Consider the following 229,078-nt stretch of genomic DNA (forward strand, 5'->3'; position numbering starts at 1 on the left):
GCTGCCGTACTTCGCGCGGGCCGAGGACCGCTCGGGCGCGGGCGCCTACGGCTCCGGCGGGCCGATCCGCATCGAGGACCTGCGCGACCCGAGTCCGGCCACGGCCGAGTTCCTGGGCGCCTGCGCCGAGGCGGGACTGCCCGCCCTGGACGACGGGCGTCCGCTCGAACCGGAGGGCGCGGGCCCGGTGCGGGCCACCCAGCGCGGAGGGCGGCGCTGGAGCGCGGCCGACGGCTATCTGCGGCCCGCGCTGCGGCGGGAGAACCTCACCGTCGTGACGGACGCCCGCGTCGAGCGGATCCTGATCGAGGACGGCCGCGCCGTCGGGGTCGCCTACACGACCGCCGACGGGCCGGCCGAGGCACGCGCCGACGGCGAGGTCCTCCTGGCGGCGGGGGCGATCGGCTCCCCGCAACTGCTGATGCTCTCCGGCGTCGGCGACGCGGACGAACTGCGCGGGCACGGCATCACCGTGCACGCCCACTTGCCCCGGGTCGGCCGGGGCCTGGCCGACCACCTCTACGTACCGCTGGCGTTCGAGGCCCACGGCCGGGTGACCCCGGGGGTGACCGACCGGCAGGGCGAGATCACCGAGTTCCTGCGCGGCCGGCGCGGGCGGCTGACGTCCAACCTCGCGGAAGCCGTCGCGTTCCTGCGCAGCGGCCCCGGACTCCCGGCACCCGACCTGGAGTTCGTGTGGATGCTGGTGCCCTTCCTCGACCAGGCGCGGGCCGCGCGGCAGCACGGCGTCACCCTGGGCGTGGTCCTGCTGCGGCCGCGCAGCCACGGCACCGTCCGGCTCGCCTCCGCCGACCCGGCGGCGCACCCGGTGATCGACCCGCGCTACCTGTCCGACCCGGACGGCGACGACCTGCGGGTGCTGACCGAGGGGATACACCGGGCCCAGCAGGTGCTGACCAGGCCCGCGCTGGCCGCCCGGCTCGGGGCACCGCTGACGCCGGGGGCCCTCGACCCGGACCCCGGCACGGTGCACGCCCTGACGCGGACCCACGCGGAGACCCTCTACCACCCGGTCGGCACCTGCGGCATGGGCGGGGACCCGGAGGCCGTACTGGATCCGCACCTGCGGGTCCGGGGGGTGGCCGGGCTGCGCGTCGTCGACGCCTCCGCGCTGCCGTCCCTGCCGCGCGGCCACACCCACGCGCCCACCGTGATGCTCGCGGAGCGGGCGGCCGACCTGATCCTCGCCGAGGCGGCGCAGCACCGCCGCGGGGCCCTCGCCGGCCGCTGACCCGCCGCCCCCTTACGACCAGCCATATGACACGAAAGGCAGTACGACTGTGACCGTTCAGGACCCGCAGCTGTTCACGGACGCCTTCCGGGCGGCCCTCACCGACGCGGAGTTCGCGGCCCTGCTCAAGGAGCGCGACTTCTCCCTCCAGTTCGTCCTGACCGGGGATGCCGGCACGGCCTTCCTGCTGGACTCCGACGGCGTGCACGACGGCGCGCCCCGGCCGGCGAGCCTGCGGCTGGAGGTGCGGCCCGAGGCGCTGCACCTCGTCCTGCTGGGCCGGCTCGGCGTGACCCGCGCGATCGTCGACCGCGGCCTCGTCGCCAAGGGCCCGGTGTCCGGCGTGCGTCAACTCGCGGACCTGCTGCCGCCGCTGGGCCGCGCCTACGCCCAGCTGGCGCCGGCTCCGTCGGGTGCCTGACCCGGCTCCGGGCCCGGGCCCCTCACCACCTCACTTTCCCTCCCTCGTCCGTCACCACAGAAAGCCGGCTGCTGTGATCGCGACCACCACCACCGCCGTACCGAACGCCCCGACCCTCTCCGACCTGCGCGCCCTCGACGAAGCGGCGATGCCCTCGCTGTTCCGGCTCCCGCCCGAGGTGGAGGAGCTGCGCGACGAAGTCCGTGACTTCGCACAGACCGTGGTGAAGCCGCGGACCCTCGCCAACGACCTCGCCCCCGCCGACGCATTCGACTGGGAGATGGTCGAAGCCGGCCACCGGCTGGGCCTGCTGCGCCTGACCATGCCCAAGGAGCTCGGTGGCCGCGGCATGGGTGTGCTCGGCGTGGCGGTCGCCATGGAGGAGATCGCCTCGGTCTGCGCCAGCACGGCGCTGATCTTCGGCGCCTCGCTGCTCGGGCAGACCTCCGTGCTGTTCTCCGGCGACCAGCAGCTCCAGGCCCGCTTCCTGCCCCCGTTCCTCGGGGACAGGCCGGTCCTCGCCTGCAACGCCATCACCGAGGAGACAGCGGGCTGCGACCTGCTGATACCGGAGCACGCCGAGCTGGCCGAGGACGTGATGACGGCCCGCCGGGACGGCGACCACTTCGTCCTCGACGGCGTGAAGCGGTTCATCACCAACGGCAAGGTCGCCGAGTGGGCGGCGGTGTTCGCCAACATCGAGGGCAACCCCGGCGCCACCGGGCTGACCGTGTTCGTCGTGCCCCTGGACAGCGAGGGGGTCACCCGCGGCGCGGTGGCCGACAAGATGGGCTACCGGGCCTGCCTGGGCACCACCCTCACCTTCGAGGACGTCCGGGTGCCGGAGGAGAACATCGTCTTCGGGGAGGGCGGCGGGTGGAACTACCTGACCGTCCAGTCGAACCAGGCCCGTTCGATCGTCGCCGCGATCTCCACCGGAGTCGCCCGGGGCGCCTTCGAGATCGCCAAGGAGTGGGCGGGCGAGCGCGTCCAGGCAGGCAAGCCGTTGTACGAGCACCAGTTCACGGCGCGCAAGCTGGCCGAGATGTCCTCGAAGATCGAGGCCTCCCGGCTGCTGTACCTCCAGGCGGCGCACCAGGCGGACAACATGCTGCCCGCACCCGTCTACGGCCCGGCCGTGGCGAAGATGTTCGCCGACCGCGCGGCGATCGAGGTGGCCGAGGAGGCCATGTCCATCGTCGGCGCGCGCGGCTACTGCCGTGAGCACGCGGTCGAGAAGCTGGTCCGGGAGTCGTTCGGTGCCCGCATCTACGAGGGCACGCCGGAGGTGCTTGCGCTGGCCATTACCGGTGCGCTGTACGGGCGCCGGCTGTGACGCCCCGCCCGCAGACCGACCCGAAGGCCGCGCCGCGGACGGCGCCGGCCCGGACGGCCGGGGCCCGGACGACAGCGCTCCGGGAACGCGCCGCGGCCTTCTCCGCGGTGTCGTACGTCGAGGCCATGGTGGCCTCGGCCGCCCGCTGCACCCGCCTGTCGCTGGAGCCGCGGCCCGTGCCGGAGACCGATTCCGTCCCGGCCGCGGCGCCACGGCCGCACGACGCATCCACGCTGGGGAGACCGACGTGACCTCGCAGACCGTCACCGGTGTGACACTGCCGGCGGACGACGCGCGCCGCGCACGCTATGTGGCGCGCGTGCTGGACGTGCACGACCACATGAGCCTCGCGGGCCTGGCCGAGCAGGCCGACCCGCTGTACCTGGCCCGCCGCCCGGACGGCCTGACCGTGCTCGCGGTGCCGCAGTCGCAGCTGCCCGAGCGCTACCGGCTGGCGATCTACGGTTTCCGGCTCGCGCAGTACCTGCGGTCCCGGTTCGCCAGCGACCGGGTGGCCTTCGCCCGCGGTCTGTTCGCGGAGCCGGCCGGCCCGGGGCACGGCGAGGAGATCCACGTCATCGGCTTGGAGGAGCGGACCGGCGCGATCCTGCGCTACGTCTCGGTCATCGCCTCCACCGACACCGCCCCGCTGCCCGTGACCCACCCGGACCGGGCCCCCTTCCCCTGCGAGGTGGCCCACGGCATCAACCTGTTCGACCACGTGCCGCCGGCGGAGCCGGTCACGGTGCGGGAGGTGTGGGAGATCAAGCGCCTGATGCAGCGCCCCTCCCAGCGCGACGCCTCCCCGGCCCGGCGGCTGCGTCTGTCGCTGGAACTAATGCTCGGCTTCTACACGGTGCTCGCCGGTCTCTCCCCCCGGCCGCGCTTCCTGGTCGGCGACGGCGAGGAGGGCCTGGCCGTGCGGCGTCTGACACGCAGCCTCGGGGAGATCACCGTGATCGAGGGCACGCGCCCCTCGCTGCCCGAGGACGACCTGCTCTTCCCGGCGTACGTGGAGCGCGCGGTGGTCAAGCCGTTCGTGGCACGGGTCCCGCGCGGGGCGGAGATGGAGCGGCTCCTGGGCTGGCTCCGGCGCGCGCTGGACGCGCCCAACCCCCTCGTCGGCTTCCAGCAGTTGGTCGGCCGGGTCGATGGAGAGATCCGGAGGGTGAGGATATGAGCACCACCACCGCGGCCAGGACGGTTCCGGCCGGTGTCCCCGAGGACCCGGAGGCGTACTACCGGGTCCTGACCGAGCGCAACCGGGGGCTGATCCCGGGCGAGGTGCAGGAGCGGCTGCGCAACGCCACCGTGCTGGTGGCGGGGTGCGGTTCGACGGGCGGCGCGGTCGTCGAGCCGCTGGCCCGCCTGGGCACGGGCCGCTTCGTGCTCGCCGAGCCGGGCGAGTACGAGCTGAACAACCTCAACCGGCAGAGCGCCACGCACAAGGACATCGGCCGCAACAAGGCGGAGGTGGCCGCCGAGCGCATCCGGTCGGTCAATCCCTTCGCCGGGATCCGGGTCGACACCTCGGGCGTCCGCCCGGACGCGCCCGACCCGCTGCTGGACGGCGTGGACGTGGTCGTCGACGGCGTGGACGTGACCACGCTGGGCGGCTGGCGGGCCAAGTACGCGCTGCACGCGGCGGCGGCACGCCGCCGGCTGCCCGTGGTCTCCGGCTACGACCTGTCGGGCACGCAGCACGTGCGCTACTACGACTACCGGGCCGAACCCGTCCCGCTCGCGGGCGCGATCGCTCCCGGGGACATCACCGAGGACGCGCTGTGGACACTGCTGCTGAAGGTGATCCCCCGGGAGATCGTCCCGGCCGACCTGATCGCCGACGTCACCGCGCACCGCGCGGACCCGGACTACAGCGTTCCGCAACTCGTCTACGCGTCGCACCAGTTCGGTGTGCTCGCGGCCCGGTACGTGGTCGAGATCCTGGCCGGACGCCCGGTCCGCGAACAGCTCACGGTCGACGTGCACCGGCTGGTCTCGGCGGACGCCGGCCTGCCGGATGCCTTTTCGGACAGCACTCAGCGCACACAGGACAAGGAGTCGTGATGACCACCGCCACCGACCGCCCGGGCCGCCGCTCGGAGGACCCGCTCGTCCGCCAGACCAAGAAGGCCACGCAGCTCCTCGTCGCGTCGGCACGGCACTCCTACGATCCGCGGGTCGACGTGAACTGGGACGAACCGCTGGAGGAGGGCAAGTGGTTCCTGCCCGAGAAGCGGATCTCCCTGTACGGCACCGAGCTGTACGACTCCCTCTCCATGGAGCAGAAGCTGCTGCTCAGCCGTGAGGAACTGGCGTCGTCGCTGGCCGCGGGCGTATGGACCGAGCACATCCTGCTGCACCTGGTGTCGCGGTACGCCTACAAGCGCGACATCACCAGCCCGCAGGTGCAGTTCGCGCTGACCGAAGTGGCGGACGAGGTGCGCCACATGATCATGTTCGCCCAGCTGGTGGAGAAGACGGGCTCGGAGTTCTACCCCGTGAACCCGAAGACCCAGCGGGCCGGGCTGCTGCTGAAGACGTTCGCCCCGGTGCCCGCGCTGTGGGCGATGCTGCTGCTCACCGAGGAGTTCTTCGACCGCTTCCAGCGCGAACAGGCCAACGACGAGACGGTACAGCCGCTGGTGCGCACGGTGGCCCGCATCCATGTGGTGGAGGAGGCCCGGCACATCAGCTTCGCCCGTACCGAGCTGGAGCGGTTCGTGCCCACGCTCTCCAAGCGGCGTCTGCAGATGCTCCGCGACTTCCTCGCCTCGGTGGTGAAGTCCATCCGCCGGGACCGCTACAACCCGCTGATGTACGAGCGGGCCGGCCTGGACCCGAAGGTCTGTGTCGAAGCGGGCCGCAACAACCCCGTCGGGCTGGTCAACGGAGCGTACGGCGCCGAGCGGATCGCCCCGTACTACAAGTCGATCGGGCTGATCGGCGGCCGCTCGGAGAAGGTGTGGCGCTCGGCCGGATGGCTCAAGGACGCCTAGAGAAAGGGGAGTTGACCGTGGACGATGACGGGTACGAAGGTCCGGCGGTGCTGGCGGTGGAAGGCCGTGCCGAGTTCACCGTCCGGGCCCGGCTCACCGGCAGCTTCCAGCCGCTGGACGGCCGCTACCGCTGGTACGGACGACTTCAGGCCCACGAGGAGCTGACCCGGATGGTGGGGGACCGCAGCGCCGGTGTGGTGCTGCGGACGTCCGAGGGGGACGCGGCGGGCCGCATCACCGAACCCGACCTGTGGAACCGCTACCGGATCGAAGGTATGGGCGTGCCCCCGTTCCGAATTCCGTTCACCATCGAAGAAGTTTCGGAATTCGGCACCTCCGGCAACTGAAATCACGTCAGTAACAGCGTAAGAAGAAAGAACCGCACAGGATCAACGGAGGCCCCCGGCACATGTGCTTCGACGAGGACGCCATTCCACCGGTACCGCAGGTTCCGGATGCTGCGGTCGAGAGCCGCTATCTGGAATTGACCGCGGCCGACGGAAACACCTTCGCCGCATTCACCGCCGCCCCTGCGGGCGGCACGCGCACAGCGATCGTGATCCTGCCCGACGTGCGCGGCCTGTACGGGTTCTACACGGAGCTGGCCAAACGCTTCGCGGAGAACGGCGTACGGGCGCTCGTCATCGACTACTACGGCCGCACGGCGGGCGCGGCCAGAAGGGAAAGCGATTTCCCGTACACCGAGCACATGGCCGGGCTCACCCCGCGCCAGCTCTACGCCGACCTGAGCGCGGGCATCGCGCACCTGCGCTCCGAGGAGGGCGGGGCCGCGAGCGCCGTCCTCACGGTCGGCTTCTGCATCGGCGGCCGGCTCGCCGTGATGGCCGCGGCCGGCCGCTCCGACCTGGCCGGCGTGATCGGCTTCTACTGCTGGCCGGCCGACGGTCCGGACGGCTCACCCGGTCCGACCAGCAGGGCGGCCGATCTGAAGGCACCGGTGCTGGCGTTGATGGCCGGGGAGGACCCGGGCATCCCGCCGGCCCATGTGAAGGCGTTCGACGAGGCCCTGGCCGAGGCGGGGGTCGACCACGAGGTCGTCACCTACCCCGGCGCCCCGCACAGCTTCTTCGACGCCAAGCGCGACGCCTACGCCGACGCCTCGGCGGACGCCTGGGACCGGGTGCTGCGGTTCGTGGACCGGGTCGGGGCGGGCTGAGCCCCGGTCCGGGCGCAGGACGCGGGACGCAAGGGAACGGGAACACATACGTATGGAAGGAATGAAACTGCGTGTAGCCTGGAAGGCCAGCTCAATGCGGTCCGACCTCGGGAAGTGTGAACATGCCCACGACTCGTACGAGAACGCGTCCGACGCAGCGTGAGCGGTCCGACAGCACCATCGAGGAACTGCTGAGAGCCGCCCGCAAGCTGTTCGCCGAACGCGGGTACAACGCGACCTCGCTGGAGGCCGTCGTGGAGGCCGCCCACGTCACCAAGGGCGCCCTCTACCACCACTTCTCCGGCAAGCAGCACCTCTTCAGAGCGGTGTACGAGCGCGAGCAGGCGCGGCTGTCCCACATCGTGGCCGAGGCCTACCTGGACGCGGAGCCGGACTCCTGGGAGGCGGTGTTCGTGGGTGCGAAGGCCTTCCTCGTGGAGGTCCTCGCACCCGACGTCCAGCGCATCAACCTGCTCGACGCCCCGGGCGCGCTCGGCACCGAGGAGATGCGCGAGATCAACTCGGGCTGCTTGAAGATGATGGAGGAGGGGGTCCGGCGTGCCACCGAGAACGGGGACATCGCGCCGCACTCCGTGACCGCCCTCACCCATCTGCTGTACGGCGGCCTGTGCGAGACGGCGATGGCGGTCGCGCGCGCCGAGGACCAGCAGCAGGCCCTCGACGCGGGCATCACCGAACTGCGCGGCCTCTTCGACGCGCTGGCCGCCGCGCGCTGAGCACGCGTGGCCGCGGGAGGGTCGGCGTTCAGCACCCCCTGGCCGCCATCGCCTCCGCGAGGTCGGCCAGGGGCAGCCAGGGCCGCACCAGCGCCTGTTCCGCGGCCACGCTGAGCGCCCGCGGAGTGCCGCCGCACAGCTCGACGATCCGGGCGACGGCCCCGGGCTCCTGCTCGACGCGGCGCTCTCCGAGGATGCCGGAGAGCATCCGCCGGGCCTGCTGGATGCTGAGCCCGCGCAGTCCCACGGTGCGCAGCGGGCCGATGCCGCCCAGGCGGCCGGCGTCGCGCGTGGTGACCAGGAGGGCTCCGGCGGACGGGCCGGGCAGCAGCGCCTTCAGCTGATCCGCCGAGGCGAGGTCGTCGAGCACGACGAGGATCCGCAGGCCCTTCAGGATGTTCCGGGCGAAACCCGCCGCGTCCCTCTCGCCCTGTGGCACGGTCACCCCGAGGCTGCGCAGCACGAAGCGCAGCACGTCGTCCCCCGAGGGGACCCGCTCCCGCTGCGGCACCACCGCGCGGACCCGCCGGCCCGGCTCGGTACGCACCTGCGGAGCGGACGCGCTCGCCACCAGCTCGGCGCACGCCCGCCGTACGCCGCTGCCGCTGCCGTGCAGGTCCACGAAGATCTGCCCGTCCGGGAAGCGGTGCGCCACCCGGTGCGCCCACTGGACCGCCAGGGCCGTCTTGCCGATGCCCGCGGGCCCCTCGACGACCCGGATGACCGGCCTGCCGTCCGCGGCGGTGACGGACCCGTCGAACATCGCGAGTTCCTGCTCCCGCCCCACGCAGCGGATGCCCCGCGGCAGCTGGCGCGGGACCGTCGGGGCGGCGTCGACGGACGGCCCGGCGGTGTCCGGACCCGGGTCGGCACGCAGGATCCGGGCGTGCAGCGCCCTGGTCTGCTGGGCCGGGTCCACTCCCAGCCGGTCCGCGAGCCGGCGGCGCAGCGCCTCGTACGCCTCGATGGCCTCGGCGCGACGGCCGAGGCCGTGCAGCCCGGTCATGAGGTTGCGGACGACCAGTTCGTTGTCCGGGTGCTGGTCGGCCAGTGCGTACAGCTCGTCGAGGAGTTCGGCCCGGCCGCCGAGCCGCAGTTCGCCTTCGTGGCACTCCACCAGCGCCGACAGCCGCTCCCGTTCGAGCAGCCGGCGGGTCCGCTCGGCCCACTCCCCCGTGATCCCGCCGAGGGGCCTGCCGCGCCAGATGCCGAGCGCCTCCCGGAACAGCCGTACGGCGGTGCGGGTGTCCGTCCCCGTGGCCCGGGCCCTGGCCACGGTCCGGCGGAAGCGGTGCAGGTCGACCGCGTCGGCCTCGACCTCCAGCACGTACCCGCCGTGCCGCCGGCGCAGTGTGGTCCCCGGACCCCCTCCGGTGTTCTCCAGGACACCGCGCAGCCGCGAAATGTAGGAGTGCACCATGTTCCGCGCCGACTGCGGAGGTTCGGCCCCCCACGTCCGGTCGATCAGCTCGTCGGGCATGACGACTTCGTTCGCGCTCACCGCCAGCATCGCGAAGATGCAGCGCTGCTTGGCCTGCCCTAACTCGATGTGCTTTTCCGTGTCGGCCCGGTATTCCACAGGCCCCAACAACTGAACATGGACCACGCTTGCCCACTCCCCCGTGTGCGCGCTGGTTCGGATCACTGTGCCACCGATACAACCGGCTTCGTGCTCGTGAATGAAGCCCGTGGCGATGTGGCTTTTCTCTATTTTCCCTGAACGGTACCCGCAGCCGCGGCCCGGCCGCCGAATGCGTCCGTCAAGGTTTCCCGCACCGGGCCCGTCGAGTGTGAGCACTGCGACAACCACCTCGTACGCGGGAGATGATGTGACGCACGCTCTGTCCCACCCCTGCACGGAGAAGGAAAGGCTCCGGCGCCGCTGGAATCTGGTACTGGCCGAGCGCGAGCGCCTGCTGCGGCTGGCCACGAGCCGGCTGGGCCGCACCACGGACGCCGAGGACTGCGTCCAGGAGGCGATGATCCGGGCGGTGACGTTCGACGCGCTGGACGAGTCCCGGGTCGCCGCGCTGCTCACCACCATCACGCTGCGCCTGTGCGTGGACCTTCAGCGCGGCACCCAGCGCGACCGCCGGCTCGCCCACCGGGTCCAGGTGCTGCGCACCTCCCGCCCGGAGACCGGCTCGGAGGTCGAGCACCGGGTCTGCGAACGGGCCGCGGGTGCCTGGCTGCTGACCCAGATGACCGGCCTCGGCGAACGCGAGCGCGACGTGCTGCTGTCCCGGGCGCGCGGTCTGAGCACCGCCGAGACGGCGAACGCCCTGGAGATCACCTACAAGTCGGCGGAGAGCGCCTTCACCCGGGCCCGCAGCCGCATGCGCGTCCTGTACCACGAGGAGATGGACCGCTGACCCCTCCGCGAGCGGGGTCAGGCGTCCCCGTACGCCTCCCCGCCGAGCTCGAATCCGGCCGTCCCCGCGGTGGCGTCGGCGAGCCAGGCGCGGAAGGCGTCCACGTCGGCGTCGGGGAGTCCGATCTCGATGGTGACCTCCTCGCCGTAGCGCACGTCGCGCACCTCGCGGCCGGTGGAGCGCAGGTCGTTCTGGACCTTCCCGGCCCGCTGGTGGTCGACGGTCACGGTGGCCAGCCGGAAGCGGCGCCGGGTGATCGTGCCCAGCGCGTCCAGGGCCTCGCCGACCGCGCCGCCGTAGGCGCGGATGAGACCGCCCGCGCCGAGCTTCACGCCGCCGAAGTAGCGGGTGACGACGGCGACGACGTACCGCATGTCACGGCGCAGCAGCATCTGCAGCATGGGGACGCCGGCGGTGCCGCCGGGCTCCCCGTCGTCGCTGGCCTTCTGGACGGAGGCGTCCGCGCCGATGACGTAGGCCCAGCAGTTGTGGGTGGCGTCGGCGTGCTCCTTGCGGACGGCGGCGATGAAATCCTGCGCCTCCTGCTCGGTGGCCGCCGGGGCGAGGGCGCACAGGAAGCGGGAGCGGTTGATCTCGGTCTCGTGCACACCCGCGCGGGCCACGGTGCGGTACTCGTCCTGCATCCGGCCAGCCTATGCCGCCCCGGTCAGCGTCTGCCGCGGGGGACGGTGACCGAGGTGAGGAGCGCGGCGCCGGGGAGCAGGTCGTGCCAGGTGGCGCCGCGCCAGTCGAGCACGGCGACGGCGTTGGTCGGGAACTTGGCGCGGACCTGGTCGAGGAGGTCGTCGAGGCCGTCGTCGGCGAGGGCGAGGACCAGGTCCTCGAGACCCGGGTTGTGGCCGACGAGCAGCAGCGTCTCGACCTCGGCGGGCGTCTCGCGGATCACCTTCAGCAGGCCGGGGACGTCCGCGTGGTACAGACGCGGGTCGAACCGGACCGGCGGGGGCGTGCCCCATTGCGCGGCGGCCAGCTCCCAGGTGCGGCGGGCCCGGACGGCGGTGGAGCACAGGGCGAGGCCGGGCAGGCAGTCCAGGTCGGCGAGGGCCCGCCCGGCGGCCGGGGCGTCCCTGCGGCCGCGTGCGGCGAGCGGACGCTCGTGGTCGGCGACGTCCTCGGGGCGGCGGACTTGGCGTGCCGCAGCACCACCAGCCGGCGCAGGGGTCCGGCCGCCGCGCGCTCGATCATGCGGGGTTTCCGAGGTCGCGGGCGAGGTCGAGGCCGAGCATCCGGTCGGCGTAGACGTACGTCTCGAAGCGGGCGCCGTCCGCCAGGCCGGGGTCGGTCTCCACCCTGCGGAGCGCGCCGAGCACCGCGGCGGTGTCCAGGTCGTCCTCCCATGCGGCGCGCAGATCCGCGCGCACCTCGTCGGGCACGGGGCGTGACGGCCGCCGCGCCCAGTCGGCGACCGCGCTCCGCCAGCGGTCCAGGGTGTCGGCTGCCCGCTCCAGCGCGTCGGCGTCGATCACCACGGGCGCGTTCCTCGGGTGGGTGAGCAGCGCGAGATGCAGGGCGGCCTGGTCGGCCTCGTCCGGGGCGCCGGGGGCCGACCAGGTGACGGGCGCGACGGCGACCCGTACGCCGTCGGGCCCGGCGCCGTCCTCGTCGACGACGTGCAGCACCTGGGCCTCGCCCAGCCCTGCGGCGCCCTCGCCGTCCTCGAAGGGCCGGATACCGAGCGCGTCGGCCGCCGCGCGCAGCTCCGCGCGCTGCCGTTCGGCGGCGAGCAGCGCCCATACCGGGGTGCCGCCGAGTTCCAGGGCGCGTACGAGCAGGTCGGCGGCCAGCAGCACGCGCAGGCCGGTGGGGTCGAGCCCGCGCGGGTGGGCCTCGACACGGGTCAGGCCCCGGCGGGCGGGGGCGGCGTCCACGAGCTCGCCGGTTCGGGCGTCGGTGATGCGCAGCACGAGGCGAGCGTAGGCGCGCGAGCGGGCGCACGCAGGTATCTCGCACGCTTTTCGCGCCGCCGCTTGCGCGGAGTCACCCGTCATGGCAGGCACCGGGGGGCGGGCGATGCCGGGAATCACCGTGCCTCGCGCCTGGTTGACGGGGACACCAGTTCACATTCGCTTCGAAATCTCCGGGAGGCCGACGGTGTACGGCGACGACGCAACGGTCCGCAAGATCCTCACCGAGTCCGGTGACACCTGGGCCGTGGTCGGCCTGTCCTCCAACCGGCAGCGCGCCGCGTACGGGGTCGCGCAGGTGCTCCAGCGGTTCGGCAAGCGCGTGGTGCCGGTGCACCCCAAGGCGGAGACGGTGCACGGGGAGCAGGGGTACGCCTCGCTCGCGGACATCCCCTTCGACGTGGACGTGGTGGACGTGTTCGTCAACAGCGACCTGGCGGGCGCGGTCGCGGACGAGGCGGTGGCCAAGGGCGCCAAGGCCGTGTGGTTCCAGCTCGGGGTGGTCGACGAGGAGGCGTACGGGCGGACGCGAGCGGCGGGTGTGGACATGGTGATGGACCGCTGCCCCGCGATCGAGATCCCGCGCCTCGCCTGAGGGGCGTGCCCGCGGTTCCGGACGGGCGGGGTGACGCCATAATGGCGCGATGACCGAGACGCCCGCCCCTCTCAACTCCCCTCCACCGCAACGGTTTCCGGTCGTCGTGGTCGGCGCGGGGCCCGCCGGGCTCACCGTGGGGTGCGTGCTGCGGGCGGCCGGGATCGACTGTCTGGTGCTGGAGACCGGGACAAGGGAGTTCGTCGAGCGGCGGCCGCGCGCCGGGGTGATCGAGGAACCGGTGGTGCGCGGCCTGGAGCGCCGGGGTCTCGCCGGGAACCTGCTGGAGCGGGCCCGCCGGGACACCGCCTGCGAGTTCCGCTTCGACGGCGGGCGCCATGTGTTCGGCTATCACGGGCTGACCGGCCGACACCACTGGGTGTATCCCCAGCAGTTCCTGGTGACGGATCTGGTGCGGGAGTACGCGGACGTGCGCGGCGGGGCCGTGCGGTTCGGGGTGCGGGACGTGCGGGTGCACGACCCGGACGGTGACCGGCCGTCGGTGTCGTACATCTGCCCGGAGAGCGGACGGCGGGAGGTCGTCGTCTGCGAGTTCGTCGCGGGGTGCGACGGCGCGCGCGGGGTGACCAGGGCGGCCGTCGCCGGGCGGGCCCGGGTGGCGCGGCACGACTACGGCATCGGCTGGCTGACCCTGCTCGCGGAGGCGCCGCCGTCCGCCGACCGTGTGCTGTTCGGCTGCCACCCGGACGGGTTCGCCGGGCAGATGCCGCGCGGTCCCGAGGTGACCCGCTACTACCTCCAGTGCCCGGCCGGGGACGACCCGGAGAACTGGCCGGACGAGCGGGTGTGGGCGGAGCTGCACCGCCGGCTGGGCGCGGCCGGCGCGGAGCCGCTCACGGAGGGGCCGCTGATCGAGAAGCGCGTGCTGGACATGCACGACTACGTCACCGAGCCGATGGCCTTCGGCCGCCTGTACCTGGCGGGGGACGCGGCGCACCTGGTCGCGCCGATCGCCGCCAAGGGCCTCAATCTGGCGCTGCACGACGCGTTCGCGCTGGGCGACGCTTTCGTCGCGCGGCTGCTGAAGGGCGACGGGAGCGGCCTGGACGGCTACTCGGAGGGCTGTCTGCGCCGGGTGTGGGACTACCAGGAGTTCTCGCAGTGGCTCGCGGAGCTGTACCACGGGGGCGCGGCGGGCGATCCGTTCCGCGCGGGCACCGCCCTGGCCCGGCTGCGCCGTCTGTTCAGCTCGAAGGCCGCCGCGGCGGCCTTCGCGGAGCGGTACCTGGGCACGGCCGCGCGGTACTGACGCCCGCGCGGCCCGCCCCGAACGGTTCAGGCGGCGGGCTTGCCCAGCCCCTCCAGGACGACCGCGCCCGGCAGTTCCGCGAACGCCTTGCCCGGCACCAGCAGCTTCCCGCGCCGCCGCCCGCTGCCGACGAGCACGTACGGCAGGTCGACGACGGCCGCGTCGACCAGCACGGGCCAGCTCTCGGGCAGCCCGACGGGGGTGATGCCGCCGTACTCCATGCCGGTCTCCCCCGTCGCCGTGTCCATCGGCGCGAAGGACGCCTTGCGGACGCCGAGGTGGCGGCGCACCACCCCGTTCACGTCGGCGCGGGTGGTGGACAGCACGACGCACGCGGCGAGCGTGGACTCCCCGCCGCGTTTGCCCGCCACCACGACGCAGTTCGCGGACCGCTCCAGGAGGTCGCGGCCGTAGTGCTCGACGAACACGGCGGTGTCGGCCCACCGCGGGTCCGTCTCGACGTAGAGGATCTGGTCGGCGGGGACGCTGCCGCTCCAGGCGCGGACCGCGGCGGCGACGGGAGCGGTCAGCTCGTCGAGGCAGTCGGGGGCGGGGATGGCCTGGTCGAAGTTTCCGATGGGTGCGCGCATGGCGGCACGGTAACAGCGGGCGGCGCGACCGTCGGAGGGTGTCTCACTGCACGGGCGGCACCGACACCGTCATGAACATCCGCACCGGTTCGTCGCCCGCGTTGCCGTACGTGTGAGGCATGTTGGCCTCGAAGGAGGCGCTGGCGCCGGCCGGCACCCGGTGCTCCTCGCCGTCGACGGTGAGGGTCAGCTCCCCGGCGGTGACATGGACGAGTTCGACCGTGCCGGCCGGGTGCGGGTCGGAGTCGCTGCTCTCCCCCGGCATCAGCAGCCACTCCCACATCTCCAGCGGGCCGGGCGCCTCGGTGCCGGCGAGCAGCCGGTTGTAGCTGCCGCCCTCGGTCTCCCACAGGCGCACGGTCTGGTCGGCGGGGACGATCCGGACCTGCGGGCCGCGTTCATAGTCGAGCAGCGTGGGCACGCTGACGCCGAGCGCGTCGCCGATCTTGACGATCGTGCCGATGCTCGGGTTGGTGCGGGCCTGCTCGATCTGGATGAGCATGCCGCGGCTGACGCCCGCCCGGGCCGCGAGCATGTCGAGGGTGAAGCCGCGCTCGGTGCGCCAGCGCTTGACGTTGCGCGCCAGGGACCGGGTCAGCAGGTCGAGGTCCGCCACGTTCCGTCCGTTTCCACTGTCCGGGTGTCGCACCCGGTGGTGCACCGCACTGTACTGCGAGGTCGGGGCGGGTACGGCGGGGGAGTCAGGCGCCGGGTTCCATCTCGGCCAGCCTCGGGGCTCCGGTCGCGTCCGGCCTCTGGGCCCCGGCCGCGTCCAGCTCGGCCTCGTCCAGCTCGGCAAGGCGGGCCACGCTCTCCTCGTCGAGCTGTGACAGCGCCCGCAGTTGGTCGGGCGTGACGTCGTCGGGCAGCGGCACGGGCGGCGGGGTGCGCAGCGGCGGCTGCCAGCCCTCGTCGGGCGTCCAGCGGCGTACGACCCGGGCGGGCGCGCCCGCGACGACACAGTGGTCCGGCACCTCGCCCCGGACGACCGCGCCCGCGGCCACCACCACGTTCCGCCCGACGCGGGCGCCCGGCAGGATCACCGCGCCGGTGCCGATCCAGCAGCCGGGGCCGATCTCCACCGGCTCCATCCGCGGCCACTGCTTGCCGATGGGCTCGTGCGGGTCGTCGTAGGAGTGGTTGGTGGAGGTGACGTAGACGTACGGCCCGAAGTAGCAGTCGCTGCCGATGGTCACGGTGGTGTCGGCGATGACGTGGCTGCCGCGGCCGAGGACGACGCCGTCGCCGATGCGCAGGATCGGCTCGGGGCCGAGGTCGAGGCCGGGCATCAGGCCCGCGGTGAGGGTGACCTGCTCGCCGACGATGCAGTACGCGCCGACCCGGATCCAGGGCTCGCCGAAGATCGTGCCGAGCGGGAAGGCCAGTCTGGTACCTGTTCCCATCGCGCCGAAGCGGAAGCGGCCGGGGTACTCGGCGGTCACCGAGCCCGTGCGCTGCACCCAGGCCCAGCCCGCGTGGACCGCGCGCTGGGCGAGGCGGCGCGGCCAGGACGAGAACGTGTTCTTGCGCTTCGGCACCCGCTCACCGTAGTCCGCGGGCGCGACGGGTACGGGCCGACGCCCCTGTGATCTTCACCCCACCGGGTGGCGTACCGTTCCCCCGACGTTCGACTAGGAGGCGACGATGACGCACCAGGCTCTGATCACCGGCATCGGCGGCAGGGAGCCGCGGATCGACGAGGGGGCGTTCGTGGCGCCCACGGCGAGCGTGATCGGTGACGTGACGCTGCACGCGGGGGCGAGTGTCTGGTACGGGGCGGTGCTGCGGGGCGACGTGGAATCGATCGCGGTGGGCGCGAGCAGCAACGTGCAGGACAACTGCACGCTGCACGCCGACCCTGGGTTCCCGGTGAACGTGGGCGAGCGGGTGTCCATCGGGCACAACGCCGTGGTGCACGGGGCGACCGTGGAGGACGACTGCCTGATCGGCATGGGGGCGACGGTGCTGAACGGGGCGGTGATCGGGGCGGGCTCCCTGGTCGCCGCGCAGGCTCTTGTGCCGCAGGGGATGCGGGTGCCGCCGGGGTCGTTGATCGCGGGGGTCCCGGCGAAGGTGCGGAGGGAGCTGACGGCGGAGGAGCGGGAGGGGCTGACCCTCAACGGGACGATGTACGCGGAGCTGGCGAAGGCGCACCGGGATCAGCACGGGGGCTGAGACGCGGTCGTCTTTCGGCTGCGGGCGGGTGGGGGTTGCTCGCGCAGTTCCCCGCGCCCCTTGGCGGTGTTCGCCGCGCCGGTGACGTCGGAAGTGCCGGGCGGTCAGCCGACTCAGGGGCGCGGGGAACTGCGCGGCCAGCCGGTGACCGGGGTCAGTCGCCCGCCGGCGCCGGAGCCGGCGTCGCCTCCCCGGCGGACGCCGTCTTCTTGGCCTTGCGCTTCAGCACCAGCATCGACGTCACCCCGATCAGCACCGCCGCCACCAGCCCCAGCCACGAGAACCTCTTCAGCCAGGACTCCGCGACGATCCCCACGTAGTAGATGACCGCCGTCGTCCCGCCCGCCCAGACGACGCCGCCCAGCACGTTGGCGATGAGGAACTTCCAGTACGGCATCCGCAGCACACCCGCCAGCGGGCCCGCGAAGATCCGCAGCAGGGCGACGAAACGGCCGAAGAAGACCGCCCACATGCCCCACTTCTGGAAGGACCGCTCGGCCGTCGCGATGTGCGCCTCGCCGAAGTGACGGGGGAACTTCGCCCCCAGCCAGGCCAGCAGCGGGCGTCCGCCCTTGCGTCCGATCGCGTAGCCGATCGAGTCGCCGACGATCGCGCCGGCGGTGGCGCACGCGCCGAGGATCACCGGGTTGATGTCGCCGTGCTGGGAGGCCAGCAGCGCCGAGGAGACCAGGATGATCTCGCCGGGCAGCGGGATGCCCAGGCTTTCCAGCCCGATCACGATGCCCACCAGCGCGTACACGGCGACCGCGGGTACGGTCTCGAGCCATTCCTGGACGTGCAACGCCTCTTCCTCCGGTCCGCCGATGCCGTGGGTGTGCGCCCGGTACCGGGGCACGGTCGGGAAGCCTACCGGGTCGGGGGAAACCGTCCGCCGAGGGCCGTATGCCGGGCCCGCCCGGGCCGGTCGGCCCATGCGGGCGACGGCGGACGGAGGGACGCTGGAAGCAGCCGAAGACCAGCGTCTCGCGACCGGGAGGCCGCCATGTTCGCTCCCCCGTCCCCCAGCCTGCCGCGTGCCCTGCCCGCAGAGCACCGGGAGCGGCTCATGGCCGCCGCGCGCGAGGTGTCCTTCCCGCAAGGGACCCGGCTGTTCGAGGAGGGCGGCCGGGCGGACCGGTTCTGGGTGATCAGGACCGGCACCGTGGAACTGGACATGCGGGTGCCGGGCCGCCGGTCCGTCGTCATCGAGCGGCTCGGGCACAACGAACTGGTCGGCTGGTCGTGGCTGTTCCGTCCGCACGTCTGGCACCTGGGCGCCGAGGCGGCCACCCCGGTGCGGGCGTACGAGTTCGACGCCGCGTCCGTCCTCGCGATGTACGACGAGGACCCGGAACTGGGCCGCGAAGTGGCCCGCTGGGTGGGTGAGGTGGTGGCCCACCGGCTGCACTCGGCCCGGGTCCGGCTGCTCGACCTGTTCGGTCCGTACGGCGCCGGCACGGCTGTGTGAGGGAGGCCGCCCGCACCGTACGGGGCCCACCGGTCCGCCCGTGGGGCCGGCGGGCCTCTGTCTTCCGCGGGCCCGCGGACCGCGCTTGCTACCTCCCCGTCAAAGGGCAGTGACCGAATCGTGTCAGGGCGCGGCTAGGGTGGCTGCCCATGTGGCCAGGACAGCAGCCGCCCGGGGGCGAGCAGAACCCGCAGTCGAACAACCCGTACCAGCAGCCGGGGTACCAGCAGCCGAATCCGTACCAGCAACCCGGCTACCAGCAGCCGAACCCGTACCAGCAGCAGCCGCAGTGGGGCGAGCCGTCCACCGTGGGCATGCCGCAGCCGGGTGGCGGCGGCGGTGGCGGGAACCGTACGAAGCTGGTGGCGATCATCGCGGCGACGGCGGTGGTCGTGGCCGCGGGCGTGACCGGATTCCTGGTGCTCGGCGGCGACAAGGACGACGAGGCGGACGGCAAGAAGCCCGCCAAGCCGAGCGCGAGCGCGTCCGAGGACACCTCGGCCGAGCCGGCCCCGTCCACCTCGGGGGGCAACCCGCGCGGCGGTGAGGCCGAGAAGGCGACGATCCCGGGCTGGCAGGTCGTCGTGAACACCCGCTTCGGCACCAAGTTCGACGTCCCTGCCGACTGGGAGATCGAGTCGCCGGGCACCTCCGTGGGCTTCGAATGGGAGGAGAAGGACGGTGAGATGGGCCGCACCACCGTCACCGCTCCCGCCTACCTGAAGTCCAAGTGGTGCACCGACGACGAGAACAAGGACGGCCGCACCGAGGACACCGCGCTGGTCACCGCCGGCACCCGCGGTGAGAACGGCGCGAAGGACACCAAGGAGGCGGCCGAGACCCGCGTGCCGTGGTGGATCTTCGGCGGTTACACACAGCCCGACAAGAAGAGCGTGAAGTTCGACGCGCCGAAGCCGTACACCACGAAGTCCGGCATCAGCGGGCACGTGGCCACGGCGCACTCGGAGGGCACGCCGCAGAAGGGCAAGTGCGACAGCGAGGGCAAGGCGATCACGTTCGGGTTCAAGAACGGCGCGGGCGACTTCGTCACCTGGAACCTGTTCGGCGCGGCGGGCGTGAAGGACGAGATTCCCGAGGCGACCGTGCAGAAGATCCTCAGCACGGTGCGGCTGACCGAGGAACCTCCGACGGAGTCGTGACGGTCCGGGTCCGCAGGTGAGCGGGCCCGGAACTCATTTGGCAAGTCGGCCTTCTCCCGGCGATAGTCACCAGGTGCCGACCTCCGCCGAGCGCCGCCGCCCCGCCTGGGCCGGCCGCAACTACACGCTGCTGACCGCTTCCGCCGTGGTGACCAATCTGGGCAGCCACGGTGCACTGATCGCCTCCGCGTTCGCCGTGCTGGGCGCGGGCGGCGACGGCGGGGACGTGGGCCTGGTGGCCGCCGCCCGCACCCTGCCGCTCGTGCTGTTCCTGCTGATCGGCGGCGCCGTCGCCGACCGGCTGCCGCGGCACCGGGTGATGGTCGCGGCCAACGCCCTGAACTGCGTCTCGCAGGCCGCGTTCGCCGCGCTGGTCCTCGCGGGCGAGCCGCAGCTGTGGCAGATGATGCTGCTCAGCGGGCTCGGCGGCGCCGGGCAGGCGTTCTTCAACCCCGCCGCCGAGGGCATGCTGCTGTCCTCCGTCGACGGTGAGCAGGCGGGCCGCGCGTTCGCGGTGTTCCGGATGGCGATGCACGGGGCGACCCTGGGCGGCGCCGCGCTCGGCGGGGCGATGGTCGCCGCGATCGGGCCCGGCTGGGTGCTGGCGGCGGACGCGGCGGCCTTCGCCGTCGCGGCGGTGCTGCGGGCGTTCCTGGACGTGAAGCACATACCGCCGCGCGAGCCGGGTGGGGGGATGCTCGCGGATCTGCGGGACGGCTGGCGGGAGTTCACCGGCCGGCCGTGGCTGTGGGGCATCGTCGTGCAGTTCTCCATCGCCAACGCGGTCGTCGGCGCGGCCGACGCGGTCTACGGTCCGCTCGTCGCGCGCGACCACCTGGGCGGGGCGGCGCCCTGGGGTGTCGCGCTGGCCTTCTTCGGCGGCGGCACGGTTTCGGGCGCGCTGCTGATGACGCGCTGGCAGCCGCGGCGTCTGCTGCTGGTGGGCACCCTGTGCGTGTTCCCGCTGGCGCTGCCGTCCGCAGCGCTCGCGGTGCCGGTGCCGGTGGCGGTGCTGTGCGCGGTGATGTTCCTGACGGGCCTGTCGGTGGAGGTGTTCGGCGTCTCCTGGATGACCGCGCTGCACCAGGAGATACCGGAGGAGAAGCTGTCGCGGGTGTGCGCGTACGACTGGTTCGGCTCGGTCGCCCTGGTCCCGGCGGCGATGGCCCTCGCCGGCCCGGCGGAGACGGCGTTCGGCCGGCCGGAGGCGCTGTGGGGCTGCGCGGCGCTGGTGGTCGTGGTCACGGCGGCGGTGCTGACGGTCCCGGACGTCCGGAACCTGCGCCGCCGTTCGAAGCAGGTCGCCGGCGCTGTGCGGGGGGCGGAGGAGCAGGTCGGGGACGGTACGGCTGTCGGGTAGCTGCGGCCCGGTGGGGGCGGTTCGCGCAGTTCCCCGCGCCCCTCGAGGGTGCCTGCGCGACAGCCCACCCAGGGGCGCGGGGAACTGCGCGAGCAACCACGACGGACCCGCAGCCGACGACACCGCCGCCCGGCGGGGGCTCAGCGCGCAGTTCCCCGCGCCCCTGAGCGTGCGGACCCACCGTCGCCTTCCACGGGCCCCCGGCCCCAGGGACCCTTGCGGGCACGGCGCCACCATCGCCCTTCAGGGCACGGCCCCACCGTCACCCCAAAAGGGGCGCGGGGAACTGCGCGAGCAACCACCACGGACCCGCGGCCGCCCCTCAACCGACCGCGAACGCCCCCGAAGGCGGCAGCGGCGACGGCACAGCCGTCACCTCGGAAACCGGCCGCGCCTCCCCCACCCACCGCCACAGAGCCTCCCCCCGCACCACCCGCGCCGGAAACGGATCCCCCGCGACCGCCCGGGTCAACGCGGGGATGTCCAAAGCCCGGTCCGACGCCGCCACCACCACGTTCCCGAACCGCCGCCCCCGCAACACCGCCGGCTCGGCGACCAGCACGACCTCCGCGAACCGCGTCCCCACCGTCGCCACCTGCGACCGCAGAAACGCGAACGGCGCCGCGTCCGCCAGATTGGCGAGGTACACCCCGCCGCCCCGCAGCACCCGCGCGACCTCGTCGACGTACCCGACGGTGGTCAGATGCGCCGGCACCTGAGACCCCCCGAAGACGTCCCCGACGACCACATCCGCACTGCTGTCGGAGGCAGCCTCCAGCCACGCCCGCGCGTCCACCGTATGGACAGCGACACCACCCCCCGCCGGCAACGGCAACACCTCGGCGACCAGCGCCGCCAGCCCCGCATCGGCCTCCACCACGTCCTGGCGCGACCCCGGCCGGGTGACGGCCAGGTACCGGGGCAGCGTCATCGCCCCGCCCCCGAGATGCACCGCGTCCAGCGGAGCCCCCGGCTCGCCGGCGACATCCAGCACGTGCCCCAGCCGCCGCGCGTACTCGAACTCCAGATGCGTCGGCTCGTCCAGGTCGACGTACGACTGCGGGGCGCCGTCGACGGTCAGCAGCCAGGCCCGTTCCCGGTCGACGTCGGGCATCAGCTTGGCGGTGCCGTGGTCGACGGCGCGGGACACAGGGATGGGCTCGTTCACCGTCCCATTGTGCCGCCGCGCCGCCGGCCCACCGCATCAGAGGCGGAGCCTCACTCGACCTCCGTCACCGTCCCGGCCCCCACCGTCCGCCCGCCCTCGCGGACGGCGAAGCCGACCCCCGGCTCGAGCGGCACGTCGCGCCCCAGCTCGACGGTGACGGTCACCGTGTCCCCGGGCCGCGCCACCGCCGCCTCGCCGAGGTCGACGTTCCCGACGACGTCCGCGGTGCGGATGTAGAACTGCGGCCGGTAGCCGGTCGACACCGGTGTCGTCCGGCCGCCCTCGCGGGCGGACAGTACGTACAGCCGCGCCGTGAACCGCCGGCTCGGCGTCACGCTGCCCGGCGCGGCCACCACGTGTCCGCGCCGCACCGCGTCGCGCGGCACCCCGCGCAGCAGCAGCGCCACGTTGTCCCCGGCCTGCGCCTCCTCCATGGGCTTGCCGAAGGTCTCCAGGCCGGTCACCACGGTCTCGGTGTCCGCGCCGAGGACCTGTACCTTGTCGCCGACCCGAACCGTGCCCCGCTCCACCGCGCCGGTGACGACGGTGCCGCGGCCCGTGATGGTGAGCACGTTCTCCACCGGCAGCAGGAACGGCGCGTCCAGATACCGCTCCGGCACCGGCACATAGGTGTCGACCGCGTCGAGCAGCGCCTCGACGGACGCGGTCCACCGCGGGTCGCCCTCCAGCGCCTTGAGTCCGGACACCCGGACGACGGGCGCCGCGTCACCGCCGTAGCCGTGCGCGGTGAGCAGTTCGCGGACCTCCAGCTCGACCAGGTCGGTCAGCTCCTCGTCGCCCGCGTCGGCCTTGTTGAGGGCGACGACGATGTGGTCGACGCCGACCTGCCGGGCGAGCAGCACGTGCTCGGCGGTCTGCGGCATGATCCCGTCCAGCGCGGAGACGACGAGGATCGCCCCGTCGAGCTGGGCGGCGCCGGTGACCATGTTCTTCACGTAGTCGGCGTGGCCGGGCATGTCGACGTGCGCGTAGTGCCGGGTGTCGGTCTCGTACTCGACGTGCGCGATGTTGATGGTGATGCCGCGGGCGGCCTCCTCCGGGGCCCGGTCGATGCGGTCGAACGGCACGAAGGCGCCGGCGCCCCGCTCGGCGAGGACCTTGGTGATGGCGGCGGTCAGGGTGGTCTTGCCGTGGTCGACGTGGCCCATCGTGCCGATGTTGAGGTGCGGTTTGGTGCGGATGTACGCCGTCTTGGACATGGCGGTACCTGGAAGCCTCTCAGGTGATGACGCGTCAGGCCCCGGGCGCGGCGGATCGGCGCGCGGCCGGGACGGGGACCCCGGGAACCTGCCCGACCCTCCCCCTGCGGGGTCCGCCGGGCGATCCGGGGAGGGTCAGCTTCGGGCGCCGTCGACTGCGGCGACGAGAACGGTGACGGCAGCCTTCGGGGCATCCGCGACGGCGGATGCTGCGAGAGGGAAGGCGTACCGGAACATGAGGACGATCCTCGCCGACCCCGCGCCCGGCGTCGAACGATTTTCCCCGCTCAAGCGCCGAAGCCGGCGGCGGTGTTCACGCCCCGATGTTCTTCAGCGCCTCGCGTACCGACAGCGGCGCGAACCGGTCGCCCTCGCGCGCGAGGAAATCCCGTACCGCGCCGGGGTCGGTCTTGGCGTACTCGCGCAGGGCCCAGCCGATGGCCTTGCGGACGAAGAAGTCGGGGTGTCCCGACTGGCGCAGGCAGTAGTGGAAGAGCCGGTCGGTGTCGGTGCGTTCCTTGTGGCGGAGCTGGTGCAGCAGCGCGGTGCGCACGAGCCACAGGTCGTCGTCGGCGCTCCACCGGTCCATCTCGGCGGCGAGCGCGGGATCGGCGGCGACGAGCGCCCCGACGACGTGTACGGCGAGCAGGTCGACGGTGTCCCACCAGGGCACGGTGGTGACGAGGTGCCGGGTCACGGGCAGGAAGCCCGAGGAGCACCGCCGTACGTGGCGGCGCAGGTAGTCGACGGCGAAGTAGTGGTACTCGCGCTCGGGCAGCTTCCAGCAGCGCAGGGCGACCGCAGTGCAGTCGGCCTCGGTAGGGCGGGGCAGTCCCGCCTCGACGGTACGGGACAGGGCGCGGCGCACCGGGGTCTTCAGGCCCAGGAAGGGCGCGACGTCCTTCATGTACGCCCGCATGGTCCGGGCCGCGACGGGGTCGGCGGCGGACGCGTACGCGGCGACGAGCCGCTCCAGCACCGTGTCGGCCGGCGTGCTGTCCGGCACCCACGGCGGCGCCGGACCGTCCTGCGTGACGCGCATGAGACGAACACTACGGCGATCTCGCACATACGTCGGTTAGTGTCACCGGATGCTCGATGCCACCAACCGCTCTGGGGGCACCGCCACGGCCCGTCCTCGGGCCGGCTCGTCCGACCTCGCGGTCGCCGTCCCCACGGCCGCTCCCGCTCCCGCGCCCGCTCCCGGTCTCGCCGGCCGGTGCGTGAGAGTCCTGCTGTCGCCGTGGTCCCGGCTGTCCCTGCTGGTCGTGCTGCTCGCCTCGGCGGCGGCGGTCATGGTGGTGCTGGAGCCGCAGCAGCTGCTGACCGACGGCCTGCCGGCCCGGCTCGGCGGTGTCGTGGGCGTCGTCGCCTACGCGGTGGCGTACGGGGCGTGCACGGTGGCGTTCGTGCCGCGTCCGCTGCTGAACCTGGCCGCGGGGGCGCTGTTCGGCTCCCAGTTCGGTCTGGTCGCGGCACTCGGCGGGACGGTGCTGGGCGCAGGTCTGGCGTTCTGCCTGGGCCGGGTGCTCGGCCAGGAGGCGCTGCGTCCGCTGCTGCGCGGGCGCTGGCTGAAGGCCGCGGACAACCAGCTCAGCCGGCACGGTTTCCGGTCGATGCTGGCGGCGCGGCTGTTCCCCGGGATCCCGTTCGCCGCCGCCAACTACTGCGCGTCGGTCTCCCGTATGGGCCTGCTGCCCTTCCTGCTGGCGACGGCGCTCGGCTCGATCCCGAACACCGCCGCCTACGTGGTGGCGGGCGCCCGCGCCTCCACCCCGACGTCCCCGGCCTTCCTGATCGCACTGGCCTGCATCGCCCTGCCGGGTCTGGCGGGCGCGGTGGTCGCCTGGCGCAAGCGGCACCGGCTGCGCGCCGGGTAGCGACCCAGGCGGTGCCCCGGACCCACTCCGGCACGCGCTACGACAGCCCGCCTGCCGTAGCCGCCCCGCAGCCGAGGCCCGACGGACGGCCCGCCATCGCGCCCGCGGCCCACGCCGGCACGCATCGCCGCGCCCGTCACACCCGTCTCGGGGCCGAGGCCCGACGGACGGGCCGTCACATCCACCCCGGAGGTGGCGGGACGCACATCCACCCCGGAGGTGGCGGGACGGAGCGCCGGCCCACCCAGGGGCCGTGCCCGGACGAGTGCTTGCCCTGCCCACCCCGGGGCTGCGGCACGACGACGCGTCCGCCATCCCGGCCCCTGGCGGCAGCGGGCCGCAGCGTCCGTCAGCCCGCTCCGCGACGTGGCGCGACCGATCGCCGCTCCGGTCCCGGGGGCGTGGCGCGACGGGGATCAACCCGGCCGCACCGACCGCCCCGCCCCGCGACGGGGCCCCGTCACACACGCTCCAGGATCATCGCGTTCGCGAGCCCGCCGGCCTCGCACATGGTCTGCAGGGCGTAGCGGGCGCCGCGCTCCCGCATGGCGTGGACCAGGGTGGTCGTCAGACGGGTGCCGCTCGCGCCGAGCGGGTGGCCGAGGGCGATGGCCCCGCCGTGGACGTTGACCCTGTCGAGGTCGGCGCCGGTCTCCTGCTGCCAGGCGAGGACCACGCTGGAGAACGCCTCGTTGACCTCGAACAGGTCGATGTCGTCGAGGGAGAGCCCGGCCCGGCGCAGCACCTTCTCGGTCGCCGGGACGACACCCGTGAGCATCAGCAGCGGGTCGGAGCCGGTGACGGCGAAGCTGTGCAGCCGGGCGAGGGGGCGCAGGCCGAGCTTCGCGGCCGTCTCCCCCGCCATCACGAGGACGGCGGACGCGCCGTCGTTGACGGGGCTGGCGTTGCCCGCGGTGACGTTCCACTCGATCTGCGGGAAGCGCTCGGCGAACACCGGGTCGTGGTAGGCGGGCCTGAGCCCGGCCAGGACCTCGGTGCTGGTGTCCGGGCGCACGCACTCGTCGCGCGTGACGCCCTCCAGCGGCGCGACCTCCGCGTCGAACAGCCCGGCGTCCCAGGCCGCGGCGGCCTTGCGGTGCGAGGACACCGCGAAGGCGTCCATCTGCTCGCGGCCGATCGACCACTTGGCGGCGATGAGCTCGGCGCTGATGCCCTGCGGGACGAGCCCCTCCGGGTGGCGCGCGGCGATGCCGGGGCCGAACGGGTCCTTGCCCTCGGGCACGTTGGACCACATCGGCACCCGGCTCATCGACTCCACGCCGCAGGCGACGGCGATGTCGTACGCGCCGGAGATGACGCCCTGGGCGGCGAAGTGCACCGCCTGCTGGGAGGAGCCGCACTGGCGGTCGACGGTGGTGGCGGGCACGGACTCGGGGAGTCCGGCGGAGAGGGCGGCGTAGCGGGTGGTGTTCATGGCCTGCTCGCCGACCTGGTCGACGGTGCCGCCGATGACGTCGTCGATCAGCTCCGGGTCCACGCCGGAGCGTCCGACGAGGGTGCGCAGGGTATGGGCGAGCAGTTCGACGGGGTGGACGTGGGCGAGGGCGCCGTTGGGCTTGCCCTTGCCGACGGGTGTGCGTACGGCTTCCACGATTACTGCGTCACGCATGGTGCGGGCCTCCTTGGCCGGACCGGATCAGGACGTCACACGGCGTGGGCTACCGGTGAGTAGGAAATCCGGACTCACCATAACGCCGCCCGTTGGAAAATCAAACCCACTTCAGGTCATGCCCGTAAACTGGCCCCATGGCCGCCTCCAAAGACCCGCGCCCCTGCTCGATCGCCGACACGCTCGCCCTCGTCGGCGAGAAGTACTCCCTGCTCGTGCTGCGCGAGGTGTGCCTCGGCAACGGCCGCTTCGACCAGCTCGTGCGCAACATCGGCGCGCCGCGCGACATCCTGGCCACGCGGCTGCGCCGGCTGGTCGACGCCGGGATCCTCACCAAGCACCCGTACAGCGAGCGCCCGCAGCGCTTCGAGTACCGGCCCACCCAGGCGGGTCTCGAACTGGAGCCCGTGCTGTGGACCCTGAAGGAGTGGGGCGACCGGCATCTGCGGGCGGACACCGGCACGCCGATGGTGCTGGAGCACCACTGCGGCCACGAGTTCGTGCCGGTCGTCACCTGCCGGGCCTGCGGCGAGGAGGCCCGCCACCGGGAGCTGACCGCGCACCCCCAGGTGCCGGGCTGGACGGTGGGCGGTCCCGCGGCCGCCTGAGCGTCACCCGTACGGACGCGGCGGGTCACCGCACCTTCGCCGGGGCTTCACCTTCGGGCGCTACAGTTCGCCTCCGGCACGCCCGACGATCGGCCCGACGACCGACAGCACCGCAGCCGGCGGTGGGGGGTGGGCCCTTCGACCTTTCCTCGATCGGCACTTGGATCCCGCTGCCCCATGTCATGGTTCGAATCCCTGATCCTCGGCCTCGTCCAGGGTCTGACCGAGTTCCTGCCCGTCTCCTCCAGCGCGCATCTGCGGCTGACCGCGGCCTTCTCCGGCTGGGAGGACCCCGGCGCCGCGTTCACCGCGATCACGCAGATCGGCACGGAGGCCGCGGTGCTGATCTACTTCCGCAAGGACATCGGACGCATCCTGTCCGCATGGTCCCGCTCGCTGACCGACAAGGAGATGCGCCGGGACCAGGACGCGCGCATGGGCTGGCTGGTCATCGTCGGCTCGATCCCGATCGGCGTGCTCGGGGTGACGTTCAAGGACCAGATCGAGGGGCCGTTCCGCGATCTGCGGCTGACGGCGGCGATGCTCATCGGCATGGGCGTCGTCCTGGGCGTCGCCGACCGGCTCGCGGCGCGCGCGGAGAGCGGCGGCCGGCACCGGGTGGCCGCGCCCCCCAAGGAGCTGACCGACCTGACCGTGCGGGACGGCCTGATCTACGGCGTATGCCAGGCGATGGCCCTGATCCCTGGCGTCTCCCGCTCGGGGGCCACCATCAGCGGCGGTCTGTTCATGGGCTACCGGCGTGAGGCCGCGGCCCGTTACTCGTTCCTGCTCGCGATTCCCGCCGTGCTGGCGTCCGGCCTGTTCGAGCTGAAGGACGCGGCGGACGGCGGGCACGTCTCCTGGGGTCCGACGCTCTTCGCCACGGTGATCGCGTTCGCCACCGGGTACGCGGTGATCGCGTGGTTCATGAAGTTCATCTCGACCAAGAGTTTCATGCCGTTCGTCTGGTACCGGATCGCGCTCGGCATCCTGCTGATCGTGCTGGTGGGGGCAGGTGTCCTGAGCCCGCACGCGGGCGAATCCGGCGGTTGAACCACGGCCGTGCAGGTGTACAGGTAGCGCCGTCGAGCATTTCCTGGCGCCTGCCCGCAAAGCAGGGGGGACGCGGAAGGGCCCGCACGGCGTACCGTGCGGGCCCTTCCGTGCAGAGGGTGTAGCGGGTGGGCTGAGGTCCGTGTCCGGCCCAGGTGACCGGGTCCTGAGGTCGTTGGTCGCCAGGTGAGGCATCGCCTGTTTCGGATTGGGGCATTCCGCTGCGGTGGGGCACTCGCTCGCACCTGTGCCGTGAGCATGGGCGATACCCGGCCGGCACACGGATCGGCACCCCTCCGTCCGCAGGATCACCCAGCTCGCCGTGTCCCACCCCCCACCTGGAGTGCGTCCCGATGCGCGGTGATGCGAACCGCCGCCAGGAGAGGCTGGGCGCCAGCGAAGCGGACGAGCTCCTTCTGGCCGTCGCCGGCCTGGAGCGGATCGGCCGGCGCGACGTCATCACGGAGACTCTGGCCACCGACGTGATGATGCCGCCCGTCGGCGCCGTGGTCCTCGCACTCCGGTGTCGCCGGCACGACACGGCTGCGCGTGCGCGGGCCACCTGCCCGATGACGACGGCCGGCGCCTGTTCGCTGAGATCGTGCTGGGCGAGGCCGACAACCGACTGCCGCTTGTGAGCGTGCCGGCGGCGGCCACCACGGTGATCGTGGGCCTGCGCGACAAGCGGATGCGCGAGCGGGACGAAGGCGAGCAGGAGGCGCTGTTCGAGGAGGAGCGCCGGTGGGCCGGGTGCCGCCCTGGTGCGGGGTTCCGGGCGTTCGAGGAGTGGCCGCCGTGGGCAGGCTGTGCTCATGAGCGACAGTCCCCGTCGAGACACATAGGCCTGCTCGCCTCGCCACCCACCGGCCTCTGGACGACCGGCGACGCCCTGTGTGTCTGGCTCGACGCCGATCAGCCGGCCGCCGCGGCCGGGAGGCTTTCCTGCTGCGCGTGCTGAGGCTGTCGGAGGAGGTCGGCGAGGTGGCCCAGGCGGTGTTCGGCGCGACCGGCCAGAACCCCCGCAAGCGCACGAGCCACGCCTGGCAAAACGGGGAGTCCGAGCTGTGCGACGTCGTGATCACGGCGCTGGTGGCGCTGCGAACGCTGACGCCGGGGGCGCCGGGAGGTGTTTTCACGCGCCGTCTGGAGGGAGTGGCCGAGCGGCCGCTGGGCCCGTCCCGAAGGGCCACGGAGGGACGGGAGGTATGCCGTGCGCGTGTCCCGGCCCCGCGACCGGAGGCGGTCGCGGGGCCGGGAGATCGTTCCGGTCCGGTGATCAGTGTTCGGGCGGGCCGCCGGCCAGGGCGTCGGCTCCGCCCAAGTTCAGGTCTTGCTGGACCGGCTCATCGGTGATCATCACGGTGACCGTGCGTTCGGCGTAGTCCTCGGCCCCGACCGTGATCACGTGCAGGCCGGGTTCGGGTGCGGTGAGGACGTAGCCGCCGTCCGCGTGGGAGAGGACCCGGTCGGTCTGGCCGCCCTCCGCCGACAGGAGGGTGACCGCCGCTCCGCTGACGGGGCTGCCGTCCGGGGTGTGGACGATGCCGTGGACCACGGTGCCGGGTCCGCCGGACCGCTCCGGCGCCTCCTCCGGGGGCTCCACCGCGAAGTGCGGCAGCCGCTTGTCCAGCCACGCCGGGAGCCACCAGTTGGCAGGACCGGCGAGGTGCATCAGTGCGGGAACCAGCACCGTGCGCAGGATGAACGCGTCGAGCGCCACCGCGCCCGCCAGGCCCAGGCCGAACATGGCCGTGGCGCGCTGGCCGCTGAGCATGAACGCGCTGAAGACGCAGATCATGATGATGCCGGCCGCGTTGATCACCCGGCTGGTCTCGGCGAGACCCACCCGTACGGCACGGGCGTTGTCACGGTTGTGGACCCATTCCTCGTGCATCCGGCTGACCAGGAACACCTGGTAGTCCATGGACAGGCCGAACAGCAGGGACAGCATGATGACCGGCAGGAACGCCTCGATCGGTCCGGGGCGTCCGGCGGCCAGCAACTCGCCGCCCCAGCCCCACTGGAAGATCGCCACCACGACGCCGAAGGAGGCGGCCGCGGCGATCAGGTTCATCAGGGCGGCCGTCAGCGGGACCACGATGCTGCGGAAGGCGACCAGGAGCAGCAGGAAGCCGAGTGCGACGATCGCCCCGATGAACCCCAGCAGTTTGCCGGCCAGGGTGCTGGCGAAGTCCTCGGCGAGCGCCGTGCCGCCGCCGACGTACGCCCGCATGTCGTTGCCCTTCTCGGCAGCGGGCACCACGTCGTCACGGATGTGCTCGATGAGGTCGGAGGTCTTCTCGGACTGCGGGTTGGTGCTGGGGACGACCTGCACGACCACGACCTTCGCCTCGGGCGCGCCGGGCACCGGCACCACCCGGGCGACGCCGTCCGTGGTGCGCAGGTCGGCGACGAGGCCGTCCAGCGCGGCACGGTCGGCGGGTGTGGGTACCTCGGCGACGAGCTGGAGGGGGCCGTTGAAGCCGGGGCCGAAGCCGTCCGCGAGCAGGTCGTACGCCTTGCGCGTGGTCGTGGTCTCGGGGTTGTTGCCCTGGTCGGACGTCCCCAGGCGCAGCGAGAGCGCGGGAATGGCGATTACCACCATGGTCAGGAAGGCCGCCGCGGCCAGGACGCGCGGGTGCCGCTCGACGAAGACGGACCAGCGCTCCGCGGTACGGGCCTTGGCAGGTGAGCTCACGCCGTCCTGGGCGAGCTTGCGGCGCTGGTGGCGGCTGAGGACCCGCAGACCGAGCACGCCGAGCATCGCGGGCAGCAGGGTGACGGCCGCGACGACGGTGATGACCACCGTCAGGGCGGCCGAGATCGTGACGCCGTTGAGGAAGGTCATGCGGAGCGCGAACATGCCGAGCAGCGCGATGCAGACCGTGCCGCCGGCGAACATGACGGCCCGGCCCGAGGTGTTGACGGCCTGTACGGCGGCCTCCTCGGGTGTCTTGCCGGCGAGGATGCCCTTGCGGTGGCGGGTGACGATGAACAGGGCGTAGTCGATGCCGACGCCGAGACCGACCAGCATGGCCAGCCAGGTCGACACCTCGGGAACGGTGGTGACCCTGCTGAGCAGGGCGATCACGGAGGCCGCGGTGCCGACGGCGAACAGGGTCGTCACGATCGGCAGCAGCATGCCGAACAGCGAGCCGAAGGCGAGGAAGAGCACCACCGCCGCGGCGAGGACACCGACGATCTCGCTGAGGTGGGCCGGCGGTGCCTCGGCGAGCGCGACGGTGGCGCCGCCGACCTGAACGTCGAGGCCGTCGCCCGCCGGTTCCCTGGCCGCGTCGATGAGGTCCTCCATCTGGCCGACCTCGAGCTCGTTACCCTGCTTGGTGAAGGTGACCGTGGCGTAGGCGGTGCGGCCGTCCTCGCTGATCTGCGCGGCGCCTGCCGGGTCGTACGGGCTGACGACGGAGCCGACGTCCGGCTGCTTGGCGATGACGCCCAGGGCGGTGCTCATTTTCTGCCGTACGTCCGCGTCACGCACGGATCCCTCGGACACATGCCAGACGACGGTGTCCGACTCACCGGCCTGCTCGGGGAAGGCCTCCCGCATCAGGTCGATCGCCTTGGAGGAGTCCGTGCCGGGCAGGCCGAAGACGTTGGCGTACTTGTCGCCCAACGAGCTGCTGGCTCCCGTCGTGCCGAACAGCAGGACGATCCATAAAAGAATCACCGTCCACTTGTGCCGGTAACACCAGCGGGCCCACGCGGCCATCGCCATCACTCCTCGTCCTGGTCGTGCTCTTCGGCTGTCTCGGTGTCAGCCTCGGGGCGGGACGAGCAGTCGACCAGGAGCCTCCGGACTCTCCCTGGAGCCTCACAGCGAACTCTCAAGTTGCCGTCATGGGTTTCCCAGGGAAGAGCGCGGTGTCGCACGGATACTGGTGACATGGAGACCGACACCGGCAAGCCGGCCACCGTGCTGATCGTCGAGGACGAACCAGGGATCGCTGACATCCTGGGCATCACGCTCAAGTTCCACGGGCTGTCGGTGCTGTTCGCCTCCTCGGGCCGGGAGGCGCTGGAGACCGCCCGGCGGCACCGCCCCGATCTCATCCTGCTCGACGTGATGCTGCCCGACGGCAACGGCTGGCACGTCTGCCGCCGTCTGCGCGACGAGTCCAGTGAGGGGCGGGACACCGCCGTCATCTTCCTGACGGCTCGCGACGCCCCGCAGGACATCGTGAACGGGCTGGCCCTGGGCGGGGACGACTACATCACCAAGCCGTTCAACGTGGACGAGGTGCTGGCCCGGGTGCGGTCGGTGCTGCGTCGCACGCGCCGCCCTGAGAAGGCGGGCCGGGACGTACTGCGTCATCTGGACGTCGAGTTGGACGAGGCGACGTTCACCGTCCGGCGGGCGGGGCGGCCGGTGGAGCTCACGCCGACCGAATACAACCTGCTGCGCTATCTGATGCGCAACGCGGACCGCATCGTGACCAAGGAGGAGATCCTGCGGCACGTGTGGAGTTACGACTCGTCCGTGGAGTCCAGCGTCGTGGAGACGTACGTCAGTTATCTCCGCCGCAAGTTGGACCCGCACGGCGCTCCGCTGATCGTGACCCGCCGCGGGGTCGGCTACGGGCTGAGCGCGGCGGCAGGATGACCGGGCACGTGCGCACGGAGGGCCTGCCGGCCGTCGGCGTCCCCGCCGCCGGTCCCGTCGTCGGTGGCAGAACCGGCGGCGGGCGTACGGCGGCCAAGGAGATCGCAGCGGGCGGTATGTCACCGGAGGTCCGGCCCGCCGGCCGGCGTCCCCGGTCCCTGCGGGGCAGTCTCACCCTCGCCAACGTCGCCCTGCTGGCGCTCGCGCTTCTCCTGGCGATGGCCGCCTCCCTGGTCGGGGTGTGGACGCTGCTGATCGGTCAGCTCGACGACGCCCTACGCGCCGACGCAGTCAACTCCGCACGGCTGCAGGCAGGCCGGGCCGCAGTCGCGGACGGCTGTTCGGGCGGCTCCGCGTTCGGCACCGCCTTCCGGCACCGCTCCCCCTTCGCGGTCCTCGACTCGCGCGGCCGGGTTCCGGCGGGCTGCGCGCCAGGCGCGGACGCCAGGGCGCTGGCAGCGGTCGTCGCGGACCCGGTGGCCCTGGTCGCTTCGGGGGACGGGGCGTCCGTGCGGCTGGACGACAAGGTGCTGCGGGTGGCGGCGCTGCGGCTCGACGACGGGCGCATCATGCTCGTCAGCACGCCGATGGCCGGGATGATGTCGACGGTCAAGGAGCTCTTCGTCCTGGAACTCATGGCGAGCACGGGGTTGTTGACGATGCTTGCGCTGGTGTCGCAGCGGGCGGCGCGGCGGCGGCTGCGGCCGCTGGAGGACATGGTGCAGACGGCCTCGGCGATCGCCGCCGGACATCTCGGCCGTCGTATCGACGGCGTCGACGGCAGCGCGGAGGTGGCCGAGCTGCGCCATGCGCTCAACACCATGCTCGAACAGGTGGAGACCGCCTTCCGGTGCCGGGAGGAGACCTCCGAGCAGCTCAAGCAGTTCGCCGCCGACGCCTCCCACGAGTTGCGCACCCCGCTGGCCACCATCCGGGGGTACACCCAGCTGTACGGCAAGGGCATGCTGGACGCCGAGGAGCGCGACCGTGCCATGAGCCGGATTGCCTCGGAGGCGGACCGGATGAGCGGACTCGTCGAGAAGTTGCTGGCACTTGCCCGGTTGGAGCAGCAGCCCGAGCCCCGGCGTCGCCCGGTCGACCTCGCTCAGCTGAGCCGGGACGCGGCGGCCGATCTGCGCGCGGTGCAGCACGAGCGGCCGGTGACCCTGGGAGGCGTCCTGAAGGACGGGGCCGAGGCCGCACACGTCCTCGGTGACGAGGCGCAGTTGCGTCAGTTGGTGAGCAACCTGATGAGCAACGTGTCGGTGCACACACCGGCGCACGCGCCGGTCACGGTGGAGGTCTCGACGGACGGAGACGGTGTACTGCTGCGGGTCGCGGACAGCGGGCCCGGGATGCGGCCGCAGGACGCGGCCCGGATCTTCGACCGGTTCTTCCGCGCGGATCCCGACCGAGCCCGGCAGACCGGCGGCAGTGGGCTGGGCATGTCGATCGTGCGGGCCGTGGTCCAGGCCCACGGCGGGACGTTGCGGGTGGACACCGCTCTCGGGGAGGGCATGACGGTGGAGGTGTCGCTGCCGCGGGCGGCCCCGGTGCCGGAGTGACGGCCGGCACCGGGTCACCGTCACACCCGGCCGGCTTCGGCCGCACGACGGTCCGCCGCCCGCACACGGGGCCGCGGCTGTCGTGCGGTGCCGGAGCGGTCAGTCGGTCGCGGAGGAGGCCGGCATAGGGGCCGTGACCGTGTGGAAGGCGCGGTCGTAGTAGACCAGCGGCTCCCCCGGCGCCAGGCGTACGCCGTTGACCCGGCCGATCATGATGGTGTGGTCACCGGCCCGATGGCGCTCATGGAGCCGGCAGTCGAGCTGGCCCAGCGCTCCCGCCACGACCGGGAGCAGCGAGGGGCTCAACTCGTGTCCCCCGTGGGGGAACTTGTCCGCGCCGGAGGTGGCGAAACGCCGGGCGACCTCGGTGTGTTCCGAGCTCAGGATGCTCACCGCGAAGTCCTGGCAGCCGTCGAACGCGGCGAAGGAGGACGAGGTGTGGGCCAGGCAGACCAGTATTAGCGGCGGGTCGAGCGAGAGGGAGCAGAAGGAGGTCGCGGTGAAGCCGCGCGGTGTGCCGTCGGCCTCCCGCGTCGTCACCACGACCACACCGGCGGCCAGCCGGGCCATCGCCGCGCGGAACTCGGCGGGGTCCGGCCATGACGGGGGTCGTGCCGACGGGGCGGCGGGGCGGTGGGTGGTCACGGCGGTCGGGGGATTCGTCACGGCAGCAGCACCACCTGTCCTGCGAAGTTGAGCCCCGCGCCGAAGCCGACCAGCAGGGCGGAGTCGCCACTGCGCACCTCTCCCCTGCTCAGCAGGGTCTCCAGAGCCAGTGGAACGGAGGCGGCGGAGGTGTTGCCGCTGTGCTCCACATCGCGTGCGACGGCGGTGCGACCGGTGAGGCCGAGCCGCTCCACCATCAGTTCGATCATGCGAAGGTTGGCCTGGTGCGGTACGAAGGCACCGAGCTCGTCGGGTGTCACGCCTGCCAGCTCCAGGGCCCGTGCCGCCTCGGGGCACACCTCCTCCATCGCCCACCGGAAGACACGGCGGCCGTCCATCCTCATCCAGGGCCGGCCGGCCGTGTCCGGATCACGGGCGAAGTCGTCCCAGCCTGCGGTCATGTGCAGCGCCTGCTCGTACGCGCCGTCGGCCCGCCGTACGACCGGTCCGATGCCCGGGGTCGCGGAGGGGCCGACGACCACGGCGCCCGCGCCGTCGGCGAACAGGAAGGAGGTCGTACGGTCGTCCGGGGCGACGATGTCGGTCATGCGCTCGGCGCCGATCACCAGCACATGCCGTGCGCTGCCCGCGGACACGGCGTCGGACGCCATGGCCAGGGCGTGGCAGAAGCCGGCGCAGGCCGCGGACAGGTCGACGCCCGCGGCCCGGTGGGCGCCGATCTCGTGGGCCACGCGCACGGCCCGCGGCGGTGTCTGGGAGAGGTTGGACATGCTCGCCAGCAGCACCAGGTCGATGTCGGTGGCGGGGACGCCGGCGTGGGCGAGCGTCTTCCCGGCCGCCGCCTGCGCCATGAACGTCAAGGTCTCGTCGGCACCCGCGAAGCGGCGCGAGCGGATACCGCTGCGCGTCTCGATCCACTCCTCGGTGGAGTCGATCCGCTCGCACACTTCGGCGTTGGTCACCACCCGCCGCGGCCGGTATCCGCCGATTCCGAGGATCCGGCTGTGGCCGTGTGCGGGGGCGTGCAGGGCTGGGGGCATCGTCGACTCGCTTCCGCGGCCGGGCGGTCAGCCGCGGGCCGCTGTCGTGGGTGGAGCGAAGTGGCGTACTTGTTCGAGAAGTTGGGCCAGCCTCAGGACGGCCGGGTCGGGCTGCGCCCGGGCGCGTACGGCGGCGACGAAGGCGGTCAAGGTGGCCGTGACCTGGTCGTCGGGTGCCAGTCGGAGCGTCCTGGCGCCCGCTGCGGACTCGAGGCGGACGAGCGGGACGTGGTCGGAGGGCGGGGTGTAGGCCCGCTCCACGATGATGCGGCCCTCGCTGCCGTGGAGTTCGTAGCTGCTGCGGTAGGCGTGCGCCATGCCGAAGGAGAGCTGGGCGGTGATGCCCTGCGGGGTGCGCAGCACGACGGCGCCCGCTGTGTCGACCTGGTGGCCGGCTCCGCGGGAGAGCACGGCGCCGGCAACCGTGAGGGCGGGCCCGAGGAAGTGCAGGGCCGCGCGCAGGGGGTAGACGCCCACGTCCCACAGGGCGCCGCCGCCGAGGTCGGGGCGGTGCCTGATGTCCTGAGGGGGCGGCTGGGGGATGGTGAACACCGCGTGCAGTGCACGCAGTTCACCGATAACCGCCGAGTCGAGCAGTTCGCGTACGGCCCGGTGCTGTGTGTGGTGGACGAACATGACGTTCTCCACCAGGGCCAGACCGCGGTCGCGGGCGAGGTCGAGCAGGCGGCGGGTGCTCGCCAGGTCGGTGGTGAGGGGTTTCTCGGCCAGGACGTGCTTGCCCGCCCGCAGCGCCGCCTCCACCCAGGTGGCGTGCAGGGAGGCCGGTACGGGTGCGTACACGGCGTCCACGTCGTCGGCCGCGACGACGTCCTCGTACCCGGTGACGGGGCGGCCGCCGAAACGGTCCGCCGAGGCCTTCGCGCGGGCGGCGTCCCGGCTGCCGATCACCGTGACCTCGATTTCGGGGTGGGCCACCATGGCGGGCAGCATCCGGCGCAGGGCGACGTCGGCGCAGCCGAGGAGTCCGACCCGTAGCGGCCGGCCGGTGTGCGGTGCGCCGGTCACGGCCGGTCCGCCGTGGCGTTGAGGCAGGCGAGCAGGGTGCGCGCCTGGACGTTGACGTAGTGGCCGTGCCGAACCAGCGAGGTGAGCTGCCCCGGTGTCACCCAGCGGTAGCCGGCCGGGGGGTCGAGGGGTGCGTCCGTGTCGTCGGCGTCGACGAGCAGGTAGCGGCTCTCGGCGTGGAGGAACCGGCCGCCCTCTTCGGAGTGCACGGCCTCGTAGCGGATCCGGTCGGGGCCGGCGGCGAGGACCAGGTCCAGGTAGGGCGGCCGTTCACCGCCGTGGAGCTGTGCGTAGTTCTCGGGAGTGCACTGGACGGTGGGCCCGAGTTCGACGGTGTCGAGGAAACCGCCTTCCACTCGGGCGTGGGCCAGGACGTGGCGGACGCCGTCGATCTCGCGGGTCAGGAACGCGGTGACACCGCGCCCGACCGGTTCGAACAGCGGCTGGCTCCAGCGGGACACCTCGCGGTTGCCCGCCTCCACGGCGACGGCGACGACCCGGAAGTAGCGTCCGTCCTCGTGGTCGACGGAGTGGTCACCCTGGACCCAGCCGGACGTCTCCCTGAGCGGGATGCGCTCGGCGCGGATGTCGTGCCGGGCGCGCTCGGAGGTGAACCAGGACAGCAGCTCGGTGTCGGAGTGCAGGGCGTACGGCGCGCCCGCCACCGGCAGGCAGGACAGCACGGTGCGCGCGTCCATGTTGATCACGCCGGACTCGCCGAGCAGGGCATTGATCTGACCGAGGGTCAGCCAGCAGAAGTCGTCGTGCAGCGGGACCTCGCCGTCCGTCTCGACCACCATGTTGCGGTTGCTCTTGTGCAGGAACCAGGAGCCGTGCTCGGACTGGAGCGCGTCCGCGAGGATCCTGCCGGATGCGGGCCGGGTGAAGTGCTCGAGGTACTTCACGTCGGCCCCACGGTGCACCTTGGTGTAATTGCTGCGGGTGGCCTGGACCGTCGGCGAGAGCTGGAGCAGGTTGGGGTTGCCGGGTTCCATCTTCGCCTGCATGAGGAAGTGCAGGACGCCGTCGAACTCCTTGGCCAGGATGCCGAGGATGCCGACCTCGGGCTGGTTGATGATGGGCTGCTGCCAGGCCGGGAACGGGCCGTCGGCGTGGATGACGTGCAACCCGTGGACGGTGAAGAACTTCCCGCTGCGATGCCCGAGGTCACCGGTGCGTGGATCGAACGACCAACCGTCCAGGGCGGTGAACGGGATCCGCTCGACGCTGAACTTCGACGCGCGGGTCCGCTCGTCGAGCCACGCGCGGACGTCCTCGGGCCCGGGCGGGGCGCCGACGGCGGCCTGGGCCGAGCGGGCCAGGCGGGCGGCCAGTCCGCCGCCGTCCTCGCGCGGGACGGTCCGGGTGCGGGGCCTGGTCGCGGCGGTCATCCGGTGGCCTCCACGAACTCCTTGACCGAGCCGATGACGTAGTCGAGCATCTCGTCGGTCAGCCCGGGGTAGACGCCGACCCAGAAGGTCTGGTCGGTGATGATGTCGCTGTTGGTGAGGTCGCCGACCACGCGGTGCGGCTGGTCGACGTAGGCGGGATGGCGGGTGAGGTTCCCCGCGAACAGCCGGCGCGTGCCGATCCGGCGGCTCTCCAGGAAGTTGACCAGCGCGGCCCGGGTGAAGGGTGCGTCGGGGGCCACGGTGATCACGAAACCGAACCAGCTGGGGTCGCTGTTCGGGGTCGCCTCAGGCAGCAGTAGGTGGGGCACGTCCCGCAGTCCGTCTCGTAGCCGCTGCCAGTTGCGCTTGCGGGCGTCGATGAAGTCGTCCAGCTTGGCCAGCTGGGTCAGGCCGAGCGCGGCCTGGAGGTCGGTCGCCTTCAGGTTGTAGCCGACGTGCGAGAAGATGTACTTGTGGTCGTAGCCGGCCGGCAGCGTTCCCATCTGGTACTGGAAACGCTTGAGGCACTTGTCGTTCTCGCCCGGCTCGCACCAGCAGTCCCGGCCCCAGTCGCGCAGCGACTCCACGATCCGGGCCAGCGCGAGGTTCGAGGTGAGGACACAGCCGCCCTCCCCCATCGTCAGGTGGTGCGCCGGGTAGAAGCTGACGGTGGTCAGGTCGCCGAAGGTGCCGGTGAGTCTGCCGTCGTAGGTGGAGCCGACCGCGTCGCAGTTGTCCTCGATGAGGAACAGCTCGTGCTCGGCGGCGAGTTCGGCGATCCCGGCGACCTCGAAGGGGTTGCCCAGCGCGTGCGCGATGATGATCGCCCGGGTCCTGGGGCCGATCGCCTGCGCCACCCGGTCGGCGGTCGTGTTGTACGTGGCGAGATCGACGTCGACGAAGACCGGCACGAGCCCATTCTGCAGAATCGGATTGACCGTGGTGGGGAAGCCCGCGGCCACGGTGATGACCTCGTCGCCCGGCCGCAGCCGACGGTCCTCCAGCAGGTGGGAGGTGAGCGCGGAGACCGCGAGCAGGTTGGCCGACGAGCCCGAGTTCGTCAGGTGCGCCTTGCGGCGCTTGAGCCGGCGGGCGAAGGCCGACTCGAACTTGCGTGAGCTGCGTCCCGCCGCGATCCGCATCTCGAGCGCGGCTTCCACTAGGGCGACGCGGTCCTCCGCGTCCAGCACGGCACCGGACGGCCAGATCTCGGTGACGCCGGGGACGAAGCCGGCGTCCCTCTGCTGCTCCTGGTGGTACTTGCGGACCTCGTCCAGCACAAGCGCCCTGTGGTCGCTCATCTCCGGTTCCTTCCTGGCGTACTGATGGGTGGTGATACAGCCGCGAGGAGGTCCCGCAGCGATTGGTCCAACGAGCGGCGCGGTTCCCAGCCGAGCACGTTGGCGGCGCGCGCGACGTCCAGCTGGAGCCACTCCGTGTCGGAGCGGGCGTGGCCGCCGGACGGTGTCTCCTCGACGATCCGGACGGGAAGTTCGCTGAGGGCGACCAGTCGGTGCACCAGCTCCCGGGTGTGGACCGCCGTACCGCTGCCGATGTTGATCACTTCACCGACCACGTCGCCGGCGTCCGCCCGCACCGCCCGCACCACGGCGTCCGCGACGTCCCGTACGTCCACGAAGTCGCGCCAGGCGCGCAGCGCCGGAAGCCGCAGCTCGGCCGGGCCTGAGGAGAGGGGGCGGTCGCGGACCGGGCCGGCCAGCCGGGCCGCCACCGAGCCCAGCAGGCTGCCCGGATGGGTACCGGGACCGCAGACGTTGGCGATCCGCAGCACCACCGCGGGCGGCCCGCCGGCCCGGGAGGCGTCCAGTACGGCCAGCGTGCCGAGCAGTTTGGTCCGGCCGTACGGGGTGACCGGCTGGGGCTCGCTGCTCTCGTGGGTGGACGCGCCGGCGGTCCCGGCGCCGTACTCGTGCACGCTGCCGAGCTGGACCGTACGGGGCGGCCGAGGCGTCAGGGCGAGGGCGTGTGCCACCACGGCGGGCAGCTCCGCGTTGCCGGCGTGCATCTCGCGCTCGTCGGCATTCCAGGCCCGGCCGGCGGCGTTGACGACGGCGTCGGCGCCTGCCTCGGTGACCAGTGCCGCGATCCGTTCCGAACCTGCGGTGAGCAGGTCGAGGCCGCCGGGACCGCGGCCGGGGACGGCCACGACCTGTTCGCCGGCCTCCCGCAGGGCGTGGCAGACGTGCCGGCCGAGGAAGCCGCTCGCGCCGAGGACGACGACGTTCACGCGTCGCCGCCCTGCCGGTGCTTGGCGGCCTTCCACCAGTCGGGGTTGTCGCGGTACCAGGCGACGGTGTCCGCGAGCCCCTGTTCGAAGGAGATCCCCGGCTCGTAGCCCAGCTCCTGGCGGATCTTGGTGTCGGTGATGGAGTAGCGCAGGTCGTGACCCTTGCGGTCGGCGACGTGGCGGATCAGGGAGGCCTCGGCGCCGCACAGGTCGAGCAGGCGCTGGGTGATGGAGATGTTGGTCTGCTCGTTGCCGCCGCCGACGTTGTAGACCTCGCCGGAGCGGCCCCGGGTGAGGACCAGCTGGACCGCCCGGCAGTGGTCGTCGACGTGCAGCCACTCGCGGATGTTGCGGCCGTCGCCGTAGAGCGGAACGTGCCGGCCCTCGAGCAGGTTGGTGACGAAGAGCGGGATGAGCTTCTCCGGGTGCTGGTAGGGGCCGTAGTTGTTGGAACAGCGGGTGACGGACAGGTTCAGCCCGTGGGTCCGCCAGTAGGAGCGGGCGATCATCTCCGCGGCCGCCTTGGAGGCGGCGTAGGGCGTGTTGGGCAGCAGCGGCCAGTCCTCGGTCCACGAACCCTCGGCGATGGAGCCGTACACCTCGTCGGTGGAGATGTGGACCACCCGCTCCACCCCGGTGCGCAGGCAGGCCTCCAGGACGGTCTGCGCACCGACGACGTTCGTCCGTACGAAGTCGGCCGCGGCCTCCAGCGAGCGGTCGACGTGCGACTCCGCGGCGAAGTTGAGCACGGCGTCGTGCCCTGGGAGCAGATCGAGCAGCAGGGGCAGGTTGCAGATGTCGCCGCGAACGAAGTCGAGCCGCGGGTGCCGGTCCGGGAGGTTGGCGCGGTTGCCCGCGTAGGTCAGCTTGTCGAGGACGGTGACCTCGGCGTCCTCGTAGCCCGCGTATCCGCCCTCGAGGACGGTCCGGACGTAGTGCGAGCCGATGAACCCGGCTCCGCCGGTGACCAGGATTCTCATGCCGCCACCTCGACCCTCGTGTGGTCGCCGACGACGAGACGGTGCTGGCCGGCCCCGGCGGCCGGTCCGACGGAGGCGGACCGGCCGATGAGCGAGCCGTGCAGTCCGCGGACCTCGGTGACGGTGGCGCCGTCCAGGGTGATGGAGTACTCCAAGCGTGTGCTGCGCAGGACGCAGTCGCGGCCGATGCTCGTGTGCGGACCGATATGGCTGTCCTCCACGAGACTGCCGACGCCGATCACGGCCGGGCCCTCGATCCGGGAGCCGACCACACGCGCGCCCGCCTCGACCACCACGGCCCCCACGAGCTCGCTCGCGGAGTCCACTTCTCCCTCGACGCGGCGGGTGAGCCCGTCGAGGAGCTTGCGGTTGCACTCCAGTACGTCGTCCACGCGGCCGGTGTCTGCCCAGTAGCCGTGGTACTGGCTGGCCTTGACGGTCGCGCCCTGCTCCACCAGCAGCTGGATGGCGTCGGTGATCTCCAGCTCGCCGCGGGCGCTGGGTTCGATGGCGGCCACGGCGGCATGGATGGCCGGGGTGAAGAAGTAGACGCCGATCAGGGCCAGATCGCTGCGGGGCTCCTGCGGCTTCTCCACTAGCCGCACCACCGAGCCGTCGGCGGCCAGCTCGGCCACGCCGAACTGGCGGGGGTCGGGCACCGGGTGCACCACGATCTGCGCTGCCGGCCGCCCGACGGCGAACTCCTCGGCGATCGCGGTGATCCCGTCGTGGAGCATGTTGTCGCCCAGGTACATCACGAAGTCGTCGTCGCCCAGGAAGTCCCGGGCGATGGCCACCGTGTGGGCCAGGCCGCGCGGGGCGTCCTGGGGGATGTAGGTGACACGCACGCCGAGTCGGGAGCCGTCGCCGATGACGGCCGCGATCTGCGCTGCCCGGTCACCGACGATGACGCCGATCTCCTTGACGCCGAGGTCCCGGATGTTGTCCAGGACGTGTTCGAGCACGGGCTTGTTGACGATCGGAATAAGCTGTTTGGGCATCGAGTAGCTGAACGGCCGCAGGCGGGTACCCGCCCCGCCCGACAACACCAGAGCCTTCATCGAAGGTCCTCTCTGCTGGGATGGCATCCGCTTCGTCCGGCTCACCTGGCGAGCGTCGGCGAAGCGGCTGGAGTCGTCCTCGAGCCCCGCTTCACACCAGCCGTTCCAAGTCGCCGACCACCTGTGCGGGGGTGGGCATCCGTTCCGTCTCGGCACGCAGCTCCCGGGCCGCAACCGTGTGGCCAGGCTCGTCGAGCACGGTGACGAGTGCCTTGTGCAACTCCTCGGGGTCGTCCTGCCGGGCAGCCTCGGGGACGGTGACGGCCGCCCCTCGGGCGGCGAGCCGCTCGCCGGTGGCGAACATGTCGGCGAGCTGCGGCAGGACCAGCTGCGGCAGGCCGAAGGCGATCGAGGTCATGGTGGTTCCCGCGCCGCCGTGGTGGACGACCGCGTCGCAGCCGCCGAACAGCAGGTGCAGGGGGATCGGGTCGATCATCCGCACGTTGGCCGGCAGCGGTCCGACGGCCTCGTGGAACTCCGGCTCGACGGTGGCGACCGCCTCGGTGTCCGCCAGTCCCTCGAAGGCCCGCAGGATGCGGCGGACGTGCGGCACCCCGTTGAGCTGGAGCGTGCGCAGGCCCAGGGACACGGCCACCCGGCGTACCGGCCGCTCGGCCCCCCACTCCTGCCGCCGCCACTCGGGCAGCTGCCCGTTGCCGTTGAACGGCACGGCCCGGATCGGGGTGCCCGGTTCGGCGTCCGGCAGTTGCAGGGTCGGCGGGCACGGGTCCAGTACGAGCGTGGGGTCGGGCAGCGCGTCCAGCCCGAGTTCCCGGCAGGTGTCATGCAGCGCGGTGCGGGCCTGGGGCCGTACGAAGCCGGTGAGGAAGTCCACGCTCCAGCGGTGCCGGACCACGGGCACGCCCAGCAGGGCGCCGATGACCGGCGCGCTGTACTCGAGCAGGTCGCAGACGAGCAGGTGGGGCCGGAAGGCGCGGGCGAAGTCGAGGTACTGCGGCAGCATCGTGCGCTGGTGTCCGAACCAGAGGTCGAAGTAGTTGTCCATCACCTCCGGTTCGGGTTCGGTGTGTGACTCGACGAGGCGTTCGCCGTCCTTGAGGTTCTCCTTGAGCACCTCCTCGACCTGGAACCGCTCCCCCACTCTGACGGCGTTGAGCCCGGCGGAGGCGGCCATGCCCATCACGTCCGGCTGGCCGATCACGAGGACGTCGTGGCCGGCCGCCCGCAGCGCCCAGGCCAGCGGAACCATGGGGGACAGATGGCTGGAGACCGGGGTGCTGATGATCAGGACGCGCATGGACACTCCTGCGGTGTGCGGTCGGGGGTACGGTGCGTGCGGCTCAGGAGACCGGCTGCCAGGTGGCGAGCAGTCCGGCGGCGGCCGCGGCGGCCGCGGTGGGCGCGGCGGCGTCCTTCGGCGACAGCAGGGGCGGTTCGGTGAAGCCCCAGGGCAGCGCCAGGTCCGGGTCGAGCGGGTTGATGTCGATCTGGGTGCCGGGGACGTGGCTGGTCGACAGGATGTAGCAGATGGTGGCGTCGTCGGTGAGGGCGAGGAAGCCGTGGCCGACGCCCTCGGGGACGTACACGCATCGCCCCGACTCTGCGGTGAGGTGGTTGACGGCGTACGTCCCGTAGTGCGGGGAGCCGACGCGCAGGTCGACGACGATGTCACGCAGCGCGCCGCGCACGCAGGTGACGTACTTGGCCTGACCCGGCGGGACGGTCACGCTGTGGATGCCGCGCAGGGTGTTGCGGCGGGAGACCGAGAAGTTGACCTGACGGGGCTCGAAGGGACCGCCCGTCACCCGCGACAGTTCCTCGGTGCGCAGCAGTTCGAAGAAGCTGCCGCGCTCGTCGGGGATCTGCCGCGGTGTGGCGACGTACGCGCCGGGCACCGCGAGTTCGGTGAACCGCATGGGCCGATGTCACCCCCTCCGGCGGCGGTGCAGTGCGGTCAGTTCCTCCAGCGCCGGGACGACGTCGTTGGGGCTGGGCGTGGCCAACGCGTCCGCGTACAGGGCGTCGGCACCGGCCCGGAACGAGGGTTCCTGCAGCAGCCGGGTGAGCAGTTTCTGCAGTTCCTGGGCGGTGAACTCGCCGGTTTCCGTGGCCAGTCCGGCTCCGCGTTCCTCCAGGTACCGGGCGACGACCACCCCGTCGCCGCCCTCGACCGGGGTGATGAGCTGCGGCACCCGGTGGGCGGCGGCGACGCCGAACGTGCCGACACTGCCGTGGTGGACGATCGCGGAGGTGGTCGGCAGCAGCAGGTCCAGAGGGAGGTAGTCGATGGTGCGGACGTTGTCGGGGATGCGGCGCACGGAGGCCAGCTGATCCCGGTCCAGGGTGGCGACCAGTTCGAGGTCCTGCCCGTCGGCCATCTCCAGCAGCTCCGACAGGGGGAACCCCGCTTCCTCCGCGAACATCTTGCGGGTGCTGACGCCCAGGGTGAGGCAGACACGGGGGCGCTCGGCGGGACCGTACAGCCAGTCGGGCACGGGCGCCGCCCCGGTGTAGGGGACGCGACGCACCGGCAGGTAGCGGACTTCGTCGGTCAGCCGCATCCGGGCGGGCATCAGGTCGATGCTCCACTGGCCGAGCAGCGCTTCCTCGGTGACGTCCTGCCCGTGGCGCTCCAGTGTCGGCTGCGCCGCCTCGGCCAGCGGGTCGGAACCGGGCTGCCACAGCCGCCGGTTGGCGGAGGAGCGCATCCAGCCGAAGTAGTCGAGTCCCCACAGCACCCGGGCGTGCGCGGCCCCGGCGGCCCGGGCGGCGATCGGTGCGGCGAAGCTCAGCGGGTCCCACAGCACCAGGTCGGGCTGCCAGGCTCGGGCGAAGTCGACGAGGTCGTCGGTCGCCGTCCGCTCGCCGGCCGGAACCTGGGCCGGGTGGTAGAGGGAGAAGCCGGCCAGCATGTAGTAGCGGATGACGTTGCGGCGGTTGCCGGGATCGCCCGGGGCTATGTCGAGCATGTCCGCGACCCGGTCGAGGCGGGCGTCGGCGGCCGAGGCCTGCACCAGCGTGGGTACGTCCACAGGTGCTCCGACCACGACGGCCATCAGGCCGGCGGCGGTGATCGCGTCGGTCATCTCGGGGTGGCTGGCGACCCGCACCTCGTGGCCGGCGCCCAGCAGGGCCCTGGCGAGCGGGACGACGGGGTACAGGTGCGCCGCGCCCGGAAAGATCGAGAACAGGACCCGCATGGGCCCCTCCTTTCACACAGGCTTCAGTGGGTACGCTTCTTGACGTCGACGCGGCCCGTCCGGCCGGCCGACGCGTGGCCGAGCTGGTGGCAGTGGTGGACGAACCGGCCGTCGCACCGGCCCCAGGTCATCGCGATCCGCGCCGTCTCCCCCGGCGCCGGCCACGGTGTCCTTGAGCCCGGCCTCTCCGGCCCGACCGGCCTGCCGTTGCGCTCGAGCACCCCGAACCGCACCAGGTGGATGCGGACGTCGGGCGGTGGTGTCGGTGCGTCGCCGTTGGTGACGGTCCAGATCTCGTGGCTGCCCGCGGTGGGGTCGGTCCGGGGAAGTCGCCGTCGTAGGTGCGCACCGGGTCCTGAGCCCGCGGACGATCTCGACCTCCGTCTCGCGCATCCGCATGGTGCAGAGGTCTGACCGCCGGGTGACGGCCGCGGCGGGGGCGCCGTGCGCGTGATGGCCGGCCCGCGCGACGGCCGGATGCGCCTCGGCCTCACCGCCGGGCCGTCCCGCCAGGGCGCGCCCCGCCGGGACGAGGGCGACCGCGCCGCCGACGACTGGCGGCCTTCGGGAGTTTTCTGCGGTTCGGCTTCACAGCCGGGAAGCTAGGCGGCTCGGCTCAACTGCCGCTCGACAGACGCTCGGGCCGGTTCGGAGGTCCGGGAGGACCGCCGGGAGCGGTCGGTTGTGGTGTGAAATCCAGCCATGAGTGGGCTTGGGGCAGGTGATCGAAGGACGCCGTGCAGCTTCTGGCCCACCACGACCGCACAAACTTTCTATGCTTTCAGGCACAGGAAGGGGGATGCATTGATCCGTGTACTCCTCGCAGAGGACATGCACATGGTTCGAGGCGCACTGGTGGCGCTGTTAGGCCTGGAGCCCGACATACGCGTCGTGTCGCAGGTGGAGCGGGGTGACGACATACTCACCGAGGCTGCGAAGCACCGGCCGGACGTCGCCATCATCGACGTCGATCTGCCGGGCACGGACGGAATCACGGCGGCGGGAGAGCTGCGCGCGCGGCTGCCGGACTGCCGGATTCTGATCCTCACCAGCCTCGACCAGCCGGGAGCCCTGCGCCGGGCGATGGCGGCCCAGGTCGGTGGCTACTTGCTCAAGGACGCACCACCGCACGAACTCGCTGCGGCCATCAGGAAAGTGGCTACGGGCCACCTGGTCGTGGCACCGCAACTGGCGGTCTCGGCCTGGCAGAACGAACGCGAACAGCCCTTGACGCCACGTGAGCTGACGGTGCTCCGGCTCGCCGCCGAAGGATCCGAGATCACCCAGATCGCGAAGCAACTGCACCTGTCCGCCGGCACTGTCCGCAACTACCTCACGAGCATCGTCACCAAGCTCAACGCGCGTAACCGGCTGGACGCGGTACGGATAGCGCGAACGGCCGGCTGGCTCTGACCGGTACGGTGCCCGCGCCGGCCCACGCGGCCGGGCACCGTCTCAGCTGCCGCACCGGACGATGGACGGACTGTGTTCCGGAACCGGGTGGGGCACATCGCGGGTGGAATCCGGATCGGCCGTCGGGCACTCGACCATGAGACGGAACCAGCCGTCGCTGTCGAACAGCGTGGTGAGCGTGCCGCCCGCCCGCGACACCCGTTCCGACAGGTTGTCCAGCCCGCTGCCGTGACGGCGGGCTCCGGCCTTCTCCGGCCGCACGCCGTCGTTGTCCACGGCGAGTTGGACGGTGGCGCCGTAGCGCCTGAGGCGGATGGTGCACCGCTTGGCGCTGGTGTGACGGAGCAGGTTGGTCACCGCCTCGCGCAGCACGGTGGCCAGGACGGTGTTGATCTGCCGGCCCAAGGTGCCGACCGCGGCCTCCTCCACGACGCACTCGACGTCTGCCGCGGCCAGCACCTTGCGCACGGAGACGAGTTCGTCGGCGAAAAGCACCTCGCGATAGCCGCGGGCCACGGCCCGCACGTCCGCCAGTGCCTCGCGTGATATCTCCAGGACCTCGCCGAGTTCGGTGCGGGCCCGGTCGTCGTGCAGCCCGATCAGCCGGTGGACCAGCTCGCTCTTGAGCGTGATGGCGGACAGGCTGTAGCCGAGCAGGTCGTGCAGGTCACGGGCGATCCGCAGGCGTTCCTCCGTGACGGCGACCCAGGCACTCTCCGCCCGTCGGCGTTCGAGTTCCGTGATCAGGTCGACCAGGCGGGTGGTGGCGAAAACGACAAGTCCGGTGAGCGCGGTGGACAGCACCACGTAGGCGATGTCCACCGCGCCGAGTCCGGACAGCGCCGCACTGGCCCCGTTCGCCGCCACCACCAGCAGGAACAGCACTCCGGAGAGCCTGCCCCGCACGACGAGCAGGACGGAACCGGCCAGGAATCCGGCCATGCCGCCCCACAGCATGCCCAGCAGGCACATCGGGGTGAAGGTCAACAGAGCCTGCAGGCCCAGCGTCAGCCGGCCGTAGCGGTCCCGGAAGGCCCGGGTGCGCTGGGCGGAGTGCAGGACTTGGATGAGGAAGACCCCGCAGAACAGCAGGAGCGAGACGGCCATGACCGCCAGACCGCCGTGCGTGCTCACCAGGTTGAGGACGGTCATGACCCCGAAGCCGCTCAGCACCGCGGTCAACAGGCCCATGGCCAGGCGGGGCGGTAGGTCCAGCCATCTGGAAACGGGGGCCGAGAACTGCATTGTCACATCCGGCTGCCTGGACTCCTCGACCATGTCTCCCCCTCATGTCGAAGCACAATGCCTCAAGCCAGCCGCAATACTAAGTCATGCCTCCCTCGGGTAAGTTACGGACTTTTTTATTCCGGCTGGTTTTCCTGCGCAACGGCCATGATCAGACGAACAGTGGAATCGGGTTGAGGTCCTGGTAATCGGTGGGTTGCGGCGTACGTCCCAGAAGCACCGGGACGTCGAAGAGCCGGCCGGGTGCGAACCGCGCCCAGAAGTGGCGCAGTCCGGGAACGAGGACCTTCACGACGGGCATTCCGATGTCCGGACGGGTCTGGTCCAGCACGAGGAGGTCCAGTCCACGCGAGCGCACCAGTTCCTCCACCGCCGTCAGATCGTCGCGCAGGTCGCTCGTCGGGCGGTGCGGGTACGCCCCTGGGCCGACCCCTTCGGCCACCGGATCAGGGAGCAGATAGGGCTGGTTGGCCACCGTCGCCCCCTGCCACCAGCTCAGCAGCTCGGGATCGTCGACCGCGTAGCCGTTCCCGGAGCCGGTACCGAGCACGGCCGGCACAAGCTGGTTCATCTCGGTGAGTGCCCGGCGCAGGGCGATGTGCGGGTCGAAGTGGGCGCCGAAACCGAACATGATGTCCTCGGCGGGCTGGTCGATGCGGCGTGACAACGCCGCGAAGACCGGAATGCCGAGGTCGGAGGTGAGGTCCAGGGCCCAGACCTCGCGCCGCAGCCCACGGTAGGCGTCGATCAGCTCCAGCGCCCAACGGTCGCCGAAGGCAGCGATGTCGACGCCCCGCACGACCGAGCGGTTGTACCACCACAGTGCCACGGCGTCCCGCTCGACGAGTTCCATGAAACCCTGCAGGACGGCATCCTCCAGACTGCTGCCCGCAGCGCTGCCGTTGGAGTCCGCACGGACGAACCGCCTTCCGGCGACGGGCTTGACGCCCGCGTCGGAACGCGGATCGAAGTAGAGGAGACCGGTCGGCAGCAGCCGGTGGCGTTTCTCGGTGAGCGACCAGACGGGTGTCCAGTCCACCTGCGCGGTGTCGTCGAACGGTTCGGGGATCTGCTGGAAGGCGCCGTTGCGAGCGTTCCAGCGGTGCCGGTCGGCGTACTGCCGTGGGTCGAAGAGCAGGCAGCGGTCAGGAGTGATCACCTCCTCCCCCAGGGCGCGTGCGCTGTCCCGGACGCGGGGTTCGTCGCCCTGGAGGGTGCCCGAGTACCGTTCCAGGGCCTCGCAGAGTGCGCTGACCTCGGCGTCGAGCGCGGTCACTCCCTTGCCGCCGCTGATGCCGCGCAGGCCGGCCCGCAGCTCGGTGAGGCTGGAGCCGCCGAGGGCGAGATTGCGGCCCGAGGTGTAGCAGTTGAGGAAGGCCGGGCCCCGCGCGTCGCGGCGGATCCCGCTGACCACACCGGTGACGGGGCCCACGAGGTGGCGGTAGCGCTCCAGGACCTGCTGCGGGGCGAGCGCGCGGTGACCGCCCCCGGCGAACGCGGCTTTGGGCCGGGAACGCAGCTGCACCGGGGCCTTCACCTGCCGGGCGACCAGCCCGGGGTCCCCGCAGGCCGGGCACTGCGGTCGCCGTCGCACGTCATGGGCGGTCAGCTCGAGGTCGAGTGCGGCGAGCAGACGCAGCGAGGACTGTGCAGGATACCGGTGACCGGCAAGCCACTTGGCCGCCTCGAGAGCAGCCAGATGGGCAGCCGCGGCGCGGGCGGCAGGATGCGCGGTCCTGGGCCGCGGCACGGGGCCGGCGAGCCCCAGGGCACGCCGTACCGGCTGCTCCGAGACCCGGTGGGCACGCAGCCTGTGGGCCAGGCAGTGCCAGCAGGCGTTCATACCGGGCTGGAAGACGGGCCCGAGCCAGGCCGTCGCGCCGTCCGGTCTGACCAGCAGCCACGGAGCTTCGATCCGCCGCTGCCGTGCGTCCACCTCGGCGAGTTCCGGCATGAGGTAGTCGTCGGTGACCACCACCGTCAGCCCGGCTCCGGTGCGGGCACCGGACGTGCCGGACGTGGTGGGTGCGCCGTCCGTTTCCCGCACCGTGAGGCCCGCGGACTGCAGGGCCTCACGCACGGCGGTGGCATCGGCGTCTCCCACCGTTTCCACCCGCACCTTCGTGGCCGCGGGCTCGTCGGCCGGCACGCCGGCCAGGTCCCAGTAGGCGGCCAGTGCCGGGTCCCCGGTGCCCGGGGCGCGGGACCGGCGGGTGTGGAGAAGACCCGCCCGTCCCAACGCGCCGACGAGGGAGGCGACGTCGGACGCCGACATCGTCGGCGCCAACTCCCGTTGCAGTTCGCTCAGATCACGTGTGCCGTCGAGCAACGGAGCCAGCTGTTCCAGGCCTCTGGCACGCAGCGCCGTGACCTCGTACTCGGACAGCAGGTAGGTGGCATCACCGGCCACCACCTCGGCCCGCAGATGCCGTTTGAATCCCACCAGCCGACGGCCGGCGGGATTCCCGTCGAGAACCGTCACACCCGGGCGGGCGAGTCGTCGTGACCAGGAACCGGCGACCAGGTGTAGGTCAGCAGGGCGACACCGTCCTCCGGCGTCCGGTCGAGGTGCTCGATCTGAAGCTGCGCCGGCTCCGGAAGCACGGCCGCGGAAACAGCGCCGTTGAGTCCGTTGAACGTGGTGTCCATGGAATACTCTCCCCGATTCGGTGGGACGGGTTCCGCCCCGCTGCGGAGGATTCTGCTAGGCGCCGATCAGCACAGACCAGTGACTCAGTCACGTTCCACGCATGAATATCTCACAGGCGGACTTCGCCATATGACGTTTTCATGTCCCGGACCGTGAAGCAGGCACTGGGCCCGGCGATTTCCCTCATGCAATGCTCCGGCTACACCAATTCCCTTGCGGAGGAGCGTGCATGGATATCGCAGTGCTGGGACCCCTGGCCGTACGGCAGGCCGACGTGTCGATCGTTCCGAGTGCAGGAAAGCCCCGTCAAGTCCTCGCGCTCCTTGCGCTGCGGGCAGGTTCCGTCGTGCCCGTACCCACCTTGATGGACGAGGTCTGGGGGGATGCCATCCCGCGCAGCGCGAACACCACGTTGCAGACGTACATCCTCCAGGTGAGACGTCGCATATCCGAGGCGCTCGGGCCGTCGGCCGAGGTGTCCGCCAAGGATCTGCTCACCACCTGCTTCGGCGGCTACCAGCTGACCGCGCAGGCAGTGCGGTCTGACCTGGCCGAGTTCAATGCCCTGGTCACCCGCGGCGACGCGCTGCTGGCCGAGGGCAACGCCCGCGCGGCCTCCGCCACGCTCGAGCGGGCCCTGTCCCTGTGGCGCGGACCCGCCCTGGTCGACGTGCCGCTGGGCCGGGTGCTCGCCACCGAGGTGCTCGGCATGGACGAGGCCCGAATCCGGGCGAAGGAGATGCGGATCGAGGCGGACCTGCGGCTGGGACGGCACGCGGCGCTCCTCGGGGAGCTGCGGATGCTGGTCTCCGAGCATCCGTTGCACGAGAAGCTCCGCGCCCAGCTCATGCTGGCTCTCTACCGCTCCGGCCACGCGTGGCGCGCCTTGGAGGCGTATCAGCAGTTGCGCAGGACCCTGGTGGAGGAGCTGGGCGTGGACCCCTCACCGCGGTTGCAGCGCCTGCACCAGGCTGTGCTGGCCGGGGACCCCCGTCTGGAGGCTCCGTCCACCGGCGAGTCCCTGACGCTGGCGGGATGACGGGCGGGCGTGGATCCCCGGATCCACCGACGCTCCGAGCCGCACCCGTCCCGTCACCCGTCCCGCCCGGGGCCGGCAGCCCGTCCGCGGGGCGGCTCCTCCGCCCGAGGCCGACCTTCCCGGCCCGGGGCGGCGCGCCCGTGCGGGGGGATTGCTCTCCCGGGGCAACAGCCCTTTGCAGGGGGCAGCCTTCCGACCGAGGCGGCACTCCGACCGGAGGCGGCACCCCCAGCCGGGGCCGTTCAGCCCTCCCTTACGAGGGCGGTCTTCCCGCCGGGGGCACCACTGCTCCGGGGCAGTCTTCCGGACGGAGGCGGCTCCTCGACCGGAAGCAGCAGCCCTGCGGGACCAGTCAGCCCTACCCGGTCCGGCGGACAGCCCTTCCGTCCGAGGGCAGTCCCTCCGCCCGGGGTGGAGGCGAGCCGTCCGGTTGCGGAAGGCAGCCCCGGCCTACGGTCGCGGCTCGTCTTCCTGCGGCTGCAGCCTTCGGTCCGACTCAGCCCCTGCGGTGCCGGAGTCGGCACTTCCCGGGCCGTCCCGGCCGGGGGCGAGCCTGCCTGGGCAGGCGGTCGACCCGCGCCGTCCCGGGTCACCGCCCGCCCAGGGGCCGGCCTTCCCGGACGGGTTCGCCGGGCCGGCCTGGCTCAGCTCTCCCGGCGTATCTGCGTCGAGCGGACCTTGATCTCTGCGCCCTGGCCCCAGAGCCGGCTCTCGGGCCTGCTCTCCTCGTCCACGAAGGTCTGGGGCGTCGGGGATCCGACCCGGGGCGCGTAGTAGAAGTCCGGCGTCGAGTCCAGCCGTACCAGGCCCTTGCCCCGCGGGCCGGCCGCCGCGTCCAGGACGGTGAACAGGCCGAAGCCACACGTGAGTTGCTTCAGCTTGAGACGCTCCTCGGTGCCCCCGTGGTCGAGGATCATGTACGTGCGGTCGAAGGCACGGGTGCCGATGCGGTCCGTGGACAGGACCGTGCGCCCGTTCACCTTCCAGGTCACCCGCGTGCCGCCCTGGTCCAGGCGGACCTGCAGGGTGGCCCACTCGCCGGGCGTGCGGTCGGCGACCGGGATCGCGTACGAGTACGCGGCGTACGTGGCACCGTGCTCCGGGAGCCGCTCGTAGATGGCGTAGATCTTCCCGTTGACCACCGAGAAGTCGAAGATCGCCTTGGAGTCGAAGTCCGCGGTGACCATCGCGGCCGACGCCAGTCGCACGTCCGTCCTCGGATCGGCGACGGCACTGCCGAAGGGATGCCGCTCGGTGCCGAAGGTGCGGCCGCTGATCTTGCTGGTGCAGCTCAGTGAGCCGGTCTTCGGGATGTCGTAGCCGGGCATGCCGGAGGTGGCGGTGGCCCGGGGGAACGCCAGCCACTTCCCGTGGTCGCCGCTGCCGTTGCCGCCGTCGTCCTGCTGGGCCGTGGTGACCCGGAAGGCAGGCTCGCCGGTGGTGCTGTCACGGCCGGCCGGGGTGACCTTGAGGCCTTCGGACGACGTCGTCGGAACGCCGTCACCCTGCGGGAAGTCCCCGTCGCCCAGCACCTGCCAGGTGTTCGTGGTGTCGAAACCTGCGGAGAATGAGTCCGCGAGCAGAGTCTGACCGCCCTGCTCCTCGGCCTGTGCCGCCGGGGTGAGCACCAGCGCGACGAGGGTCGCCGCGACGGCCGCGACCGCGGCCCTGGTTCTGAGTCCTCGTGCCATGTCGTCTCCCGTGAAGTGACGTACCAGGTGCGGCACATCCTGGGAACGACGGCCTGAATTTCACTCGAGCGCGCATTCAACGTCCGCTCCACCGGGGTTCGAGGACACGGTCGGAGCCTGGGGCTCCATCAACCCGGACAACCGCGGAGAGGAGACCCGGCATGGATCCCCTGCTCGAGGTCAGCGAAGAGGTCGCCACCGCCCTGGCGGAGCGGCGCCCGGTGGTCGCCCTGGAGTCTTCACTGATCACCACCGATCCCTCGGCGGAGACCGCCTCGCTCATCGAGAAGGCGGTCCGTGACGCCGGTGCGGTGCCCGCGACGGTCTGCGTCGCCGGCGGGCGGCTGGTGGTCGGCATGAGTGACGCCGTCATCGAACGGTTCACCACCGCCAAGGGCATCCCCAAGATCAGCGCCCGGGACATCGGCAGCGCGCTGGCCGGCGGCGGCCTCGGCGCGACTACGGTGGCCGGCACCATCGTGATCGCCGAGCGGGCGGGCATTGAGGTGTTCACCACCGCGGGCATCGGCGGTGTGCACCGCCGGGCTCAGGAGTCCTTCGACATCTCCGCCGACCTGCTGCAGTTCACCCGCACCCGGATCACCGTGGTCTCGGGTGGCGCCAAGTCGATCCTCGACCCGAAGCTGACCGCCGAGTACCTGGAGACGGCCGGCGTGCCCGTCTACGGCTACCGCACCGACAAGCTGCCGGCGTTCGTCGTCCGCGAGGCCGACGTGCCGGTGACCCGGGTCGACGACCTGGACGTCGCGGCGCGCGCGGTGGACTTCCACTGGGAGGTCAACGGTGGCTCCACGGTCCTGCTCACCGCGCCGATCGCGGCACAGGACGCGCTGGACGGCGACGAGCTCGAGCAGGTCATCGCGCGGGCGCTGGAGGAGGCCGACCGGGCGGGGATCGTCGGCAACGCGATCAGCCCGTACCTGATGAAGGCGGTGGCGAAGTCGACCGGCGGCGGCATCGCCAAGGCAGGCCGCTCGCTGCTGCTGAGCACCGCACGGGTCGCCGGCGAGTTCGCGGTGAGCCTGAGCGCCGTACGGGCGGGCCGCTGATGGCCGGCGCGGTGCGCGCCGTCCTGTTCGACCTGGACGGCACCCTCGCCGACACCCCGGCGGCCATCACGGAGATCACCCTCAAGGTGCTGGCCCAGTACGGTCACACGCCCGATACGGCGGCCGTACGTGCCACCGTGGGCCGTCCGCTGGAGCAGAACCTCGCGCGGCTGACGGGTCTGGCGCCCGAACACCCGGACGTGCGGGCGGCGACGGCCGAGTACGGCCGCCTCTTCGGCGCGCATGTACGGTCCGCCGGGCCCGGCCTGCTCTACCCGGGCGTGCCCGCGATGCTGGAGCAACTGCGGCAGGAGGGGCTCGTGCTGACCGTGGCCACCTCGAAGGTGTACGCGGCGGCCGCGGCGATCGTGAAGCTGACCGGCATCGATCAGCACTTCGCCGCGCTCGCGGGCGACGACACCGCCGCACGCGGCAAGCCGCACCCGAGCATGGCCCTGCACCTCGCCGAAGTGCTCGGCCTCGACCCGTCCGAGTGTGTGGTGGTCGGCGACGGCGTGCCGGACGTGGAGATGGGCCTGGCCGCCGGCATGCGCGTGGTCGGCGTGTCGTACGGGGTGAGTACCGCCGCCGAGCTCGAAGAGGCAGGCGCCCGAACGGTGGTGGACACACCGGCCGAGGTCGTGCCCGCAGTCCTCGCCGGCCGTCCGTGAATTCAGACAGAACCTCAGAGAAGGGCCAGCCATGGCGCGCAAGCGCATCCTCAGCACACTCCTCCTCACCGCGGCGCTCGGCGCCACCGCTCTGCCGTCGGCGTCCGCCTCGGCCCCGGCCGGCGCGTCCGCCGGGTCCGCCCCCTCCGCCGACCGGCCCTACAAGGTGGTCTGGGACGACTTCCGGCACGGCCTGCGCACCTCGGGACCGGGCGCGCCCTGGTTCCAGATCGAGGGCGGCGGCTACCGCGCGGACGACGGCATCGTCAGCACCTCGCGGCACGGGCTGCACGTGAAGTCGAGCGGGGTCAACCCGCGGACCGGCGAGCCCGCGTTCGTGCAGACGATCCCGCAGCACACCCCGAGCGGCGCGCCCGGCTCCGGTGACCACGCCAAGTGGCTGGTATACACCAGCCACACCTCCTCGCACGGCTATCCGGGCTTCGACGCGGTCCCGGGTCTGGTGCTCTCCTGCGAGACCACGATGTCGGGCCGCACCTACGGAACGGCCGGCCACCCCTTCGGCAAGGCGGTGAAGGACCCCGAGGACGATCTGCGGCTCGCGTCGGTCATGCTCAACACCATCGACAACGAGACCTCGACGGCCTTCGACTTCGTGATCACCAACAAGCGGATCTACGCGTTCTACGGCCGTCCCACGTTCGGCCGGGCGACGCTCGGCAACTACGCGTCCTTCGCCAACACGGTGCCGCTGATGTGGCGCAAGCCCGGTGACACCCACCGACTGAAGATTTCCTACGATCGTTCGGCGGGCGTGGTGCGCTGGTTGATCGACGGTCGCGAGGTGCTGAAGGTGGACCGCATCGGCCACCGGCTGGGCCGTGACACCCTCACCCTCGACGAGGGCGGGGTGGAGGGCCGGGTCGCACCGCGCCAGCTCAACTGCGGCATGGGGCTGCTGAACCTGCTCGACGGTTCCTACCCCACCGGCAAGGGCCTGGCCCGGCTGTCGGTGCAGACGAAGTACTACGAGCCGCGGCTCGGGGAGCCCCACGAGGAGACGTTCGTCGACGAGCAGAGCACCGAGTCCAGCCGGCTCTTCGGCCAGGGCGGCGAGTTCCGGATGAAGAACCTGATCGTGTCGAGCACGAGGGCACGCCGATGACGCCGCTGTGGGAAGACGACTTCCGGGATCCGGAGCTGACCCTGCGCCGCTGGGCCCCGATGACCCTGGGCTCCTTCGTCCCGGACGACGCGGACGTCCATGTGACGCCCGAGGCGGGGTTGCGGGTAGCCGCCGGAGGCACCCATCCGCTCACCGGGGAGCCCGCGTTCACCCGGACGCTGGGACAGGAGAACGGTGATCCGAGCGCCCTTCCGGGTGCTCTGGACGCGGTCAAGTGGCTGGTGTACGCCGACCACTCGGCCTCGGGCGGGCTGCCGGGCTTCGACGCGGCCGAGGGTGAGGAGCTGCTCTTCGAGGCCTGGCTGTCGGCGCGGACGTACGGCACCGCCGGGCATCCCTTCGGGTCCGCGGTCGCCGATCCCGGGACGGACTGGCGGCTGGCCTGTGCCGCGATGAACGTCGCGGACGTGGAGACGGGCCTGGCGTTCGACTTCTTCCTCACCGACCAGGGGATACACGCCGTCCACGAGCGGCTTCCGATGCTGCGGCCGCATCTGGGCGACTACGCCTCCTTCACCGCGGTGGTCCCGGTGGCCCGGCGGGAACCGGAACAGGAACACCGGCTGGGCATCGGCTACGACCGGTCGGCCGGCAGGGTCCGCTGGCTGGTCGACGGCGTGGAGGTGCACCGTGCCGAACACGTCGGCCGTGTTCCCGGCCGGGAGCATGTGGTGCTCGACCACGGCGGCGACGACGCCGAGGTGGAACCCCGTCAGCTCAACTGCGGACTCGGGCTGTTCACGGCGCTGGACTGTTCCTTCGGGAGCGGCCCGGGGCTGGTGCGGCTGACCGGAGCGCCGGACTTCTACTTCCGTGCCGTCGACGGCCGGCGCGAGCCGCAGGTGTTCCTGGACGACAAGAGCCTCCGGGACCACCGGCTGTTCGGGCAGGGCGCCTCCCTGAGTGTGCGCCGCTGCACCGTCTCCGCCTCCCGGGTGACGTGGTGAGCGTCGTCGGGGCGTGGACACTGGTGTCCTACCTGGACGTGGACGAGTCCGGTCGGACCCGTGGCGGGCCGCTCGGGGAGGACCCGTACGGCCTGCTGATCTACAGCCCCACCGGCCATGTGTCCGTCAGCATGATGAGCTCGCGGGACGGGCCGGAGGCCGAGCGGTACATGGGCTATGCCGGCCGGTGGCGGCTCGACGGCGGCTGCGTGATCCACGACGTGCTGGTCAGCTCGCACCCGCATCTCGCGGGTACGCGGCAGGTCCGTGACGTCGTCCTCGACGACGACCGGTTGACGCTCGCCGGCGTCTCCCTGCTCGGGGGCCGTCCCCAGCGGCGCGTCCTCACCTGGCGACGCGTCTGAAACCCCTCCGCAGCGGCCGTACGGCGATGGCCCCCTCTCCGTACGGCCGCTGCACGACTTCCCGTACGACCCGAATCCCCAAGGAGAAACGTCATGCCTACGTACCGGGACGCCCCCGAAGGCTGGTGGCGGGAGTTCATCATGGCGGACCCGCCGCGGACCGCGAAGGCCGCGGTCGTCCGCAAGGACGGCAGCCCGCACGTCGTGCCCGTGGGCGTCATCCTCGACGGCGACGAGATCGTGTACACGATGCAGAAGGACAGCATCAAGGGCAAGGCGCTGCAGCGCGACGACCGGATCGCGCTGCTGTGGGACGACGAGCGGCCGCCGTTCTCCTTCGTGCTGGTCCGGGGCCGGGCGACGCTCAGCGAGGACGTAGAGGAGCTGCGGCACTGGACGGCGAGGATCGGCGGCCGTTACCACGGCAAGGAGCGCGAGCAGGAGTTCTCGGACCGCTTCACCATCCCCAACGGCGTGGTGGTGCGCGTAAAGATCGAGAAGGTCGTGGCACGAGTGGACTTGTCGGACACGGTGAACGTCGAGCAGTGAGGTCGACGCCGAAGGGCCGGCCCCACCGTGTGGTGGGGCCGGCCCTTCGGCGTCGCGCCCGGCGGACGTGCGGTCAGCCGGCGAACATGTCGTCGGCGACGGTCCTGCGTACCGTCGTGCGGCGGTCGTCGGTCTCCCTCCAGCGGTCTCCGTAGATGGCATCGGTCATCGCCGGGAAGCGCAGGAAGTCGTGCGGGAAGCCGACGGGGATGCGGCTGGCCTCCTCGAGCCGGGCCAGGTGTGCGGCGTCGAGGGTGACGTCCGCCGAGGCCAGGTTGTCGGCCAGTTGGCCCTCCTTGGTGGCGCCGACGAGCGGGATCACGGTGCCCGGCCGTGACCGCAGCCAGGCGAGCGCCACCTGGGCCGGGCTGACGCCGGTCTCCTTGGCCACGGCCACGACCTCCGCGACGATCTCGTCGCCGGGGCCCGTCCCCTCGCCCCAGGGCACGTGGTCGAGGCGGCCGGGTTCGCCCGCGAGGTACTTGCCGGTGAGCCGGCCGTCGGCGAGCGGCCCCCAGGCGAACACCGGAAGGTCGAAGGCGTGGGCCATGGGGAGCAGTTCGCGCTCCGGCGTGCGCTCGAGGAGGTTGTAGCGGATCTGCAGGCCCGCGAAGGCCGACCAGCCTCGCAGTTCGGCGAGGGTGTTGGCCTGTGCGACCTCCCAGGCCGGCCAGTCGGAGACACCGACGTAGAGGACCTTGCCGGCCCGGACCTGGTCGTCGAGGGCGCGCATGACCTCGGGCACCGGGGTGAGGGTGTCGCGGGCGTGCACCCACAGCAGGTCGAGGCGGTCGGTACCCAGTCGGCGCAGGCTCGCCTCCAGCGAGGCGACCAGGTTCTTGCGGTGGTTGCCCGCCGAATTGGGGTCACCGGCCCGGGTCTGCATCGTGTACTTGGTCGTCAGGACGAACTCGTCCCGTCGTCCGGCGAGCAGTTCGCCCAGGTTGCGCTCGGCGGAGCCGTCGCCGTACTCGTCCGCCGTGTCCAGGACGTTGCCGCCCGCCTCCGCGTACCGGTCGAGGAGTGCGGCCAGGGTCTGTGGGGGCAGGTGCCATTCGTCGCCGAACGTCAGAGTGCCGAGAGCGATCTCGGAGACGCGGACGCCCGTCTTCCCGAGCAGCGTGTACCGCATCAGTCCGCCAGACGGCGCACGGCGACGACGGGGATCCTGCGCTCGGTCTTGGCCTGGTAGTCGGCGAGCGCGGGCACCTTCGCGGCGGACTCGGCGTACAGCCGGTCGCGCTCCTCGCCCGGGACGGGCTCGGCGGTGGCCCGGTAGGTCTCGGCGCCGGTCTCGATGATCACCTCGGAGTTGGCCAGGACGTTGTAGTACCAGGCGGGGTTCCTGGGACCGCCCGCGTTGGTGGCGAAGACGAGGGTGCGGTCACCGTCGTCGACGAACATCACCGGGCAGACCCGCGGACGGCCGCTCTTCGCGCCTCTGTGGGTGAGCAGCAGGAGGGGGACGCCCTCGAACATGCCGCCGACCTTGCCGCCGTTACTGCGGAACTCCTGGATGACAGGGATGTTGTAGTCACCGGGCTCGCCGGCGACCGGGGTGATCAGCTCTGTGTCCGCCATGTTCGGTCCTTTCGGGGCTTGCTGGCTCTCGGAGGTTGTCCCACAGGCGACTTGAAGGCGGCTCAAGCGCGAGCGTGCCTTCGGCGCACCCTCATGCGGAGAGGTGCGAACCGTTGCCGGTGGAGTCGGTGGAAGGGCTGTCGGTGGTGGGGGCGGCGTCCGCGGCCGGAGCGGGCTGGGGGGACTCGGTGCCGGTTTCGGGGGTGGCAGGGGCGCGTACGGCGAAGGCCACGGCCGCGATCACTCCGGCCACCAGGAGGGCGCCGGCCCCGGAGCCGGTGCGGAAGGCGGTCACGCCGTCGTCGGAGGCCGCCCACACCAGGGCACCGAGCGCGGAGCCGAAGGCGACGCCGAGCTGGCGTACGAGGTTGGTGGTGCCAGCCGTCATGCCGAGCCGGTCGGGCGGGGTGTTGCCCATGGCGAGCACCTGGTTCTGCCCGTTGAACAGTCCGAAGCCGGCGCCGATGACGGCGAGCCGCCAGGCGATGTCCCAGGTGGCCCAGGCGCCGTCCGCCATGAGCAGCAGGACGACGCCCGCGGTCATCAGCGCCGCGCCGCCCAGCGCGACGGGCCGCGCGCCGAGCTTGTCGGCGGCCCGGCCGCCCAGCACTCCTGCCGCGGCGGTCGCGACCGCCAGGGCGACGAGGGCGAAGCCGGAGGCGCCGGGCGCGACGCCGAGCGTGTCCTGGAGGAAGAACGGCACCATGAACATGATCATGAAGACGCCGAGGTAGGCCAGGGCCAGCGCGAGGTGCGGACCGGCCACCCCAGGCGTGGTGACGAGGCGGCGGACGGCCACGGCCTCCTCCTGCCGGCCCCAGGCGAGGCAGAGCGGCATCGCGGCCAGCGCCACCAGCCCCCAGGCCGCCCCCGCGTCGACCGCGAAGGTCAGTCCGAGCAGGACGGCGACGGCCGCGCCGCCGAGGGTGATGGCCTCCACCAGCCAGCGGCGCTCGGGCCACGGCAGCCGCTCGCCGCGTGGCAGTTCACGGGCGGCAAGGGCGACGACGGCCGCGGCGGCCGGGACGCTGAGGTAGAAGATCCACGGCCAGTCCACGCTCTCCACGATCTGGCCGCCCACGACGGGACCGGCGAGTCCGCCCAGCGTGCCGAAGAGCATGACGAAGCCGAAGGCCCGGCCGCGCGCCTCGGGCGGCACCGCGACCGTCGCCAGGACCGGGGTCAGCGACATCATGATCACCGCGAAGCAGCCCTGGAGAACCCGGGCCGCGATGAGCCACTCGATGCCGGGGGCCAGCCCGCACGCCACGCTGAACAGGGCGAAACCCGTGCAGGCCAGGGTGAGGGCACGCCGCGGATCGGCCCGGTCGACCCAGCGTCCGGCGCACAGGCTCAGCCCGATCAGCGGTACCGCGTAGGCGAGGGTCACCCACTGGACCACCTCGGTGGTGGTGTCGAGGTCCGATCTGATGGTGGGGGAGGCCACGCCGACCACCGACGCGTCCAGCTGAGCGATGAACACGGCGAGGCCGGCGGCCGCCACCAGCCACCAGCGGTTCTTTCCGGGGGTATCCACGCGGCCTCCTCGGACCTGGGACGAGTGAGGGGAGGCGGCGCCTCGTCCACTGACCCGGCATCCCGGCCCCAAGAAGCGGAGCCACCTCCGTTTTCGGCAGCGTATCCGGAATATCCTCCGCTTCACAAGCCGGAACCGGAGACTTCTCCGCTATGCTCGGAACCATGACCGAGCCGCCCACCGAGCGCGCCGACGCCGCCCGCAACCGCCGCAAGATCCTGGACGCCGCCGCCCGGCTGGTGGCGGCCGAGGGCGCCGCGGGACTCTCGCTCGATCTGGTGGCCAAGGCGGCCGATGTCGGCGTCGGCACCGTCTACCGGCGGTTCGGGGACCGGGCGGGACTGGTCTTCGCCCTCCTGGAGGACCGCGAGCGCCGGTTCCGCGAGAAGCTCGACGGTCCGCCCCCGCTGGGCCCCGGGGCCCCGCCCGGACTACGCGTCCGCGCGTTCCTGCACGCCCTCGTCGACCTCGTCGAGGAACAGCGCGAACTGCTGCTGCTGGCCGAGGCCAGCTCCCCCGGCGCCCGTTACGGCAGCCCGCCCTACGCCGCCCAGCACACCCACCTGGCCGCGCTGCTCGAAGAGGCGGCTCCCGGTCTGGACGCCGCCTACCTCGCCGACGCGCTGCTCGCGCCGTTCACCCCGAGCCTGATCTCGTACCAGCTGTGCGAGCGGCGTTTCGACACCGCGCGGATCAAGGCGGGGCTGGACGACCTGGTCGGCGTCGTGCTGTCCAACACGACTGCCTGAGTCCCCACGGGCCCCCGGCCGCACGGCGGCCCCGCTGCCCGCTCCGCGGTCCTGCCCTCCCGCCCGGCACCACCGGTCCGTTGCCGCTCAAGTCTTGCGCGACCGTGTGCGGCGACCGTGGACGGACGTGTGTCAGGCCGACAAGGAGGCATCGAGGATGCTCGACAATCCGCCACTGAGCCCACAGGTCCGGGAAGACACCGCGGTCGGGGAGGCCGCCGCGCTCGCGTCGGGTGCCCAGGGCGTGACCGGTGCCGGAGTCGCCGAGCACGCCCACCGGGTCGCCGAGGTCGCCGCCCGCCACGCCCACGAGGCGGAGGACCGGCGCCGACCGCACCCGGAGGTGGTGGAGGCCCTGCTGTCCGCGGGCTTCGCCCGCCACTTCGTCCCCGCCGAACACGGCGGCCGCGTCGGCACGTTCGCCGAGCTGACCCGTGCCGTCACCACCGTCGGCGCGGCCTGCACGGCCACCGCGTGGTGCGCCTCTCTCGCCGCGAACCTGGCCCGGATGGCCGCCTACCTGCCCGCCGAGGGCCGCGCAGAGGTCTGGGCCAACGGTCCGGACGCGCTGGTCGTGGGTTCCCTGTCCCCGTTCGGCAACGCGGAGCGCGTCGACGGCGGCTACCGGCTGTCCGGCCGCTGGCCCTACATCAGCGGGGTCGACTTCTCCTCCTGGGCGCTGCTGTGCGGGACAGTCCCCGGCTCCGGCGGGCCCGTTCCCACCGTCTTCGCCGTACCCCGCTCCGCGTACTCCGTCGTGGACACCTGGGACAGCGTGGGCATGCGGGGAACCGGCAGCAACACCGTCGCCGTCGACGGTGCCCTCGTCCCAGCCTCCCGGACGTTCCTCCGTGCCGGCCTGCTGGCCGGCCGCCCCGTCGACGCCGCCGCCGCCTGCCACACCGTGCCTCTGGAGGCAGCGAACGGTCTGTCCTTCGTGACGCCGCTGCTCGGTGCGGCGCGCGGGACCCAGGAAGCCTGGTCGGCGTACGTGGCGGAGAAGGCGGCGGCGACGGCCGGGCGGAGCGGCGCACCGGGGCCGAGCCGCGAGACATACGCCGAGACGCTGGCCCGTTCCGTGGCCGAGATCGACAGCGCCCAGCTGCTGCTGGAGCGGTGCGCCGGTATCGCCGACCGTGGGGCGGACGTCGACCCGTTGGACCGCACCCAGAACCTGCGTGACTGCTCCTTCGCGGCGGAGCTGCTGGTCTCGGCCGTCGACCGGCTCTTCCGTACCTCCGGAACCGGCGGCCAGCTCACCACCCGCCCCATCCAGCGCTTCTGGCGGGACGTCAACTCGGCGTCCACGCACGTCGCCCTGCAGTTCGGGGCCGCGGCGACCGCCTATGCGGAGCGGCGGCTGTGGACGACGACCACGAGCAGCCCCGCCTCGGCGGCGTAACGTCCCTCCAGCACCGGCAGCCCCACCGGGGCCGACTCCGTGGGCCGGACCGTGAGCGTGTCACGGTCCGGCTCCGGCACGACGTGGGCCGTGTGGAACCCCAGGGGCTCTTCGACCCATGGGTACCACGCCTTGTACGCCGCCTCCTTGGCGCAGAACATAAGCGTGCCCCAGGGCAGCCCGGGTCGCGTGGGCAGGGCGGCGAGCCGCTCCCGTTCCCCCGGCGAGGTGATCCTGGGCAGCAGTGCGGGGCGCAGGGGAACGGCGCGTTCCGCGTCGATCCCGAGCGACCCGGCGTCGCGGCGGGGAGCAGCGACCGCGGCGCAGTAGTCCCGGCAGTGGGTGATGCTTCCGACGATCCCCGACGGCCACCGCGGCGCCCCGTGCGGGCCGCGCAGCAGAGGGCCGGCGCCGGCGCCGACAGCCGCGAGCGCCCTGCGGGCGCACATGCGGGCCCTGGCGAACTCCTGCCACCGCTTGGGCACCGCGTCCTCGCCGAGCTGCTCGTCCTCCTCCTCGTACAGCCAGGGCTGGGGACCGGCGCCGCCCCGCAGCTCGGCGCCCGCCGCCCAGGCGGGCAGCAGGGTGCCGAGCAACCGCGGGGCGGCCGTCCCGGGTGCGGACGCCGTCATGCGTAACAGGCGGGCAGCTTCCCGCCGTTGAACTCGACCAGCTCACCGAAGACGCCCACCACGTCCAGCGGGCTGCCCAGCGGCTCCCCAGCCAGCTCGGCGTAAGCCCGGTGCAGGTTCCCCACGAGCCGCTCCGCGTCCAGCCAGTGGCCGTACGGCCCCGGCGCGGCCTCCCAGGCCGTCTGCAGCGGCGTCAGCCCGGCCTCCCTGCCGCGCGCCGCGGCCTCCCGCACCCATCGCAGATACGCGGCGGTCTCCTCGATGACCTCGGGTCCGGCGACCGGGCCGTGTCCGCCCACGACGGTGCGCGGGGCGAGGTCACGTAGCCGGTCCAGAGTGCGCAGGCTGCCCTCGATCGACCCCATCAGCACGAAAGGTGTGCAGCCGGGCATGAGGATGTCCCCCGCGAACAGCACACGCTCCCGGGGCAGCCACACCAGTGTGTCGTTGGTGGTGTGGGCGGGGCCGGGGTAGATCAGTTCGAAGGACCGCTCCCCCAGGTGCAGCGTGAGGCCGTCCCGGTAGGTGAGGTGGGGCAGGGTGACCGTCACGTCGCCCCAGTCCACCGCCGGCCACAGGCCGGTCAGACCGAGACCGGCCGCGGCGGCCTCGTCCCGCAGCCGCTCGTGGGCGACGACCACCGCACGACCGTTGCCCACGATGGCGTTGCCGAAGGTGTGGTCCCCGTGGAAGTGGGTGTTGACGACGAGGCCGACCGGGGCCACGGAGACGGTCCCGATCGCGGTGCTCAGCGCACGGGCGCGGGACTCGGTCGCCGTGGTGTCGATCACGGCGGTCAGGTCCTTGCCGACGAGCACGCCGGCGTTGCTCACGCACCAGCCGCCCTCCGGCTGGACATAGGCGAAGACGCCGTCGGCGATCTCCTCCAGACGAACCGGTGCGGGCGCCGCCCCCAGCTCGTCGTGGGCGGCGGCGCCCGGCAGAGCGCCGGTCACCGTACGGCCGCCCGCCCGGCGGCCTCGACGTGCCGGCGGGCCTGCTCCAGGGTGCGGCGGCTGTTGCCGCCGAGCGCCTCCCGCACCCGGGTGCGGGCAAGCGCGAGGTCGGTGCCCGTACCGAGGACCTCGCCGATCGCGTCCGGGTCCAGGGCCACGCTGTGCCGCGCCGTCACCAGGGTGCCCCTGGGTGTCTCGTTCAGCAGCCATTCGCCGCTGTGTCCGAGCAGGCCCCGCGGGACGCTCGTCTGCTTGTAGACGATCTGCCGGTCGCGGAAGCAGAGCCGCACCGACTGCGTGGGGTGGACCGAGCCGTCGGGGGCCCGCGTCTCCATGTCCATCGTCTGTATCTCGGCGCCCGCGGCGGCGGCCGACTCCGGTTCGGTCTGCAGATCGAGCGCGGTGACGTGCGGCAGCCGCTCGGGCCAGAGGTCGGCGCGGTACAGGAAGTCGTACACCTTGTCCAGCGGTCCGTCGACCAGGACCTCGTCACTGAAGGAGAAGATCAGCTCGTCGGTGCTCTGGGGCCGCTCCGCCCAGTTCTTGACCGCCGCGATCTCCCGCTCACTGTTGCTGTCCAGGGCGGCCTCGATACGGTCGCCCGCCGTGGGGTCGGGACCGGCGGTGGCCCATGCGTGACCGAGGAGCAGCCGGGCGTGGGATCCGGCGGTCACCGGTTCCTCGAACTGCCAGTGGCCGCGCATCTCCGTGATCGGCGGGGACGGCTGCTGCTGGCGGAAGTCGATCCGCAGCGCGTCCGCGTCCAGCGTGCGGCGGGACACCCAGCTGCGGACGTCGCTGCCGACCACGGCCCACAGCCGGATCCGCTCCGAGGTGACGGTCGAGCCGCCGGGGGGACGGGCGGGCGGCACCGGGCGGGCGGCGGCCACCGGGGCCGCCGGTTCGACCGTCCCGGTCTCCAGTACCTGCGACCAGACGCACGGTGAGAACAGCAGCGGCCAGTGCAGCACGTCGGCGATCAGCCGGTACGCCTCACGGGGCTCGGCGGCTATGTCCGCCGTGTGCACGGCGGACCGGCGGTCGGGCTCGCTCATCGGATCTCCCATCAGTAGTTCCCCAGTCCGCCGCAGACGTTGAGGGCCTGCGCGGTGACCGCGGCCGCGGCGTCCGAGACCAGGTAGCCGACGAGCGCGGCGACCTCCTCCGGTTCGGTGTAGCGGCCGAGCGGGATCTTCGCCTCGAAGCGGCTCAGCACTTCCTGCTCGGTGACGCCCCAGATCTGCGCGTAGTGCTTGCGCACGTTGCCCGCCATCGGCGTCTCCACGTAGCCGGGGCAGACGGCGTTGACGGTAATGCCGGCCCTGGCGAGTTCCAGGCCCAGGGCCTTGCTGAAACCGACGACTCCGTGCTTCGAGGCGGAGTAAGGGGCGCCGAACACCACGCCCTGCTTGCCCCCGGTGGAGGCGATGTTGATGATCCGCCCGGTGGGCAGTTCCCGCATCCGGCCGGTGGTCAGCACCTGCTTGGTCACCAGGAAGACGCTGTTGAGGTTGGTGTTGATGACGTCGAACCACAGCTCGTCGGGGATCTCGGCGGTGACGCCGCCGCCGCTGCGGCCGGCGTTGTTCACCAGCACCTCGACGGGACCGAACCGCTCGACCGCCGCGCTCACCCAGGCGCCCACGCTCTCGGCCGAGGTGACGTCGCAGGCGGCGCCGTCCACGGTGTGGCCGCGGCCCCGCAGGTCCTTGACGGTCTCGGCGACGGCCGTCTCGTCGCGTGCGCAGATGAACACCGGATGGCCTCGCTCGGCGAGCGTCGAGGCGACGGCCAGGCCGATGCCCCGGGTGGCTCCGGTCACGACAGCGGTTCCGCGTCCGCCGTTCGCTGATGTGGTCATGGCTGCTCCTCGTACAGAGAGACCGGGACGTGGGAAGGAAGGGGATCGCTGGAGAAGGGGTGGCGCGGCGGGGGTTCACCGAAGTGAGAAGGGGGGCTCACCCAAGTGAGGAAGGGGAATCTCGGAAGTGACAAGGAACTGCCGTCGCGGCCCGTCCGACACGAGCCGGACCGCGACGACAGCCCTCGGGCGTCACGCGGCTCGGGGGATGGCCACGTTGACGCGGTCCAGGAACTCGCGCGGGGTGCCGATCGAGGCGACCTCGTCGTCGCTCAGCTCGGCACCGAAGCGCTGGGCGATCAGCGCGGCGCTCTCCATCAGGGCGAGCGAGTCGTAACCGAGATCGCTGAACGGCGTGTCCAGCGCCTGCGGACCGAGCCCGGTGGACTCGTCCTCCCCGGCGCACTCGGCGAGGATCTGCTTCAGGTCGTCGAAGGTCATCAAACTCATCTCGTGCCTCTCTCTGCTCTGCGGTGGCGATGGCTGTGGGCGGGCCGACCGAGGTGGCCGGCCGTGCGGGGGGCCTGCTGACGAGGCGGCTCCGGGCCGGCAGGCCGTCGCGTCGTCTTTCGGTGTCCTTGGCCGACCGCCGTCCCGAACCGCCGCGCCGGAGGGCGGCTGCCTGGACGACTCGGTTCGGCGGGCAGGCGTCCGTGCGGGTGTCCCACGGATCGGGGCGGCCCCCGTCGCCGGTCCATTCGCGTCACTTGTGAGTGACGGCCGCCCGGGGCGACCGCACCCGGACGCACCGAATCGCACGACTCGGCCGGCGGTCGGCGGGTCAGGCCGGGTGCGGTGCGCGGACGACGACTGCCGCGTTGAAGCCGCCGTATCCACGGGCCAGCACCAGGGCCGTACGGACGGACGTTCTGCGGGGCTCTCCGCGCACCAGGTCGAGCCGGTGCGTGGCGACCAGCCGCTCCACGTGGCCGGTCGGCGGCAGCACGCCGTCCCTGATCGAGAGCAGAGCCGCCGCCACGTCCAGGGGCGGGCCACCCCCGGCCAGTCGGCCGGTGAGGGTCTTGGGCACGGTGACCGGCACCCCGTACGGGCCGAACAGTTCCTCGATCACGGTGGCCTCGATGTCGTCGAGCGCCGGCAGTGCCGCCGCGTCGGCGAAGACCACGTCCACGTCCTCGGCGGTGACCGAGGCGTCGGCGAGGGCGAGCCGGGCGGCGCGGCCCAGACCGGGTGGCCGGCCCGACCCGGGCGGGGGGTCGAAGGTGGCCGCGTAGCCGGCGATCTCGCCGTAGATCCGCTCGGCTCCGCGCCGGGCCGCGGCCTCGGCGTCCTCCAGTACGAGGATGGCGCCGCCCTCGCCCGGCACATGACCGCAGGCCCGTGTGTCGAAGGGCAGGTAGGCCCGCTCCGGGTCGCGGGCGCGCGAGAGCCTTCCGCTGGAGAGGTGCGAGACGAGCCCCCACGGGTCGAACGCGGACTCCACACCGCCCGTCAGCGACAGCACACCGCCGCGGCGCAGGGTGCGGCGGGCGTGTCCGATCGCGTCGAGTCCGCCGGCCTGTTCCGCGACGAGGACGCCGCTGGGGCCTCGCAGCCCGTTGCGGATCGAGATCTGGCCGGTGTTGACGGCGTAGAACCAGGCGAAGGACTCGTAGACACTCACCCGTTCCGGGCCTTCGGTCCACAGCTTGCGGATCTCGCGGTGGGTGAACTCGAAGCCGCCGGTCGCGTTGGAGGTGACGACGCCGATGCCGTACTCGGGCAGGGCCGGCAGGTCGGCGCCGGAGTCGGCGAGCGCCCAGTCGGCCGCCGTGAGGGCGAGCCGGGTGACCCGGTCCGTCTGTGGCAGCAGCCGGCCCGGGAGGTGGTCGGCGGCCTCGAAGCCGGTGACGCGGCCGATGAGGGAGACGGGATAGCCGGAGGTGTCGTAGTCGGCGACGGGCCTGATCCCGTGCTCCCCGGCCAGCGTCGCCCGCCACCATTCCTCCGTGCCGAGGCCGTTGGGTGCGACGACCCCGATGCCGGTCACGACCGGGGCGGCCTTCACGGTCGCGGTGTCCTGGGTGGTCGCGGTGTTCCGGTTGTTCCGGGTGGTCGCGGCGGTCATCGGCGCACCTCCTCACGTGTCAGGACCATGGCGGACTGGAAGCCGCCGAACCCACTGCCCACGCTCAGCACGGCGTCGACCTGCTTCTCCCGGGCCTCGTTGGGCACATAGTCCAGGTCGCACTCGGGGTCGGCTTCGTGCAGGTTGGCCGTGGGCGGCACCACGCCGTACTCCATGGCCAAGGCGCATGCGGCGATCTCGATGGAGCCGATCGCGCCCAGCGAGTGCCCGATCATCGACTTGATGGAGCTGATCGGGACGTCGTAGGCATGGGAACCGAGGGTCTCCTTGAACGCGCCGGTCTCGTGGCGGTCGTTCTGCTTGGTGCCCGAGCCGTGGGCGTTGACGTAGTCGACGTCCCGCGGCGCCAGGTGCGCCTCGGTCATCGCGTGCCGGATCGCCTCGGCCATCTCGCGGCCGTCGGGCTTGAGTCCGGTCATGTGGTAGGCGTTGCAGCGGGTGGCGTAGCCGCCGATCACCCCGTAGATGTGGGCGCCGCGGGCCCTGGCGTGCTCGACCTCCTCCAGGACGAACATGGCGGCGCCCTCGGCCAGGACGAACCCGTTGCGGGTGCGGTCGAAGGGCCGGGAGGCGTGCTCCGGGTCGTCGTTGCGCGGTGTGGTCGCCTTGATCGCGTCGAAGCAGGCCACCGCGATGGGTGAGATCGGGGTGTCGGCCGCGCCGGCGATCATCACGTCGGCGTTCCCCTCGGCGATCAGGTCGCGGGCGTAGCCGACGGAGTCCAGGCCGGAGGTGCAGCCGGTGGAGACCACCGCCGCGGGGCCCTCGGCTCCGGCGGCCCAGGCCACCTCGGCGGCGAGTGAACTGGGCACGAAGGCGTCGTAGAGGTGCGGGGAGACGTAGTCGCCGTCCACCTCCCACTTGCGCCCGTTGTCGCTGAGCACGAGGTACTCGCGCTCCAGGCTGGTGGTGCCGCCGACCGCGCTGCCCACGCTCACCCCGACGCGATGCGGATCGAGCTCCGCGAAGGTCAGTCCACTGTCGGCGAGGCACTCGCGGGCGCTGACCACGGCGAACTGTGCCGCCCGGTCCATGCGCCGCACCTCGCGCGGGGTGAGCCCGTGGCGCTGCGCGTCGAAGTGCACCTCCGCCGCGACCTGGGAACGGAAGCGGGAGGGGTCGAAGAACGAGATGGTCCGGGTGGCCGTACGTCCGGAAACCATCAGCTCCCAGAAGGCCTTCTTGCCCACACCTCCCGGCGCGACAACCCCGATCCCGGTGATGGCCACACTTCGGTTCACTGGTCGAGCCCCCTCCTCGTGGACGTGCTCCGACTGGCTGCCGTGTCGCCGTCGAACTGCGAACGACTGTGTGCGCGGCTCCTCGATCAGCGCTCGAGAAACGCTGGCGCGGTCTGCGGGCGCGGCTGCTCCAGCGGAGTTCCAGCCCTGGTCGAGCCATGGGTGTGAGCCTCGGTCCGGTCGTCGAACGCACCGGAGCACCGGACATCGCGAGAGGACCTTCAGTGGACGCACGACTCACTGCCCTACTGCTGCCGGGCCAGGGAGCACAGCGGGAGCGCATGGCGGGCGCCCTGTACGGCGAGGTGCCCGAGTTCACCGCGCCGATGGACAGCTTCTTCCGGGCTCTGGGCGCGGAGGGGGCCCGGCTGCGTGACGAGTGGCTGCGTCCGGCGCCCAATCCGGCGCTGGACGACGCGCTGGTGGCCCAGCCGCTGCTGTTCGCGGTGGGCCATGCGCTGGGCCGGTGGGTGGCCGCGACGGCCGGCGGCCCGCAGGTGCTGCTCGGACACAGCGCCGGGGAGTTGGCGGCGGCCTGTCTGGCCGGTGTGTTCTCGCCGGAGGACGGCGCCCGGCTGATGGCCGGCCGGTCGGCGGCACTCACCGGCGGGGAAGCGGGCGGCATGCTCGCCGTGGCCGGGGCGCCCGAGGGGCTGCGGCCGCTGTTGCGGGACGACGTTGCCGTCGCGGCTTTCAACGGCCCACGGCAGACGGTCCTCGCGGGACCCGCGCAGCCCCTCGCAGAGACCGCCCGGCGGCTGGGCGACGCGGGGTTCACCGTACGGCCGCTGCGGTCGCGGCATGCCTTCCACTCGCCGGTGCTGGCCTCGGCGGCGGACCGCTTCGCCCGTTCCCTGAGCTCGATCGGGTTGTGCGCGCCCCGCACGGACCTGTGGTCCGGGCGCACGGCGCGGCGGGTCGGCGCGACCGAGGCCGTCGATCCCCGCTTCTGGGCCGACCAGTTGGCGCTTCCCGTGCTGTACTGGCCGGCGTTGCGGGCTCTGCTGGACGCCGAGGGCACGGCGCCGGGACTGATCCTGCTGGACGCCAGCGCGGACCACAGCCTGACCGCCCCGGCCCGCCGCCATCCAGCCGTCCGGTCCGGGGCCAGCGTCGTGGTGCCCTTGCTGGCCCGCCCGAGCGGGGACGGCGACGACCTGAGTGCGCTGGCCCGGGCCCGCGAGATCCTGTCGGAGCGGGCCCGGGAGGCTCAGGCCGCGGCGAGCTGCGCGTCCACGTAGGCGATGAGCGCGCCGGGCGTCGTCAGCTCGTCGAGCTGCTCGTCGGGCACGCGCACCGAGAACTCGTCCTGAATACGGACGACGATCTCGTACACGGTCAGCGAGTCGTAGCCGAGGTCGGCGAACTCGGAGTCCAGCACGGACTCCTCCAGCGCCGCGGCCTCCGCTCCGTCGAAGCAGGCGTCCACGACGGCTTTGAACTCGGACAGGGTGAAGCTGGCCACGGAGGGTCCTCCTGATCGTCGGGGCGGTCGGTCGGCCCTGACACGTTCGACCGCAAGCCTCGAGCCGGGCTAGAAACGAACTGGACCTGACCACGACACCCCCTGCCACCGGCGGCCCGCTCACCGCCCCGCCCCGCCACCCCGGCCGCGCCCGGCGGCCCTGCTCAACTGCGCCTCGATCGCCCCTCTAGCGCGGCTGCCGAGGCTGGGCCCCCAGCCGTCGCACCCGAGGGAGCACCGCAGATGACGCAGACAGCACACGGGCCGCAGCCGACCGCGGCGGGCAACGGTCCGACGCCGGTGCCCGCCGACGTCTACGTGGAGGTCCAGCAGTTCTACGCGGCGCAGATGCGTCTGCTCGACAGCAACGACTTCGAGGGATTCGGAGCCACCTTCACCGAGGACGGGGCCTTCCGGCCGGCCGGCGGAGGCCTCCTGGAGGGGCCCGCCGCCATCGCCAAGGCCGCCGCGGCCGCCGCAGGCCGCTTCCAGGGTGGCCAGCCCCGGCACTGGTTCGACATGCTCACGGTGGACCGGACGGAGGACGGCTCGCTGCACACCTCGTACTACGCAGTCGTCAGCGTCACCGCCGCCGACGGGCGCAACGTCCACGAACCGAGCGTCGTCGTACGGGACGTGCTCACCTGGACCGACGGCGGCCTGCGCAACGCCTCGCGCACGATCCGCCGCGACGACCACCTGGCGGCCGAGTCCGCACGGGACTGAGCCGGCCGAACCATCCCTGAGACGAGAGGAAGCCGTTGTCCCCCTCCCCCACTCCCACCCCCCAGTCCATGCGCCGCGCACTGAAGCGGGCCCGTGACGGTGTGGCGCTCGACCGGGCCGAGGCCACCGTGCTGCTCCAGGCCCGCGGCGAGGACCTGACGGACCTCTCGGCGTCGGCGGCGCGGGTGCGGGACGCGGGGCTGGCCGAGGCGGGCCGGCCGGGTGTCATCACGTACTCGCGGAAGGTGTTCCTCCCGCTGACCCGGCTCTGCCGGGACCGGTGCCATTACTGCACCTTCGCGACAGTGCCGGGCCGGCTGCGGCGAGCCGGGCACGGCATGTTCCTCCCGCCCGGCGAGGTCCTTGACATCGCCCGGCGGGGCGCGGCCCTCGGCTGCAAGGAGGCCCTGTTCACCCTGGGCGACCGTCCCGAGGAGCGCTGGCCGGAGGCACGGGAGTGGCTGGCGGCCGAAGGCTACGACAGCACCCTGGCGTACGTACGGGCCATGGCCATCCGGGTACTGGAGGAGACCGGCCTGCTGCCGCACCTCAACCCCGGGGTCATGTCGTGGACGGAGTTGCAGCAGCTGAAGCCGGTGGCGCCGTCGATGGGCATGATGCTGGAGACCACCGCGACCCGCCTGTGGTCGGAGCCCGGCGGCCCGCACCACGGCTCCCCCGACAAGGAACCGGCGGTACGGCTGCGGGTCCTGGAGGACGCCGGCCGCTCCTCGGTCCCCTTCACCTCGGGCATCCTCATCGGCATCGGGGAGACGTACGAGGAGCGCGCGGAGTCCCTCTTCGCCCTGCGGAAGGTCTCCCGCGCCCACCACGGCATCCAGGAACTGATCATCCAGAACTTCCGCGCCAAGCCGGACACGGCGATGCGCGGCATGCCGGACGCGGAGCTGGACGAGCTGGTCGCCACCGTCGCCGTCGCCCGTCTGGTCCTCGGCCCCACCGCCTGCCTCCAGGCCCCGCCGAACCTGGTCGACGCCGAGTACGGGCGGCTGATCGCCGCCGGCATCGACGACTGGGGCGGAATCTCCCCGCTCACCATCGACCACGTCAACCCCGAGCGGCCCTGGCCGCAGATCGAGGAACTGGCCGAGCAGTCCCGCGCGGCCGGCTTCGAGCTGCAAGAACGCCTGTGCGTCTACCCGGAGTTCGTGCGGCGCGGCGAGCCCTGGCTGGACCCGCGGCTGCGCCCGCACGTCGCCGCGCTCGCCGACCCGGAGACGGGCCTGGCGCGCCCCGACGCCCTCCCGAAGGGCCTGCCCTGGCAGGAGCCGGACGAGGCGTTCACCGCCACCGGCCGCACCGATCTGCACCGCACCATCGACACCGAGGGCCGCACCGGCGACCGCCGCGCCGACTTCGACGAGGTGTACGGCGACTGGGACGCGCTGCGCGAGGCCGCCGCGCCCGGCATGGTCCCGGAGCGGATCGACACCGACGTCCGCGAGGCGCTGCGCACGGCCGCCGACGACCCGACGAAACTGACGGACGCGGAGGCGCTGGCGCTGTTCCACGCGGACGGGCCCGCCCTGGACGCGCTGTGCCGCATCGCCGACGACGTGCGGAAGTCGGCGGTCGGGGACGACGTGACGTACATCGTCACCCGCAACATCAACTTCACCAACGTCTGCTACACCGGCTGCCGCTTCTGCGCCTTCGCGCAGCGCCGCACCGACGCGGACGCGTACACGCTCTCCCTGGAACAGGTCGCGGACCGTGCCGCGCAGGCGTGGGACGTGGGCGCGGTGGAGGTGTGCATGCAGGGCGGCATCCACCCCGACCTGCCCGGCACCGCCTACTTCGACATCGCGCGCGCCGTGAAGGAACGCGTCCCCGGCATGCACGTCCACGCCTTCTCCCCGATGGAGGTGGTGAACGGCGCGACCCGCACCGGCATGTCCATCCGCGAATGGCTCACGGCGGCGAAGGAAGCGGGCCTGGACACCATCCCCGGCACGGCGGCGGAGATCCTCGACGACGAGGTCCGCTGGATCCTCACCAAGGGCAAGCTGCCGGCGGCGACGTGGACCGAGGTCATCACGACGGCCCACGAACTGGGCATCCGCTCCTCGTCGACGATGATGTACGGCCACGTCGACCAGCCGCGCCACTGGCTCGGCCACCTGCGCACCCTGGCCGGCATCCAGCAGCGCACCGGCGGCTTCACCGAGTTCGTGACGCTGCCCTTCGTGCACACCAACGCCCCCGTCTACCTGGCCGGCATCGCCCGCCCCGGCCCGACGGTCCGCGACAACCGTGCCGTGACGGCGATGGCCCGCCTGCTGCTCCACCCGTGGATCCCCAACATCCAGACGAGCTGGGTCAAACTGGGCGCGGAGGGCGCGGCGGAGATGCTGCGCTCCGGCGCCAACGACCTGGGCGGGACCCTGATGGAGGAGACCATCTCCCGCATGGCGGGCTCCTCCTACGGCTCCTACAAGTCGGTCAAGGACCTCATCGCGGTCGCGGACGCGGCGGGCCGCCCGGCGAAGCCGCGCACGACCCTGTACGGCCAGGTCCCCGAGGAGCGGCGGCGCGCGGCGGAGACGTCGGACGGCCACCTGCCGGAACTGCTGCCCGTGCTCGGGGCCTGACCGTGCCCGGTACCGACGCCACCTCCTGGACCGTGGTGCTGCCGGTCAAGCCGTTCACCCTGGGCAAGAGCCGGCTCGGGTCCTGGGCCGGTGATCTCAGACCGGACTGGGCGCGCGCCTTCTTCCTGGACACGCTGAACTCGGTCGTTCGCACGCCGGGGGTGGAGCGGGTGATCGTCGTGTCGGGCGATCCGCAGGCCCGCACGCTGGCGGTCCGGGCCGGTGCCGACGCCGTGGACGACACGCCTGCGCGCGGCCTCAACGCCGCCGTCCGCCGCGGGGCCGGTCGGGCCGCAGCCCGCTCAGCAGGTCCGGTGGCCATCGTGACCGCGGACCTTCCGGCTCTGCGTCCCGGGGAACTGGCGCGGGTGCTGGCCGAAGCCGGCGCCCGGCCCCGGGCTTTCCTCGCCGACCACACGGGCCACGGCACCACCGTCCTGACGGCCCACACGCCGGGGCTGCTCCTCCCCCGCTTCGAGGGAGCCTCGCGCGCCCGGCACGCGGCGAGCGGCGCCCATGAGATCGCGAACCCGCAGGTGCCCGGCGCCCGCCTGGACGTCGACACACCCACGGAACTCGTCGCCGCCCTGCGTCTGGGCCTCGGTCCGCACTCCACGTCCCTGGCCTCCACGCTCGGCCCGGAACGGCCCATGTCGATGTACGCCGACGTGTGGTCCCTTCCGCGGGTCGCCGAGGTGGAGCAGTCCGTCGCAGAGGGCCGGGAAGCCTGGTAGCCGTACGGACATGGGTGAGCCCCCGACGCCCCCGTGGGGACGCTGTCGGTTTATGCGGGGGCTCCTACTCGGCCCCGCTGAGCTTTGGCCGGCGGGGCCGAGTGTTGCCAAGTGGCCGGTGCGGGTTCGGGCTTGAGGCATGTCGGTGAGGTGGGCGTCGATGCTGGCAGGTTGATGACGACGCCGGCGACCGGCCCTGTGAGCCTGACGCCGTGGTCACTCCGGGTGCTGACCAGCAGATGCGCGTCGACGTATCCGGCATGGACCAGGACCGGACCCAGACCTGGCGCACGGTCCGCACCTGTTCGAGTATCCGCAGTTCTTCGGGTGGCCCCGGGTGAGAGGACGGCTTCGAGCAGCCGCATCCCGTCACAGCCGATCCTCGTCCCCACCTCCTCCCGCTTCCTGACCGCTCACAGGGCCGGACCGGTCGTGCGGAAACGGTTCTGCTGGTGAACGTACGCCCGGGACGTGTCCGCGGCACGTGACCGAACCCATACGGGTCCCGTAGCCGTCCGGTAGCGCACCGTCAGTCCATGGCCCTAGGCTTGTCCGCATGTCCCCCGATTTAACGCCCCCTGGTTCCGTGCGGTCCGCCGCCGAGGTGAACGAGCAGATCCGCGCCCTGTGGCTGCGGGCGGGCGGCTCCCTGTCCGCCCAGGAGCGTGAGGAGTACGAGATGCTGGTCGTCGAGTGGGCGGCCGCGATCCGCGGACGGGTCGTCGAGGCGGCCTGACGCCCGCGCCCGTCCCACAGCCCTTCTATTTTCTCAGCGTCCGCCCGCGACCCTCAGCACCGTCCCCGTGGTGTACGAGGCCTCCGGCGACATCAGCCAGGCGACCGCCGCGGCGATCTCCTCCGCCTGTCCCGCCCGCCGGAGCGGAATGGTCCCGGCCATCTCCCGGACCCGGTCCGGCGCCCCCATCGCGGCGTGCATCTCCGTGTCGATCAACCCCGGGGCGACCGCGTTGACGCGCACACCCGCCGGGCCGAGTTCCTTCGACAGCCCCAGCGTCAGCGCGTCCACGGCCGCCTTGGTCGCCGCGTAGTGCACGTACTCGCCGGGGCTGCCCAGGGTCGCGGCGCCGGAGGAGATGTTCACGATCACGCCTTCGCCACGCGGCGTCATCAACTGGGCGGCCCGCCGCGCGCACAGCAGCGTGCCGGTGACGTTGACGTCGACGACCCGCCGCAGGGTGTCCGTGTTCACCTCGGTGAACGGCCCCAGCGGCCCGGTCACCGCCGCGTTGTTCACCAGCCCCGTCAGCGGCCCGAGTTCACGCTCCGTCACCTCGAACAGCCGCTCCACGTCGGCCTCGACGGACGTGTCCGCCCGCACGGTCACCGCCCGCGCCCCCGCGGCCCGCACGCTCTCGGCCACCTTCTCGGCGGCGTCGGCGTCACGCACGTAGTTCACCGCCACGTCGTGCCCCTCCGCCGCCAGCCTGCGGCAGGTCGCGGCACCGATGCCCCGGCTCCCCCCGGTGACCACCGTGACCAGACGCTTCATGGATACCTCCTGGCGCAGAACGCGGTACGAAGATCCCCAGACTCGCAGACGCCCCCGCCGGCCTCGCGCCCGGGTCCGCGGGCCGGGGGAGAAGTCCACGGACCGGGGAATGTCCGCGCACGCCCCTTGGCTGCGCCCCCCGCATGGTCAACACTGAGCCGATGACGCAGCGTGTGGAGCTCGCGACCGTACGGGACCGGCTGGACCTGGACGGACTCGTCACCGAGTACGCCATGGCCGTCGACGACGGTGACTGGGCGGCGTACCGGCGGCTGTTCACCCCGGACGGCCGGGCGGACTACCGCGCCGCCGGCGGCATCGAGGGGGACGCCCGGGCGGTCGCCGGATGGCTGACCGAGCGGTGCGCGGAGTACCCCGTGCGGCAGCATCTGTTCGTCAACCGCCACATACGCCTGGGCACGTGGGAGCGGGACACCGGGGACACGGCCGAGGTGCGGACCGACTACGTCAGCCCCGCCTCCCGGAGCGACGGGGACGGGGACGCGGCCGCCGTGCTGGATCTGCTGAGCGGCGGCCGGTGCGTGTTCACGGCGCTGCGCACGCCCGACGGCTGGCGGCTCAGCCGGGTCGTCGTACGGGAGAGGTGGCGGCGCCCGACCGGCGGACGGCCGGACGATGTGATCGACTGAACCCGCATCCGGCCGGGTCCGGAACGCACACTGGAGGCATCACGGGGTAGGGAGGCGCCCATGAGGAATCTCGGCCACCACCTCGCCTCCCCGTGGCGCCGCTCGGTCGTCGCCGCGGTCGTGGGCGCCCTGCCCGTCCTGGCGTTCCCCGCCCCGAACCTGTGGTGGATCGCCTATGTCGCGCTGGTCCCCTGGCTGCTGCTGGTCCGCGCCGCGCCGACCGGGCGCCGGGCCGCGTTCGACGGCTGGTGGGGCGGGTTCGGGTTCATGCTGGCCATGCACCACTGGCTGCTGCCCAGCCTGCACGTGTTCACGTTCGTCATCGCCGCGCTGCTGGGCGTGCTGTGGGCGCCGTGGGGGTGGCTGGTGCGCCGGACGCTGGGCGGCTCGCCGTCCGCGCGCCGGGTGGCGGCCGCGCTGCTGGTGGTGCCGTCGGGCTGGCTGACGATCGAGCTGATCCGCTCCTGGCAGGGGCTCGGCGGGCCGTGGGGCGTGCTGGGCGCGAGCCAGTGGCGGTGAGGCCGCGCTGCGCTGCGCGTCGGTGGGCGGGGTGTGGCTGCCGAGCTTCCTGGTGTGGCGCCGAACGTCGCGGTGGCCGTGCTGTCGCGATACGCCCGGCGCGGGTGCCGCGGTGGCGGGCTGGTGGCCGTGGCCGCCGTGGGTCGGCCGCCTGGGCGGGGGCGCCGCGCCCGGAGCAGACCGGGAGCGGACGCGGATCGCGCTCGTCCAGCCGGGTCGTGGCGGGCCCGGACAGTGCGGACCGGCGCTTCGACCGGGAGGAGCAGCTGACCCGGGAGCTGGCAGGGCAGGACGTCGACCTGGTCGTCTGGGGCGAGAGCAGCGTCGGCTTCGACCTGGGCGACCGGCCCGACCTGGCCCGGCGGCTGGCCGCGCTGTCCCGTGAGACGGACGCGGAGATCCTGGTCAACGTGGACGCGCGGCGCTCGGACAAGCCCGGCATCTACAAGAGTTCGGTGCTGATCGGCCCGGACGGCCCGACCGGCGACCGGTACGACAAGATGCGGCTGGTGCCGTTCGGGGAGTACATCCCGGCCCGTTCGCTGCTGGGCTGGGCGACGTCCGTCGGCAAGGCGGCCGGCGAGGACCGCAGGCGGGGCTCCGAGCAGGTCGTGATGGACGTGGGCGGCGGTCTGCGGATCGGGCCGATGGTGTGCTTCGAGACGGCGTTCCCCGACATGAGCCGCCATCTCGTGCAGGACGGCGCGGGCGTGCTGCTCGCGCAGTCGTCCACGTCGACGTTCCAGCAGAGCTGGGCGCCCGCGCAGCACGCCTCGCTGGCCGCGCTGCGCGCCGCCGAGACCGGCCGCCCGATGGTGCACGCGACCCTGACCGGGGTGTCCGCCGTGTACGGCGCGGGCGGCGGGCGGATCGGCCCGTGGCTCGGCACGGACGCCTCGGCCGCGCACGTCTACGACGTGCCGCTGGCCCGTGGCACCACGCTGTACGTCCGTTTCGGCGACTGGCCCCCGCCGGCGGCGCTCGTCGTCCTCGCCGTCTACGGGGCGGCGGAACTGGTGCGGTCTAGGCGAGGCGCTCGTCGACCTCTTGTACCACCCGTTCGCACAGCTCATGGGTCGCCAGTGCGTCACGGGCGCTGAGCGTCTTCCCGGCGCGCACCGCGTCCAGGAAGGCGAGCGTCACCTGCTCGATGCCGCGCTGCCGGGACACCGGCACCCAGTCGCCGCGCCGCCGCACGGTCGGCTGGCCCTTGTGGTCGATCACCTCGGCGAGGTTGACCACCTGACGCTTGGTGTCCTGCCCGGACACCTCGAGGATCTCCTCCGTCGAACCGCTGAGCCGGTTCATCACACCGAGGGCGGTGAAGCCGTCGCCGGCGAGCTGGAGCACCACGTGATGCAGCAGCCCGTCCTCGGCGCGGGCGCGGACGGTCACGTCGTCGACCTGGCCGGGCACCAGGAAGCGCAGGGTGTCCACGACGTGGATGAAGTCGTCGAGGACCATCCGGCGCGGCTCCTCGGGCAGCCCGACCCGGTTCTTCTGCATGATGATCAGCTCACGCGGGTGGTCGGCGCACTGCGCGTAGCCGGGGGCGTAGCGGCGGTTGAAGCCGACGGCGAGGCTGACGCCGCGCTCCTCGGCGAGCGCCACCAGCCGCTCGGAGTCGGCGAATTGGTACGCGAGCGGCTTGTCGACGTACGTCGGCACGCCCGCCTCGAGCAGCCGGGTCACGATCTGCGGGTGGACGTCGGTCGGCGCGTGCACGAAGGCCGCGTCGAGACCGGCGCCGATCAGCGCGTCGAGGTCGGCGTGGAGCTGGGCGGCCGGCAGGTGGAGGGCGTCGCCGACGCGGGCCAGCGTGGCCGGGGTGCGGGTCTGCAGATGGAGCTCCACGCCGGGCTGAACGGCGAGCACCGGGAGATAGGCCTTCTGCGCGATGTCGCCGAGCCCGATGCAGCCGACCTTCACGGTGTGTTCTCCTCTGGTCCTCGCCTGCCGTGGTCCGCTGCGAGCATACGGGGTGCCCCGGAGCCGCCTCCGTCCGCACCGGAGGGCCCTGGCCGGCGACTCCGTCGGACCCGCACAGGAACAGCGACGGCGCCGCCTTCGACAACGCGGCCGGCGCGGTGTCCCGTACGGCGGGTCCGACGCGGCCGGTCAACGGGTCGAGGCGGGCCGCCCGCACCGCGCGGCGCGCGACGGCCGGCCTCGTCTTCTCCTCGTGGCGGGCTCCCACCACGCGGAGATCCCTTCGATCCGGGACATCCGCAGGGACCTGCCGGAGATCATCGAGGGGATGGTGGGGACGTGACCGGCGCCCCGAAGCGCGCCAGGCAGTGCCACACCTTCTTGACCGCCTGAGGGTCGTACCGTCCCGTCGCGACCGCCTCTCCCACCAGGCGTGGGTCGAGCACCCCGGCCGCGGCGATCTCCGTGCCCAGCTCGACAATGCCCGGGCCCCGGTAGCCGGGGTGCCTGCGCAGCTCCTCGACGGTCAGCCGGAAGCCGGGGTGCCATTCCACGGGGCAGGGCAGCCGACGGGCGGCGTCCTCGACGGCCGTGCCCCGGTAGCAGGGGTCGAGCACCAGGGCCTCGACGTCCCGGTCGAGGCGGACCGGGCCGTGCACATGCGCCTCGACGCAGTCGTCCAAGGCGTCCCGCCGGTCGGCGAGGGCGAGTTCGACGAGCGCCAGGTGCGCGGCGATGCCGAAGTCCGAGGGGTCGAGACAGCTGTCCGGGTAGCAGAACGTGGTCCGCTCCAGGGTCGCCGCGGCGAGCCGGAAGTGGGAGGAGCCGAACCGCGGGGCCGCGCCGACCGGACCGCGCCGGTGGTCGAGGGCGCCGTAGACGGGCCGCTCGGACGCGGGCGCCTGGTCGTAGGCGCCGCCGAAGAGGCGGCTCTCCCACCGCCACCGGTCACCGCCGGGGTGCGCGGTCAGACCGCCGTTGCCGGTCCCGGTGACGAACTGCGAGACGTAGACACCGCTGTCGGCGAGGGAGCGCAGGATCGGTGTGCCCCGGGAGACGCGGTCGGGATGGAAGTTGAGGGTCACCCGCAGGTCCCGGTTCATGGGCGGGCCGGACGACAGCCGGGCCACATGCGCGAGGGCCCGTGCCTGCGATGTCCGGAGGTTGCCACGGCTCATGCGCCGCAGTGTCCTCGGGGCGAGGCGGCCCACGCACGCGGATTTCGGCGCCCCGCGACACGGCGGCACCGCACAAGCCCTGGTGTGAGCCCCCGTCAGCAGGAAAGGATGCCCGGATGACGACCCAGCGCAGTGAACCCCCGCAGAACGCCGACGAACGGACCATGCTCGAAGGGTGGCTCGACTACCACCGAGCGACGCTCGCCTGGAAGTGTGAGGGGCTGAGCGACGAGCAGTTGCGGGCCGCCGCCGTGGCGCCGTCGGCGTTGTCGCTGATGGGGCTGGTGCGGCACATGGCGGAGGTGGAGCGCTCGTGGTTCCGGCGGGTGTTCGCCGGGGAGGACGCGCCGCCGATCTACTACGGGGAGGACGACCCGGACGGGGAGTTCCACCCCGGCGAGGCGGACACCTGGAAGGACGCCTACGGGACCTGGCAGGCGGAGATCGAGGCCGCCCGGCGCAACGTGGCCGGTCACTCCCTCGACGAGCGCTCCCGGAACCGTCATCACTCGCACTCCCAGCCGTGCTCCCTGCGCTGGATCCACACGCACATGATCGAGGAGTACGCCCGGCACAACGGTCACGCGGACCTGATCCGGGAGGCGATCGACGGCGCCACCGGCGAGTGACGTCACCCGCCGCAGCGGCGGGGCCCTCGAAGGTGGGCGGACATCACCCGTGCGGGGGACCGCCGCGCCTGTCCGTCCACCGCCCGGCGGGCCGAGCCAGCAAAGTGGCGGGGGTGCAGCGAACGACGACCACAGCAACGCTTCTGGTGACCGTGGCGGTCGCCGCCCTCTCGGGCTGTGTGACGGTCCAGCGTCCCCTCGCACCAGGCCCGGCGACCGCGCCTCCGCCGGGGGCCGGGACCGACGCGGCGGGGCGCGACGCGTCGCCGGTCGTGCAGGCTCCGGCGCGCGAGGCCCTGCAGCGAGTTCCGGCCGACTCCCCCGAGGAGTCGCCGTCGAAGCGGGCCACCCCGAAGGCCGGGCCGCCGCAGAGGGACGTGCCCTCCGACGCGCGCAACGGGCAGGCGCCCCGCACTCAGCAGCCCCGCGGCCCCGAGCGGTCGCAGCCGACCCGGCGCACGCCGGCGCCGCAACCCCCGGCCCAGCTACCGGACGGCGGCGACTCCCTGCCCGGGGGCACCTCCGGCGGCTCGGACGTCTGCGCGCTGGGCAGGGAGTACGGCGGCTGGCCGGCGGACAGCCCGCAGGCCCGCATCTGCCGGGACACCTACGGCCGCTGAGTCGCCCTCCGCCTCACCTCTGCCGGGGCGGTCCCGGCCCTCCGGGCGGCATTCCGTCCTCCCCCAGCCGGGCCTCCAGCCGGCGGATCGCGGCCCGTACGCCCTCGCCGTAGCGGTCGTCGGCGAGGGTGCGGGCGGCGCCCCGGGCCCGGTCCAGATGGGTGCGGGCGGCGTCGGGGCGGCCGAGGCGGACGTAGTCGGCGGCCAGGTTCAGATGCAGCGACGGGTACAGGGCGCGTGCCGCCGGGGCGCCGTCCAGGGCCGGGGTGCCGCCGGCCTCCTCGGCCGCCGTGAGCGCCCGCAGGTCCCAGGCCAGTTCGTCCTCGGGGTCGTCCTGCGTGTCGGCGAGGTAGTGGGCGAGGGTGCAGCGGTGCAGCGGGTCGCCGTGCTCGCCGATCTCCGCCCACAGGCCGAGGAAGCGGTGCCGGGCCTCCTCCCGGTCCCCCGCGTGGTGCAGCATCACGACCTGGCCGATCCGGGTGAGCAGGGCGTCCGGCGCCGCCTGCTCCTGTCGCTCCGTCACCGCGTCCTCCGCACCGTCGCCCGCTGTCACCCGCCGTCGTCCCCGACGCTAACCGCAGACGGGGACGATTCCGGACAGACAGGCGGCGCGGCACCCCGGTATCACCGGCCGGGGGCGGATCAGCCCAGGTTCGGGATGGTCCAGTCGATCGGCTGGTGCCCCTGTGCCGCCACCGCCTCGTCGATCTGCGAGAACGGCCGCGAGCCGAAGAACTTCTTCGCGGACAGCGGCGAGGGATGCGCCCCCTTCACCACCACGTGCCGGCTCTCGTCGATCAGCGGCAGCTTCTTCTGCGCGTAGTTCCCCCACAGCACGAAGACCGCCGGGTCGGGACGGTTCGCCACCGCGCGGATCACCGCGTCGGTGAACAGCTCCCAGCCCCGCCCCTTGTGCGAGTTGGCCTCGCCCGCGCGGACCGTGAGCACCGCGTTGAGCAGCAGCACGCCCTGCCGGGCCCACGGCATCAGATAACCGTTGTCAGGGACGGGCGTGCCCAGGTCGGCGTGCAGCTCCTTGTAGATGTTCCGCAAGGACGGCGGGATCTTCACCCCGGGCCGGACCGAGAAGCACAGGCCGTGCCCCTGGCCCTCCCCGTGGTACGGGTCCTGGCCGAGGACCAGGACCTTCACCTCGTCGTACGGCGTGGCCTCCAGGGCCGCGAAGACCTCCTCGCGGGGCGGGTAGACGGGACCGCGCGCCCGCTCCTCCTCGACGAACTCGGTCAGCTCCTTGAAGTAGGGCTGCTGCAGCTCGTCACCCAGAACCCCGCGCCAGGACTCGGGCAGCATGGCGATGTCGGTCACGTCGATTCCCTTGCTCACATGGTCGTTTCCGGTTCTCAGAACCTACCGGCGACCACTGACAGCCGGCCTCGCGGCCGGCTGCCCGCGCGCTCTACCAGCTGGTCTTCCGGGAGAGCTGCCACATCATCATGATCGTGGAGGGGTCCAGGGCGCGCTCGGCGCCCGAGATCTCCCGGCTCGCCGCCACGTACTGCCGGCCCTGCCACAGCGGGAGCAGCCGCGCGTCGTTGACGAGGATCTGCTGGGCCTCCTCGAACTGCTTCACCACGTTGCCCCGGTCGCTCTCGCGGCGGGAGCTGGGCAGCAGGTCGTTGACGATCTTCTTGTTGTCGTACGGCGTGCCGAGCGCGTTCTGCTTGCCGACGAACGGGGCGATGAAGTTGTCCGCGTCCGGGAAGTCGGGGAACCAGCCACGGCCGAACACCGGGTACTCGCCCTTCTGGTAGCCCTCGACGTAGGTCTTCCAGGGGCGGCTCTTCAGCGTGACGTCGAACAGCCCGGACGCCTCCAGTTGCCCCTCCAGCTCCTTGAACTCCAGGGCGGTCTCCGAGCCGTAGCGGTCCGAGGTGTACCAGAGGGTGAGCGGCACCTTCTCGGTGATGCCGGCGTCGCGGAGGATCTCCTCGGCCTTGTCGGCGTCGGGATCGCCGAAGTCGTCGAAGAAGCCGGTGGTGTGTCCGGTCAGGCCCTTGGGGACCATCGAGTACAGCGGGTCGACGGTGTCCTTGTAGACCTTGTGCGCGATCGCGGCACGGTCGACGAGCTGCGCGATGGCCTGGCGCACGGCCTTCTTCCCGACCCACGGGTCCTTCGGGTTGAACACCAGGTAGTTGATGTCGGTGCCGGTGCCGTCGATGAGCTGGATCTCCTCCTCCTTGGAGGTCCTGCCCTGCAGCTCGACGATGTCGCCGGCGGCCAGACCGCGGTAGGTGACGTCGATGCGGTTGTCGCGCAGCGCCTTCACCATCTCGCCGGAGTCCTGGTAGTAGCGGATGGTGACCGCGTCGTTCTTCCGCTCGGCGTACCCCTTGTACTTGTCGTTGCGGACCAGCTGGGCCTCCTTGCCCTCCTCGTACGACTGGAGGGTGTACGGGCCCGATCCGACGACGCTCTTGTCCTCACGGAGCGAGCCCGCGGGGTAGGAGTCGGGGTCGACGATCGACATCGCGGGGGTCGCGAGCACGAACGGGAAGGTGGCGTCGGGCTTGTTGAGGTAGAAGACCACCTCGCGCTCGCTCGGCGCCTGGACCCGCTCGAGGCTGCCCAGCAGACCGGCGGGACCGCCGTTGACGTTGATCTGGCGGATGCGGTCGATCGAGTGCTTGACCGCCTTCGCGTCCAGTGTGCTGCCGTCGGAGAAGGTGAGTCCCTCGCGCAGCTCGCAGCGGAACACCTGGTTGGAGGTGTCGGAGAACTCGCAGTTCTCCGCCGCGTCCGGCTGCGGGGTCGTCGCGCCGATCGGGTAACTCAGCAGCGTCTGGTAAATGTTGCGGAACAGCTCCCAGGAACTGTCCCAGGACGCGGCAGGATCCAGCGTGCTCGGCGAGCTGGTGGTTCCCACGACGATGGGGCCCTCGTCCTCAGGGCTGTCGGACGACAGAACTCCACATCCGGCCAGCAGGGACGATATGGACGCGATGGCCGCCACCCGCCGCAGGCATCGATTCCGGTTGAACACGCGCACGCTCCTCGATCTGCCATACCAAGGGTCGGCGAACGATACCGCAGTGCCACACCGGCTGACCCTCCTGGGAACGGCCCTTGAGATCAACTGGCGGATGACTACGTTGTCATAGGCGTTTCGTGCCCAAAACGCCTCCACAGACGCCGTTTTCGTCAACGGCGTCCGTGGCGGACGGGGCGGTGGTGACCGGTGTGCACGCGTGGTGCGCGGATCCGGGCGGACGGATCGGGCGTACCGCTCCGTACGCCCGGAGATCCGGACGTACGGGTCAGCCGACGCCGGCGTTGAGGAAGATGCCGCCGTCGACGACCAGGTTCTGGCCGGTGACCCAGGCCGACTGCTCCGAGGTGAGGAACGCGGCGGCGCCGCCGATGTCGGACGGCACGCCGAGCCGGCCGAGCGGATAGGACGCGGCGGCCTCCTCCTCACGGCCCTCGTACAGGGCCTGGGCGAACTTGGTCTTCACCACGGCCGGGGAGATGGAGTTGACCCGCACCTTCGGCGCGAACTCGTGCGCCAGCTGCTGGGTGAGGTTGATCAGCGCGGCCTTGCTGACGCCGTACGCGGCGATGAAGGGCGAGGGCGCGACGCCCGCGACGGAGGCGACGTTGACGATCGTGCCGCCGTTGTCCTTCTGCCAGGCGTGCCAGGTCTTCTGGGCGAAGCCCAGCGCCGAGATCACGTTGGTCTCGAAGACCTTGCGCGCCACGTTCAGGTCGAGGTCGGCGATCGGCCCGAACACCGGGTTGGTGCCCGCGTTGTTGACCAGGTGGTCGACCCGGCCGAAGGCCTCCATGACGCGCTCGACGGCGAGCGCCTGGTGGGCCTCGTCGTGCGCCTTGCCGGCCACGTAGATCGCCCGGTCGGCGCCGAGCTGCTCCACGGCCTCCTTCAGGGCGTCCTCGTTGCGTCCGGTGATGCAGACCCGGTCGCCGCGGGCGACCAGCGCCTCCGCGACGCCGTAGCCGATGCCACGGCTGGCGCCCGTGATCAGGGCGACCTTGCCGGTGGGTTCCACTGTCGTCATGTCCGGGTCCTTTAGTCGAGCGGTCCGCCGGCCACGTACAGCACCTGGCCGGAGACGAAGCCTGCCGCGTCCGCGGTGAAGAAGGCGATGGCGTTGGCGATGTCCTCCGGCTCGCCGACGCGGGCGACGGGGATCTGGGTGGCGGCGGCGGCCTTGAAGTCCTCGAAGCCCATGCCGACACGGTCGGCGGTGGCCTTGGTCATCTCGGTGGCGATGAAGCCGGGGGCGACGGCGTTGGCGGTGACGCCGAACTTGCCGAGCTCCTTGGCCAGGGTCTTGGTGAAGCCCTGCAGACCGGCCTTGGCGGCGGAGTAGTTGACCTGGCCGCGGTTGCCGAGCGCGGAGGAGGACGACAGGTTGACGATGCGGCCGAAGCCGGCGTCCACCATGTGCTTCTGGCAGGCCTTCGACATCAGGAAGGCGCCGCGCAGGTGCACGTTCATGACGGTGTCCCAGTCGGAGACGCTCATCTTGAACAGCAGGTTGTCGCGCAGGACGCCCGCGTTGTTGACCAGGATCGTCGGCGCGCCGAGCTCCTCGGCGACGCGCGCGACGGCCGCCTCGACCTGCGCCTCGTCGGAGACGTCGCAGCCGACCGCGATCGCCGTGCCACCGGCGGCGGTGATCTTCTCGACGGTGTCCTTGCAGGCGGCCTCGTCGAGGTCCAGCACGGCGACCGCGCGGCCCTCGGCGGCCAGTCGTACGGCGGTGGCGGCGCCGATGCCGCGCGCGGCACCGGTGACGACCGCGACCCGCTGCTCAGTGGTGGACATTGCTGCTTCTCCTCGCCCTTGGGATGCGGCTCCTGCGGCCGGCTCGAATCGGTGAGCGACCGCTTAGTACCTTCAGCAGACGTGACGCTAGAAGCCCTGGCACCCGGTGTCAACGGCACACCGCGCGGGTGTGATCCATTCCCCGCGGCGGGGCGGCCCTCTCCGAGGTCCCGTTCCCTTCCCCGGTACCCGATCGGCCCAGCGCTGCGCGCCGTCGGGACGGGCGGAACCTAGCGTCGAAGCGCGAGCTCCCGCGGCCGGAAAGGAGGCGCCCGATGCGCCGTCGCACCGGTGCCATAGGCACGTTGATCGCGCTCGCCGCGATCGTGCCGATGGCCGACATCGCCCACGCCCAGGACCTGGACTGCAGCGACTTCACCTACCAGGAGGACGCGCAGACCTTCTTCGAGATGGACCGCAGTGACCCGCACCGGCTCGACGAGGACCCCGGCCCGGACGACGGCATCGCCTGCGAGGCGCTCCCGCGCCGCGGCCTGACGTCCTCCACGTTCCGCCCGGCCCCGACGTCCCGCCCGCCTACACCGGCGCCGACACCGACACCGACACCGACCCGTACGGCAACGGCCTCACCCACCCGGCCCACGGCGACGCCGACGCGGACGGTCACACCGACCCGAACGGTGACGCCGACGCGGACCGCGACGCCCACGGCCACCGCGACAGTGTCCCCGGCGCCCACCTCCGCCGCCCCCGCACCGACGCGCGGCGTCCAGGGCGGGCTGGGCGGCGCCTCGACGGACGGCCCGACGAACTGGGACCTCGGCATCGGCGCGACGTTCGTCAGCGGCGCGCTGCTGGCCACGGGGTACTTGGTCCGCCGCCGGCGCAGCTGAACGCGGGCCCCGCCGGCGACAGCGCTTCCCCCCGCGGGGCGCGAGCGCGCGGCCTCGGCTCGGGTGCGACGCGGCCGTGCCGGCGCGCGGCGACAGCCACTCACCGCCCGCGGCAGCGGCGTCCGGGGTTCAGCCGCGCCCGCCTTCGGGCGCCCGACGCGGGCGACCGCACCATGCCTTCAGGCGCGCCTGCCCAGGTCACGCCCACCCGCCCGCCGCGCAGCGGCCCTGCGCCGCTACCGGACCAGCAGGTCCAGCAGCCTACGCGGCTCCCCGCCCCCGGGTCCGCCGTCAGCCCCGTGTGGACCGGGCCCGGCTGGACGATCGTGGAGCGGGGGGCGATCAGCCAGCGGAAGCGGCGGCCGGGGTCGTCCTGGGCCGCCTGGCCCGCCGCGTCGCCGCCCGCGCAGACGCCCTCGACGGCGCGCAGGGCGGCCTGTACGCCGGGGACGTCGGCGGCGGGGTCGAGGGCGAGGAGGCGCGCCTCGTCGAGGTGGGTGCGGGCCCCGACGTAGGAGAGGGGCCGGCAGTAGACGAGCACCCCCGCGTTGATGCGTTCGCCGCGTTCGATGCGCGGCACGACGTGCAGGACCGCGTACTCGTAGACGTGCAGGTCGCTCACCGGTCCCCCTCGAGGCCCTGGATGCGGTCGTGGATGCCGGCGGCGCGGGCGAGCAGCGGGCGGGCGTAGGCGCGCCGGAGGTCGTCGGGGCCGGCGAAGCCGGGTTCTCCGGCCAGCCATACGTCGGGGACCTGGGCGGTGACCTCGGCCAGCAGGTCCTCGGTGATGCGCGGGGCGAGGTCGGCCGCCGCGGCGGCGATGTCCGGCGCGCACCCCCGCAGCGCGTGGTCGGAGGCGTCGTAAGGGCGGGCGGCGGAGGTCTCGGCGCCGGGCCAGTTGTGGTGCCAGATCATGGTCGCGCCATGGTCGATGAGCCACAGCTCGCCGCGCCGGCGCAGCATGTTGGGGTTGCGCCAGGAGCGGTCGACGTTGTTGACCAGCGCGTCGAACCAGACGATCCGCCCGGCCTCCTCGGGGCTCACCTCGAAGGCGAGCGGGTCGAAGCCGAGCGCGCCGGAGAGGAAGTCCGTCCCGAGGTTGGTGCCGCCGCTGGACTTCAGCAACTGCTGCACCTCAGGGTCGGGTTCGCCGAGCCCGAGCACCGGGTCGAGCTCCACGGTGACCAGGCGCGGCACCCGCAGCCCCAGCCGGCGGGCGAGTTCGCCGCAGACCACCTCGGCGACGAGCGTCTTGCGGCCCTGTCCGGCGCCGGTGAACTTCAGCACGTAGGTGCCGAGGTCGTCCGCCTCGATCAGTCCGGGGAGCGAGCCGCCCTCGCGCAGCGGCGCGATGAATCGGGTCGCGATGACTTCCTTGAGCATCGCCCCAGGCTACTGGCGTGTCGCCGCACGTCGGAGGCGGCCCGGTGGCGCGCGCCGTTGAGCGACAGGCAACCGACAGCTGTGGCTTACGCCCCTCCGACCGCACGCAGGCGAAGCTCTCGGCACTGCCTGAACGGCCCGGGCCCGCCGACCGTACCTGTTTCCAGATCACGCTTCATCCCCGGAAGGGACACACCGGCATGACCGTATCGTTCCAGCCCGCATCGGGACCCGCCCGCCGCACGGTGGTGGCGGCCGCGGGGGCCGCCGGCCTCGCCGTGGCGCTCACTGCGTGCGGCGGTTCCGAAGACGCCGCCTCCGCCGCCCCGGCGCCGTCCGGCGCGCGGCGACGCGACGCCGCGAACGGCGGCGGCTCGGGCGGGAGTTCCGGCGGCGACGCCGCCGGCGGCACGCCGCTCGCCTCGACCTCCGACATCCCCGAGGGCGGCGGCAAGGTGTTCGCCGACCAGAAGGTGGTGGTCGTGCAGCCGTCGGCGGGTGAGTTCAAGGCGTACTCAGCGACCTGCACCCACCAGGGCTGCGCGGTGAAGAGCGTGTCCGACGGGCTCATCAACTGCCCCTGCCACAACAGCAACTTCTCCGTCACCGACGGCAGTGTCAGCAGCGGTCCCGCGACCAAACCGCTGCCCGAGGTGCAGATCACCGTCGACGGCGACTCCATCACCCTCGCCTGAACCGCCGCACCCGTGCACGATGGGGGAACCCGTGCACGGGACACGCACAGCACGACAGCAGAAGGGGCCGTATGACCGCCACACAGCGCCGGGGTCGCAAGATCATGATGACGCCCGGGGAGCTGGACGACTTCCTCACCGAGCAGCGCACCTGCCGGGTCGCCACGGTGTCCGCCGACGGCATGCCGCACGTGAGCACGCTGTGGTTCGTGTGGGACGGCGTCTCGATGTGGCTGTACTCGGTGGTCCGCAGCAGGCGGTTCGCGGATCTGCGGCGCGACCCGCGGGTGGCGATCGTGGTCGACACGGGCGAGGAGTACGACGAGCTGCGCGGCGCCGAGCTGTCGGGGCGGGTGGAGTTCGTGGGCGAGGTCCCGCGCACCGGTGAGCTGCGGGCGGAACTGGACGTGCCGGAGACGCTGTTCGCCCGGAAGAACTTCGGGATGGACGAGATGCCGCACGACGGACGGCACGCGTGGCTGCGGCTGACCCCGGAGAAGATCGTGTCCTGGGACTTCAGGAAGCTGGCGCAGCTGTCCTGACGGCGGCCGCCTGAGAGACCCCGCCGTCGGACTCGGGGGTGCCGCCCGCCGGAGCGCCCCCGACCCGCTCCCCCGCCGCCCGCAGCGCCCGCACCGCCGCCCGGATCGACGGGCGGCGGTCGGCGTCCGCGCGCCAGACGACGAACACGTGCCGCCGTACCCGCTGCCGCAGCGGCACGGTCACCACCCCGCCGGGCAGCGGGTCGCGTCCCAGCAGCGGCGCGACGCACACCCCGAGCCCGGCCGCGACCAGGTTGAGCTGGGTGTGGCTCTCGGCGGCGCGGTGCGCGACGATCGGCTCGACGCCCTTGGAGCGCAGGGTGAACATCAGCCACTCGTGGCAGAATTCGCCCTCGCCCCAGGTGATCCACTCGTCCTCGGCCAGCTCGGCGAGGTCGATCTCGTCCCGTCCGGCGAGCGGATGGCCGGCCGGCAGGGCCACGTCGGCCGGGTCGTCCAGCAGCAGCGCCTTGACCAGCCCGTCGGGCAGCGGCATCGGCTTGTTGTACCAGTCGAGCACCACCGCGAGGTCGAGGTCGCCGCGGACGACGCCCCGGATGCCGTTCTCGGGCTCCAGCTCCCGCGACCGCACCCGCAGCGCCGGATGGCGTTCCTTCAGGTCGGCGAGCGCGGCCGGGAACAACCCGCGCGCGGCGGTCGGGAAGGCGGAGATCCGCAGCTCGCCCGCGACCTGTCCGCGCTGCGCCTCCAGGTCGGCCTGGGCCAGCTCCACCTGGGACAGGATGCGCGCGGCGTGCTCGGCGAGCAGCCGTCCCGCGTCCGTGAGCCGCACCCCGCGTCCGTGCTTGGCGAGGAGCCGCTGCCCCACCTCGCGCTCCAGCTTGGCCATCTGCTGCGAGACGGCCGAGGTCGTGATGTGCAGTCCCTCCGCCGCACCGCTGACGGAGCCGTGCCGGGCGAGGGCGTCGAGGGTGCGCAGGCGCTCCAGGTTCAACATGTAAGTGATGCTACGAGATACCGCGTGTGATTTCTCGATTGTGCTACGAGGTGAGTCTGCCTCATCGTTACCCGCATGAGCAGTGTCACCGCGACCACCACCGCGCCGGATCCCACCGGGTCCGCAGGCGTGCCCGCCTCCTCCCGTCCGCGCCTCGACTGGCGGCTCCGCTTCGCCGCCCTGTCGCTGATCTGGGGCTTCAGCTTCCTCCTCATCAAGGTCGGCACCCAGGGCTACGCCCCCTTCCAGGTCACCCTGGGACGCCTGGCGTTCGGCACGGCCGTGCTGGCGGTCGCGATGGCGGTCCGGCGGGAGGGGCTGCCACGCGGCGCCCGCACCTGGATGCATCTGGCGGTCGCCGGTTTCCTGCTCAACGCGCTGCCGTTCTCGCTCTTCGCCTTCGCCGAGCTGACCATCCCGTCCACCCTGGCCGGCATCTGCAACGCGACCTCCCCGCTGTGGGGCATGGCGCTGTCCCTGGTGGCGCTGCGCGAGGACCGGCCGACCCGGGTGCGGGTGACCGGCCTGGGCCTCGGCTTCCTGGGCGTGCTGACCGTGCTGGGGGCCTGGCAGGGCTTCCACGGGCTGGACGCACGCGGGACGACGCTCGCCCTGCTCGCCTCCCTGAGCTATCCCGTCGGCTGGATCTACGTCCGCCGCACCCTCGCCGGCAGCAGCGCGTCGCACCTGTCGCTGACGGGCGGCCAGCTGCTGCTCGCGACGGTCCAACTGGCGGTCGTGACCCCGCTGTTCACGTCGGCACCGTCGAGCCTGGCGCTCGGCCCCCTGCTCGCGATCGCCGCCCTGGGCACGCTGGGCACGGGCCTGGCGGTCCTCATCCAGTACGGCATCGTCGCCGAGGTCGGCCCGACGACCGGCCAGATGGTCACCTACTTCGTCCCGGTGATCGCGGCGGCGGCGGGCATCCTGCTGCTGGGCGAGACGCTGACGTGGTCGACACCGGTCGGGGCGGCGGTGGTGCTGGCGGGGGCGGCGCTGACGCAGGTGAAGCCGAAGCGGAGGGGGTGACGGGGGCGGGCACCCGGGGTCGCGGGGCGCGCCTCACGCGTACGTCCGCCGGTCCCCCTCCCCCGGCCGCACGGCCGCCGCGATCGCCTCCGCCAGCGGTTCGATCTCCGCGTCCGTGAGGGTGGAGACGGTGACGCGGATGCCCGGGGGTGTGTTCATCCGGAAGCGCGCTCCGGGGGCCACCGCCCAGCCGGCGTGCAGGAGGCGGGCGACCGCGCCCGTCTCGTCGGGTACCGGCACCCACAGGTTCATGCCGCTGCGCCCGTGCGCCTCGACCGCGCGCCGGCCCAGCGCCGCGGCCAGCGCGTCCCGGCGTTGGCCGTAGCGCGCCGCGACGGCCGCCGGGTCCACCGCGCCGTCGGCCCACAGCCGCGCCACCGCGCGCTGGAGGGTCAGGCTGACCCAGCCGGGCCCGAGGCGCTGCCGGCCGCGTACCCGGTCGAGGGTGAGCGGGTCGCCGGTGAGGACAGCGAGGCGCAGGTCGGGACCGTACGCCTTGGCGGCCGAGCGGGAGAAGGCCCAGCGGTGGGTGACACCCGCGAGGGGGTGCAGCGGGAGGTCGACGATGTGGTGACCGTGGTCGTCCTCGATCAGCAGCGTCTCCGGATGGTCGGCCAGCACCGCCCGCAGCGCCTCCGCGCGCGCGGCGCTCAGCGCGGCGCCGGTCGGGTTCTGGGCGCGGTCGGTGACGATCAGCGCCCGCGCCCCGCCCTCCAGCGCCCTGCGCACGTCGCCGGGGAGCGGCCCCTCGTCGTCGAGGGCCACCGGCACGGTGCGCAGACCGAGCGCCGGCACCAAGTCCAGCAGGCTCCCCCACCCCGGATCCTCGACCACCACCGCGTCTCCCGGCCGCAGATGGGCTGCGAGCACCCGCTCCACCGCGTCCAGCGCGCCAGAAGTGACAGCGAGCGGCCCGTCCGGCACCCCGTCGGCGTCCAGCCCGGCCCGCGCCAGCCGCTCCAGCTCGGCGTCCACGGGGGCGTGCCCGTACAGGACCGGTTCCTTGTCGCCCTGGGCCGCGGCCGCCGCGAACGCCCCGGCCAGCGGGGGCAGCAGCGCGGGGTCCGGGTTGCCGTCGGACAGGTCGCGCACGCCCGGCGGGACCTCGACCCGGATCATCTCGCGGGCGGTGGTGGCCGGTTTGGGCCGGACCCGGCTGCCCCGCCGGCCGGCCGTCTCGATGACCCCGCGCTCGCGCAGGGTCCGGTACGCGGCGGCCACGGTGTTCGGGTTCACACCGAGCCGCTCGGCCAACTCCCGCATGGGAGGGAGCAGTTCGCCCGGTTGCAGGGCGCCCTCCCCCACCGCCCGTTCGATGCTCGCGGAAATCTCCGCTGCGCGACGCCCACTGATCCGATAATCTCCTAGCACAAACCACAGTATGCACTAGTGCAATGGAGTTGGCCATGCAGGGGCCCCAGCCGCCGCAGCAGGATTCCGAGACCTCCTACGCGCCCACCGACCGCACCGTCCCCACCCGCGCCCCGCAGCGCGCGTCGTACGACAAGGACCTGGTGCACGCGATACTCGACGAGGGCTACGTCTGCCATCTCGGCTTCGTCCGGGACGGCGCCCCGGTCGTCCTCCCCACGCTCTACGGCCGCGTCGGCGAGGTCCTCTACGTCCACGGCTCCACCGGTTCCCGCCCGCTGCGCACGGCCGGACGGTCCGAGCAGGGGCTCCCCGTGTGCCTCACGGTCACCCATGTCGACGGCCTGGTGCTGGCCCGCTCCGCATTCCACCACTCGATCAACTACCGCTCCGTGGTGGTGCACGGCACGGCGTACGACGTGACCGACCCGGAGGAGAAGCGTCAGGCGCTCGACGCCCTCGTCGACCATGTCGTCCCGGGCCGCGCCGCCGACTCCCGCCCGGCCGACAAGAAGGAACTCGCCGCCACGGCCGTGATCCGCCTGCGGCTGGACGAGGTCTCCGCCAAGGTGCGCACGGGCGGCGTCAACGACGAGCCCGAGGACCTGTCCCTGCCCCACTGGGCGGGCGTCCTCCCGGTCCGCACGGCCTACGGCACCCCCGAACCCGCCCCGGGCCTGGCCCCCGGCACGGACGTCCCCGGCTATCTCAAGGCCCTGTGATGCTGATCCACCCCTGGGACGCGCCCCGCGACGACACCTGGCAGCGGTGGCTCGCCACCCACGACTTCGGCCAGCTCGCGGTCAACGGCCCGCCCGGCGAGCCGCCGTTCGTCCAGCCCCTGCACTTCGCCTACGACGCCGGGCGCGACGAGGCGGTCACCCACCTCGCCCGCCCCAACCCGCTCTGGCCCGCGATCGAGGCCGCCCCGGCCGTCCTGCTGAGCGTGGTCGACGACTACGCGTTCGTCCCCGGCCCCTGGCAGGCGGAGCCGGGCACCCCGCCCGAACACGGCGTCCCGACGAGCCTGTACGCCGCGGTCCAGCTCCGCTGCCACGCCCACGTGGTGGACGACCCGGCGGAGAAGGCCGCCCTGCTGAACCGCCAGGTCGGCCACTTCCAGCCGGAGGGCGGCTCCGCACGGGCCGCGGCCGGCGAGGCGCCGTACGGCAGGCTCCTGTCCGGCATCCGCGGCCTGCGCCTGGAAGTGACCGAGGTCCGGGCGAAGTTCAAGTACGCGGGCAAACGCTCCCAGGAGGTCCGCGACCGCATCGCCGACGGCCTGGCGGACCGGAGGCAGGCCCGGGACGCGGCAGCCCGGGGGCACGTCCTGAGGGTCGGCCCGACCGGCGGTTGAGCGCGCGGGCGCCCCGGTCGACGGCAGGGGCACCCCTCGCTCACCTCACGCCGGCACGGTCTCCCCCCGCGCTCTGCGGGCCGCCCGCGCGTCCCGGGCCTCCCCCGCCGCCAGGCCCGCCACCGAGCCCAGCATCAGCAGGGTGCCGATCACCGTGGCCACCGTGAGCCGCTCGCCGAGCACCGCGACAGCCAGTACCGCCGCGCTGACCGGCTCGAGCAGCATGATCACGGACACGGTCGCCGACCGTACGACGGCGGCGCCCGCGAAGTAGAGGCCGTAGGCCAGTGCGGTCGGCACGGTCGCGACGTAGGCGAGCAGGAGCAGCAGCGCAGCGGGCGTGCCCGTGTGCGGCACCAGCCCCTCCACCGCGGCGAGCGGCAGGAGCACCACGCTGGTGACGGCGAACGCCCCGACGGTCGCGCCGGAGGAGTCGGTGCCGCCGTCGCGCCCCCACCACCGGGTGAGCAGCGTCATGGCGGAGTAACCGGCGGCGGACAGCAGGGCCAGCAGGACGCCCAGCGGGTCGACCGTCGCCTCCCCGCCGCCGAGGACGAGCACCACGAGCCCGGTGAGCGCGCCCGCGACGGACGCGAGTCCGCCGCGTCCCAGCCGCTCGCCCATGGTGAGCCGGGCCCCGACGGCGATCAGCACGGGACCGGCGCCGAGGGTGACGACGGTGGCGACGGCGAGCCCGGTCGCCGACACGGCGGCGAAGTAGGCCGTCTGGAACACCGCGAGTCCCACGCCGGTGGCCGTCGCCCGGGCGAGCCGACGGCTCAGCGGCGCCGGAGCGGCGGCGGCGCGGGAGCGCCCGAGGAGCAGGCGCGCCGCGTACAGCACGGCCAGTCCGGCGGCGCAGCGCCAGAAGGACAGGGCGATCGGACCCATGTCACTGGTGCGGTACACCAGCGAGGCCGCGGCGCCCGCGGTGCCCCAGGCAGCGCCGGCGACGACGAGGTAGATGAGGCCACGCCCGACGGGCAGGCCGGAGACGTTGTTCGACACGTGTTCTCTCCGCAGAGGCGCGCACCACGCGTCGGCGTGGGCGCGGATGTTGGGAAGGGAGCCCGGCTCAGGCCCCGCGCGGGGCGGACCGGGGTCCGCGGACTTCGTCTGCGGGCGGCACCGCGACGCCCGGCACACTGCCGGGCGTATACGCCGGAGGGCCCGCCTCAGGCGGCCGGAGGCGGAAGAACACGTGCGCGCATATGCATGATCGGCACCTTAGGCGGTGGTTCCGGGGGTGGACAACTCCCGTTCGGGGCCGCCGCTCGCGACGGGTTCCCCGGGGGGTTTCGCCGGGGCGGAGGACTGGGCGATGAGGGCGCCGGCGAGGACGACCACGCCTCCGGCGATCTGCGGCGCCGACAGGTGCTCGCCGAGCAGCACCCAGGCGAGGACGGTGGCGATGACCGCCTCCAGACAGGCGACGACACCCGCCACCTGCGGCGAGAGCCGGCGCACCGACAGCACACCGGTGACGTACGCGGCGACCGTGGCGATGAGCACGATCCACCCGAGCAGCAGGAAGGCGGCGACGGGCGTGCCGTCCATCGCGGCGGTGCCGGAGAGCACGGACCAGTCCAAGGACCAGGGCCGCGCGACCACGGTGAGCACGGCGGCGCCGATCAGCAGCCCGTACGCGATGACGCCGAGCGGGTCGGGGGACTCCTCGCTGTCGCTGCCCTGGTCGGACAGGACGAAGTAGCCGACCTGGCAGCATGCGGCGCCGAGCGCGAGGGCGAGCCCGAGGGCGTCGAAGCCCAGCCCCGCCCACACCTCGACGACGCAGGCGAGCCCGCCCACGGCGAGCACCACGCCCACGGCGGCGGCGCGCGTCACCGGCCGCCGCTGCACGAACCGCACCCAGCCGAGGACCAGCGCGGGCGCCAGATACTCGACGAGCAGCGCGACGCCGACGGGGATGCGGGAGAGGGCGGCGAAGTAGCAGGCCTGCACACCGGCCACGGCGAAAAGACCGAACCCGGCGAGCAGCGCGGGACGGCGCCTGAGCAGCCCGCGGTGACGCACGGCGAGCGGCAGCATGACGAGGGCCGCGCCGGCCACCCGCAGCCAGACGACGTGCAGCGGATCCAGCCCGGCCTCGATCAACGGCTTGGCGGCGACACCGGACCCGCCGAAGGCCACGGCGGACACCAGCGCGAGGGTGAGCCCCATGCCCTTGGGGTGAGTCATGAACACCGCCACATGATGCCACCCGAAGACAGCACCGTCACCCCTGAAGACACCTGACGGGAAACCCCCCTCCAGGGGCGCGGGGAACTGCGCGAAGGGGGTCCGGGGGCGAAGCCCCCGAGGGACGGGACGGGAAGGGGCGGAGGAGGCGAGACCCCCAGACCTCACCCCCTAACCCGCCGCACTCTCCTCCAGCCGCCCCACCAACTCCCCCGGCTCCACCCCGACCCACCGCACCACCTCAACGGCCCGCGCCCGCGGATCGGACACCAGCGCGGCGAGCAAATCGGTCCCCCGGACGCGGACGCCACCACCACCCCGCCGAACAGCCCGCTCCCGCGCCCGCGCCACACACACCGCCGCCAGCGGCGAGAACCCCGTCGCCCCCTCCACGACCGGCAGTCCGTCCGAGTCCTCGACGCTCCCCTGCCACCGCAGCCCGTACCCGATGCTCCGCTGCACCAGATACCCGAACAGCCGCGCCACCGTTGCCGCCTCGCCGAACGCGGCCCGCACCTCGGGGTCGGACTCCAGCAGGGAGTGCAGCAGATGGGCGGTGTCGATGTGCCGGTCGCCGCCCCTCACCACCCTGCGCCGGGCCCCGGCCACGACCTCCGCCAGTTCCGCGCCGAGCCCGGCGTCGTCGTCCGCGCCGCGGGCGGCCTGCGCCTGTGGCCACTGGGCCTGCTGCCGGGGGATACGGGATCGCACATCCCTCACCCCATCAGCCCCGGGAGCCCGGCGCATCGGCGCCGGGACGCATCTTGGCGTCCCGCAGGAAGTGGACACCGCGTGGCGAAATCTCCTCCTTGGGAACGAGATCAGGGCACGCACGCCCGAGGGGCGCACGCCACACGGCGCACGCCCCTCAGCCTCCATGGACCTCCGACGTCGGAGTCAGTGCTCGTCCGCGAGAATCAGGTACAGCTTCTTGCGGGCCTCGTTGATGACCGCGAGGGCCTTCTCCCGCTGCTCCTTGCTCCCCGTCTTCCAGACCTGCCCGAAGGCTTCCATCAGGCCGAACCCGGCCTGCCGGATCTCGCTCAGCGCCTCCCAGTCGACCCCGCGCGAGGCCTCCTCCCAGGGCGCCTCGGGGCCGTCCTCGGCGGCCGTGCGGCCGGCCTCGGTGAGGGAGAACAGCTTCTTGCCGCCCTCGGACTCACTGACGATGAGGCCCTCGTCCTCCAGCAGCTGGAGGGTGGGGTAGACCGAGCCGGGGCTGGGCTTCCACGCCCCGCCGCTGCGCTCGGCGATCTCCTGGATCATCTCGTAGCCGTGCATCGGGCGGTCCTTCAGCAGCGCCAGGATCGACGCGCGGACGTCACCGCGCCGCGCCCTCCCCCTGGGTCCGCCGCGCCCCCGGCCTCCCCAGGGGCCGCCGTGACCGAAGCCGGGACCCCAGGGACCGCCGGGCCCTCCCGGACCACCGGGCCCGAAGGGACCGAAGGCCGCACGCAGACGCTCGAAGTCGCCCCGACCGCCGCCACGCGGGCCGCCGTGCCCATGACCGTGTCCGTGCTCATGACCGTAGCCACGCATCGCAACCACTCCATTCCATCGTTGATCTATTGCGATGCCTCAACGATATATCGGAACCGATCGTACGACAAGGCCCTTCTGTAGACCCCGTACGCCGAGCGCTCGCCGCCCCGGCCTCCCAACCGCCCCCGAAAACAGGCCGCTTCCCGCGAATTGGCCCGATCCCCCACCCTCGTCCGCCCTCTACCGTCAGGGCATGCGGATCCGAATCGTCGACGCCTTCACCGACCGCCCCTTCTCCGGCAACCCTGCCGGAGTGATGCTGCTCGACGCTTTCCCGGAGGACTCCTGGCTGCAGAACGTCGCTCTTGAGGTCAACCACGCCGAGACGGCCTTCGCCCACCCGCTGCCCGAGGGCGGCGAGGCGGACTGGGCGCTGCGCTGGTTCACGCCCGTCACCGAGGTGGCCATGTGCGGTCACGCCACGCTCGCCGCCGCGCACGTCCTGCACGCCACGGGCGCCCACAAGGGACCGGTGCGGTTCGCCACCCGCAGCGGCGTGCTGGTCGCCGACATCGCCGAGGACGGCACCGTCACCCTGGACTTCCCGACCGCGCCGCTCACGGCCGTCGAGGTGCCCGAGGGCGTCGTGGAAGCGCTCGGCGCGTCCGTCCTGGCGGCGTTCGACACCGGGCCGAACGTCGGCGACCTGCTGGTCGAACTGGCCGACGAGGACACCGTGCGCGCTCTGCGCCCTGACCACAAGGCCCTGATGACGTACTCGGAGCGCGGCGTCATCGCCACCGCCCGCGCCGAGGACCCCGCGTCCGGCTACGACTTCGTCTCGCGCTGCTTCTTCCCGAACGTCGGCATCGACGAGGACGCGGTCACCGGCAGCGCGCACACCGCACTGGCCCCGTACTGGTCGCAGCGGATCGGCCGCGCCGCCCTCACCGGGCTGCAGGCCTCACCCCGCTCCGGGCTCGTCCGCACCGAGGTGCGCGGGGACCGCACCCTGCTGGGCGGCAGGGCGGTGACGGTCGTCGAGGGCGAGCTGCTGGTCTGAGCCCGGATACGCAGAAGGGGGCGTACAGCACGGTGTACGCCCCCTTCGCCCGATCTCACGCCGTCGGCAGCCAGCCGACCTTCCCCGCGAGCAGCGCGTACCCGACGAACGCGCCGACGTCGAGCAGCGTGTGCGCGGCCACCAGCGGCCCGACGCGCCCCCAGCGGCGGTACAGGTGGACGAAGACCACGCCCATGACCATGTTGCCGACGAAGCCGCCGATGCCCTGGTAGAGGTGGTACGACCCGCGCAGCACCGCGCTGCCCGCCATCGAGGCGGTGGGCGACCAGCCGAGCTGGTCGAGCCGGCGCAGCAGATAGCCGACCACGATCACCTCTTCGAGGATCGAGTTCTGCGCGGCCGACAGGATCAGCACGGGGTACTTCCACCACACCTCGGGCAACGCCTCCGGCACCACGGTGAGGTTGAAGCCCAGGGCGCGGACGGCCAGGTAGAAGGCGATGCCGCTGCTGCCGATGACCGCGGCGATCGCGGCGCCGCGGCCGAGGTCGGACCAGGGGCGGGTGCGGTCGAAACCGAGGGCGCGCAGTCCGGAGCCCTCGCGCAGCAGCAGGTGGGCGACCAGGGCCACCGGCACCAGCGCGGTGGCGATGCCGAACAGCTGCCAGGCGAGGTCCAGCCAGGGGCGTCCCGGCGCGGCCGAGGCGTTGAGGGTGGCCGCCTGGCCCTTCAGTCCGCCCGGCCTGGTGACCGAGCCGATGAAGCTGATGAGCGCCGACACCCCGCTCGCGCCGAGGGACAGCGCGAGGACGAGCAGCGTCTCGTCGCGCAGCGTCCTCCGCGAGAGGGTCCGCTCCGGATACGCATCGGCCCCCGGGCCCGCCGCCTCCGCCTGCACACCTGCCTCCACATCACCGATCGGTCCGATCAGTATGAAGGCAGTACCTGTGCGGCGGGCCGGGGGCCCGGGGCGCCGGTCCGTCCCTCCTCCGTCCTGGTCAGGCCGTCGTCGGCACCGGTTCGGGCAGTCCGACCGGCCAGGCGTGCACGGGCTCGCCCTGCTTGGTCAGGTCGCGGTAGCGGCGGGTGGTGGCCGCCAGCGCCTCCTCCCGGCCGAGTCCCGCGTCCAGCGCCCGGTGGAAGGTCGCGGCCTGCCAGGACGCGCCGTTCACCCGGCGCCGGCAGCGCTCCTCGATCACGCCGAGGTAGCGGTCCCGGTCGGCGGGCTCGATCCCCCACGCGTCCAGTCCGGCCTCGGCGAGCGGCAGCAGCTCCTCCCGTACGAGGGTGACCGCGTCCACCTCGACCAGGCCGCCGCCGAGGCGTCCGCGCCGGGGCCAGGTGAAGCGGGCGTCGATGCCGTCCTTGCAGGCGGCGTCGAAGTTGGCGGCGGCGGCCTCGAAGGGCAGCCGGCTCCACACCGGGCGGGCGTCCTCGGCGAGCGCGCGGACCACGCCGTAGTAGAACGCCGCGTTCGCGATCACGTCGGTCACGGTGGGCCCCGCGGGCAGCACGCGGTTCTCCACGCGCAGGTGCGGCACGCCGTCGGCGATGCCGTAGACGGGGCGGTTCCAGCGGTAGACGGTGCCGTTGTGCAGGACGAGTTCGGAGAGCGAGGGGACGCCCCCGCGGTCCAGCACCTCGAGCGGGTCCTCCTCGTCGCAGATGGGCAGCAGGGCGGGGAAGTAGCGCAGGTTCTCCTCGAAGAGGTCGAGCGCCGAGGTCACCCAGCGCTCCCCGAACCAGGTGCGCGGCCGCACCCCTTGCGCCTGCAGCTCGGGCGGGCGGGTGTCGGTGGACTGCTGGAACAGCGGCGGCCGCGACTCGCGCCACAGTTCGCGCCCGAACAGGAACGGCGAGTTGGCGCCGACCGCGATCTGCGCGGCGGCGACGACCTGTGCCGCGTTCCACACGTCGGGGAAGCGTTCCGGCGTGACCTGGAGGTGCAGTTGCACCGAGGTGCAGGCGGCCTCCGGGGCGATCGACTTCGAGGTGCACCTGAGGTGCTCCACGCCTTCGATGTCCAGGGTGAAGTCCTCACCGCGCGCGGCCACGATCTGATCGTTGAGCAGGGCGTAGCGGTCGACGTCGGAGAGGTTGGACGACACGAGGTCGTCGCGGTCGAGCGTCGGCAGGATGCCGATCATCACGATGCCGGCGTCCACCTCCTGGGCCTTGCGGTCGGCGTAGGAGAGCGAGGTGCGCAGTTCCTCGTCCAGCCGGTCGAAAACCCGGCCGCCCAGTCGGTGCGGGGCGATGTTCACTTCGAGATTGAACATCGCGAGTTCCGTCTGGAAGTCCCGGCTCGCGATGCGTTCGAGGACTTGCGCATTCAACATTTTCGGCATGCCGTCGGCGCCCGCGAGATTGAGTTCGATCTCCAGCCCCATGAGGTTCTTGGGGCGGTCGAACCGCTTCTCCGTCAGGAGTCGCTCCAGGCCTGTGAGGCACCTGCGGAGCTTCTCGCGGTAGCGCTGGCGATCGGACAGGTCGAACTGACCCGCCACGACCTTTTCCCCCATCGAAGCGTCCCTCCTCGGATGGCGTACCGAAGATCGGCCGCCGGGGTCCCGGTCCACAAGCAAGGATGCCCCGCGGATGCGATCGATAACGCCCCGGATCCGTGTGGCGCCCGCTACTCTGGTCGAGGTGTCCGTTGGCACATTCACGCGGCAATACGCGGGAACGCGTATCACGGCGCGGTTGCGAACTCATGAAAAACGCCGACCGGAATGGGCCGACCGCTCGACGGTCATTGCCCGAGGTCAGTGCGGTGAGCCCTTCAGGAAATCACCATCTTTCTCGCATATCACCGACCGGAAATACCCTTGCCGGAGCCGCCGGGGAGAGCTAGACGAAACATAGTCTCAACCCGTGTCGTATAAACTCCCTTCACAAGGCAGAACCAGGTTGGCGCCCACGGTCGAGTGATCCAGCCGTGAGACGGCGTGCGGCTCTCCTCACCCCCGTCTCCCGCTCAGACCCTCCGGGCCCCTGCCTCTCTGACCTTCGCGAGCTGACAGCGCCGTCCGCACCGCCACGCCCCGCCCTCGCGCCACTGTGCCTTCGAATGAGAGGCGACCCACCATGCCGCTGCACGTACCCCCGGCTCCCGCGCCCGCACTGCGTTCCGTCCTGACCGCGCTCTCGTCGCCGACCGCCGTGCGCGACGCCCGAACTCCCTCCCTGCTCCGCGCACAAGGGCCCGCCTCGGCCGAACTCCCGCTGCCCGTGCACGTTCTCGACCGGATCACCCCCGACGGCGAGACCTCGACGACGCTCGCCGGATGGCGCTTCCTGATCCGCACCGGCGACCGCGCGGTGGCCGCCGCCGACACCGTGCTCACCGCGGACGGCTGGGCTTTCTCCCGCTTCTTCGAGGGCCCGTACATCACGTCCACCGAACTGGCCCTGCGCCAGGCGGAGACCATGACGCAGCCGTACCAGCCCCGTCTGCTGTCGGTGCCCGGCCTCTACATGCTGGCGCTCTGGCTGCACGGCGACACCGAGGCGGACGGCGCCGCCGGCGTCCCGGCCCCCACCGACCTGCTGGTGCCGCTCGCGCCCGCCCCGCCCGGCATCGCCGCCCACCGGCCGCACCGGGTCACCGATCTGCTCCCCGTGCTCACCCACCGCGTGACGCCCACCCGGCTGCTCGGCTCACCCGCCTGAGCCACCCGCTTCCGCACCCCGTCGCCCCCACCGGGGCGGCGGGGTGCGCGCGTCGGGTGACAGGGCGTACGGATGTGCGGACTAGTCACGTCCGGCCACTGCGAACCATCCGAAAGGACAGTGCAGTTGGGATGAACCGTCCGCGTGGGTGACGCGTCATGAACCTGTGAGGAGCGGTGCCGCGAAATGCCTGCGGATCCTCGTCCGTGGGGCAACACTGGATCCCGACCGACTCATCACCACGGGGGGCGGCCATGAACGACGATTCACGCCGCGCAAGTGACACGACAGCCCACACACAGGTCATCACAGAGCGAAAGAACCCACCCATGTGCCAGCACCAGCCACCGTGCCCCTCAGCCGACTCAGCCGACCGGGAATCCGCCCGTCTCGTGGCGCACCACCCGGAGCAGGGCTGGAGCCTGCTGTGCAACGGTGTCGTGCTCTTCGAGGACACCGGTGAACTCCTGCCCGACGGCAGGATCATCGCCCCGCAGCGGTCCCGGGACGTCACGCTGACGTCCGCCTGAGCACGACCGGGCGGGACGGGGCCGCCCGGCGAATCACAGGGGCCGGACCGTGAGGCGACGCCTGCGCGACCCGGCCCCGCAGCGTGTGCACGGCTCCTCACCCACCGTGGCCCGGCAGTCGGTCACGGTGACGGCCGCCGCGCGAGGCTCGCGGTGTGACCGGTACCGCCTTTCCCCACGCGCCCGCGTTCCGGAAGACTTCTGGAAGTTCGCGGGATCCCGTCTCGGAGGAGGGCACGTGGCAGCACAGGAGGCCGACGCCGGCAGCAGGGTCACGATCACCGAGATCGCCCGGCAGGCCGGGGTCTCCGTGCCGACCGTCTCCCGCGTGGTCAACGGCCGCTCCGACGTCTCCCCGCAGACCCGCGCCCGCGTCGAGGATCTGCTGCGCCGCCACGGCTACCGCCGGCGCCCCGCCTCCTCCCCCACCCGGCCCGCCCTGCTCGACCTGGTCTTCAACCAACTCGGCAGCCCCTGGGCCGTGGAGATCATCCGCGGCGTCGAGGAGGAGGCCCACACCGCCGGTGTGGGCACCGTGGTGTCGGCGATCCACGGGCGTTCCGGCGACGCCCGCGAGTGGGTCCGCGGCCTGCGTGCGCGCGCCTCGGACGGCGTCATCCTCGTCACCTCCGCCCTGTCCTCCCTCCACGAGGAGCTGAGCGTCCTGGGCGTCCCCCTGGTGGTCGTGGACCCGGACGGCTCCCCCGGTCTGGACGTCCCCACCATCGGCGCCGCCAACTGGTCCGGGGGCCTCGCCGCCACCCAGCATCTGCTGTCCCTCGGGCACCGCAGGATCGGTCTGATCGCCGGCCCGCCCCGGCTGCTCTGTTCCCGCGCCCGCCTCGACGGCTACCGCGCCGCGCTGGAGGGAGCGGGCGTCACCCCCGACGAGGCACTCGTCGTGCCCGGCGACTTCCGCCCCGAGGCCGGCTACGCGGGCTGTCACGCCCTGCTCGACCTGCCCGAGCCGCCCACCGCGGTCTTCGCCGCCAGCGACCAGACGGCGCTCGGGGCCGTCGAGGCGCTGCGCGGCCGGGGACTGCGGGTGCCGCAGGACATGAGCGTCGTCGGCTTCGACGACCTCCCGGAGGTGCGCTGGTCGGCCCCGCCGCTCACCACGGTCCGCCAGCCCCTCGCCGACATGGGCGCCCTCGCCGTCCGCACGGTGCTCCGCCTCACCCGCGGCGAACAGCCGGACTCGCCCCGCGTGGAGCTCGGCACCGATCTGGTGGTGCGGGCGAGCACGGCGCCGCCCGCGTCGTAGCCGGTACGCCTCGGGCGGGCGCGGCACCCTATCGTGACCGGCATGCAGTACTACACGATCGGCCAGGCAGCGCGGCTGCTCGGCGTCAGCCCCGACACCGCGCGCCGCTGGGCGGACGCGGGACGCCTCACCACCCGCCGCGACGACGCCGGACGCCGGGTGGTCGACGGCCGCGACCTGGCGGCGTTCTCCGTCGAGCTGGCCAGGTCGGCGACGCCCGAGGAGGACGCCCCGTACACCTCGGCCCGCAACGCGTTCCCCGGCATCGTCACGGCGATCAAGCTCGGCGACGTCGCCGCCCAGGTGGAGATCCAGGCGGGGCCGCACCGCCTGGTCTCCCTGCTGACGCGGGAGGCGGTCGAGGAACTGGGCCTGGAGGTCGGGATGGAGGCCACGGCCCGGGTGAAGTCGACAAACGTTCATATCGACCGGACCTGAGCGCGGTCTTCGTGGGAGCGCACATGCAAGGCTGAGAAGACCGAAGCCTCGCTTGTGCGAAGAGATGGCTGCACAACCCCTCGCAGATGCGTCATGATGTGAGGGCGCGGGGTGAGCGTCCCCCGCGGACGCCCGCCGCTGTCAGGAAGTGCCTTCGCATGATCCGTTCCGCCCGCCTCACCGCCGGCACGGCCGCCCTCGCGCTCCTCACCGCCCTCGGGCTCACCGCCTGTTCCTCGTCGTCCTCCTCGCCGGAGAACGGCACCGTGACCGTGTTCGCCGCCGCCTCGCTGAAGGAGAGCTTCACGGAGCTGGGCGAGCTGTTCGAGAAGGAACACCCGGGCACCGAGGTGACCTTCAACTTCAACGGCAGCGACTCGCTGGCCGCCGGCATCGCGGGCGGCGCCCCCGCCGACGTCTTCGCCGCCGCCAACACGTCCACGATGGCGCGCGTGACGGACGAGAAACTCACGGCGGGCGATCCCGTGACCTTCGCGCGCAACCGCCTGACCATCGCCACCGCCCCCGGCAACCCCCACGGCATCGGCTCGCTGAAGGACCTGACCGCCCCCGGCCTGAAGGTCGTGCTCTGCGACGTGCGGGTGCCGTGCGGTGACGCCGCCCGGAAGGCCCTCGCGGCGGCCGGGGTCGATGTCACCCCCGACTCCTACGAGCAGGACGTGAAGAGCGCCCTGACCAAGGTGCGGCTCAAGGAGGCCGACGCCGCCGTCGTGTACCGCACGGATGTGAGGGCGGCCGGTGACAAGGTGGACGGCGTGGACTTCCCGGAGGCCGCGCAGGCCGTCAACGACTACCCCATCGCCCGGCTCGAGGACGCCCCCAACGCCTCGGCCGCGGACGACTTCGTCGCGCTCGTGACATCGGCGGAGGGGCGGAAGGTGCTCGGGAAGGCCGGTTTCCTCGCGCCGTGACCAGCACCGCCCACGACACCCCGCGCAAGGCCCGTCGCCCTCGCGCCCCCGGCCGCGGCGTCCCGCTCGCCCTCCTCGCGCCCGCACTGCTCGGCCTGGCGTTCCTCCTCGTGCCGCTGCTGGCCCTCGTCGTACGGGCGCCCTGGAGCGACCTGCCCGAGCAGCTGACCAGCCCGGCCGTGTGGGACGCGCTGCGTCTGTCCCTGGTCTGCGCGACCACGGCGACCGCGCTGAGCCTGGTCGTCGGGGTGCCGCTGGCCTGGCTGCTGGCCCGCACCGACTTCCCCGGGCGGAGCCTGGTGCGCGCCCTGGTGACGCTGCCGCTGGTGCTGCCGCCGGTGGTCGGGGGTGTCGCCCTGCTGCTGGCGCTGGGCCGCAACGGCATCGTGGGACAGTGGCTGGACGAGTGGTTCGGGATCACCCTGCCGTTCACCACCGCCGGTGTCGTGCTCGCGGAGACCTTCGTGGCGCTGCCGTTCCTGGTGATCAGCGTCGAGGGCACGCTGCGGGCCGCCGACCCGCGGTTCGAGGAGGCGGCGGCCACCTTGGGCGCGTCCCGGTTCACCGCGTTCCGCCGGGTCACGCTGCCGCTGATCGCCCCGGGCGTCGCGGCGGGCGCCGTGCTGGCCTGGGCCCGCGCGCTCGGTGAGTTCGGCGCGACGATCACCTTCGCCGGGAACTTCCCTGGCCGCACCCAGACCATGCCGCTCGCGGTCTACCTCGCCCTGCAGAACGACCCGGCCGCCGCGATCGCCCTCAGCCTCGTGCTGCTCGCGGTGTCGGTGGCCGTGCTGGCGGGGCTGCGGGACCGCTGGACGAGGGCGGTCTGACCGATGACGGCACACCCCGCACCCCAGGGCCTGGACGCGCACCTCGTCGTCGAGCGCGGGTCCTTCCGCCTCGACGTGGAGCTGACGGCCGCGCCCGGTGACGTGGTCGCCCTGCTCGGCCCGAACGGGGCGGGCAAGACCACCGCCCTGCGGGCCCTCGCCGGGCTCTCACCCCTCACCGGCGGCCATCTGCGCCTCGACGGCACGGACCTCGCCCGCACCCCGCCCGAATCGCGTCCGGTGGGCGTCGTCTTCCAGGACTACCTGCTCTTCCCGCACCTGACCGCCCTCGACAACGTGGCGTTCGGCCCGCACTGCCAGGGCGCCGGCAGGAGCGAGGCGCGCAGACAGGCCGCAGTGTGGCTGGAGCGGATGGGCCTGGCCGAGCATCTGGGCGCCAAGCCCAAGCGGCTCTCGGGCGGTCAGGCCCAGCGCGTGGCGCTCGCCCGCGCCCTGGCCACCGACCCGCGCCTGCTCCTCCTGGACGAGCCTCTCGCCGCCCTCGACGCCCGCACCCGCCTCGAGGTGCGGGCGCAACTGCGCCGCCACCTGGCCGACTTCGAGGCCGTCGCCGTCCTGGTGACGCACGACCCGCTGGACGCGATGGTGCTCGCCGACCGGCTGGTCGTCGTGGAGCACGGCCGGGTCGTGCAGGAGGGCGCACCCGCCGACATCGCCCGCCACCCGCGCACCGAGTACATCGCCCAGCTCGTCGGGCTGAACCTCTACCGCGGGCGGGCGGACGGCCACACCGTACGGCTCGACGCGGGGCCGGAGGTGAGCACCACGGAGGATCTGTCCGGGCCCGCTTTCGTCGCGTTCCCGCCCGGCGCGGTCACCCTGTACCGGGACCGTCCCACCGGCTCCAGCGCGCGCAACCTGTGGTGCTGCGAGGTGGCGGGGCTGGAGAGCCACGGCGACCAGATCCGCGTGGAGCTGACCGGCGAACTGCCCCTGGCCGCCGACCTCACCGCCGTCGCCGTGGCCGAACTGGGGCTGCACCCGGGCGCACCGGTCTGGGCAGCGGTGAAGGCCACGCAGACGCACGCCTACCCGGCCTGAAGCGGCCCGTACGACGCGAAAGGGCCCCGCCCGGGCGAACCGGGCGGGGCCTCTCGCTTCCGCGTGTCTCAGTCCTCGTACGCGTCCAGCGGCGGGCAGGAGCAGACCAGGTTGCGGTCGCCGTAGGCCTGGTCGATGCGGCGCACCGGCGGCCAGTACTTGTCGGCGGCGTTCACCTCGCCCGGGAACGCGGCCTCCTCGCGGGTGTAGGCGTGCTCCCACTCCCCGCCGAGCACGGACGCCGTGTGCGGGGCGTTGCGCAGCGGGTTGTCGTCGGCGGGCCACTCGCCGGAGCCGACCTTCTCGATCTCGGCGCGGATGGCGATCATCGCCTCGCAGAACCGGTCCAGCTCGATGAGGTCCTCGGACTCGGTGGGCTCGATCATCAGCGTGCCGGCCACCGGGAAGGACATCGTCGGCGCATGGAAGCCGTAATCGATGAGGCGCTTGGCCACGTCGTCGACGGTCACGCCGGTCGCCTTGGTGAGCGGGCGCAGGTCGATGATGCACTCGTGCGCGACCAGTCCGCCAGGGCCGGTGTAGAGCACGGGGTAGTGCGGCTCGAGGCGCTTGGCGATGTAGTTGGCGCTGAGCACGGCCACCTGCGTGGCCCGCTTCAGGCCCTCGCCGCCCATGAGGCGGACGTACGCCCAGGAGATGGGCAGGATGCCCGCGGAGCCCCACGGGGCGGCCGAGATGGGACCGACGCCCGTCTCCGGACCGGCCTGCGGCTGCAGCGGGTGGTTCGGCAGGTACGGGGCGAGGTGGGCGCGGACGCCGACCGGGCCGACGCCGGGACCGCCGCCGCCGTGCGGGATGCAGAACGTCTTGTGCAGGTTCAGGTGGGAGACGTCGCCGCCGAAGTGGCCCGGCTTGGCGAGGCCGACCAGGGCGTTGAGGTTGGCGCCGTCGACGTAGACCTGGCCGCCGGCCTCGTGCACCTGGGCGCAGATGTCGGCGACGTGCTCCTCGAAGACGCCGTGCGTCGACGGGTAGGTGATCATCAGCACGGCCAGCTCGTCGCGGTGCTGCTCGATCTTGGCGCGCAGGTCGTCGACGTCGACCTCGCCGTTCTCGGCGGTCTTCACCACGACGACCTTCATGCCGGCCATCACGGCGGACGCGGCGTTGGTGCCGTGCGCGGAGGACGGGATGAGGCAGACGGTGCGCTGCTCGTCGCCGTTGGCGCGGTGGTAGCCGCGGACGGCGAGCAGACCGGCCAGCTCACCCTGGGAACCGGCGTTGGGCTGGAGGGACACCTTGTCGTAACCGGTGACCTCGGCGAGACGTTCCTCCAGCTCGCGGATGAGCGTGAGGTAGCCCCCGGCCTGCTCGGCCGGGACGAACGGGTGCAGCTGGCCGAACTCGGGCCAGGTGACCGGCTCCATCTCGGTGGTCGCGTTGAGCTTCATGGTGCAGGAGCCCAGCGGGATCATGCCGCGGTCCAGCGCGTAGTCGCGGTCGGCGAGGCGGCGCAGGTAGCGCAGCATGGCCGTCTCGGAGCGGTGCTGGTGGAAGACCGGGTGGGTGAGGAAGTCGTCGGTGCGCAGCAGCGCGTCCGGCAGGGCGTCCCCGGCGGAGGCGTCCAGGGCCTCGACGTCGGCCTCGACGCCGAAGGCGCGCCACACGGCGGCGAGCTGGTCGCGGGTGGTGGTCTCGTCGCAGGCGACGGAGACGGTGTCGGCGTCGACGAGGCGCAGGTTGACGCCGTTGTCGCGGGCGGCGGCGACGACCTCGGCGGCCCGGCCCGCGACCCGTACGGTGAGGGTGTCGAAGTACGCGCCGTGGACGACCTCGGCGCCGCCGGCGCGCAGGCCCTCGGCGAGGATCGCGGCGTAGCGGTGGGTGCGGCGGGCGATGGTCCGCAGGCCCTCGGGACCGTGGTAGACGGCGTACATGCCGGCCATGACGGCGAGCAGCACCTGGGCGGTGCAGATGTTGCTGGTGGCCTTCTCGCGGCGGATGTGCTGCTCACGGGTCTGCAGGGCCAGGCGGTAGGCCTTGTTGCCGTCGGCGTCGACGGAGACGCCGACGAGGCGGCCGGGCAGGCTGCGGGCCATCTTGTCCTGGACGGCCATGTAACCGGCGTGCGGGCCGCCGAAGCCCATGGGGACGCCGAAGCGCTGCGTGGTGCCCACCGCGATGTCCGCGCCCAGCTCGCCGGGGGACTTCAGCAGGGTGAGGGCGAGCAGGTCGGCGGCGACGGTGACGAGCGCGCCGCGCTCGTGCGCCTGGTCGATCACCGGCTTGACGTCCCGGACGGCGCCGGACGCGCCCGGGTACTGGATCAGGACGCCGTTGATCTCACGGCCGTCGAGCTCGGCGGGGATGCCGTCGCTCAGGTCGGCGACGACGACCTCGACGCCGGTCGGCTCGGCGCGGGTCTGGATGACGGCGACGGTCTGCGGCAGGGCGTCCGCGTCGACCAGGAAGAGGCCCTTCTTGTTCTTGCCCATGCGCCGGGACAGCGCCATCGCCTCGGCGGCGGCGGTGCCCTCGTCCAGCAGGGAGGCGCCGGACGTGGGCAGGCCGGTGAGGTCGGCGACCATCGTCTGGAAGTTCAGCAGCGCCTCGAGCCGGCCCTGCGAGATCTCCGGCTGGTACGGCGTGTAGGCCGTGTACCAGGCGGGGTTCTCCATGACGTTGCGCAGGATGACCGGCGGCGTGAAGGTGCCGTAGTAGCCCAGGCCGATCATGGAGCCGAGGACCTGGTTGCGGCCTGCGAGGCCGCGCAGCTCGGCGAGCACGTCGGCCTCGCTGCGGGCGCCGGGCAGGTCCAGGGCGTCGGCGTTCTTGATGACGTCGGGCACGGCGGCGGCGGTCAGCTCGTCGAGCGAGCCGTAGCCCACCTGGGCCAGCATCTTCGCCCGGGCCTCGTGGTCGGGGCCGATGTGGCGCTGCTCGAACGGGATTCCCTGTTCGAGCTCGGAGAGCGGGGTGCGGGGGGCAGTCATTGAGGAGGCCTCCTGGTCCGACGACCTTCGAGGGGCACCACGGCGCAGGTGCCCGGACGGCCTCCCCCTCTGTCATCTCAACCTGAGAGCTTCACCGGAACGCCGCTGGCGGTCCGGTTTTCACCGTCGGTGAGAGCGGAAGCCGTCGACACCCGCCCTGCTTTCCAGAGTGACCTCGTCCGTGCGGTACGTGTGCCTGAGAGATTCCGGGGAGGATTTGCTCCTTCGGCGCCTCCGGTGGTGCCTGGAGGACTCTCCCGCACGGGGTCAGCGGCCGTTGCCAGCGTACCAGCGAGGTCACGACCCCGGCCTTCGAGTGGCCGTTCCGCCGATTGTGCCTTTTTGTAGTGCTATCGGATGAGTTTGCTACGAGTGGAGGGCCCGTGCAGACCGACATCGACCCGCGTCACCTCATCGGCCGCAAGGCGTACGACCGCAACGGCACCCGTATCGGCACGATCGACGAGGTCTACCTCGACGACGCCACCGGCGTGCCGGAGTGGGCGGCGATACGCACCGGCCTGTTCAGCCGGGACGCCTTCGTCCCCCTGGAACCCAGCGAGCTGATCGACGGGACCCTGCACGTGCCGTTCGAACGGTCCCTCATCAAGGACGCGCCGGACTTCGGCGTCGGCCGCCATCTCTCCCCGGAGCAGGAGCTCCAGCTGTACCACCACTACGGCCTGGACGTCGCCTCCCCTCCCCCGCTCCCGGACAGGGACTTCGGCAAGCTGGCGGGCCAGGAGGAGCACACCTGACACCACCGGGGCGACGGTCTCTCGAGCCCTTCCGCCCCACCGGCCTGACGGCCCGCCCTGGCCAGGACACCCGACGCACGAGCCAAGGACCGGCCACGCCCCGCGCCCACGGGCGGCCGCGCGGCCGGGTCGGCCCACAAGCCCGCCCCTGACAGCCCGCCGACGGGGGGCACACCCCGCGGCGAGCCGTCAGCCCCGGACCGAGCCGGTTCCCTCCGCCACGGGCACACCGCCACGGCGCCCGCGGCATCCCGCCGGTGCGACTCACGTGGCCCACCCGCGCCGTCGAAGCGGCAACGCTCACGCTTCCAGCGGCCGAGGCCGCTGTGCCTCCGGTGGTCCCATCGGCGCCGGCAGGTCCGGTGGCGACTCCACCAGTGGCAGCGGCTCCGCTGCCTCCAGCGCCGGGTCGTCCACGCGGAACGTCTTCACGCGGCCCGGTGCCGAGCCGGGGGTCTCGAAGCGGACCGTCACGCGGCCCAGGCCGCTGCCCTGCACCCACCCGTGCCCGTACTCGGCGTGCCGGACGTCACGGCCGGCGGGCCAGCGCCGTTCCACCGGGGCCTCGGGGCGCGGCTCGGGCGCGGGCTCGGACTCCTCGCCCTCGGCGACGTCCTCCGCCGCTCCGCCCGCCGCCTGGGCGAACAGGTCCTCCTGCGTGTAGTCGGCCAGCCCGCTGACGCCGACGCCGAGCAGCCGTACGCCGCCCGTGGTGTCCACCGAGTCCAGCAGCCGCGCCGCCGCCTCGCGGACGACGGCCGGGTCGTCGGTGGGGCCGCGCAGGGTCTCGGAGCGGGTCAGCGTGGAGAAGTCGTACCGCCGTACCTTCAGCACGATGGTGCGTCCGGACAGCCCCGCACCGCGCAGCCGCCGCACGCAGCGGTCGGCGAGCCGCTGCACCTCCAGGCCGACCCGCACCCGGTCATGGATGTCCACGTCGTACGTGTCCTCGACGGACACCGACTTGGTCTCACGCTCGGCGACGACGGGCCGGTCGTCGCGGGCCAGCGCCATCGCGTACAAGGCGTGCCCGTGGGCCTTGCCCAGCAGCCGCACCAGCTCGTCCTCGCCGGCCTCGGCGATCTCGCCGACCGTGTGGATGCCGGCCCGCCGCAGATGGTCACCGGTGGCGGGGCCGACGCCCGGGAGGGTCCGCACCGGCATCGGTTCGAGCATCGCCCGCTCGGTGCCGGGCTCGATGACGACGAGCCCGTCCGGCTTCGCCTGCTCGGAGGCGATCTTCGCCAGCATCTTGGACGCGGCCAGCCCTACGGAGCCGGTCAGTCCGGTGACCGCGCGGATGTCCGCGCGCAGCTTCGTGCCGACCAGCCGCGCCGACCGCTCGTCCCACGCCGTGCCCCCGGCCTCGAGGTCGACGAACGCCTCGTCGAGGCTGAGCGGCTCCACCAGGGGCGACAGGGCACGCAGCAGCGCCATCACCTGGTCGCTGATGGAGCGGTACAGCGCGAACCGGGGCACCAGATACGCGGCGTTCGGCGCGAGCCGCCGCGCCTGCGACATCGGCATCGCGGAGTGCACACCCAGCACCCGCGCCTCGTAGGAGGCGGTGGCGACCACACCACGGGGCCCGAGTCCGCCCACGATCACGGCCTTGCCGCGCAGGCTCGGCTTGGACGCCTGCTCCACCGAGGCGTAGAAGGCATCCATGTCGAGATGCAGGATCGTGGGAGCGGATCTCACATCTCCGATGCTGCCCTACGCCACTGACAACGCCCTCGTCGGGCCGGGGCCCGCGCGCCGCGGACTCAGACCGCGCGGTTCCTGCGCCGGGCCAGCTCGTCCATCGGGTTGTGGCCGATCAGGGTCTCCCCCGTGTCGACCCGCTCGCCGTGCAGCTGCGACAGGGCGTTCTCGACGTCCCGCCACACCACGCCCACGGCGATGCCGAAGACACCCTGGCCGCCCTGGAGCAGGGCGTGGACCTCGTCGGGCGAGGTGCACTCGTAGACCGTGGCGCCGTCGCTCATCAGCGTCATGCGCTCCAGGTCGCTGAAGCCGCGCTCGCGCAGGTGCTGGACGGCGGTGCGGATGTTCTGCAGGGACACGCCCGTGTCCAGGAACCGCTTCACGATCTTCAGCACGACGACGTCGCGGAAGCTGTACAGGCGCTGCGTCCCCGACCCGTGGGCGGGACGCACGCTCGGCTCGACCAGCCCCGTACGCGCCCAGTAGTCGAGCTGGCGGTACGTGATGCCGGCCGCTGCGCAGGCCGTCGGCCCCCGGTAGCCGATCTCCTCGGACACCATGGCCATCGCCCCTCCACCGCTCGGCACAGCCGCCGGCCGCTGCGGAGCGGGATCGATCGCACCGCCACGCGCGGAATGACCCCCGCCCGGGCGGAGCGGAGAGCTCTGGGGAGGATACGGCCCGCCCGCCCCGAAAACGCGTCCGGGGGCACCCCCAGCCGTACCGTCGCCGCTGCTTCTCACACGCCGACCTCCGTCCTTGACCTGCCTCCTCGACGGTAGGCAGTCACCAAGGGTGCGTCAACGATCGCCACACTCGGCACGCCGAGTGATAATCACCCTAAGAGTGGTTTCCCGTGCCCCGTCGCGGGGAAAGGCTAGCCGAATGTCCTCGGCACGGCCCGCGGCCGACGCCGGGGCCCCGGGAAACGGCTCACTGGTTGCTGGTCCCGAAGTCCTCGGGCGAGATCTGGTCGAGGAACTCGCGGAACTTCTCCACCTCGTCCTCCTGCTCGTCAGGGATCGCGATGCCGGCGTCGTCCAGCACCGTGTCGCTTCCGTAGATCGGGGTTCCCGTACGCAGGGCGAGTGCTATGGCGTCGGAGGGACGGGCGCTCACCTCGACACCGCTGGCGAAGACCAGCTCGGCGTAGAACACGCCTTCCCGCAGGTCGGTGATGCGCACTTCCGTGAGCTCCTGTCCCACGGCCTCCAGCACGTCCTTGAACAGGTCGTGGGTCAGCGGCCGTGCGGGCGCCATGCCCTGCTGGGCGAAGGCGATGGCCGTCGCCTCCCCGGGGCCGATCCAGATGGGGAGGTAGCGGTCGCCGCCCACTTCACGCAACAGCACGATCGGTTGGTTGGAGGGCATCTCGACCCGGACACCTACGACATCGAGCTCGTTCACACAGCAACCCTAGGCCGTGCCCGGGACGTTTGGGTAGTCGGGCCGGGATCGGGTGGCCGATCCGGCCGTGCTGTGCTGTTTCCCGAAGGTCCCAGGGCCTCAGGACTGCCGCACGCCGAGCGCCGAGCGCACCAGCGCCGCGTGCAGCTTCATGGTGAGGCCGGCCAGTTCCCTGGTGCGGTCCTCGGCGTGCGCCCTGGTCTGCGGGTTGCGGTGGCGCCGCAGCGGCGCGACGACCTGCTCGACCAGCCCGGCCTCCCGCTCGGCGGCCGCCTTCATGGCGCGCAGATGGCGGGGCTCGATCCCGTACCGCCCCAGTTCCGTCAGCAGCCCGGCGACGGTGACCGCCTCCGCGTCGTACACCCCGTCCCCCACCGGGGCGAGCAGTCCGTACGACTCCCACTCGGCGAGGAGCTGCTCGTCGACCCCCGCGGCGGCGAGCAGCTGGCAGCGTCCGATGCGGGCGGCGGTGGGTGTCTCCGGGGCGCTCCCGTCGGCGGGGTCCTCGCCGTCACCCGGACGGCTCAGCACCGGCAGGGGCGGTGCCTCGCCGCGCTCCATGGCCGCCAGGTGCTCCCGGATCACCTTGAGCGGCAGGTAGTGGTCGCGCTGCATGCGCAGCACATGGCCGAGACGCTCGACGTCCTCGGCGCTGAACTTCCGGTACCCCGAGGGGGTGCGGCGCGGCTCGACGAGCCCTTCCGACTCCAGGAAGCGGATCTTGGAGATGGTGACCTCGGGGAACTCCTCGCGCAGCACGTTCAGCACCGCGCCGATGCTCAGCAGTCCGGTGTCCGTGACGGCGGCGCCGTGGCCGGCGCCGCCGCTCGGTGTCTGCACCATCGACCCTTCCTGGAGTCCCCCGGACCGCGGCCGGGGGCGGTCAGTAGTTCTGCTGGCTCGCGTAGAAGACCAGCCGGTACTTGCCGATCTGCACCTCGTCGCCGTTGGACAGGGCGACCTGGTCGATCCGCTCGCGGTTGACGTAGGTGCCGTTCAGGCTGCCGACGTCGGCGACCGTGAACGAGCCGTCCGGGCTGCGGCGGAACTCCACATGGCGCCGGGAGACCGTCACGTCGTCGAGGAAGATGTCGCTCTGCGGGTGACGGCCGGCCGTGGTCAGGTCGCCGTCCAGCAGGAAGCGGCTGCCCGAGTTCGGCCCGCGGCGCACGACCAGCAGGGCGGAGCCCACCGGCAGCGCGTCGACGGCGGCCTGCGCCTCCGGGGAGAGCGCGGGCACCTGGTGCTGGCCCGTCGCCTCGGAGTCGTAGGCCTCGATGCCGGAGATGGAGATCGTGGACGTCGTCTCGGAGGGGCGCTCCGGGGTGACGCCCGGCTTCAGGGGGGCACCGCAGTTCGAACAGAAGCGGCTGTTCTCCGCGTTGCGGTTGCCGCACCTCGAACACACCAGGGCCGACATGGACGGATCCTCCTGCCGCGGCTGCCCGCCGGGGGCGTGGGACGCGTACGGACCGGAGTGACCTCCGCCCGCACCTGGGCTCGACGGCTGTCCAGAACCTATGCCGCCCGACTGCGCAGGGTCAACGGAGGCCCCGCCCGTCTCGTCCCGGAACAGCGGACGCTGATCGTCCGCACCGGGCTGTGCGCGGTGACGAGCGGTCGCGCTGTCGCCGTCCTCTCGCCGCGCGCTCTTGCCGAACAACTTCCCAAACAACTTCACGGGCGATTCCCCTTGACCGAAACAGACCCGCCCGTGGGGCAGGACGAACCCTGACTGAACACATTGGCCGACCCGGACATCTTCACAACGTCCGCCTCCGCCAGACAGTTTCCACCACGCACCACCCATTCGGTGCGCCGACCCCCCGCAACCTCATGCCCTGGCCGTTCGGCCCCCATGCACCCCCGGTTCACTGGGAGGACGACCGAGCGTAGTCAGGCCGCTTCGGCGCTCGCAAGGCGTCCACAACGATCTTGTCCGACCGCTCCACGGTAACGGTGGCCTGTTCCTTCTCGAGCGTCTGCACCACGCCTCCGGGGATGTTGAGCGCCGGCTCCAGGTCCTGCGGTTTGCCGATGACCTTGAAACGATACGGGGACTTGATCTTGTTCCCGTCCACGGAGACCCCGCCGTCCGCGTCCGACAGATACGTGCCGGCCACCACCCGCACCCCGTTCACCTGGATCGCCTCCGCGCCGGCGGCGCGCAGCTCCTGGATGGCGTCGAGCAGCATGTCCGACTCGACCGTCCCCTTCGTGTCCTCGATGGTCATCTCGATGCCGGGCCCCTGCGCGGCCACGGTGCCCGCGAGGACGCCGAGTTGCCGTTCCTTCTCGATCGTCTGCCTGCGCGCCTCCTCGGCCTGGTCGGAGCTGTTCTCCAGCTCCTCCCGCTGCTTCTCGAGACCCTGCTTCTCGTCTTCAAGACGCTCGGTCCGGTCGTCGAGTTCATCGAGGATGCGCACAAGATCTTCCTGGCGTGCGCCGCGCAGCGCGCTGTCGGTGTCGCTGGTGGAGGCGACCTGGACGGCGAGACCGAAGCCGAGGCCGAAGAGCAGCAGGGCGACGATGAGTTGGGCGCGGGTCACGCGCGGCGGCCACAGCCCGTTGACGAGCCTCCGCCGTCCGGTCAGCACGGGCTCGCCCGGCTCGCCGGCGGCCGGCGTCCCGGACTCCTGCGGCTTCTGGGGCGTCTGGGGCTGCTGGGACGCGTGAGGCGTGTGGGCCTGAGGTGCGGAGGTCTGGCGGGGCGCCTCGCTCGCGCCGGTCCTGTCGGACGCGTCCTGCGGGGCGGCCGGGGGCACCTCGGCGGGCAGTTCCCGGCGCAGCCCGGCCCGCGGCGCCGCCTCGGGGGCGGACGCGGGCGTGTCGGGGGCGGACCGCGGCGGGGTCACCGCCGGGCGCGTCGTCTCGGGCTGTTCGCGTTCGCTCATCGGCCTCACGCCCGGAACACATGGCGGCGGATCGCCGCGGCGTTGGAGAAGATGCGGATGCCGAGGACGACGACCACACCCGTGGACAGCTGCGCCCCGACGCCCAGCTTGTCGCCGAGGAACACGATCAGCGCGGCCACGACGACATTCGACAGGAACGACACCACGAAGACCTTGTCGTCGAAGATCCCGTCGAGCATGGCCCGCAGACCGCCGAACACGGCGTCCAGCGCGGCGACCACGGCGATCGGCAAATAGGGCTCGACGACCGCCGGCACCTCGGGCCGGACCAACAGGCCGGCCACCACTCCCACAATGAGGCCCAGTACGGCGATCACGATGTGCCCTTCTCGGTTATCGGCTGTGCGGTTCGTACGGTCACGCTCGGTGCGGCGGGCAGCCGGACGTCGTCCTCCACGGACAAGGCCGTCCGGATGCCGTAGCTCTCCTGCAGGACATGCAGATACACCCCGTCGGCGCTGTTCTGGAACCGGTCCCCCAGTTCTTCGCCGTCCCCGACCGCCAGCACCGTGTACGGCGGCACCAGCGGCTTGTTGTCGACCAGTATCGCGTCTCCCGCGGCCCTGATCGCCGACAGGGCGGTCAACCGCCGCCCGTTGATCGAGACGGCTTCCGCGCCGGACTCCCACAGGCCGTTGACGACCCGCTGGAGATCACGGTCCCGGACCCGGCCGGTGTCGGAGAAACCGGACGTGGACCGCGGGTCGCCGTCACCGCCGTCGCCGCTGTTCTCGGCGTCGTTCACCACGAGCCGTACGCCCGGTCCGTGGACGGGGGTGGCGCCGGACAGGATGCCCGTGAGCGTCGACCGGTCGCCGCCGCTGTCCCGCAGCGCCTCCCGCTGCCGGGCGCTCACCTCCGCGCGCAGTTCGTCGACGCTCTTCTCGAGCCGGTCGGCGACCGCGGTCTCCTCGTCGATCCGGTCGATGAGCTCCTCGCGCTCCTTGGCGACGACCGGAGCGGCGACCTGCGCCTGGGCCGCGCCGAGGGTCACGATGCACGCGGCGAGGACGAGTCCCGCGGCGAGGCCGAGCTTCGCCCGCAGGGTCCTCGGCAGATTACCGGTCCCCTGGCGCCGCTTCCGGGCGGCCGCCTCGGCGTAGCCGTCGTCGAGACTGTGGTCCATCACGTTGGTGATCAACGACATGGACGCGTCCGGGCGCGCGGGCCGCGCGGGTGTGCTCCGAACGGGGGGTTGCTGCGGCATGCCGCACATAGTCGCACGCCGGGCCCCCGACCTCCGAACGACCCCGGCGGCGTGCCGGACGGGCCCCTTCCGGGGTCCCGGTCCGGCACGCCGCCGGTTACCGCGTCTACCGCGTGAAGGCCGTCCAGATCACCTGCCGGCGCTGTCCACGACCGCCGACCACTCGTCGAGCAGCGCCTGCGCGGAGGCGTCGTCGGGGCCCTCGGCCCACAGGTGCGTGACCGCCTCGGCCGGGTCGGGCAGCACCATGACCCAGCGCCCGTCGGCCTCCACCACGCGCACACCGTCGGTGGTGTCCACGGAGCGGTCCCCGGCCGCCTCGACGACGCGCCGCATGACCAGGCCCTTGACGGCCCACGGGGTCGCCAGGTCCCGCTTGAGGACGTGCGCCCGCGGGATACGGGCGTCGATCTGGCTCAGCGTCAGCTGGGTGCGCGCCACCAGACCGATCAGCCGGACGAACGCCGCTGTGCCGTCGTAGACGCTGCTGAACTCGGGGACGATGAAGCCGCCGTTGCCGTCGCCTCCGAAGATCGTCCCGTCCTCACCGCCGACGCGGGTGAGGTCGTCGGGCGAGGTGGTCGTCCACTCGACCTGCGTGCCGTGGTAGGCCGCCACCTGCTCGGCGATGCGGGTGGTGGTCACCGGCAGGGCGACACGTCCGCTGCGCCGCTCGGAGGCGACCAGGTCGAGCATGACGAGCAGCGCCCGGTCGTCCTCGACGATCCGCCCCTTCTCGTCGACCAGCGACAGCCGCTCGCCGACGGGGTCGAAGCGCACGCCGAAGGCGGCTCCGGAGGACGCCACGATCTCCCCGAGCCGCACCAGGCCGGCGCGCCGCATGTCGGCCGTCTCGGTGGGCCGGGACTCGTCCAGACCGGGGTTGATGGTCAGCGAGTCGACGCCGAGCTTGCCGAGCAGGCTGGGCAGCACCAGGCCGGCGCTGCCGTTGGAGGCGTCGACGACGACCTTCAGTCCGGACTCGGCGATGCCGGTGGTGTCGACGTTCCGCAGCAGCGACCCGGTGTAGGAGTCGAAGACGCTCGCCGGGAAGTGCAGGTCGCCGATCTCACCGGGGAAGGCGCGCCGGTACTCCTGCCGCGCGAACACCCGGTCCAGCTTGCGCTGGCTGCCCTGCGACAGGTCGGCGCCCTGCCCGTCGAAGAACATGATGTCGACGGAGTCGGGCACGCCCGGCGTGGTGCGGATCATGATGCCGCCGGCGCTGCCCCGCGCGGTCTGCTGCCGTGCCACGGGCAGCGGTACGTTCTCCAGGTCGCGTACGTCGATGGCGCTGGCCTGGAGCGCGGAGATGACCGCGCGCTTCAGGGCCCGGGCGCCTCGCGAGTGGTCGCGGGCCGTGGTGACGGTCGAGCCCTTCTTCAGGGTCGTCGCGTAGGCGCCGGCGAGGCGGACGGCGAGCTCGGGCGTGATCTCGACGTTCAGGATGCCGGAGACGCCACGGGCGCCGAACAGGTGCGCCTGGCCGCGGGACTCCCAGATGACCGAGGTGTTGACGAAGGCGCCGGCCTCGATGGTCTTGAAGGGGTAGACCCGGACGTTGCCCTGAACGATCGATTCTTCACCGATCAGGCACTCGTCGCCGATGACGGCGCCGTCCTCGATCCGCGCGGCGCGCATGATGTCGGTGTTCTTGCCGACAACACAGCCGCGCAGGTTGCTGTGCGGGCCGACGTACACGTTGTCGTGCACCACGGCCTTGTGCAGGAAGGCGCCGCTCTTGACGACGACGTTGGACCCGACGACCGTGTGCTCGCGGATCTCCGCGCCGGCCTCGACCTTGGCGTAGTCGCCGATGTACAGCGGCCCGCGGAGCACGGCGTCGGGGTGCACCTCGGCGCCTTCGGCGACCCAGACGCCGGGCGCCATCTCGAACCCGTCGATGTCGACGTCGACCTTGCCCTCGAGGACGTCGGCCTGGGCCTTGACGTAGCTCTCGTGGGTGCCGACGTCCTCCCAGTAGCCCTCGGCGACATAGCCGTAGATCGGCTTGCCTTCCTTCATCAGCTGCGGGAAGACGTCGCCGGACCAGTCGACGGGGACGTCGGGCTCGACGTAGTCGAAGACCTCGGGCTCCATCACGTAGATGCCGGTGTTCACCGTGTCGGAGAAGACCTGGCCCCAGGTCGGCTTCTCGAGGAAGCGCTCGACCTTGCCCTCCTCGTCGACGATGGTGATGCCGAATTCCAGCGGGTTGGGCACGCGGGTCAGGCAGACCGTGACCAGTGCGCCCTTTTCCTTGTGGAAATTGATCAGCTCGGTGAGGTCGAAATCCGTGAGGGCATCGCCGGAGATGACGAGAAAGGCATCGTCCTTCAATGCCTCCTCGGCGTTCTTGACGCTCCCGGCGGTACCGAGTGGCTTCTCCTCATTGGCATAGGTGAGCTCCATTCCGAGCTCCTCGCCGTCACCGAAGTAGTTCTTGACGAGCGAGGCAAGGAACTGGACAGTCACAACGGTTTCGTTGAGCCCGTGCCTTTTGAGCAGCCGCAGAACGTGCTCCATGATCGGCCGGTTGGCCACCGGCAGGAGCGGCTTGGGCATGCTTGAGGTCATGGGGCGAAGACGGGTGCCTTCGCCCCCGGCCATCACGACGGCCTTCATGTCGGAAGCGTCCTCCTCGAAGAGACGACGGTCTGGCCGACTTCACCCGCCAGGATTGCCACACACTTATTCAGTGGGACATCGCGCGCCACGTTGCGCGTGAAGAAGCGAGTCAATCGGCCATGGCGTCCGCACGGATCAAGCGGCGGACTTGGACCACATAGAGCACTCCTGCCCACCAATAGAGGGTTGTACCCCATCCGGCGAACGCCCAGCCGAAAATTGCAGCGAGTGACGAGATCCAGCCACTACCGTCACTGAGCAGGAGCAACGGGAAGGCATACATCAGGTTGAAGGTCGCGGCCTTCCCCAGGAAGTTCACCTGCGGCGGCGGATAGCCGTGGCGCCGCAGGACGCCCACCATGACCAGGAGGACCAGCTCCCGGGCCAGCAGGACGCAGGTCAGCCAGAGCGGCAGAATCTCCCGCCAGGTGAGTCCGACCAGAGTCGAGAGAATGTACAGCCGGTCGGCCGCGGGATCGAGCAGCCGGCCGAGGCTGCTGATCTGGTTCCACCGGCGGGCGAGCTTGCCGTCCAGGTAGTCGCTGACGCCGCTGAAGGCCAGCACCAGGAGCGCCCAGCCGTCGCTCTTCGGCCCGCCGAACTCCGGCCTCAGGATCAGCCAGAGGAACAGGGGTACGCCGACGAGCCGCGCCATGCTGAGCACGTTCGGGATGGTGAGGACACGGTCTGTCTGGACCCGTGTCTCCTGGACCTCCACCCGGGATCCTCCTGTGGGAAACGTTTCTACGATGCTCCTTGACCCTACCGCAACGCAAAAAAGCTCCGGCTCTCGGGCGGGGAGCCCAAGAGCCGGAGCTGTAAAAGGAGTTCGGCGGCGTCCTACTCTCCCACAGGGTCCCCCCTGCAGTACCATCGGCGCTGTAAGGCTTAGCTTCCGGGTTCGGAATGTAACCGGGCGTTTCCCCTACGCTATGACCACCGAAACACTATGAAACTCTCAACCGGCACCATGCCGTGACCATGGCATGGGGTTGTTCGTGGTTCAGAACAACACAGTGGACGCGAGCAACTGAGACAGCCTCGGCCTATTAGTACGGTCAACTCCACACGTTACCGTGCTTCCATATCCGGCCTATCAACCCAGTCGTCTACTGGGAGCCTTACCCTCTCTAGGAGGTGGGAGTCCTCATCTCGAAGCAGGCTTCCCGCTTAGATGCTTTCAGCGTTATCCTTCCGAACGTAGCCAACCAGCCATGCCCTTGGCAGAACAACTGGCACACCAGAGGTTCGTCCGTCCCGGTCCTCTCGTACTAGGGACAGACAGCCCTTCTCAAGACTCCTACGCGCACAGCGAGATAGGGACGAACTGTCTCACGACGTTCTAAACCCAGCTCGCGTACCGCTTTAATGGGCGAACAGCCAAACCCTTGGGACCGACTCCAGCCCCAGGATGCGACGAGCCGACATCGAGGTGCCAAACCATCCCGTCGATATGGACTCTTGGGGAAAGATCAGCCTGTTATCCCCGGGGTACCTTTTATCCGTTGAGCGACGCGCTTCCACAAGCACCGCCGGATCACTAGTCCCGACTTTCGTCCCTGCTCGACCCGTCGTCTCACAGTCAAGCTCCCTTGTGCACTTACACTCAACACCTGATTGCCAACCAGGCTGAGGGAACCTTTGGGCGCCTCCGTTACTCTTTAGGAGCAACCGCCCCAGTTAAACTACCCATCAGACACGTCCCTGATCCGATCACGGAACCAGGTTAGACATCAGCACGACCAACTGGTATTTCAACGACGACTCCACCCGAACTGGCGTCCGAGCTTCACAGTCTCCCAGCTATCCTACACAAGCCGAACCGAACACCAATATCAAACTGTAGTAAAGGTCCCGGGTCTTTCCGTCCTGCTGCGCGAAACGAGCATCTTTACTCGTAGTGCAATTTCACCGGCCTATGGTTGAGACAGTCGAGAAGTCGTTACGCCATTCGTGCAGGTCGGAACTTACCCGACAAGGAATTTCGCTACCTTAGGATGGTTATAGTTACCACCGCCGTTTACTGGCGCTTAAGTTCTCAGCTTCGCCCACCCGAAGGTGAGCTAACCGGTCCCCTTAACGTTCCAGCACCGGGCAGGCGTCAGTCCGTATACATCGCCTTACGGCTTCGCACGGACCTGTGTTTTTAGTAAAACAGTCGCTTCTCGCTGGTCTCTGCGCCACCCCAGCTCAGAGCGCAAAGCTCATCACCAGGAATGGCCCCCTTCTCCCGAAGTTACGGGGCATTTTGCCGAGTTCCTTAACCATAGTTCACCCGAACGCCTCGGTATTCTCTACCTGACCACCTGAGTCGGTTTAGGGTACGGGCCGCCATGAAACTCGCTAGAGGCTTTTCTCGACAGCATAGGATCATCCACTTCACCACAATCGGCTCGGCATCAGGTCTCAGACTATGTGTCAGGGCGGATTTGCCTACCTGACGTCCTACACCCTTACCCCGGAACAACCACCGCCCGGGATGGACTACCTTCCTGCGTCACCCCATCACTCACCTACTACCAGCTCGGGTCACCGGCTCCACCACTCCGACCTCGTCCGAAGACTCAGCCGGCGGCTTCACGGGCTTAGCATCACTGGATTCGATGTTTGACGCTTCACAGCGGGTACCGGAATATCAACCGGTTATCCATCGACTACGCCTGTCGCCTCGCCTTAGGTCCCGACTTACCCTGGCAGATCAGCTTGACCCAGGAACCCTTAGTCAATCGCGCACACGTTTCTCACGTGTGAATCGCTACTCATGCCTGCATTCTCACTCGTGAACCGTCCACAACTCGCTTCCGCGCTGCTTCACCGGCACACGACGCTCCCCTACCCCATCCACACAGGCGTTGGCCCTATTGTGTGAATGACACGACTTCGGCGGTACGCTTGAGCCCGCTACATTGTCGGCGCGGAATCACTAGACCAGTGAGCTATTACGCACTCTTTCAAGGGTGGCTGCTTCTAAGCCAACCTCCTGGTTGTCTGTGCGACTCCACACACCTTTCCCACTTAGCGTACGCTTAGGGGCCTTAGTCGAGTGCTCTGGGCTGTTTCCCTCTCGACCATGGAGCTTATCCCCCAACAGTCTCACTGCCGCGCTCTCACTTACCGGCATTCGGAGTTTGGCTAAGGTCAGTAACCCGGTAGGCCCATCGCCTATCCAGTGCTCTACCTCCGGCAAAAAACACGACGCTGCACCTAAATGCATTTCGGGGAGAACCAGCTATCACGGAGTTTGATTGGCCTTTCACCCCTAACCACAGGTCATCCCCCAGGTTTTCAACCCTGGTGGGTTCGGTCCTCCACGAAGTCTTACTCCGCTTCAACCTGCCCATGGCTAGATCACTCCGCTTCGGGTCTTGAGCGTGCTACTGAATCGCCCTGTTCGGACTCGCTTTCGCTACGGCTTCCCCACCCGGGTTAACCTCGCAACACACCGCAAACTCGCAGGCTCATTCTTCAAAAGGCACGCAGTCACGACGCAAGACAAGTCTTGCGCGACGCTCCCACGGCTTGTAGGCACACGGTTTCAGGTACTATTTCACTCCGCTCCCGCGGTACTTTTCACCATTCCCTCACGGTACTATCCGCTATCGGTCACCAGGGAATATTTAGGCTTAGCGGGTGGTCCGCCAGATTCACACGGGATTTCTCGGGCCCGTGCTACTGGGTGTCTCTCAAACGAGCCGCTGACGTTTCGACTACGGGGTCTTACCCTCTACGCCGGACCTTTCGCATGTCCTTCGCCTACATCAACGGTTTCTGACTCGTCGCTCATGCGGCAGACCATGAAAGAGAGATCCCACAACCCCGAATGCGCAACCCTGCCGGTCTCACCACGCATACGGTTTGGCCTCATCCGGTTTCGCTCGCCACTACTCCCGGAATCACGGTTGTTTTCTCTTCCTGCGGTACTGAGATGTTTCACTTCCCGCGTTCCCTCCACTTGCCTATGTGTTCAGGCAAGGGTGACAGCCCATGACGACTGCCGGGTTTCCCCATTCGGACACCCCGGATCAAAGCCTGGTTGACGACTCCCCGGGCCTATCGTGGCCTCCCACGTCCTTCATCGGTTCCTGGTGCCAAGCATCCACCGTGCGCCCTTAAAACTTGGCCACAGATGCTCGCGTCCACTGTGCAGTTCTCAAACAACGACCAACCACCCATCACCCCCGAATACGCTCGAGTGCACTGGGGCCGGCACTGAAGGCGACCATGCGACGCGTACCCTCAGACACCCAACAGCGTGCCCGACACACTCCCCCGCTTCCCTCAACGTTCCACGCTCCGAAGAGCAGTACTAGAAGCAGGAAGACGACAAGTGTGCCGAGTAGTCAACGTTCCACCATGAGCAACCAGCATCAGACGTTCGCTGATGAACTGGCCTCTGACCACCGAAGTCGGTTAAGAAGTGCTCCTTAGAAAGGAGGTGATCCAGCCGCACCTTCCGGTACGGCTACCTTGTTACGACTTCGTCCCAATCGCCAGTCCCACCTTCGACAGCTCCCTCCCCACAAGGGGGTTGGGCCACCGGCTTCGGGTGTTACCGACTTTCGTGACGTGACGGGCGGTGTGTACAAGGCCCGGGAACGTATTCACCGCAGCAATGCTGATCTGCGATTACTAGCGACTCCGACTTCATGGGGTCGAGTTGCAGACCCCAATCCGAACTGAGACCGGCTTTTTGAGATTCGCTCCACCTCGCGGTATCGCAGCTCATTGTACCGGCCATTGTAGCACGTGTGCAGCCCAAGACATAAGGGGCATGATGACTTGACGTCGTCCCCACCTTCCTCCGAGTTGACCCCGGCGGTCTCCCGTGAGTCCCCAGCACCACAAGGGCCTGCTGGCAACACGGGACAAGGGTTGCGCTCGTTGCGGGACTTAACCCAACATCTCACGACACGAGCTGACGACAGCCATGCACCACCTGTACACCGACCACAAGGGGGCGCCCATCTCTGGACGTTTCCGGTGTATGTCAAGCCTTGGTAAGGTTCTTCGCGTTGCGTCGAATTAAGCCACATGCTCCGCCGCTTGTGCGGGCCCCCGTCAATTCCTTTGAGTTTTAGCCTTGCGGCCGTACTCCCCAGGCGGGGCACTTAATGCGTTAGCTGCGGCACGGACGACGTGGAATGTCGCCCACACCTAGTGCCCACCGTTTACGGCGTGGACTACCAGGGTATCTAATCCTGTTCGCTCCCCACGCTTTCGCTCCTCAGCGTCAGTATCGGCCCAGAGATCCGCCTTCGCCACCGGTGTTCCTCCTGATATCTGCGCATTTCACCGCTACACCAGGAATTCCGATCTCCCCTACCGAACTCTAGCCTGCCCGTATCGACTGCAGACCCGGGGTTAAGCCCCGGGCTTTCACAACCGACGCGACAAGCCGCCTACGAGCTCTTTACGCCCAATAATTCCGGACAACGCTCGCGCCCTACGTATTACCGCGGCTGCTGGCACGTAGTTAGCCGGCGCTTCTTCTGCAGGTACCGTCACTTTCGCTTCTTCCCTGCTGAAAGAGGTTTACAACCCGAAGGCCGTCATCCCTCACGCGGCGTCGCTGCATCAGGCTTTCGCCCATTGTGCAATATTCCCCACTGCTGCCTCCCGTAGGAGTCTGGGCCGTGTCTCAGTCCCAGTGTGGCCGGTCGCCCTCTCAGGCCGGCTACCCGTCGTCGCCTTGGTGAGCCATTACCTCACCAACAAGCTGATAGGCCGCGGGCTCATCCTGCACCGCCGGAGCTTTCGATCACCAAGGATGCCCAAGGCGATCAGTATCCGGTATTAGACCCCGTTTCCAGGGCTTGTCCCAGAGTGCAGGGCAGATTGCCCACGTGTTACTCACCCGTTCGCCACTAATCCACCCCGAAGGGCTTTCATCGTTCGACTTGCATGTGTTAAGCACGCCGCCAGCGTTCGTCCTGAGCCAGGATCAAACTCTCCGTGAATGTTTACCCGTAATCGGGTGCACACATCACGAGAGCGGAACATCGGGAGGAATAATCCCGACGTTCACAGCGTCCTCGCTGTGTATTTTTTCAAAGGAACCTCAACCCGATCGAACCGATCAGGTCGGGGTATCAACATATCTGGCGTTGACTTTTGGCACGCTGTTGAGTTCTCAAGGAACGGACGCTTCCTTTGTACTCACCCTCTCGGGCTTTCCTCCGGGCGCTTCCCTTCGGTCTTGCGTTTCCGACTCTATCAGTGTTTTTCCGGCCCTCTGACCACCGTTCCGCAGGCATGCGGAAGGGGATCCAAAGTTAGGATCTGACGAGTTGGATTGCTGCCGGGTCCTGGATGCGTGACTGCATCCCTCAGCCCCAGGCAGGTCTAAGACTGTACACGGGGTCGCAGACCGCGTGCAAATCCATTAGGGTGGGTGGTCTAGACCTCTTGTCTGGACCATGGATCTGGATCTGTCCCCCGGAACCGGTACGTCTCATGACATACCCTGCTGAACAGCACGCCGGAGACAGCCAGTGACGGCGCTCGTACAGATCTCCATCTCCTGGGAGGACTCCCATGACCACCGTGACGTCCCCGCTTGCAGGACGGGCCATCGGACTGGCGTCCGTGCCCGATCCGGTCTTCTCCGGGGCCATGGTCGGCCCGGGCACCGCGATCGACCCCGTGCGGGAGCCTTCCGAGGCCGTCTCCCCCGTCGACGGCGTGATCGTCTCTCTGCACCCGCACGCGTTCGTCGTCGTCGACGAGAGCGGGCACGGCGTGCTCACCCACCTCGGCATCGACACCGTCCAGCTCAACGGCGAGGGCTTCGAGCTGCTCGTCAACAAGGGCGACACCGTCACGCGCGGACAGAGCATCGTGCGCTGGAACCCGGCCGCCGTCGAGGCCGCCGGCAAGTCCCCGGTGTGCCCGGTCGTGGCGCTGGAGGCCACGGCGGACGCCCTCTCCGAGCTCCGTGAAGAGGGCGACGTGAAGGCGGGCGACACGCTCTTCCTCTGGAAGTGACGTGACGTCGTCCCCTGACCGACGGCACAGGGCGACGGCACAGAGACATCGGACGCTGCGGCGCGACCCGCCGCTTTTACCGGAGACGGGTGAGATGGAGACAACGCTGCGAGGCGTCGGCGTGAGCCACGGTGTGGCGATCGGCGAGGTTCGGCACATGGGCACGGCGGTGCTGGAGCCGCCGGCCAAGCAGATCCCGGCGGAGGAGGCGGAGCGCGAGCAGCAGCGCGCCCGTCAGGCCGTGGAGGCGGTCGCGGCCGATCTGACCGCGCGCGGGAACCTCGCCGGCGGCGAGGCCCAGGCGGTGCTCGAGGCGCAGGCCCTGATGGCGCAGGACCCCGAGCTGATGGCCGACGTGGACCGGCGTATCGCCGTCGGCAGTTCCGCCGAGCGCGCGGTCTACGACGCGTTCGCCGCGTACCGCGAACTGCTGGCGAACGCGGGCGAGTACCTGGCGGGCCGCGTCGCCGACCTGGACGACGTGCGCAACCGGATCGTGGCTCGGCTGCTCGGTGTGCCGATGCCGGGTGTGCCGGACAGCGACCAGCCGTACGTGCTGGTGGCGCGGGATCTCGCGCCGGCGGACACCGCGCTGCTGGACCCCACGCTGGTGCTCGGTTTCGTGACCGAGGAGGGCGGGCCGACCAGTCACAGCGCGATCCTGGCGCGTGCCCTGGGTGTACCGGCGGTCGTGGCCCTGCCGGGGGCCGGTGAGATCGCCGAGGGCACCTTGATCGCGGTCGACGGCAGCTCGGGCGAGATCTTCGTGAACCCGACCGAGGAGCGCCGGGCCGCGCTGGAGGCCGCGGCCGCCGAGCGGAAGGCGGCTCTCGCGGCGGCGACCGGCCCGGGTGCGACGGCCGACGGGCACAAGGTGCCGCTGCTGGCGAACATCGGCGGGCCGGCGGACGTCCCGGCGGCGGTCGAGGCCGGCGCCGAGGGCGTCGGCCTGTTCCGTACCGAGTTCCTGTTCCTGGACGACAGCAAGAACGCTCCGTCCGAGGAGAAGCAGGTCGAGGCGTACCGACAGGTGCTGGAGGCGTTCCCCGAGGGGCGTGTCGTGGTGCGCGTGCTGGACGCGGGCGCGGACAAGCCGCTGGAGTTCCTCACGCCGGGCGACGAGCCGAACCCGGCGCTGGGCGTGCGGGGTCTGCGCACCCTGCTGGACCACCCGGAGGTGCTGCGCACCCAGCTGACGGCGCTGGCCAAGGCCGCGGAGGGGCTGCCGGTCCATCTTGAGGTGATGGCCCCGATGGTGGCGGACCGGGCCGACGCGAAGGCGTTCGCGGACGCGTGCCGTGAGGCGGGTCTGCGGGCGAAGTACGGCGCGATGGTGGAAATCCCGTCGGCGGCGCTGCGGGCGCGTTCGGTGTTGCAGGAGGTGGAGTTCCTGTCGCTGGGCACGAACGACCTCGCGCAGTACACGTTCGCCGCGGACCGTCAGGTGGGTGCGGTCTCCCGGCTGCAGGACCCGTGGCAGCCGGCGCTGCTCGACCTGGTGGCGCTGTCCGCGGAGGCGGCGCGGGCCGAGGGCAAGAGCTGCGGTGTGTGCGGTGAGGCCGCGTCGGACCCGCTGCTGGCGTGTGTGCTGACGGGTCTGGGTGTCACCTCGCTCTCGATGGGTGCGGCGTCCATTCCTTATGTGCGTGCGTCGCTGGCGAAGTTCACGCTGGCGCAGTGCGAGCGGGCCGCCGCCGCCGCGCGGGCCGCGGACAGTGCGGAGGAGGCGCGGAACGCGGCGCAGGCGGTGCTGTCGGGCGAGTAGTCCTCACCGGACCTCACCACGCGGTGTCCCGAGGGGCGCTCCACTTCGGTGGGGCGCCCCTCGTGCTGTCCCAGCCTGCTGCCCGGGTCAGTGGTTGTGGTCCGGGCCGGGGTCGGCGTCCGTGAGGTCGGGTGACGCGCAGTAGTCGACGTTGGACTCGGGCGGGATGATCTCGCCGGTCTCGGTGTCGGTGCAGTAGGCGTCGAAGACCTCTCCTGCGGTGAGGGGGATCAGTCCGTGGCTGCGGATGCGCCAGCCGTGGATACGGTCGGGTTCGCCGGGGGTGCTGGTGCGCATCACCAGGCCGCCGGGGCCCGCGGTGGCGAGGCCGACGGCCAGGACGGTGGTGAACTCCAGGGCCTCGGTCTCGTCGATGCGGACGCCGTCGTCGGTGTCGTCGGCGTGCAGCACGGCGACCAGGGATTCGGGTGGTCCGGAGACGCTGCAGACGAGATGGCGGTCGCCCGGTGGCGCGCTGTCGAGGATGCGGGAGACGAGGCGGGAGGCGCGGGCGAAGGCCGCGTGCCCGAGGTCCTCGCCGCAGGAGGCGCAGGGGCCGAGGCGGGCGAGGAGCATCGTGGCGTACTCCCAGGTGGCGCGGCGGACGGCCTCGTCGACGAGGGTGGTCATGAGGTCGGACAGGGGTCGGCCGTCGTAGGGGACGGCGGGTCCGGTGGCGGCGCGCTCGGCGGTGAAGCGGGTGCGGCTGAGGTGGCTGTCGGGGTCGAGGCCGTGCTGTGCGCACCAGTCGGCGTACTCCTCGGGGTCGAAGAGGGCCACCGTGGTGTGGCTGCCCTGGAGGGCGCGGGTGCGCAGCACGGCTTCGACGTGTTTCAGGTAGGTGGCGTGGTCGTCGAAGACGAAGCTGTCGTAGCGCCGCATGGCACGGAAGTCGTGTTCGTCGGTGAGCACGCCGATGGTGCCCACGATCTCGCGGCGCAGGACGCGTCGCAGGGTCCGGTGGTCGGTGTACGCCATGTCTCCCCCTCTGCACGGTCGATCAATGCTCACTCACCGTAATCGGCGGCACTGACAACGGGTGCGGAGGAGGAGACGGGGCGCGACAGGTCAGGGGCGGGTGCGGGCCAGCTCCTGGTAGTGGGCGAGCAGGTCGAGGTCGTCGATGGAGCCGGGGTTGACGGCCTTCTCCAGGGGCGTGCCCTGGAGGAGCCGCTTGACGGGGACCTCGATGCGCTTGCCGGTGAGGGTGTGCGGGATGCCGGGCACCTCGATGATCTCGTCGGGGACGTGCCGGGGCGAGAGCTGGGTGCGGATGGTCTTCCTGATGCGGTCGGTCAGGTCGTCGTCGAGGGTGGCGCCGGGCGCCAGGTGGACGAAGAGCGGCATCCAGTAGCCGCCGTCGGGCTGTTCGATGCCAACGACCAGGGACTCCTTGATCTCGGGGAGGCGTTCGACGGCCTCGTAGATGTCGGCGGAGCCCATGCGGACGCCCTGGCGGTTCAGGGTGGAGTCCGAGCGGCCGTGGATGACGACGGAGCCGCGCGAGGTGAGGGTGATCCAGTCGCCGTGGCGCCAGACGCCGGGGTAGGTGTCGAAGTAGCTGTCGTGGTAGCGGCTGCCGTCGGGGTCGTTCCAGAAGCGGATCGGCATGGACGGCATGGGGTTGGTGACGACGAGTTCGCCGACCTCGTCGGTGAGGGGCTTGCCGCTGGGGTCCCAGGACTGCAGATCGGTGCCGAGGCAGGGGGCCTGGAGTTCGCCGACGTGGACGGGGAGGGTGGGGACGGCTCCGGCGAAGCAGGAACAGACGTCGGTGCCGCCGCTGACGGAGGCGATCCACAGGTCGGCCCCGCTCTCGGCGAACTCGTCGTGCAGCCAGCGGAAGCCGTCGGGCGGCAGCGGGGAGCCGGTGGTGGCCACGCACTTCACGGCGGACAGGTCGAAGTCGCGCGAGGGGTGGACGTCTGCCTTGCGGCAGGCCATGACGTACGCGGCGGAGGTGCCGTAGAGGGTGGCGCCGGTGCGTTCGGCGATGCGCCACTGGGCGCCGGTGTCGGGGTAGCCGGGGCTGCCGTCGTAGAGGACGACGGTGGTGCCCGTGAGGAGGCCGGAGACGAGGAAGTTCCACATCATCCAGCCGGTGGAGGTGTACCAGAAGAAGCGGTCCTCGGGGCCCAGGTCGCAGTGCAGGCCGAGCTGCTTGAGGTGCTCGACGAGGATGCCGCCCTGGGACTGGACGATGGCCTTGGGCAGTCCGGTGGTGCCGGAGGAGTAGAGCACCCACAGGGGGTGGTCGAAGGGCACCTGCTCGAAGACCGGTTCGGTGTCGGCGGTGGTGAGGGCGGACCACTCCAGGGCGCCGTCGGGGGCGTCGGTGCCGAGCAGCGGGATGTGCACGACGGCGCGCAGGGTGGGCAGTTCGCGGCGGAGTTCGGCGACGATCTCGCGGCGGTCGTGTTCCTTGCCGCCGTAGCGGTAGCCGTCGACGGTGAACAGGACGACGGGTTCGACCTGCTGGAAGCGGTCGAGGACGCTGCGGGCGCCGAAGTCGGGGGCGCAGGAGGTCCAGACGCCGCCGACGGCGGCGGTGGCGAGGAGGGCGACGACGGCCTCGGGGATGTTCGGCAGGTAGCCGCTGACCCGGTCGCCGGGGCGTACGCCGAGGGCGCGCAGTTCGGCGGCGAGGGAGCCGACCTGGCGGCGCAGGTCGGCCCAGGTGACGGGCCGGGGGTCGTGGGTCTCGTCGACGTGGAGCAGGGCCGGCTCGTCCGCGCGGGAGGCGGCGGCGCGCAGGGCGTGCTCGGCGTAGTTGAGGGTCGCCCCTGGGAACCACCGGGCGCCGGGCATGGAGCGGTCGCCGAGGACGCGCTCGTACGGCGTGGTGAAGCGGACGTCGAACCACTCGGTGACCGCTTTCCAGAAGGCCTCCAGCTCCTCGACGGACCAGCAGTGCAGTGCCGGGTATCCGCCGTCGGCGGGGGCTCCGTGGTGCTCCGCCGCCCAGGCCTGGAATGTGGTCACCTGTGCCTGAGCGATGCGTTCCGGATCGGGCTGCCAGAGCGGCTGGGGGTTCACGGTCGACATGGGGCGGCTCCCGGACTGTGCGCGTCGTGTGCGTCCTCCGCGCACGGGCTGGGGTGTGCGCGTGACGCGGCTGACAGGGACGATGCCACGTGATCGACTTCCGCACCAGGGTGCCCCCCACATAGTCCCCGCCGTGAGGATGTGGTCCGATCACGGGTGAACAGGAGTTGAACGCCACGCTTGCGGGGCGCGGTCGATGGCAGGGTGAGCAACATGAACGGTCGTGACCTGGTGCGTTCGTGGTGGCCGGTCGGTGGGGCGGGAGCGGCACGGGGGTTGCGTACCGTACGAGCAGCGTGGCGCAGGCGGGGTGCGGACGCCACCGGGCCGGGGCCCGTGCGGGCGAGGGTGCCGGGGACCGTGCGGGAGGTGGAGCCCGGGCCCGGCGGCGGTGTGATCAGGTTCGCCCGCTCGGAGCTGCGGATCCTCGTCGCGGTGAACGGCGCGGTGTTCTGGGGGTGGGACGGGGCCGGCCCTGAGCCGTCGTACGCGCTGGCCGGGGCGTGTCCCGAGCCGGATCCGCGGGCCGGGCTGGAGCCGGACACGGACGGCGGCTGGCGTGTGGTGGCCGAGCGGGTGACGGTCGCGGTGTCGCGGCACGGCGCGCTGGAGGTGCTGACGCCCGGGGGTGTGATGCTGCGGCGGGATCTGCCGCCGCGGTGGTGGGAGGCGGCGGACGGGGGTCCGGCGCGGTGGATGCTGCGGTCGGAGGTTCCGGCGGACGCCCGCTTCTTCGGTCCGGACGGCGGGACGGCTGCGCCCCGGCCGCGGCAGGGCAAGGGCGTGAGCGCGGCGCCGGTGACCGTGCCCGTGCAGCTGGTGGTGGCCGACGCGGCCACGCATCTGCTGTTCGTCGACAACTCGTGGGACGGCACGGTGACCGTGCGGGAGGGCGTGGAGGGCGCCGGTTCCGGACACGACCGGGTGGGCACGAGCGAGCTGCGCATGGAGGGCGGTCCGGTGCGCGGCTGGGTGATGGTGGGCACGCCGGCACGGGTCCTGCTGACGTGGGCGTCGCTGACCGGCGCTCCGGCGCAGCCGCCCGCGTGGGCGTTCGGCCACCACCATGTGCGCGACGGCGCCGGAGGCGAGGACGAGGTGCGGCGGGTGGTCGCCGGTCACCGGGAGCGGTGGCTGCCGCTGGACGCGGTGCATCTGGGGGACGGTCACCTGGACGGCGGCCGGGCGTTCACGGTCGACGAGGACCGTTTCCCGAAGCTGCCGGTGCTGGCGGACGAGCTGCGGCGGGAGGGGGTCCGGCTGGTGTCGGCCGTGCGTACGGACGGGCGGCCCGGCGAGGCGACCCGCCCGGATCTCACCGACGCGCGCGTGCGGTACGCGGGGCAGGCGGCGAAGGGCTTCGCGGGGGTGTGGCACAGGGGCGACGCCTCCGTCCCCGGCGAGCGCGTGGACGCTCTGTGCCTGGCCCAGGCCGCCTACGAAGGGTTGCGGGACGAGGTACCCGCGGACGGGCGGCCGTTGGTGCTGTCGCCGTCCGGGTGGGCGGGGCTGCAGCGGTACGGCGGGGTGTCGCTGGGTGACGGCGTCGAAGGGTGGCCGGGGCTGCGGGCGTCACTGGCGCGGGTAACGGGGCTCGGGCTGTGCGGTGTGCCCTTCTCCGGACCGGACGTCGTGGGCGATACCAGGGATGCGTCGTCCGAACTGTACGTACGTGGGCTCCAGATGGCCGCGTACTTGCCCTTGCTGCGCACGGGCGGCGGGCCGTGGGAGTACGGCGCGGTGGTGCTGGGGCACGCGCGCGTGGCGCTGTGTGAACGGCGGCGGCTGCTGCCGTACTTCGTGACGCTGGCGTATCTCGCGCGGCGGACCGGGGCGCCGATGGTGCGGCCGTTGTGGTGGCCGGCGCCGGAGGAGCGTGAGGTGCGGGACTGCGAGGACGCGTTCCTGCTGGGGGACGCCTTGCTGGTGGCGCCGGTTCTGGAGCGGGGCGCGGTACGGCGGGAGGTGCGGCTGCCGCGCGGGCGGTGGTACGACACGGCGACGGGGCGGGCGTACGAGGGGCCGGCGAAGGTGCTGGTGGAGGCGCCGCTCGAGCGCATACCCGTGTTCGCGCGGGCGGGTGCGGTGGTGCCGGTGCGCGGGGAGGACGGCGGGACCGAGCTGGAGGTGTGGGCGCCCGCCCCGGGCCGGAGCGGGGGCGGGCTGGTGGTGCCGGACGACGGGGGCGGCGGGGAGGGGCCGGAGGTCGAGCGGTACTCGGTGGCCCGCTCGGGCCCGCGGGTCGTCGTACGGCGGGAGACGGAGGACGGCGCTCAGGAGCCGTCCCGGCCGGTACGGGTCCGCGGGCTCGACGGGACGGGCGGTCAGATGTAGCGGCCCTCGAAGAAGGCGCGCACCGCCACGGTGTGCAGGGGGAAGGCGAGTTCCTCGGGGCGGCGCAGCAGGCGCGTGCCCTCGGTCTCGTCGGTGGGAGCGGAGGGGGGCAGGTCGGCCGCCGGGCGTTCGGGGAGCAGGCCGAACAGCAGCAGGTGGCCGTCGGGGGCGCTCATGGCGTCGACGAGGCGGACGTCGCGGCTCTCGGCGTCGAGGCCGGTCTCCTCCTTGAGTTCGCGGACGACGGCCTGGCGCCAGTCCTCGCCGTGGTCGATGTAGCCGCCGGGCAGGGCGGTGCCGCCCTTGGCGGGCGGGATCGCCCGGGTGACGACGACCAGGGCGGTGCCCTGGGTGTCGTACACGGGCTGGAGGGCCACGGCGACGGGGAGCGGGTTGCGGTAGGCGACGGCGCCGCAGGCGGGGCAGGTGCGCGGCCAGCCGGAGACGCCCTCTCCGTAGGGCGCGCCGCAGGTCGAACAGTGGCTGCCCGCCGCGGAGTTGGGAACGTGATTATCGGACACGCGCGGGACTGTATCCGATGACGGAAGGGGCGTCTCCGGTAGGGCGGTCTACGGCCTGTCCGGCGGATCACGCCGAGGACGCGGGGTTGCAAGACGCTGCGCCCTTCCCCCGACTTGATCCGCCGGACAGGCCCTAGCGGTGGCCGGCGACGGACCGGCGGGACACGGGGAAGTCGAAGTAGGTGTCCGGGTAGGCCTCGGGCTTGAAGGTGTAGTGCCACCACTCCTCGGCGAGGTTCACGAAGCCGAGATCCTCCAGGGTGTTCTTCAGCAGCATCCGGTTGGCGCGCTGTTCGCCCGTGATGCGCGGGTCGAGGGTGTGGCTGAGGGTGTCGAAGCAGTCGTAACCGGTGCCCATGTCCACGGAGTTGTCGGGGAACCGCTCGTCCTGGGGTGCGAAGCAGGGGGCGAGGGATTCGCCCGGGCGGTAGGGGCGGGTGGGGTGGGCGGGGAGTTTCACCAGGGTGAGGTCGACGGTGGAGCCGCGGCTGTGGCCGGACTTCTCGGCGATGTACCCGTCGGCGAACAGGCGGGTCTTGTCGACGTTCGGGTAGAACTCGGCCTTCATGGTCTGGTCGTCGAGGTCCTCGGCCCAGCGGACGAAGTGGTCCACGGCGCGCTGCGGGCGGTAGCAGTCGTACACCTTGAGGGAGTAGCCCTGCGGCAGCAGCCTGCGCTGGGCGGTGCGGAGGGCCTCGGCGGCGGGGCGGGTGAGGATGCACAGGGGCTGGCGGTAGCCGTCGATGCGCTCGCCGGTGAAGTTGTGCGGGGTGACGTAGCGGATCTCGTGCAGGATCGTCGGGTCGACGCTGTGGAGGGCCACGAAGTCGCGGGGCGCCCTGGGTTCGGGGGTGGCCCGGGCGGGTGCGGCCGCGGCGGTCGCGGTGAGCAGGGCGGCGAGGGTGGTGACCAGGGCGCGTACCGCGCGGGGAGAACGTGTCATGTCCCCTGCATCTACCAGACGGAGGCGGTCGCGCGGAAGCAGGCGCCCCGACCCGTTCTGTCACCGACCTTGACGCTTCCTGACCGCCGGTGAACACTTCCGGTGTCAGTCGACATCGCCGTACATCTCGGCGCATTTGGCGCGCCACGGCAGGGCGTTCACCGACGCCAGGACTCCCCCACGGGCGATGCGGCCGCGACGGCACGCTCGTCACGGACGCCGGGCGGGGCGCGGATCCTCCCTGCCTTCGGCTGAAGTCGCCACGGGAAACGCACCCTGCACGTGAGGTCCGGGGCCGACCGTCCTGGGCCCCGGCCCAGGAGCCGCCATGAGCAACGGAGACATATTCGTCGGCGAGGTCATCGGCACCGCCATCCTCATACTCTTCGGCGCCGGCGTGGTCGCCGCCGTCGTCCTCAACTACTCGAAGGCGAAGGACGCCGGCTGGGTGGTCATCGCGTTCGGATGGGGCTTCGGCGTGATGGCCGGGGCGTACACCGCGGCCCCGCTGTCCGGGGGCCACCTCAACCCGGCGGTCACCCTCGGGATCGCCATCGACACGGGCGAGTGGGACAAGGTCCCGGTCTACGTGGCCGGGCAGATGGTCGGCGCGATGCTGGGCGCCCTGCTGTGCTGGCTGGTCTACTACGCGCAGTTCGAGGCCAACGCCGAGGAGGACATCTCCCAGCCGACGCTCGGCGTCTTCTCCACCACCCCGGCGATCCGCCGACCGGTCGCCAACCTCGTCACCGAGATCATCGCCACCATGGGCCTGGTGCTGCCGATCCTCGCGTTCGGGCTCACCAAGGGGCTCGGCGAGTCGGGCACCGCGATCCTCATCGTGTCGTTCCTGGTCGTCGGCATCGGCCTGTCGCTCGGCGGCCCCACCGGATACGCCATCAACCCGGCCCGTGACCTGGGCCCGCGCATCGTGCACGCGCTGCTCCCGATCCCCCGCAAGGGCACCTCCGACTGGGGGTACGCGTGGGTGCCGGTCGTGGGGCCGCTCATCGGCGGGGCGCTGTCCGGGCTCGTGTTCAACGCAGCGTTCTGATCCCGCAGCACCGACGAAGGGGACGTCATGACGGACAAGTTCGTCGCCGCGATCGACCAGGGCACCACCTCCAGCCGTTGCATCGTCTTCGACCAGCACGGCGCGATCGTCGCCGTCGACCAGCGCGAGCACCGCCAGATCTTCCCGAAGCCGGGCTGGGTGGAGCACGACGCCACGGAGATCTGGTCCAAGGTGCAGGCCGTGGTGGCCGGCGCGCTCGCCAAGGCGGGCCTGCGCGCCGGCCGGCTCAGCGCGCTGGGCATCACCAACCAGCGGGAGACGACGGTCCTGTGGGACCGCTCCACGGGCAAGCCCGTGCACAACGCCATCGTGTGGCAGGACACCAGGACCGCCGGGCTGTGCGCGCAGCTCGGCGGCTCCGACGGGCAGGACCGGTTCCGCGACCGCACGGGGCTGCCGCTGGCCAGCTACTTCTCCGGGCCCAAGGCGGCCTGGCTGCTGGACAACGTGCCCGGGCTGCGCGCCCGCGCGGAGAACGGCGAGATCGCCTTCGGCACCATCGACTCCTGGCTGATCTGGAACCTCACCGGCGGCACCGACGGCGGACGGCACGTCACCGACGTGACCAACGCCGGGCGCACGATGCTGATGAACCTGGAGACCCTCCAGTGGGATCCGTCCATCCTGGAGGCGATGAACGTCCCGGAGGCGATTCTCCCGGAGATCAGGTCCTCCGCCGAGGTCTACGGCACCGCCGTGGGCCAACTCGCCGGGGTGCCCGTCGCCTCCGCGCTGGGCGACCAGCAGGCCGCGGTCTTCGGACAGGCCTGCTACGACGTCGGCACCGCCAAGAACACCTACGGCACCGGGAGTTTCCTGCTGCTCAACACCGGTGACCGGCCGGTGCCGTCGAAGCACGGGCTGCTCACCACCATGGGCTACAAGATCGGCGACGAGGCGCCCGTGTACTGCCTGGAGGGGTCGATCGCCCTCACGGGCGCCCTGGTGCAGTGGTTCCGCGACCAGCTCGGCATCATCCGCACCGCGGACGAGATCGAGCCGCTCGCGGCGAGCGTGGAGGACAACGGCGGCGCCTACATCGTGCCCGCGTTCTCCGGCCTCTTCGCCCCGTACTGGCGCTCCGACGCGCGCGGAGTGGTCACGGGCCTGACGCGTTACGTCACCAAGGCGCACCTGGCGCGGGCGGTGCTGGAGGCGACGAGCTGGCAGACGCGTGAGGTCGTCGACGCCATGTACCAGGACTCCGGGGTGCGCATCACCACCCTGAAGGTGGACGGCGGCATGACCAGGAACGGCCTGCTGATGCAGCACCAGGCGGACGTGCTCGGGGTGCCGGTGATCAGGCCCCGGGTGTCGGAGACGACCTGTCTGGGCGCCGCCTACGCGGCCGGGCTCGCCACGGGTGTGTGGAACGGCCTGGACGAGCTGAAGTCGCACTGGCAGAGGGACGCCGAGTGGACGCCCGCCATGGAGACGTCCGTACGGGACCGTGAGTACCGCAACTGGCGCAAGGCGGTGGAGAAGAGCCTCGGCTGGGTCGAGGAGGGCGAGGACTGAGCCACGCTCCTCCGTGGTGCGGCGGCTCGCGCTCCTGTCGGCGGGAGCACGGGCCGCGTCCTCGCGGCCGGGTCAGGTGGTGACCGCGCCGCGCCGCCGCGCGGCCTGGGTCATGGCGTGCTGGACGACGCCGACCAGGACCTCCTTGACCGACTCGCGGTCGCGCGCGTCGCACAGCACCAGCGGTACGTCCTCGTCGAGGTCGAGGGCCCGCCGTACCGCGTCCTCCGGGTAACGGGCCGAGCCCTCGAAGCAGTTGACGCCGACCACGAAGGGTATGGCGCGCCGCTCGAAGTAGTCGACGGCGGCGAAGCAGTCCTCCAGGCGCCGGGTGTCGGCGAGGACCACCGCGCCCAGCGCGCCCTCGGACAACTCGTCCCACATGAACCAGAACCGCTCCTGGCCGGGCGTGCCGAACAGGTACAGCACCAGGTCCTCGCGCAGGGTGATGCGCCCGAAGTCCATGGCGACGGTGGTGGTGCTCTTCGCCTCGACGCCGCTGGTGTCGTCGACGGGCCGCCCGGCCTCCGTGAGGAGTTCCTCGGTGCGCAGCGGCCTGATCTCGCTGACCGCGCCGACGAGCGTGGTCTTGCCCACGCCGAAGCCGCCCGCCACCAGGATCTTGAGCGTGACGGGCTCGACCGGGGGCTTGCCGCGCTCAGAACGCCCGAAGATCATCGGTCTCTTCTCCTGCTCGATGGTGGTCGGGCGGCGGGCCGTATCCCCCGCCGCCGGGGGTTTCGATGACGAGGACGTCGCCGGGGCCGACGTCCGCCGAGTCGCTGCCGGCGAGCCGGCTGACGGTGCCGTCGGCGCGCTCGATCCGGTTGGCCCCCGTCGCTCCGGGGAGCCCGCCCGCCATGCCGTAGGGCGGGACCCTGCGGTGCTGGGACAGCGTGGAGACGGTCATGGGCTCCAGGAAGCGGATGCGGCGTACGGCTCCGTCGCCGCCGCGCCACCGTCCGGCGCCGCCGCTGCCCCGGCGCACGGCGAACTCGTCGAGCTGGACGGGCAGTCGCCACTCAAGGATCTCCGGGTCGGTGAGCCGGGAGTTGGTCATGTGGGTCTGGACGACGGGTGCGCCGTCGTAGCCGTCCCCGGCGCCGGAGCCGGACGCCACGGTCTCGTAGTACTGGTGACGGGCGTTGCCGAAGGTCACGTTGTTCATGGTGCCGGACCCCTCGGCCTGGACGCCGAGCGCCGCGTAGAGGGCGCCGGTGACGGCCTGTGAGGTCTCCACGTTGCCCGCGACGACGGCGGCCGGGGGTGCGGGCGCCAGCAGGGAGCCGGGCGGGACGACGATGCGCAGCGGCCGCAGACAGCCGTCGTTGAGCGGGATGTCGTCGGCGACGAGGGTGCGGAAGACGTACAGGACGGCCGCGTTGACGACGGAGAAGGGCGCGTTGAAGTTGGTGGCGAGCTGCGGTGAGGTGCCGGTGAAGTCGATGGTCGCGGAGCGTCCGGCGCGGTCCACGCTCACCCTGACGCGGATGACGGCGCCCGCGTCGGTCTCGTAGGCGTACTCGCCGTCGTCCAGGGCGTCGATGACGCGGCGCACCGCTTCCTCGGCGTTGTCCTGGACGTGCCGCATGTAGGCCTGGACGACGTCGAGCCCGTAGGTGTCGATCATGCGGCCGACCTCTTCGACGCCCTTGTGGTTGGCGGCGATCTGGGCGCGCAGGTCGGCGAGGTTGGTGGCCGGGTTGCGGGAGGGGTGGCGGGCCTCGGTGAGGAGGCGGTGGGTCTCCTCCTCGCGGAACCGGCCGTTCTCGGTGAGCAGCCAGTTGTCGAAGAGGACGCCCTCCTCGTCGATGGTGCGGCTGTTCGCGGGCATGGAGCCGGGGGCGATGCCGCCGATCTCGGCGTGGTGGCCGCGGGAGGCGACGTAGAAGAGGACCTCGGGGTCCGTGCCGTCCTGAGGGGGGCCGAAGACGGGGGTGATGACGGTGACGTCGGGCAGGTGGGTGCCGCCGTGGTACGGGTCGTTGACGGCGTAGGTGTCGCCGGGGCGCATGGAGGCGCCGCGCCGCCGGATGACCTCCTTGACGCTGGTGCCCATCGAGCCGAGGTGGACGGGGATGTGCGGGGCGTTGGCCACCAGGTTCCCGTCCGGGTCGAAGAGGGCGCAGGAGAAGTCCAGCCGTTCCTTGATGTTGACGGACTGGGCGGTGGACTCCAGGCGGGCGCCCATCTGTTCGGCGATGGACATGAAGAGGTTGTTGAAGATCTCCAGCAGGACCGGGTCGACCTCCGTGTCCGCCTCGGACCCTTGCGGGACGGCCACGCGTTCCATGACGAGGTGTCCGTCATCGGTGGTCGCGGCCTGCCAGCCGTCGTCGACGACGGTCGTGGAGCCGTCCTCGGCGATGATCACGGGGCCGGTGACGGTCTCGCCGGGAGGGAGGTCCTCGCGGCGGTGGAGGGGGACGTCGCGCCAGGCGCCGCCGGTGTGGAGGCGGACGGTGACGGGTGCGGCGGGCCGGCCCGACCAGGTGGCGAGGGCCGAGAGGTCGGGGGGTTCGGTGGTGCCGGTGGCCTCGACGGAGAGGGCCTCGACGACGACCGGGCGGTCGAGGGTGAAGGAGTAGGTGGCGCGGTGCCGGTGCTCGAAGGCGCGCCGCATGGTGTCCGGGTCGGTGAGCTCGACCGTGAGGGTGGTGTCGGTGCCGTCGTAGCGGAGCTGGGCGCGGCGGGTGACCTGGACGCGCTCCTCGGGGACGTCCTCGGCGAGGAGTTCGGCGCGGGCCGCCTCCTCCAGTTCGTCGGCGGTCGCGTGGACGCGGGGCATGGCGACGGGCTCCAGCGGCGCCTCGACGGAGCGTTCGCGCATGGCGGTGGTGTCGGCGAGGCCGATGCCGAGGGCGGACAGCACGCCCGCCATGGGCGGCACCAGGACGGTGCGGATGCCGAGGGAGTCGGCGACCATGCAGGCGTGCTGGCCGCCCGCCCCGCCGAAGGTGGTCAGGGCGTACCGCGTGATGTCGTGGCCCTTCTGCACGGAGATCCGCTTGACCGCGGCCGCGATGTTGGCGACGGCGATCTGCAGATAGCCCTCGGCGACCTGTTCGGGGGTGCGGTCGTCACCGGTGCTCTCGTGGATCTCGCGGGCGAGGGCGGTGAAGCGCGCCCGGACCGCGTCTGCGTCGAGCGGCTGGTCGCCGCGGGGGCCGAACATGGCCGGGAAGTGGGCGGGCTGGATGCGGCCCAGCATGACGTTGGCGTCGGTGACGGCGAGCGGGCCGCCGCGCCGGTAGCAGGCGGGGCCGGGGTCGGCGCCCGCGGAGTCGGGTCCCACGCGGTAGCGGGAGCCGTCGAAGTGCAGGACCGAGCCCCCGCCGGCGGCGACGGTGTGGATGTCGAGCATCGGCGCACGCAGCCGCACCCCGGCGATCTGCGTGGTGAACACCCGCTCGTACTCGCCGGCGAAGTGGGAGACGTCGGTGGAGGTGCCGCCCATGTCGAAGCCGATGACCCGGTCGAACCCGGCGAGCTGCGACATGCGGGCCATGCCGACGATCCCGCCGGCCGGCCCGGACAGGATGGCGTCCTTGCCGCGGAACTGACTGGCCTCGGTGAGCCCGCCGTTGGACTGCATGAACATCAGCCGTACGCCTTCGAGGGCGTCGGCGACCTGGCGCACGTAGCGGCGCAGCACGGGTGAGAGGTAGGCGTCGACGACAGCGGTGTCCCCGCGCGGCACCAGCTTCATCAGCGGGCTGACCTCGCTGGACAGGGAGATCTGCGGGAAGCCGACGCGGGCGGCGAGTTCCCCGACGGCCTGTTCGTGGCCGGGGTGGCGGTCGCTGTGCAGGCAGACCACGGCGACGGCCCGGATCCCGTCGTCGTACGCCTGCCGCAGCGGGCCTTCGAGGGCGTCGAGGTCGGGGGCGCGCAGCACGGTGCCGTCGGCGGCGACGCGTTCGTCCACCTCGATCACCCGCTCGTGGAGCGGTAAGGGCAGGTCGATGCGGCGCGCGAAGATGTGCGGGCGGTTCTGGTAGGCGATCCGCAGGGCGTCGCGGAAGCCCCGGGTGACGACCAGCAGCGTGCGCTCCCCGGTGCGTTCGAGGAGGGCGTTGGTGGCGACGGTGGTCCCCATGCGGACCGCGTCGACGGGGTCGCCGGACCCGCCCAGCAGCGCGCGGACGGCGATCACGGCCGCGTCGGCGCCGGGCGGACCCGAGCGGTCCGGGTCGGGGTTGTCGGAGAGCACCTTGCGGGTGAGCAGCCTGCCGTCGGGGCGGCGCGCGACGATGTCGGTGAAGGTGCCGCCTCGGTCGACCCAGAACTGCCAGCCTGTCACGTCACTACCCCGCTTCCGCGCCGGTCACAGCGCCCGGAGGCCGTTGATCACGTCGCGCAGAATACTCTCGTCCGGCAGCTCCGCCGGGGGTACCGGCCGGTTCACATGGACGAATTCCGCGTCCACGAGATCGCCCACGAGGACCCGGACCACGCCCACCGGCAGATCCAGCCCGGCGGCGAGTTCGGCGACCGTCTGGGGGGTGTCGCGGCACAGCCCGACGATGTCGACGTGCTCCGGGGACAGGGAGGGGTCCTCCTCCGCGTCGTCCGCGTGCGGCTCCGCGACGACCACGGCGATCAGGTCGAGGCGGTGCTGGGCCGCACTGGTGGTGCGGCCCCGCGTCATGGCGTACGGACGGACGACCGGTCCGGCCTCGTCGTCGAACCAGTGGCTACTACCCTGACCGTGATCGCTCATGTCGGTCCACTACCCACCCGAGGGCAGATCGGTGCGCGGCGCGGCGCCCAGGTGCACGCCGACGCGCTTCACCAGGAGGGTCATCTCGTAGGCCACCTGGCCGACGTCGGAGTCGGCGTCCGCGAGGACCGCGAGGCAGCTGCCGTCCCCGGCGGCGGTGACGAACAGGAACGCCTCGTCGAGCTCGACGACGGTCTGGCGGACCTCACCGGCCTCGAAGTGGCGGCCGACGCCCTTGGCGAGGCTGTGGAAGCCGGAGGCGACGGCGGCCAGGTGCTCGCTGTCCTCCCGGGTGAGGTCCTTGGAGGCCCCCGTGGGCAGGCCGTCGCCGGAGAGCACGATCGCCTTGCGGATGCTGGCGACGCGGTCCACCAGGTCGTCGAGGAGCCAGTTCAGCTCGCCCTTGTCGTTCGTGTGGCCGGTGGCGCTCGGTTCGGTCATCGACCGTCCCCCTTTGTCCTTCGTCGTGGTGCTGTGCCGCTGCCGGCGTCGTCGCCCGCGGCGTTCTCCTCCCGGCCGCGCTGCCAGCCGCGCTGGAGCGAGGCCATGCGGCTGCGCACTTCGTCCGCGTCCCGTTCGGCGGGGCGGGCCCGGTCGGTCTTCCGGGTCGCGGCCTCGCGTTTGAGCTGCGGGGCCAGGCTGGCCTGCCGCACGCGCCGGGGCAGTGGTGCGCTGTCGGGCTGCGGTGTGCCGGTGTCCGTGTCGTCGGTGACCGGTGAGGAGTCGTCGGGGCCGCCGCCGGTGGTCGCGGGGCGGCGGGCGGGACCCGCGGGCGCTTCGGGTGTGCGCGCGTCGGGCGCCCACGCGTCGGCGCGCTCGGGTCCCGTGGTGCGGCGGCGGCTGGGCAGGGCGCCGGGCTGCTCGGCGTCGCCGGGAGGGCAGCGGTGGGGGCTCGTCCGCGTCGGGGCGGGCGTGCGGGGCGCCGTCGTCGTCGGTCCGTGCGCCGCGGGCCCGCTGGTCCCGGACCGGGCGGCCGTGGGAGCTGACCAGCTTGGGGGTCGCCCTGCGGGTGAGCGGCACGGGTGCGCTCCCCCGCTCGCCGGTCTCGTCCGGGTCGTCGTCGGCGCTGTCGTGCCGTGGGGCGTCGCGGCCGGGCCGCTCGTCGTCGGTGAGGGAGCGGCGGGGCCGGAACAGGGCGCCGTGCTCGCCGTCCTCGTCGTCCAGGGCGGGGAAGCCGTCGAGGGCGTCCAGGTCGACGGGCCCCTCGAGTTCGACCGGCCCGTCCAGCACGGAGGCGGGCAGTCCGGGCAGGGCCACGGGCACCTGGGAGAGCGCGGCACGGCGGCTGTCCGCCGGTTCCTTCTCCGTACGGCGCGGGCGGTCGAGGCGGAACCCGATGCCGTTGGTGTCGGGCACGTCGTCGGTGAGCAGCGCGTCCGGGATGAAGACGACGGCCGTGGTGCCGCCGTACGGGGAGGGCTGCAGGGAGACGCGGACGTTCTGCCGCTGGGCGAGCCGGCTGACCACGAACAGGCCGAGCCGGTCGGTGTCGGACAGCTCGAACTCCGGTGTTTCCGCGAGCCGCAGGTTGGCGTCGAGCAGCGCGTCGGCGGCCATGCCGAGGCCCCGGTCGTGGATCTCCAGGGTGAAGCCGTTGCCGACGCGCTCGCCGACGACCTGGACGGCGGTGTGCGGCGGGGAGAACACCGTGGCGTTCTCCAGCAGTTCGGCCACCAGGTGGGTGAGGTCGGCGACGGCGGGGCCGGTGACGGCCACGCGGGGCAGGCGGCGGACCTCGATGCGCTCGTAGTCCTCGACCTCGGCGACGGAGGCCCGGACGACGTCCATGAGCTGGACGGGCTTGCGCCACTGCCGGGAGGGGGCGGCGCCGGAGAGGATGACCAGGCCCTCGGCGTGCCGGCGCATACGGGTCGTCAGGTGGTCGAGGCGGAACAGGTCGGCGAGTTCCTCGGTGTCGTCGGTGCGGCGTTCCATGGCGTCGAGCAGGGTGAGCTGCTTGTGCAGCAGCACCTGGCTGCGGCGGGCGAGGTTGACGAACACCTCGGAGACGCCGGCGCGCAGTTCGGCCTGCTTGACGGCGGCCTCGACGGCGGCGCGCTGGAGGGTGTTGAGGGCCTGGCCGACCTCGCCGATCTCGTTCTTGTCGTACTCCAGGCGCGGGACCTCGGTCTCCACGTCCACCTGCTCGCCGGCGGAGAGGCGGCGCATCACGCTGGGCAGCCGCACGCCGGACGCCTCGTGGGCCTCCAGGCGCAGCTGCCTGAGGTCGCGGATGAGTTTCCGGCCGACGCGCACGGAGAGGTACAGGGAGAACAGCAGGGCGGCGAGGCCGAGCACGCCGGCGACGACGGCCTTGGCGATGACGCCCAGGGCGACGGGCCGGACGCGTTCCTGGTAGCGGTCGGTCGCCCGGTCGTTGAGGGCGCCGAGTTCGTCGAGCACCTTGCCCGCCGCGGTGTCCCAGCTCTTGGCGGTGACGCCGCGGGGCTCGCCGTCCTCGGCGAAGACGGCGGCCTGCTCGCCGACCCGCAGCGGGGCGGTCGTGGCGTTGCCCCAGAAGGTGTCGTAGCGGTCGCGCTCGTCGGCGGGGAGCTGCGGCAGGGCGGTCTCGTAGAGCAGGGTGCGCTGGGCCATCAGGTCGGAGACGTCCCGGACCTCGGTGGGGGCCAGCTTGCCGACGATCAGGGCGGAGCCGAGCAGTGCGTCCTCGCGGGAGAGCAGTTCGCGGGCACGGGAGAGGTTCACCAGGGCTCGGTACTGCTTGTCCAGGCCGACGTCCTCGACCACGTGCAGGTCGGACAGCAGGACGTAGCAAGGGTCGACGAGGCGGTTGTAGAGGTCGAGCGCCTGACGGCGGTCGACGGTGCCGTCGTCGACGCTGCGGCGCAGGGACTCGATGCCCTCGAACGAGTCGAGTGCGGCGTCGAGTTTCTCGGAGCTGCCGTGCATGGCCTCGCGTACGTCTGCGGCGGTCGCGCTCCTGCGGACGGCGGCCACGGCCCTGTCCGTGGCGGCGCGGCTCGCCTTGAGGGCCGTGAGGCCGTCGGAGGCGCGGGGGTCGGCGAGATGGACGAGGGTCTGCCGCCGCTCCTGCTGGAGGAGGCGGACGGTGTCCTCGACGGGGTAGCCGACCTCCTCCATCACGGACGACACGTCGAACAGGTGGCTCGCCTCACGGCTCGTGATCACGGTGGTGAAGGCCCAGAGCGTGGTCAGGGACACCAGCGGCACGAGGAGCAGCGCCACGATCTTCCGGCGGATGGACTTCCCGCGAAAGCGCATGGCCTCCCCCAGCTCGGCCCCCCGGGCGACCGGGGGCACACATGTGCGTCAACAAACGGCGCGAGCCTACTACCGCCCCGGGGACAACTCGAAGACCCGTCCGGAGGGTTCGATTCCGGCACGCGGTCGGTTCGGGCGGAGTTGTCCGGCCATTACGGGAGATTGCCTCCCGGAATCCGGGACGAGTTCCCCGGCCCTTTCTCCCGGGTTTCACACACGGGTTGGCCTGAATCTTTCCCGACCGGGAATCTTCATGAGCCTCCGCACGTCCTTACCTGCGGGACATGGGGGCGGAATCGGCCACAGGAGCCGTGTCCCGCACCTGGGCGGCGTAAATCAGCGCATCCCGGGCAGCCAATGGGGAGCCGGGTCTTCGGACAGCAGCAGCGGGCTGGCGGCGGTGGGGAGTGACACGGGTGATGGGCACGGCGGAGCGGCGTGAGACGTCCGGGGACGGCACGGAGGCGCGGGAGGTGACGCGGCGACAGGCCGCGCAGGCCCCGCGTGCGACGGGCGCGGCCGGACGGCAGGCGGACGGCGGACCCGCCCGGGAGGCGCCCGAGGTGAGGGCGGCGTACCGGCCGCTGTGGGTGGAGGAGCCCGCCCAGCGGCGCAGGCTGCCCGATCCGGTGCGGACGGCCGCGGTGCGGGCGGTGCTGATCATCGCGGTGACGCTGATCCAGGCCACGGTGGCCGTGCTGTGCACGCTGGCCGGGTCCTGGCTCGCCTTCCCGATGGTCATCAGCAGCGTCGTCAGCACGATCGCGGCCACCTGGGCGGTGCTCGACGTGTGGGTGACCCGCCAGGTGTGGAACCAGCGGCACGGCGTGGTGTCCACGCCCGCCAGCACGGCCCGGGCGCTGCGCCGTGAGCGGCGCCAGGCCCGCCGGGCGGAGCGGGCCGCCGAGCGCGGGCGGGCCCGCATACGCCGGCGCGGCGGCGCCGGTCAGCTGTCGCACCCGTAGGGCGTCCCGTCGGTAGGGTGGCGTTCCGTACGACGCGCGGTGAGCGCGGTGCGCGACGGCCCGGCGGGCGGTGCGCACCGGGTGTACGGAGAGATGGGGGGCCGGCCATGACCCGTGCGGGGCGGCCCGGAGAGCGGCGGAACAACCCGAGCGGCGCCGTGCAGTCCGTGGACCGTGCGGTGAGCGTGCTGGAGATTCTCGCCCGCCGCGGCGAGGCCGGGGTCACGGAGATCGCCGACGAGCTGGGCGTGCACCGCTCCACCGCGTTCCGGCTGCTGGGCGTCCTGGAGAACCGCGGCCTGGTCGCACAGGCGGGCGACCGGGGCAAGTACCACCTGGGCGCCGGAGTGCTGCGCCTCGCGGGCGCGGCGGCCGTGCGCCTCGACGTCTCGCAGGAGGCCGTTCCCGTCTGCCGTGACCTCGCCGACGAACTGGGCGAGACGGTCAACGCCGCCGTGCCGGACGAGGACGCGGCCGTCAACATCATGCAGGCGCGCGGCACGGCCGCGGTGACGGCACAGGACTGGCTGGGCCGGCGCACGGCGCTGCACGCGACGTCCAGCGGCAAGGTGTTCCTGGCCCATATGACGCCCGCGCGCCGCGAGGAGCAACTGGCCCGCCCCCTGCGCCGGTTCACCGAACACACCGTCACGGACCCGTCCGTGCTGCGCTCCGAGCTGGAGCGGGTGCCGGAGCTGGGATACGCGGCGACCCGTGAGGAGCTGGAACTCGGCCTCGTCGCCGTCGCGGCGCCGGTCCGTTCGCACGACGGCACGGTGATCGCCGCGATCAGCGTCTCGGGTCCGGTGTTCCGGATGACCCCGGACCGCATTCCGGCGCTGGGCGCCAGGACGGCCGCGGCGGCGGAGGAGCTGTCGCGGCGGATGGGGTACGGGTTCTAGGCGCGCGCCCTAGGCGCGCGCCGGTCGGTCAAGGCGCCGCCAGGCGCGTCACCAACCTGCCCGGTCAGCACACCTAGCTCGTCGCCGCCGGCCGCTTGAACATCCGTGTCGCCGTGATCTCGCTGTGGGTCTCCTCGCCCGGGTCCGGCTGGGGCAGGCCCGGGCGGAGGTGTTCCTCCACGCTGATGTACTTCAGGCCCGCCCGCAGGTCCGCGTCGTTCCGGAGCCGGATGACCAGGGGGAACTCGGCCAGGGCCGTGGTGTCGAACAGGCCCGTGGTGTACAGCAGCTGGACGCCGAGCGCGTCGGCGACCGCCCGCTGGAGCTCCAGCAGATAGGTCGCGTTGGCCCGGCCGATGGGGTTGTCGAGGAACAGCGTGCCGGCGTGCCGGTGCTTGTCGCGGCCCCGGTCGTTGGAGCGCAGCGCGGCCATCGTGCAGTACAGGGCGATGGCCGCGGTGAGCAGCTGCCCGCCGGAGAACACGTCGCCCATCTGCCCGACCGGCACCCGCTCGGCGCGCAGCACCGCGTCCGGCTTGAGGATCTCGACCGCCACGCCCTTGGGCCTCAGGGCGGCGCCGACGCCGCGCAGCAGCAGGGACATGCCGTCGCGCCGCAGGTCGGAGTTCTTCTTGACGGCCGCGCGGGTGGCCTCGTCGATGACCTCGCCGAGCCGCTCGGTGAGCGTGGCCTGGTCGGGCTCCTCGAAGCGGATGCGCAGGAACTCCTGCCCGGACCACTCCCCCAGGCCCTCCGGCAGCCGGGACAGCCGCTGGGCGGAGCGCAGGGTGGCGAGGGCGGACTCGACCAGGCCGCGCAGCCGGTCCACGATCGAGTCGCGGTTGCGCTCCAGCTGCTCCAGCTCGTCCGTGAGGACCCGCAGCCGGGGCGCGAAGGCGTCGGCCCACTTCTTGGCGTGCTCCGGCAGCGCGGAGGCGGGCAGTTCACGGATCTGCTGGCGGGCAGGCGTGCGCACCTGCTCGTAGCGGGTGGAGTTGGCGTGCCGCACCAGCACGTCGCTCGCCTCGCGTACGGCGGCCTCGGCGGCGGACAGGTCGGCGGCGCAGCCGCGCAGCGAGCGGCGCGCCTCGGCGGCGGACCGCCGGGCGTCGTCCAGGTCTCCCGGGTACGGTTCGGGCCGCTCCTGCTCCTCCTCCGTGGCGTGCTCGCGCAGCAGGTCGCGGAGCATGGCGGCGATCTCGTCGAAGCCGCCGGCCGCGTCCTCGGCGGCCCGGTGCGCGGCGAGCAGCTCGGCGTGCGCCTCCCGGGCCTGGGCCAGCTCCTCTTCGCGGGTGGCGAGTTCGCCGGTGGCCGTGCGCAGGAGCGCCTGGGCGTGCTCGGCGTCGCGCGGGACCAGTTCCTCGGGCAGGTCGGTGTGCGCCTCGCCGTCGGCGGGGGCGAGGCGCTCGGCCTCGCCGCGGAGCCGGCCGAGCTGCTCGCTCGCGCCGGACATGCGGGTCTCCAGGAGCTGCACCAGCTCCTCGGCGCGGGCGGCGGCGGCCTGCCGGCTGGGCCCGTCGGAGCCGTCGGGCGACTGGAGCAGCTGCTCGGCGCGGGTGCGGACCTTGTTGCTGAGCCGGTCCAGCTCGGCGCGGGTGGCGCTCTCGTCGCTCTCCGCGCGGGCCTGCTCGGCGCGCAGGTCGGCGCCGACGCCGACCTTCTCGTACACCTGGGACGCGGCCCGGTAGGCCTCGCGCAGGGCGGGCAGGGACGCCTGCGGGGCGCCGTCGCCGTCCTCCGGCAGGTCGTCGGGGGCGCCGGCGATCTCGGAGCGTTCGGCGCGCAGGGTGCGGGCGGTGCGGCGGGCGTCGTCGGCGGCGCGCTGGGCGCGCGCCGGTCCTCGTCGCGGCGCGGGCGCGCTCCAGGCAGGACTGGCGCGGGCCTCCGCCTCGGCGGCGTCGTCGGCCAGTTCGCGCAGCTTGGCCTGCCAGCCGGCGCGTTCCCGCAGCCGGAAGGCAAGTCCGGCGAGGGCGTCGGCGCGCGTCGCGCCCTCTGGGGGCCTCCTGCCGTTCGTCGCGGACCCGGACCCGCCGCGGCCGCCTCCTCGGCCTCCGCCCGAGGCTGCGCGCCTCGGCCAGCTCGGCCTCGGCCTCCTCGGCGAACGCCGTGCCTGCTCGGCCGTCGCGGCCAGGTTCGGCGAGGCGTCCGGCGGGCAGCCGGTGCGCCAGGAGGGCGAGCCGTGCGGCGAGTTCGCGGTCCTTGCCGAGCCGGGCGGCGAGGGCGCGGATCTCCTCGTCCCGCTCGGTGGCGCGGCGCGCAGCGCCTGCCGCTCCTCGTCGCGGCGTGCTCGTCGTGCATGGCCGGGTTCGGCGGTACGAGGAACACGTCGCCGGAGTCGGACCGGGCGTGGGCGCGAGCAGCGCGGCGGCCGTGCCGACGGCGACGGCGGACCGGGCAGCAGCGCGGCGCCGCTCAGGCCTCGGGCGCGGACGTGGGAGTCGGGGTCGGTGATGACGCCGTCGACCAGCTCGGGGCGCGCCAGGACGCGCGCTGGTCGGCGGGCCACGGCCTGGGCGAGGTAACGCCAGCCGGGGAGGGCGGGATGCCGTGCTCACCGAGGAACTCGACGGTGGCGAGGACGTCGGGCCGGGCGGCAGCAGCCCGCCGTCGCCGAGGGCCGAGGATGCGGGCGTCGTCCGCGGCGGCGGTGCGCAGCTCGAACAGCTGGCGCTTCGGCGGAGGACACGGCGTCGTCGAGCAGTTCACGCAACTCGTCGGCGTACCGGTCGAGTTCCTCCGCGGTCAGCCCGCCCTCGCGGGGCCGTCGTCGCTCCGCCGGAGTCGTGCGCTGCCCTGGTACGGCGGTCTGCGCTTGCCGGAGGCGCGGGCAGGCCGAGCAGTTCCGCGAGGCGCTGTTCGGCGGCGAGGCTTTCGGCGGTGCGGCGCTCGCCCTCGTGGCGCGCTCGGCGGCCGTGCCGCGTCGGCGGCGGGCGGCGGTGAGTTGGCGCGGCTCTCGGCGGCGGCGCGCCGCGTGTTCGGTGCCCGGCGGGCGGTCTCGCGGCGGTGTCCCGGGCGCGACGTGGTCTTCTCGGCGTCGCTGGCCGCGAGGCGGCGCGGGCCGGGTCGGCGTCGGGGGCACTGTCGTCGAGCAGCCGGCGCGGACGGCCTCGGCGGTCTCCTGCTCGACCTCGGCGAGCCGCTGGCGCAGATGGCCGATCTCGCTGCGGGCGCGCTGAGCCTCGGTGGCGGCGGCGGTGGAGTCGCGGTAGGCGCCGTCGCCGACCTCCTGGAGGCGGCGGACCGCTCCTCTCCTCTCGTTGGCGAGGTTTCGGCGTTCTGCGCGGCGCCGTGCAGGGCGCGGACCAGGTCGACGGCGGCCTTGGCGCGGGCGGCGAGGGCCGGGCGGCGTCCGCTCGCCTCCTGGATGGCTGCGGACACCCTGGCGACGCGGTCGGCGGCGGCGGGTGCCGCAGCACCGACTCGGCGGCCTGCAGGCTTCTGGGCGGCGGCGGACTTCTCGGCGGCGGCGAGTGCCAGCGAGGCGTGCCGGTAGGCGAGTTCGGCGGCGATGGACGCGCTGTGGGTGCGGGCGGTCTCGGCCCGGGTGACGGCGTGGGCGGCGGCGGTGACGCGGTGGGCGAGGTCGGCCGCGCGCTCGCGCTCCTGGGCGCCGCGCGCGGACAGCCGGCGGGCGAGGGTGCGGGTGCGGCGTTCCGCGGAGGCGTGGATCTCGCGGGCGCGGGCGCGGGTGTCGGCGGCCTCGACGATCCGGCCGAGGAGGTCCACCGACCCTGCGGTGAAGTCGCGTTCGGCGATGAGTTCGGCGCGCCGGCCGAGCTTGTTGCCGAAGCCGCTGACCAGGTCGGCGAGTCCGTCGGTGTCGCGGGTGTCGGTGACGGCGCGCAGCAGCAGGTCGGTGAAGTCGGAGTCCTTCTTCACCGCGAAGAGGCCGGCGGCCTCGCCCTCGTCGGCGTTCATCTCCCGCTGGTAGCGGAAGAGTTCGGGGTCGAGGCCGAGGTCGCCGAGGTGCTCGGTCCAGCGCTCGTGGATCTCCTCCCAGTGCACCTCCAGGTGCGGGTAGGTCTTGCCCGCCTCGGTGAGGGCGTCACGGAAGCCCTTCATGGTGCGGCGCCGGCCGCGCGCACCGGACTGCCCCTCGGCGGGCGGGCGCACGGACGTGGCCTCGGCGACGGGGAGGTTGTCCAGGCTGAGGCCGGGTCCGGGGCGGAAGGAGTACCAGGCCTCGGCGAACTTCCGCGGGTCGCCCGAGACCTGACGGCCCCGCCATTCGCTGACCTTGCCGACGACGACGCACTCGCCGGTCTGCACGTGCTGCCATTCGAGCGCCACATGGCCGCAGTCGTCGGCGAGGAGGAACTTGCGCAGCACGCCGGAGCTGGCGCCGCCGAGGGTGTTGCGGTGGCCCGGGAGCATCACGGAGAAGATCAGCTTGAGCAGGACGGACTTGCCGCCGCCGTTCTCCAGGAAGAGCACGCCGGCGGGCGCGGGACGGCGGGGCGGGCCGACCGGCTCGTCCGCGAAGAACTCCGCCTGCGTCGGCGCCGGGTTCGGCACGGTGGCGCCGACGCCGCGCAGGTCGAGCACGGTGTCGGCGTAGCGTGCGCCGGCCGGTCCGATGGAGTAGAGGCGGACCCGGGACAGCTCGTACATGGCGGACTCTCGTGAGGCTTCGTGGGGTGGGGGTCAGGCGGAGTGGAAGGGCAGGCCGGCGTCGGCGACCAGGTCGAGGGCGTCGCCGTCCTCGGGCGGCAGCAGGGTGGGGGTGCCGTCGGTGACGGGGACGACGCCGAGTTCGAGCAGTTCGGCCATGGCCGCGCTGCCCGCCATGTCGCGGACCTGGAGCTGGTAGCGGGCGGTGGTGCGGTAGGTGCCGCCGTTGTCGTCGCCGGTGCGCTGGAGGAAGCCGGAGTCGGTGAGGAAGGAGACGGCCTTGGCGACGATGCCGGTGGTGGAGCCGGCCAGGCGGCGGGCGTCCTTGGTGGCGCCGGTGGCGCTGCGCCGGGACCAGATCCGCCAGGCGGCCTCGAGTCCGGGGGCGTCGGTGGCCGGGTCGGTGTTCTCGCCCTGTTCGGCGGCCCGCTCCTCCAGGCGGTGGCAGGCCTGGCGGACGAAGGCGTCGACGCCGTTGACCGTGACGCGCCCGATGTAGCCGTCGTCGGCGAGGTCCTCGGGGCGGGGGAAGGCCATGGCGGCGACGGCGAGGTGGGCGAGGCCGTGCAGGAAGCGGTCGCCGCCGTCGGCGGAGGCGCGGCGGGCGTAGTCGCCCATGCGGACGGCGAACACGGAGTCCTCGGCGGCGGTGACGGCCATGCCGGCGCGCGGGGACACCTCCAGCACGATCAGTCCGAGGCCGGTGGCGACGGCGTCGGCGAGCCGCGCGAACGACGGGTCCTCGCGGTAGCGGCGCAGCAGGTCGGCGTACTCCTGATCGCGGGCGGGCTGCAGCTTGGGCTGGAGGCCGAAGGCGACGAGCCGGGCCGCGTCGGCGGCGTCGGCGGGCGTGACGGCGGTGCTCGCCGGCGTCGCGGCGGGCTCCGGCTCGCTCCAGTCGGCGTGCTCGGTCACGGTCGGAGCTCCTCGGTGCGGGCGGGGTCTGCGGGGGTGTGGCGTCGGCGCGGGCGGATGCGGGGTACGGGCGTGGCGGTCATGCGGCCTCCGTGCGGTCCGCGGCCATGCCCGCGGCGTCCAGCAGGGCCGTGCCCACGATGAGGTCGGCGCCGCCGAACTCGGGGTCGTCGAGCTCGGTGCCGTCGTCCACGGCGAACAGCAGCTTCCGCTCGCCCTGGCGGTAGGCCGTGCCGACGGGCGGGCTGGCGGCGTGGACGGCCAGCAGGGCGACCAGGTAGGGCAGCTCGGGGTCCTTGCGGCGGGCCTCGGCGAGCAGTCCGGACAGGCGGCGGGGCGCGTCGGCCGGGAGGTCCAGCAGCTCGGTGGCGGCGGCGAGCTGTGCCTCGCTGAAGCGGCTGTCGTCGGGCGTGGCGATGAGGTCGGGCTCGGGCATCTCGGCGCCGAGGTGCTCGCGCTCAACGGGCGGGGTGAGCAGGATTTCGACGAGGTCCGCGACCCGGACGGACACGGGTGTGCGCAGTCCGGTGCCGTGGGCGAAGAACGCGTCGGTGACGCGGGACGCCTGCTCCACGGGGAGCGGCAGCAGCGGGGAGAGGAGCTGGCCGTAGAGGTCGGTGCCGGCGGCCGCGGCGGGCGTGGCGAAGGCCTGCCGGTCCTGCTCGGCGCGGAACAGCGGCCCGGCCTCCAGGAGCCGGGACTGCAGCTGGGTGTGGCGCCGGATGCAGTCCTTGACGATGTCCACCAGCTCGGCGGCGCGGCGCTTGTGCTCGGGGTCCTCGGACTCGTCGCGGGCCTTGCGGATGTTGGTGAGGATCGCGTTCTCGTGCCGGTAGCGGTCGGCGACGTGGTCGAGGGCCTCGGCGATCATGTCGGGCACGGCGCTGAGCCAGTCCACCGCGCGGACGTTGCGCCGGGTGGCCTCCAGGGCGCGGCGGAGGGTCTCGGAGTACTGCACCGTGCGGTAGCGGGCCTGCTCGGCGGCGAGCTGGGCGTCGGCGAGCCTGCCCCGGCTGATCAGCACCTCGAGCTTGACCTCGGCGGCGATCTGGGCGCTGGTGACGTCGGTGTCGAGGGCGCCGACCAGGACGTTGACCGCTTCGTCAGTGGTGCGCAGGTACACCGTGCCGCCGGGGCCGGGGACCTCCTCGATCAGCTTGAAGTCGTAGTCGCGGCGGACGTACGTCCCGTCCGGGCCGAAGACGCCGTACACCGCGCGGAAGCCGCGGTCGACGCTGCCGACGTTGATCAGGTTCTCCAGGACCCAGCGGGCCACGCGCTCGTGCTCGGCGGCGGGGCGGTCCGGGGCCTGGGCGGCGACGCGCGGGAGGAGCCGGGCGACGATCTGCTCGTGGTCGGCGCCGGTGTCGAAGTCCATGTTCAGCGTGACCAGGTCGATGGCGGCGAGCGCGACCTCCGCCATGCCGTACACCGAGTACTCGCCCGCGAGATTGGCCTTGCGGGTGTCCAGATCATGCAGCGGCGCGGTGCACGCGAGCGCGCGCAGCCGCCGCGCCAGCCCCTCGTCGGCGGCCGGGCCCGGCGCGGGGCGCGGCCCCGCGCTGAGCTGGGGCGGAACGCTGTCCGTCGATGCAGGCGAAGTCACGGTGCACAGACTAGGTCCTCGGTCCGACAACGGCCCAAACGAGGCAGTTGCGCCCCGGCGCCCTGACCTGCGGACCGCCCGCGGGACCCGGTTCCGTACGGTCTCAGTCCCCGTCGCCGACGCGGCGCCGGTAGACCTCGACCACCCGTTCCAGCGACACGTCGAGGTAGGCGGCGAGCAGGCGTTCGGCCGCGTTCCGGTCGCCCGCCTCAAGAGCCTGGAGAATCTCCCCGTTTCGGGCGATGTACGGCTCGTGCAGCCGCTGCGGCTCGTCCACCACGTGGAAGGCGAGCCGGAGTTCGGCGAAGACGCTGCGCATCAGCTCGGCCGTGCGCTCGCCGGAGGCCAGGGCGACCAGTTCCTGGTGGAAGTGGATGTTGGCCGTACCCACCGCTTTCCAGTCACCTTCGCGGGCCGCTCGCTGCCCCTCGCCGACCGCCTCGGCGAGCCCGCCGAGGGCATAGGGCGGCTCGCCGAGCCCCCGGACGACGGCGCACTCGACGAGCCGGCGGGTGCGGTAGATGTCCTCGACGTCCTCGACGGTCAGCACCCGTACGAACACGCCCCGGTTGAGCTCGTGGACGAGCAGCCGTTCGTGCGTGAGCAGCCGGAACGCCTCACGCAGCGTGTTGCGGGAGACCCCGAGGGCGCCGCCGATGCTGTCCTCCGAGAGCCGGGTGCCGGGCGGGAAGAACCCCTCGGCGATGCGGCTCCTGAGGATGTCCGCGACGCGCTCGGCGGTGCTGGTCCTCCCCAGCAGGGCACGGTCCCCGGCCAGTCCGCTCATCTGCTCTGCCATGCCGGAATTCAAGCGCACACGAAAGAACGACACAACATGGGTATTGAAGGATCGTTCAACAATCCCCTACCTTGCTGAGGCATTGGACACGGCTCATTCCTTCCCTGCACCCCCGTCCTCCCTCTGCGAGGTGCCCATGAGCACGACTCCTCCACCGCCGAGCGCCCTGACCGGAAGCCCACGCCCCGTCACGCCCGAATCTCCCTCCGACGACGGGGCGTTCGGCTGGCTGCGCGCGCTCGGCCCGAGCGGCCGGCGTGCCTTCGGCGGCGCTTTCGGCGGCTATGCCCTGGATTCGTACGACTACTTCACGCTGCCGCTGACGATGGTGGCGCTGTCCGCGTACTTCGGTCTGAACAGCGGTCAGACCGGGCTGCTGACCACCGTGACGCTGATCGTCTCGGCGGTCGGCGGCGCCCTCGCGGGCGTCCTCGCGGACCGCGTCGGCCGGGTCAAGGCGCTGCTGCTGACCGTCATCACCTACGCGGTGTTCACCGTGGCCTGCGGTTTCGCCCCCGACTACGAGACGCTGCTGGTCTTCCGCGCCCTCCAGGGCCTGGGCTTCGGCGGCGAGTGGGCGGTCGGCGCGATCCTGGTCGCCGAGTACGCCGGCGCCAAGCACCGGGGCCGCACGCTCGGCGCGGTGCAGAGCGCCTGGGCCGTGGGCTGGGCCCTGGCCGTGATCGTCTACACGGCGGTCTTCTCTCTGGTCGATGGCGACCTGGCCTGGCGCGTGATGTTCTGGACCGGCGCGCTGCCCGCGCTGCTCGTGGTGTGGGTGCGGCGCAGCGTGCAGGACGCGCCGGAGGCGGCCGCCGCGCGCGAGAAGAACGCGAGCAAGGGCTCGTTCGCGGCGATCTTCCGGCCGTCCCATGAGGGCTCCCCCGGACTGCTGCGCACCACTTCGTTCGCGGTGCTGCTCTCCACGGGCGTGCAGGGCGGCTACTACACCCTCGCCACCTGGGTGCCGACCTACCTCAAGAGCGAGCGCGACCTGTCGGTCGTGGGCACCGGCGGCTATCTCACGTTCCTCATCTCGGGCGCGTTCATCGGCTATCTGACGGGCGGTCACCTCACCGACCTGCTGGGCCGCCGGCGCAACATCTGGCTGTTCGCCCTGCTGTCGGCGGTGTGCATCGTCGCGTACACGAACATCCCGAGCGGCGCGAACACCCTGGTCCTGGTGCTCGGCTTCCCGCTCGGGTTCTGCATGTCGGCCATCTTCAGCGGATTCGGCTCCTATCTGAGCGAGCTGTACCCGACGGCCGTGCGCGGCACCGGACAGGGCTTCACCTACAACACCGGACGCGCGGTCGGCGCCGTCTTCCCCACCACGGTCGGCTTCCTCGCCGACAGCTGGGGCGTCGGCGGCGCGCTGGTCTTCGGCGCGATCGGCTACGGCCTGGCCGCGCTGGCGCTGCTCGGGCTGCCGGAGACACGAGGGAAGGAGCTGGAGTGACGTCCTCCGACGACGGCGCCCGCACCGCCGTGGACGACCGCCCCGTGGTCCTCGCCGACGACACCACGCGCGCGTGGAGCCCGCGGACGGCCCGCGCCCGCTTCCGGGAGGGCCTGGCGATCCCCACAGCGGGCGTGGCCGCCGGGTACGCCCAGGCCAACCTGGTCTCCGTGCCCGTCGACTGGGCGTACGACATGCTGCTGTTCTGCCAGCGCAACCCGCGCGCGTGCCCCCTCCTCGACGTCACCGACGCCGGTTCGACGTCCACCGTGCTCGCCTCCGACGCCGACCTGCGCACCGATCTGCCGCGCTACCGGGTGTGGGAGGACGGGGAGCTGGTGGACGAGCCGACGGACGTGCGGGCGTACTGGCGGGACGACCTGGTGTCGTTCCTCATCGGCTGCAGCTTCACCTTCGAGTGGGCGATCGCGGCGGCCGGGGTGCCGCTGCGCCATGTCGAGCAGGGCCGGAACGTCCCGATGTACCGGACGACGTGGCAGTGCCGTCCGGCGGGGCGGCTGAGCGGCCCGATGGTGGTGTCGATGCGCCCGGTGCCCCCGGAGCACCTCGACGCCGCCATCCGGGAGAGCGGTCTGATGCCGGCCGTGCACGGCGCCCCGGTGCACTGCGGCGACCCGTCCGCGCTGGGCATCGAGGACCTGGACCGCCCGGACTTCGGCGACCGGGTGGAGCCCGCGCCGGACGACATCCCGGTGTTCTGGGCGTGCGGGGTCACTCCGCAGGCGGCGGTCATGGCGTCCCGGCCGCCGTTCGCCCTCACCCACGCTCCGGGCCGGATGTTCGTCGGCGACGCCCGGGACGCGCAGTTCCGCGTGGTCTGACGGGCGCCCTTGTCCGCATGAGGAAACGAAGGATTCATGACCTCGATCGATCTGAACGCCGAGCTCGGCGAGGGCTTCGGCCACTGGAGGCTCACCGACGACGAGCGTCTCCTTTCGGTGGTGACCAACCACACCCGGGAGCCGGCCGCGCTGCTCTCACCGGGCACGCGCGTGCGGTTCGTCCCGGTTTTCGCGACGGGGCCAGGGACATGACGGACCGCGCGCTCTCCGTCGTCCGGGCGGGCGCCCTGACGACCGTTCAGGACCGCGGCCGGCCCGGCCACGCCCACCTGGGCGTGCCCCGCTCGGGCGCGCTGGACGGCCCCGCCGCCGCGCTCGCCAACCGGCTGGTGGGCAACGGGCCGGACGCGGCCGTCCTGGAGACCACTCTCGACGGGTGCTCCCTGCGGCCGCGGTCGGACGTCACGGTGGCGGTGACCGGGGCGCCGTGCCGGGTGACGGTGGACGGGCGTCCTGCGGCGTGGGGGGCGCCGGTGCGGGTGCGGGCGGGGGGCGTGCTGGACGTCGGGCCCGCGGTGCTGGGGGTACGGGCGTATGTCGCCGTGTCCGGCGGGGTGACCGTCGAGCCGGTGCTGGGAAGCCGGTCCACGGATCTGTTGTCCGGGCTGGGGCCCGCGCCGTTGACGGACGGGGCGGTGCTGCCGCTGGGGGCGCCTACGGGGGTGCACGCGCGCGTGGATGTGGCTCCGCAGGCGGGGCCGCCGGCGGAGCTGGTGCTGCGGGTCGCTCTTGGTCCGCGGGACGACTGGTTCACGGCGGGGGCCGTGCGGCGGTTTGTGTCGGGGGTGTTCCAGGTCTCGCCGGCGAGTAATCGGATCGGGGTGCGGACGACGGGGCCGGTGCTGGAGCGGGCTCGAGGGGAGGAGCTGCCGAGTGAGGGGATGGTGTGGGGGGCGGTGCAGGTGCCTCCGGCGGGGATGCCGGTGATCTTTCTCGCCGATCATCCGACGACCGGGGGGTATCCGGTGATCGGTGTGGTGCACGCGGCGGATCTGCCGGCGGCGGGGCAGGCTCGGCCGGGGACGCCGGTGCGGTTCGTCGGGGTGCGGGGGCGTGGGGGTTTCTGAGGTTTGTCTCGCCCCCGCCGCCCCTTCCCGTCCCGTCCCTGGGGCTGCGCCCCAGCCCCCCTTGTCGGCCCTGACGGGCCTCGTCCTCAAACGCCGGACGGGCTGAGATCGTCCTGCCGGGCGCTTCCCTCGTCACCGGGGGACGGGCTTCGGGGCCACAGCTCGGGCATTCCAGCCCCTCCGGCGTTCGAGGAGCGGGGTCCGGGGCGGAGCCCCGGGGTTATACAGCGGTGCCCTCCGGGCCGATTCTGCTGCGGACCGCTGTCTGGACCTCCGCCTCCTCCGCCGGGTCGGCGGCCAGGCGGCGGAGGCGGTCCACCACGCGCGCGTCCCCCGTCTCGGCATGGCGGGCCGCGATCTCGCGGGTGCTCTCCTCGCAGTCCCAGAGGCATTCGACGGCGAAGCCCGTGGGGAAGGACGGGTCGGTGGCGGCGAGGGCACGGGCCGCACGGCCGCGGAGGTGGGAGGAGGCGGTCTCGCGGTAGATGTGCCGCAGGACGGGTGCGGCGCAGACGATGCCGAGGCGTCCGGCGCCGTCGACGAGCGTCCACAGGGTCGTCGCGTCGGGACCTTCGCCCCGTACGGCCTCACGGAGCGCCGCGAGGACCAGGTCGCGGTCGCGGGTGGCGCCCCGGCAGGCGAGGACGCGGGCGGCGGCCTCGCCGAGCGCGTCGGGCCGACGGGCCCAGCCGCGCGCCCGGTCGACGGCGGCCACACTGCGCATGCGTTCGAAGGCGTCGACGGCGGCGTCCACGACGGCGGTCGAACCGTCGGTCGCCGCGGCCTCGATCAGGTCGAGGGCGTCGGGATCGGCGGTGTCGGCGAGGTAGCGCAAGGCCGTGCAGCGGGCTCCGTCGGAGCCGTCCCAGGCGGCCCGGACGATCTCCGCGCGGTCCTCGGGCCCCGCCACGGCGGAGAGGCAGCGGGCGGCCGGCACGTGGAGGGCGGCGCCGCGGTCCATGCCCTGCTGGGCCCAGTCGAACACGGCCTGGACGCTCCAGCCGGGGCGGGGCCCGGCCGGCCGCATCTGCCGTTGCCAGCGGTCGAAGGAGCCGGCCTCCTGGGCGGCCCGCACGCGCGTGGCGACGGCGGGGCGCGGGTCGTCGGCCCACAGCCGCCAGGGACGGGGTTCGAAGGCGTCCCGCACGGTCGCGGCCAGTTCGGCCTCGCCCTCGGCGTCGGTGGCGAACCGCGCGAGCACCGGGGCGGCGAGGGAGCGCAGGCCGGCGTCGTCGTCGCGCAGGGCGAGTTCGTCGAGGGCCCAGGCCCAGTTGCTGCCCTGGGCGGCGTACCTGCGCAACAGGTGCAGGGCGTCCTGCCTGCCGTAGGAGGCGAGGTGGCCCAGGACGGCGAGGGCGAGCCCGGTGCGTGACTCGTCGGTGTCGAGGATGTCCTCGGGGTCGAAGAGGTGCGCCTCGATCGCCTCGAGTCCGCCGTGCAGGTCGAGGTAGAGGCGGGCGTAGTACAGGGAGCGGTTCTCCACCTGCCAGTCGTGGCGCGGGTCGCGCAGCACACAGTGGTTCAGCGCCGCGAGCGCCTCGGAGCGCGGGGCGGTGAGCGCGTGCAGTGTGCCGTCGCCGCGGCCCCGCTGGAGCAGGCCGAGCAGCGTACCGCTGGGCGCTATGACCGGATCGAACATGGGAAACAGCCTCACATCAAGCGTCGACGCAACCGGGAGTGTGGATTACCTGGCCGCGTGACGACACGTCGGGGCGCCCGCCGTTTCCTGCTTGTTGTAGACCATCTCTCTCTGCCTCTCGTCGGTGGCCCATGCGGACCGCGTCACGGCCCGCGCGGTGCGGCAACACCTGCCCAGCCGTCGCGTCCGTGAATCACGTCGTCATGATGACCCGGCGGTCACATCTGCCGCGACCGTATTTCGGCGACCCGGTACCGCCTCCCCCGTTTTCCGTGTCGTCGCTGGTCGGAGCGGAGTCGCTCAGCTCTCGCCGAACAGCTCGAGCAGCTCCGTGCGGGCGAACATCCTGGCCGTGTCGACGGCCGACGGGGTGCCCGCGGCGGGGTCGGCGCCGCCCTCCAGAAGAGCCTTGACGACGTCGGTCTCGCCCTTGAAGACCGCTCCCGCGAGTGGCGTCTGGCCGCGGTCGTTGACGCGGTCGGCGTCGGCGCCGCGGGCGAGCAGGGCGCGCACCGCGTCGGCGTGGCCGTGGTAGGCGGCGAGCATCACGAGGGAGTCGCCGCGGTCGTTGGTGAGGTCGGCGGGGACGCCCGCGTCGACGTAGGCCACGAGTTCCTCGGTGCGGCCCCGCCGGGCCAGGTCGAAGATCTTGGTCGCGAGCTCCACGACCTCAGGGTCGGGGGCTTCACTCATCGCCGGACCGCCTCTCACTGCACGGGTCACACATCGGGAACAGGGCGTACGTCTGCACGTGGGGCAGCCGTACGGGTGAATCGCCAGGGTACTGGCTCGGGCGGCACATGAGCCGACACGGCCGCGGTAATGATCACCGCGGGACACCGCCCGGCATTCGGGGCGGATATCCACCCAGTTGCACCTTTTATCGTATAGACACATGCTGTGATCAGGGAAGTACTCATGGTGACTGCCCCCGTGAACCAGGAGAACTCACATGATCATCTCGATCTCATGCGTGGTGCTGCTCGGCGTCGTCGTCTTCATCTTCTTCCGCAAGGACGGACTGAAGCTGTCGCACGCACTGGTGGCGATGCTGTTCGGCTTCTATCTGGCCAGCACGGCCATCGCGCCGAGCATCAAGGCGGGCGGCGAGAGCCTCGCCGGCCTCCTGGGCGGGTTCAAGTTCTGACCCGTCCGACCACGCCCCGCCCGCCCGTACGCACCCTCTGGAGACAGTAGTGGCCCGGCGTCCCCTTCCCCGCATCCTCAGCAACGGCAGCGCCCAGCTCGCCCGGAGCCGGGAGCTGGCCAGGACGGCGGCCGACAGCGCCACGGACGTCCTCCACCCGCTGATCACCATCACGCGCGGGCTGCGCCGGCTGGCCTCGGCCGGACGGCGCAGGTGGGCCGACACACCGAAGGACCGGCGGGGCGCGCTGCTCTTCGGTGTGGCGGCGGTGCTGCTGGCCGTGGCGCTCGCGCCGTACGGCCCGCTGCTCGCCGTCGTCGCCCTGATGGCGGCGGCGGCCTGGCACGGCCGGGACCGTACGCCCGCGGCCCCCGCCGGACCCGCCCCCGGCCAGGTGCAGCGCCTGAAGTCCCTCTACGAGGCGCTGGTGCCGTACTTCTCGGCGAGCGACGACCCCGAGCCGCTGTACGCCCGCGGCGGCGACTGGGGGAAGGTCTTCTCCGAGTACGACTTCGACGGCGACGGCCGTCTCGCGCACCTGGTGATCTCCTACCCGGCCTACTTCACCGACGCCGAGCCCGAGTCCCGGGCGCGGATCGAGCATCTGCTCGGCGCCAAGTGCGGTCGCGGCCGGGAGTACCACTTCTCGTGGGACGAGGAGGCCAACCAGCTCACCGTCCGCGTCCTCGCCCCGCTGCCCACCGACATCGCCGCGCAGCCCTTCGTCACGGCCCCCGGCGAGACGGTGCTGGGCTTCACCGACCCCACGCGCGTGCAGCGGACGCTGCCGCTCACCCACGGTGCGCACGGTGAGGAACGGACCGACGTCCCGCCGGTCGTGTGGCGCACCGGCGTCCGCTCCACCGAGCCGCACCTGCTCGCCGTCGGCCAGCCGGGGAGCGGCACCTCCACGTTGCTGCGGTCCATCGCCCTCCAGGCGCTGCACCACGGGGACGTGGTGATCGTCGACGGCGGCGGGACCGGCGAGTACGCCTGCCTCACCGGGCGGGACGGTGTGCTCGCCGTCGAGTGCGCCCTGTCGGGGGCGGTGACGAGTCTTGAGTGGGCGGCCGCCGAGACGGAGCGGCGGCTGGCCGCGGCGAGCAAGGCGCACCAGGCGGGTGATCCGCCGCCCGAGGACACGAAGCGGCCGCTGTGGCTGCTGCTGGACCGGCCGAGCGTCTTCACCCACCTGGCGGCGGGGGACGACGGCACGGATCCGCAGTCCCTGCTGCTGGCGCCGCTGCGGCACGGGCGGGCGGCGAACGTCACCGTGGTGGTCGCGGAGCAGTTCGACGGGCTCGACGCGCTGAGCGCGCCGGTACGGCAGCACACGCGCGCGCGGGTCGTTCTCGGGCCCGCCACGGCGGAGCAGCTGGAGGCCGTGCTGGGGGCGCCGCCGCACACCACGCGGATCGACCAGATGCCGCCCGGGCGCGGGTACGCGCGGCTGGGCGCCGGGCCTGTGCACCGGCTCCAGGTGCCGGCGACGCCGGACCCCTACGACGACGCGACCAGCGAGGCGCACCGCCAGGCGGTCCTGGACCTCCTCCCGCCCCGCACGACGCCTGCGGACGAGGAGCCGGGTCCGGTGCCGGAGGCTGTGCGGCTGGACAAGGCGGCGACGGCGAAGGTCGCGGCGGCGGTTGTGGCGGAGACGGAGGTGTCGGAGCCGGCCTCCGAGGGGGCGGCGGTGGCGGAGTCGTCGTCCTGACGCTCGCGCAGCCGCCGCCTGCGGGCAGTCGTGCCGCTGGGGCGGCAGGGGTGAGCGCGGGCGGGCACCCTACCGACGGGCGTGACCTTCCGAGCCGTACCTGCGGCTGACAGGGTGCCTCGCATCCTCGTACGCCGGGTGCAGCCCGCCGGGGGCTGGTCGCGCAGTTCCCCGCGCCCCTTGGGGCGCGCCGTAAGCGGGCCTCGCTTTCAGGTCCGTGCCTGCCGGCCAAGGGGGTGCCTCGCAACGTCGTACGCCGGTGCAGCCCGCCGGGGGCTGAGCGCGCAGTTCCCCGCGCCCCTTGAGGGCGTCGTCCTCACGCGACGAATGTGCGGGGGGCCTCCGCCCCTGATGTGCCGCCCGTTTCCACGATCCGCGCCGCCGCCGCCAGGCGTCCCGCCGCTTCCTCCGCCACCGCGCCCCCCACCGTGAACGGCAGCCGCACATAGCCCTCGAACGCGCCGTCCACCCCGAAGCGGGGTCCGGACGGGACGCGGACCCCCACCCGCTCCCCCGCCTCCGCGAGCCGCGACCCCGACAGGCCGCCCGTGCGGACCCAGAGGGTGAGGCCGCCGCGGGGTACCTCGAACTCCCAGCCGGGCAGCTCCCGCCGCACCGCGCCCACGAGTTCGTCCCGGTTCTGCCGGGCCTGCACGCGGCGCAGTTCGACCGCCTCCTCCCAGCCGCCCGTGCCGAACAGCCAGTTCACGGCGAGCTGTTCCAGCACGGGCGTACCGAGGTCGGCGTAGGCCCGCGCAGCGACCAGGCTGCGGATCACGTCCGGCGCCGCCCGCACCCACCCGATCCGCATCCCCGCCCAGAACGCCTTGCTCGCCGAGCCGACGGTGATGACGGTGGACCCCGCCGGGTCGAACGCGCACACCGGCCGCGGCATCTCCACGTCCTCGTCGAGCCACAGCTCGCTCATCGTCTCGTCGGCGACCAGCACCGTCCCCGCCGAGCGGGCCGCGTCGACGAGCCGGCGCCGCTGGTCGTCGTCGGCGAGGGCCCCCGTGGGGTTGTGGAAGTCGGCGACCACGTACGCGATGCGCGGCGCGGCCTCCCGCAGCACCTGGCGCCAGCGGTCGAGGTCCCACCCCGTGAGGCCCTCGGCCATGGCGACGGGAACGAGACGGGCGCCGGCCTCCCGCATCAGCTGGAGAATGTTGGCGTAGGAGGGCGACTCCACGGCGATGCGCTCGCCGCGTCCGCCGAAGAGATGGCAGATGGCGTCGATGGCGCCCATCGCGCCGGTGGTGACCATGATCTGCTCGGGCATGGTGGCGATGCCCCGCTGGGTGTAGCGGTCGGCGATCATCGCGCGCAGCGCGGGCAGGCCCGCCGGATAGTCGCCGTGGGTGTGCGCGTAGGGCGGCAGTTCCTCCAGCGCGCCCTGGACGGCGCGGGTGAGCCACGGCTCGGGGGCGGGCAGGGCGGCGCAGCCCAGGTCGATCATGGAGCCGAGCGCCTCGGGCGGCAGCGGCTCCAGGCCGCGCGCCGGCACCGGATTCCCCGCGGGGACGGCGGTCCAGCTTCCGGCGCCGCGCCGTGACTCGAGGAAGCCCTCGCCGCGCAGCGCCTCGTAGGCGGCGGCGACGGTGGTGCGGCTGACGGACAGGGCGAGGGCGAGTTCCCGCTCGGCGGGCAGCCGCGCGGCGACCGGCACCCGGCCTTCGAGCACCAGCAGCCGGATGCCGTCGGCGAGGGCGCGGTAGGCGGGCGGTCGCCGGGTGCCGGGCCCCGCCGGGCGGTCCTGCTGGGAGCCGAGCAGCCGGGCCAGCTGGGCGGCACCCACTGCGGAAGTCCACTGCGCCATAGGAATCAGTCCACCTTCCCCGGATTGGCCATGGATGGCATGACCAGTCAGGCTCCAGGGTGACACGCGACGGTCCACTTCCACCAACAGGGGGCACCTCTTGGCCAGAAACGCGCTCGGCGAGCGCCATCTCGTACGGCGGCTCTTCCAGCTCTACGCGGGTCTGGCCCTGTACGGGGCGAGTTCGGCGCTGCTGGTGCGGTCCGGTCTCGGGCTGGAGCCGTGGAACGTCCTGCACCAGGGCCTGTCCGAGCGCACCGGGCTGTCCATGGGCGTGGTGCTGACCGCGCTGGGCGCGCTGATCCTGCTGCTGTGGATCCCGCTGCGGCAGCGCCCGGGGCTCGGCACGGTCTCCAACGTGCTGGTGATCGGCGTGGCGATGGACGCGACCCTGGCCGTGGTGCCGGACGCGCACAACATGGCGGTGCGGGTGGCGCTGATGGTGTCGGGGATCGTGCTGAACGGCGCGGCGACCGGGCTGTACATCGCGGCCCGGTTCGGTCCGGGGCCGCGCGACGGGCTGATGACCGGCCTGAACCGGCGCACGGGCGTGTCGGTGCGTCTGGTCCGCACGGCCATCGAGATCACCGTGGTGGTCACCGGCTTCCTGCTGGGCGGCACGGTCGGCGTCGGCACCCTGCTCTACGCGGTGGCCATCGGCCCGTTCGCCCAGCTGTTCCTGCGCGTCTTCGCCGTCCCCGTCGCGGGCGAGGGCAGCACCGTCGTTGCGGGGCGGACACCCCGGCGGGCGATACTGCGGTCGTGACCCCGCGGATACGCCACCCCTACCTCGACCATCCCGGCCCAATCGCCTTCGCCCACCGCGGCGGAGCGGCGGACGGTCTGGAGAACACCGTCCGGCAGTTCCGGAGCGCCGTCGAGGCGGGCTACCGGTACATCGAGACCGACGTCCATGCCACGCGCGACGGCCGGCTCGTCGCCTTCCACGACGACACCCTGGACCGGGTGACGGACGGTGCGGGCCGGATCGCCGACCTGCCCTGGGCGGAGGTGGCGCGGGCGCGGGTGGCCGGCCAGGAGCCGGTCCCGCTGTTCGAGGAGCTGCTGGAGGCCTTCCCCGAGGTCCGCTGGAACGTGGATGTGAAGGCCGAACCGGCGCTGCTCCCCCTGCTGGACCTGGTCGGACGCACCGCCGCCTGGGACCGGATCTGCGTCGGGTCCTTCTCGGAGGCGCGCGTGGTGCGCGCCCAGCGGCTGGCCGGGCCGCGGCTCGCCACGTCGTTCGGGACGCGGGGTGTGCTCGGCCTGCGGCTGAGGTCCTGGGGACTCCCGGCCCCGCTGCGCCGGTCGGCCGTCGCCGCCCAGGTGCCCGAGGAGCAGTCAGGCGTCCGCGTGGTCGACGAGCGGTTCGTGCGGACCGCCCACGCGCGCGGTCTCCAGGTCCACGTGTGGACCGTGAACGAACCGCAACGCATGCACCGGCTCCTCGACCTGGGAGTGGATGGCATCATGACCGATCACATCGACACACTGCGCAAGGTCATGGAGGACCGCGGCACCTGGGTCTGAGACCCCCGCAGCCCCCGTCGCCTCGGCGCGCACACGGGGAAGCGAGGGCACGGGTGGACACCGACACCGTGCGGTCACCGGCGGCGGACGACAGCGCCGGACGGCGGCGCGAGCAGCGCGGCTGGTACTTCTACGACTGGGCCTGCTCCGTGTACTCCACGAGCGTGCTCACCGTGTTCCTCGGCCCCTACCTGACCACGGTCGCCGAGGCCGCCGCCGACGCGGACGGCTTTGTGCACCCGCTGGGCGTGCCGGTGCGCGCGGGGTCGTTCTTCGCGTACGCGGTGTCCCTGTCGGTGGTCGTCGCGGTGCTGGTGATGCCGCTGGTGGGCGCCGCCGCGGACCGCACCGGGCGCAAGAAGCCGCTGCTCGCGGCGGCCGCGTACACGGGCGCCGCCGCCACCGCGGGCATGTTCTTCCTCGACGGCGACCGCTATCTGCTGGGCGGTCTGCTGCTGGTGGTGGCGAACGCGGCGCAGTCGGTCGCGATGATGCTCTACAACTCCTACCTGCCGCAGATCGCGCCGCCGGAGGAGCGCGACGCCGTCTCCTCGCGCGGCTGGGCCTTCGGCTACGCGGCGGGCGCGCTGGTGCTGGTGGCGAACCTCGTCCTCTACACGGGGCACGACAGCTTCGGTGTGTCCGAGGGCATGGCGGTGCGGATCTGCCTGGCGTCGGCCGGGCTGTGGTGGGGCGCGTTCGCGCTGATACCCCTGCGCCGGCTGCGGGACCGCCGTGCCCCCGCGCGCGAGGCGGCCCTGCCGGGGTTCCGGCAGCTGGCGGCGACCGTCCGCGACATGCGCCGGCACCCGCTGACGCTCGCCTTCCTGCTGGCGTACCTCGTCTACAACGACGGCATCCAGACGGTGATCTCCCAGGCGTCCGTGTACGGCTCGAAGGAGCTGGGGCTCGGGCAGTCGACGCTGATCGTGGCGGTGCTGCTGGTCCAGGTGCTGGCGGTGGCGGGCGCGCTGCTGCTGGGCCGGCTCGCCCAGCGGTACGGGGCGAAGCGCACGATCCTCGGCTCGCTGGTCGCCTGGACGCTGACGCTGGCCGCCGGATACTTCCTGCCGGCCGGCGCGCCCGTCTGGTTCTTCGTGCTGGCCGCCGGGATCGGCCTGGTCCTCGGCGGCAGCCAGGCCCTGTCCCGCTCCCTCTTCTCCCACCTGGTCCCGCCCGGCAAGGAGGCCGAGTACTTCTCCGCGTACGAGATCAGCGACCGGGGGCTGAGCTGGCTCGGGCCGCTGCTGTTCGGCCTGACGTACCAGCTCACCGGCAGCTACCGGGACGCGATCGTCTCCCTGGTGGGCTTCTTCGTCCTGGGATTCGTCCTGCTCGCGCGGGTACCCGTACGGCGGGCGATCACCGACGCGGGCAACCCGGTGCCCGAGCGGATTTAGCGTTCGACGTGAAAGGGCGGTAGTGTACGCGTTTGGCCTGCCAGGCGTACCGTTACTGCGCGTCAAAGATGCCGAACCGCTGTGTGACATCTGTGACCAGATGTGACAAACCGGGCGTCGGTGGGTACTGCACTGGTTGACAAAGGCTGCGGCCACGACGGCGACACATGACCCGGGACGCGACTCGGAACGGGAATCTTTACCGCCGACCGGACGTTGACCGGATGACGACGACAGCGACACCTGTCCTGTGGGCGACAAGCCCGGGAGGCACGATTCATGAGTGAGCGAGCTCTTCGCGGCACGCGCCTCGTGGTGACCAGCTACGAGACGGACCGCGGCATCGACCTGGCCCCCCGCCAGGCCGTGGAGTACGCATGCGAGAAGGGGCACCGCTTCGAGATGCCCTTCTCGGTCGAGGCGGAGATCCCGCCGGAGTGGGAGTGCAAGGTCTGCGGTGCCCAGGCACTCCTGGTGGACGGAGACGGTCCGGAGGAGAAGAAGGCCAAGCCTGCGCGTACGCACTGGGACATGCTGATGGAGCGGCGCACCCGTGAGGAACTCGAAGAGGTCCTCGAGGAGCGTCTCGCCGTTCTGCGTTCCGGTGCGATGAACATCGCGGTGCATCCGCGGGACAGCCGCAAGTCGGCCTGATCCCGGCGGGAGTTCCGCCAGGACGCACAGAGACAGGACCGAGGGCGCCGTACTCGTACGGCGCCCTCGGTCCTGTCCGTGTGCCCGGACGCGTCCGGGGACTCCCCTACTTGGTCAGCGGGGGCCGTGGCCCCTGCGAGGTGTTCCCGGGGCCGCTTCCGGGCTCGTCCCGGACGACCTCGCCCTGGACCACCTTGCCGTCCGGGTGCCGCATACGGGCCCGGGTGAAGGCGTCCCCCAGCGGGCTCTGCGCGGCGGCCTCGCGGAGCTTGCGCTCGAAGGTCCGCTCCGCGTAGCGGCTGACGGCCTTCTGGACCGGCGGCACCAGCAGGAGCAGTCCCAGTGCGTCGGAGACCAGACCGGGCAGGACGATCAGCAGACCGCCCAGCATCGTCAGCCCGTTGCCCTCGCTGTTGGGCCGGGCGCCCGGGGTCACCGGTGCGCCGCCCTGCTGCTGTTGCACGGTCTCGGTGAGGTTCCGGAAGGCGCGGCGGCCCGCCCGCTTGATCACGTACGAGCCGAGGACGACGCCGGCCAGCAGGATCAGGAGGACGACCAGACCGCTCGACGCACCGGCGACCAGGGTCAGCAGCCAGATCTCCAGCACGAGCCATGCGGCGACGCCGAGCGGCAGCAGCGTGCGCAGCCGGGAGCGCCGGGGCCGGGCGGGGTACGGACTCTGAGCACCAGTCGTCATACGTCCAGTGTGCCTGGGCCCGGCTCAGCACGGGATAAGCGGGCCCGGCGGCCCACGGGGGCCGGGTCTACGGCTTGGAGCGCCCGTCGTCCGAGGGCGTCGTCTCCTTGACCGGTACGGCCTTTCCGGCGCGGGGCCGGCTGGGCTTGCTGTCGTCGGCGCGGCCGAGGACCTTGCCGACCCTCTCCCCCACGCCCCAGGCGGTGACCCGCCACAGCGCCTCGACGAGGATGTCCTTGCTCATCTTGGAGTCGCCGAGCTCGCGCTCCACGAAGGTGATGGGCACCTCGACGACGTGGTAGCCGGCCTTCACCGCGCGCCGGGCGAGGTCGACCTGGAAGCAGTAGCCCTGGGAGGCGACCTCTCCGAGGCCGAGGCCCTCCAGCGTCTCGCGCCGGAACGCGCGGAAGCCGCCGGTGATGTCGCGCAGCGGCAGGTCGAGCGCCATGCGTGAGTAGAAACTGCCGCCGCGGGAGATGAACTCGCGGGACTTCGGCCAGTTCACCACGCGGCCGCCGGGCACCCAGCGGGAGCCGAGCACCAGATCGGCGCCCTTGAGGGCGGTGAGCAGCCGGGGCAGCTCCTCGGGCTGGTGGGAGCCGTCGGCGTCCATCTCGACCAGTACGCCGTAGCCGTGCTCCAGGCCCCAGCGGAAGCCCGCGAGGTACGCGGCGCCGAGGCCTTCCTTGCCCTTGCGGTGCAGCACGTGGACGTGGTCGTCCTCGGCGGCCAGCTCGTCGGCGAGCTTGCCGGTGCCGTCGGGGCTGTTGTCGTCGGCCACGAGGACGTGCGCCTCGGGAACGGCCGTGCGCACGCGTCCGACGATCGCCTTGATGTTCTCCGCCTCGTTGTACGTGGGGATGATCACCAGAGCCGTACCGAGCGGGCCGAATTTCCGCCCCTGGGATCCTGCCGCGAGGGTCCCGTCGCCGTCGTTCACTACTGCCCCTTCATGTCCTGTGCGCAGGACCCCACCTTAGTGTGCACGGGCTGCCGTGACGTGACAGGACGTACATATGGTGGTGTCGTTTCCCGATCATCGGGTAAGCACATCTTCTTCCACCGGGTGCGGGCGGACGGCGGATGGGGGCCCGGCGCCCTTCGGGCCGGCCCGGGACCCGCCGGCTGCGGATCACCTGGAGCCGTTGTCTACTGAGCGCCCGGGCCCCACCCGGGGTCGCACCTCCCCGGCCGGCGGACACGTCCCTCGGTCCCGCGCCGCGCTGAGCCTGGCTCCCAGCGACGGTGCACCGGTGCGGCACACCGTCCCTGACCCAGCGGCGCCGGCCCGAGTGGCCGGACGGTCTCCGGTCGGGCGTCCGGTGGTGGACCCGGCCGAACCTACCGGCCCCCTGCGGCCGCCTGTCAACAGCCGTTCCACCTGCGCAGTGTGCGGCTCATGCCTGGTCAGGGGCGAGGATGCGCAGGTCGCGCGACGAGGGCGCGGTCCATGATCGCCCACCGCGCCGCCCGTGCAGATCACTCGCCCGGCCGTACGAAGACGGTGCGGCCGCCGACCACCGTGCGCAGGCAGACGGGCAGGTCACGGCCGGGGGTGAGGTCGGGCAGGCCGGGGGTGCCGGACCTCGGGTCGGTGGACCAGCGGGCCACCCGGTCGTCGGGCGCCTGGACGACGAGTTCGCCGGTGCGCCAGACGGCGTAGTCGGCCGGGGCTCCGGGCACCAGGACGCCCGCGTCGTCCCGTCCGGTGGCCCGCCAGCCGCCGCGGGTGTGGGCGGTGAAGGCGGCGCGGACGGAGACGCGGTGCCCGGGGGTGCGATGGAAGGCGGCCGCCCGGACCGTGCCCCAGGGGTCGAGCGGGGTGACCGGGCTGTCGGAGCCGAAGGCGAGCGGCACGCCGGCCCGCAGCAGCGCGGCGAACGGGTTGAGCGTGCGGGCGCGCTCGACGCCGAGCCGCTGCGCGTACATGCCGTCCTCGCCGCCCCACAGCGCGTCGAAGGCGGGCTGGACGGAGGCGGTGAGGCCGAGCTCGGCGAACGCGGCGATCGTCTCCGCGGTGACCATCTCGGCGTGCTCGACGCGGTGCCGGGCGGCGCGTACGCGGGCGAGGCCGAGCTTCTCGGCGGCCGCGCGGACGCCGTCGACCACGGTGCTCACGGCGGCGTCGCCGATGGCGTGGAAGCCCGCCTGGAGACCCGCCTCGGTGCAGGCGGCCACATGGGCGGCGACCGCGTCCGCGTCGAGGTGGGCGGTGCCGGTGTGGGCGGCGTCGGCGTACGGCTCGTGCAGGCAGGCGGTGTGCGAGCCGAGGGCGCCGTCGGCGAAGAGGTCGCCCGCCGCGCCGAGCGCGCCCAGCTCGCGGGCCTTCGCGACGTCCTGCTCGGCCCAGTAGCCGACGACGCGGGGGCCGGGCTCCTCGCGGGCCAGGCGCAGCAGGCCGGTGAAGTCGTCCTCGGAGGAGATCTCGGGGCCGCCGCACTCGTGCACCGTGCCGATGCCGAGGGAGGCCGCGTGGGCGAGGGCGGCGCGCTGGGCGGCTTCACGCTGGGCGGGGGTGACGGCGCCCAGCGCGGCGGCGCGCACCACGTGGTGGTCGTCGCCGGTGAGAGGGCGGTCCTCGCGGGTCACGCGGGTCGCGCTGCCGGCGACGAGGTCGAGCAGCGCGGTGGAGACGACGGCGGAGTGCACGTCGATGCGGCTCAGGTAGAGCGGACGGCCTCCGGTGGCCTCGTCGAGCTCCGCGCGCGTCGGGGGCCGGCCGCCGGGCCAGCGGGCGGCGTCCCAGCCGTGCCCGAGGAGCACGCGGTCGTCGGGGCGGGCTGCGGCGAACTCCCGCACCCGGGCGAGGGCGTCCTCCAGGGACGCGGCGGTGGACAGGTCCAGGCCGGTGAGGGCGAGGCCGGTGGCGGTGGTGTGGACGTGCGCGTCGGTGAACGCCGGGGTGACCAGCGCCCCGTCGAGGTCGACCACCTCGTCGACACCGTCCGCGAAGGCGTCGGCGGCGCCCTCGGAACCCACCCAGGCGACCTGCCCTCGCTCGACGACCATCGCGGTGGCGAAGGGGTCGGCGGGGCTGTGCACCTCTCCACGGCGGAGCAGGACGGTGGGCGGCGGGGCGGTACGTTCACTCATGCCCTTAGTCTCGCGCGCCGCGCGCACGCTCCGGCACGCAGGTCCCGCTCGGGGCGCGGAGGGCGGGAGGGGTGGCTTCCCCTCCCCGCACGTCGCGGCGCACGCCGGGGCGCGGGTGCGCCCTGGATACACCCGCGAGGGAGGCCACGGCGCCGCATTGCCCACGCGCGCAGTGACGCCACCGGCGCGGAGACGTCCCGTGCCACGGGACGCAATCGCCGGAGACCGTCCGTCCGCCCCGCCACGCGGCTCCGCGCGGCAGACGCCCCGCCTGCTGCCGCCGCCGTCCCGCTCGGAACCGCCCGCGGGCGGTTCCGAGCGCCGGCTCCCGGAGGCGGCTCCGCGCTGCCCGCGGTCCCGCCCACGGCAGACGGCCACCAGGCACGACGACCGCCGCCGGCGCCGAGCCACCCGATACGGCCCGGGCCCGGCCGCACCGTGCGGAGGCTCATGGCGCATACCCGGTCCACCGGGCCCGCCGAGTCCGCCGAGTCCTCCGAGTGCGCCGCACACCACGAGCCGAGCGAGCCCGCAGGGCTCAGATGCGCGGCGGCCGTGCCTCGTACGGCGTCGACAGGACCACCGTCGTGCGGGTCGACACCCCCGCCAGGGAGCGCACGCGCGCGAGGAGTTCCTCGAGCTCGTGCGGGGTCGCCACGCGGACCTTGAGGATGTAGTTCTCGTCGCCCGCCACGCTGTGGCACGCCTCGATCTCGGGGACGCCGGCGAGGCGGTCCGCGATGTCGTCGGGGGCGCTGGGGTCGAACGGTTTGACCGAGATGAACGCGGTCATCGGCAGGCCGACCGCCTCCGGGTCGACCACCGCCGCGTAACCGCGGATGACGCCGCGCTGCTCCAGCCGTCGCACCCGCTGGTGCACGGCCGACGTGGACAGGCCCGTGGCCTTGCCCAGGTCCGTGTAGCTCATCCGCCCGTCCTTGACGAGCAGCTGCACGATCTGTCGGTCCAGCTCCTCCATGGCGCTGAACCTACAGGGCGCTTGATCGCCTCGGATACCGGAACGGCCGCGCGCGAGGCCCGTGGACGGCACCTGCGAGCGGCATGTGACGAAGACCACACACTTGGGGCCGTCTCCGTGATGTTCCCGTGATTACCCCCCAGGGGTGGAGGGAAGTGCTTGCTGTGGTCGAGGCCGCAGCGCCTGAACGGCCCAGCCCGAGGGGGAGAACCCAATGCAGAGTCTTAAGCGCCCTGGTCGTACCACGTCCAAGCGGCAGCAGCCCGTCGTCACGCCCGAGCCGGAGTACGTCGAACCCGGAACCCCGGACGACGACTTCGACGCGTACGACACCTTCGAGATGTTCCGGGTCGTGTGCCCGGACTGCTCGCAGCCCATCGCCCTCCTGGCGGACGAGGAGATCCTGCCGGAGCACGCCCTGTGCGCCTCGCCGTGGAACCCGTTCGGACTCACGGTCTGCCCCGGCACGGGCCGCCGGGCGTCCGAGGCCCGTCCCGCGGACGAGACCGTCACGCCCCAGGAGCAGGACACCGCCCTGCTGCTGACGCTCCCTCAGGGACTCGACTGGCGGACCCAGCCCTTCTCCCACGTGGGCGGACCGGGATCTCGTCCGATCCGGTTCCCGGTGATGCGGCGCGAGGCCGCCTGAGCTGGGGCCGGGGTGAGGCGGAGGAGAGCCTCCGCCTCACCCCGGCCGGCGCCGGTGTCCGCCGCACGGGGCATCTCTGAACGCACGCTCTAATCGGCGGGCCGGTGACCCGGCCGCCCGTTCGCGCGTTGGCCGGGCATGACGACCCCCACGTACTCGACGACCGGGCGTCAGCGCCAGGTGTTCGTGCCGCCGCCCGTCGAGGCGGCCGTGACCGTCCCGCCGCCGCAGTTCCCGGACCCGCCGATCTACCGCGAGATGCTGCGGACGTGGACGGACCGGGGCCGCACGGTGCCGGGACGGCACGACCCCGAGTGGGCGCGGCTCGCCGAGCCCTGGCGGGGTTTCGGCCGGTTCAGCGCGTCTCCGGCCCCGCGAGGTGGCGGGCGATGACCATGCGCTGGATCTGGTTGGTGCCCTCGACGATCTGCAGCACCTTCGCCTCGCGCATGTAGCGCTCGGCGGGGAAGTCGGCAGTGTAGCCGTAGCCGCCGAGGATCTGCACGGCGTCGGTGGTGACCCGCATCGCGGTGTCGGTGCAGTGCAGCTTGGCCATGGCGGCCTGCTTGCCGAACGGCCGTCCCGCGTCGCGCAGCCGGGCCGCCGCCAGGTACAGCGCGCGTCCCGCCTCGATCTGGGTGGCCATGTCGGCGAGCATGAAGCGCAGCCCCTGGAAGTCGGCGATCGGCCGGCCGAACTGGCGCCGCTCGGTGGCGTAGCCGACGGCCTCGTCCAGCGCCGCCTGGGCCACGCCGATAGCGCACGCGGCGATGCCGAGCCGGCCGCCGTCGAGCGCGGACAGGGCGATGGCGAACCCCTGCCCCTCCTCGCCGATACGGCGCGCGTCGGGCACCCGGACACCGTCGAAGTGGACCTGGGCGGTGGGCGAGCCCTTCATGCCCATCTTCTTCTCCGGCGCGGCAGCGCCGATCCCCTCGGCGTCCCCGGGCACCAGGAACGCGCTGACGCCGCGCGCCCCCTCGCCGCCGGTGCGGGCCATGACCGTGTAGAAGTCGGCGACGCCGCCGTGGGTGATCCACGCCTTGGTGCCGTCGATGACCCAGTCGTCCCCGTCGCGGACCGCGCGGGTGCGCAGGGAGGCGGCGTCGGAGCCGGAGGAGGGCTCGGAGAGGCAGTAGCCGCCGAGCAGTCCGCCGCCGAGCACGGCGGGCAGATGCTCCGCGCGCTGCTCCTTGGTGCCGTAGGCGGCGAGCGGATAGGTGGCGAGGGTGTGCACGCTGACGCCGAGGGCGACGGTGAGGCGGGCGCGGGCGAGCTCCTCCAGGACCTGGAGGTAGACCTCGTAGGGCTGGTCTCCGCCGCCGTACTCGGAGTCGTAGGGCAGGCCGAGCAGGCCGGACTCGGACAACAGGGTGAACAGCTCGCGCGGGAAGCGGCCGGCTTCCTCCTCCTCGGCGGCCCTGGGGGCGACCTCGCGCTGCGCGATGTCGCGGACGAGCGTGAGCAGGTCCCGGGCCTCGTCCGTGGGCAGTAGCCGGTCCACCGGCTGCGGGGCGCGGTCGGGCATGACGTCGCTCTCCTCCCTGTTGGGGCACATCGGCGTGCGCCTTGGGTGGAGGCGGCTCCGCCGGGTCGTTCCGGTGCCGGGCCGATGCTTGCACTCCCGGGTCTCGGAAGCAGCTGACCAGCGGCTGTGCGCTGTGAGTATGCCCGATCGGCGGCATCGCGTCACCAGTTAACGACCGCTTACTTCGTGACACTTCACGGAGGCCCTTTCCGCGATCACATTGGTCCGCACCATTGACCAACTGGTCTAGTCCTTCTAGGGTTTCGCTCCAACCCGAGTCACCGCGTTCATGCCAATCGACGCGGCTCTCCCCTCCCCCACGAGGAGACACCGGATGCCATCCCCCCACCGCCCCCGCACGCTGCGGGCGCTCGTGTCCGCCGCCTGTACCGCCGTGCTCGGCGCCGGACTGCTCGCCGGCACGGGCACCTCGACCGCCACCGCGGCGACCTCGGCTCAGGAGGCCGCCGCCGGTTCGAAGGTCGTCGGCTACTTCACCGAATGGGGCACGTACGACCGGAAGTACTACGTCAAGAACATCGAGACGTCCGGTTCCGCGGACCGGCTCACCCACATCAACTACGCCTTCGGCAACGTCACCGGCGGCACGTGCGCCCTCGGCGACGCCTACGCGGCCACCGACCGGGCCTACACCGCCGAGGAGTCCGTCGACGGGGCCGCCGACACCTGGGACCAGCCCCTGCGCGGCACCTTCAACCAGCTGCGCAAGCTGAAGGAGAAGCACCCCGGCCTCAAGGTCATCTGGTCCTTCGGCGGCTGGACCTGGTCCGGCGACTTCGGCGAGGCCGCGAAGAACCCGGCCGCCTTCGCGCAGTCCTGCCTCGACCTGGTCGAGGACCCGCGCTGGGCCGACGTCTTCGACGGCATCGACATCGACTGGGAGTACCCCAACGCCTGCGGCGCCACCTGCGACACCAGCGGCCGTGACGCCTACCGCGAGCTGATGGCGGCGCTGCGCTCCGCGTTCGGCCCCGACGCCCTGGTCACCGCCGCCATCCCCGCGGACGCCACCGGGGGCGGCAAGATCGACGCGGCCGACTACGCGGGCGCCGCCCAGTACGTCGACTGGTACAACCCGATGACGTACGACTTCTTCGGCGCCTGGGACACCGCCGGGCCGACCGCCCCGCACTCGCCGCTGACCTCGTACGACGGCATCCCGAAGGCCGAGTACAACAGCGCGGCGACCATCGCGAAGCTGAAGGGCCTGGGCATCCCCGCGGACAAGCTGCTGCTCGGCATCGGCTTCTACGGCCGCGGCTGGACCGGCGTCACCCAGGCGGAGCCCGGCGGCACCGCGACCGGTCCCGCGCCGGGCACGTACGAGGCGGGGATCGACGACTACAAGGTCCTCAAGGACAAGTGCCCCGCGACCGGCACGGTGGGCGGCACCGCCTACGCCAAGTGCGGCGACCAGTGGTGGAGCTACGACACCCCCGGGACCGTCGCCTCCAAGACCGAGTGGAAGAACCAGCAGGGTCTGGGCGGCACGTTCTTCTGGGAGCTCAGCGGCGACACCGCGAACGGTGAGCTGATCAAGGCCATCCGGTAGCCGCCGGCTGCCGGACCCGCGCGGGGCGGGGGTTCCACGGGGGGACTCCCGCCCCACGCGTGTTCCCCGGCGGCCTGCCCCCGCGTCAGCCGTCGCGGCGCGCGGGCTCCGGGGCCGGATAGGCGGGGTCCAGTTCCTCGACGGCGCGCATCGCCCCGCCGAGCGTCTTCACCAGCAGCGCGCACATGGTCTCGCGGGACAGCTCGGGCCGGTCGACCCAGGCCAGCACCGCGCCCTCCACGCTGCACACCCAGGCCAGCAGCCCCATCCGCGCCACCGGGGCGATGTCGGAGCGGCCGTAGGCGCCCTCGGCGATGGTGGCGACGATCGCCTCGCGCACCCCGTCCCGGATGGCGTGCACCTCGGCGTCGAAGCCGACGCCGCCGCTCACGATCGCGCGGTAGGCGGCCTGGTTCTGCTCCGCGTACCGCAGATAGCTGTCGATGGTGCGCTGCACCCGCTCCACGGGCGGCAGCGCGTCGCCGCTCGCGGCCATCGTGACCAGACCCGTCACCGAGTCCTCGATGATCGCCAGGTAGTAGCCGCGCTTGGAGTGGAAGTAGTAGTAGATCAGGCCCTTGGCGACCCGCGCCTGGCGTGCGATGTCGTCCATCGACAGCGCGTCGTAGGACCGGTCGGCGAACAAGCGGCGTCCGATGGCGATGAGTTCGGCGCGACGGGCCGACGCTCGCCGGGTGCCGCGGGCCGAGGGAGGCACGGCGGACTGCTGGCTGATGTTCAATGTCGGCCCTGGTCTCCTGCGGGGGGCGGGACGGTCCCGCAGGAGTATGGCAGGTCGGTCCGCGCCGCGGCAGGGCCGCTCACGTCCACGGGACTACAGCAGTCCCAGCTGCGTCACCAGCATCGCGACGACCACGACGAGGGTCCAGCCCAGGACGTGCTCAAGGATCTCCGGACCGTTCTCACGGGGTCCGCCGGTACGGGCACGGGTGACGGTGGCTGCGTTGGCGCTCATGACTTCTACCTGGTCTCCGTGGTGCGTGGATCCCCCCACAACCGACGTCGTCCACCTTGCCACCGGAAACGGCGGATCCGGCCGAGAGGTTGCTCACACGCGGCGGGCCCCGGTGGCGGCCGGGGCCCGCCGCGCGCAGCGGCTCAGCGCACGCCCACCGCCGCGAGCGCCTTGCGCTGGCGGGGGGTCGGGCGGGCCGGGAAGTACAGGTAGCAGACGCCGCCGGTGCCGGAGACGACCTTCCCGGAGGCGTTGTACCGCTTGGTGCGCAGCCAGATGTTCTCCCACTCGCGCCGCTTGTAGACGCGGCGCACGGCCTCGTTGTCGTGCGAGGCGGGGTCGTTGGCGATCACGTCGCCGTCGGCGGTGAAGCCGATCACCGTCATCAGGTGCCCGGAGGTGCCGTAGCCCGCGCCTGTCAGCTCCTCCTTCAGGAACGACTGGGACGTTATGGCCGGGATGCCCGCCGCGATCAGCGTCTCCAGGTCGGTCAGCGACCGCAGCCGGGTGACCACGCCCTGGAGGCCCGGGAAGGTGGCCGCGTAGGCCGCGTTGAACGGCCAGTTGCCGCACCCGGCGTACTGATGGTCGTAGGTGTGGCGGGCCGCGTGGCAGATCTGCGGGTCGGCGTAGGCGGGGTCGACCCAGGAGAGCTGCTCCGGGCTGAGCCGGCCGCCCCAGTACTCGATGATCATCTGCGAGGAGGTGGGGCTGCACCAGGCCTCGCCGCCGTTGTCGTACTCCGGGTACTGGCCCTTGTGGACCTCCTGGGAGTAGCGCGGGACGAGGAGTTCCCTGGCGAGACCGGGCGCCGAGGCGGGGACGGTGAACCGGTCGGGGATGTCGGAGCCCATCACGCCGAGGCGCCACACGGTCGGGGTGAGGCGGGTGCCGGGGCGGCGGTACAGGGTGAGGCGCAGCCGGACGGAGGCGATGCGCAGCCCGGAGGCCGCGTCGTCGACGGCGAGCGTGTCCGTCCACACGCTGCTCCTGCCGTCCTCCTGGTCGTCGACGGAGGTGCGCCGGATGTCGCCGTCGCCGGCGGCCCAGCGGCCCATCACGTACCACGGGGTGTCGGTGCCGTCGGAGTACGTGCCCTTCAGCTCCACCTGGATCCAGGTGCCCTCGGGGGTCTGCGCGTTCCAGGAGGCGATCGCCTCGGTGGAGGGGACCGCGAGCCGGTGGACGGGCGAGGTCCAGGTCGCGTACTCCCAGGCGGCCGTGCGGCCGGTGTGCGGGTCGGTGTAGTCCGTGGTGCCGGCCGGCTCGGCGATCACCACGCCGGGACGGAGCCCCGCCTGGGCGCGGGTGCCGGCGGCGGTGCCGGAGCGCCAGTCGGTGTACGTGGTCCAGGCGCGGTTGTCGACGGTGCGGGCGGCGGCCCGCCCGGGCGCCGCGGGCCGGGTGGGGCGGCCGGGACGGCCGCGGACGCCGTCGCCGCGCTTCCGGTGACGGTGGCGACGACCGCCGCGGCCAGAAGGGTTCTGCGGGACGGCAGTTCGGCTCTGCTCATGGGTGGGGGACCCCCAGGTTTTCGGAGTCGGGACGGGACCGGTGCACGGCCGCCGGACGGTGTGCGTCCGGCGGATGGAGCGGGTGTGCGCCCCACTATGAACGCAGCCGGGCGGGTCCTGCCAGCATCCGGGCCGCGTCGCGTCGACCAACATGGGAGTGGACCAATGGCGGAAGCACCGCAGGTGGGCGACGGGGCCTAGAGTGCTCCCGTCCGCCTGTCCCCCACAGCCCGGGAACCAGCCATTCACCCGCTCGCCTCCCGCATCCGCCGGCTTCCTCCCTCGTGCGGCCCGGTGCGGCTCGTCGCCGTCGACGGGCACGCCGGGTCCGGGAAGTCGACGTTCGCCGGGCTGCTGGCCGAGCGGCTCGGCGGCGCCCCGGTGCTGCACCTCGACGACATCGCCCGTCACGACGAGCTGTTCGGCTGGACCGCGCGGCTGCACGACGAGGTGATCGGCCCGCTCTCCCGCGGCGAGACCGCGCACTACGCCCCCTACGACTGGCGCGCCCGCCGCCCCGGACCGCCGCGTCCGCTGCCCGCCGCGCCGGTGGTGCTGGTCGAGGGCGTCGGCGCGGGACGCGCGGCGCTGCGGCCGTATCTGGCGCTGCTGCTGTGGATGGACGTGCCGCGGGAGGAGTCCTGGGCGCGGGGGCGGGCGCGGGACGGCGAGGAGCAGCGGGAGTTCTGGGACGGCTGGGAGCCGGCGGAGCGCGCGCACTTCGCGGACGATCCCTCGCGCCCCTTCGCGCACCTGCTGGTACGGCAGCGACAGCAGGGGTACGAGGTGGTCCCCGGGCCTGCCGGGACGGGTGAGGCACCGCGCTCCCTCACGCACGGTGACTGGTCGTAGACGATGTGGTGAACCTGTGAAGAGCGGTCCCGGACAAGTTGCCGCAGTCCCCCAACTCGGCTTGACCGAGGGCCCGTACAGGTCTTACGTTCTCAATGTGCGGCCCTACGGGTGCCGCCGGCAGACACGAAGCCCCCGGTTGTTCCCCCGTGATCGGGGGCTTCGTTCTGCCCTTTTCACGTTTTCCGGGCGCGCAGCGGCATATGACGATCACCCTCGGTGAGAATCACGCTCCGCGCCCCTCCCACGCGCCCCCCTTCCCTCTCCGTTTCACCTGCTCCGCACCCTGCGGACACCGCGCCCCCGCAGGTACGATGCCCTCGGTGCGACCGACGACGAAGCTTCGCGCACCTTGCAACTCCGGTCCGCGGCACAGCGGTTCGGCCACAGGGCGCCGGCGGCCGAGGGGCCGGCCGGCACACCGACGGGGGCACGGTTTGTGGGGGACGTGATGGACTTCGGCACGCAGGGCCCGCAGGCCCCGGCCGACCTCGCCTGGCTGCGAGGCGTGGACGCCTACACGATGGGCGCCTATCCGCAGGCGGAGGAGGAGTTCCGCACCGCCGTACGCATCGACCCGGGGATGGCGGACGGCTGGCTCGGACTGCACGCGCTGCGCGTCGACACGACGACCGCGCTGCTGCGGATGTTCCGCCACCGCGACCGCTTCGGCGAACAGCGCACCCGGCACCACCGCACCCTCAACTCCTGGTACTGGCTGGGCTGGTGGGTGCAGCCCGTCCTGGAGACCCCGCGCGACCTGCTGCTCGCCCACGCCTCCCACTGGCTGGACGGCCGGCACGTCCCCGAGCTGGACCGCGCGCTGGCCGGACTGCCCCCGGTGGACACCGACCCGCAGGTGCGTTTCCTGCACGCCTGCCGCGCCTACCTGGTCAAGGACTGGGAGCAGCTGGTCCGGCACACCGACCCGCTCGTCGACGATCCGCTGCTCGGCATCGAGGCGGGCCTGTTCGGCGGGATGGCGCGGGTGCGGCTCGAGATGTACGGGCAGGCGGAGCCGCTGCTGGCGGCGGCGCTGATGCGGTGCCGCAGCGAGCAGCCTCAGCGCAAGGAGCTGCGCTACTGGCTGGCGCGCGCCCGTGAGGGCACGGGCCGCAGCGCCGCCGCGCTCCCCCTGTACCGCGCCGTGCACCGGGTTGACCCGGCCTTCATGGACACCTCCGCCCGGCTCGCGGCGATCGCCGAGGGCGACGGCTACGACGACGACTCCGCGGACCTCGCAGCGATCACCCTGACCGGTGCAGGGCAGGACAGCGTCGACGGCCCCGACACGCTGGACCCGCTCTTCGGGACGGAGGGCCGCGACCTGCGGCTGTCCGACCCCGACCCCACCCCTCCCCCGATGCCCTCGTTCGGCGGGTCCGGAGTGCGCGAGCGCTCCGGCGGCTCCGGCCCCCTGCTGCCCCCGGGCCCCACCGACCCGGCACTCCTTGAGGAGGCGCTCGCGGAGCTGGAGCGCATGGTCGGGCTCGAACCGGTGAAGCGCCAGGTCAAGGCGCTGTCCGCGCAGTTGAACATGGCGCGGCTGCGGGCGGGGCAGGGGCTTCCGGTGCAGCCGCCGAAACGGCACTTCGTCTTCTCCGGCCCGTCCGGCACGGGCAAGACCACGGTCGCCCGGATCCTCGGCCGGGTCTTCTACGCCCTCGGGCTGCTCGGCGGCGACCACCTGGTGGAGGCGCAGCGGGCGGACCTGGTGGGCGAGTACCTCGGGCAGACGGCCGTGAAGGCCAACGAGCTGATCGACTCCGCGCTCGGCGGGGTCCTCTTCGTCGACGAGGCGTACTCCCTGTCGAACTCGGGGTACGGCAAGGGCGACGCGTACGGCGACGAGGCGTTGCAGGTGCTGCTGAAGCGGGCGGAGGACAACCGCGACCATCTGGTGGTGATCCTCGCCGGCTACCCGGAGGGCATGGACCGGCTGCTGGCGGCCAACCCCGGGCTGTCGTCGCGTTTCACCACCCGCGTGGACTTCCCGTCGTACCGGCCGCTGGAGCTGACGAGGATCGGCGAGGTGCTGGCCGCGGAGAACGGCGACGTGTGGGACGAGGAGGCCCTGGACGAGCTGCGCTCCATCGCCGGTCACGTGGTGGACCAGGGATGGATCGACGAGCTGGGCAACGGCCGGTTCCTGCGCACCCTGTACGAGAAGAGCTGCGCCTACCGCGACCTGCGGCTGTCGGTGTACCCGGGGCCGCTGTCCCGTGACGACCTCGCGACCCTGCGCCTCCCGGACCTGATGCAGGCGTACGGGGAGGTGCTGTCGGGGCGGGGCCCGTCGGACCCGTCGGGGCCCTAGGACCCCGACGGGCGTCACGGCGTACGGCCGCCCCAGGTCAGGTGGCCATCGCCTCCTCCGGCGTCCCGCTCGCCCGCTGCGGGGTGAGCGTGACCTCCCGGTGGGCGGGGTCACGCACCTCGCCGACCAGCATCTCCAGCACGTCCTCCAGGGCGACCAGGCCCAGCACCTTGCCGGACGCGTCCGCCACCTGCGCCAGATGGGTGGCCGCCCGGCGCATCACCGTGAGGGCGTCGTCCAGCGGGAGTTCGGGCCGCAGCGTCGTCATCGGGCGCCACAGGTGCTGCGGGACGGCCCGCTCGGCGTCCTCCAGGTCCAGGACGTCCTTGATGTGCAGATAGCCCATGAAGGCGCCGCCCTCGGCCGCCACCGGGAAGCGGGAGTAGCCGGTACGGGCGGTCAGCTCCACGATCTGCCCCGGGGTGACCGCCGGGGTGACCGTCACCAGGGACTCGCGGCGCAGCAGGACGTCCGTCACCGGGCGCGAGCCCAGCTCCAGGGCGTCCTCCAGCCGCTCGGCCTCCTCCGGGTCGAGCAGCCCGGCCTGGCCGGCGTCCTCCACCAGCCGATTGAGCTGCTCGCTGGTGAAGACGGCCTCCACCTCGTCCTTGGGCTCCACGCGGAACAGGCGCAGGACGCCCTGGGCGCAGGCGCCGAGGGCGACCGTGACCGGCCTGCACAGGCGGGCGAACCACACCAGGCCCGGGCTGAGCCACAGGGCCGCCTTCCCGGGCGCGGCCATCGCCAGGTTCTTCGGGACCATCTCACCGATGACGAGGTGGAAGAAGACCACGGCGGCGAGCGCGATGACGTAGCCGAGGGGGTGGATCACCCCGTGCGGCAGGTGCATCCACGCGAACACCGGCTCGAGCAGCCGGGCGACGGTCGGTTCGGCGACCGCGCCCAGGGTGAGGGAGCAGACGGTGATGCCGAACTGGGCGGCCGCCATCATCTGCGGCAGGTGCTCCAGTCCGTACAGCACCTGGCGGGCGCGGGCGGTGCCGAGGGGTTCGATCTGGCTGCGTCGGACCGACACCAGGGCGAACTCGGCGCCGACGAAGAAGCCGTTGGCGAGCACCAGCAGCGCGGCGAACAGCAGTTGCAGGACGCTCATCCGGCGGCCTCCGCGACAGGGACCCGGGCCGTGCGGACCAGGCGGACGCGTTCCGCGCGGTAGTGGCCGACGCGGCGCACGGACAGCCGCCAGCCCGGCAGTTCCGCGCGGTCCCCCACGGCCGGGATGCGGCCGAGCAGATCGGCGACCAGGCCGGCCACCGTCTCGTACGGGCCCTCGGGGACCTCGAGCCCTATGCGGCGCAGGATGTCGACCCGGGCGCCGCCGTCGACGTCCCAGGCCGGGTTGCCGTCCTCCGGCGGTGCCGGGGCGAGTTCGGGCACGTCCTGCCCGTCGTGCTCGTCGCGCACCTCGCCGACGATCTCCTCGACGATGTCCTCCAGGGTGACGACGCCGGCGGTGCCGCCGTACTCGTCGACGACGACCGCGATGGGCTGCTCGCTGCGCAGCCGGGTGAGCAGCGGGCGCACCGGCAGCGTCTCGGGGACCAGCAGCGCCGGGCGGGCGATGCGGGTGACCGGGGTGCGCAATCGTTCGTGCGCGGGGACCGCCAGGGCGTCCTTGAGGTGGACCATGCCGGCGATCTCGTCGATCCGCTCCCGGTACACGGGGAAGCGGGACAGGCCCGTGGCGCGGGTGAGGTTGACCACGTCCTCGGCGGTCGCGGACGCCTGGAGGGCGCTGACGCGGACGCGCGGGGTCATGACGTGCTGGGCGGTCAGCTCGCCCAGGGACAGGGTGCGGACGAAGAGGTCCGCCGTGTCCTGTTCCAGGGCGCCCGCGCGGGCCGAGTGACGGGCCAGGGAGACCAGTTCGCCGGGGGTGCGGGCGGAGGCGAGCTCCTCGGCGGGCTCGATGCCCATGGCGCGCACCAGACGGTTGGCCACGGCGTTCAGTCCGGCGATGACCGGGCGGAACAGACGGGCGAAGGCGTGCTGCGGGCCGGCGACGAAGCGCGCGACCTGCATCGGCCGGGACACCGCCCAGTTCTTCGGCACGAGTTCGCCGATCACCATCTGCACGGCGGACGCGAGCAGCATGCCGATCACCACGGACACGCCGGAGACCGCGCCCTCGGGTATGCCGGCGCCGGTGAGCGGGCCGTCCAGCAGCTGGGCGAGGGCCGGTTCGGCGAGCATGCCGACCACCAGGGAGGTGATGGTGATGCCGAGCTGGGTGCCGGAGAGCTGGAAGGACAGTTCGCGCAGGGACGCGACGACCCGGCGGGCGCGCCGGTCGCCGGCCGCTGCGGCCTCCTCGGCGTCGGCCCGTTCGACGGTGACCAGACCGAACTCGGCGGCCACGAAGAAGCCGTTGGCGAGGATCAGCAGAAAGGCGGCTGCGAGGAGCAGCAGAGGGGTGCTCATGGTGCCGCCGCCTCCGCATGGGCGCCCACCGGACGGTGAGCGCTATGACGGCAGGGGGCGGCGCAGGTACTACAGGACGATCCGTCCATCGCCGGAGAGGGTCACTCCTCGGATAGCTGGGGCCCCTCGGCGCACCGGGCGGGGCGGAAGGGGCGGAGGCGCTGTCGGCGCGCCTCCGCCCAACAGATTAATCAAGACAGGGGCGACTGCGGCAGGTGCGTTTTTGCCCGTGAGACAACGCCCGGCATGTCCGTGTCAGTCGCGGGGCGCCTCGGCCTCGGGTGCGGAGTGCGCCTCGGCGAGGGCCCGCAGGGCCCGGGCGTCGGCGACCGCGCGCCGGCGGGCGATGCCGGGCTGGATGCCGAGGGCAGGCAGGCTGGTGCCGTCGCTGAGGTCGAGGAAGACCCAGGGATCACCCGAGCGGAGGTTCACCTGAAGGATCTCCGCCCAGTCCAGACGGCGCCGGCTCACGATGTTGACGACGGTGACGCCTGCCTCGTCGGCGACGATCTTCGGCCGGGCCAGCAGGAACAGCACGCCGGCGAGCAGCGCGGCGGTGAACACGAAGCTGATCCGCTCCCCCGGGCCGAGCCCGTCGAGGAGCAGCCCGATCAGGCCGACCACGACGAACAGCGCGACGCCCGCGGTGAGCAGCACGGCGCGGGTGCGGCCGGGCCGGAAGGTGACGGGCAGCTCGGGGAGCTCGGGGAGCTCGGTGCCGGACATGGTGGCTCTCCCTGCCCTGTCAGAGGCGGCAGGCGTGGATCGCCGTGGTGAGAATGGCGCGGGCCCCGATGTCGTAGAGGTCGTCCATGATGCGCTGCGCCTCCTTGGAGGGGACCATCGCGCGGACGGCGACCCAGCCCTCGTTGTGCAGCGGGGAGACGGTCGGGGACTCGAGGCCGGGGGTCAGCGCGACGGCCTTCTCCAGCTGCTCGACCCGGCAGTCGTAGTCCATCATCACGTACGTGCGGGCGACCAGGACGCCCTGGAGGCGGCGCAGGAACTGCTGCACCTTGGGGTCCTTGCCGTCCGTGCCGGTACGCCGGATGACGACGGCCTCGGACTGCATGATCGGCTCGCCGACGACCTCCAGGCCCGCGTTGCGCAGGGAGGTGCCGGTCTCGACGACGTCCGCGATGACCTGGGCGACGCCGAGCTGGATGGCGGTCTCGACCGCGCCGTCGAGGTGGACGACGGAGGCGTCGATGCCGTGCTCCGCGAGGTGCGCGGCGACGATGCCCTCGTAGGAGGTGGCGACGGTCTTGCCGGTGAGATCGGCGGGGCCCGTGATCGTGCCGGGCTTGGCCGCGTACCGGAAGGTGGAGCGGGCGAAGCCGAGCGGCAGGATCTCCTCGGCCTGGGCTCCGGAGTCGATCAGCAGGTCACGGCCGGTGATGCCGATGTCGAGCTGCCCGGAGGCGACGTAGATCGCGATGTCGCGGGGGCGGAGGTAGAAGAACTCGACCTCGTTGACCGGGTCGACGATCCGCAGCTCCTTGGACTCCCTGCGCTGCTGGTAGCCGGCCTCATGCAGCATCTCCGCCGCAGGTCCTGACAGGGAACCCTTGTTGGGGACGGCGATGCGCAGCATGAGGTCGGCTTCCTTTGCGTGAAGGGGTGGGGTGGTGCGGTGGGTGCTTACAGGTGGGCGTAGACGTCGTCGAGGGAGATGCCGCGGGCGACCATCATCACCTGGACGTGGTACAGCAGCTGCGAGATCTCCTCGGCGGCCGCCTCCTTGCCCTCGTACTCGGCGGCCATCCAGACCTCGGCGGCCTCTTCGACGACCTTCTTGCCGATGGCATGGACGCCCTTGTCCACCAGCTCGGCGGTGCGGGAGGTGGCGGGGTCCCCGTGGGCGGCCTTGTGCTGGAGCTCGGTGAAGAGCTCCTCGAACGTCTTCTTGGACATGGTGGTCCTTACCCTACGCGGTGACGGGGACTGCTCACCGCCAGGGTTCGGACACCGAGCGCAGGCAGGCGGCGGTGGCGACGGCCGCGGTGACCGCCTCGTGCCCCTTGTCCTCGCGGGAGCCGGGCAGTCCGGCGCGGTCGAGGGCCTGCTGTTCGTCGTCGCACGTGAGGAGGCCGAAGCCGACGGGGACGCCGGTGTCGACGGACACCTGGGTGAGCCCCTGGGTGACGCCCTGGCACACGTAGTCGAAGTGGGGCGTGCCGCCGCGGATGACGACGCCGAGGGCGACGATCGCGTCGTAGCCCCGGCCGGCCAGGACCTTGGCGACGACGGGCAGTTCCCAGCTGCCGGGGACCCTCAGCAGCGTCGGCTCGTCGATGCCGAGGTCGTGCAGGGCGCGCAGGGCGCCGTCCACCAGTCCGTCCATCACCTTCTCGTGCCACTGTGCCGCGATGACGGCGACCCGCAGATCACCCACATTGCGTACCGTCAGCTCCGGTGCACCCTTGCCGCTCACGTCTCTCCTCGTGGTTCTTGTTACTGGTTGCCGCAGGCGGGCACGGTCGGCGTGTCCAGCCAGGGCAGGTCGTGGCCCATCCGGTCCCGCTTGGTGCGCAGGTAGCGGAGGTTGTGCTCGCTCGCGGTGACGGGCATCGGCTCGCGCCGGACGACGTCGATGCCGTGGCGGGTGAGCGCGTCGGACTTGTCGGGGTTGTTGGTCAGCAGCCGGACGCTGCGGACGCCGAGGTCGGCGAGGATCTGCGCGCCGGCCGCGTAGTCCCGGGCGTCGGCGGGCAGGCCGAGCTCCAGGTTGGCGTCGAGGGTGTCACGGCCGCGCTCCTGCAGTTCGTAGGCGCGCAGCTTGGACATCAGGCCGATGCCGCGCCCCTCGTGGCCGCGCAGATAGACGACGACGCCCCTCCCCTCGGCCTGGATCCGGTCCAGGGAGGCGTCCAGCTGGGGGCCGCAGTCGCAGCGCTGGGAGCCGAAGACGTCGCCGGTGAGGCACTCGGAGTGCATCCGGACGAGGACGTCCGCGCCGTCGCCGATCTCGCCGTGGACCAGGGCGACGTGCTCGACGCCGTCGACGGTGGAGCGGAAGCCGTACGCGGTGAAGGTGCCGTGGGCGGTGGGCAGCCGGACCTCGGCCTCTCGGCGGACGGTGGGCTCGCTGCCCCGCCGGTAGGCGATCAGGTCCTCGATGGAGATGATCGACAGGCCGTGCTTGCGGGCGAACGGGACCAGTTCGGGCAGCCGCAGCATGCGGCCGTCCTCGCCGGCGATCTCCACGATGGCGCCGGCCGGGCGAAGTCCGGCGAGGCGGGCCAGGTCGACGGCGGCCTCGGTGTGGCCGTCGCGCTCGAGCACGCCGCCGGGGCGGGCGCGCAGCGGGAAGATGTGGCCGGGGCGGACGAGGTCGTCGGGCGTGGCCGTGGCAGAGGCCAGCAGCTGGAGGGTGGTGGCCCGGTCGGAGGCGGAGATGCCGGTGGTGACGCCGTGCGCGGCGGAGCCGTCGACGGTGACGGTGAACGCGGTCCGCATGGACTCGGTGTTCTGCTCCACCATCTGCGGGATGCGCAGCCGGTCGAGCTCCTCGCCGGTCATGGGCGCGCAGATCATGCCGCGGCACTCGGTCATCATGAAGGCGACGATCTCCTCGGTCACCTTCTCGGCGGCGACGATCAGGTCGCCCTCGTTCTCCCGGTTCTCGTCGTCGACGACCACCACGGGGCGGCCGGCGGCGATGTCGGCGATCGCCCGCTCGACGGGGTCGAGCCGGAGGTCGAGGTCCTCGGCGTCGCAGAGGATCGGCGGGATCGAGGGGGTGGCGCGCAGCGCCTCGTTCGGGGCGGTGGCGGGTGACGGGCGGGCGGTCATGCCGGCGCTCCTTCCAGTGCGGGCCGCGCGTCGCGGGAGCGCAGCCACCAGTCGCGCATGCCCCACAGGACGAGTGCGCCGTAGATGACGTAGACGAAGCCGGAGAAGGCGAAGCCGTTGGCGAAGTTCAGCGGGACGCCGACGAGGTCGACGAGCAGCCAGGCGAACCAGAACTCGACCATGCCGCGGGCCTGGGCGTACATCGCGACGACGGTGCCGACGAAGATGTAGGCGTCCGGCCAGGGGTCCCAGGACAGGGACGGGTAGGCGGTGAAGAGGCCGCCGACGGCGAGGGTGCCGAGGGCGGCTCCGGCGAGCAGCACGCCGCGCTCGCGCCAGGTGGCGAACCGTACGGCGACGGAGCCGTCCTGGGCCTGCCGCCGGCCGCGGTTCCACTGGAGGAAGCCCCAGACGGCGACGAGCATGACGACGACCTGCTTGCCGGCGCTGCCGGAGAGGTGGGCGGTGGCGAAGGCCGTGAAGAGGATGAGCCCGGAGACGAACTGGGCGGGCCAGGTCCACAGGGAGCGGCGCCAGCCGAGGGCGAGGCCGATGAGACCGATCACGTTGCCGATCATGTCGGCCCACTTGATGTGCTGGCCGAACAGCGTGAAGGCCTCGGAGTTGAGCCAGTTCACCGGGTGGCCCCCTCACCGGCGACGCGGTCGCCGAGCATGCGCTCGACGTACTTGGCGATGACGTCCACCTCGAGGTTGACCGGGTCCCCGGGCTTCTTGATGCCGAGGGTGGTCAGGGCGAGGGTGGTGGGGATGAGGCTGACGGTGAAGTGGTCGCGTCCGGCGTCGACGACGGTGAGGCTGATGCCGTCGACGGTGATGGAGCCCTTCTCCACGACGTAGCGGCTGAGGTCCGCCGGGAGGGAGATCGTGACGATCTCCCAGTGCTCGGAGGGGGTGCGGTCGAGGATCTCGCCGGTGCCGTCGACGTGGCCCTGCACGATGTGGCCGCCGAGGCGGTCGCCGACGGCGGTGGGCCGCTCGAGGTTGACGCGGGAGCCGACGGCGAGGGCGCCGAGGCTGGAGCGCTTGAGGGTCTCCGCCATGACGTCGGCGGTGAACTCGTCGCCTTCGTGGTCGACGACGGTGAGGCATACGCCGTTGACGGCGATGGAGTCGCCGTGTTTCGCGCCCTGGGTGACCACGGGGCCGCGCAGGCGGAAGCGACAGGCGTCGTCGAGGGTCTCGACGGCGGTGACCTCGCCCAGCTCTTCGACGATTCCGGTGAACACTTCCCGGGTCCTCCTGCCTCTTCGGGCACGGACTCCGGGGCTGTCGATGACGACAGATCACGAGCGAGGACACCAGGGGCGACGCCGGACAGGGCTCGCCCTGAGGGCGAACCGGTACGGCGGCGCGCATGGATGCCCGCCCGCCGCGCACTGCCTCCCATCCGGACTTTAACCGTCGGTCCAGGAATTTCACCTGGTCAACCGGCCGCTGGAAGCGACCGGGTCGCGGACTGTAACCGCCGGTTCGGACTTTCACCGACCCCGGAGTGCGCTGCTACTGGTACAGCCCCAGTCTGCCACGGCCCCGACTCGGCCACGCGGGTGAGGTGTGTGGAGTGAGTCACAGCGGGCGACGTCGAGGCAACCGAGGGTCGCGCGAAGCACAACTGCCGCGGGCGTGCGCCCCCTTGGCGCCCCTCCCGCCTCCGACGAGTGGTCCATACCTATTGACCGGTGTGGTCTAGTCCTCTTAGGGTCCGAGCCACCTCCGCGGAGCGCCGGCCGGACCAGGGATCCGCCGCGCTCCCTTCACGACCGGCCCGGCGGCGGTGACGACGGCCCTTGCCCGCCGCCGGGCCTCACCATGTGCGCGGATGCGCCCGGCGCCCGCCCCGGCGAAGCTGGACCCCGTACGGCGCCACGCGCACGACACCCAGGGCGCCCGTGTCCGGAGGGACCTGAGCAGCATGACCACGATCCTGGTGACCGGCGGGACCGGAACCCTCGGCCGGCATGTCGTCACGCGGCTGCGGGCGGGCGGCCACGACGTACGGGTGCTCACCCGTCACACCCCGCCCTACGACGTCGACCTGCGCGAGGGCGACGACGGGCTGGACCGCGCCCTGGACGGCACGGGCACCATCGTGCACTGCGCCACCTCGGCGCGCGGCGGCGACGAGCAGGCCGCGCGGAACCTGATCGCGGCGGCGCGGCGGGCCGGGGTGGAGCATCTGGTCTACATCTCGATCGTCGGCGTGGACCGGGTGCCCTTCCCCTACTACCGCACCAAGCTGGCGGTGGAGCGGCAGTTCGAGGACTCCGGGACCGGCTGGACGGTGCTGCGGGCCACGCAGTTCCACGACCTGCTGTTCCGGCTGTTCCAGGGCCTGTCGAAGTCGCCGGTGATGCCGCTGCCCGCCCAGGTGAAGGACCAGCCGGTCGACGTCAGGGAGGTCGCGCACCGCCTGGCGGAACTGGCCCAGGGCGCCCCCGCCGGCCGCGCGGACGACATGGGCGGCCCCGAGATCCGCACGCTCCACTCGCTGGCGCGCGGCTACCTGGACGCGGCGGGCCGCCGCCGCGCGGTGGTGAAGGTCCCGCTCCGCGGCTCGGCGTACGAGGCGTTCCGCGCGGGTGGCCATCTGGCCCCGGAACGGGCCGTCGGGAAGCGGACGTTCGAGGAGTACCTGGCGGAACGGTTCGCGGTGACGGGGGGTGGGCGGTAGGCGCCTGAGGGCGCCGGGCCGGGCCCGGCCCTGCTCGCCGCCCGGCGGCCGCCCGCAGACACCGGCCGCGGCGGCCCGGCCCGCCACGAATCCCCTGCTCGCAACCAGGTGGCCACCCGCAGACGCCGGGCAAGGCTGCCCGCCCCGCCTGAACCCCCCGCTCGCCAACAGACGACCATCCGGAGGCCCCGGGCAGCCCCCGCCCTTACGGAACGCCGTGCTCGTCCCCAGGCGGCGCCCCGGAGACGTTGGGCAACGCGGTCCAGGCCGCCACGACCCCTGCGCGCAGCCAGGCGGGAGGCGCGAGACGGGGCGGCTCGCCGGACCCCCGCTCGCCAATGGAAGGCCACCCGGAGACACGGGCCAGGGCGGCCGGTCCCGTCACGAAACATGCTCGCAGCCGGGTGCCCTCCCCCGAGACGCCGGGCCGCGCGGTCCGGCCTGACGGGGAACGCCCAGCTCGCCGCTGGGCGCCACCTGGAAACACCGGACAGACAGAGCGGCCCAGCCCGCTGGGCACACCCGCTCGCCAGGCGGCCACCCGGCGACGCCGACCAGGGCGGTCCGGCCCGTCGGGACCCCCGTCAGTGCTCCGGCACCCCGAACAGCTCGTCCTGGGCGTGATCGCGGGCCGTCAGCAGCGCCCCGCGCAGGACCGCTCCTCCGCCCAGGGTGCTGGGGCGCACCTCGACCGGGAGCGGGGACATCGCCGTCAGGCGGTCGTGGACGCGGGACGCCAGCGTCTCGCCGCCCGCCTGGCCGATCTCCCCGCCCAGGACCACGCAGCCGGGGTCCAGCAGCGCGACCACGGAGGCGACTCCGACCGCGACCCGGTCGGCCAGGGTGTCGAGGAAGCGCATGTGCGCCGCGGTCCCCGGGGCCGACACCGCCGTGCGTACCGCACCTGCCGCCTCCGGGTCGGACCCGCGCTCCGGCACGATGCCGCACTCCGTCGCGAGCTGCGCGACCGCCGCCGCACCCGCCAGGGAGTGGAAACCGCCCGCGCAGTCGGTGGCCGAGGGCAGGCCCCGGGTGCCCGGGACGGGGAGGAAGCCGATCTCGCCGGTGCCGCCGGAGGCGCCCCGTCGCAGCGTGCCGTCGAGGATCACTGCGGCGCCCGTGCCGTGGCCCAGCCACAGCAGCACGAAGGTGTCCCGGTCACGGGCGGCCCCGTCGCGCTGCTCGGCGAGGGCGGCGAGGTTGGTCTCGTTCTCCACGCTGACCCGGGCCTCGGGCAGCCGTTCCTGGAGGGCGGCGACCAGGCGCCGGTGCCACTCGGGCAGGCCGGTGGAGTCGCGGAGTTCGCCGGTCGCGGGGTCGATGAGGCCGGGCGCGCCGATGCCCACCGTGTGCAGCCGGTCGGCGCCGGCCTCCTTGGCGGTCCGCTCGACCAGGGCGACGGCCTGTTCGACGGCAGGGCCCGTGCCGGTGTCGTCGGCGACGGTCAGGGACGCCTCGGCCAGCACGCCGCCGACGAGGTCGGACACGGCCAGGGCGACGCCCTCGGTGCGCACGTCGAGGGCGGCGAGGTGCGCACGGCCTGCGACGATGCCGTAGAGCTTGGCGTTGGGGCCCCTCCGCCGGCCGCCGGCCTCGCCGGCGACCTCGATGAGACCGGCGGCGGTGAGGCGTTCGACGAGGTCGGCGACGGTGGGCCGGGACAGTCCGGTGAGTTCCTTCAGCTGCCCGGCGGTGAGCGGGCCCTCCTGCTGGAGCAGGCGCAGGGCGAGCCGGTCGTTGATGGCTCGGGCGGTGCTCGGGGATGCGGCCATGCGGGGATCCTTCCAGATCTGCGGTCCCGGCCGGCCGGGGCCGTCTCCCGGGATACCCCGTTTCTTTCAGGCAGGGTTCCTGATAGTTTACGGCGGCGCGTACGACAGTGGGGGAACGCGCACACGACAGCGGTGGATCAGGGAGGGGCGGGTCGATGAGTGCAGTGGTTCACACGCCACGCGAGGTGAAGCGGGCGCGGTACGCCGTGGCCGCGGTGTTCGCCGTGCACGGCGCGGTCACCGGTTCGTTCGCGACCCGGGTCCCCTGGATCCAGGACCACGCGGGGGTCAGCGCGGGCCAGCTGGGCCTGGCGCTGGCCTTCCCCGCGCTGGGCGCGTCCCTGGCGATGCCGCTCGCGGGCGGCATCTCGCACCGCTTCGGCGCCCGCAACGCGCTGCGCGGACTGCTCGCCCTGTGGACGCTCGCGCTGATCCTGCCGTCCCTCGCGCCGAACCTGCTGACCCTCTGTCTGGCGCTGTTCGTCTACGGCGCCTCCGCGGGCATGTCGGACGTGGCGATGAACGCCTTGGGCGTCGAGGTGGAGAACCGGCTCGACCGGTCGATCATGTCGGGCCTGCACGGCATGTGGAGCGTCGGCGCGGTCGTCGGCTCGGCGGCCGGCACGCTCGCCGCACACCTCGGCTCGGACGCCCGGCTGCACCACGCCCTGGCGGCCGCCGTGCTGACGGTCGTGGGCTTCGCGGCCTGCGCCTGGGTGCTCGACCTCCAGCCGGCCGAGGACGAGGAGCCGCCGCCCCGGTTCGCCCTGCCGCCCCGCTCGGCTCTGCTCATCGGCGCGATCGGCTTCTGCGCGGTGTTCGCCGAGGGCGCGAGCCTGGACTGGTCGGCGGTCTATCTGCGCGACCAGTTGGAGACGTCCGCCGGTCTCGCGGCCGCCTGCACCACCGGTTTCACGCTCACCATGGCGGTCGCCCGGATCGCGGGCGACCGGGTGGTGGACCGCTACGGGGCGGTGCGCACGGTCCGCGCGAGCGGCGTGCTCGCCCTCCTCGGAGGCCTGCTGATCGTGTTCGCCGGCCATCCGGCCGTGGCGATGACCGGCTTCGCGCTGATGGGCCTCGGCATCGCGGTGGTCGTCCCGCTCTGCTTCGCCGCCGCGGGCCGCAGCGGCTCCAACCCGAGCCTGGCCATCGCGGGCGTGGCGACCATCACCTACACCTCGGGGCTGGTCGCACCGAGCGCGATCGGGATGCTGGCCCAGGCGACCAGCCTGATGGTGTCGTTCGTGCTGGTCACGCTGCTGACGTGCGGCATCGCGGGCTTCGCCGGGGTGCTGCGCGCGGGCGACCGGCTGAAGGTCACGCGTCCGGACGCAGCAGTTCCCGAGCCGCGCCCCTGAACGCCTCGCTCCACGGCGCCGGGCGCAGGGTCGTGGCGTCCAGCCGCACCAGCACCCGGCTGCCCCGGGCGTAGGTCACGGCGCCGTCCGGCGAACAGAACCGGAAGCCGTAGGTGAGCCCGGTCGTGCCGAGCCGGTCCAGCCAGAGGTGGACGGCGTAGGGGCCGGGCCGGGTGACCGGGGCCTCGTAGGTGAGGCGCAGTTCCTTGACCGCGTTGCAGGCGTCGCCCGCGGCCACCCAGTCGCCGTCGAAGGTGACGCCGTGGGCCTGCCACAGCTCGGCCCAGGCACGCTCGACGAGCAGCGGATAGCGGGCGTTGTGCAGCAGCCCCAGCGCGTCGAGGTCGTCGAAGTGGACGGTCACGGGGATCAGCCGGCCGTAGGAAAGGGCGGGCGCGGGCGGGGCTTCGGCGGTCACGGGCGGTGCTCCTGGGGCGTACGGGATCGGTGCCGTGTGCATCGATCGACGGCGTGTCCTCATCCTAAGCGGACGCTCAGCAGCGCCCGGGTGCCCGCCCACCTGTGCGAACCACTCCTCTGCGGGCCGCACAATGGTGCGGACACGCTGGCCGCACGACGAAAGCGACAACCCATGGATCTCGGCGTCCGCTGGAAACTGCACGGAGACGGACGCACTCCGGCACCCGGGGCGGTGGTCCGTCCCGACGAGCGCCTCTCCTGGCCGCGCACGGCGGGCCTGGGCGCCCAGCACGTGGTCGCCATGTTCGGCGCGTCCTTCGTGGCGCCCGTCCTCATGGGTCTGGACCCCAACCTCGCGATCATGATGTCGGGCGTCGCCACCATGGTCTTCCTGCTGGCCACCCGCGGCCGGGTGCCCAGCTACCTGGGCTGCTCGCTCTCCTTCGTCGGCGTCGCCGCGGTGATCCGGGCGGACGGCGGCTCCAGCGCCACGGTGACGGGCGCGGTGTTCGTGGTGGGCGGCGCGCTGTTCCTGGTGGGCCTCGCGGTGCGGAAGTTCGGCGCGCGGATCATCCACGCGGCGATGCCGCCCGTGGTGACCGGCGCGGTGGTCATGCTCATCGGCTTCAACCTGGCGCCGGTGACCGCGTCGACGTACTGGCCGCAGGACCAGTGGACCGCGCTGTTCGTGATGCTGTTCACCGGACTGGCCGTGGTCTGCCTGCGTGGCTTCTGGTCCCGCATCGCGATCTTCCTCGGTCTGATCTTCGGGTACGTGCTGTCCTGGGCGCAGGACCGCGTCTTCGGGCAGATCCACTCGGCCGACGCGAGCGGCAAAGTCACCGACCACTGGCGTCTGGACCTGTCCGGCGTGGGCCGGGCGGACTGGATCGGCCTGCCGGACTTCCACGGGCCGTCCTTCGAGTGGTCGGCGATCCTGGTCGCCCTGCCGGTCGTCATCGCCCTGATCGCCGAGAACGCGGGCCATGTGAAGGCGGTCGGCGAGATGACCGGCGACAACCTGGACGACAAGCTCGGCACGGCCATCTCCGCCGACGGCGTCGGCTCCATGCTGTCCACCGCGGTCGGCGGCCCGCCCAACACCACCTACTCCGAGAACATCGGCGTGATGGCCGCGACCCGCGTCTACTCCACCGCCGCGTACTGGGCCGCCGCCGGCTTCGCCCTGCTGTTCGGCCTGTGCCCCAAGTTCGGCGCGGTCGTGGCGGCCGTCCCCGGCGGTGTGCTGGGCGGCATCACCGTCATCCTGTACGGCATGATCGGCCTGCTCGGCGCGCAGATCTGGCTGAACGCCAAGGTGGACCTGCGCAATCCGCTGAACCTGGTGCCGGCTGCGGCGGGCATCATCATCGGCGTCGGCAACGTCTCCATGGAGTTCACGGACACCTTCTCGCTCAGCGGCATCGCCCTCGGCACGGTCGTCGTCATCACCGGCTACCACGCGCTGCGCGCCTTCGCCCCCGCCCACCTGAAGACGCAGCAGCCGCTGCTCGACGAGGGCATGTCCTCCTACGACACGGGCGGCTCCGACGAGGATCAGCGCGCCAAGTCGTAGGCGTACGACGGGCTGAAGGTCCCCGGCGCGCCCTTGCAGCCGTCGGACTCGCCGGGGAGCTTCACCCACAGGTAGGCGTCGATCCGGGCCTCGCCGGTGCTGAGCGTCGGGGCCCGGCCCAGGGTGCGGCCGGCGGGGTCGCACCATTCGCCGTCGGCGGGGGCGCCGTTGCCGTTGCGGCTGGTGTCGATCACCGCGCCGAGACCCGTGCCGCCGAGGGCGTCGAGCACGGCACGGTCGTAGGCGATCTCGTCGGCGGTGGCGTGGAAGTTGGACACGTTGCTGAAGATCCCGTCCGACGAGGCGGGCGAGGCGGCTCCCGCCTGGCGCAGCAGATCCGCCTGCTCGGCGGGCGAGTGCCAGCCGGAGTGCCCGGCGTCGTAGTAGACGCGGGCGCGGGGGTTGGCCTGCTTGAACACGCGCCCGGCGCGGGCCAGCGAGGCGAACCGCTCGGCGCGCCGCCCGGCGGACAGACAGTCGGCCTGCGCGACCGAGTCGGGTTCCAGGATCACCACGACCTCCCCGCTGCCCAGCCCGGCGGCGAACCGGTCGATCCAGCCGTCGTAGGCGTCCAGGTCCGGCGCGCCGCCCTCGGAGTACCCGCCGCAGTCCCGCCCGGGAATCGCGTACGGCACGACGACGGGCACCCGCCCCTGCGCGGCCCCGCCGGACGTCACCGCCCTCACCCGCGCGGTGACGGTGTCCGGCGACCAGTCGGCGAACCACACGGCCGCCGGCTGATCGGCGATGCGCGACTCGATGACCGGCCGGCGCGGGTCGTCGGGATGCGCCCGCACCCAGTCGAGCACGCGGGAGGCGGGGTGGCGGTAGAGCCCTGAGGAAGCCGTGGTCTTCTTCACCCTCGGCGGCGCGGAAGCCGACGCACTCGGCCGCTTCGGCCTGACGGACGGCGACGCGGACGTGCTGACCGAGGGGGAAGCCGAAGGCACAACGGGCAGCGGCACGAGACTGGGCGACGCGGACGGCACGGGCCGCGCCTCGGGCACGTCCGGCCCTTCCGCCGTCGCCGAGATCACTCCGGACACGGTGCCGGCCGCGACCACGACCGAGGCCGCCGCGACCATCGTCGCCCTCCGTGCGGCACGCCGGCGTTCCGCACGGCGCGCCGAGAGTCTCCGGGCACGCGAGCCTGCCACCTTGTGCTTCCCCCTCCCCCACGGCGGGCGCGTTCCCCCGTTCCGGGGAAGCGCCGGGCCCGCCGCCACTGGAGTCAGACTAAAGGTGTCACCCTGCGCTCATGGCGCAATGCGAACAAGTCCTCACCCCGGTCGACGGGGTCGTCGCCCGTCTGCGCGCCCTCGACGCGGCTTTGCCCGCGCGGGACGGGGTCGCGGTCTTCAACCGTGTCTACCTCGCGGTGACACAGGCGGTGGACCGGAGCGTCGACGCCGGTCTGTTCCCCGACGCCCGTGCGGTGATCACCCTGGACGTCCGCTTCGCGGAGTACTACCTCGCGGCCGTCGACGCGGCGGCGGGCGGTCTGCGCACCCCCGCCTGCTGGCGTCCGCTCTTCCAGCTCCGGCGCCATCCCGGGGTACGTCCCGTGCAGTTCGCGCTGGCGGGCATCAACGCGCACATCGGGCACGACCTCGCGCTGGCCGTCGTGGACACCTGCCGTACGCTCGGCTGCGAACCCGCCGAGCTGGAGGACGAGTTCGAGGCGGTGGGCGAACTCCTCCTGTCGCTGGAGGAGCGCATCCGCGACGAACTGGTGCCCGGACCCGATGTCCTGCGCATCGCCGACCCGCTCACCCACCTGCTCGGCGCGTGGAGCCTGGACCGTGCCCGGGACGCGGCGTGGACTGCGGCGCGCGCCCTGTGGGCGCTGCGCCGACTGCCCGACGTGGCAGCGGAGTTCACCGAACGGCTGGACACCGCGGTGGGGTTCGCGGGCCGCATGCTGCTCACTCCGCTGCCCGACTGACCTCAGTCCTCCGGGAGTTCGACGGGCGCGATCTCGTCGTACAGGTCGCCGGGACCCGGGTTGGTCGGGTCGGTGGCGCCGCCGAACTGGTGCATCACGCCCCACACCGCGTTGAGCGCGGTCTGCACGGCGCCCTCGGCCCAGCCGGCCGTCCAGGAGATGTCGTCGCCGGCGAGGAAGATGCCCCGCTTGTCCTCGGGCAGCCGGTCCTGCATGAAGTGGGTGAACAGTCGCCTCTGGTAGCGGTAGTGGCCCGGCAGGTTGGCCTTGAACGCGCCCATGAAGTAGGGCTCGTTCTCCCAGGAGACGGTCACCGGGTTGCCGATGATGTGCTTCCGGATGTCGACCTTCGGGTAGATCTCGCCGAGCGACTTCAGCATGACCTCCATCCGCTCGTTGGCGGACAGCGGGAGCCACTTCAGACTGTCGTCGCACCAGGTGTACGACAGGCAGATGACGGCCGGCTTGTCGGGCCCGTCGTCCAGCAGATACGTGCCCCGCGTCATGCGGTCGGTGAGCGTCATCGACATGACGTCCCGCCCTGTCTCCTCGTCCTTGTCCAGCCAGAACGGCCGGTCGACGGGGACGAAGAGCTTGGAGGACTCCATGTAGTGGGTGCGCTCGATGGCGGTCCAGTGGTCGATCGGGAAGAGCGAGTCGTCGCAGTCGATCTTCGACAGCAGCATCCAGGACTGGGCGGTGAAGACGGCCGCCTTGTAGGTCCGGATGTCCCCGTTCGCATCCGTCACGGTGATGCGGTTCCCGGCCGTCCGCCCGAGCCGCGTGACGGCGGGCCGCGGCTCGCCGTCGACATGCAGGGACTTCAGCGAGGTCCCGTACGGCCAGTGGACGATCTTCTCGGGCTCACGCTCCCACAACCGCAGCGGCAACTGCTGCGAGCCACCGACGATCCCCCGATGATGGTCGTCGGCCTCGGTGTAGACGACCCGCAGAATCTCGAGGATCGAATTCGGGAAATCGGTGTCCCACCCCCCGGTCCCGAACCCGACCTGCCCGAAGATCTCCCGGTGCCGGAAGGACTTGAAGGCCTCGGACTCGCACAGGAACCCGTAGAAGGTCTGGTTGTCGAGCTTCTCCACGAGCCGCGACCAGATCTCCCGGATCCGCGGCACGTCCCGCTCGCGCAGGGCGCGGTTCATGTCGGAGAAGTCGGCGCCCTCCTCCAGGCACCGGTTCCACGCAGCAGCCACATCCCGGTAGACCTGCGGCAGATCGTCCATGGTCTCGGCGTAGTGCGACTCGCCCTTGAGGTCGACGACGGTCGACGGGGTCGCCTCGGCCAGCGGGTTGGGGAAGGGCCGGGTCTCCAGCCCCACGAGGTCGATGTAGTGCTGCAGCGCCGTGGAGGACGGCGGGAACCGCATGGCGCCCATCTCGGCCGTCAGCGACGGGTCGCAGCCCTCGAACCCGACGGTCCGCAGCCGCCCGCCGATCCGGTCGGCCTCGTACACGACCGGCTTGAGCCCCATCTTCATCAGCTCGTAGGCGGCGACGATCCCGGACAGCCCACCGCCGATCACGGCGACCTCGGTGCCGTGCTCGGTGGCGGGCACCTGCCCGATCCCGGCGGGGTGGGCCAGGAAGTCGTCGTACGCGTACGGGAAGTCAGGGCCGAACATGGTGATCGGCGGCTGCTGCTCGTCGGCGTGCTCGACGGCGTTGGGCACCGTGGACGTCATGGGGCAGGGACTCCTTGCAGTGGTGGAACGAGGGGAAGATCAGACGAGGGACCCGTACAGGGGCGGCCGGCGATCCCGCAGATACGGGTTGGCCTCGCGGGACGCGGCGAGAAGCACGGGGTCGACGTCGGCGAGGAGCAGTTCCTCACTGCGTCCGCCCCGGACGCGGGCGACCCCGTCGGGCCCGGCCAGCGTGGACAGCCCCACGAACTCGAACTCGCCCTCCGGCCCGACACGGTTGACGTACGCGATGTACATCTGGCTCTCGAAGGCGCGCACGGGCACGACGGACTCGGCGACGAACTGGTACGGGTGCAGCTGGGCCGTGGGCACGAGCAGCAGGTCGGTGCCGGCGAGGGCGTGGGCGCGGACGTTCTCCGGGAACTCGACGTCGTAGCAGATCATCAGGCCGACGGTGAGGCCGTTCAGCTCGGCCTGTACGACCGTGTTCTCACCCGGGGTGAAGTGGTCGTGCTCGAAGCAGCCGTACAGATGCGTCTTGCGGTAGTTCGCGAGACGAGCCCCGCTGGGGCCGACGAGCTGGACGGAGTTGTACACCGCGTCGCCGATGCGCTCGGGGTAACCGTAGGCGACGGCAAGCCCGTGCCGGTCCGCGATCTCGGCGACCGCGTCCGCGGAGCCGCCGTCCTCCGTCTCGGCGAGACGGCCCAGGTCGTCGCCGATGGCGTAGCCGGTGAGGAAGAGCTCCGAGGTGACCAGGAGGTCCGCGCCCGCTGCGGCCGCGTGGGCGGCCGCGTCGTCGAGAACCTTGAGGTTCTGGTCGACGTGGCCGGGGTGGCCGGAGCTTTGGAGCAGGGCGGTGCGCATGGGTGATCCTCACCGGGGAGGCGGGGGGGTTGGGGGTCAACCCTGAAGGTACGGGCGGGTACCTGTACGGGACAAGGAGAAGCCGTTGCGCACCGGGGCGATGGTTGTTGCGTCTCGGACGCGGTTTTCGGTGATTCGTTGCGTGGAAGTGTTTGCGCACCTGGCACTGAGGGGGGCCGCCGCGCCCACCCTCCCCCACTCTCGGCTTCGCTCGAGCGGGAGGTACCCCCATCGCCCTGGGGGCACCTCCCAGGCCCTTGAGGCACTGGGGGAGGCACGAATGCCCGCAGTTGGCCGGGAGGGTGCCACGCCACCGGTGCCGGTGTAGCCGCTCGCGGCGGGGAGGGGACGGGGTGGGGGTGGGCGCCCGCAGCGGCTGGCGCGTCCGCGCCCTTCACGTACAAACACGCACTCTCGCGCCAGACCGAGGACGACCACCCCCACCGCGGCCCCGCACCACCACCCCACCGTGGGCGCTACAGCAACCCCCACCGGACGGAACCATGCGCCGCAGGCGTCAGACCTCAGCCCCCACCGGACAGAACCCTGCCCCGCAGGCGTCAGACGTCAGCCCCCACCGGACAGAACCCTGCGCCGCAGGCGTCAGACGTCAGCCCCCACCGGACAGAACCCTGCCCCGCAGGCGTCAGACGTCAGCCCCCACCGGACAGAACCCTGCGCCGCAGACGCCGGACCTCAGCCACCCCCAACCCCGCCGCCAGCACCACATACGGCACCGCAGCCACCGCGAACGCCGCCCCGTGCCCGTGCCCCGACGCGATCACCGCGTACCCCGCGTACACCGTCAGCGTCACCACCTCCGTCCCCAGCCCCGCCACCGACGTCAGCGTCGCCCGCCCCGCCGACTCAATCCGGTGCTGCAGCCGCGCCTCCGCCAGCACCGTCGCCGCCTGGAACGCACCGAAGGCCACCGCGACCAGCAGCACCACCCCCGCCACGCTCCCGGCCACAGCCCCCACCGCCAGAGCAACACCACCCCCGCCCAGCAGCAGAGCCAGCCCACCCGAGCCGAGCCGCTCCCCCTCCCCCGCCAGAAGGCTCCCCGCCGTGGCCCCGCCCCAGATCACCAGCAGCACCCCCGGCACGGCCGCATCACCGACCCCCGCCTCCCGCACCAGCAGCGGCGTGTACTCGTCCAGCGCCCCCCACACCGCGGCGACAACGGACACCAGCAGCACCGCACCCCGCACCGACCGGTCCCGCCGGGCCTCACCCAGACCGGCCCGCAACACGGCACCCCAGCCCTGACGCCCCCCACTCCCTCCCACCCGATGCTCGGGAAACCTCAGCGCGGTGACGGACGTCAACAAGCACACCAGCACACTCGCCGCCCCCACAGCCGCATGCCCGCCCCACGCCAGCACCGGCCCGGCCGCCCCCATCGCCGCCATCACGGCGACCAGCCCCGCCGCCCGCGCCCGCCCCAGCACACGCGCGTACCGGTCCGCGGCCCCGCCCCGCTCCAGCTCGTCGTAGACGAGAGCCTCCAGCGCACCGGAGCACAACGCCCCGCCGGTCCCCCACAGCACGAACCCCACCGCGAAGGCGCCGTACGACGGCACGAGCACCCACACAGCGAACCCGGCGCCCGTCAGCAACGGACCAAGAACGAGCAGCAGCCGACGCGACACCGCATCGGCCCACACCCCGGACGGCACCTCGAGCACCACAGCCGTGACGGACCACAGGGCGAACAAGGACGAGATCTGCCACACGGACAGCCCGGCGTCGCTGAACAGCAGCGCGTACACCGGGTACAGCAGAACGAGTTCTTCGAGGAACGAGTAGCCGTAGAGCGTGGTCGTCAGCCGACGCACGCGCACGTCGACGGCACGCGTGGGCGTGAGAGTCATGAGGCCTTCCCGTAAGGGCGGTTCGGACACCGGACGCTAAGGTCGAACGGCGCCCGAGGCGGCCCTCGGGAAGCACTGCGCGTGGATCCGCTCGTGGATCCGCTCGTGGATCCGCTCGTGGATCCGCTCGTGGATCAATGTCGCCAGGTCATACCCCCGAGGGTAGCCCTCCACCCCTCGGCGGCACCACGACGTTCCCCTTCCGCTTGAGCCGCTGCCACGGCAGCCGGTACCCGCTCAGCGCGGTCAGACAGGCCTGCACCAGCACCAGGTACATCACCTGCCGGTACACGACCTGCTGCACCGGCAGCGCCCACAGCGGCCGCAGCGACTCCCCGTCCAGCCGGAAGGCGTACGCGGCGCACACCCCCTGCACCGCGAGCACCCCGCACCACGCCAGCAGCGTAAGCGCCGCGTTCCCGAACACCAGCCCGTACACGGTCAGCAGGTCGATGAGCGGGGCGAGCAGCGGCGTGAGGATCTGGAACACCGCCAGCAACGGCAGCCCCACCCGCCCGAACCGCCCGGCGTGTCCCCGCTCGACGAGGGCGTGCCGGTGCTTCCACGCGGCCTGCATCGTGCCGTAGCTCCACCGGTACCGCTGCCGCCACAGCTGTCGCAGGGACCCCGGCGCCTCGGTCCAGGCGACGGCGTGCTCTGCGTAGCGCACCTCCCAGCCGGCCCGGTGCAGCGCCATCGTCAGGTCGGTGTCCTCGGCCAGGGTGTCGCCGCTCAGCATGCCCGCCTGCCTCAAGGCGGTGACACGGAAGGCCCCGACGGCCCCGGGCACGGTCGGCATGCAGCGCAGCAGGTCGTACATGCGCCGGTCGAGGTTGAAGCCCATGACGTACTCGATGTGCTGCCAGCGGCCGAGCATGCCGTGCCGGTTGCCGACCTTGGCGTTGCCGGCGGTGGCGCCGACGGACGGGTCGGCGAACGGCTCGACGAGACGCCGTACCGTCGAGGGCTCGAAGACGGTGTCGGCGTCCAGCATCACGACGATCTCGTGCGAGGCGCGCAGCACACCGGTGTTCAGCGCGGCGGCCTTGCCCCGGTTGGGTGTGCGCACCACGGTCACCCCGGGCAGTCCCAGCGCCTCGGCCGCGTCGGCGGTCCCGTCGTCGGAGCCGTCGTCGACGACGACGATCTCCACGGGGTGGTCGCTCGCGACCAGCGACCGCAGCGTCTTCCCGATGCACACGACCTCGTTGTACGCGGGCACGACGACACTCACCGGCCCGACGACAGCCGGCCGTGGCCCCGCCCGGTCACGCCGGCGCGCGAGCCGCGCATGCCGATGCGCCAGCCCCAGCATGACCACGCACCGCGCCAGCACCAGGCTCCCCACGACCAGCAGCAGCGCGCCCAGCACGGACACCGTCGTTCCCGACACGGTCACGGCGGTGACGAACACCCACCCCCGCACCTGCTCCGGGGTGTCGACACCGCCCGTGAGGCGTTCGGCGCCCACCACCTCGGCGACCGTGGAGAAGCGGTAGCCGTCGGCCTTGAGCCGCGGCACCAGCGTCTCCAGCGCCCGCACGGTCTGCGAGCGGTCGCCGCCGGAGTCGTGGAGCAGCACGACCGTCCCCCGGCCGGGCGCCTCGGGAACGGCCGCGTCGGCGATGGCCCGGGCGCCGGGCCGGCTCCAGTCACGGGTGTCCTGGTCGACGAAGGCCAGGACGTACCCCTTCTCGCCGAGGTACCGGGCGACGGACCAGGAGGGGCCGTCCAGCGCGCCGGTGGTCGAGGAGTACGGCATCCGCACGAGCGAGCTGTGGACGCCGGCGGCCCCGGCGAGGGCGAGCTGGGTGAAGGCAAGCTCCCGGTCGACCGCGTCCTCGGACTGCGCGGCCAGGTCGGGGTGGGAGAAGGTGTGCACGCCGATCTCGTGTCCCGAGCGGATGAGGTCCCGTACGAGATCGGGGTGGCGGGCGGTCTGCCGTCCGGTGACGAAGAAGGTGCCGGGCACGTCGTACCGGTCGAGGACCTCCTGGATCCGGGGCGTCCAGGTGGGGTCGGGTCCGTCGTCGAAGGTCAGCACGACGGTCCGGGCCGGCGCCCGGTAGGTGCGGGGCGGGTCGTGGCCCGCGTCGACGACCGGTCCTCCTTCCGCCACCTCCCTCGGCACCCCCACCCCGCTCCGCCCGGCCCGCTCCCCGCGGCCCTCCTGGTCCCCGGCGAAGCCACGGGAGGTGTAGCCCTCCACGGCGAGGACGGAGACGACGAAGGCCAGCAGGACCAGCGGCACCACGACGCGGAACCAGCGCCGCCGCGGCACGGGCGTCGCGGGGGCGGACGGCGGGCCGACCTGCCGGTCCGGTCGCCGCCGCATCAGGGGGTCCCGGCGGCCGGCGGGTCGTCGGGCGGGGTGCTGCCGGGGTCGTCGGACGGCGCCTCGGGGGTGGGTTGCGGGGTCCCGGGCGGCTCGGACGGGCTGTCCGTGCCGGGTGCGGACGGTTCGTCGGTGCCGGGCGGCGGGGCCTCGGAGTCACCGCCCTCGTCAGGCGCGGACGGCTCGCCGCCACCCGGCTCACCCGGCTCCTCGGGCGCACCGGGCTCCTCGGGCGCGCCCGGCTCCTCGGCGTCACCGGGCTCCTCGGACGGCTCCTGCCCGTCCGTGACCTCCACCCGGCCCGGTTCCGGCGGCTCCACCGGCACGCCGGCGACGCTGGCGGGATCGGCGCCGGGCGGCAGCAGCAGCGCGCCCGCGGGGTTGTCCCCGGCCCCGGCGATCAGCGGGACGACCGGCATGCCCGGCCCCACCCCGGCCCCGGCGTCCTCGGGCGACTGCGAGTCCCCCTCCGCGTCCTGCCGCAGCGGAGCGGTCGGGGAGGAATCTCCGGGCAGCGGCGGCAGCAGCGCCTCCGGGGCGAACGGGGTCGCTCCCATCAGGCTCAGCGCGAGCACGGTCAGATATCCGGCCGCCAGGCCCGCGGCCCCGTACCCCGTGCGCCGCAGCAGCCGGGCCCTCCGGCCGGAGGCGTCGACGAAAACCGGATCCGGCCCCTCGGGCTCACCGGTCGCCGCACCGGAATCGGAGGGATGCCGCATATGGCCCAGATTACGCCGATTCAGTGACCCTCACGCGGGGACGACCCGCCACACGCGGCAGACGGCTCACGCCCTACGTCGGCGACCCCGACGAGAACCTCCGCAGCAGCGGGGACAGCACCAGCACGGACTTGGTCCGCTCCACGAACGGCTCCCCGGCGATCCGCTCCAGCACCCTTTCGAAGTGCCGCATGTCGGAGGCGAAGACCTGGGCGACCGCGTCCGCGTCCCCGGTCACGGTGGACGCGGACACGACCTCCTGGTACCGCTCGAGACCCCGCTGGATGGTCTCCGGGGAGGTGTTGCTGCGGCAGTAGATCTCGACGAACCCCTCCGTCTCCCAGCCGAGGGCGGCGGGGTCCACCCGCACGGTGAAACCGGTGATGGCCCCGGTGGCGCGCAGCCGGTCCACGCGCCGTTTGACGGCGGGCGCGGAGAGGCCGACGAGCTGGCCGATGTCCGCGTAGGAGCGGCGGGCGTCCTCGGCGAGGGCGTGCACGATGCGTTCGTCGAGATCGTTCAGCACTGCGGGTCGTTCACTTCGCTTCCGACGGGGCGGGGGCGGCGAGCCGGGAACGGCGGTAGCCGTAGAGGAAGTAGAACACGAGCCCGACGGCCATCCAGACACCGAAGACGACCCAGGTGACGGCCGACAGGCTGCCCATCATCCACAGGCAGAAGCCGAGGCCGAGCGCGGGCAGCAGCGGGGACAGCGGGACCCGGAAGGAGCGCGGCATGTCGGGACGCCCGCGGCGCAGCACCACCACGGCGATGTTGACCAGGGCGAAGGCGAAGAGGGTGCCGATGCTGGTGGCGTCGGCGAGCTGGCCGAGCGGGACGGCGGCGGCGAGGACACCGCAGAACAGGGAGACGATCAGGGTGTTGGCGCGGGGCGTGCCGGTGCGCGGGCTGACCTTGGCGAACACCTTGGGCACCAGTCCGTCGCGGGACATGGCGAACAGGATGCGGGTCTGGCCGTAGAGCACGGTGAGGACGACGCTCGCGATGGCGATGACGGCGCAGAACGCCAGCAGGGTGCCCCAGAAGCTCTGCCCGGTGACCTCGCGCATGATCTGGGCGAGGGTGGCCTCGGAGTCGCTGAACTGGCGCCACGGCTTGGCGCCCACGGCGACGGCGGCGACCAGGACGTACAGCGCGGTGATGATCGCGAGGGACAGCAGGATCGCGCGGGGCAGGTCGCGCTGGGCGTTCTTGGCCTCCTCGCCGGCGGTGGAGGCGGCGTCGAAGCCGATGTACGAGAAGAACAGGGTGGCTCCCGCCGCGCTGACGCCGGCCATGCCGAGCGGCATGAAGTTCTCGTAGTTGCCGGAGCGGAAGCCCTGGACGCCGATGGCGCAGAACAGCACCAGGGCGCCGATCTTGACGAGGACCATCACGGTGTTGGCGCGGGCGGACTCGCGGGCGCCGCCGAGCAGGAACGCCATGGCCAGCAGGACGACGATGAGCGCCGGCGCATTGAAGATGCCGCCGTCGCCGGGCGGGGCGGACAGCGCGGCGGGCAGGGTGACGCCGATGGTGCCGTCGAGGAGTTCGTTGAGGTACTCGCCCCAGCCGACGGCGACGGCCGCGACCGAGACGCCGTACTCCAGCATCAGACACCAGCCGCAAACCCAGGCGATCAGTTCGCCCATCGTTGCGTACGCATACGAGTAGGAGGAGCCGGAGACGGGGATGGTGCCGGCCAGCTCGGCGTAGGAGAGGGCGGAGAAGAGCGCCGTCAGACCGGCGATGACGAAGGACAGCGTGACCGCCGGTCCGGCCTTGGGGACGGCCTCGCCGAGGACGACGAAGATGCCGGTGCCGAGGGTGGCGCCGATGCTGATCATGGTCAGCTGCCACAGCCCGAGGGAGCGGCGCAGCGTGCCGCCCTCGCCGTGGCCACCCTCGGCGACCAGGCGTTCCACCGGTTTGCGGCGCATCAGGCGCATGCCCTGGCCCTCGGAGTGCGGGGCGGAGGGACCGCCGTTGTGCGGGGGTGCGCCATGGTCGAGCACGCGGTGACTCCTTGATCGCTGCCGGGCTTCCGCGGCCGGGGACCGACGGCGCCCCGCGACAGCCGGGACCCGTCGAGCGGGGTCCCCGCCACACACGTACAGCGCGTAACCCTACGAGGTTTGTCGTTGCTGCTGAAATGCAGCAACCTTGCGTACCACCGCAAGATCATTGCGTTCCTCGAGGCGAGGCGGGTGTTCGTTGCGCCGGCCGTGTGGGCCGTTCCACACCCGCCCCACCGGTCGGATCAGCTCCAGCTGGCGTGGAGCGGCTTGCCCTCGGCGTAGCCGGCCGCGCTCTGGACGCCGACGACGGCCTTCTCGGCGAACTCCTCCAGGGAGGCGGCGCCGGCGTAGGTGCAGGAGGAGCGGACGCCCGCGATGATCGAGTCGATCAGGTCCTCGACGCCGGGGCGCTCCGGGTCGAGGAACATGCGGGAGGTGGAGATGCCCTCCTCGAACAGCGCCTTGCGGGCGCGGTCGTAGGCGGACTCCTCGGAGGTGCGGTTGCGCACGGCGCGGGCGGAGGCCATGCCGAAGGACTCCTTGTAGGGGCGGCCGTTCGCGTCGTGCTGGAGGTCGCCCGGGGACTCGTAGGTGCCGGCGAACCAGGAGCCGATCATCACGTTGGACGCGCCGGCCGCGAGGGCCATGGCCACGTCGCGCGGGTGACGGACGCCGCCGTCGGCCCACACGTGCTTGCCGTGCTTCCTCGCCTCGGCGGCGCACTCCAGCACGGCGGAGAACTGCGGCCGGCCGACGCCGGTCATCATGCGGGTGGTGCACATGGCTCCGGGGCCCACGCCGACCTTGACGATGTCCGCGCCGGCCTCGATCAGGTCGCGGACGCCCTCGGCGGAGACGATGTTGCCGGCGACGACCGGCACCTGCGGGTCGAGCCCGCGCACCAGCCGGACGGCGTTGATCATCGACTCCTGGTGGCCGTGCGCGGTGTCGATGACGAGGGTGTCGACACCGGCTTCGAGGAGCTGCTTGGCCTTGCCGGCCACGTCGCCGTTGATGCCGACGGCGGCGGCGATGCGCAGCCGCCCCTGGGCGTCCGTGGCGGGCGTGTACAGGGTGGCGCGCAGGGCGCCCTTGCGGGTGAGGATGCCGGCCAGGCGGCCCTCGGCGTCCACGGCGGGCGCGTAGCGGCGGTTGGCGCCGTCGAGGGTGTTGAAGGCCTCGCGCGGGTCCATGCCGGCGTCGAGGAGGAGCAGGTCCTTGGACATGACCTCGTCGAGCTGGGTGAAGCGGTCCACGCCGGTGAGGTCGGCGTCGGTGACCACGCCGACCGGGCGACGCTCCTCGTCGACGACCACGCCCGCGTTGTGCGCCCGCTTCGGCAGCAGGGACAGCGCGTCGGCGACGGTCTGGTGGGGGGCCAGCACGATCGGGGTGTCCAGCACCAGATGGCGGGACTTCACCCAGGAGACGACCTCGGCGACGACCTCGATCGGGATGTCCTGCGGTATGACGACCAGTCCGCCGCGCCGGGCGACCGTCTCGGCCATGCGGCGGCCGGCGATCGCGGTCATGTTGGCGACGACCAGCGGGATCGTGGTGCCCGTGCCGTCGGGCGAGGTGAGGTCCACACCCTGCCGCGAGCCGACCGCGGAGCGGCTCGGCACCATGAAGACGTCGTCGTACGTCAGGTCGTACGGGGGCTGGATGTCGTTGAGGAAACGCACGTGCTGCACATCCCAGTCGATCAGAGGTGGCCCCCGGACAGGTCAGCCAGGGGGAAGAGCACGTACTTCATTCTCCCACGGCGACCGGAATGTCAGTCCCGGTCGGATCGTCCAGCCCGGTCGGGAAGGTGCTCGGCGGATCCTCCAACGGCGAGCGCCACGGTGAGCGCGGGGTCGCGTTCCGCGGCCTCGGCGAACACCTCCTGGGCGGTCGCCCACTCCTCGGGGCGGGCGTCGGCGAACGCCCGCCAGCCGCGGACGACGAGCAGCAGTCCGCGTCCGTCGGCGCCCTCGGGCCAGACGGTGCGGTCGGACAGGGAGTCGGCGAGGGCGTCCCAGTTGCGGCCGAACCAGTCGGGCAGGCCGAGCGCGCGGGCGCAGCGGTCCATCAGGCCCGCCTTGTCGGTCACCCCGTCGAGGTCGAGGGGGACGACGAGCCGGCCGGTGAGGTCGTGGGTCATCTCAGTACCGCCGTGAACGATGCGTAGTGGTCGTCGGTGTAGTACGTCTCGCCGTTCCGGCCGGTGACGATGCGCCGGGCGCCCCGGTCGTCGGATCCGGGCGTGGGCACCGTGTACTCGCGGTAGTGGCCGCGTTCGTGCCGGGGCAGGAGCCCTTCGAAGTTGCCGAACACGGAGCCGTCCCGCTCGTAGGGGAACGGGCCGCCCTCGTCGATGAGTTGGAGGGTGCGGCGGGCCTCTGCGGGCAGCTCGGACGCCTCGGCGACGGGCATCCCCTCGGCCCAGGCGGGGATGCCGGTGCGGTCGTCCCCGGTGTCACCGCCGGACGAGCAGCCGGACGCCAGCAGGGCGAGGAGCAGGCAGGCCAGGAGACGCGGGAGGAGGGCCCGGAGCGGCGTCATGCGGCCGATGCTGCCAGTCTCCTCCCGGTCCCACACCCCGTCAGGGGCCGTCCGGGTCCGCGCGGTTGAGGGCGGAGCGCGGGGTGGGTCCGGCGGTCATCAGGTAGTCGGCGGCCGAGGTGTCGGTCACCAGGCTGGTGACGAGGCCGGAGCGGAGCACCGCGTCGATGGCCGGGCCCTTGCGCTGGCCGCCGGCGATGGCGACGACCTCGGGCACCTTGCGCAGCTGGTCGGTCTTGACGGTGATGCAGCGCTCACCCAGGTCGCGGCCGACCCGGCGTCCTTCGGCGTCGAAGAGGTGCGCGGACATCTCGGCGGCCACGCCGAGGGAGGCGTAGTGGGCGCGCTCCTCGTCGCTGAGCATGTCGTGCACCGTGGAGATGCCCGGCTCCCAGGAGCCGATGGACACGCAGGCGACGGTGACCTTGTCGAAGTACTCGAAGGCCCGCGCGATACCGGTCTGATGGCGCAGCGCTTCCGCGGTGGCGGCGTCCGGGAGGAGCATCGGCGCGTAGATGGGGTGGGCGTCGCCGCCCGACACCTGCGCGGCGCGGCGCACGGCCTCGACCGAGCCACGCTCCGCCGTGCCCGCGTCGTAGACGCCGGTGAGCTGGACGACCGTGCAGGGCGGGAGCCGGTCCAGGGCCGCCGCCATGTGGATGGTGGAACGCCCCCAGGCGAGGCCGAGGACGTCGCCCTCGTTGACCAGCTCGCCGAGCAGGTCGGCGGCCACCTCTCCCAGGTTCTCGGGGTCGGGCGTCTCCTCGGCCTCGGCCGGGGACTCGACCACGACGGCGTGCCGCAGGCCGTAGCGGGCGCGGAGCGCGTCCGAGCGCTCGGCGTCCAGCTCGGCGGGCACGCGGATCTCGATGCGTACCAGATCCCGCTCGAGGGCGGTCTCCAGGACCCGGGCCACCTTGAAGCGGCTGACGCCGAACTCCTCGGCGATCTGGATCTTGGATTTGCCCTCGAGGTAGAAGCGGCGGGCCATGGCCGCCGCCTGCACCAGCTCAGCGGGTCCCATCCGCATGGCTGACCGGCCCGCCGACATACCCGACACGGCGATCTCCTCACTGCTGTTCACACTCTGGACTCGCCGTTCATCCTTGCAGATCCGGCGCTGTCGATCAGCCCTGCTGGCCGCCGTTCACATATATGACGCTCAGTGGTCGTGCAACCACGACGCCCTGGACGTCGCCTCCTCCGCCTGCTTGCGCAGGGCACGGACCGCCTCGGCCGGGTCCGACGCCCCGTACACGGCGGATCCCGCGACGAAGACGTCCGCGCCGGCGTCGGCGCACTGCTCGATGGTCGAGGCCGACACACCGCCGTCGACCTGCAGCCACAGCTCCAGACCGTGCTTGCCGATCAGCTCACGGGTGCGGCGGATCTTCGGCAGCATGATGTCGAGGAACGCCTGCCCGCCGAAGCCCGGCTCAACCGTCATGATCAGCAGCATGTCCAGCTCGGGCAGCAGATCCTCGTACGGCTCGATCGGCGTCGCCGGCCGCAGCGCCATGGAGGCGCGGGCGCCCTTGGCGCGGATCTCCCGGGCGAGCCGGACGGGCGCGGTGGCCGCCTCGACGTGGAAGGTGACGGAGCCGGCCCCCGCCTCCACGTACTGCGGCGCCCAGCGGTCGGGGTCCTCGATCATCAGATGACAGTCCAGCGGCGTGTCCGTGGCCCGGGCGAGCGACTCCACGACCGGCACGCCGAGCGTCAGGTTCGGCACGAAGTGGTTGTCCATCACGTCGACATGGAGCCAGTCGGCTCCCTCCACGGCCTTCGCCTCCTCGGCGAGCCGGGCGAAGTCGGCGGACAGAATGCTGGGACTGATCTGCGGGGCCATGCCCCAAGCGTATGCGCTGCGCCGCCCGGCGGTACGGACGGTCCGGGGACTGGGCAACGGGGCGCGGCGGCACGAAGATCCGCGCCGCCTCACGCCGTTGACGGGGCCTGCCCCGAAGACGCGGGGCCGGGGTCAGGCAGTGCGGCGCAACAGCGCCAGATACATCGCGTCCGTGCCGTGGAGGTGGGGCCAGAGCTGGATGTCGGGGCCGTCGCCGAGGCCGGGGACGTCGGGGAGGAGGGGCCGGGCGTCGATCAGTTCGGCGTCCGGGAACTGCTTGAGGAGGTCCGCCACCACCGCCCGGGTCTCCGCGAGGTGCGGCGAGCAGGTCGCGTAGCCGACGACGCCGCCGACCCGTACGGACTCCAGGGCGGTGCGCAGCAGCCCGCGCTGGAGCGGCGCGAAGCCGTCCAGGTCCTCGGGGCGGCGCCGCCACCGCGCCTCGGGACGGCGGCGCAGGGCGCCGAGACCGGTGCACGGTACGTCGACCAGCACGCGGTCGAAGCTGCCGGGCCGCCACGGCGGGCGCGTGCCGTCGGCGGCGACCACCTGGTACGGGCCGGGGTTCCCGGCGAGCGCCTTGGCGACGAGGCCCGCCCGGTGCGGCTGCTTCTCGGAGGCCAGCAGCACGGCCCCGCGCTCCGCGGCGAGCGCGCCGAGCAGCGCGGCCTTGCCGCCGGGACCCGCGCACGCGTCCAGCCACCGCCGGTCCGGCCCCTCCACGGGCGCCGCCGCGAGCGCGAGCGCCACCAGCTGGCTGCCCTCGTCCTGGACCCCGGCCCGCCCTTCGGCGACCGCCTGGACCGCGCCGGGCTCCCCTCCCTCGGTGAGCCGCACCGCGTACGGCGACCAGCGGCCGGGGACGGCCGCCTCCTCGGTGAGCAGTTCGTCGGTGGTGGCCCTCCCGGGACGGGCGACCAGCGTCACCTCGGGCCGCTCGTTGTCGGCGCGCAGCAGCTCCTCCACGCCGGCGCGCCCGCCGCCGAGGGAGTCCCACAGCGCGGAGACCACCCAGCGCGGGTGGGAGTGCACGACGGCCAGATGGTCCTCGGGGTCCTCGTCGTACGGCGGCGCGACCCGCTCCAGCCAGCCGTCCAGGTCGTCCTGGGCGATCTTCCGCAGCACGGCGTTGACGAACTTGGCCCGCCCGTCGCCCAGCACCACCCGGGCCAGCTCGACGGTGGCGGACACGGCGGCGTGCGTCGGGATCCGCGTGCCGAGAAGCTGGTGCGCGCCGAGGCTCAGCACGTCCAGCACCGGCGGGTCGACCTCGCGCAGCGGCCGGTCGACACAGGCCGCGATGATCGCGTCGTACGTGCCCTGGCGGCGCAGGGTGCCGTACACCAGCTCGGTGGCCAGCGCCGCGTCCCGCGCGTCGAACTTCTCGGGTCCCTCGCTCTCCCGCGCCTTGCGCAGCAGCGGGGGCAGGACGAGGTTGGCGTACGCGTCACGCTCGTCCACGGCCCGCAGCGCCTCGAAGGCGAGGATGCGGACGGGGTCCTTCTTGGGCCGGCGGTAGGGCTTGGCGGGCCTGCGGGGCCGACGGGGCTGGTCGCTCACGAAAAAGGTGCTCCGGATGTGGGTGGAAGTGCGCGCTCCAGCCTACGGCGTACGCCGGGAAGGAGCCGGGGGCCGTCAGTCGCCGAGGGTCTCCCCGGCCGCGATCCGCACCCCGCGCGCCCAGTCCGCGCCGCGCATCGGCTTCTTGCCCTGCGGCTGCACCCACAGCAGCTCCACCGCGTACGAACCGGTCCCGACGTACACGTTGTTCTTCCCCGCGGACAGCTGCCCGGGCGCCAGGTCCGTCCGCTCGGGTACGGGCCTGGCCTGGACGATCTTCAGCCGCTCACCGCGGAAGGTGGTCCAGGCGCCGGGCGCGGGCGTGCAGCCGCGCACCACCCGGTCGACGCGCAGCGCCGGGGCCCGCCAGTCGACGCGCGCGTCCTCGACGGTGACCTTGGGGGCGAGGCTGACGCCCTCCGAGGGCTGCGGCACGGCCTTGAGCGTGCCGTCCTCGATGCCGTCCATGGTCGCGGCGAGCAGCCCCGCGCCGGCGAAGGCGAGCCGGGTGAGCAGGTCGCCGCTGGTGTCGGTGGGGCGGATCTCCTCGGTGACGGTGCCGTAGACGGGCCCGGAGTCCAGCCCCTCCTCGATGAGGAAGGTGGTGGCGCCGGTGATCTCGTCGCCCGCCATGATCGCGTGCTGCACGGGGGCCGCGCCGCGCCAGGCCGGGAGCAGCGAGAAGTGCAGGTTGACCCAGCCGTGGGCGGGGATGTCGAGGGCCGCCTTGGGCAGCAGCGCGCCGTAGGCGACGACGGGGCAGCAGTCGGGGGCGATCTCCCTCAGCCGCTCCAGGAAGTCGGGGTCCTTCGGCCTGTTCGGCTTCAGCACCTCGATGCCGGCCTCCTCCGCCCGCTCGGCGACCGGCGAGGCGACCATCCGGCGGCCGCGTCCGGCGGGCGCGTCGGGCCGTGTGACGACGGCGGCGACCTCGTGCCGCCCGGAGGCGAGAAGAGCGTCCAGTGCGGGAACGGCGACCTCGGGGGTACCGGCGAAGACGAGCTTCATGGGGTGCGCAGGGCCTCTCGGGCGGGAACGGTTCGGGCGACGCACCAGTCTATGGGGCGGGCCCCGGGCGTGGACGCAGGGAGAGGGCGTCGCGTCCGGGGCCGGCCGTCGCACGGTGCAGGAACGTTCCGAGCTGGGAACGGTCCCGTGCGCGCCGGTTCCGGCGGGGGGCGTACGAATATGCCGCCGCGCCCCAGCCCGTGACTCGGGGACCGAAACGGCGTTGGTCAGGAAAGAGCTGACCACGGGCCCCGACGGGGTCCATTCCTTTCAACGCCGGTTCGAGAGGCTTGTTCATGGCCGACCACGCAACCCACGACGCCCAGGCTCGGGCCAGCCTGCACTTGCTGGTGCGGGACATCGAGCGGGTCCGCCGGCAGGTGGACGCACTGCGCACGCTCACCGCCCAGCTCGGCAACGTCTACCGCCCGCGCCGCTCCGGTCCCTCCACGGGCTTCGTCGTCTACGGACGAGCCCCCGCCCCGACCGTCCGTCTCGCCCAGGAACTGCGGGACAGCGTCGAGACCCTGGTCACGGCCGCGGTGGACTTCGACCGCTCCCTGGGCTTCTCGTGGGACGCGGTGGGCTCCGCCCTCGGGGTCACCAAGCAGGCCGTGCACCGCCGGTACGGCGCGCGGCGCGCCGCCGCGCAGGCGGCGGCCACCGCCGAGGGCGAGCGGGCGCCGGATTCGTCGTCCTCGCGGACGGTCAACGTCGGCTCCGGCGTCACCACGGTGCCGACCGTGCCGGCGGCCCGCGCGATGCCGACCCAGCCGACGGCGGGCAGCCCGTCCCTCCGGGACGACCCCCGCCCCACGGCCTTCCCCACCCCCCGCAACGGCTGACCCCCCACCCACGCCCTCCCACCGCCGTCCTGGGAGGGCGTGCAGGCTTCTTCCGGGGCAGTCGCAGCGCCGGGTGCGTGTGGTTCGTGGCTGGTCGCGCGGTTCCCCGCGCCCCTGAGGGCGCTGCCCCGCCGCCCCTGAGGGCGCTGCCCCGCCGCCATTGCGGGCGGTCGTGCCGCAGGGCGGCACGGGTGGGCGCAACGACACCCCCGCCGGGCGCGCCCGTACAGCACCCCTGACCGGCCACACGCGCGTTACCCGATGTCCGCAGGATCGATCCGCACCCACACCGGTGTGCTCCCGCCCCGAGCCATCCGCGCCGCCTGCGCAGCCTTCAGCGCGGCCGCGAGGGGAGCCCCGTGCCCCGGAGGCACTCGGATCAACGCGCGGTCCCACTGCTCGCCGGGCGGTGGCGCCCCCGGCCTACGCGGCCGCCCCGCCGGAGTCACCGGCATCGGAACAGGCCCCAGCACCTCCGCGCTGGGCGGCAACTCCACGGCACGCAAGAACTCGGCCACGGCCTCCCCCGGCCCCGCCACCGCCGCCATCCGCGACACGGGCGGAAACCCGAGCTCCCCCCGTTCGGCCAGCTCCCGCACCGCGAACCCCGCCGGATCCCACCGCACCAGCGCCTGCACCGGCCGCAGCGTCGGCTCGGCGACCACGACCACCGTCCCGCCCGCCGTCTGCGGCCGCACCAGCGCCGCCGCGCCCATCCATCGCCGCAGCGCGTCCTCCCCGGCCCGCAGGTCGGGCCGGCTCAGCATGGCCCAGCCGTCCAGCAGCAGCGCCGCCGCGTACCCGCCCTCGGCGACCGGTTCCGCCCCTGGCGTGCTCACCACCACCGCGGGCGCCCCCGGCACCGTGTCCAGCACGTGCTCCCGCCCAGACGTCCGCACCGGCACCGCCGGGAACGCCCGCCCCAGTTCCTCGGCGGTCCGCCGCGCCCCCACCACCTGCGCCCGCAGCCGGAACCCCCCGCACTCGGGACAGTGCCAGCCGCTCTCCGTACGCCCGCACCACCCGCAGCGCAGGTCGTCGGAGCCGTGCGCCTCCAGCGGGCCGGAGCAGTGGCGGCACCGCGCCGGCGCCCGGCAGGTGGCGCACGCCATCCGCGGGACGTAACCGCGCCGCGGGACCTGGACCAGCACCGGCCCGTGCCGCAGCCCCTCCCGGACCGCCTGCCAGGCGAGCGTGGGCAGCCGGGCGGCGCGGGCGGCCTCGTCCCGCGCGAGATCCTGGTCGCCGACCGTCCGCACCAGCGGCGCGACCGCCCGGACCCGCTCCCGCGCGGCCTGCAACGGCCGCGCCCAGCCGGTGTCCACGAGCTGGGCCGCCTCCACCGTGCAGCTCCAGCCGCCGAGCAGGAAGCCGCAGCGGTCCTGGGCGGCCCGCAGCAGCAGCACCTCCCGGGCGTGCGGCTGCGGCGCGTGCTGCTCGCTGAGGTTGTCGTCGCCGTCGTCCCAGACCGCGACCAGCCCGAGGTCCCGCACCGGCGCGAACATCGCCGCCCGCGTCCCGATCACCGCCCGCACCGACCCGCGCCGTACGGCGAGCCACTGGGCGTACCGCTTCTGTGGACCGGCGTCGGCCGTGAGCACCGCGTGCCGGCCCTCCCCCAGCAGCTCGGTGAGCGCGGCGTCGAGCCGGGCCACGGCCCGCCCGTCCGGCAGGACGACCAGCGCACCGCGCCCCGAGGACAGGGTCGCCGCGACGGCGCGGGCGATCTCCTCGCACCACAGCGGCCCGGGCAGGGCGCTCCACACGGCGCGCGGGCTGCCGCCCGAGGCCAGGGACTCCAGGAAGGCCGGGCCCTGCTCGTACCGCTCCCAGGACCCGGCCGCCGGAGCCGGAGGCGGGGGCAGCGGGTCCGGCGAGGGGCGCTGCTCGGCACGGGCGTTGCGCGGCGGCACCGCGAGCTGGAGGACGTCGGCGAGGCTGCCCGCGTACCGGTCGGCGACCGCGCGGGCGAGACCCAGCAGCTCCTCGTCCAGCACCCGCTCGGGCGAGACGACCTGGGCGAGCGCGGCCAGCGGGCCGGAGTAGTCGGACTCGGCGCGGCGCTCGATCAGGAACCCGTCGATGAGGCCGCCGCCCTCGCGCCGCCCGTCCCGCACGCGGTGCCGGCCGGCGCCGAAACGGACCCGCACCCGGACGCCCGGCTGGGCGTCGGCGTCCAGCTCCTCGGGGACGGCGTAGTCGAAGTAGCGGTCGAGGTGGAGGACGCCCTTGTCGACGAGGACGCGGGCGACGGGGAGGTCCTTGGCGAGGGCGGCTCCGCGCCAGGTGCGGGGCTTCGCGCGGGGGGCCTTGGCCTGTCGCACGGTCTCCCGGATGAGCGCGAGCTGCTCGGGGGGCGCGCCTTGCGCGTCCCCGTCGGTGTATCCGTCCTCGCTGCTCACCCCTGCATTGTTCCAAACCCGACTGACAACACGGCCGCCCGCAGCGGCGGGACACTTTCAGCAGCCGCGGCGGCAACACCCCTCAGGGGCGCGGGGAACTGCGCGACCAGCCACGGAACACCCGCACCCGCCGCTGAAGAGATGCCCGCACCTGCGGCGCGGCCTTGTCAGCGGGCCGCTGCGGAAGCGCCCTTCAGGGGCGCGGGGAACTGCGCGACCAGCCACAAAGCACCCGCACCCGGCGCTGAACGGCCGCCCCCCGTCCGCGAAACGCACCGAGGCCCGGCACGCTCCCGCAAGGGAGCCGTACCGGGCCTCGGCCGAAAACAGCCCGTGGGCTACAGCCCCGCAGCCTTCCGCAGCGCGTCGACGCGGTCCGTCCGCTCCCACGTGAAGTCCGGCAGCTCACGCCCGAAGTGACCGTAGGCGGCGGTCTGCGCGTAGATCGGGCGCAGCAGGTCCAGGTCGCGGATGATCGCGGCGGGGCGGAGATCGAAGACCTCGTCGATCGCCCGCTCGATCCTCTCCACGTCGACCTTGGCCGTGCCGAAGGTCTCCACGAACAGGCCCACCGGCTCCGCCTTGCCGATCGCGTACGCGACCTGCACCTCGCAGCGGGCTGCCAGGCCGGCCGCGACCACGTTCTTCGCGACCCAGCGCATCGCGTACGCGGCCGAGCGGTCCACCTTGGACGGGTCCTTGCCGGAGAAGGCGCCGCCGCCGTGACGGGCCATGCCGCCATAGGTGTCGATGATGATCTTCCGGCCGGTGAGACCGGCGTCGCCCATCGGGCCGCCGATCTCGAAGCGCCCGGTCGGGTTCACCAGCAGCCGGTAGTTCTCGGTGTCGAGCTTGATGCCGTCCTCGAGCAGCGCCTTCAGCTCCGGCTCCACGACGAACTCGCGGATGTCGGGGGCGAGCAGCGACTCCAGGTCGATGTCGGAGGCGTGCTGCGAGGAGACGACGACGGTGTCCAGGCGGACGGCCTTGTCGCCGTCGTACTCGATGGTGACCTGGGTCTTGCCGTCCGGGCGCAGGTAGGGGATGGTCCCGTTCTTGCGGACGTCGGACAGGCGCTTCGACAGGCGGTGCGCCAGGAAGACCGGCAGCGGCATCAGCGTCGGCGTCTCGTCCGTCGCGTACCCGAACATCAGGCCCTGGTCGCCCGCGCCCTGGCGGTCCAGCTCGTCGTCGTCGCCCTCGACCCGGGTCTCGTACGCCGTGTCGACGCCCTGGGCGATGTCCGGGGACTGCGCGCCGATCGACACGGAGACGCCGCAGGAGGCGCCGTCGAAGCCCTTCTTCGAGGAGTCGTAACCGATCTCCAGGATCTTGCTGCGCACCAGCGTCGCGATGTCCGCGTACGTCTTGGTGGTGACCTCGCCGGCCACATGCACGAGGCCGGTGGTGATCAGGGTCTCGACGGCGACCCGGGAGGTCGGGTCCTCGCGGAGCAGCGCGTCGAGAATGGTGTCGCTGATCTGGTCAGCGATCTTGTCGGGGTGACCCTCGGTCACGGACTCCGAGGTGAACAGACGACGGGACACAATGCTCCCTGGGGTTGCAGCGGCTGCTGGCTGATCATGGGCGAACGGCGGGGGCTGCACCCGACGCCGTCGGTGGAACAGTTTATCGGTCGTACGTCGCCACGGGTCCCCCCGTCTCGCCTCGCGAGAGCGCTGTGACCTGCGGCACGGGCATTCTCTCCGGGCGGGGCGCGGTTCGCCAGAGGCGCCACACCCCGGATGGAGTCGTTCCGGGGAGTCGGGTCATGGATGAGCCATTCATGCGAGACGCTCCGCGACGAGGTCCCACACCGTGTCGGCGAGGGCCTCTTTCGGCCCGTGCGGGACGGGCGTCTCACTGCCGTCGGCGCCCAGCACCACGGCCTCGTTGGTCTCGGAACCGAAGGTTTTCGCCTCGCCCACCTCGTTCACCACGAGGAGGTCGCACCCCTTGCGCTTCAGCTTGGCGCGGCCGTTGGCGAGGACGTCGTCGGTCTCCGCGGCGAAGCCGACGATCACCTGTCCGGACCTCACCCGGTCGCCGGACACCTCGGCGAGAATGTCCGGATTCCGTACCAGGGTGATGGGCGCCGGCTCCTGGTCGTCCTTCTTCTTGATCTTCCCGGCCGCGTAGACGGCGGGGCGGAAGTCGGCGACGGCGGCCGCCATGACGACCGCGTCCGCGTCGCGTGCGGCCTGGAGAACGGCCTCGCGCAGCTCCACGGCCGTGCCGACGCGGACGACGTCGACGCCGGCCGGGTCGGGCAGCGCGGTGTTGGCGGCGACGAGGGTGACGCGGGCGCCGCGGGCGGCGGCGGTGCGGGCGAGGGCGTAGCCCTGCTTGCCGGAGGAGCGGTTGCCGAGGAAGCGGACCGGGTCGAGGGGCTCGCGGGTGCCTCCCGCGCTGACGACGACGTGCCGTCCGGCGAGGTCGGGGGCGGTGACGCCGCGGGCCAGGACGCGGCGGCAGACCTCGAAGATCTCGGCGGGGTCGGGCAGCCGGCCCTTGCCGGTGTCGACGCCGGTGAGGCGGCCCACGGCGGGCTCGATCACGACGGCGCCGCGGGCGCGCAGCGTGGTCACGTTCTCCTGGGTGGCCGGGTGTTCCCACATCTCCGTGTGCATGGCGGGGGCGAAGACCACCGGGCAGCGTGCGGTGAGGAGGGTGTTGGTGAGGAGGTCGTCGGCGAGGCCGTGGGCGGCCTTGGCGAGCATGTCGGCCGTGGCGGGCGCGACGACGACCAGGTCGGCGTGCTGTCCGATGCGGACGTGCGGCACCTCGTGGACGTCGTCCCAGACCTCGGTGGAGACCGGGTTGCCGGAGAGGGCGGACCAGGTGGCGGCGCCGACGAAGTGCAGCGCGGAGGCGGTGGGGACGACGCGGACGTCGTGTCCCGACTCGGTGAGCCGCCTCAGCAGCTCACAGGCCTTGTAAGCGGCGATGCCGCCGCTGACCCCGAGAACGACCTTGGGCTTGTCCACCGTCTCTCCCCGCACTCCGGAATCCTGCTTCCCTCACCCATGAGAACACCACAGGCCCGGCAGACGTCTGCCGGGCCTGTGGAAAAGTCAGCTGCGAGCTGATGGTACGACGTACTGACCGATCACTGGTTGGGGCCGTCGACGGCCTCGGAGGTCAGCAGTCCCGCGTTGATCTCGCGCAGCGCGATCGACAGCGGCTTCTCGTGGACGTGGGTGTCGACGAGAGGACCGACGTACTCGAGCAGGCCTTCGCCGAGCTGCGAGTAGTACGCGTTGATCTGGCGGGCCCGCTTGGCCGCGTAGATCACGAGGCTGTACTTCGAGTCCGTGGCCTCGAGGAGCTCGTCGATCGGCGGGTTGATGATGCCCTCGGGCGCGGAGATGGAAGAGGACACGCTCTACCTTCCGATGGATGGGAAAGATTCAGTCGTTCCGACCTGTGGACGGTCGTCCACGATCACACGACGTTCATCAAGGCTAGCAGCTCGCGAGCTACCTCCTCGACGGAGGTGTTGACCAGCGTCGTGTCGAACTCCGGTTCGGCCGCGAGCTCGGTCCGGGCGGCCTCCAGCCGGCGCTCGATGACCTCGGGCGACTCGGTGCCCCGGCCCGTGAGCCTGCGGACCAGTTCCTCCCAGGAGGGAGGGGCCAGGAACACCAGCAGGGCGTCGGGCATGGACTCGCGGACCTGCCGCGCGCCCTGGAGGTCGATCTCCAGGAGCACGGGCACACCCGCCTCCAGGTGCTCCAGCACCGCCTTGCGGGGTGTGCCGTAGCGGTTCCCCGCGAACTCGGCCCACTCGAGCAGCTCGCCGTTGGCGATCAGCTTGTCCATCTCCTCGTCGGTGACGAAGAAGTAGTGGACGCCGTGCTGCTCACCGGGGCGCGGCTTGCGGGTCGTCGCCGACACCGAGAGCCAGACCTCGGGGTGCTCCTTGCGCATATGCGCGACGACCGTGCTCTTGCCGACCCCGGAGGGGCCGGAGAGCACGGTCAGTCGCGGACGTTCGTCCGGGGGTACGGGGGTCGCCCCCCGGGGTGTTGCTGCCATGCGGCGATTATTCCAGCAATCGCGGGGTGCCCGGGACGCCGGTCCCGGGACGCCCGTGACTCAGGAGCCGGTGCTGCCGAACTCGCGCTCAAGAGAGGCGATCTGGTTCGAACCGAGACCCCGCACGCGGCGGCTCTCGGAGATCCCCAGACGCTCCATGATCTGCTTGGCGCGGACCTTGCCCACGCCCGGCAGGGACTCGAGCAGGGCGGAGACCTTCATCTTGCCGATGACGTCGTTCTCCTGACCCTGCTTGATGACCTCGTGCAGGGAGGCGCCGGAGTGCTTGAGTCGATTCTTGACCTCGGCCCGCTCCCGGCGAGCCGCGGCGGCCTTTTCGAGCGCGGCTGCGCGCTGTTCAGGGGTAAGGGGCGGAAGAGCCACGCCTACGTCACCTCGGATGTCGAACTGTCGGATACGGACCGGTGAGGAACCTAGTCGCCCCACACCTGGGGAGTCACGAGCAACACGTGCCGCCCGTTCTCCCCCACTGCCTGAAAGGCGTGGGAGGTACCCCCACCCGTCGGAGACTAGCGGCCCACGCGCTCTGAGTCAGCGAGAACAGCGGAAAAGTCCTGGTCAGCCTCCGCCAGGCCCGACATTCCGGACATAATTCCTCTGATTTGAGGGTGTATCCAGAGTCCGACGACCACGGAGTCCGCTGCTCAGGCCTCTCAGGCGGACGTCAGCGCGGCACGGATCTCGTCCGCGAACCGCTCCGAGGCGTCACGCAGAGCGACCGTGTCGGGACCGTGGCGCAACAGCCCCCGGCTGACGTTCGGCACCACGTTGCGCACCGCGCTCCCGAACACCGACGGGAGGTCCGCCGGCGTCGCCCCCTGCGCCCCGATGCCCGGCGCCAGGATCGGCCCGCCCATGTCGAGGTCGTACGAGGAGAGGTCACCGAGGGTGGCGCCGACCACCGCGCCGAAGGAGCCCAGCGGCTCCTCCCCCGCGTTCTCCAGCGCGAGGTGACCGAGGACCGTCGCGCCGACCGTGCGTCCGTCGGCGCGCACCGCGTGCTGCACCTCGCCGCCCTCCGGGTTGGAGGTGAGCGCCAGCACGAAGAGCCCGGCGCCGGACTCCCGCGCCAGGGCGACGGCGGGGCTGAGCGAGCCGTAGCCGAGGTACGGGGAGACGGTGAGCGCGTCGGAGAAGAGCGGCGCGTCCTTGTGCAGGAACGCCTCCGCGTAGGCGGCCATGGTCGAGCCGATGTCGCCGCGCTTGGCGTCCATGACCACCAGCGCGCCGGCCTCCCGGGCCTCCCGCACGGTGGTCTCCAGCACGGCGACGCCGCGCGAGCCGAACCGCTCGAAGAAGGCGCTCTGCGGCTTGAGCACGGCGACCCGGTCGGCCACGGCCTCGACCACGGTGCGGCTGAAGCGCTCAAGACCGTCGACGTTGTCGCCCAGGCCCCACTCGGACAGCAGGGAGGCGTGCGGGTCGATGCCCACGCACAGCGGGCCCCGCTCGTCCATCGCGCGGCGCAGCCGTGCGCCGAAGGGTTCGAGTCCGGTCATGCGGAGGTCCTCACGTCGGCGCCCACCGCGTCGGCGAGCGTGGTGTAGGGGCTGGTGCGCAGCCGCGCGGCGAGCCCCTTGTGGATGGAGCGGGCCCAGAAGGGGCCCTGGTAGATGAAGGCGCTGTATCCCTGGACCAGCGTGGCGCCGGCCAGGATGCGCTGCCAGGCGTCCTCGGCGTTCTCGATGCCGCCGACCCCGACCAGGGTGATCCGGTCGCCCACGCGCGCGTAGAGGCGGCGCAGCACCTCCAGGGAGCGGGCCTTGAGGGGCGCGCCGGACAGTCCGCCGGTCTCCTGGACCAGGGCCGGGCCGGAGGTCAGGCCGAGGCCCTCGCGGGCGATGGTGGTGTTGGTGGCGATGATGCCGTCGAGGCCGAGTTCCACGGCGAGGTCGGCGACGGCGTCGATGTCCTCGTCGGCCAGGTCGGGGGCGATCTTCACCAGGAGCGGCACCCGGCGGGCCGGGACCGCGCGGTCGGCGGCCTCGCGCACGGCGGTGAGCAGCGGGCGGAGCTGGTCCACGGCCTGGAGGCTGCGCAGGCCCGGGGTGTTCGGGCTGGAGACGTTGACGACGAGGTAGTCGGCGTGGGGCGCGAGCCGCTCGGCGGACTTCACGTAGTCGGCGGCGGCCTCGGACTCCGGAACGACCTTGGTCTTGCCGATGTTGACGCCCACGACCGTCCGGAACACCGGTCTGCGCGAGGCCAGGCGGGCGGCGACGGCGAGAGAGCCGTCGTTGTTGAAGCCCATGCGGTTGATCAGCGCGCGGTCGGGGACCAGGCGGAACAGCCGCTTCTTGGGGTTGCCGGGCTGCGCTTCGCCGGTGACGGTGCCGATCTCGACGTGGTCGAAGCCGAGCATCGCGAGGCCGTCGATGCCGA

Annotated in this window: 203 protein-coding genes, 3 rRNA genes, 8 pseudogenes and 2 riboswitches (2 of these 216 running past the window's edge); of the genes and pseudogenes, 84 read left to right on the forward strand and 130 right to left on the reverse strand. The window is 72.4% G+C overall.

Going from position 1 to position 229,078, the window contains the following annotated elements; translation table 11 throughout:
• From AY578_RS04115 to AY578_RS04155, 9 genes are all read left to right on the forward strand, one after another.
• Positions 1-1,252 carry the 3' portion of a GMC family oxidoreductase gene (locus AY578_RS04115; RefSeq protein WP_137209499.1) on the forward strand. The gene continues 365 nt to the left of window position 1, outside the view, so the window shows 1,252 of its 1,617 coding nt (coding positions 366-1,617); its start codon lies beyond the left edge, outside the window; it ends in the stop codon at positions 1,250-1,252.
• A 49-nt stretch (positions 1,253-1,301) separates the two neighbouring features.
• Complete coding sequence (locus tag AY578_RS04120) at positions 1,302-1,673, forward strand: SCP2 sterol-binding domain-containing protein (protein WP_019524797.1); 372 nt, start codon at positions 1,302-1,304, stop codon at positions 1,671-1,673.
• A gap of 73 nt (positions 1,674-1,746) precedes the next feature.
• Complete coding sequence (locus tag AY578_RS04125) at positions 1,747-3,009, forward strand: acyl-CoA dehydrogenase family protein (protein ID WP_019524798.1); 1,263 nt, start codon at positions 1,747-1,749, stop codon at positions 3,007-3,009.
• Between the two features lie 247 nt (positions 3,010-3,256).
• Positions 3,257-4,189, forward strand: coding sequence for a hypothetical protein (locus tag AY578_RS04130; protein ID WP_161108192.1), 933 nt, complete (start codon positions 3,257-3,259; stop codon positions 4,187-4,189).
• The gene (locus AY578_RS04135) at positions 4,186-5,076 is read left to right on the forward strand and encodes a ThiF family adenylyltransferase (protein ID WP_137209498.1); all 891 of its coding nucleotides are present in this window, start codon (positions 4,186-4,188) and stop codon (positions 5,074-5,076) included. Before AY578_RS04130 ends, AY578_RS04135 begins: the two co-directional genes overlap by 4 nt.
• Positions 5,076-6,008 (forward strand): AurF N-oxygenase family protein, encoded by a 933-nt coding sequence (locus tag AY578_RS04140; protein WP_019524802.1) that lies wholly within the window; start codon positions 5,076-5,078, stop codon positions 6,006-6,008. Before AY578_RS04135 ends, AY578_RS04140 begins: the two co-directional genes overlap by 1 nt.
• 17 nt (positions 6,009-6,025) lie before the next feature.
• Entirely contained in the window at positions 6,026-6,355 is a 330-nt protein-coding gene (locus tag AY578_RS04145; RefSeq protein ID WP_240318743.1) for a DUF4873 domain-containing protein, read from the forward strand.
• A gap of 62 nt (positions 6,356-6,417) precedes the next feature.
• Positions 6,418-7,185, forward strand: a complete 768-nt coding sequence (locus AY578_RS04150; RefSeq protein WP_258902067.1) for a dienelactone hydrolase family protein — start codon at positions 6,418-6,420, stop codon at positions 7,183-7,185.
• Between the two features lie 122 nt (positions 7,186-7,307).
• The gene (locus AY578_RS04155; protein ID WP_258902068.1) at positions 7,308-7,922 is read left to right on the forward strand and encodes a TetR/AcrR family transcriptional regulator; all 615 of its coding nucleotides are present in this window, start codon (positions 7,308-7,310) and stop codon (positions 7,920-7,922) included.
• Positions 7,923-7,950: 28 nt separating this feature from the next.
• Here AY578_RS04155 and AY578_RS04160 read toward each other — a convergent pair whose 3' ends face one another.
• Positions 7,951-9,501, reverse strand: a complete 1,551-nt coding sequence (locus tag AY578_RS04160; protein ID WP_258907226.1) for an AfsR/SARP family transcriptional regulator — start codon at positions 9,499-9,501, stop codon at positions 7,951-7,953.
• Between the two features lie 250 nt (positions 9,502-9,751).
• Between AY578_RS04160 and AY578_RS04165 the strand changes: the two genes are divergently transcribed.
• Complete coding sequence (locus AY578_RS04165) at positions 9,752-10,294, forward strand: RNA polymerase sigma factor (RefSeq protein WP_240800970.1); 543 nt, start codon at positions 9,752-9,754, stop codon at positions 10,292-10,294.
• 17 nt (positions 10,295-10,311) lie between these two features.
• Here AY578_RS04165 and AY578_RS04170 read toward each other — a convergent pair whose 3' ends face one another.
• The 3 genes and pseudogenes from AY578_RS04170 to AY578_RS04180 form a co-directional block, all read right to left on the reverse strand.
• Positions 10,312-10,938: a YigZ family protein gene (locus AY578_RS04170; RefSeq protein ID WP_019524808.1), complete on the reverse strand. Its 627-nt coding sequence runs from the start codon at positions 10,936-10,938 to the stop codon at positions 10,312-10,314.
• A gap of 23 nt (positions 10,939-10,961) precedes the next feature.
• Positions 10,962-11,500, reverse strand: a pseudogene (locus tag AY578_RS04175) (SixA phosphatase family protein).
• Positions 11,497-12,219, reverse strand: a complete 723-nt coding sequence (locus AY578_RS04180) for a hypothetical protein (RefSeq protein ID WP_258902069.1) — start codon at positions 12,217-12,219, stop codon at positions 11,497-11,499. The pseudogene AY578_RS04175 and the gene AY578_RS04180 overlap by 4 nt, the downstream one beginning before the upstream one ends.
• Before the next feature lie 187 nt (positions 12,220-12,406).
• On the opposite strand from AY578_RS04180, the gene AY578_RS04185 reads away from it, so the two are divergent.
• Together AY578_RS04185 and AY578_RS04190 are read left to right on the forward strand one after the other, a co-directional pair.
• Positions 12,407-12,814: a CoA-binding protein gene (locus AY578_RS04185; protein ID WP_019524811.1), complete on the forward strand. Its 408-nt coding sequence runs from the start codon at positions 12,407-12,409 to the stop codon at positions 12,812-12,814.
• A gap of 49 nt (positions 12,815-12,863) precedes the next feature.
• Positions 12,864-14,084, forward strand: coding sequence for a 4-hydroxybenzoate 3-monooxygenase (locus tag AY578_RS04190; protein WP_161108189.1), 1,221 nt, complete (start codon positions 12,864-12,866; stop codon positions 14,082-14,084).
• A gap of 26 nt (positions 14,085-14,110) precedes the next feature.
• On the opposite strand, the gene AY578_RS04195 is transcribed toward AY578_RS04190, so the two are convergent.
• From AY578_RS04195 to AY578_RS04205, 3 genes are all read right to left on the reverse strand, one after another.
• A complete protein-coding gene (locus tag AY578_RS04195) occupies positions 14,111-14,674 on the reverse strand; it encodes a YbaK/EbsC family protein (protein ID WP_019524813.1) in 564 nt (187 codons plus the stop codon).
• 43 nt (positions 14,675-14,717) lie between these two features.
• The gene (locus tag AY578_RS04200; RefSeq protein WP_028959850.1) at positions 14,718-15,290 is read right to left on the reverse strand and encodes a helix-turn-helix domain-containing protein; all 573 of its coding nucleotides are present in this window, start codon (positions 15,288-15,290) and stop codon (positions 14,718-14,720) included.
• 85 nt (positions 15,291-15,375) lie between these two features.
• Positions 15,376-16,212, reverse strand: a complete 837-nt coding sequence (locus AY578_RS04205; RefSeq protein WP_028959849.1) for an acyltransferase — start codon at positions 16,210-16,212, stop codon at positions 15,376-15,378.
• A gap of 106 nt (positions 16,213-16,318) precedes the next feature.
• On the opposite strand from AY578_RS04205, the gene AY578_RS04210 reads away from it, so the two are divergent.
• Positions 16,319-16,849: a gamma carbonic anhydrase family protein gene (locus AY578_RS04210; protein WP_258902071.1), complete on the forward strand. Its 531-nt coding sequence runs from the start codon at positions 16,319-16,321 to the stop codon at positions 16,847-16,849.
• Positions 16,850-17,003: 154 nt separating this feature from the next.
• Here the strand turns inward: AY578_RS04210 and AY578_RS04215 are convergent, their stop codons facing one another.
• The gene (locus tag AY578_RS04215; RefSeq protein WP_258907227.1) at positions 17,004-17,651 is read right to left on the reverse strand and encodes a DedA family protein; all 648 of its coding nucleotides are present in this window, start codon (positions 17,649-17,651) and stop codon (positions 17,004-17,006) included.
• Between the two features lie 201 nt (positions 17,652-17,852).
• Between AY578_RS04215 and AY578_RS04220 the strand changes: the two genes are divergently transcribed.
• From AY578_RS04220 to AY578_RS04230, 3 genes are all read left to right on the forward strand, one after another.
• Complete coding sequence (locus AY578_RS04220; protein ID WP_020700114.1) at positions 17,853-18,317, forward strand: cyclic nucleotide-binding domain-containing protein; 465 nt, start codon at positions 17,853-17,855, stop codon at positions 18,315-18,317.
• Positions 18,318-18,466: 149 nt separating this feature from the next.
• Positions 18,467-19,477, forward strand: a complete 1,011-nt coding sequence (locus AY578_RS04225) for a DUF8017 domain-containing protein (RefSeq protein ID WP_028959846.1) — start codon at positions 18,467-18,469, stop codon at positions 19,475-19,477.
• A 73-nt stretch (positions 19,478-19,550) separates the two neighbouring features.
• Positions 19,551-20,837 (forward strand): MFS transporter, encoded by a 1,287-nt coding sequence (locus tag AY578_RS04230; protein WP_019524820.1) that lies wholly within the window; start codon positions 19,551-19,553, stop codon positions 20,835-20,837.
• 322 nt (positions 20,838-21,159) lie between these two features.
• Here AY578_RS04230 and AY578_RS04235 read toward each other — a convergent pair whose 3' ends face one another.
• The 3 genes from AY578_RS04235 to AY578_RS04245 all read right to left on the reverse strand — a co-directional run bounded on the left by AY578_RS04235 (position 21,160) and on the right by AY578_RS04245 (position 24,267).
• Positions 21,160-22,005, reverse strand: coding sequence for a spermidine synthase (locus AY578_RS04235; RefSeq protein WP_136237392.1), 846 nt, complete (start codon positions 22,003-22,005; stop codon positions 21,160-21,162).
• A gap of 50 nt (positions 22,006-22,055) precedes the next feature.
• Positions 22,056-23,225 carry an elongation factor Tu gene (gene tuf, locus AY578_RS04240; protein WP_028959843.1) on the reverse strand — a complete coding sequence of 390 codons (1,170 nt, stop codon included), beginning with the start codon at positions 23,223-23,225 and terminating at the stop codon, positions 22,056-22,058.
• A 313-nt stretch (positions 23,226-23,538) separates the two neighbouring features.
• On the reverse strand, positions 23,539-24,267 hold the full coding sequence (locus tag AY578_RS04245) for a DNA alkylation repair protein (protein WP_028959842.1): 729 nt from the start codon (positions 24,265-24,267) through the stop codon (positions 23,539-23,541).
• A gap of 49 nt (positions 24,268-24,316) precedes the next feature.
• On the opposite strand from AY578_RS04245, the gene AY578_RS04250 reads away from it, so the two are divergent.
• Positions 24,317-25,105, forward strand: a complete 789-nt coding sequence (locus tag AY578_RS04250; RefSeq protein WP_136237393.1) for a TVP38/TMEM64 family protein — start codon at positions 24,317-24,319, stop codon at positions 25,103-25,105.
• Between the two features lie 460 nt (positions 25,106-25,565).
• Here AY578_RS04250 and AY578_RS04255 read toward each other — a convergent pair whose 3' ends face one another.
• Positions 25,566-26,735 (reverse strand): thiolase family protein, encoded by a 1,170-nt coding sequence (locus tag AY578_RS04255; protein WP_136237394.1) that lies wholly within the window; start codon positions 26,733-26,735, stop codon positions 25,566-25,568.
• A 137-nt stretch (positions 26,736-26,872) separates the two neighbouring features.
• On the opposite strand from AY578_RS04255, the gene AY578_RS04260 reads away from it, so the two are divergent.
• The 4 genes and pseudogenes from AY578_RS04260 to AY578_RS04275 all read left to right on the forward strand — a co-directional run.
• Positions 26,873-27,343 (forward strand): winged helix-turn-helix transcriptional regulator, encoded by a 471-nt coding sequence (locus AY578_RS04260; protein WP_136237395.1) that lies wholly within the window; start codon positions 26,873-26,875, stop codon positions 27,341-27,343.
• Positions 27,344-27,520: 177 nt separating this feature from the next.
• A complete protein-coding gene (locus tag AY578_RS04265; RefSeq protein ID WP_136237396.1) occupies positions 27,521-28,396 on the forward strand; it encodes an undecaprenyl-diphosphate phosphatase in 876 nt (291 codons plus the stop codon).
• Between the two features lie 245 nt (positions 28,397-28,641).
• Complete coding sequence (locus tag AY578_RS33995) at positions 28,642-29,034, forward strand: hypothetical protein (protein ID WP_420341329.1); 393 nt, start codon at positions 28,642-28,644, stop codon at positions 29,032-29,034.
• A gap of 200 nt (positions 29,035-29,234) precedes the next feature.
• Positions 29,235-29,575, forward strand: a pseudogene (locus tag AY578_RS04275) (MazG-like family protein); the annotation flags it as partial.
• Positions 29,576-29,672: 97 nt separating this feature from the next.
• Here the strand turns inward: AY578_RS04275 and AY578_RS04280 are convergent.
• On the reverse strand, positions 29,673-32,132 hold the full coding sequence (locus AY578_RS04280; protein ID WP_019524829.1) for an MMPL family transporter: 2,460 nt from the start codon (positions 32,130-32,132) through the stop codon (positions 29,673-29,675).
• Between the two features lie 168 nt (positions 32,133-32,300).
• Between AY578_RS04280 and AY578_RS04285 the strand changes: the two genes are divergently transcribed.
• Both AY578_RS04285 and AY578_RS04290 read left to right on the forward strand, forming a co-directional pair.
• Positions 32,301-33,017: a response regulator transcription factor gene (locus AY578_RS04285; protein WP_019524830.1), complete on the forward strand. Its 717-nt coding sequence runs from the start codon at positions 32,301-32,303 to the stop codon at positions 33,015-33,017.
• A gap of 8 nt (positions 33,018-33,025) precedes the next feature.
• The gene (locus AY578_RS04290) at positions 33,026-34,582 is read left to right on the forward strand and encodes a sensor histidine kinase (protein WP_240800973.1); all 1,557 of its coding nucleotides are present in this window, start codon (positions 33,026-33,028) and stop codon (positions 34,580-34,582) included.
• 99 nt (positions 34,583-34,681) lie between these two features.
• Here the strand turns inward: AY578_RS04290 and AY578_RS04295 are convergent, their stop codons facing one another.
• The 12 genes from AY578_RS04295 to AY578_RS34000 form a co-directional block, all read right to left on the reverse strand.
• The gene (locus AY578_RS04295) at positions 34,682-35,248 is read right to left on the reverse strand and encodes a flavin reductase (RefSeq protein WP_019524832.1); all 567 of its coding nucleotides are present in this window, start codon (positions 35,246-35,248) and stop codon (positions 34,682-34,684) included.
• Positions 35,245-36,249 carry a beta-ketoacyl-ACP synthase III gene (locus AY578_RS04300; RefSeq protein ID WP_019524833.1) on the reverse strand — a complete coding sequence of 335 codons (1,005 nt, stop codon included), beginning with the start codon at positions 36,247-36,249 and terminating at the stop codon, positions 35,245-35,247. Before AY578_RS04300 ends, AY578_RS04295 begins: the two co-directional genes overlap by 4 nt.
• Positions 36,250-36,276: 27 nt before the next feature.
• Positions 36,277-37,275 carry a Gfo/Idh/MocA family protein gene (locus AY578_RS04305; RefSeq protein WP_028959837.1) on the reverse strand — a complete coding sequence of 333 codons (999 nt, stop codon included), beginning with the start codon at positions 37,273-37,275 and terminating at the stop codon, positions 36,277-36,279.
• Positions 37,272-38,666 carry an NDP-hexose 2,3-dehydratase family protein gene (locus AY578_RS04310; RefSeq protein WP_019524835.1) on the reverse strand — a complete coding sequence of 465 codons (1,395 nt, stop codon included), beginning with the start codon at positions 38,664-38,666 and terminating at the stop codon, positions 37,272-37,274. The genes AY578_RS04305 and AY578_RS04310 overlap by 4 nt, the downstream gene beginning before the upstream one ends.
• Positions 38,663-39,967, reverse strand: a complete 1,305-nt coding sequence (gene rfbH, locus AY578_RS04315; RefSeq protein ID WP_019524836.1) for a lipopolysaccharide biosynthesis protein RfbH — start codon at positions 39,965-39,967, stop codon at positions 38,663-38,665. Before rfbH ends, AY578_RS04310 begins: the two co-directional genes overlap by 4 nt.
• Positions 39,964-40,914 (reverse strand): NAD-dependent epimerase/dehydratase family protein, encoded by a 951-nt coding sequence (locus AY578_RS04320; protein ID WP_037953460.1) that lies wholly within the window; start codon positions 40,912-40,914, stop codon positions 39,964-39,966. The genes rfbH and AY578_RS04320 overlap by 4 nt, the downstream gene beginning before the upstream one ends.
• Entirely contained in the window at positions 40,911-41,894 is a 984-nt protein-coding gene (gene rfbB / locus AY578_RS04325; RefSeq protein WP_136237402.1) for a dTDP-glucose 4,6-dehydratase, read from the reverse strand. Before rfbB ends, AY578_RS04320 begins: the two co-directional genes overlap by 4 nt.
• Entirely contained in the window at positions 41,891-42,955 is a 1,065-nt protein-coding gene (locus tag AY578_RS04330) for a glucose-1-phosphate thymidylyltransferase (protein ID WP_019524839.1), read from the reverse strand. Before AY578_RS04330 ends, rfbB begins: the two co-directional genes overlap by 4 nt.
• Before the next feature lie 91 nt (positions 42,956-43,046).
• Entirely contained in the window at positions 43,047-44,213 is a 1,167-nt protein-coding gene (locus AY578_RS04335) for a nucleotide disphospho-sugar-binding domain-containing protein (protein WP_019524840.1), read from the reverse strand.
• A 43-nt stretch (positions 44,214-44,256) separates the two neighbouring features.
• Positions 44,257-44,832 carry a dTDP-4-dehydrorhamnose 3,5-epimerase family protein gene (locus tag AY578_RS04340; RefSeq protein ID WP_019524841.1) on the reverse strand — a complete coding sequence of 192 codons (576 nt, stop codon included), beginning with the start codon at positions 44,830-44,832 and terminating at the stop codon, positions 44,257-44,259.
• A gap of 9 nt (positions 44,833-44,841) precedes the next feature.
• Positions 44,842-46,116: a nucleotide disphospho-sugar-binding domain-containing protein gene (locus AY578_RS04345; RefSeq protein WP_019524842.1), complete on the reverse strand. Its 1,275-nt coding sequence runs from the start codon at positions 46,114-46,116 to the stop codon at positions 44,842-44,844.
• Positions 46,117-46,139: 23 nt separating this feature from the next.
• On the reverse strand, positions 46,140-46,610 hold the full coding sequence (locus tag AY578_RS34000) for a multicopper oxidase domain-containing protein (RefSeq protein WP_106959434.1): 471 nt from the start codon (positions 46,608-46,610) through the stop codon (positions 46,140-46,142).
• Positions 46,611-46,920: 310 nt separating this feature from the next.
• Here AY578_RS34000 and AY578_RS04350 point away from each other — a divergent pair, with 310 nt between their 5' ends.
• Positions 46,921-47,529: a response regulator gene (locus AY578_RS04350; protein ID WP_026243815.1), complete on the forward strand. Its 609-nt coding sequence runs from the start codon at positions 46,921-46,923 to the stop codon at positions 47,527-47,529.
• Between the two features lie 42 nt (positions 47,530-47,571).
• On the opposite strand, the gene AY578_RS04355 is transcribed toward AY578_RS04350, so the two are convergent.
• The 3 genes from AY578_RS04355 to AY578_RS04365 all read right to left on the reverse strand — a co-directional run bounded on the left by AY578_RS04355 (position 47,572) and on the right by AY578_RS04365 (position 51,423).
• Positions 47,572-48,720 (reverse strand): sensor histidine kinase, encoded by a 1,149-nt coding sequence (locus AY578_RS04355; RefSeq protein ID WP_052183291.1) that lies wholly within the window; start codon positions 48,718-48,720, stop codon positions 47,572-47,574.
• A gap of 205 nt (positions 48,721-48,925) precedes the next feature.
• Positions 48,926-51,217 (reverse strand): TOMM precursor leader peptide-binding protein, encoded by a 2,292-nt coding sequence (locus tag AY578_RS04360; protein WP_258902074.1) that lies wholly within the window; start codon positions 51,215-51,217, stop codon positions 48,926-48,928.
• 35 nt (positions 51,218-51,252) lie between these two features.
• Positions 51,253-51,423 (reverse strand): hypothetical protein, encoded by a 171-nt coding sequence (locus AY578_RS04365; RefSeq protein ID WP_019524847.1) that lies wholly within the window; start codon positions 51,421-51,423, stop codon positions 51,253-51,255.
• Positions 51,424-51,653: 230 nt separating this feature from the next.
• Here AY578_RS04365 and AY578_RS04370 point away from each other — a divergent pair, with 230 nt between their 5' ends.
• Positions 51,654-52,463 carry an AfsR/SARP family transcriptional regulator gene (locus AY578_RS04370; protein ID WP_026243816.1) on the forward strand — a complete coding sequence of 270 codons (810 nt, stop codon included), beginning with the start codon at positions 51,654-51,656 and terminating at the stop codon, positions 52,461-52,463.
• A 644-nt stretch (positions 52,464-53,107) separates the two neighbouring features.
• Here the strand turns inward: AY578_RS04370 and AY578_RS04375 are convergent.
• On the reverse strand, positions 53,108-54,154 hold the full coding sequence (locus AY578_RS04375; RefSeq protein ID WP_019524849.1) for a DUF6081 family protein: 1,047 nt from the start codon (positions 54,152-54,154) through the stop codon (positions 53,108-53,110).
• Positions 54,155-54,315: 161 nt separating this feature from the next.
• Between AY578_RS04375 and AY578_RS04380 the strand changes: the two genes are divergently transcribed.
• The 6 genes from AY578_RS04380 to AY578_RS04405 all read left to right on the forward strand — a co-directional run bounded on the left by AY578_RS04380 (position 54,316) and on the right by AY578_RS04405 (position 58,903).
• Positions 54,316-55,224 carry a pseudouridine-5'-phosphate glycosidase gene (locus AY578_RS04380; RefSeq protein WP_019524850.1) on the forward strand — a complete coding sequence of 303 codons (909 nt, stop codon included), beginning with the start codon at positions 54,316-54,318 and terminating at the stop codon, positions 55,222-55,224.
• Complete coding sequence (locus AY578_RS04385; RefSeq protein ID WP_019524851.1) at positions 55,224-55,895, forward strand: HAD family hydrolase; 672 nt, start codon at positions 55,224-55,226, stop codon at positions 55,893-55,895. Before AY578_RS04380 ends, AY578_RS04385 begins: the two co-directional genes overlap by 1 nt.
• Before the next feature lie 31 nt (positions 55,896-55,926).
• The gene (locus AY578_RS04390; protein ID WP_258902077.1) at positions 55,927-57,021 is read left to right on the forward strand and encodes a DUF6081 family protein; all 1,095 of its coding nucleotides are present in this window, start codon (positions 55,927-55,929) and stop codon (positions 57,019-57,021) included.
• A complete protein-coding gene (locus AY578_RS04395; protein WP_019524853.1) occupies positions 57,018-57,989 on the forward strand; it encodes a DUF6081 family protein in 972 nt (323 codons plus the stop codon). Before AY578_RS04390 ends, AY578_RS04395 begins: the two co-directional genes overlap by 4 nt.
• Positions 57,986-58,354, forward strand: a complete 369-nt coding sequence (locus AY578_RS04400; protein WP_258902079.1) for a lipocalin-like domain-containing protein — start codon at positions 57,986-57,988, stop codon at positions 58,352-58,354. The genes AY578_RS04395 and AY578_RS04400 overlap by 4 nt, the downstream gene beginning before the upstream one ends.
• 93 nt (positions 58,355-58,447) lie before the next feature.
• Positions 58,448-58,903 carry a PPOX class F420-dependent oxidoreductase gene (locus AY578_RS04405; RefSeq protein WP_019524855.1) on the forward strand — a complete coding sequence of 152 codons (456 nt, stop codon included), beginning with the start codon at positions 58,448-58,450 and terminating at the stop codon, positions 58,901-58,903.
• 73 nt (positions 58,904-58,976) lie between these two features.
• Here AY578_RS04405 and AY578_RS04410 read toward each other — a convergent pair whose 3' ends face one another.
• From AY578_RS04410 to AY578_RS04420, 3 genes are all read right to left on the reverse strand, one after another.
• The gene (locus AY578_RS04410; protein ID WP_019524856.1) at positions 58,977-60,035 is read right to left on the reverse strand and encodes an aldo/keto reductase; all 1,059 of its coding nucleotides are present in this window, start codon (positions 60,033-60,035) and stop codon (positions 58,977-58,979) included.
• On the reverse strand, positions 60,035-60,484 hold the full coding sequence (locus AY578_RS04415) for a nitroreductase family deazaflavin-dependent oxidoreductase (RefSeq protein ID WP_019524857.1): 450 nt from the start codon (positions 60,482-60,484) through the stop codon (positions 60,035-60,037). The genes AY578_RS04410 and AY578_RS04415 overlap by 1 nt, the downstream gene beginning before the upstream one ends.
• 91 nt (positions 60,485-60,575) lie before the next feature.
• On the reverse strand, positions 60,576-62,021 hold the full coding sequence (locus AY578_RS04420; protein ID WP_052183289.1) for an MFS transporter: 1,446 nt from the start codon (positions 62,019-62,021) through the stop codon (positions 60,576-60,578).
• Between the two features lie 164 nt (positions 62,022-62,185).
• Between AY578_RS04420 and AY578_RS04425 the strand changes: the two genes are divergently transcribed.
• Complete coding sequence (locus tag AY578_RS04425; protein WP_199781938.1) at positions 62,186-62,770, forward strand: TetR family transcriptional regulator; 585 nt, start codon at positions 62,186-62,188, stop codon at positions 62,768-62,770.
• A 157-nt stretch (positions 62,771-62,927) separates the two neighbouring features.
• Entirely contained in the window at positions 62,928-64,172 is a 1,245-nt protein-coding gene (locus tag AY578_RS04430; protein WP_028959833.1) for an acyl-CoA dehydrogenase family protein, read from the forward strand.
• On the opposite strand, the gene AY578_RS04435 is transcribed toward AY578_RS04430, so the two are convergent.
• The 7 genes from AY578_RS04435 to AY578_RS04465 form a co-directional block, all read right to left on the reverse strand.
• On the reverse strand, positions 64,115-64,804 hold the full coding sequence (locus tag AY578_RS04435; RefSeq protein ID WP_019524861.1) for a 4'-phosphopantetheinyl transferase superfamily protein: 690 nt from the start codon (positions 64,802-64,804) through the stop codon (positions 64,115-64,117). The genes AY578_RS04430 and AY578_RS04435 overlap by 58 nt on opposite strands.
• The gene (locus AY578_RS04440; protein WP_136237406.1) at positions 64,801-65,760 is read right to left on the reverse strand and encodes an MBL fold metallo-hydrolase; all 960 of its coding nucleotides are present in this window, start codon (positions 65,758-65,760) and stop codon (positions 64,801-64,803) included. The genes AY578_RS04435 and AY578_RS04440 overlap by 4 nt, the downstream gene beginning before the upstream one ends.
• Positions 65,757-66,815 (reverse strand): SRPBCC family protein, encoded by a 1,059-nt coding sequence (locus AY578_RS04445; RefSeq protein WP_019524863.1) that lies wholly within the window; start codon positions 66,813-66,815, stop codon positions 65,757-65,759. Before AY578_RS04445 ends, AY578_RS04440 begins: the two co-directional genes overlap by 4 nt.
• Positions 66,816-66,826: 11 nt before the next feature.
• Complete coding sequence (locus tag AY578_RS04450; protein WP_026243819.1) at positions 66,827-67,621, reverse strand: SDR family NAD(P)-dependent oxidoreductase; 795 nt, start codon at positions 67,619-67,621, stop codon at positions 66,827-66,829.
• Between the two features lie 192 nt (positions 67,622-67,813).
• Positions 67,814-68,071, reverse strand: a complete 258-nt coding sequence (locus AY578_RS04455; RefSeq protein WP_026243820.1) for an acyl carrier protein — start codon at positions 68,069-68,071, stop codon at positions 67,814-67,816.
• A gap of 331 nt (positions 68,072-68,402) precedes the next feature.
• A complete protein-coding gene (locus AY578_RS04460; RefSeq protein WP_202415343.1) occupies positions 68,403-69,689 on the reverse strand; it encodes a beta-ketoacyl synthase N-terminal-like domain-containing protein in 1,287 nt (428 codons plus the stop codon).
• Positions 69,686-70,951, reverse strand: coding sequence for a beta-ketoacyl-[acyl-carrier-protein] synthase family protein (locus AY578_RS04465; RefSeq protein WP_258902081.1), 1,266 nt, complete (start codon positions 70,949-70,951; stop codon positions 69,686-69,688). The genes AY578_RS04460 and AY578_RS04465 overlap by 4 nt, the downstream gene beginning before the upstream one ends.
• A 224-nt stretch (positions 70,952-71,175) precedes the next feature.
• Between AY578_RS04465 and AY578_RS04470 the strand changes: the two genes are divergently transcribed.
• Positions 71,176-72,192, forward strand: a complete 1,017-nt coding sequence (locus tag AY578_RS04470; RefSeq protein WP_161108176.1) for an acyltransferase domain-containing protein — start codon at positions 71,176-71,178, stop codon at positions 72,190-72,192.
• Here the strand turns inward: AY578_RS04470 and AY578_RS04475 are convergent.
• Positions 72,162-72,416, reverse strand: coding sequence for an acyl carrier protein (locus AY578_RS04475; RefSeq protein WP_019524869.1), 255 nt, complete (start codon positions 72,414-72,416; stop codon positions 72,162-72,164). The genes AY578_RS04470 and AY578_RS04475 overlap by 31 nt on opposite strands.
• Positions 72,417-72,659: 243 nt before the next feature.
• Between AY578_RS04475 and AY578_RS04480 the strand changes: the two genes are divergently transcribed.
• From AY578_RS04480 to AY578_RS04495, 4 genes are all read left to right on the forward strand, one after another.
• A complete protein-coding gene (locus tag AY578_RS04480) occupies positions 72,660-73,142 on the forward strand; it encodes a nuclear transport factor 2 family protein (protein WP_136237408.1) in 483 nt (160 codons plus the stop codon).
• Positions 73,143-73,177: 35 nt separating this feature from the next.
• Complete coding sequence (locus AY578_RS04485; protein ID WP_420341307.1) at positions 73,178-75,754, forward strand: bifunctional FO biosynthesis protein CofGH; 2,577 nt, start codon at positions 73,178-73,180, stop codon at positions 75,752-75,754.
• A gap of 2 nt (positions 75,755-75,756) precedes the next feature.
• Positions 75,757-76,488, forward strand: coding sequence for a 2-phospho-L-lactate guanylyltransferase (gene cofC / locus AY578_RS04490; protein WP_240801117.1), 732 nt, complete (start codon positions 75,757-75,759; stop codon positions 76,486-76,488).
• A 556-nt stretch (positions 76,489-77,044) separates the two neighbouring features.
• Entirely contained in the window at positions 77,045-77,224 is a 180-nt protein-coding gene (locus tag AY578_RS04495; protein ID WP_063823437.1) for a hypothetical protein, read from the forward strand.
• A gap of 33 nt (positions 77,225-77,257) precedes the next feature.
• Here the strand turns inward: AY578_RS04495 and AY578_RS04500 are convergent, their stop codons facing one another.
• Positions 77,258-77,998, reverse strand: coding sequence for an SDR family NAD(P)-dependent oxidoreductase (locus AY578_RS04500; RefSeq protein ID WP_258902084.1), 741 nt, complete (start codon positions 77,996-77,998; stop codon positions 77,258-77,260).
• 161 nt (positions 77,999-78,159) lie between these two features.
• Here AY578_RS04500 and AY578_RS04505 point away from each other — a divergent pair, with 161 nt between their 5' ends.
• Both AY578_RS04505 and lnt read left to right on the forward strand, forming a co-directional pair.
• The gene (locus tag AY578_RS04505; protein ID WP_026244000.1) at positions 78,160-78,648 is read left to right on the forward strand and encodes a nuclear transport factor 2 family protein; all 489 of its coding nucleotides are present in this window, start codon (positions 78,160-78,162) and stop codon (positions 78,646-78,648) included.
• Between the two features lie 60 nt (positions 78,649-78,708).
• Positions 78,709-80,267, forward strand: a pseudogene (gene lnt, locus AY578_RS04510) (apolipoprotein N-acyltransferase).
• Here the strand turns inward: lnt and AY578_RS04515 are convergent.
• Both AY578_RS04515 and AY578_RS04520 read right to left on the reverse strand, forming a co-directional pair.
• Positions 80,191-81,096 carry a Gfo/Idh/MocA family protein gene (locus tag AY578_RS04515; RefSeq protein ID WP_019526091.1) on the reverse strand — a complete coding sequence of 302 codons (906 nt, stop codon included), beginning with the start codon at positions 81,094-81,096 and terminating at the stop codon, positions 80,191-80,193. The pseudogene lnt and the gene AY578_RS04515 sit on opposite strands and share 77 nt — an antisense overlap.
• A gap of 317 nt (positions 81,097-81,413) precedes the next feature.
• The gene (locus tag AY578_RS04520) at positions 81,414-82,274 is read right to left on the reverse strand and encodes a DUF3626 domain-containing protein (RefSeq protein ID WP_258902086.1); all 861 of its coding nucleotides are present in this window, start codon (positions 82,272-82,274) and stop codon (positions 81,414-81,416) included.
• Between the two features lie 116 nt (positions 82,275-82,390).
• Between AY578_RS04520 and AY578_RS04525 the strand changes: the two genes are divergently transcribed.
• Positions 82,391-82,903, forward strand: coding sequence for a DinB family protein (locus tag AY578_RS04525; RefSeq protein WP_136239681.1), 513 nt, complete (start codon positions 82,391-82,393; stop codon positions 82,901-82,903).
• 146 nt (positions 82,904-83,049) lie between these two features.
• Positions 83,050-83,523 carry a hypothetical protein gene (locus AY578_RS04530; protein ID WP_136239697.1) on the forward strand — a complete coding sequence of 158 codons (474 nt, stop codon included), beginning with the start codon at positions 83,050-83,052 and terminating at the stop codon, positions 83,521-83,523.
• A gap of 13 nt (positions 83,524-83,536) precedes the next feature.
• Here AY578_RS04530 and AY578_RS04535 read toward each other — a convergent pair whose 3' ends face one another.
• From AY578_RS04535 to fabG, 5 genes are all read right to left on the reverse strand, one after another.
• Positions 83,537-84,046 (reverse strand): hypothetical protein, encoded by a 510-nt coding sequence (locus tag AY578_RS04535; RefSeq protein WP_026244002.1) that lies wholly within the window; start codon positions 84,044-84,046, stop codon positions 83,537-83,539.
• A 119-nt stretch (positions 84,047-84,165) separates the two neighbouring features.
• Positions 84,166-84,849 (reverse strand): uracil-DNA glycosylase, encoded by a 684-nt coding sequence (gene ung / locus AY578_RS04540; RefSeq protein WP_026244003.1) that lies wholly within the window; start codon positions 84,847-84,849, stop codon positions 84,166-84,168.
• A 91-nt stretch (positions 84,850-84,940) separates the two neighbouring features.
• Positions 84,941-86,527: an ABC transporter substrate-binding protein gene (locus tag AY578_RS04545; RefSeq protein WP_168713498.1), complete on the reverse strand. Its 1,587-nt coding sequence runs from the start codon at positions 86,525-86,527 to the stop codon at positions 84,941-84,943.
• A 274-nt stretch (positions 86,528-86,801) separates the two neighbouring features.
• Complete coding sequence (locus AY578_RS04550; protein ID WP_019526098.1) at positions 86,802-87,560, reverse strand: SDR family oxidoreductase; 759 nt, start codon at positions 87,558-87,560, stop codon at positions 86,802-86,804.
• Between the two features lie 11 nt (positions 87,561-87,571).
• The gene (gene fabG / locus AY578_RS04555; protein ID WP_019526099.1) at positions 87,572-88,333 is read right to left on the reverse strand and encodes a 3-oxoacyl-ACP reductase FabG; all 762 of its coding nucleotides are present in this window, start codon (positions 88,331-88,333) and stop codon (positions 87,572-87,574) included.
• Between the two features lie 275 nt (positions 88,334-88,608).
• Between fabG and AY578_RS04560 the strand changes: the two genes are divergently transcribed.
• Positions 88,609-89,187 carry an excalibur calcium-binding domain-containing protein gene (locus AY578_RS04560; protein ID WP_215048947.1) on the forward strand — a complete coding sequence of 193 codons (579 nt, stop codon included), beginning with the start codon at positions 88,609-88,611 and terminating at the stop codon, positions 89,185-89,187.
• A gap of 236 nt (positions 89,188-89,423) precedes the next feature.
• Here the strand turns inward: AY578_RS04560 and AY578_RS04565 are convergent.
• Together AY578_RS04565 and AY578_RS04570 are read right to left on the reverse strand one after the other, a co-directional pair.
• Positions 89,424-89,809: pseudogene (locus AY578_RS04565) on the reverse strand (DUF3037 domain-containing protein).
• Positions 89,806-90,570, reverse strand: a complete 765-nt coding sequence (locus tag AY578_RS04570) for a HipA family kinase (RefSeq protein WP_137209479.1) — start codon at positions 90,568-90,570, stop codon at positions 89,806-89,808. The pseudogene AY578_RS04565 and the gene AY578_RS04570 overlap by 4 nt, the downstream one beginning before the upstream one ends.
• A gap of 200 nt (positions 90,571-90,770) precedes the next feature.
• Between AY578_RS04570 and AY578_RS04575 the strand changes: the two genes are divergently transcribed.
• Positions 90,771-91,265: a Rieske (2Fe-2S) protein gene (locus AY578_RS04575; protein ID WP_258902087.1), complete on the forward strand. Its 495-nt coding sequence runs from the start codon at positions 90,771-90,773 to the stop codon at positions 91,263-91,265.
• A 71-nt stretch (positions 91,266-91,336) separates the two neighbouring features.
• Complete coding sequence (locus AY578_RS04580) at positions 91,337-91,807, forward strand: pyridoxamine 5'-phosphate oxidase family protein (protein WP_019526103.1); 471 nt, start codon at positions 91,337-91,339, stop codon at positions 91,805-91,807.
• On the opposite strand, the gene AY578_RS04585 is transcribed toward AY578_RS04580, so the two are convergent.
• On the reverse strand, positions 91,782-92,765 hold the full coding sequence (locus AY578_RS04585; RefSeq protein WP_019526104.1) for a LysR family transcriptional regulator: 984 nt from the start codon (positions 92,763-92,765) through the stop codon (positions 91,782-91,784). The two genes, AY578_RS04580 and AY578_RS04585, sit on opposite strands and share 26 nt — an antisense overlap.
• 75 nt (positions 92,766-92,840) lie before the next feature.
• Here AY578_RS04585 and AY578_RS04590 point away from each other — a divergent pair, with 75 nt between their 5' ends.
• Positions 92,841-93,794, forward strand: coding sequence for a DMT family transporter (locus AY578_RS04590; protein ID WP_215049417.1), 954 nt, complete (start codon positions 92,841-92,843; stop codon positions 93,792-93,794).
• A 33-nt stretch (positions 93,795-93,827) separates the two neighbouring features.
• Here AY578_RS04590 and AY578_RS04595 read toward each other — a convergent pair whose 3' ends face one another.
• On the reverse strand, positions 93,828-95,165 hold the full coding sequence (locus AY578_RS04595; RefSeq protein ID WP_028961242.1) for an aminotransferase class I/II-fold pyridoxal phosphate-dependent enzyme: 1,338 nt from the start codon (positions 95,163-95,165) through the stop codon (positions 93,828-93,830).
• Positions 95,166-95,200: 35 nt separating this feature from the next.
• Between AY578_RS04595 and AY578_RS04600 the strand changes: the two genes are divergently transcribed.
• Together AY578_RS04600 and AY578_RS04605 are read left to right on the forward strand one after the other, a co-directional pair.
• Positions 95,201-95,887, forward strand: a complete 687-nt coding sequence (locus AY578_RS04600) for a pyridoxamine 5'-phosphate oxidase family protein (RefSeq protein WP_019526107.1) — start codon at positions 95,201-95,203, stop codon at positions 95,885-95,887.
• Positions 95,887-96,522, forward strand: a complete 636-nt coding sequence (locus AY578_RS04605; RefSeq protein WP_037954302.1) for an FMN-binding negative transcriptional regulator — start codon at positions 95,887-95,889, stop codon at positions 96,520-96,522. The genes AY578_RS04600 and AY578_RS04605 overlap by 1 nt, the downstream gene beginning before the upstream one ends.
• Before the next feature lie 45 nt (positions 96,523-96,567).
• On the opposite strand, the gene AY578_RS04610 is transcribed toward AY578_RS04605, so the two are convergent.
• The 4 genes from AY578_RS04610 to AY578_RS04625 form a co-directional block, all read right to left on the reverse strand.
• Complete coding sequence (locus AY578_RS04610; RefSeq protein WP_028961245.1) at positions 96,568-97,530, reverse strand: DMT family transporter; 963 nt, start codon at positions 97,528-97,530, stop codon at positions 96,568-96,570.
• Positions 97,531-97,749: 219 nt separating this feature from the next.
• Positions 97,750-98,721: an EamA family transporter gene (locus AY578_RS04615; RefSeq protein WP_136239687.1), complete on the reverse strand. Its 972-nt coding sequence runs from the start codon at positions 98,719-98,721 to the stop codon at positions 97,750-97,752.
• Between the two features lie 171 nt (positions 98,722-98,892).
• Positions 98,893-99,432, reverse strand: a complete 540-nt coding sequence (locus AY578_RS04620; protein WP_258902088.1) for a peptidase — start codon at positions 99,430-99,432, stop codon at positions 98,893-98,895.
• Between the two features lie 186 nt (positions 99,433-99,618).
• Complete coding sequence (locus tag AY578_RS04625; protein WP_114873214.1) at positions 99,619-100,260, reverse strand: PadR family transcriptional regulator; 642 nt, start codon at positions 100,258-100,260, stop codon at positions 99,619-99,621.
• Between the two features lie 196 nt (positions 100,261-100,456).
• Between AY578_RS04625 and AY578_RS04630 the strand changes: the two genes are divergently transcribed.
• Positions 100,457-101,266, forward strand: coding sequence for a PhzF family protein (locus tag AY578_RS04630; protein WP_019526113.1), 810 nt, complete (start codon positions 100,457-100,459; stop codon positions 101,264-101,266).
• A gap of 55 nt (positions 101,267-101,321) precedes the next feature.
• Here AY578_RS04630 and AY578_RS04635 read toward each other — a convergent pair whose 3' ends face one another.
• Together AY578_RS04635 and AY578_RS04640 are read right to left on the reverse strand one after the other, a co-directional pair.
• Positions 101,322-102,125, reverse strand: a complete 804-nt coding sequence (locus AY578_RS04635) for a CPBP family intramembrane glutamic endopeptidase (protein WP_019526114.1) — start codon at positions 102,123-102,125, stop codon at positions 101,322-101,324.
• Between the two features lie 100 nt (positions 102,126-102,225).
• Positions 102,226-103,749: a glutamate-cysteine ligase family protein gene (locus tag AY578_RS04640; RefSeq protein WP_019526115.1), complete on the reverse strand. Its 1,524-nt coding sequence runs from the start codon at positions 103,747-103,749 to the stop codon at positions 102,226-102,228.
• A 565-nt stretch (positions 103,750-104,314) separates the two neighbouring features.
• On the opposite strand from AY578_RS04640, the gene AY578_RS04645 reads away from it, so the two are divergent.
• From AY578_RS04645 to AY578_RS04675, 7 genes are all read left to right on the forward strand, one after another.
• Complete coding sequence (locus AY578_RS04645) at positions 104,315-104,899, forward strand: hypothetical protein (RefSeq protein ID WP_019526116.1); 585 nt, start codon at positions 104,315-104,317, stop codon at positions 104,897-104,899.
• 329 nt (positions 104,900-105,228) lie between these two features.
• Complete coding sequence (locus tag AY578_RS04650; protein ID WP_026244008.1) at positions 105,229-105,429, forward strand: DUF5999 family protein; 201 nt, start codon at positions 105,229-105,231, stop codon at positions 105,427-105,429.
• 238 nt (positions 105,430-105,667) lie between these two features.
• Entirely contained in the window at positions 105,668-106,693 is a 1,026-nt protein-coding gene (locus tag AY578_RS04655) for a LacI family DNA-binding transcriptional regulator (protein WP_019526118.1), read from the forward strand.
• 42 nt (positions 106,694-106,735) lie between these two features.
• Positions 106,736-107,131, forward strand: a complete 396-nt coding sequence (locus AY578_RS04660; protein WP_020700179.1) for a TOBE domain-containing protein — start codon at positions 106,736-106,738, stop codon at positions 107,129-107,131.
• A gap of 158 nt (positions 107,132-107,289) precedes the next feature.
• Positions 107,290-108,063 (forward strand): molybdate ABC transporter substrate-binding protein, encoded by a 774-nt coding sequence (gene modA, locus AY578_RS04665; RefSeq protein WP_019526120.1) that lies wholly within the window; start codon positions 107,290-107,292, stop codon positions 108,061-108,063.
• Complete coding sequence (locus tag AY578_RS04670; RefSeq protein WP_136239692.1) at positions 108,060-108,893, forward strand: ABC transporter permease; 834 nt, start codon at positions 108,060-108,062, stop codon at positions 108,891-108,893. Before modA ends, AY578_RS04670 begins: the two co-directional genes overlap by 4 nt.
• A gap of 3 nt (positions 108,894-108,896) precedes the next feature.
• Positions 108,897-109,955, forward strand: coding sequence for an ABC transporter ATP-binding protein (locus AY578_RS04675; RefSeq protein WP_136239693.1), 1,059 nt, complete (start codon positions 108,897-108,899; stop codon positions 109,953-109,955).
• Between the two features lie 68 nt (positions 109,956-110,023).
• On the opposite strand, the gene gcvP is transcribed toward AY578_RS04675, so the two are convergent.
• Complete coding sequence (gene gcvP, locus AY578_RS04680; protein WP_136239694.1) at positions 110,024-112,909, reverse strand: aminomethyl-transferring glycine dehydrogenase; 2,886 nt, start codon at positions 112,907-112,909, stop codon at positions 110,024-110,026.
• Between the two features lie 174 nt (positions 112,910-113,083).
• Positions 113,084-113,179, reverse strand: a riboswitch (glycine riboswitch).
• Between the two features lie 113 nt (positions 113,180-113,292).
• Between gcvP and AY578_RS04685 the strand changes: the two genes are divergently transcribed.
• Positions 113,293-113,667, forward strand: a complete 375-nt coding sequence (locus tag AY578_RS04685; protein WP_019526124.1) for a PRC-barrel domain-containing protein — start codon at positions 113,293-113,295, stop codon at positions 113,665-113,667.
• Between the two features lie 300 nt (positions 113,668-113,967).
• On the opposite strand, the gene AY578_RS04690 is transcribed toward AY578_RS04685, so the two are convergent.
• The 13 genes from AY578_RS04690 to AY578_RS04750 form a co-directional block, all read right to left on the reverse strand.
• Positions 113,968-115,368, reverse strand: coding sequence for a DNA polymerase IV (locus tag AY578_RS04690; RefSeq protein WP_258902094.1), 1,401 nt, complete (start codon positions 115,366-115,368; stop codon positions 113,968-113,970).
• Between the two features lie 65 nt (positions 115,369-115,433).
• On the reverse strand, positions 115,434-116,117 hold the full coding sequence (locus tag AY578_RS04695; RefSeq protein ID WP_078504632.1) for a MerR family transcriptional regulator: 684 nt from the start codon (positions 116,115-116,117) through the stop codon (positions 115,434-115,436).
• Positions 116,118-116,307: 190 nt separating this feature from the next.
• Positions 116,308-116,781, reverse strand: coding sequence for a bifunctional nuclease family protein (locus tag AY578_RS04700; RefSeq protein WP_004934251.1), 474 nt, complete (start codon positions 116,779-116,781; stop codon positions 116,308-116,310).
• A gap of 99 nt (positions 116,782-116,880) precedes the next feature.
• Positions 116,881-117,624: a transcriptional regulator FtsR gene (gene ftsR / locus AY578_RS04705; RefSeq protein WP_258902096.1), complete on the reverse strand. Its 744-nt coding sequence runs from the start codon at positions 117,622-117,624 to the stop codon at positions 116,881-116,883.
• A gap of 40 nt (positions 117,625-117,664) precedes the next feature.
• Complete coding sequence (locus AY578_RS04710; protein WP_258902097.1) at positions 117,665-118,591, reverse strand: FHA domain-containing protein; 927 nt, start codon at positions 118,589-118,591, stop codon at positions 117,665-117,667.
• A 61-nt stretch (positions 118,592-118,652) separates the two neighbouring features.
• On the reverse strand, positions 118,653-119,675 hold the full coding sequence (locus AY578_RS04715) for a DUF881 domain-containing protein (RefSeq protein ID WP_019526130.1): 1,023 nt from the start codon (positions 119,673-119,675) through the stop codon (positions 118,653-118,655).
• A gap of 5 nt (positions 119,676-119,680) precedes the next feature.
• The gene (locus AY578_RS04720; protein ID WP_006134295.1) at positions 119,681-120,013 is read right to left on the reverse strand and encodes a small basic family protein; all 333 of its coding nucleotides are present in this window, start codon (positions 120,011-120,013) and stop codon (positions 119,681-119,683) included.
• The gene (locus AY578_RS04725) at positions 120,010-120,843 is read right to left on the reverse strand and encodes a DUF881 domain-containing protein (RefSeq protein ID WP_258902101.1); all 834 of its coding nucleotides are present in this window, start codon (positions 120,841-120,843) and stop codon (positions 120,010-120,012) included. Before AY578_RS04725 ends, AY578_RS04720 begins: the two co-directional genes overlap by 4 nt.
• A 189-nt stretch (positions 120,844-121,032) precedes the next feature.
• Positions 121,033-123,528 (reverse strand): mannose-1-phosphate guanyltransferase, encoded by a 2,496-nt coding sequence (locus AY578_RS04730; protein ID WP_019526132.1) that lies wholly within the window; start codon positions 123,526-123,528, stop codon positions 121,033-121,035.
• Between the two features lie 112 nt (positions 123,529-123,640).
• On the reverse strand, positions 123,641-124,249 hold the full coding sequence (gene clsA / locus AY578_RS04735) for a cardiolipin synthase ClsA (protein ID WP_019526133.1): 609 nt from the start codon (positions 124,247-124,249) through the stop codon (positions 123,641-123,643).
• 109 nt (positions 124,250-124,358) lie between these two features.
• Positions 124,359-124,475 (reverse strand): 5S ribosomal RNA (gene rrf, locus AY578_RS04740).
• A gap of 87 nt (positions 124,476-124,562) precedes the next feature.
• Positions 124,563-127,654: ribosomal RNA gene (locus AY578_RS04745) — 23S ribosomal RNA — on the reverse strand.
• A gap of 305 nt (positions 127,655-127,959) precedes the next feature.
• Positions 127,960-129,488, reverse strand: a 16S ribosomal RNA gene (locus AY578_RS04750).
• Together the 16S, 23S and 5S rRNA genes form the textbook arrangement of a ribosomal RNA operon.
• Positions 129,489-130,065: 577 nt before the next feature.
• Here AY578_RS04750 and AY578_RS04755 point away from each other — a divergent pair.
• Both AY578_RS04755 and ptsP read left to right on the forward strand, forming a co-directional pair.
• The gene (locus AY578_RS04755) at positions 130,066-130,515 is read left to right on the forward strand and encodes a PTS sugar transporter subunit IIA (RefSeq protein WP_019526440.1); all 450 of its coding nucleotides are present in this window, start codon (positions 130,066-130,068) and stop codon (positions 130,513-130,515) included.
• A 94-nt stretch (positions 130,516-130,609) separates the two neighbouring features.
• Positions 130,610-132,280 (forward strand): phosphoenolpyruvate--protein phosphotransferase, encoded by a 1,671-nt coding sequence (gene ptsP / locus AY578_RS04760; RefSeq protein ID WP_019526441.1) that lies wholly within the window; start codon positions 130,610-130,612, stop codon positions 132,278-132,280.
• A gap of 87 nt (positions 132,281-132,367) precedes the next feature.
• Here ptsP and AY578_RS04765 read toward each other — a convergent pair whose 3' ends face one another.
• Complete coding sequence (locus AY578_RS04765) at positions 132,368-133,258, reverse strand: DUF8829 domain-containing protein (protein WP_258902102.1); 891 nt, start codon at positions 133,256-133,258, stop codon at positions 132,368-132,370.
• A 90-nt stretch (positions 133,259-133,348) separates the two neighbouring features.
• Positions 133,349-135,325: an acetoacetate--CoA ligase gene (locus AY578_RS04770; RefSeq protein WP_258902103.1), complete on the reverse strand. Its 1,977-nt coding sequence runs from the start codon at positions 135,323-135,325 to the stop codon at positions 133,349-133,351.
• Between the two features lie 213 nt (positions 135,326-135,538).
• On the opposite strand from AY578_RS04770, the gene AY578_RS04775 reads away from it, so the two are divergent.
• Positions 135,539-137,659, forward strand: coding sequence for a glycoside hydrolase family 31 protein (locus AY578_RS04775; protein WP_258902104.1), 2,121 nt, complete (start codon positions 135,539-135,541; stop codon positions 137,657-137,659).
• Here AY578_RS04775 and AY578_RS04780 read toward each other — a convergent pair.
• Both AY578_RS04780 and AY578_RS04785 read right to left on the reverse strand, forming a co-directional pair.
• Positions 137,650-138,180, reverse strand: a complete 531-nt coding sequence (locus AY578_RS04780; protein WP_258902105.1) for an NUDIX domain-containing protein — start codon at positions 138,178-138,180, stop codon at positions 137,650-137,652. The genes AY578_RS04775 and AY578_RS04780 overlap by 10 nt on opposite strands.
• 133 nt (positions 138,181-138,313) lie before the next feature.
• Positions 138,314-139,123: a M15 family metallopeptidase gene (locus AY578_RS04785; RefSeq protein ID WP_258902106.1), complete on the reverse strand. Its 810-nt coding sequence runs from the start codon at positions 139,121-139,123 to the stop codon at positions 138,314-138,316.
• Between the two features lie 328 nt (positions 139,124-139,451).
• On the opposite strand from AY578_RS04785, the gene AY578_RS04790 reads away from it, so the two are divergent.
• A complete protein-coding gene (locus tag AY578_RS04790) occupies positions 139,452-140,177 on the forward strand; it encodes an MIP/aquaporin family protein (RefSeq protein ID WP_019526447.1) in 726 nt (241 codons plus the stop codon).
• Between the two features lie 27 nt (positions 140,178-140,204).
• Positions 140,205-141,716, forward strand: coding sequence for a glycerol kinase GlpK (gene glpK, locus AY578_RS04795; RefSeq protein WP_019526448.1), 1,512 nt, complete (start codon positions 140,205-140,207; stop codon positions 141,714-141,716).
• Between the two features lie 72 nt (positions 141,717-141,788).
• On the opposite strand, the gene AY578_RS04800 is transcribed toward glpK, so the two are convergent.
• From AY578_RS04800 to AY578_RS04820, 5 genes and pseudogenes are all read right to left on the reverse strand, one after another.
• Entirely contained in the window at positions 141,789-142,394 is a 606-nt protein-coding gene (locus AY578_RS04800; RefSeq protein WP_019526449.1) for a GTP-binding protein, read from the reverse strand.
• The gene (locus AY578_RS04805; RefSeq protein WP_258902107.1) at positions 142,375-146,019 is read right to left on the reverse strand and encodes a hydantoinase B/oxoprolinase family protein; all 3,645 of its coding nucleotides are present in this window, start codon (positions 146,017-146,019) and stop codon (positions 142,375-142,377) included. Before AY578_RS04805 ends, AY578_RS04800 begins: the two co-directional genes overlap by 20 nt.
• Before the next feature lie 24 nt (positions 146,020-146,043).
• On the reverse strand, positions 146,044-146,439 hold the full coding sequence (locus AY578_RS04810) for a DUF742 domain-containing protein (RefSeq protein ID WP_026244065.1): 396 nt from the start codon (positions 146,437-146,439) through the stop codon (positions 146,044-146,046).
• Positions 146,440-146,448: 9 nt separating this feature from the next.
• Positions 146,449-146,880, reverse strand: a complete 432-nt coding sequence (locus tag AY578_RS34005; protein WP_006136686.1) for a roadblock/LC7 domain-containing protein — start codon at positions 146,878-146,880, stop codon at positions 146,449-146,451.
• Positions 146,877-149,682, reverse strand: a pseudogene (locus tag AY578_RS04820) (nitrate- and nitrite sensing domain-containing protein). Before AY578_RS04820 ends, AY578_RS34005 begins: the two are co-directional and overlap by 4 nt.
• Positions 149,683-150,101: 419 nt before the next feature.
• Between AY578_RS04820 and AY578_RS04825 the strand changes: the two are divergent.
• Together AY578_RS04825 and AY578_RS04830 are read left to right on the forward strand one after the other, a co-directional pair.
• Complete coding sequence (locus tag AY578_RS04825; RefSeq protein WP_019526453.1) at positions 150,102-150,647, forward strand: hypothetical protein; 546 nt, start codon at positions 150,102-150,104, stop codon at positions 150,645-150,647.
• A gap of 107 nt (positions 150,648-150,754) precedes the next feature.
• On the forward strand, positions 150,755-151,549 hold the full coding sequence (locus tag AY578_RS04830; protein ID WP_258902108.1) for an IclR family transcriptional regulator: 795 nt from the start codon (positions 150,755-150,757) through the stop codon (positions 151,547-151,549).
• A gap of 73 nt (positions 151,550-151,622) precedes the next feature.
• Here AY578_RS04830 and AY578_RS04835 read toward each other — a convergent pair.
• The 4 genes and pseudogenes from AY578_RS04835 to AY578_RS04850 all read right to left on the reverse strand — a co-directional run bounded on the left by AY578_RS04835 (position 151,623) and on the right by AY578_RS04850 (position 159,480).
• Positions 151,623-156,160 (reverse strand): annotated as a pseudogene (locus AY578_RS04835) (hypothetical protein).
• A gap of 33 nt (positions 156,161-156,193) precedes the next feature.
• The gene (locus AY578_RS04840) at positions 156,194-157,075 is read right to left on the reverse strand and encodes a hypothetical protein (RefSeq protein WP_019526456.1); all 882 of its coding nucleotides are present in this window, start codon (positions 157,073-157,075) and stop codon (positions 156,194-156,196) included.
• Between the two features lie 79 nt (positions 157,076-157,154).
• The gene (locus AY578_RS04845) at positions 157,155-158,681 is read right to left on the reverse strand and encodes a hypothetical protein (RefSeq protein ID WP_019526457.1); all 1,527 of its coding nucleotides are present in this window, start codon (positions 158,679-158,681) and stop codon (positions 157,155-157,157) included.
• Between the two features lie 103 nt (positions 158,682-158,784).
• On the reverse strand, positions 158,785-159,480 hold the full coding sequence (locus AY578_RS04850; RefSeq protein ID WP_019526458.1) for a GntR family transcriptional regulator: 696 nt from the start codon (positions 159,478-159,480) through the stop codon (positions 158,785-158,787).
• Between the two features lie 136 nt (positions 159,481-159,616).
• Between AY578_RS04850 and AY578_RS04855 the strand changes: the two genes are divergently transcribed.
• The 4 genes and pseudogenes from AY578_RS04855 (at position 159,617) to AY578_RS04870 (ending at position 162,869) form a co-directional block, all read left to right on the forward strand.
• Positions 159,617-160,939 carry an MFS transporter gene (locus AY578_RS04855; protein ID WP_258902111.1) on the forward strand — a complete coding sequence of 441 codons (1,323 nt, stop codon included), beginning with the start codon at positions 159,617-159,619 and terminating at the stop codon, positions 160,937-160,939.
• Positions 160,936-161,781, forward strand: a complete 846-nt coding sequence (locus AY578_RS04860; RefSeq protein WP_199781977.1) for a putative hydro-lyase — start codon at positions 160,936-160,938, stop codon at positions 161,779-161,781. The genes AY578_RS04855 and AY578_RS04860 overlap by 4 nt, the downstream gene beginning before the upstream one ends.
• A 36-nt stretch (positions 161,782-161,817) precedes the next feature.
• Positions 161,818-161,910: pseudogene (locus AY578_RS04865) on the forward strand (LamB/YcsF family protein); the annotation flags it as partial.
• 80 nt (positions 161,911-161,990) lie between these two features.
• A complete protein-coding gene (locus AY578_RS04870; RefSeq protein WP_019526462.1) occupies positions 161,991-162,869 on the forward strand; it encodes a 5-oxoprolinase subunit C family protein in 879 nt (292 codons plus the stop codon).
• A 220-nt stretch (positions 162,870-163,089) separates the two neighbouring features.
• On the opposite strand, the gene AY578_RS04875 is transcribed toward AY578_RS04870, so the two are convergent.
• Both AY578_RS04875 and AY578_RS04880 read right to left on the reverse strand, forming a co-directional pair.
• Positions 163,090-164,508 (reverse strand): HEAT repeat domain-containing protein, encoded by a 1,419-nt coding sequence (locus AY578_RS04875; RefSeq protein ID WP_161108439.1) that lies wholly within the window; start codon positions 164,506-164,508, stop codon positions 163,090-163,092.
• 300 nt (positions 164,509-164,808) lie between these two features.
• Positions 164,809-165,201 (reverse strand): ankyrin repeat domain-containing protein, encoded by a 393-nt coding sequence (locus tag AY578_RS04880; RefSeq protein WP_020700190.1) that lies wholly within the window; start codon positions 165,199-165,201, stop codon positions 164,809-164,811.
• 259 nt (positions 165,202-165,460) lie between these two features.
• On the opposite strand from AY578_RS04880, the gene AY578_RS04885 reads away from it, so the two are divergent.
• Together AY578_RS04885 and AY578_RS04890 are read left to right on the forward strand one after the other, a co-directional pair.
• Positions 165,461-165,655: a hypothetical protein gene (locus tag AY578_RS04885; protein ID WP_019526465.1), complete on the forward strand. Its 195-nt coding sequence runs from the start codon at positions 165,461-165,463 to the stop codon at positions 165,653-165,655.
• 49 nt (positions 165,656-165,704) lie between these two features.
• Entirely contained in the window at positions 165,705-167,369 is a 1,665-nt protein-coding gene (locus tag AY578_RS04890; protein ID WP_019526466.1) for a P-loop NTPase family protein, read from the forward strand.
• A gap of 316 nt (positions 167,370-167,685) precedes the next feature.
• Here the strand turns inward: AY578_RS04890 and AY578_RS04895 are convergent, their stop codons facing one another.
• Positions 167,686-169,185 (reverse strand): SCO1417 family PLP biosynthesis transcription factor, encoded by a 1,500-nt coding sequence (locus AY578_RS04895; RefSeq protein ID WP_026243661.1) that lies wholly within the window; start codon positions 169,183-169,185, stop codon positions 167,686-167,688.
• A 100-nt stretch (positions 169,186-169,285) separates the two neighbouring features.
• Here AY578_RS04895 and yczE point away from each other — a divergent pair, with 100 nt between their 5' ends.
• From yczE to AY578_RS04915, 4 genes are all read left to right on the forward strand, one after another.
• Positions 169,286-169,951, forward strand: a complete 666-nt coding sequence (gene yczE, locus AY578_RS04900; protein ID WP_136237597.1) for a membrane protein YczE — start codon at positions 169,286-169,288, stop codon at positions 169,949-169,951.
• Positions 169,948-170,715: a glycerophosphodiester phosphodiesterase family protein gene (locus tag AY578_RS04905; protein WP_019523692.1), complete on the forward strand. Its 768-nt coding sequence runs from the start codon at positions 169,948-169,950 to the stop codon at positions 170,713-170,715. Before yczE ends, AY578_RS04905 begins: the two co-directional genes overlap by 4 nt.
• A gap of 53 nt (positions 170,716-170,768) precedes the next feature.
• Positions 170,769-172,115, forward strand: coding sequence for an MFS transporter (locus AY578_RS04910; RefSeq protein WP_258902114.1), 1,347 nt, complete (start codon positions 170,769-170,771; stop codon positions 172,113-172,115).
• 279 nt (positions 172,116-172,394) lie between these two features.
• A complete protein-coding gene (locus AY578_RS04915; RefSeq protein ID WP_003977404.1) occupies positions 172,395-172,769 on the forward strand; it encodes an RNA polymerase-binding protein RbpA in 375 nt (124 codons plus the stop codon).
• Between the two features lie 106 nt (positions 172,770-172,875).
• Here the strand turns inward: AY578_RS04915 and fxsA are convergent, their stop codons facing one another.
• From fxsA to AY578_RS04935, 4 genes are all read right to left on the reverse strand, one after another.
• Positions 172,876-173,466 (reverse strand): FxsA family membrane protein, encoded by a 591-nt coding sequence (gene fxsA, locus AY578_RS04920; protein WP_028960975.1) that lies wholly within the window; start codon positions 173,464-173,466, stop codon positions 172,876-172,878.
• A 67-nt stretch (positions 173,467-173,533) separates the two neighbouring features.
• A complete protein-coding gene (locus AY578_RS04925) occupies positions 173,534-174,406 on the reverse strand; it encodes a polyprenol monophosphomannose synthase (RefSeq protein WP_206310358.1) in 873 nt (290 codons plus the stop codon).
• A 539-nt stretch (positions 174,407-174,945) separates the two neighbouring features.
• Positions 174,946-176,559 carry an amidohydrolase gene (locus tag AY578_RS04930; RefSeq protein ID WP_136237599.1) on the reverse strand — a complete coding sequence of 538 codons (1,614 nt, stop codon included), beginning with the start codon at positions 176,557-176,559 and terminating at the stop codon, positions 174,946-174,948.
• A 538-nt stretch (positions 176,560-177,097) separates the two neighbouring features.
• Entirely contained in the window at positions 177,098-177,538 is a 441-nt protein-coding gene (locus AY578_RS04935) for an Lrp/AsnC family transcriptional regulator (RefSeq protein ID WP_006136660.1), read from the reverse strand.
• Positions 177,539-177,752: 214 nt separating this feature from the next.
• On the opposite strand from AY578_RS04935, the gene AY578_RS04940 reads away from it, so the two are divergent.
• Positions 177,753-178,187 carry a hypothetical protein gene (locus tag AY578_RS04940; protein WP_019523697.1) on the forward strand — a complete coding sequence of 145 codons (435 nt, stop codon included), beginning with the start codon at positions 177,753-177,755 and terminating at the stop codon, positions 178,185-178,187.
• Between the two features lie 138 nt (positions 178,188-178,325).
• Positions 178,326-178,580, forward strand: a complete 255-nt coding sequence (locus tag AY578_RS04945) for a hypothetical protein (RefSeq protein ID WP_019523698.1) — start codon at positions 178,326-178,328, stop codon at positions 178,578-178,580.
• On the opposite strand, the gene AY578_RS04950 is transcribed toward AY578_RS04945, so the two are convergent.
• Complete coding sequence (locus tag AY578_RS04950; RefSeq protein WP_019523699.1) at positions 178,543-179,715, reverse strand: acyl-CoA dehydrogenase family protein; 1,173 nt, start codon at positions 179,713-179,715, stop codon at positions 178,543-178,545. The genes AY578_RS04945 and AY578_RS04950 overlap by 38 nt on opposite strands.
• A 334-nt stretch (positions 179,716-180,049) precedes the next feature.
• On the opposite strand from AY578_RS04950, the gene AY578_RS04955 reads away from it, so the two are divergent.
• A complete protein-coding gene (locus tag AY578_RS04955) occupies positions 180,050-181,288 on the forward strand; it encodes a glycoside hydrolase family 18 protein (protein ID WP_258902119.1) in 1,239 nt (412 codons plus the stop codon).
• Positions 181,289-181,373: 85 nt separating this feature from the next.
• Here AY578_RS04955 and AY578_RS04960 read toward each other — a convergent pair whose 3' ends face one another.
• The 3 genes and pseudogenes from AY578_RS04960 to AY578_RS04970 form a co-directional block, all read right to left on the reverse strand.
• Entirely contained in the window at positions 181,374-182,030 is a 657-nt protein-coding gene (locus tag AY578_RS04960) for a TetR/AcrR family transcriptional regulator (protein ID WP_019523701.1), read from the reverse strand.
• A gap of 93 nt (positions 182,031-182,123) precedes the next feature.
• Positions 182,124-182,264 carry an SCO1431 family membrane protein gene (locus AY578_RS04965; RefSeq protein ID WP_019523702.1) on the reverse strand — a complete coding sequence of 47 codons (141 nt, stop codon included), beginning with the start codon at positions 182,262-182,264 and terminating at the stop codon, positions 182,124-182,126.
• A gap of 143 nt (positions 182,265-182,407) precedes the next feature.
• A pseudogene (locus AY578_RS04970) lies at positions 182,408-183,777 on the reverse strand (peptidase C39 family protein).
• Between the two features lie 295 nt (positions 183,778-184,072).
• Here AY578_RS04970 and AY578_RS04975 point away from each other — a divergent pair.
• Together AY578_RS04975 and AY578_RS04980 are read left to right on the forward strand one after the other, a co-directional pair.
• Positions 184,073-184,630, forward strand: coding sequence for a hypothetical protein (locus tag AY578_RS04975; RefSeq protein WP_019523704.1), 558 nt, complete (start codon positions 184,073-184,075; stop codon positions 184,628-184,630).
• 451 nt (positions 184,631-185,081) lie between these two features.
• Positions 185,082-186,947, forward strand: a complete 1,866-nt coding sequence (locus AY578_RS04980) for an AAA family ATPase (RefSeq protein WP_019523705.1) — start codon at positions 185,082-185,084, stop codon at positions 186,945-186,947.
• 37 nt (positions 186,948-186,984) lie between these two features.
• Here AY578_RS04980 and AY578_RS04985 read toward each other — a convergent pair whose 3' ends face one another.
• The 9 genes from AY578_RS04985 to AY578_RS05025 form a co-directional block, all read right to left on the reverse strand.
• The gene (locus AY578_RS04985; protein WP_019523706.1) at positions 186,985-188,061 is read right to left on the reverse strand and encodes a hemolysin family protein; all 1,077 of its coding nucleotides are present in this window, start codon (positions 188,059-188,061) and stop codon (positions 186,985-186,987) included.
• Positions 188,058-189,389 (reverse strand): hemolysin family protein, encoded by a 1,332-nt coding sequence (locus AY578_RS04990; RefSeq protein WP_137210381.1) that lies wholly within the window; start codon positions 189,387-189,389, stop codon positions 188,058-188,060. The genes AY578_RS04985 and AY578_RS04990 overlap by 4 nt, the downstream gene beginning before the upstream one ends.
• A gap of 255 nt (positions 189,390-189,644) precedes the next feature.
• On the reverse strand, positions 189,645-190,115 hold the full coding sequence (locus tag AY578_RS04995; protein ID WP_028960972.1) for a PH domain-containing protein: 471 nt from the start codon (positions 190,113-190,115) through the stop codon (positions 189,645-189,647).
• 19 nt (positions 190,116-190,134) lie between these two features.
• The gene (gene hisG / locus AY578_RS05000) at positions 190,135-190,983 is read right to left on the reverse strand and encodes an ATP phosphoribosyltransferase (protein WP_258902120.1); all 849 of its coding nucleotides are present in this window, start codon (positions 190,981-190,983) and stop codon (positions 190,135-190,137) included.
• A 47-nt stretch (positions 190,984-191,030) separates the two neighbouring features.
• A complete protein-coding gene (locus tag AY578_RS05005) occupies positions 191,031-191,303 on the reverse strand; it encodes a phosphoribosyl-ATP diphosphatase (protein ID WP_004990764.1) in 273 nt (90 codons plus the stop codon).
• A 34-nt stretch (positions 191,304-191,337) separates the two neighbouring features.
• On the reverse strand, positions 191,338-191,823 hold the full coding sequence (gene ribH, locus AY578_RS05010; RefSeq protein ID WP_019523710.1) for a 6,7-dimethyl-8-ribityllumazine synthase: 486 nt from the start codon (positions 191,821-191,823) through the stop codon (positions 191,338-191,340).
• A gap of 20 nt (positions 191,824-191,843) precedes the next feature.
• Entirely contained in the window at positions 191,844-193,184 is a 1,341-nt protein-coding gene (locus AY578_RS05015) for a bifunctional 3,4-dihydroxy-2-butanone-4-phosphate synthase/GTP cyclohydrolase II (protein WP_237557025.1), read from the reverse strand.
• Positions 193,181-193,822 (reverse strand): nicotinamide mononucleotide transporter family protein, encoded by a 642-nt coding sequence (locus AY578_RS05020; RefSeq protein ID WP_137210380.1) that lies wholly within the window; start codon positions 193,820-193,822, stop codon positions 193,181-193,183. The genes AY578_RS05015 and AY578_RS05020 overlap by 4 nt, the downstream gene beginning before the upstream one ends.
• A complete protein-coding gene (locus tag AY578_RS05025; RefSeq protein WP_019523713.1) occupies positions 193,819-194,433 on the reverse strand; it encodes a riboflavin synthase in 615 nt (204 codons plus the stop codon). Before AY578_RS05025 ends, AY578_RS05020 begins: the two co-directional genes overlap by 4 nt.
• 143 nt (positions 194,434-194,576) lie before the next feature.
• Positions 194,577-194,707, reverse strand: a riboswitch (FMN riboswitch).
• 412 nt (positions 194,708-195,119) lie between these two features.
• Here AY578_RS05025 and AY578_RS05030 point away from each other — a divergent pair.
• Positions 195,120-195,878, forward strand: a complete 759-nt coding sequence (locus AY578_RS05030) for an SDR family oxidoreductase (protein WP_161232564.1) — start codon at positions 195,120-195,122, stop codon at positions 195,876-195,878.
• A 584-nt stretch (positions 195,879-196,462) separates the two neighbouring features.
• Here the strand turns inward: AY578_RS05030 and AY578_RS05035 are convergent.
• Positions 196,463-197,650, reverse strand: a complete 1,188-nt coding sequence (locus tag AY578_RS05035; protein WP_161108442.1) for an ROK family transcriptional regulator — start codon at positions 197,648-197,650, stop codon at positions 196,463-196,465.
• A 155-nt stretch (positions 197,651-197,805) separates the two neighbouring features.
• Here AY578_RS05035 and AY578_RS05040 point away from each other — a divergent pair, with 155 nt between their 5' ends.
• Entirely contained in the window at positions 197,806-199,011 is a 1,206-nt protein-coding gene (locus AY578_RS05040) for an MFS transporter (protein WP_026243664.1), read from the forward strand.
• Here AY578_RS05040 and AY578_RS05045 read toward each other — a convergent pair.
• Complete coding sequence (locus tag AY578_RS05045; protein WP_019523717.1) at positions 198,971-199,429, reverse strand: acyl-CoA thioesterase; 459 nt, start codon at positions 199,427-199,429, stop codon at positions 198,971-198,973. The two genes, AY578_RS05040 and AY578_RS05045, sit on opposite strands and share 41 nt — an antisense overlap.
• Positions 199,430-199,603: 174 nt before the next feature.
• On the opposite strand from AY578_RS05045, the gene AY578_RS05050 reads away from it, so the two are divergent.
• A complete protein-coding gene (locus AY578_RS05050) occupies positions 199,604-201,007 on the forward strand; it encodes a uracil-xanthine permease family protein (RefSeq protein WP_019523718.1) in 1,404 nt (467 codons plus the stop codon).
• Here the strand turns inward: AY578_RS05050 and AY578_RS05055 are convergent.
• Complete coding sequence (locus tag AY578_RS05055) at positions 200,989-202,092, reverse strand: glycoside hydrolase family 6 protein (protein WP_019523719.1); 1,104 nt, start codon at positions 202,090-202,092, stop codon at positions 200,989-200,991. The genes AY578_RS05050 and AY578_RS05055 overlap by 19 nt on opposite strands.
• A 173-nt stretch (positions 202,093-202,265) precedes the next feature.
• On the opposite strand from AY578_RS05055, the gene AY578_RS05060 reads away from it, so the two are divergent.
• Complete coding sequence (locus AY578_RS05060; RefSeq protein WP_019523720.1) at positions 202,266-202,952, forward strand: DUF5995 family protein; 687 nt, start codon at positions 202,266-202,268, stop codon at positions 202,950-202,952.
• Positions 202,953-202,954: 2 nt separating this feature from the next.
• Here AY578_RS05060 and AY578_RS05065 read toward each other — a convergent pair whose 3' ends face one another.
• From AY578_RS05065 to fmt, 14 genes are all read right to left on the reverse strand, one after another.
• Entirely contained in the window at positions 202,955-204,652 is a 1,698-nt protein-coding gene (locus AY578_RS05065; protein WP_019523721.1) for a flavin monoamine oxidase family protein, read from the reverse strand.
• Positions 204,653-204,691: 39 nt separating this feature from the next.
• A complete protein-coding gene (locus tag AY578_RS05070; protein ID WP_019523722.1) occupies positions 204,692-205,480 on the reverse strand; it encodes a carbon-nitrogen hydrolase family protein in 789 nt (262 codons plus the stop codon).
• A gap of 653 nt (positions 205,481-206,133) precedes the next feature.
• Entirely contained in the window at positions 206,134-207,354 is a 1,221-nt protein-coding gene (locus AY578_RS05075) for an MFS transporter (protein ID WP_258902123.1), read from the reverse strand.
• A gap of 148 nt (positions 207,355-207,502) precedes the next feature.
• The gene (locus tag AY578_RS05080) at positions 207,503-209,689 is read right to left on the reverse strand and encodes a bifunctional polysaccharide deacetylase/glycosyltransferase family 2 protein (protein WP_258902124.1); all 2,187 of its coding nucleotides are present in this window, start codon (positions 209,687-209,689) and stop codon (positions 207,503-207,505) included.
• Complete coding sequence (locus tag AY578_RS05085) at positions 209,689-210,408, reverse strand: hypothetical protein (protein ID WP_028960963.1); 720 nt, start codon at positions 210,406-210,408, stop codon at positions 209,689-209,691. Before AY578_RS05085 ends, AY578_RS05080 begins: the two co-directional genes overlap by 1 nt.
• A 73-nt stretch (positions 210,409-210,481) precedes the next feature.
• Positions 210,482-210,934, reverse strand: coding sequence for an Lrp/AsnC family transcriptional regulator (locus AY578_RS05090; protein ID WP_019523726.1), 453 nt, complete (start codon positions 210,932-210,934; stop codon positions 210,482-210,484).
• Positions 210,935-210,944: 10 nt separating this feature from the next.
• Positions 210,945-212,423: an amino acid permease gene (locus AY578_RS05095; protein WP_019523727.1), complete on the reverse strand. Its 1,479-nt coding sequence runs from the start codon at positions 212,421-212,423 to the stop codon at positions 210,945-210,947.
• Positions 212,424-212,668: 245 nt separating this feature from the next.
• Complete coding sequence (locus AY578_RS05100; RefSeq protein WP_026243665.1) at positions 212,669-214,111, reverse strand: GuaB1 family IMP dehydrogenase-related protein; 1,443 nt, start codon at positions 214,109-214,111, stop codon at positions 212,669-212,671.
• A 92-nt stretch (positions 214,112-214,203) separates the two neighbouring features.
• Positions 214,204-214,572: a barstar family protein gene (locus tag AY578_RS05105; protein ID WP_019523729.1), complete on the reverse strand. Its 369-nt coding sequence runs from the start codon at positions 214,570-214,572 to the stop codon at positions 214,204-214,206.
• Entirely contained in the window at positions 214,569-214,973 is a 405-nt protein-coding gene (locus tag AY578_RS05110; protein ID WP_019523730.1) for a guanyl-specific ribonuclease, read from the reverse strand. The genes AY578_RS05105 and AY578_RS05110 overlap by 4 nt, the downstream gene beginning before the upstream one ends.
• Before the next feature lie 40 nt (positions 214,974-215,013).
• Positions 215,014-216,057: a sugar-binding transcriptional regulator gene (locus AY578_RS05115; RefSeq protein ID WP_019523731.1), complete on the reverse strand. Its 1,044-nt coding sequence runs from the start codon at positions 216,055-216,057 to the stop codon at positions 215,014-215,016.
• A gap of 78 nt (positions 216,058-216,135) precedes the next feature.
• Positions 216,136-216,822, reverse strand: coding sequence for a ribulose-phosphate 3-epimerase (rpe, locus tag AY578_RS05120; RefSeq protein WP_019523732.1), 687 nt, complete (start codon positions 216,820-216,822; stop codon positions 216,136-216,138).
• 132 nt (positions 216,823-216,954) lie between these two features.
• The gene (locus AY578_RS05125; protein WP_258902125.1) at positions 216,955-218,382 is read right to left on the reverse strand and encodes an RsmB/NOP family class I SAM-dependent RNA methyltransferase; all 1,428 of its coding nucleotides are present in this window, start codon (positions 218,380-218,382) and stop codon (positions 216,955-216,957) included.
• Between the two features lie 75 nt (positions 218,383-218,457).
• Positions 218,458-219,390 carry a methionyl-tRNA formyltransferase gene (gene fmt / locus AY578_RS05130; RefSeq protein WP_019523734.1) on the reverse strand — a complete coding sequence of 311 codons (933 nt, stop codon included), beginning with the start codon at positions 219,388-219,390 and terminating at the stop codon, positions 218,458-218,460.
• A gap of 296 nt (positions 219,391-219,686) precedes the next feature.
• On the opposite strand from fmt, the gene AY578_RS05135 reads away from it, so the two are divergent.
• Positions 219,687-220,235: a hypothetical protein gene (locus AY578_RS05135; protein WP_020700068.1), complete on the forward strand. Its 549-nt coding sequence runs from the start codon at positions 219,687-219,689 to the stop codon at positions 220,233-220,235.
• Positions 220,236-220,489: 254 nt separating this feature from the next.
• On the opposite strand, the gene AY578_RS05140 is transcribed toward AY578_RS05135, so the two are convergent.
• The 8 genes from AY578_RS05140 to AY578_RS05175 form a co-directional block, all read right to left on the reverse strand.
• The gene (locus AY578_RS05140; protein WP_028960959.1) at positions 220,490-222,637 is read right to left on the reverse strand and encodes a primosomal protein N'; all 2,148 of its coding nucleotides are present in this window, start codon (positions 222,635-222,637) and stop codon (positions 220,490-220,492) included.
• A gap of 338 nt (positions 222,638-222,975) precedes the next feature.
• Positions 222,976-224,184: a methionine adenosyltransferase gene (gene metK, locus AY578_RS05145; RefSeq protein WP_019523737.1), complete on the reverse strand. Its 1,209-nt coding sequence runs from the start codon at positions 224,182-224,184 to the stop codon at positions 222,976-222,978.
• 237 nt (positions 224,185-224,421) lie between these two features.
• Positions 224,422-225,624: a bifunctional phosphopantothenoylcysteine decarboxylase/phosphopantothenate--cysteine ligase CoaBC gene (coaBC, locus tag AY578_RS05150; RefSeq protein WP_136237612.1), complete on the reverse strand. Its 1,203-nt coding sequence runs from the start codon at positions 225,622-225,624 to the stop codon at positions 224,422-224,424.
• A gap of 122 nt (positions 225,625-225,746) precedes the next feature.
• The gene (gene rpoZ, locus AY578_RS05155; RefSeq protein WP_006131222.1) at positions 225,747-226,019 is read right to left on the reverse strand and encodes a DNA-directed RNA polymerase subunit omega; all 273 of its coding nucleotides are present in this window, start codon (positions 226,017-226,019) and stop codon (positions 225,747-225,749) included.
• Between the two features lie 62 nt (positions 226,020-226,081).
• On the reverse strand, positions 226,082-226,675 hold the full coding sequence (gene gmk, locus AY578_RS05160; RefSeq protein ID WP_051101627.1) for a guanylate kinase: 594 nt from the start codon (positions 226,673-226,675) through the stop codon (positions 226,082-226,084).
• Positions 226,676-226,735: 60 nt separating this feature from the next.
• Positions 226,736-227,059, reverse strand: a complete 324-nt coding sequence (locus AY578_RS05165; RefSeq protein WP_003977346.1) for an integration host factor — start codon at positions 227,057-227,059, stop codon at positions 226,736-226,738.
• A 290-nt stretch (positions 227,060-227,349) separates the two neighbouring features.
• Positions 227,350-228,195: an orotidine-5'-phosphate decarboxylase gene (gene pyrF, locus AY578_RS05170; RefSeq protein ID WP_019523740.1), complete on the reverse strand. Its 846-nt coding sequence runs from the start codon at positions 228,193-228,195 to the stop codon at positions 227,350-227,352.
• A protein-coding gene (locus AY578_RS05175) for a quinone-dependent dihydroorotate dehydrogenase (protein WP_019523741.1) crosses the window boundary here: on the reverse strand, positions 228,192-229,078 show its 3' portion. Its footprint extends 220 nt past the window's final position; the window shows 887 of its 1,107 coding nt (coding positions 221-1,107); its start codon lies off the right edge, out of view — the gene reads right to left on this strand; the stop codon is at positions 228,192-228,194. The genes pyrF and AY578_RS05175 overlap by 4 nt, the downstream gene beginning before the upstream one ends.

This window comes from Streptomyces thermocarboxydus, assembly GCF_024760485.1.
In the GTDB taxonomy this organism is placed as follows: Bacteria; Actinomycetota; Actinomycetes; order Streptomycetales; family Streptomycetaceae; genus Streptomyces; species Streptomyces cellulosae.

Coding starts and splice junctions, on each gene's coding strand:
- AY578_RS04355 (WP_052183291.1), bottom strand. CDS start 48,720: ATGGGCCTGTTGACCGCGGTGCTGAGCGGCTTCGGGGTCATGACCGTC.
- AY578_RS04825 (WP_019526453.1), top strand. CDS start 150,102: ATGGGCACGGCGGAGCGGCGTGAGACGTCCGGGGACGGCACGGAGGCG.
- AY578_RS04370 (WP_026243816.1), top strand. CDS start 51,654: ATGGATATCGCAGTGCTGGGACCCCTGGCCGTACGGCAGGCCGACGTG.
- AY578_RS04965 (WP_019523702.1), bottom strand. CDS start 182,264: ATGAGCGCCAACGCAGCCACCGTCACCCGTGCCCGTACCGGCGGACCC.
- AY578_RS05055 (WP_019523719.1), bottom strand. CDS start 202,092: ATGGTCGCGGCGGCCTCGGTCGTGGTCGCGGCCGGCACCGTGTCCGGA.
- glpK (WP_019526448.1), top strand. CDS start 140,205: ATGACGGACAAGTTCGTCGCCGCGATCGACCAGGGCACCACCTCCAGC.
- rfbB (WP_136237402.1), bottom strand. CDS start 41,894: ATGAGAATCCTGGTCACCGGCGGAGCCGGGTTCATCGGCTCGCACTAC.
- AY578_RS04725 (WP_258902101.1), bottom strand. CDS start 120,843: ATGTCGTTGATCACCAACGTGATGGACCACAGTCTCGACGACGGCTAC.
- gcvP (WP_136239694.1), bottom strand. CDS start 112,909: ATGACTGCCCCCCGCACCCCGCTCTCCGAGCTCGAACAGGGAATCCCG.
- AY578_RS04550 (WP_019526098.1), bottom strand. CDS start 87,560: ATGACGACAGTGGAACCCACCGGCAAGGTCGCCCTGATCACGGGCGCC.
- AY578_RS04600 (WP_019526107.1), top strand. CDS start 95,201: ATGCAGGGGCCCCAGCCGCCGCAGCAGGATTCCGAGACCTCCTACGCG.
- AY578_RS04645 (WP_019526116.1), top strand. CDS start 104,315: ATGCCGCTGCACGTACCCCCGGCTCCCGCGCCCGCACTGCGTTCCGTC.
- AY578_RS04980 (WP_019523705.1), top strand. CDS start 185,082: ATGGACTTCGGCACGCAGGGCCCGCAGGCCCCGGCCGACCTCGCCTGG.
- AY578_RS04310 (WP_019524835.1), bottom strand. CDS start 38,666: ATGACCGCCGCGACCAGGCCCCGCACCCGGACCGTCCCGCGCGAGGAC.
- AY578_RS04895 (WP_026243661.1), bottom strand. CDS start 169,185: ATGGCGCAGTGGACTTCCGCAGTGGGTGCCGCCCAGCTGGCCCGGCTG.
- AY578_RS04800 (WP_019526449.1), bottom strand. CDS start 142,394: ATGATCTTCGGGCGTTCTGAGCGCGGCAAGCCCCCGGTCGAGCCCGTC.
- AY578_RS04380 (WP_019524850.1), top strand. CDS start 54,316: ATGGATCCCCTGCTCGAGGTCAGCGAAGAGGTCGCCACCGCCCTGGCG.
- AY578_RS04880 (WP_020700190.1), bottom strand. CDS start 165,201: ATGAGTGAAGCCCCCGACCCTGAGGTCGTGGAGCTCGCGACCAAGATC.
- AY578_RS04935 (WP_006136660.1), bottom strand. CDS start 177,538: ATGGAGGAGCTGGACCGACAGATCGTGCAGCTGCTCGTCAAGGACGGG.
- AY578_RS04365 (WP_019524847.1), bottom strand. CDS start 51,423: ATGGACACCACGTTCAACGGACTCAACGGCGCTGTTTCCGCGGCCGTG.
- AY578_RS04390 (WP_258902077.1), top strand. CDS start 55,927: ATGGCGCGCAAGCGCATCCTCAGCACACTCCTCCTCACCGCGGCGCTC.
- AY578_RS04630 (WP_019526113.1), top strand. CDS start 100,457: ATGCGGATCCGAATCGTCGACGCCTTCACCGACCGCCCCTTCTCCGGC.
- AY578_RS04945 (WP_019523698.1), top strand. CDS start 178,326: ATGACGACCCCCACGTACTCGACGACCGGGCGTCAGCGCCAGGTGTTC.
- AY578_RS04170 (WP_019524808.1), bottom strand. CDS start 10,938: ATGCAGGACGAGTACCGCACCGTGGCCCGCGCGGGTGTGCACGAGACC.
- AY578_RS04265 (WP_136237396.1), top strand. CDS start 27,521: ATGTCATGGTTCGAATCCCTGATCCTCGGCCTCGTCCAGGGTCTGACC.
- AY578_RS04410 (WP_019524856.1), bottom strand. CDS start 60,035: ATGCGGTACACGCTGCTCGGGAAGACGGGCGTCCGCGTCTCCGAGATC.
- pyrF (WP_019523740.1), bottom strand. CDS start 228,195: ATGACCGGACTCGAACCCTTCGGCGCACGGCTGCGCCGCGCGATGGAC.
- AY578_RS04210 (WP_258902071.1), top strand. CDS start 16,319: ATGACGCACCAGGCTCTGATCACCGGCATCGGCGGCAGGGAGCCGCGG.
- AY578_RS04460 (WP_202415343.1), bottom strand. CDS start 69,689: ATGACCGCCGCGACCACCCGGAACAACCGGAACACCGCGACCACCCAG.
- AY578_RS04375 (WP_019524849.1), bottom strand. CDS start 54,154: ATGGCACGAGGACTCAGAACCAGGGCCGCGGTCGCGGCCGTCGCGGCG.
- AY578_RS04785 (WP_258902106.1), bottom strand. CDS start 139,123: ATGACACGTTCTCCCCGCGCGGTACGCGCCCTGGTCACCACCCTCGCC.
- AY578_RS34005 (WP_006136686.1), bottom strand. CDS start 146,880: ATGACCGAACCGAGCGCCACCGGCCACACGAACGACAAGGGCGAGCTG.
- AY578_RS04280 (WP_019524829.1), bottom strand. CDS start 32,132: ATGGCGATGGCCGCGTGGGCCCGCTGGTGTTACCGGCACAAGTGGACG.
- AY578_RS04660 (WP_020700179.1), top strand. CDS start 106,736: ATGCAGTACTACACGATCGGCCAGGCAGCGCGGCTGCTCGGCGTCAGC.
- AY578_RS04625 (WP_114873214.1), bottom strand. CDS start 100,260: ATGCGTGGCTACGGTCATGAGCACGGACACGGTCATGGGCACGGCGGC.
- AY578_RS05015 (WP_237557025.1), bottom strand. CDS start 193,184: ATGACCGCCCGCCCGTCACCCGCCACCGCCCCGAACGAGGCGCTGCGC.
- AY578_RS04405 (WP_019524855.1), top strand. CDS start 58,448: ATGCCTACGTACCGGGACGCCCCCGAAGGCTGGTGGCGGGAGTTCATC.
- AY578_RS04505 (WP_026244000.1), top strand. CDS start 78,160: ATGACGCAGCGTGTGGAGCTCGCGACCGTACGGGACCGGCTGGACCTG.
- AY578_RS04875 (WP_161108439.1), bottom strand. CDS start 164,508: ATGTTCGATCCGGTCATAGCGCCCAGCGGTACGCTGCTCGGCCTGCTC.
- AY578_RS04340 (WP_019524841.1), bottom strand. CDS start 44,832: ATGCGGTTCACCGAACTCGCGGTGCCCGGCGCGTACGTCGCCACACCG.
- AY578_RS04245 (WP_028959842.1), bottom strand. CDS start 24,267: ATGCGCGTCACGCAGGACGGTCCGGCGCCGCCGTGGGTGCCGGACAGC.
- AY578_RS04710 (WP_258902097.1), bottom strand. CDS start 118,591: ATGGGTGGTGCGTGGTGGAAACTGTCTGGCGGAGGCGGACGTTGTGAA.
- AY578_RS04995 (WP_028960972.1), bottom strand. CDS start 190,115: ATGTCCGGCACCGAGCTCCCCGAGCTCCCCGAGCTGCCCGTCACCTTC.
- AY578_RS04950 (WP_019523699.1), bottom strand. CDS start 179,715: ATGCCCGACCGCGCCCCGCAGCCGGTGGACCGGCTACTGCCCACGGAC.
- AY578_RS04755 (WP_019526440.1), top strand. CDS start 130,066: ATGACCACCGTGACGTCCCCGCTTGCAGGACGGGCCATCGGACTGGCG.
- AY578_RS04435 (WP_019524861.1), bottom strand. CDS start 64,804: ATGACGGCGTCCGCACCCGGGACGGCCGCCCCGCGGTTGCTCGGCACC.
- AY578_RS04590 (WP_215049417.1), top strand. CDS start 92,841: ATGAGCAGTGTCACCGCGACCACCACCGCGCCGGATCCCACCGGGTCC.
- AY578_RS04570 (WP_137209479.1), bottom strand. CDS start 90,570: ATGCTCAAGGAAGTCATCGCGACCCGATTCATCGCGCCGCTGCGCGAG.
- AY578_RS04260 (WP_136237395.1), top strand. CDS start 26,873: ATGGCCGCCTCCAAAGACCCGCGCCCCTGCTCGATCGCCGACACGCTC.
- AY578_RS04415 (WP_019524857.1), bottom strand. CDS start 60,484: ATGGCGGACACAGAGCTGATCACCCCGGTCGCCGGCGAGCCCGGTGAC.
- AY578_RS04520 (WP_258902086.1), bottom strand. CDS start 82,274: ATGAGCCGTGGCAACCTCCGGACATCGCAGGCACGGGCCCTCGCGCAT.
- AY578_RS05030 (WP_161232564.1), top strand. CDS start 195,120: ATGACCACGATCCTGGTGACCGGCGGGACCGGAACCCTCGGCCGGCAT.
- AY578_RS04195 (WP_019524813.1), bottom strand. CDS start 14,674: ATGCGCGCACCCATCGGAAACTTCGACCAGGCCATCCCCGCCCCCGAC.
- fxsA (WP_028960975.1), bottom strand. CDS start 173,466: ATGACGACTGGTGCTCAGAGTCCGTACCCCGCCCGGCCCCGGCGCTCC.
- AY578_RS04765 (WP_258902102.1), bottom strand. CDS start 133,258: ATGGCGTACACCGACCACCGGACCCTGCGACGCGTCCTGCGCCGCGAG.
- AY578_RS05035 (WP_161108442.1), bottom strand. CDS start 197,650: ATGGCCGCATCCCCGAGCACCGCCCGAGCCATCAACGACCGGCTCGCC.
- AY578_RS04775 (WP_258902104.1), top strand. CDS start 135,539: ATGAACGGTCGTGACCTGGTGCGTTCGTGGTGGCCGGTCGGTGGGGCG.
- AY578_RS04150 (WP_258902067.1), top strand. CDS start 6,418: ATGTGCTTCGACGAGGACGCCATTCCACCGGTACCGCAGGTTCCGGAT.
- AY578_RS04830 (WP_258902108.1), top strand. CDS start 150,755: ATGACCCGTGCGGGGCGGCCCGGAGAGCGGCGGAACAACCCGAGCGGC.
- AY578_RS04480 (WP_136237408.1), top strand. CDS start 72,660: ATGACGCAGACAGCACACGGGCCGCAGCCGACCGCGGCGGGCAACGGT.
- AY578_RS04575 (WP_258902087.1), top strand. CDS start 90,771: ATGACCGTATCGTTCCAGCCCGCATCGGGACCCGCCCGCCGCACGGTG.
- hisG (WP_258902120.1), bottom strand. CDS start 190,983: ATGCTGCGCATCGCCGTCCCCAACAAGGGTTCCCTGTCAGGACCTGCG.
- AY578_RS04255 (WP_136237394.1), bottom strand. CDS start 26,735: ATGCGTGACGCAGTAATCGTGGAAGCCGTACGCACACCCGTCGGCAAG.
- fabG (WP_019526099.1), bottom strand. CDS start 88,333: ATGTCCACCACTGAGCAGCGGGTCGCGGTCGTCACCGGTGCCGCGCGC.
- AY578_RS04335 (WP_019524840.1), bottom strand. CDS start 44,213: ATGCGCGTCCTGATCATCAGCACCCCGGTCTCCAGCCATCTGTCCCCC.
- tuf (WP_028959843.1), bottom strand. CDS start 23,225: ATGTCCAAGACGGCGTACATCCGCACCAAACCGCACCTCAACATCGGC.
- AY578_RS04850 (WP_019526458.1), bottom strand. CDS start 159,480: ATGGCAGAGCAGATGAGCGGACTGGCCGGGGACCGTGCCCTGCTGGGG.
- AY578_RS04990 (WP_137210381.1), bottom strand. CDS start 189,389: ATGAGCACCCCTCTGCTGCTCCTCGCAGCCGCCTTTCTGCTGATCCTC.
- AY578_RS04140 (WP_019524802.1), top strand. CDS start 5,076: ATGACCACCGCCACCGACCGCCCGGGCCGCCGCTCGGAGGACCCGCTC.
- AY578_RS04810 (WP_026244065.1), bottom strand. CDS start 146,439: ATGAGCGATCACGGTCAGGGTAGTAGCCACTGGTTCGACGACGAGGCC.
- AY578_RS04385 (WP_019524851.1), top strand. CDS start 55,224: ATGGCCGGCGCGGTGCGCGCCGTCCTGTTCGACCTGGACGGCACCCTC.
- AY578_RS04955 (WP_258902119.1), top strand. CDS start 180,050: ATGCCATCCCCCCACCGCCCCCGCACGCTGCGGGCGCTCGTGTCCGCC.
- AY578_RS05085 (WP_028960963.1), bottom strand. CDS start 210,408: ATGCGGCATCCCTCCGATTCCGGTGCGGCGACCGGTGAGCCCGAGGGG.
- AY578_RS04455 (WP_026243820.1), bottom strand. CDS start 68,071: ATGAGTTTGATGACCTTCGACGACCTGAAGCAGATCCTCGCCGAGTGC.
- AY578_RS04580 (WP_019526103.1), top strand. CDS start 91,337: ATGACCGCCACACAGCGCCGGGGTCGCAAGATCATGATGACGCCCGGG.
- AY578_RS04790 (WP_019526447.1), top strand. CDS start 139,452: ATGAGCAACGGAGACATATTCGTCGGCGAGGTCATCGGCACCGCCATC.
- AY578_RS04915 (WP_003977404.1), top strand. CDS start 172,395: ATGAGTGAGCGAGCTCTTCGCGGCACGCGCCTCGTGGTGACCAGCTAC.
- AY578_RS04500 (WP_258902084.1), bottom strand. CDS start 77,998: ATGAAGCGTCTGGTCACGGTGGTCACCGGGGGGAGCCGGGGCATCGGT.
- AY578_RS04650 (WP_026244008.1), top strand. CDS start 105,229: ATGTGCCAGCACCAGCCACCGTGCCCCTCAGCCGACTCAGCCGACCGG.
- AY578_RS04430 (WP_028959833.1), top strand. CDS start 62,928: ATGCTCGACAATCCGCCACTGAGCCCACAGGTCCGGGAAGACACCGCG.
- AY578_RS04155 (WP_258902068.1), top strand. CDS start 7,308: ATGCCCACGACTCGTACGAGAACGCGTCCGACGCAGCGTGAGCGGTCC.
- AY578_RS04615 (WP_136239687.1), bottom strand. CDS start 98,721: ATGACTCACCCCAAGGGCATGGGGCTCACCCTCGCGCTGGTGTCCGCC.
- AY578_RS04445 (WP_019524863.1), bottom strand. CDS start 66,815: ATGAGCGAGCCCGACCGCCGGTCCGCCGTGCACACGGCGGACATAGCC.
- AY578_RS04450 (WP_026243819.1), bottom strand. CDS start 67,621: ATGACCACATCAGCGAACGGCGGACGCGGAACCGCTGTCGTGACCGGA.
- AY578_RS04870 (WP_019526462.1), top strand. CDS start 161,991: ATGACGGACCGCGCGCTCTCCGTCGTCCGGGCGGGCGCCCTGACGACC.
- AY578_RS04560 (WP_215048947.1), top strand. CDS start 88,609: ATGCGCCGTCGCACCGGTGCCATAGGCACGTTGATCGCGCTCGCCGCG.
- AY578_RS05065 (WP_019523721.1), bottom strand. CDS start 204,652: ATGACGTCCACGGTGCCCAACGCCGTCGAGCACGCCGACGAGCAGCAG.
- AY578_RS05040 (WP_026243664.1), top strand. CDS start 197,806: ATGAGTGCAGTGGTTCACACGCCACGCGAGGTGAAGCGGGCGCGGTAC.
- rfbH (WP_019524836.1), bottom strand. CDS start 39,967: ATGAGCGACCACAGGGCGCTTGTGCTGGACGAGGTCCGCAAGTACCAC.
- AY578_RS04250 (WP_136237393.1), top strand. CDS start 24,317: ATGCTCGATGCCACCAACCGCTCTGGGGGCACCGCCACGGCCCGTCCT.
- gmk (WP_051101627.1), bottom strand. CDS start 226,675: ATGGCAGCAACACCCCGGGGGGCGACCCCCGTACCCCCGGACGAACGT.
- AY578_RS05110 (WP_019523730.1), bottom strand. CDS start 214,973: ATGACGCCGCTCCGGGCCCTCCTCCCGCGTCTCCTGGCCTGCCTGCTC.
- AY578_RS04930 (WP_136237599.1), bottom strand. CDS start 176,559: ATGAGTGAACGTACCGCCCCGCCGCCCACCGTCCTGCTCCGCCGTGGA.
- ptsP (WP_019526441.1), top strand. CDS start 130,610: ATGGAGACAACGCTGCGAGGCGTCGGCGTGAGCCACGGTGTGGCGATC.
- AY578_RS04675 (WP_136239693.1), top strand. CDS start 108,897: ATGACGGCACACCCCGCACCCCAGGGCCTGGACGCGCACCTCGTCGTC.
- AY578_RS05075 (WP_258902123.1), bottom strand. CDS start 207,354: ATGACTCTCACGCCCACGCGTGCCGTCGACGTGCGCGTGCGTCGGCTG.
- AY578_RS04495 (WP_063823437.1), top strand. CDS start 77,045: ATGTCCCCCGATTTAACGCCCCCTGGTTCCGTGCGGTCCGCCGCCGAG.
- AY578_RS04135 (WP_137209498.1), top strand. CDS start 4,186: ATGAGCACCACCACCGCGGCCAGGACGGTTCCGGCCGGTGTCCCCGAG.
- AY578_RS04940 (WP_019523697.1), top strand. CDS start 177,753: ATGCAGAGTCTTAAGCGCCCTGGTCGTACCACGTCCAAGCGGCAGCAG.
- AY578_RS04855 (WP_258902111.1), top strand. CDS start 159,617: ATGAGCACGACTCCTCCACCGCCGAGCGCCCTGACCGGAAGCCCACGC.
- ftsR (WP_258902096.1), bottom strand. CDS start 117,624: ATGGTGCAGACACCGAGCGGCGGCGCCGGCCACGGCGCCGCCGTCACG.
- AY578_RS04285 (WP_019524830.1), top strand. CDS start 32,301: ATGGAGACCGACACCGGCAAGCCGGCCACCGTGCTGATCGTCGAGGAC.
- AY578_RS04985 (WP_019523706.1), bottom strand. CDS start 188,061: ATGAGCGTCCTGCAACTGCTGTTCGCCGCGCTGCTGGTGCTCGCCAAC.
- AY578_RS04300 (WP_019524833.1), bottom strand. CDS start 36,249: ATGCCCCCAGCCCTGCACGCCCCCGCACACGGCCACAGCCGGATCCTC.
- AY578_RS04395 (WP_019524853.1), top strand. CDS start 57,018: ATGACGCCGCTGTGGGAAGACGACTTCCGGGATCCGGAGCTGACCCTG.
- AY578_RS05135 (WP_020700068.1), top strand. CDS start 219,687: ATGGCCGACCACGCAACCCACGACGCCCAGGCTCGGGCCAGCCTGCAC.
- AY578_RS04220 (WP_020700114.1), top strand. CDS start 17,853: ATGTTCGCTCCCCCGTCCCCCAGCCTGCCGCGTGCCCTGCCCGCAGAG.
- AY578_RS04345 (WP_019524842.1), bottom strand. CDS start 46,116: ATGCGGGTCCTGTTCTCGATCTTTCCGGGCGCGGCGCACCTGTACCCC.
- AY578_RS04190 (WP_161108189.1), top strand. CDS start 12,864: ATGACCGAGACGCCCGCCCCTCTCAACTCCCCTCCACCGCAACGGTTT.
- AY578_RS05050 (WP_019523718.1), top strand. CDS start 199,604: ATGGATCTCGGCGTCCGCTGGAAACTGCACGGAGACGGACGCACTCCG.
- AY578_RS04225 (WP_028959846.1), top strand. CDS start 18,467: ATGTGGCCAGGACAGCAGCCGCCCGGGGGCGAGCAGAACCCGCAGTCG.
- AY578_RS05005 (WP_004990764.1), bottom strand. CDS start 191,303: ATGTCCAAGAAGACGTTCGAGGAGCTCTTCACCGAGCTCCAGCACAAG.
- rpe (WP_019523732.1), bottom strand. CDS start 216,822: ATGGCCCCGCAGATCAGTCCCAGCATTCTGTCCGCCGACTTCGCCCGG.
- AY578_RS04605 (WP_037954302.1), top strand. CDS start 95,887: ATGCTGATCCACCCCTGGGACGCGCCCCGCGACGACACCTGGCAGCGG.
- AY578_RS04425 (WP_199781938.1), top strand. CDS start 62,186: ATGACCGAGCCGCCCACCGAGCGCGCCGACGCCGCCCGCAACCGCCGC.
- fmt (WP_019523734.1), bottom strand. CDS start 219,390: ATGAAGCTCGTCTTCGCCGGTACCCCCGAGGTCGCCGTTCCCGCACTG.
- AY578_RS04715 (WP_019526130.1), bottom strand. CDS start 119,675: ATGAGCGAACGCGAACAGCCCGAGACGACGCGCCCGGCGGTGACCCCG.
- AY578_RS05060 (WP_019523720.1), top strand. CDS start 202,266: ATGGCGCAATGCGAACAAGTCCTCACCCCGGTCGACGGGGTCGTCGCC.
- AY578_RS04330 (WP_019524839.1), bottom strand. CDS start 42,955: ATGAAGGCTCTGGTGTTGTCGGGCGGGGCGGGTACCCGCCTGCGGCCG.
- AY578_RS04585 (WP_019526104.1), bottom strand. CDS start 92,765: ATGTTGAACCTGGAGCGCCTGCGCACCCTCGACGCCCTCGCCCGGCAC.
- AY578_RS04640 (WP_019526115.1), bottom strand. CDS start 103,749: ATGGGGGAAAAGGTCGTGGCGGGTCAGTTCGACCTGTCCGATCGCCAG.
- AY578_RS04770 (WP_258902103.1), bottom strand. CDS start 135,325: ATGTCGACCGTGAACCCCCAGCCGCTCTGGCAGCCCGATCCGGAACGC.
- AY578_RS05070 (WP_019523722.1), bottom strand. CDS start 205,480: ATGCGCACCGCCCTGCTCCAAAGCTCCGGCCACCCCGGCCACGTCGAC.
- AY578_RS04885 (WP_019526465.1), top strand. CDS start 165,461: ATGATCATCTCGATCTCATGCGTGGTGCTGCTCGGCGTCGTCGTCTTC.
- AY578_RS05080 (WP_258902124.1), bottom strand. CDS start 209,689: ATGCGGCGGCGACCGGACCGGCAGGTCGGCCCGCCGTCCGCCCCCGCG.
- AY578_RS05105 (WP_019523729.1), bottom strand. CDS start 214,572: ATGACCCACGACCTCACCGGCCGGCTCGTCGTCCCCCTCGACCTCGAC.
- modA (WP_019526120.1), top strand. CDS start 107,290: ATGATCCGTTCCGCCCGCCTCACCGCCGGCACGGCCGCCCTCGCGCTC.
- AY578_RS04730 (WP_019526132.1), bottom strand. CDS start 123,528: ATGAAGGCCGTCGTGATGGCCGGGGGCGAAGGCACCCGTCTTCGCCCC.
- AY578_RS04525 (WP_136239681.1), top strand. CDS start 82,391: ATGACGACCCAGCGCAGTGAACCCCCGCAGAACGCCGACGAACGGACC.